The following is a 230,686-nucleotide window of genomic DNA, read 5'->3' as shown; positions in this document are numbered from 1 at the left end:
GATTCAAAGGGGTTTCTATCGCTTCAGGAGAAGAAGCCTTAATCGTAAATGAATCTAAAGATAAAAAGTATTATTTAATAGAAAAATTTCAATCATAATAACCAACAAAAATTTAAATTAATATGTTAGAGAAATCGTCACTAATAATCTTAGTAGCTATAGTAATAGTTGCGTTTGGATTGATCATGTGGATCATATCCATGTACAAAAAAATTATCCAAGGAAAAGTCTTGGTAAGAACTGGAGCAGGTGGAACAAAAGTTTATTTCAATGCTGGATTAGTCGTTCCTGTGCTTCACAAAATGGAAATAATGGATATTTCCGTAAAAAAACTAGAAATAGAGAGAACAGGTATAAATGGACTTATATGTAAGGATAATATTCGAGCTGACATTAAAGTAGCATTCTTTGTAAGAGTTAATAAATCAAAAGCAGATATAATCAATGTAGCGCAAACTATTGGATGTGCAAGAGCTTCGGAAATAGATGTTCTAAGAAATTTATTTGATGCAAAATTTTCTGAAGCTTTAAAAACCGTTGGTAAAAAATTCGAATTTGTAGAATTATATGAAGCCCGACGCGAATTCAGAGATGAGATTGTAAATATTATTGGTACAGATCTTAATGGATATATTCTGGATGACTGTGCTATTGATGACCTAGAACAAACGTCTCTTAGCGTTATGAAGGCTGATAATATTCTGGATGCAGAAGGTATTAAAAAAATCACCGAATTAACTGCGGCGCAGAATGTTAAATCCAATCTTATCAAGCGTGATGAAGAAAAAATAATTCGTAAACAAGATGTAGAAGCACGTGAAGCTATTTTAGAATTAGATAAGCAATTAGCCGAAAAAGAAGAACAGCAACGAAGAGAAATAGCAAATATCAAAGCGCGTGAAGAAGCCGAAATACTAAAGGTTTCAGAAGAAGAAAGATTAAAATCAGAAACCGCACGTATCTCTACAGAAGAAAAGGTAAAAGTTGCAGAAGAAAATATGCAGCGACAAATCATTGTTGCGGAGAAAAATAAGCAACGTACAGATGCTGTAGAGACAGAAAGAGTAGAAAAAGACAGAATGTTAGAAGCTACAGAACGTGAACGTATTGTAACGCTTGCTCAAATTGAAAAAGAAAAAGTAGTAGAAGTTGAGAAGAAAAACATTCAGGATGTGATTCGTGATCGAGTAATGCTGGAAAAAGGCGTGGTGGAAGAGCAAGAGAATATGAAAGATATCGAAGCTTTTAAAACTGCAGATCGTGAGAAACAAGTAAAAATCACAATTGCAGAAGCAAATGCAGAAGAAGCTTTAATTACTACCATCAAAGCTGCTGAAGCGCAAAAAGAAGCTGCTAAGCAAAAAGCACAGGAAATCAATATCGAAGCACAAGCGCAGAAAGAAGCAAGTGAAAAAGAAGCAGAAGCTCGTAAAACTCTTGCTGAAGCAACTGCCAAAGAAGAGGCGACCATTGGTTTATCTGAAGCACAAGTAATGCACGCAAAAGCCGATGCTAATGAACGTCAGGGGTTAGTAGAAGCCAATATCATTGAAAAGAAAGCTAAAGCAGAAGCTGCTGGAATTCTTGCTAAAGCTGAAGCCATCAAAGAAGAAGGTTTAGCTGAAGCCGAAGTGATTAAAGAGAAAGCACTTGCTGATGCTGCCGGAATCGAAGAAAAAGCTGAAGCAATGAAGAAGCTTGACGGTGTTGGTAAAGAACACGAAGAGTTCAAACTACGATTAGACAAAGAATTACAAGTAGACTTAGCTCATATCAATATTCAAAAAGAGATTGCAGACGCGCAAGCAGAAGTAATCGGAGAAGCATTAAAAGCTGCTAATATCGATATTGTAGGTGGTGAAACGATGTTCTTTGATCAAATTGTAGGTCAGATTACAAAAGCTAAAGGGTTCGATCGATTAGTAAAACACTCTGATAATATTCAGGATGTAAAAGACGCTATTCTGGGTAGTGACGATGTGAAAGGAAATCTTTTAGAAAAAGTAAAAGAATTTGCCACTAAATACGGAATCTCTTCAGAGGACATAAAGAATCTAACCATTGCCAACATCCTAATGGATCTTAAACAAAAATCTACTAATGAAGAAGAAAACACTTTGTTTAGTAACCTGTTTAATCTGGCAAAAGGCCTAGGATTATCTGATAAAAAATTGAAATAATATTCAGAAAAGAGTTCTCCTCCTTATCAAGGAGGAGAATGAATTCCGCTAAGCGGAAGAAAGAGGAGGTTAAAAATCCACAAAACTTTATGAATACTATCATAAATACATTTTTAGACCCATAAAAGTCAATCCCTGAAAGTCTTGAACTCTCTTTGGGGTAGCGAGTGATTGACTAGATGGGATTTGTTTAACTTTTAAATACGGTTTACTTATGAGCATAGCAGCAATGGTCGCTTCTATTAAATTTAACGATCGAAGAAATAAAAGAGATGCTTTTAGTCATATAAATGGAGTTACAGATTCCAAAAGTGAAGGAATCAAAATAGAGCCAGTTTCTGAAGAAACATTACAAGAAATTAGAGATAAACTAAAAAAGCAAAGAAAAGCATTACTTAAACGAAGATTGATTGGTTTTGGAGTAGCGATAGGTTTGATTGTGGCAGTGATAGTGTATAGTATGTTTTGAATTATAGATTAAGGTTTCCTCTCCCTTGAGCGAGAGGATTAAGGCGAGGGTGTTCTCGTAAAACCCCTCATTTTAGCCTTCTCCCCAAGGAGAAGGAACTTCTGAGTTAACCAGGAATTTTTTTTGGTTTTAATTTTAATGGAAAGATTATGAATAGAAAATTTTTAGGACTAATAGCAGTATTACTAGTAGCAGTTGGTGTATTAGCATTCAATAATTATTACAAGAAAGAAGGATTGGTAAAAAACGGAGTCATTACAACAGCAGTCATAGAAAAAATTTCAAGGAATAAGATTGATAACGAATTCTCACCTACCGTAGAGAATATCCATGTCAAATACTCATATATTGTAGATTCGAAAAAGTATGCAAAAACACAAGAAATTTCGGAACATGAGCACGACTTATATTTTCCTAAAACAAGGAAAGTAGGTGATTCAATAAAAATCACCTATGATTCAGAAAAACCAACCAATTCTAGAATTGAGAAGATTAAATAATAGATTTTGAGTAATAATCAACTCCATAACAGAAAATATTTAGAACCCTTCAGAAAAGATCTAAGGAATAATGGAACATCTGCAGAAGCCTTTTTGTGGAAGCACCTTTCAAAAAGTCAATTAAAGGGAAGAAAATTTAGACGACAACACAGTATTGGCAATTATATTGTAGATTTCTATTGTCCTAAAGAAAAACTGATAATAGAATTGGATGGACAGATTCATAATAAACCGAAGGCTCAAGAAAAAGATCAAAAACGAACTGATTACTTAGAAAGTTTAGGATTTAGAGTGATTCGTTTTGAAAATAAAATGGTGTTTGACAATTTAGAGTCGGTATTATAAGAAGTTGAGGATAATTTTAAACCATAAAAGCTCTCCTTCTTCAAAAAAGGAGGAGAATGAATTCCGCTTAGCGGAAGAAAGAGGTGGTGGTGAATCCACCACCACCCTGAATTTGTCTTTGACAAATTCGTCCCTCCTCAAAAAGAAGGGAAACCAATTTTAACTCTGATTAAACCTAGAGTAACAACTATGGAAGAAACCAACACGAATAACATACAACTAGACGGTGGAACCTATGAGATCATCCAAAATCGTTTGCAAAAACAAAAAGGTGAACTCCAAAGCCGTCTTACCCAATTAAATGATGCACGAAAAGAAGTTTTTGGTAGTGTAGAAACCAAACTTATTGCCAATAATCGTATCAATACAGAAAATAATTGTATTGCACGAGATATTGTTACCATTGGCGATTTTTGTCTTTTTGGATATAATGTGCATTTTGGACTACGGACAGAGATAAAACTAGATGATGTATTCAGTATCTATACGTATGCTGATGATCATTTTATCAATAAAAAATTAGAGCTCATCAATGATCCGGTTTTCATTGATGACTTTACCAATCTATATAAATACTATAGAAATACCATCTTTTCTAAGTTTGCTATTGTTGGTAATTATCTACACATGGTTTTTCAGTTAAGCGAAAGTATTTCTGATATAAAAACCTTTAAATGGCTGATAAACGAAGGCACACTTACCTATGTAGACAACCGAAGTGAGCACGAGTTTAAATTCCCTGAGCAATATGAATTTGAGTGGAAGGAAGTAACACGAGATATGCACCGCTATGGAACACATCCACATATTTCTATACTGGATAAAGTTTTTGTGGAAACTGTAGGTGGTGATCTCACCATTAAAATCGAAGATAATACTGACGACGGAAAAGGGATTTACAACGAAGCTGTAGAACAAGTGGATCAGACACTTGATGATGGTCAATATCGATATGCAAACCTAGGAAATCTCATCGCTTTAGAAATAAAACCATTCCAGGAAGCGCCAAGATATTTTGTGTACAACCACAAGGTACAAGAGGTTAAAAAAATTGAGTGTATCAAAGACGCTTGTGTTCTCTTGCCAGATGATCAGGGAATCATATATCCTAACGGATATTATTTGCAATCCGGAGAAGTCAAACTATTCACCAATGAGATTTCTGATGTCAAATTCCAGGAAAAAATTAGCTCGCCTAACGGCGAAGACTTTTTGTATGTATTTTATGAAAGTGAAAAAGGGCTATACACCTTAATGTCCTACAATGTTATCGAACAAGAAGTAAAAACACCAATTATCTGTAATGGTTTTACCATTTTAGAAGGTGGTGAATTATGTTATTTCAAAACAGAAGATGAGCAAACAAAACACCATGTTATTCAGATATGGCAAACACCTTTTTTAAAAGGAAATGAAATCCCTTCTGAACATACAGATACATTATTATATAAAATCGGTAATAAAGATATCGTAAAGGCTATGGCAGAATGCCATGCACTCATCACATTACTGAACAAAGAAGACAACTACGATGGTTTATATGATGATCTTGCTAAATCCTCCAACGATATTATCGATAGCTATTATTGGATTAGAGAAGAAGATACCTGCCGGTTAGATATACCTTTAGGAGAAATTAGTAATGCGGCAAATGCAGCTATTGATGAGTTCGAAAAAGTTGTACAACTGCGAAGAACGGCTGCTAATGTAACTAAAGAAACCCAAAAAACTGCAGAAGGTATCTTTGGTAAAATAAAAAGTAGCTCTTTTCGATCTATAGATGACTTTGTACAAGTGTTATCACAACTAAGAACTTTACGTGGTGAAGTTATTGGGCTAAATGATATTAGATACGTTGACAAACAATTTATCACTGATCTCGAAGCTGAAATTGCAGAACAAACGGATAAAATCTCACAGCGTTGTGTACAATTCTTACTGGACGACAAGGCGCTACTGCCCTATCACTCGCGAGTAGAAGAAAAACAGCAAGCGCTAGAAGCAATTAAGAAAGTAATAGAAGCAAAAAAGCTAGAAGAAGAAGTAAATCAGATCGCCAAAGATCTAGAAATGTTGATTGATATTGTTTCTAATCTTCAGATTGAAGACACTTCGCATTCTACTAAAATCATTGATAACATTTCATTGATTTTTGCAACGATCAATCAGCTCAAAGCTGGTATCAAGAATAAAATAAAATCTCTTGGTAGTAAAGAAGCTAATGCAGAATTTGCTGCACAACTAAAACTGGTAGATCAAAGTATTATCAACTACCTTGATATTGCGCATACACCAGAAAAAACTGATGAGTTATTAAACAAAGTGTCTGTTCAGTTAGAAGATTTAGAGGGAAGATTTGCAGATTTTGAAGAGTTTATTACTCAGATTATCGAAAAGCGCGAGGAAGTTTACAATGCATTTGAGGCTAGAAAAAATAGCCTTATAGAAGCTAGAAACAAAAAAGCGGTTGCGTTAGAAAATGCAGCAAATCGAATTTTAAAAGGCGTTACTAAAAAAGCACTAAGTTTTGATTCTGTAGCTGATATCAATGGATACTTTGCTTCTGATCTCATGATCAATAAACTTAGGGATATCATTGCTAACTTAATGGAGCTTGATGATGCTGGCAAAGCTGAAACTATAGAAACTGCCCTAAAAGTAGCTAAAGAAGATGCCACTCGTAAATTAAAAGACAAGCAAGATCTCTATGAAGATGGCGAAAATATTATCAAACTTGGAAAACATAAGTTTGGTGTAAACAAACAGCCCTTAGATCTTACCATTGTTTACAAAGACAATACGTTACAATATCATCTTACCGGAACAGATTTCTATCAGGAAATCAAAAACGAAATATTGCTAAAATCCAAAAAATATTGGGATCAGGAATTAATTTCTGAAAACCAAGAGGTATATCGCGCAGCTTATTTGGCTTATAAACTATTTGCTACTAAAAAAGAAGAACTTGTTAACCTAGGAGAAAACGAATTACTAGAACTTATAAAATCCGAAAGCAGCAAAAACTATGCTGAAGGATACGTAAAAGGAGTCCACGATGTAGACGCAGCGAAAATTCTAAAAGTTTTAGTTAGTAAAGATCATGACCTTGGATTACTGCAATTCGATTCCTTATCCAGATCGTATGCACAATATTTCTGGAATAGCTTAAATACCGAAAAGAGAACGTATTGGAACGATACCATTAAAGCATCAGGAGAAGTTTTGGAGATCTTCTCGGATAGTACAGAATACCAAACGATACTTTCTGATTTAGAAAAAGAGGTTACTACCTTCGCCGATGAGCAAAAGCTATTCGATAAAAAACATAGCAGTGCCATTAGCAATTATCTTTTTGCCGAACTACAAACCAACAATGTATTTTGTATTAGCCAAACTGCCAATGAATTACACGATTCATTTCTGGTCGAATTAGAGAAGAAAAAAGTAGTAAGCAAATTCAAGAAATCCATAGAATTAACTAATGGAAAAAACCTGAAAGATGTAATACGTTTAACACTACAATGGGTAACTGCTTTTCTAAAATCCTATCATCCTAAACAGATTGAATATGCACATGAAATTGTTTGTGTTTTGCTGTATAAAAAAGAATCTGTTTCAGAAGTAATTCATATAAATCCTTCACAGACGATAGAAGGATTAAAAGGAAGTCATCCTACTATACATGAAAGTAATTTCGAATTTAATTATCATCAGTTTGTTGCTCAATTATCAAACTTTGCCAATGTAGAAGTACCGGCATTCGAAAGATATCGAGAAGCAAAACATGCAGTAACCGAATCCTTAAAAGATGACCTTAAACTCGAAGAATTTAAGCCTAGAGTTTTATCCTCCTTTGTTCGTAATAAACTGATTGATCAGGTTTATTTACCATTATTTGGAGATAATCTAGCCAAACAGTTGGGAAGTGTTGGCGATAACAAGCGTACTGATAGAATGGGGATGCTTTTATTAATTTCTCCGCCGGGATATGGTAAAACAACCTTGATGGAATATATGGCTAATCGTCTGGGATTGGTATTTATGAAAATCAATGGTCCGGCTATTGGTCACGAAGTTACTTCGGTAGACCCAATGGCTGCTACCAACTCTGCTGCTCGAGAAGAACTCAAAAAACTGAATCTAGCATTCGAAATGGGTAATAATGTGATGTTATACCTAGACGATATTCAACATTGTAATCCTGAGTTTTTACAGAAATTCATTTCCTTGGCAGATGGTACGCGTAAGATTGAAGGAATCTATAATGGCAATCCTAAAACCTATGATTTACGCAGTAAGAAATTCTGTGTGATTATGGCTGGAAACCCATATACCGAAAGCGGAGAAAAATTCCAGATTCCTGATATGTTAGCAAACAGGGCTGATATCTATAACTTAGGAGATATTATTGGTGATACAGCAGATTTATTTAAATTAAGTCTGATCGAAAATGCATTAACTTCTAATCCTGTTTTACATCAATTAAGTAGTAAATATTTTGAAGACATTTACGGATTGATTGAAATGGTGGAATCTGGTACTCAGGAAGGCATAGAACTAAAAGGAAATCACACCAAACAGGAAATACAAGATTACCTTGCAGTGCTAGAAAAAGTAGTGACTATTCGCAATACGGTGATGCAAGTAAATGCAACCTATATACAATCAGCAGCAATGGAAGATTCGTATCGTACAGAGCCTTCTTTTAAACTACAAGGATCTTATCGTGATATGAGTAAACTGGTAGCCAAAGTAGTTCCAATCATGAATGATAAAGAATTACAAACCCTACTCCTATCACATTATGAAAATGAGTCACAAACTTTAACCAGTGCAGCAGAAGCAAACCTTCTTAAGTACAAAGAATTGACTAGCACTATTGATAAAGAAGAGATCATTCGTTGGGAAAGTATTAAAGAAACCTTCGTTAAAAATAACAAGTTGAAGGGTTTTGGTGATAAAAATGAAATGGCGCAGGTACTTGCACAAATGATGCAATTTAGCGAACATTTATCTGGAATTCAGGAAGTTTTGAAGAAAGGACTTGAGAGTAAGTAAATATGCCATTGAAAATAAAATACGACGATTTAATATTAAATAAAAATGTTGACTATTTTCATAATCCTTTTGGGGGTATCGATGACGAAGATCTGCTAGAGGTTATAGATCCCAAATACGATTTAGAAAAGTGCATTCAACTATTGACTATGGAAAAACCTTTCATTATTCAATTTGTTGGTAAAAAAGGCAGAGGGAAAACAACACACTTGAGAGCATTGCATCAATTAATTTCAAACTCAGAAATATTCTTTTTGGATAGCAGAAACCATCAAAGTATTTCAAATACCAAAGAACGAATTACATTCATAGATAGTATACACCACATTCCGTGGAAGAAAAGACTTCAATTATGGAAGCAATCTGAAATCTCCTATGTAATTACAACACATTGGTTTCGAAATATTGAATTCATCATTTGCAATCGCAAACATAAAACTTTCCGTTTCAAAGGAGTCTCGACAGAAAAACTTGAAAGAATTTTAAAGAAAAGAATATCGCAATATTCCTCCCTGCAACAAAATGAAATTATTATTAATCCAAAGGTTTTAAAAATTTTATCCGAACATTTTAAAGACAATATCAGGAGTTTATTAAATTATTTATATGATTGTTTTAAGGTGAAATTCTATGGCTATTAAAGATTATATCAATGTATCGTACGTATTTGAAAACAATAATTGTATTTCAATAAATACTACAAACAATTTTGAAATACATATTAACCCTCAGCTTGATATGGGTTTTACTAATGTTATTTGCAGCTTGCAGTATCAAGTTTTAGGAAAAGCAATTAGTAGTAAAAACAAAATATCATCTCTAATAATTGATCAAGATAGTTTTTGGGAAAAAAAAGAACGTTACAGTTATAAAGCACAACTAGCATTAGAAGAACTACCAACATCATATAATGGCAGAAATCTACAAATAATATGGTGGTTATATTTAGAAGTAGAATTGGACCAAGAGTCCAAATCCAGTATTCGGAACTCACTTCTGAAAGATGTTTTTATTGTCAGTCTTATTAAATCATTCGACGGAAAACATCAAAATAAAAATAAAGTCTCTCTCATAAACCCAAACTATAGTTACTCAATCGATGATTTTAATAAGACACATAAGATCGATCCATATTTATATTTTATTATTGGTGTATTTATAATGGTTGTATCTTCTATATTATATTTTGGAGATATCCTGAAAAGATATTTCTGGATACCAGCACTGGCAGGAATAGGAATTGCGGGGTATGGTCAATATAAAATTAATAGTACTGGAATTCTTAAGGAGGTCAGGTTTAAAGGAACACCTATTGATAATGAAAAGTTTAACTTAGAACTAAGCATACATAGAAATGAAGCAAAGATTTCTTCTGCGATAATTCGTTATGTAATTATTGAAGAGGTGGTAGATGAACGTGGTACAACATCAACTACCTATAAGGAGAATATTTACAGTTCTGAAACTAAAATGATCAAAGCCCCTATACCCAAAATCGTAAACACTCAACTCTCCTATCCCTACAAGGATATCCCTATCGATTTCTCAAGGAAAAATATTCGTTTTTACAGTCGAATTGAAGTTGATTTCCAATTTAAAAATAAAACCAGAGGGACTATAAAGGAATATTTTCCATTAATCAAAATCTCATAAATAAGTAATAGCATCGAAACCTTTTTGTAAAAGCTATAAAAAAATACTATATTTACATAAGCACTTATATAAATACTTATGCAAGATAAATTACAGGATTTTGGTGAATTGGGATTAGGATCACGTCTAAAACGATTAAGTGATTTTATGATGAAAGAAATTCAGTTGGTATATGATGCTGCTCATATTGATTTTGACCCATATCTATTTCCAATTTTCAAAGTAATTATTGACCAAAAACAAGCCACCACTACCGATATACAAGAAGCGTTACACTACACTCAACCAGCTATTACCCAAGCATTGAAAAAATTGATGGACAAAAAACTCGTCACCTATAAAACAGATCCTATAGATAAACGAAAAAAAATATTTAAACTTTCCAAAAAAGGATCATCACTACACAAACAAATGATTCCACTTTGGGAAATTATGGATCAACAAGTCAAGTGGTTAACAGAAGGTAGCACCACTAGTCTTATAAAACACATTAACCATTTGGAAAACCAATTAAAAGAAAAATCACTACACCAACGAATCCTAGAAACCTACAACAGATAATTTATGGAAACTTTAAAGAACATTACCATCATACCTTTTGACCCTAAATACGCAAAAGATTTTGCTGATCTTAATGTAGAATGGTTAGAAAAATACTTTGTAGTTGAGCCTCATGATGTAGACTTACTACAACGGTGCGAAGAAACAATTATCAATAAAGGGGGACATATTTTCTTTGCCAAATCAGGAGATCAAATTGCCGGAACTTTTTCGTTAATTAAAGTAGAAAAAGGAGTGTTTGAACTTGGAAAAATGGCAGTATCTCCTAAATTTCAAGGGCAAAAAATAGGTCAGCAGTTAATGTCTTTCTGTCTTGATTTTGCTAAAAATCAGAACTGGATAAAACTCATCCTTTATTCAAATACCTTACTAGAAAATGCGATACATATTTACAGAAAGTATGGTTTTGTAGAAATTGAGCTAGAAAAAGACTCTCCATATCTAAGAAGCAATATAAAAATGGAGTTAATTCTATAAAGTATTAAACCGTCTTAAGCGAATATTGCGTTAAGACGGTTTTTTTTTATATGTTCTATTAAAACTCTTTAGATATACGGTAATTTCTTCCATAATTATTATCCCAATAATCAACACCATCTACCTTATAAACCACTGCATATTCAACAGCATCAACTTCCTTATCTATAAGCACAGAATTATGCCACCTTTCTATCCCAAAATAATTTGGACTAATTACATAATATCCAGGAACTGGTCCGTAATCAGATCTCGGTTCCAAAGATAAAAATTGGTAAGAAGCCCAGTTATCAGTAGTATACACCACACCCACTTCTTTGTTATCGCCAATATTACCTTTAACATCTACCAATATGTTAAATGATCGTTTCTGATTCGAATGATAATATATTTTCGAAAACTCCTGGTCCACACTTACTTTTAGGTTATCACCAAATCGATATCCTTGAGGTCGTGTAAACACCCAATAATTTTCTCCGTTGTTGTTATCCCAATAGGTTTTTCCGTTTACCTCATATTTTACAACAAATTCCTTTACATACTCAGTTCCTATAGTTTGTAAACGTGTAGTCCAAATCTCGCTTTGATCATCGATGTTAAAACTATAAGACAGTGGTATTTCTCCCCAATCGCCAGATTGTTTTTTGTGATATATGCTCACCTTTTTCTCATATCCTAGGTTTGCTACTTTTACTGTAAATTTTTTGAGAAAAAAGGTTTCACCGGAATCTAAATTCATATTATGATCCCAAGCTTTAATTAAAGTAACAGGTTTCATCGTTTTGCTAGATACTTCTTCAATAGTATCTGTTACTTCTTGCGATTCTATAAAATCATCTTCAACTGCACAAGACGAAACAACAAGGAATATTAGTAAATAAATAATTTTTTTCATTTTAAAGATTTTGATAATAGTTGATTACAAATTAAATATACATTCCAAGTACAACTTTACAACCCGTTAGTAATATCTTTAGAGTCCACCATACAAACACACATGTAAGGCGGACTCATTCATTAAATAAATGTCTCTATTTAATTAATTATACGTTTTTATTGCCACGGTATAATTTTTACCATAGTTATTATCCCAATATTCATTTCCATTAACTCGATATACTACAGCATATTCTACCTCATCCTCTGTGGCGTCTAGTCTAGCATATCCCTGCCATCTTTCCACATTATAACTGTTCGGACTTTGAATAGTAAAAAACGGTCCGTTACTCCAAATAGATCTAAACGTTAGTGGTAAATACTTTTGGGTTTGCCATCCATCAGAGGTATATATGACTCCTACTTCTTTTTCTGGTGCCAGATTTTTGACATCTACAGTCACGTTTAATGTATTTTTATCATCGTAAGGAAAATAAGATAATGACACAAAATCAGTATCTACGCTTACGGCAAGATCAGATTTGGCAAATAGAGCACCCTCACGATTTTCCATTACATAATTAGCTCCTTCATTATTGTCCCAATACGTATTACCGTTTACTACATATTTAACAACAAATTCGTCTGCGTATATCTGTGTAGCACCAAAAGCACCATTGACATACTCACCGGTCCATAATTCTGTTTGTCCATCAATGCTCGCAGTATAAGACAATGATATTTCATCCCAAGCACCATCAATTCTTTCGTGATAAATAGAAACCTCTTTGTCATATGCCAGATTTGACACCTCCACCGAAAACTTATGGTAGTACGATGTGTATCCTCTATAAGAACCAGATGATTTCCAAGCTTTTACTAATTGTACCGGATTTGAGTTTTTAGCAGCTACTGAAATTTTATTAATGTCAGTTGTTTGATTATCGATTATATCCTCTTCTGTACTACAGGACAGCACCCATAGACTCAGTAATAAATAAAAATACTTTTTCATTGTTGTTTAGTGATTTGTGATTGTTTTATAATTAATATGTTATCTTGTTTAAAGTATAATTATTGCCATAATTATTGTCCCAATATTCCTGCCCATTGACTTTATAGACGATGGCAAATTCAATAGACTTTACTTCATCGGGCACTCTAATGGTTGCAGAATAAATATCTACATCAAATTGATTAGGACTCATTATATAATGGGCATATCCAACTCTAAAATACCTTTGATAACTTAGAGGAATTGTATTCTTTGTTGCCCAACCATCTGTAGTATATATCACCTCTGCTGTTACAGCAGCTCCATAATTACGTTTCACATTAGCATTAATAGCAAAAGATAAACCCGTAGATCTTGTAAAACTTTTATTGAGTTCTATATCTATTTCTGGTGATAAATATCCTCCTACATTTACAAGCATACTGTAATTTTTACCATTATTATTATCCCAATATGTTTCGCCATTAACCGTATATTTTACTACAAATTCATCGCTATATAATTCATAATCGGGTGTCACCTCTCCTACCCAAATTTCTTCATCATTACCAATAGATTGTTCATACGTTAGTGGGATATCAACCCAATCACCACTATACGTTGCGTGATGAATAGTTACTTCTTTTTGATAAGCCAGATTTTTGACCTTTACTTTAAACTTCCTTTGATAGTTTGTATGTACCGGACTACTTCTGTTTGCTGTCCAAGCGCTCAATAACTTTACATTATCAGAACTGGCTTTTTCTGATAGTTCAATCGATTTCATTTCAGAATCCATTTGCTCTATATCCGATACACAGGAATACATTGTCAGGATCACACTAAGCACAATAAAAAAATTTCTCATGATCTTGGTTTTTAGTTTAAGATGTTGGTTGTAAAAATTACTTTTCGAAAAGTTTAGTTCTTAGCTTAAATAGCTACTATGAAGTAAGCGAATAAATAATCAGACAGCAATTTAATGAAGCATATTTAACGGCTTTTTTAACGAAAAACGTTTTCGGAAAATTTATAATTTAACATTTCTTTAGTAAAAAAAATTTGATATTATAAAGTATCGTAATCTCAGGCTTTTTTGGTGAGAAAACCCCTATTTATAACGAAAATATTTCGTGTTATTTTCCGAAAATTTTTAGTACAATATTCTGTAAATTTGGCAAATACGAAAACAAAACCATTTTTTTGTAGTAATACAAAAAAGAAATTCTACCTAAAATAATTCAATATCATTTAGTACTAAAACAGAAAAGAACGGATATATTTCTTAACAAAAAATTCTGAAAACATTGTTACCAGATTGCGCTTGATTCTCTATTTATAGTGGAAAAAAATTTCCGAGATTTAGATTCAAACTAAAATAGATCCACATTTAAATTTTCATTGCTTTTGAAGAAAGGGATTGGATATAAGTGTTGTATCCAAAAAAAATACATCCCTCTAAATTTCCTCACCACGGCAAGAAAACCTCATTTAACCCATAAAAACAAAGGAGATTGATGTTCTTCAGAACAAACACAACCGTCAATCCACTTTTTTTCATAGGGGTGTTTCCCCCTTTTTGTGAAACAGATCAAAGCTATTGCCTTTAATAAAACCCTTCGAAAACCATTGCAAACCTGAAAATTACCTTGTTCACGGAGTAATTGTTAGCTCAGTAAATTTTTTTAAACTATTTAAAATGGTATTTTTAATTCTTAAAACTTTAAGAAAACTAAGTTTTAGTTAACAATTATTTTTGGCTAGTGTCAAAAACACACAAATACTTAATAAACCTATATCAAAAATGAAACGACAAACTAACCCAATTAAACAGTATGTACTAATTGCTTTCGCATTCATTCTGATGACTTCTTGTAAGGAAGCAGCACAAACCGCTGATTCTTCAGAATTAGCAGCGTGTAAAGAGAAAATTGAAGCATATGAAAAGGAAATCGCAGCACTAAAAGAACAATTAGGAGATGTAGCCGATGGAAAGCACAGAAGAAGACCTGAAAACATCATTCAATCTGATTTTGCTAAAGAAATCTATCATCTATATGACAAAAGAGAAGAACTTATCAATGAGGTAGTAGGGCAAGATGGAGAAGGTAACGATTTTAAAGCCACCCGATCCCTTTTTTATGATATTGATGATTTACAACAATACATCAAATATGTAAAAATAAAATCACGTAAAGCCGGGGTAACGCCATCAGGATTTAGATTTTATTTTGCGCTATATCCTGACAATTATGTGCGTAATAGAGAAAATAAGAAGTACGCAAAAAGACAAACCTTTTTTCTTGCTCCGACAAAAGAAGTTAAAGATGCTGAAGGAAACATAGAACATCTAGGTTATACTTTGGATAATAAGTTTAATGTAGAGCTTTTAAAAGAAAAAATCGGATTGGATAGTAGAATTGGGAAAGATGGAAAAGTTTATCAAAAAGCTGGTTTTTTTAATTTGAATCTAAACTTAGAGGAAGAAGAAAATAGCTTAATTGCTAATGAAGTAACAGGAACGCCTCCTATGGGAAAACAATAGTATAGTAAACAATGACCTTAAGTAAAGATTTTATAAACTTATTAATAGAGTTTTGTGTTGGATTTGAAGTTTTAGCTGCCATCATTGCGACTATTTTCTATGACAAATACAAAAACACAAAATTCTTAAAGTATTTAATTTTCTTTATTTGGTATGTTGCAATTAATGAATTGGTTGGGCTTTATATTAGAGTCCATGAGGGAATAAATGCAATCATTCATAATATTTATAATGCCGTCAATTTCACGTTTTTCTTGCTATTATACCGATACTATTTTAAGAACAAAAAGAACAAGAAATTAGCACTTTATTTTTGTGTTATTTATCTCTCTGCTTTTGTAATCAACGGTTTTTTTGAAAACTATATGTTAGAATACCAAAGATTCCCATACATATTAGGAGCGTTATTTCTGGTGATTAGTATTTTACTTTACTTTTTTGAAATATTAAACTCTGAGCAGGTTCTTCATGCAAAAAAGAACCTGCTCATTTGGATAAGTTTTGGACTCTTAATTTATTTTGTCGGTAATCTACCTTTTAGGATTTTAAGAAATTACTACGAGGAATTAACAGATGCTACAGTTTTATTTTTAGTAAATATTACTCTTACAGTAATAATGAACACCTGTTTTATCATTGGATTTATATGGAGCGACAAGAAACAGCAATATTAATAGCCACTGTAGTACTCATCATATTAGTAGTGCTGATTATTACACTTTTTTGGGTATTCCAAAGAAGAAAGAACAGTCTGTTGCTACAACAAAAAGAAGCAGAAAAAAAGTTTGAAAGGGCTATTGCAGAAACGCAAATAGAAATTAGAGAAGAAACCTTACGTAATATTAGTTGGGAGTTACACGATAATATTGGACAGTTACTTACCTTAGCAAAAATACAGGTAGATGTGGCAAAAGAAGACCCGGAAAGACTTCCAGAAGTTACAGAAACGATCACTAAGAGTCTTACTGAGTTAAGAGCTTTGTCTAAGTTGATAAATCCGGATGCTATCAAAAGTCTTAGCCTAACAGAAGCTATTGCCCTGGAAGTAGAACGGTTTAATCGTTTACAATTTATAGAAGCCACTCTAAGTAGTAATACAGAAGTAAGAACTCTGGATGATAAGGCTGAAATTATCATTTTTAGAATATTACAGGAGTTTTTTAGCAATACGATTAAACATTCTAAAGCTTCTAAATTGAGTGTTAACGTTCGTTATGATCAAGAAAAATTGGTCATTCACGCAAAGGATGATGGTGTAGGTTTTGACAAGAAGGACCTTAAATCCAGACAAAATATCGGTATTGGATTATGTAATATGCAGAATAGAGGAAAATTAATAAATGCCGAGGTTAGTCTTGATTCTGCAAAGGGAAAAGGCACTTCAATTACTTTAACCTATCACTACAAAAAACTAGTGACGGAAGAGGAAGTCGATTAACATACTATAAAATAAACCTGTTGTGCATTTAGAAATAATTATGTTAAAAAAAGCGTCAATTCGAGTGTTTTGTCTAAATGAAATGAAGACAAAATGTATCGAGAACAGCTTTTTTGGGATAAAATTCTTTTCTCGATACACTTCTCTTAAAGTCGAAGCGCTCGAACTGACAAATCTTATCTCAAAAATACCTAAATGCACGACGGGTAAAATAACTAAAAGGCTATTCACACAAAATATAAACTCATGAAATATTCAGTAGTCATTGTAGAAGATCACATCCTATTATCACAGGCACTTGCGGGATTGGTAAACGGGTTTTCTAAATTTAAAATATTATACCTGTGTAAAAACGGAAGAGAACTACTCACTCGATTAAAAGATCCCAAAAACATTCCGGATATCGTTCTGATGGATATTAATATGCCAATTATGAACGGGATTGAGACAACTATCGCACTTAAAGAAGAATATCCACAGGTAAACGTTCTGGCACTTTCTGTAGAAGAAGATGAAAAAACCATCCTCAAAATGCTGAGAGCAGGTGCCAAAGGATATTTACTAAAAGACACCGAAAAAGGTATTCTCGAAAATGCATTAGTAGAAGTACAGGAAACCGGTTTCTATCACACCAAAGATGTTACTAATTTATTATTGGGTTCACTTAATCCAAAGAAAGAAAACAAGGTGCAATTAAAAGAACGAGAGATGGAATTCATCAAACACGCTTGCACCGAGAAAACATACAAAGAAATTGCAAGTGATATGTGTCTAAGTCCAAAAACAATAGAAGGTTATAGAGATTCTATTTTTGAGAAATTACATCTCAAAAATAGAACCGGATTGGTCATCTATGCAATTAAAAATAAGATTTTTATACCTTAATATTTACTATAACCGACATTCCTGTAATCTAAAAAATCTTTCTTTTCAAGGTAATAAAACGATTTTGGCGCGTTTATTGATCAATTGCAAAAAATAGTTTTGTATCACATATACAGAATTAGCACTTTTTTAATAAAACTAACCATCGATTACCTACAGGAATACGCCGTATTTTGTTTATTTTTGTGAGTATAAGAACATTGACATTTTTATGCTAAAGCAACAATTAAATTTCAAACTTTCTCAAAAACTTTCTCCACAGCAAATTCAGTTGATGAAGCTAATTCAGCTTCCGACACAGGCTTTTGAACAGCGTTTAAAGCAAGAGATGGAAGAAAATCCTGCACTGGATAGTGGAAAAGAAAAAACTGACGAGTTTGAGGACGCTTTTGGCAATGAAAGTACTGCTGAAGATGACTACGGTACAGAAAAAATAGAAACGGACATCAATGTTGATGAATATCTTAGTGATGATGAAATACCAAGTTATCGTTTAAGCTCTAATAATTATAGTGCTGATGATGAAGAAAAAAATGTTCCGTATGCTTCCGGGACATCATTTCACCAACATTTGGTCAATCAATTAAACACCTATAGGTTTGATACAGAAGAGCGAGAAATTGCAGAATTTCTGGTCGGCAGCATCGATGAAAGCGGTTATATAAGAAGATCTGTTTCAGATATTCTGGATGATCTTGCTTTTACTCAGAATGTATATACAACCGAAGATAAAATTGAAAATATTTTTAAAATCGTACACCAACTGGATCCGGCTGGTGTTGGGGCTAGAAATCTTCAGGAATGTCTCTTGATCCAACTAAACAGAAAAGAAACTACGCTACCGATTAAACTAGCCACGCAAATTTTAGAAAAATCGTTTGACCATTTTAGCAAAAAGCATTATGACAAACTTTTGGCTAAATTTGATATTACAGAAGATTTATTAAAAGAAGCTATTGAGGAAATCGAACACCTTAACCCCAAACCGGGTGGAGCTTATGCAGGAAACAATAAACTTATAGAACACGTAGTACCCGATTTTACGATCAGAATTGTAGATGGAGAACTAGAACTTACGCTGAACGGTCGTAACGCACCAGAATTACACGTTTCCAGAGAGTACAACAACATGCTTCAGGGTTACAAGGCCAGTAAAGAAAAATCTAAATCACAGAAGGATGCAGTGATGTTTATTAAACAAAAACTGGATGCTGCCAAGTGGTTTATTGAAGCTGTGAAACAAAGACAACAGACACTTTTTTTAACGATGAGTGCAATAATGCACTATCAAAAAAGTTATTTCTTAAGTGGAGATGAGCGTAATCTAAAACCTATGATCCTAAAAGATATAGCAGATGAGATCGATATGGATGTTAGTACAGTTTCTAGAGTAGCCAATAGTAAATATGTGGATACTCCTTATGGAACCAAACTAATTAAAGAGTTTTTCTCAGAATCTATGACCAATGATCAGGGTGAAGAAGTTTCTACAAGAGAGATTAAAAAAATACTGGAAATTACCATAGGAGAAGAGGATAAGAAAAAACCTCTTACCGATGAAAAGTTAGCAAAAATGCTAAAAGAAAAAGGGTATCCTATAGCCAGAAGAACTGTAGCCAAGTATAGAGAACAACTGGATATACCGGTTGCCAGGCTAAGAAAAAAGATTTAATGAACTTTTTACTAAAAAGTATTTCATATATTTTTCACCCCTTATTGATGCCTATAGCCGGCTCAGTAATTTATTTTGTCACTGCCCCTAGATTTATTCCGAAGAACATTGTTCAGGCTAAAATTCTTGGTTTAGTTGTAGTAACTATACTTATTCCTATCGTCCTTTATTTCCTTCTTAGAACTATGGGGTTGATCACCTCTATTCATCTAGAAGATGTAAAACAACGTAAAATACCATTACTATTACAATCTTTGTTATTGTTATTAGTGATTAAGATGATCATAGATGTCTATAACTATCCTGAACTGTACTTTTTCTTTCTTGGAGCATTATTATCCTCGTTAAGCGCTATTTTTATTGTGTTTTTTGATATTAAGGCAAGTCTGCACATGATGGGATCCGGAGCGGTAACTATGTTTACAATCGCTCTAAGCATCCATTTCGAAATGAACCTCATTCTACTTATTGCAGCAATGATTGCAGCCAATGGCCTTGTCGCCACATCCCGATTACATTTTAAAGCTCATACTAACTTGGAACTGATTCTGGGATTTTTAGTAGGTGTTATTCCTCAGCTTACGTTGGTTAATTTCTGGTTATAGAATATAAAACATCAATCCTATTTTAGCTACGTTTAACTCTACCTCTTCGTTACCCACAACCGCATCACTATTAAATAGTGGATTTAAGCTATAATAGAAGTGAAAATTAAATGTGTTCCACCCAAAAGTAAAAGTAGCTCCAACTCGCCAACGATTTAATTCATCGATTTTTGTTTGACCTACTTGATTGCCTGGCTGTTCAAAATTAGAATTGAAGTAATACAGATATCCCACTCTTAATCCAGTATAGATTCTCCAAAACTTATGTGTATCAGGAACCGAAGTTCTCCATCTAAATTCTAAAGGAGCTTCTACCAAATGCGTGGTAAATCTATTTCGATCGAAATCTATACCCTCCAGGCTACTAAAAATACTTTGTCCTGTATTTTCATCTTCTCCTATAAATAAATTTTGACCATACGTGTTAATAGAATATCCTAATCCCAATCCGATAGCCACATTCCGTCTTTTGTTTATTGGCATATCTCTGGTATATCCCAAATGAAATCCACCAGAGAAACCAGACTGACCAATATCTGAAGGAGTGTTCCAAAGAAGATTAAACGTAAGACCTACATAGAATTGATCTTCTCTATAACGAGAATCCAACACCTCTTCTTTTTTCAAACTTAGACTATCCGAAATAGCTCCTTGCCCAAAACCAGAACTAGTAAGGAGAAAGAGACTTAAAAACAAAAGGAATTGTTTCTTTTGGCTAATACTTTTTGACATCCATTCCATATAGGTTACTAAAATAAATTTATTTCTTTAGAAAACAGAGTTGCTTGGTAAAAAACAACAGGAATTAAGAATCCTGTGAAAGATCACAGGATTCTGTAAAATATTAAAAATTACATTATTCTAAGTTGTTTGTTGACTTTCCAGTTTTTGTGGTGTAATTAATCCTGAGCATATTCACCGTTCTTAATTCCTTTTTTATATCTCCAACAAGACCCATTTTAGTATCCTTATCTACTTTTAATGCTGTAGTTAAATAAGGCCTTAATGCTTCGGGTTTAGATTTAATTTCTTCCAGTACATACGGCTTAATCTCGTTGATATTTGCAAATTTATCATTAAGCTGAATTCTTGCCTCTGTTCCCACATTTTTATATCTGGAACTAGGCTTACCGGCATAAATATGTATCACCATATTCTTTTTATCTAACTTTTCGACCTGATCTGCGAATGGAAGTTCATTTTTAACAATCAACGTATCGTTTCGCATAACTGTTGCAACCATAAAGAAAAACAGTAGCATAAAAACGATATCAGGCAAAGATGCTGTTGAAATAGCCGGTAACTCGGCTTTTCGGTTTTTTTTAAATATAGACATACTAATTTGTTTTTAGAGATTATAATGATGCAGTAATTGGTTCGGCTTCTGAAAGTTTTTCAGGATACAAAGATTGAATTTGTTTCATCTGCTCTCGTAGTTTCGCTTTGTCCCCAGAATAATTAGCGTCTTTAAGTTGCGCTTTCATTTGATCAAATGATACTGCATAAAGCCTTAATGCTTCTCTATTCCGTAGTTCAGTATAAGCACTGACCAGTTCATTCTGAACAGCGATATAAGCCTCATAACTGGTTTCTCTACTGTTGATGAGAGATATAATAGCTTTATTAGGATTATCTGACGATTTTGGATCTCGTTTCCCTTTGCAATAATCGCAGTATTCTGCTGCCTCTCCTCCTCCATTATCTAAAAAAGCAATAGCAGCAGCTTTTAGTTCTTCTAACTGTAACGGCTTCTTTTCCACAAACAATTCATTAACCTGATTCAACTCTACCCTAAACAGGTTCTTTTCTTTAACTTGAACTTCAGGTTTGACTTCTTCCGGAGGGGGAGGCAGTCTTCTACTGATTCCGTAATCAGTTTCAATGGTTGTACTTACCAAAAAAAAGATAAGTAATAAAAAAGCGATATCCGCCATGGATCCCGCATTCACTTCTGGTGCTAATCTTCTAGCCATAATAATACATATTTAGTTAATAATTACTTACTAGATCAACGAACTGTAAATCTGTAAATAAGCAGTATTATTTAGAAGAATAGTATATATCTTAGATCCAGTTCTAAGATACATTGATTAGGATTTACATAACAAACCATAGTAGTCAACGACCTTGTTTGTTATTAAAATACAACTGTATTATTTCTATTATTTCAATACCACTCACTTTTGGAAGGTTAGATATTGATCATATTAACAGATCACAGTCGTTTAAAGAAGCACAATTGTTGTGCCAGTATATTATTTCATTAAAAATTATTAGAAGATTTGTTTTAAATATTAAGCTCAAAAAAAAAATCCCACTTATGTTTAATAAGTGGGATTTTCAGAATATAATAAAATCTTTAACCTTTACTGACGAAGATTATCAGTAGCTTCACCTTGTCTTGTGGTATAGTTAATTTTTAGCGCTTGAACTTCTCTCAATTCTTTCTTAATATCGCCAACAAGACCCATATTAGTGTCACCATCAACCTTTAATGCAGTAATAAGGAAAGGCACCTCTTCTTCTCTTTTTGCAGCTCTTTCTGCTAAAACGAAAGGTTTTATATCACTTACTTCGGCAAACTTATCATTCAACTGAATTCTAGCTTGCGTACCTGCACTTGCTGCATATCTAGAGCTAGGTTTTCCTGCGTAGATATACATCACCAGATTTTTCTTATCTAATTTTTCCGTCTGATCTGCAACAGGAAGTCTATTCTCAATCTTAAGATTATTCTCCCTCATTACAGTTGCCACCATAAAGAAAAACAGTAACATAAATACGATATCAGGTAAAGATGCTGTCGAAATAGCCGGCAAATCACCACTTTTTTTCTTTTTAAATTTAGACATAATTACGTTTTTATGTTATACTTATTTCTTAGGTTCTGCTTCTGAAAGCTTTTCCGGATACATTAATTGGATTTTTTTGATTTGATCCTTTAATCTATCCTTACTTCCTGAATAATTTACGTCCTTCAGATCCGCTTCCATTTGCGTAAATGTTTTTCCATAAAGACGTTCTGCTTCCCTATTTCGTAGCTCGGTATATGCAGCAACTAATTCGTTTTGAACTGCTATATAAGTTGCATAACTTGTTTCTCTGTTATTACGAAGAGAAATTACAGCTTTTTCAGGGTTATCAGATGAACTAGGGCTTCTTTCTCCCTTGCAATAGCTACACGCTTCATCTCCACTTCCTCCACCGTTATCTAAGAAAGCAACTGCCGCAGCACGTAAATCCTTTAACTCCATCGGAGCTTCCTCTACCAAGAGGTCATTGTTTTTATTCAATTCTACTACAAAAATATTTTTTTGTTTCAGAATTGGAGGCTCTACTGTTTCATCTAAAGGCGGTGGTAATTTACGACTAATTCCTCTATCCGTATCGATGGTTGTAGTAACCAAAAAGAATATAAGAAGTAGAAATGCAATATCCGCCATGGAACCAGCGTTTACCTCTGGTGCTGATCTTCTTGCCATAATTATTTACCTATTAATTTTTTAACTCCTGATAATACCATCAGGCCTACTGCTATTGCAGCTAAAAAGTAGAAAGCGTAAAGTCCTGTTCCTACTAGTTTAGATCCACCTTCAGAAAGTACTTCACCATCTTTCATTGGAGTTTCGACACCTTCAGCCATCGCATATCCTATACCAATAATGATTAAGAAGGCAACAATTCCTATTCCAGCCTTTTTAAGACCAGAAGGATTTTTAGCTAAAGCTGAAAAAACAGCAATCAATGTAGCTATAATAATAACCACAAAAATCACTAATGTTAGATTGTACATAGGACTTACCAATGAAGTAGCTTCAGCAAAAGCAGACGAAGACGTATCCTTCACCAAATCTTTCGCTTCTGTAATACCATAGTTATCCATAAGCGTAGTAAAATTACCGTTCATTAAGAACAACAATACTGCACCTATAGCACCTATCGCCAGTACAACGTATGATAAAATTTTTGAAATTTTCATGTGACTAATTTTTATTAGGTTGTTAACACGGTACAACCTGTATTTTAATAATAAATGATCTTAATTTTTTATAGAAGTCCTGATATTAAACAAAACTTGATTAAGTATTTATTATTTTTTGTTTTTGTAAGCTACTAACATATCGATTAAAGTAATCGATGCATCTTCCATGTCATTTACTATACTATCAATCTTAGCGATGATATAGTTATAGAAAACCTGTAATATAATTGCAACAATAAGTCCAAATACTGTAGTAAGAAGTGCTACTTTAATACCTCCCGCTACAAGTGATGGCTGCATATCTCCTGCTGCTTCAATTTTATCAAATGCGTCAATCATCCCGATTACCGTACCCATAAACCCAAGCATTGGTGCAAGAGCAATAAATAAAGATACCCAAGAAACATTCTTTTCTAATTGTCCCATCTGTACACCTCCGTAAGCAACTACAGCTTTTTCTGCTGCATCGATACTTTCATCAGCTCTATCAAGACCTTGATAGTAAATAGAAGCAACTGGTCCTTTTGTATTTCTACAAACTTCTTTTGCTGCTTCAACTCCACCACTATTCAAAGCGTCTTCTACATTTTGTTGTAGTTTCTTACTATTAGTAGTAGATAAATTTAAAAAGATAATTCTTTCAATTGCTATCGCAAGACCAAGAATCAAACATAAAAGAACGATTCCCATAAAGCTAGGACCTCCTTCTATAAAACGTTTTTTTAAGTTTTGGTGGAATGATTCCTCTGCTGCTGCAGGCTCATCTGCATCCTGAATAGTAGTTGTTATTGGAGCAATTAATAATTGCATGTTTGCCGTTAACTGGGCCGGAGCAGTGGCTGCTTGTACATTTCCAAAAGCCATTACTGTTGCGATTGCCAGAATAGAAAATAGTCTTTTCATTGCGCTGATTCTTAATTTTAATTAGTTAAAGGGTTAAAGATAAAAAAATATTACAAAATCCATTAAAAATTTAATAATAATGCAGAGAGGAAGGGATTCGAACCCTCGATACGCTTTTGACGTATACACACTTTCCAGGCGTGCGCCTTCGACCACTCGGCCACCTCTCTATTAAAATATTTGCCCAAAAATGGTTGAGCAAATAACAAAAAAAATGTTAACTACTAAAATTTGGGGCGTTAATTTTCTGACATTTCACCGCGTAATGAAGTTTCATAAATGGTTTTGAGCACTTTAAGCGGTAATTTTTCTCCCAATAAATACATCAATTTAGCCACTGCCGCTTCTGTTGTTATGTCTTTTCCTGATATAACACCTGCTTTTTTTAGCGCAACACTAGTATTATACTTACCCATTTCTACGCTTCCTCCAGCACATTGTGTTACATTTACAATAGGTATTCCTTTTCTGATTTGATCAGAAATAATATCTAAAAACCATTTTTTAGTCGTTGTATTACCCGATCCATAGGTCTCAATAATTATACCCTTTATTGTTTCTGAAGAAAAAATACTCTTTAAAATCGTTTCGTTTATTCCCGGAAACATTTTAATAATAACAATATTATTATCAAAATGAGTATGATATACCATCTTCTTTCTTCGATTTACAGTCTGCAAAAAAGAGGTGTTTACCTTCAAATGAACTCCAGACTCAACCAAAGTAGGATAATTAAGTGATTGAAAAGCCTTAAAATGTTCTGCATTAATCTTAGTAGTTCTATTTGCCCTGAGCAATTTATACTCAAAATACAATCCTACTTCTGTGATTACCGGCTTGCCCTTGTTTTGTAAAGCCGCAATCTGCACCGCGGTAATCAAGTTTTCTTTGGCATCTGTTCTTAAATCACCTATTGGTAATTGTGACCCGGTAAAAATGATTGGTTTCCCTAAATTTTCGAACATAAAACTTATCGCAGAAGCAGTATAAGACATAGTATCGCTTCCGTGCAAAACGACAAAACCATCATACATTTCATAATTGTCATTAATGATTCCACCCAATTCCTTCCATCTTTCGACATCCATATCAGAAGAATCTATTGGCTCCTTAAAACTTGTCGTCTCTATATTGCAATCCAATTGCTTTAGCTCCGGAATATTAAGCAATAACTCATCAAAATCAAAAGCAACCAAAGCTCCTGTATCAAAATTTTTGACCATCCCAATTGTACCGCCGGTATAGATCAATAATATATTAGGTGAATTTTTCATTGCAACCATATGTGTATTGGTCTCACAAATGAACAAAATTTAAATTACAATCCGCAACCTATATTCCGAATATATCTTTGGAATTTTCTGTAGTAATTCGGGCAATTTCTTCTGGTGATTTATCATAAATCTCAGATAGTTTTTCTACTACCTGAATCAAATAAGAACTCTCATTACGTTTACCGCGAAAAGGTACCGGTGCCAAATAAGGAGCATCTGTTTCTAACACTATATGTTCTAAAGAAAATTCATTTAAAAACTTATCGATTTTTCCGTTCTTAAAGGTTACTACTCCACCTATCCCCAATTTCATGTTATATCCGATCGCGCGTCGAGCATCATCTATAGTCCCGGTAAAACAATGAAATATCCCAAACAAATCTTCTCCTTTTTCAAGTTCCAAAACCTCGAATACTTCTTCAAAAGCATCTCGACAATGAATCACGATTGGTAATTTATACTTTTTAGCAAGTTGAATCTGATGTCTAAAGACTTCTTGCTGTTGTATAAGAAAAGTTTTATCCCAATATAAATCCACCCCTATCTCACCTACAGCATAGAACTTTTTACTACTATTCTGGTCAAAACGCTTTTCTAATTCCTCTTCTACGTGTTGTAACTCCTCTCTATAATTTTCCTTAACGTGGGTTGGATGTAATCCCATCATTAAATAAACATTATCAGGATATCGGGTTTCAATATCATACATAGATTGTGTATACCCAGAATCAATGGCCGGAACAAAAAAACGTTCTACTCCGGCAGAAATAGCTCTCTGCATCATCTCATCCTGATCTTCATCAAAAGATTCGCTATAAATATGCGTGTGTGTATCGGTAAGTATCATGCCGCAAAAGTAACCAAATTTTGGGCACGTGATTTGAACTTTTCAAAAATAAACATTTAAGAAAATACCTGAACTAAAAATAACAGCTTGGCCAATCGTTTTGACTTTTTTCGATCTTAACAACCTAACCGACTTTAATTATTTGTCCAAAGAATATAGAATTTAAAATATAAATAGTTAATTTGATTTATAAAATCAAGTAATTGAATCTTAATGAAAAAGTCTTGCAAATTTACCTTTTTGATGTTCACATTGTTTTTATGGACTAGCACCATTGCCCAAACTAATGAAGAAAAACAAGTCCTAGAAAATGAAATCGTTTTGGAATTTAAAAAATACGATCAATCCAAAATAGACGCTATTGCCGAGTATTTATTCGTATCAGAAGACAAAACCCACCTTGACTATTCCAAGAAGAACTCGCTTAAGAAGATAGAAGTCATAAAGACCAGTAATTATGATTTCTCCTCTACCCAGAACGACAAAAACATCCTTAAAGGTGTATATATTTATAGCATGAAAAACAATGAATACCAAGTAGTAGAAAAATTGTTTGAGTACATGCACGACACTAATAATATACTTTCCGTAAATCAATATGACATGTACGCTTTATTTGCGTACTTATATTACAAACAAGGTAAAAAAGATTTGTTGAAAAACTTTTTATCTCGTCTACTAGAAGGCAACAAAAACATAATGAAGGAATACAATGCTACGTTACCCAATTACCAAGCCATTTTGGCATATCTTCGACTATTGGATAATGACATCAATGCCTGTGAAGATTTATTAAGCATGTCAATCGCTAGTGATTCAAAAAAAATTAACCATACTATACGATTTAAAGATAATTCAAAAAGAGACTTATTATTTCCGTTTTGTAATGATTATGTAGAAAATCTTAAGCAAGGATATACTAATTCTTCAAATAATAGTAATGTAGAAATAGATGAAACATCAGCAATTTTCAATAAAGAAACAGGTAAGATCTATAAGAAAGAGATTTCAGGTACAATAATAGGAATTGTTTCTGGAGATCGATTTGTCATAAGAGAAGATCGCACAAAACAAGAACTTCCCCTTAAAATCATGTCGATTAATGCACCAAAAAACGGAGAATTTATGGCTAAAGAAGCATATGATTTTACTTCGAAAGCTATCTTTAACAAAGAAGTCGAAGTTAGTTTGGTTGTATATTCTCGAAAATTGGATCTTTTTGGTGCAATTGTAAAGTATTCGTTTGTCAAGTCCTCTAAAAAATTTGAAAATGCTCCTAATAGTACTGTGCAAATTGGTAATATGGTTATGGCTGAGGATCGCTATTTAAACATAGAAATTCTGAAAAACGGCTACGCTAAATTAAATGATCAAATTAAGACAGGGATTTTATGGGACGCTCAAGAAGAAGCTAGGAAAAATAAACTCGGAATTTGGTCTAAACCTGAAACGGACAAATAAATCTGATTATATGAAAGCATTCTGGTTGTACGGAATTATTCTGTTTCAAATGGGTGCCTTTGCGCAGCAAGATTTCGAAGGAACTATTACAGATAGATATCCTACCGGTGAAATCCTTGAAAAATCAAAGGATGCCACCGAAAACACTCCAAGAGAAATTACAAAATATTTCAAATCCGGGAAAAGAAAAAGTTATTTAAAAATAGCTAAAGATGATAAAGATTATTGGTTTCGTTATTGGGATGAACCAGGAAATGTGATCTTGGATATTATTAGAAAACCCTATAAAGAAGATCCTAATTACTGGGCTATTGCATTTAAAAGTTATCATTCTAATGGAAAACTTTATCAAAATGGGTATTTTTTGAGTGAGCTACAAGCAATTGGCAATCGACCCAAAGTAGCTGTTTGGAACACCTTTTCCAGAGATAGTATTCTTAAGGATAAAATTGAATATAATTTTTGGAATGAGGTCACCAATTATTTCGCCAAAGGCATGTCATATTATGATAGTGGCCAAAAAAAAGTGCATCTAGAATGGGATTCTAACACGCGCCTCTTTTACTATGAATCTTACTATAAAGATGGAACGCGATCCGTTGATTGTATTTTCCCATTATCGGCGTTAGTATCAAAACATAGTCCAACCTTATATGAATTGTTAAGAACAGACACAGCTATCAAAGACCTTATCAAAAACCTAAGGGAAGGAATTGGAGCAGTTAAGTACACAATATATTATACCAACGGAAAACCCTATGAGACTAAGAAAAAATTTACTAACAAAATCATAAGGCTTGACACTAATGGTAATACTTTATATGATATAGGTGGCAGTTTCCCTCCCTTACCAAAAGGCACTACTATTTGCGACCTGAGTCCAGGTAATAAGAAAAGAAGGAAATGCAATTGGCTAACTGATTCCGATTTCATCCCAAAAGATGGATACTATTGGATAATTAATCCAAGTACTAATGAAATCTCGTTATCTCAATATATGAATGGTAAAAAAAATAGAGCCTACGAACGATATTACAGAAACGGTGGGCTAAAAGAATTATATCATTATGTGAATGATCATAGAGATGGCCCCTTTGAAGAAAGATTTGAGAATGGAGCGCTTAAGAAGAGAGGAAATTATATCAATGATAAACTCAATGGTGTTTTAGAAGAATTTACAGATCACGGAATTCTTGTTTCTGAAGGCTCTTATGAAAATGGAGTAAGAACAGGAAAATGGCTACTACAATTTGACACATTTAAAAGTGCCATTGGAACTATGGTGGATGATCAATTTGAAGGTGAAACAAAAATAATAAATCCGTATACAGGTCTTTTATTAAAGGAAGGAGTGGTTAAAAATGGCTCTAAAACAGGAGAATGGACCTTATACAACCTCGATCTTGAAACAAGTTATCCGAATACCAAAGGTTCATTTGGTACTACGAAAATTCAGATGCCCAATGAACCGGTATTTTTGAAAGATGAAAAACCTCAATCTATTCATGAATTTCCTATTTTCCCCGGTTGTGAGGGTGAAAGTAATTTAAGTAGCTGTTTTAATCAAAAAATAGGATACCATATAAGTGCAAAGTTGAAATTTCCTAAAGACGCCATTGGCTATAGGTTTGATGCGCAAGTGATTGTCAAATTTATCATCGACAAAACCGGGTATCCCAAAAATATTGAAGTCCTTTCTTTACGTGGTGATTTTGATAGTTACGTTTCTACTGAAAGTAATAATAATGTCAAGATTCAAGAGTTAAAAAAAGCCTTTAAAAATGAGGCCATTCGAGTTATCTCAGAATTACCAAACATAACACCAGGAAAATCATATGGAAACCAAGTGTCCACTCCATTTGTGATTCCAATTAGCTTTTCAGAACAATAAAACCATCCGTCAACTCTCAATTAACACTGATGATTCTTTCTACAGGAATAATCGTTGATTGCTTTAAAATCACCGATTTATCAGTGATACCCCAAATGGTAGTTTCCACTTTTTTGGATCCTTCATCATCCGCAAAAATAATTTTCACCTTTAAATGTTCTAAATTACCCAAACTTAGTCCTCTCACTAATTTCAGATACCGATCCCGCTTAGCCTTTTTGTCGCTTAGAACTTCTTTGTGTGGAAAGTGCAAATGTTTAATTTGTTCTTTTTCTATGGACTGTATTCGATCATCTACCCTCATGACTTGTACTTTTTAAATTGTTGTAAAAGGTTATAGAAAACTACTAAAAGTTACACAATACAACGCTTTAATTAAAGAAATTATTGTTAATTAACAATTTACATGTCAGATACTTACATTGATCTTAAAGTTTTTTGAGTAACTTTTGTGCTTGTATATAATCTTCTGCTTCTTTAGGCAATGATTTTAATAATTCGCGACTTTGTTCCATATTTTTCTGCTTCAATTGATTCAAAGCTTCAAACCAAATAGCTCTATATCTATATACCGATGTTCCTTCTTGTAGCTTTTCAAAAACCTCAGAAGCTCTTTCATATTTATCTTGTTCGACTAAAGTAATTCCTAAGTAGAAAAGATACTCAGAGTTAGCACTGTCTTTTTTTAATAATTCAGAGATATGCTTCTCTGCTTCACCATAATTCTGAGCATTAAAAGAGGTTTCGGCCTTCTTACTAAGTTCATCCTCACTTCCTCTTTCAGTAATAGACAATTCTGGTATTGACACAAAATCATTGTATACAGGACCACTTTTAGTAAAAGTGTATATCCCTAAAATAATTGCCACACTTGCAGCTATAGCATATCCCCAAGAGGGTATTTTTATGATTTTGGTTTGTTTCTTGGATGATCTTTTCTGAAAAAAAGAATCCCCAATATTTTTTAAATTCTGCTCTAAATCCGACTGCTCTTGTTCTAAGTTGAGATTGGAAGCCAGGTGGGAGTTCCATTCTTTATATATTTTGAATTCTTCAGCAAGAGCTATATCTTCCTCTAACATTCTGGATACAATTTTTTCTTCTTCGTCGGAAAGTTCTTTGCTAATTTTTCGTTCAAAAAGCTCGTATTTTTCTTCTGGGGTCATAACAAGTTCTTTATTTGATTATACTTAGGAGAGCTCTGAACCATTTTTGTCAGCTGGCCAATACATAGTGATTTCTTTTTACGAACATATCCGTAAGATTGCCCTAATTTTGAAGCCACATCTTCCATAGATTTTATGGTAAAAGTAGCTTTCAACAACTCCTTACAAGCTTTTCCTAATTGATCAAAGACTTCGGTAAAAAGTTCATTTCTTGCTTCAAAAATTAAGGTCTCTTCTACATACTGATCACTCTCATCATTAATAGATACAATCCCCTCATTAATTGTTACCTCCTTAGTGGTGTTCTTTTTTAATTCATTTAACCATTTTCGTTTACAAAGTAAAAAGAAATAAGCATCAAACGGACAGGTAAGTACTAACTTCTTTTCTCTTGCTTGTTTATAAATTGTAATTAAAGTTTCCTGAATTATATCCTGTGCCTGAGATTCACCTCCGCTATTCTTTTTTATATACCCAACAACTTTGGGAGCAAATTTTGTGTAAATCTCTTTGAGAACTATACTGTCATTCTTTAAGAGGGCTTCAATATATTTCTGATCAGCATGCGCTTTGTTATTTCCCATAAATGATTGGTCTGAGCAACTAAATTAAAAAAGTTTTAAGAAAAAGGTAACAAAAAATTAGTGTTGTTGATATGAAGGTGTAAATAAGAAAATTTAGAAAGTCCAAAAAAGGGCAATTAAAACTAAAAAACATGAAAACAAATAGTACAACAATTACATTACTGAATAGTAGTAAGAATGTAAAACAAACAATGATTAACTTTTTACTTTTAGGTTTCGCTATGCTTTTTCTTGCAAGCTGTAGTAGCAATGATGATAACGATATTATTATTGAACAAGTTTTAGGTGGATTAGAATTAGAAGCTGAGATTTTAGAAAATCGCGAAGAAGCTGTACAAATCTTTACACTTAATGATGGAACTGGACAGGTATATGGTGAAGAGGGTACCATTCTATATTTTCCTCCAGGGAGTATTGTAGATCAAAACGGAGATCCGGTTACAGGTAACGTTACCGTAGAACTTATAGAAATCTATGACAAAGCAAAAATGCTACTTACAAAAATGCCAACTAACGGAAAACGCCCGAATGGAGATGTAGAAACACTGATATCTGGGGGAGAGTTTTTCATCAACGCTACTCAAAACGGAGAACAATTAGAAGTGGCAAATGGCTTCCAGTTGTTTGCACCTGCCGATGAATTTGATGAAGATATGAGATTGTTTAACGGTCTGGATAATGATTGTGATGGTGATGATTTAGAATGTGATATTGTATGGGAAGAAGATGAACAAGGAGGCTTAGAACCTATGCAAAGAGAAGGTCCAAACGGAGAAGGAGTTAGCGGATACGGAGGTTTTCTTAGCAACTTTGGATGGACAAATATTGATCGTTGGTATAACGACCCGAGACCTAAAACTGTTTTATACGTAGACGTACCAGAAGGTTTTGACAACACTAACAGTAATGTTTATGTATCGTATGATGGAGAACCTACTGCGCTAGCCTTATTAGACATTTATAATCCTGACACTGGTCTTTTCTCTGAACACTACGGATTAATCCCAATTGGATTAGAAGTACATATCATTTTTGTATCGGTACAAGATGATCAATATGTATATGCAATCCAAGGAGCTACTATAGAAGAGGATCACGTAGAAGTAATTGGAAGTACAAGCACTGGAACCGAAGCAGAATTAGTAGCATTGATAAACGGTCTCCCGTAAAAAATCTCATACTGGAATATGCATATTAGGTAATGGGGGTTACAGCAAATTTCAGCAAAAATTCCGGAAGATAAACTTCCGGAATTTTAATTCATTAAAGATAGAAATGTAGCTGATTTAACTTTTTGTTTATCTTTATTAACACTAACAACAAATCATGAATAGATTTTCGGCTTTACTGGCACTCATTTTATTCCCTTTTTTCTGCATTGCGCAAATATTGACCAATGACACTATTCCCAGAATAGCACCGATATCTTATGAAATTGAAGGTAATCAGGTCACCTATAGCGCAGAAATGCCCGTGCTTAATCAAATTGCAGGTGCTCCAAAAGCTTTTTATACCTATTATTGGGAGTTTGGTGATGGTCAATATAGTTTTAAAGAAAAACCAGCACACACCTATAAAAAGAACGGTACATATGACACTAAACTTTGGGCAACAAACAACTATGATAACGGAAAACCTCCTACATCAAGACCAAAATCTGTGACTATTAGCGATGCTTACGATGAGGCATCTACAGAGAGTAACTCTCCTTTTACAGAAGATGAAGATCTGATTTTAAAAACAAATCGGGAGCCAATTCCGGATCAGGAAATGGTATTTATCACTAGTTATAAGAACAATAATAATTATGTATCCAGCGGAAAATTATATTTATTCTATAATGACTTACGATTTAAGAATGATAATTTCACTATAGAAGATACTAGACTACATCACGACGAGCGCATAGTTCCTCTAGATGCTGTTTCTTCTGTACTTCCGGAAAATGACGATCATACTTTGTTAGCCTCTAACAGCATTTCTTTTTTGAAGTCTAAAACACTTTTTGTACAAGATTCTACCAAACGAAAAAACTTTCCACTTACGCTGGAAGAATCAAAAGCCTTATATCGAAGTTATCAAATCATAGAATTTGACGATATGAAACCCGGAGAAGAACGCAATATCTTTAGAACACTGAAAACCACTCCTGAAATGATCAAAGATACCAGTGCTATAGTCACTCTAAGAAGTGTCTATGTGCCTGACAACAATTTTGATGATCATACTGTAAAAGATACAGAAATGGAGATTGTAACTTCTCATGATCCTAACAAAATGTCTTCTAATGGATGGTTAATGAACTATCGTTTGGTAAGATTTAAAAGATTAAAATTCAAAGTACGATTTCAGAATAATGGAGAAGGTCCCGCTAACACAATTAAATTAGAAGTAGATACTCCAGAAATGTTTGATAAATCTACACTGAGAATTGATAGCATGTACCCAGAATGCCCTATTTGTCCAAAAGAGCGAGAAGTGAATTACAGTTGCCTGGATACTATTTTGCAAAAAGATAAAATCATATTTCAATTCAATAGAATTTACCTTCCCGGAAGTGAACAGAAAAATGTAGAAGAGATTGATTCTACTAAAGGTTTTGTGAAATACTCCATGAAATTCGGTAAAAACTTTCACAAAAAAAAGACGAGGAGCAGAACTGCTATTTACTTTGATAAAAACGAACCTATAATTACTAATTATGCCACTACCCGATTCTTACCGGGAATTTCGATTGGAGCTAAGGCAGGATACATTACGGTACCCGAATTAGATAATCAAAGAGAATATTTTGTTGGAGCCACATTATCACCATTTAAATCCTACAGAGGATATTATCAGGCCGAACTATTCTTTTCATCCGCTTCTTACGATGAAACCAGAAATTTTGAAACACGCAATATTAATCCAAATGGAACAGTTGATTTACTCCGTTTTTCTGAAAGTAATCAATACGATAATATCACGATATATGCCGTTCCTGGATCCTTTCGATATAATTTCAATAATTATTTTGCTATGGGGGCTGGTGTACAGTTAAAACTGGACCTTACCAGCACCAACAAACAAGAAACCACAGGCGAAGGTTTTTTTATAGATGTTGATGGAACAGAATTTCCTAATCCAGATGTAAACACATTTTCTGCTCAGGAAATAGATGATAGCTTTAGGAACCTTCAAACCGGAGTTTTTATAGGCGTGAATCTGGGAACCGTGAGGATTGGACCTAGTATTGGTGTGAGGTACGTTTATAACTTTGACACTCCAAATTCTCAAATTCAGTTCTATGGGATTTGGAAATTTTAAAGTAATCATTTTGCTTATTCTTTTCCTTAATTTAGGAAATGAACCACTTTTCTCCCAACAAAAAACAAATACTTCAGAATTTTTATATACTCAATTAGATGATTTTTTAAAACAGCCGTCAAATTCAAAATTAAACCGATTAAGCAAACTTATTGCTTCTAAAGAAAATCAACTTGTTACCAAAGAAGACAAACTTGCATGGGTAATTGTTCATAGCAATATGGGATATTATTACAATCAATTTGGAAGCCTCCCCACAGCCATTATGTATTACGAAAAGGCCTGGAAAAACTTTTATGATAACAACCTTAAGGATTATGATATCATTGAAAATTGCTTACAACCTTTGGGGAATCTATATATTAAAATTGGAGATCTCCAAAAGGCAGAAAATACAATCACTAATTACTTGTATCTGGCAGAACAATCTCAACATACTGACAAAATAATTGCTGCTATCACCAATTTATCTATTGCATATAATAATCAAAGTAATTTTCTAAAAGCAATCAAAATTCTCAAAAATGGCGAGAGATTAGCTCCAAAAAACGTAAATATCCTTACAAATTTGGCCACCAACTACTTAGATTCCGGATCAATTAAGGAAGCAGAAAGCTATGCTAACAAGGTAATTTCTATAGATGCTTCTCAGGTCAATGCTTACCAGATTCTAGCAGCGGTAGCCTTAGAAAATAAGGATCTACAAAATGCCCAAAGTTATATTCAAAAGGCAAAATATCAATTGTTGAAAAACCCAAATACCTCTTCCCGAGATTTTGCTAAATGGCAACTGGCTTATATCGACGTTTTACTTTCGAAATCTGCATATGCTGAAGCCTTGTTTAACATAAAAGAAATCTATGCCTCTCTCCTACCAGAATATTCAATGGAAATGAATCTTCCTACAATAGAAATGCTTATAGCAGATAGAATTTTACTAAAAACGCTAGATGTTCAGACTTACATTTTACAACAACTCAACGATCCAATTTCATCAATTAAAGTATATGAAGCAGCTTTTGAGGTAAATTCAAAGTTGAATCAGGCATATCCTATACAAAACACAAAGATCCTTCAGCATAGCCAAAACAGAAATCGAACCGAAAGCTATATTGATCTTTTATATACGATCTATACTAAAACCAACGATATAAAATATGTTATAAAAGCATTTGAAGCAGCAGAAAACTCTAAAGCTCCTTTTGTCAATGAAGCATTACTATCTAAACAACTACTATTACAATATAAAAACGATTCGTTAGTAAATAAGAACAAGCAACTTACTAGCGAAATGGCGAATTATGACACTTATATCCTAAAAGAAAGGCAAAAGGAAGACAAGGCTAACATCTCACAAATTCAAAAATGGATGTCGGCATATGAAATGAAATCTATAGAGTTTAAGGATGTAACTCAAGAACTTCAGAAAAAATATCCCAATCTTCTTTTTAAACAAGAAAAAATCTCAATTACTGAGCTTCAAGAAAAACTAAAACAAGATGATCTTACTCTGATCGAATATTTTTTTGGAAAGAACATTATATACCAGTTTAAAGTTGATGCTGATTCAATTGAAATACTAGAAATCAAAGATATTGAGCATTTTAGAAATATCACCCAGAACTATATACGTTATTTTAACAATGCCTCTACTATTATCAATAATGTAAAAGGTTTTTCGGAAAGTAGTTTTGACCTATATCGTACTCTAAATATACCTAACACTAAAAACCTATTAATCATTCCTGATGGACTGCTTAATTTTATTCCTTTTGAAACATTATTGACCAAAAAAAGTGATGTTTTAAGTTTTAATCAGATGCCTTTCCTTCTAAAATCAAGGATTATAAATTACGAAATTTCGGCAGGAAAATATTTAAAATCCAATTACAGCAAAAAGGAAAAAAGTATACTTGGTATATTTCCGGTTTTTGAAAATACCCAGCTAGAACTTTCCTTTTCTTTAGATGAGCAACGTTATATACAACAAAAATTTTCTGGAGTATATTTAGAAAAAGGAGAAGCTACCTACACTCGCTTTCTAAAAGAAGTAGAAAATCACTCTATTATACATTTGTCTACACACGCTGAAGCAGGTAGTTTTTCCAGACCTGCTTCTATACAATTCAGAGATCAAAATATATTGGTAAATCAGTTATACGGATTACAATTAGAAACCGACTTAGTTGTGCTGAGTGCTTGTGAAACAGGCATTGGCACTTTAGCAAAAGGAGAAGGTCCGCTTAGCATTGGCAGAGGGTTTCAATACGCAGGAGTACAAAATGTATTATTTTCTCTCTGGAAAGTAAATGACAAAACCACTTCCCAATTAATGCAGCGTTTTTACCAAAACTTACATCAAACTAACTCCTATGTTCACGGATTACATCAGGCTAAAATAGATTTCCTTGAAGCAAAAGAAATTTCCAATACACAAAAATCACCTTATTACTGGGCTTCATTTGTGTATTATGGAGTTCATCAACCTCCAACGGAATCAACATCTAATTGGATATTTATTATCGGAGGATTCTTATTAATTATGCTATTTTTGTTCGTGATTCGACAAAAATTAAAATGACAACACTTCGCCAGTTTCTAATTGAAAAAGAATATCATCGCATTAAACTTGTGTATACCAAAACCAATCATTTTGAGGTTAAAGCAATGCTTAATGGCATAGAAGGTAATTTTATTGTAGATACCGGAGCATCTAATTCGTGTGTTGGTTTTGATGCAGTAGAAAAATTCAATCTTTTTGCACAAGATAGTGATGTAAAAGCTGCCGGGGCCGGGGCCACAGATATGCTAACACAACTTTCTAAAAGAAATACACTACAATTGGGCAAGTGGTCTAAAAAAAGTATTTCACTTATTTTGTTTGATCTTAGTCACGTTAACACTGCCCTTATAGCGCATCAAGCAGAGCCTGTGGACGGGATTATTGGTGCGGATGTTTTAAAAAAGGGAAAAGCGATCATAGATTATGAGAAAAAGTGTTTGTATCTCAAGTAGATCATTTCTTGAATCATCTTTTTTTTGTTGTTATAAAAAGATTTTACAAAAGCAGTAAATCACAACAAAATAGCATCACTCCTCAAGATTATATGGGGAAAATACCTTGATATTCAGTGTATTAAACTACTCTTTTGCCGTAAAAAAACGGATTTAAAACTATAAATGTTAATTTTTTTACTTAGCTTTAAGAAAATATTAAGACTTTATTTATCCTCTTAAAACCTAATAAGCCTATTGTAGAACTTTACATACCCCTTTTTATGAACCGAAGAAATTTTCTAGCATCAGGAACACTAACTGCCGGTGCTTTATCGCTATCTCCTACCTCTATTTTTGCAAATGACAATTCTATTTCTCTTTTTTCCATAGGGAAAGGATTTAATAGAATCTCTGATCAAATTTATCTACTACCCGTTAACTCATTATCCTACCATGCATTAGAAGCACATAAACTATTGCTTCAAAAACTTGATGAAAAAGGATATAGTTATAACCCCGCTGAAATTGTTAAACTAAGCGAAAACTGTTATGCGATTCCACTCAGTAAAAACCCACTAATTGGTTTTAAAACTAAGGAACTTGCTTTATTAATAGAACATCAAGGAACATTTAAACATCATATTCTTAACGAACCAACATCTATTGCATTTAATTCTTTGATTGAAAACTTTAGTAAAAGTGCTGATGCCCTTGGATTAAATCTGGATACACTTCAGTTTATTTCCCCTAATGAAGTTATTGCTGCATCTTTTGGAAAAGAAAATACATTTACATATAAAAATGTAAGTGGAAATACGATCACCCTAAAAGGTTCTTCAAAAAAACAAATAGCAGTTATCTGCTAACGCTTTTGACAAAATTCAGGTAGTTATACGTATTTATTTTTTCTAATACTCTATTTAGCTTTGGTGAATGGGGATATTAGTAGAAATCATTCGAATATTTCAATTAGAAAAGCTGGATTCATCTCCGGTAAATTATAAAACATGAATTCATGAAAATCGTACTTATCGGAAGCTTTCCTGTTTGTCTATCTGTCTATAATTATCTATCAAAAGATAATTATTTGGACGCAGTAGGTTTTCAAGAATCCGAAGTACCTAATCCTAAAAAAAATTTCTGGTATACCGCTATCCAAAAAGAAGGTTTGGATACGTATCTTATTAATAAACAAAATATCCAGGCAGGATTCAAAACCTGGTTAGAAAACAAAACTCCTGACTTGGTATTGGTTTGTGGTTTTTCTATTAAAATTCCTAAAGAGGTGCTGACCATCCCAACTTATGGTTTTTTAAACGTACATTTTGGAAAATTACCAGAAAATAGAGGCCCAGACCCACTATTCTGGTCAATCAAACAAGGGCAAAAGCAAACTGCGATTACTATCCATCAAATGGATACCGATTGGGATACCGGGAAGATTTTAATCGAGCAACCAATTCCATTAATACCTGGTGAAACATTGGGGATGGCTAATTCTAAGATGAGCTATATGCTTGGAGAACTTATTAAAAAAGCTTTAGAATTAATAGTTGAACCTAAAAACCTAAGCCCTCAATCAGATAAAGGCATTGCATACTATGCAAGACCTACAGAAGAAGATACTACAATTTATTGGGAGACACAGACTGCAGATGAAATAGAACAATTGATCAATGCGTGTAATCCCAAGTATGGAGGAGCAACTACCTATTACCAAGGATCACCGATTAGAATTGTAGAAGTTTCACCTGTGGATAGTCAACCATTACTTGGAAAAACGGCCGGTGAAATCGTACACGCACATCCACAAGAAGGATTGTACGTCTACTGTAAATACGGAAAAATACTAAGAATAAATGCCATTAGTTCTGATGCAGGCATCTTATCAGGAACCAAATATGTGCATCTAGGAGTGCGACAAGGGCATTGTTTTACCACCAGCTTAAGGAACAAACAACAAACGGTCATATAATGGACAACATTACTAAATAACTAATTTATTAATCTTAAAAATCAGTTCAATATGGAAGGAACAATAGGAGAAGTTCGCGTGTTTGCGGGTAATTTTGCACCAAGAACCTGGGCGTTTTGCGAGGGTCAATTATTACCAATTTCGCAGTATACAGCGTTATTTTCAATTATAGGAACCATTTATGGAGGAGATGGAAGAACCACGATGGCTTTGCCGGATCTTAGAGGACGTGTGCCTATTGGGCCAGGTACTGGCCCAGGATTAAGCACTTACAGAGAAGGACAGCGAGGTGGAACCGAAACGAACACCTTAAATGTTACTCAAATTCCAGCGCATAACCATTTCGGCGCTGTAAAAGTTAGCTCTGCGAATGCATCAGAAAGCACACCATCAGCAAATGCATCGATTGCAACTCCTGGAACTGGGTCAGGAAGATCCTTTACTCCTACTTTAGGTTTTAACACTGCAACCCCAGACGTTACATTAAACAATCAATCTGTACAAACAGGAAACACTGGAGGAGGTCAATCTGTAAATAACATGCAACCTTGGTTATCTTGTTACTATATCATATGCCTACAAGGAGTTTTTCCTTCGAGAAACTAAATTTTTAATTAATTTAAAACAAAACATTATGGAAGGAACCATTGGAGAAATAAGAATGTTCGCAGGTAATTTTGCACCAAGAACTTGGGCATTTTGCGACGGTCAACTATTAGCTATTAATTCTAATCAAGCACTATTTTCAATTTTAGGAACCACTTATGGTGGTGATGGAAGAACTACCTTTGGACTACCAGATCTAAGAGGTCGTGTACCTATCAGTCCAGGTAATGGTCCAGGATTAACGCCTAGAAATTTAGGACAACGTAGTGGAACTGAAACCAATGTTCTTACTACAAATCAGCTTCCTGCACACAGTCATACTGGATCTGTAAAAGTGAGCTCGGCAAATGCCACGGAAAGTACTCCTACTGCGAATGGCTCTGTAGCAACACCAGGAACAGGATCAGGAAGATCTTTTAGTCCTACTTTAGGCTTTAATGCAGCAACACCTGATGTTACATTAAATAGTCAATCAGTTCAGACTACGAACACAGGAGGAAACCAAAGTGTTAATAATATGCAACCTTGGTTAGGAATATATTATATCATTTGTTTACAAGGTATTTTCCCTTCAAGAAATTAATAATATCAACTAAACAAAGAGAGAACGAATCAATCTCTCTTTGTTCACTATAAAAATAGTATGATAGAAACCACCAAACATCCTGTAGAAGAATTACACCGAATTGGACAGTTTTTATTGGACTCTAATGAGTCTAATGAAATAGCTAGTGTGTTAGAACTACATAATTTCTATGATCAATTTTTATACAATCATCACTATGATAAAAGTGACTCGAAGGATATATTCCTTGAGCACGGGGTAGCGCTTTCTACAGACAACGCTGCCGATTGCTTAAAAGACTATAAAAGGACTGCCCGATTTATCAAAGGAGTTCATAATGCTATCACCTATACACTATCGAAATTCTCTAAAACTAAAATAAATATCCTATACGCTGGTTGTGGCCCTTATGCTCCATTAATTTTACCATTACTTTCTTTTTTCAAGACGGAGCAAATTTCAGTCACATTACTTGACGTTAATAAAGATTCATTAAATATTGTAGGAGCAATAATTTCCGAATTAGATTATCAAAACTATATTTCTGAAATTATTACTGCGGATGCCACTAAGTACAAGTACCCCAAGGACAAACCATTGCATCTCATTATTACAGAAACAATGTTTCATGCCTTGACGAAGGAACCTCAAGTAGCTATCACAAATAATCTGGCGCCTCAGCTGATAAAAGGAGGCGTTCTGGTCCCTGAAGAAATTAAAGTATCACTGGGTTATTCTTTTTTTTCCAAAGAGCCCTATTTAAATCAATATAGCGATGAATATTATATTAGTAACACCGAAAAAGAAACAAAAAGACGAATAATTCAACCCTTATTCAATATTAGTAAAAAGGATCATAAAGATATTTCAAAGAATCAATCCTTTTATTTCGAAAGTCCTTGGCAGTCAATCCCTGAAAACTATGAAGAAACCCCAGATATATGTATCTATACACAGATTAAAGTTTTTGACAGGACAACATTAGAGAATGAAGATTCATTAATAACCAACCCTTATTGTATTGGATCTTTGCACAACATCACAGAACGCTCTAAATTTAAAATTAAATATAACATAAAGAATATCCCCAAATGGGAAATATCAACAATTTAAAATCAAAAAAATGAAACAGTTATACCTTTCTTTCTTATTAATTACAGTACTGGGAATACATTGTGCTCAAGGGCAGTTTACAGAGACTTTTGAGTCGCTTGCAGATAACCAAAACACATTCACCAGTAATGGTCAACCATTTACGACAGATGTAAACGGATTTGATGCGGAAACTAGTTTCCCTGGTTTTGGAGCAAGTGGTTCCAATGTTTTTGTAGACAATTCCAATAGCGTAGCTACTGAAGACATTAATTCAATTAAAACTACAGACGGAAGTAATTTTACACTTAAGGATGTAGACATTTTCCTTTCCGTAGATAGTGGTGTTACTGTTGGTGGATCTGGATCAATAATTATTAAAGGAAAGGAAAGTAATGTTACACAATTTACAGTTACTATAAGTTCTAGTTCTGGTAGTATCCCTACCGATTTTACTCCGGATAATGGCTTTTTTAATGTAGATTTCTCTACAGAAGGAGGTTCAGATAATAGTCTAACTAATATTGATGAAGTAGAGTTTGAACTTACAGGATCTTTTGTCTATATAGCTATTGATGAATTTACTTTTGGTCCAGAAGAGGTGGTTGCTGACACCAACCCTCCTGCAGTATCCAGCATTACTAGAAGTGGTACACCACCAACCACGGCTGATTCCGTTGATTTCATTGTAACCTTCAATGAAAATGCAAACAACGTTACTACAGATGATTTTGCTTTAGATATCACTGGTGGGGCTATGGGTACCATATCCGCAATAAGTGGTAGTGGAACAACACACACGGTTACTGTAAACGGAATTTCCGGAGAAGGTACTCTAAGCATAGATCTCAATGGTAATACAGACATAACAGATGATTTGGGTAATGGGAATGGTACTAATGGTAATTCTCCTGCTTTTACAGCTGGTGAGATCCATAACGTTTCCGTTTGTTTTTTAGAATCATTTGAAAACTTTAATGTTAATGATAGTGCTTTTGGAAGTAATGGACTTCCATTTATGACTACTGGTGGCTTAGATGTATTCAATCTTGGAGGGGCTGGTGCTAGTGGGTCCGATCAATATCTTGATAATGGAGGTATTGGTGCAGGTTCTTACACAATTGAAACAACTGGTGGAGAGTTATTCACTATGAATACTTTGGATCTGTACCTTTCTTCTAACGCTAGTGGAACACCTCCTACTAATAACGGAACATTGACAATCAACGGTAAAGTCGCTGGTGCCACGGTATACACAATAACAAAAACAACCGGATTTCCTACTTCACTAGCTAATGGTGACAATGGTTTCTTTAATATCAACTTTGCAACTGAAGGGGCATCTGATTATACAACTACCAATATTGATGAATTAGAAATTGTAATCGGAGGTTCTTTTGTATACTTAGCTGTTGATCATTTCGAATTTTGTGAAGAAGGTACTACCGATACTTTTGCACCTGAAGTACTCAGTATTGCAGTGGCAGGAAATCCAACCTCGATAGACACCTCTGTTGATTTTATAGTTACCTTTAATGAAAATGTTACTAATGTTACTACAGATGATTTTACCTTGGATACAAGTGGAACAAGTGGTTCTATTTCTAGTATAACCGGATCCAACAATATATATACAGTAACTGTAGATAATATTGCAGGACAAGGAACCATTAGTATCGATTTAAATGCTGCTACAGATATTCAGGATGCTTTAATGAATAGTGGCCCGCCAGCTTTTACCGCTGGTGAAAACCACATAGTATCCGACTGTTTTGTAGAAGATGTTGAGTCATTTACCGTGGGAGCCACCTCGATTACCAGTAACGGAGTTCCTTTTACCTTGACTAATGGTCTAGATGTATTTAACCAGAACGGAGCAGGTATCAATGGATCCGACCTATTTCTGGATAACGAAGGGAGTGGTGCAGGCGCATATTCTATAACAACTACTGACAATTCGTTATTCACAGCGAATACGATGTTTGTGTATGTATCATCCGGAGCTACTGGCCTTGCCCCTACAGATGATGGTACACTAACCATAAGAGGAAAAGTGGCTGGCGCAACAGTATTCTCATTTGATCTAAATAGCGGAAATACAGCTTTCCCTACAAATGTAAGCCAAGGCAACAATGGGTTTTTTCAAGTGGATTTTGCAACCGCAGGAGCGTCTGACTTCAGTACTGTTGACGTTGATGAAATTGAAATTGAAATTTTTACGTTCTTTGTATATTTAGCAATTGATAATTTTGAATTTTGTCAGGACACTACAGCTCCTGTTGATCCTGTTGTAACAACACCAGCAACTGCTATCACAGTAAATACAGCTACACAAACAATTGCTGGTACACATACAGAAAATGGTGTTACAGTACATGCCTATGCGGATAATGATAACGACGGAATGGCGGACAATACAACTTCCTTAGGGTCAGCAACGGTAACTGGAAATGCTTGGAGCTTTTCTGTAAACCTTACCGCTGATAGTGACAATAATTTTGTAGTACAAGCAGAAGATATTTCAGGAAATACTTCTAATGATGTAGATGTACCTACAATTATCGAAGATTCAATGACACCAAGTGGATATACCGCACTTATCGACCAAGCTCCTATTAACTCTACAAACGAAACAGCTGTAAGCTTTACATTTGCAGCCGCCGAAGTTAGCACAACGTATAATTATACTTTTACTTCTTCGGGTGGAGCAGGATCGGTTACCGGTTCTGGTGTTATCGCAACTGCTATTGATCAAATCACCGGAATTGATCTAAGTGGATTAGCTGATGGAACTATAACTCTAAGTGTTACACTTACGGATGATGCTGGAAATACAGGTGGTGCAGCAACCGATACAGAAACTAAAGATACAGGAGCACCAACAGGATACAATGTAACCATAGATCAAAGTCCTATTAATTCAGGAAGCGCAAATGTGGTAAGTTATACGTTCTCCTCAGCAGAAGTTGGAGCTACGTACAACTATACTTTTACCTCCTCTGGTGGTGCAGGATCCGTTACTGGTTCTGGAGTTATCGCAACAGCTACTGATCAAATTACAGGAATAGATCTAAGTGGATTAGCTGATGGTACCATAACTTTAAGCGTTACGCTTACGGATGTTAATGGAAATACTGGTAGTGCTGCAACGGATACAGAAACTAAAGAAACAATAAGACCTAGTGTTACAATAACTTCTACAGAAAGTCCTGGACCTACTGGAGCCGATCCAATACCTGTAACCATTACTTTTTCTGAAAGCGTTACTGGATTTGAAATAACTGACCTTATTGTTGGAAACGGAACGCCAGGTAATTTCGCCGGTTCCGGAACTACATATACTGCTGACATCACTCCCTCTGGCGCTGGACCATTAACGATAACGGTAGATATTAATGCAGATGTTGCATTAGATAGTGGTGGCAATGGAAATATAGCTGCTCCACAGTTTAGTATTGATTATGATAACTTATTAAATATTAATGATGAAATACTAGCGAATGGACTTACTATTTATCCAATTCCATCCAGTGACAATATCAATATATCAGGAGAAACTAGTTTAGGTTTACAACGAGCTGAAATTTTTGATATCCAAGGTAAATTAATTATTTCTCAGAAACTAACTGCAAGTAGTATGACACATACTATTGATATTTCTTCAATTCGTTCTGGTTTATACCTAATGACAGTATATTCTGAAAAAGGCTCTACAACAAAGAGAGTAATCAAACAATAAACTATTTTTTTATTAATAGCTAACAAGCCAAGGTTAAACCTTGGCTTGTTTATTTAATAAACTACCACGATGCAATTAGACCTGAGATTCTGCTGAAAAAGTGGGATTAGTTCAACAGTCTATTTTGAATGCATTGCTATGCAACTTTTCATCCGCCACGGCGGATCACTAATAAACACTCATTATCATAATCAAGTATTTCTACCTATTTCGTTACCCTCTGATTCCTAGTATCTTTGAACTATGATATTAGATATAATGACCCCAAATAAAAAAAGAAATATAATGATGAAAGTAATCCCCGTTGCCGTATTGGTAATCATATTGATCGCTCTAGGCATGAATATTTACCTATTATCAAGATTTATGTAATCCAAAAGGCACGTTACATACCGGTTCTGATAGCTTCTACCGGGTCAAGTTTTGCTGCCATCCACGCTGGAAAAATCCCGGCAATCAAACCTATTAAGGTAGACCAAAACATCCCCCAAAACATATTAGAAGTTGAAAGTATAAATTCGAAATCTCCAGTCATACTAGAAGCTCCTTTTGATATTAGCCAAACCAAAATCAATCCAATTAAACCTCCGAAAACCGCAAGTATCACCGCTTCAAATAAAAATTGAAGCAAAATAAATTTTCTTTTAGCTCCCAATGCTTTCTGGATTCCTATTAGATTTGTTCGTTCCTTTACACTAACAAACATGATATTAGCAATACCAAAACCTCCTACTAAAAGCGAAAACATACCGATAAATCCTCCTATTTTGGACATAGTTCCCGTGATGTTATCTATAAAATCAGTAAAACCTTGTAGTTGATTTATAAAAAAATCATCAATCTCATCAGGTTTTAGCCCTCTATAAGACCTAACTTTTTGAGTAAGTGAAGCGACAAATTCAGGAACATCACTACTAGATTCAGGTTTAATAATAATCATAGGAAATGTAAATTTATTATTATCCCCATAAATTCTTCGCACAATATTAACCGGTAATATTGCTGCAGTATCTTTAGAACCTCCGAAAAGACCACTACCTTCTTTCTTTAAAACCCCTATTACAGTAAACTTTCTGCCATAAACCCGGATTTTTTTGCCAATAGGGTCGTTTGATCCAAACAAACTATTTGCTATTTCGTCTCCAATTACAATAACCGGTGCGCCTCCAACGGATTCCTGCTCATTATAAAATCTTCCTTTAACTACCTGTAATTCTTCTATATCATAATAATCACTAGTAACAGGTATCATATCCACGTTACTAATACTTTTATCATTGTATTTCACAGTTTCCTGACCTACATTCAATAAAAAACTAGCCGCTTTTAGATCAGGCATAGTTCTTTTAACATATTGGTATTCTTCAAAAGTTACATCAGGAAATTGTTCTCTTTTCCAATCCGGAACCTGCGTAGGACCAAAAGAAATTCTAGTAAGATATATGGTACTATTATCAAGAGAACTGATACTTCCTTTTATTTCTTTCTCCAAAGAATCAACAGCGGCAAGAACCCCAATGATGGAGAAAATACCAATGGTTACTCCTAACAAAGAAAGAAAAGTTCTTAATTTATTGTTTCTAAGCGCATTAATTGCAAAATTAAAACTCTCTTTTAGTACTCTAAGATAGATAAGCATATGCTATTTTTTGAACAATATAAAGATAGGACGTTTTCCTTGTAATTTTGTTACAAAATATCTAAAACAATTACTGATAATGGGTTGTCTAATTGGTAACTAAATTGCTACTTTTGCGTTTTACTAACTAAAAACTGTCATGAGCAACACAAAAACCGCTAAATCTGCATTAATTTCTGTATTCAGTAAAGATGGATTGGCACCTATCGTAAAAAAATTAGACGAGCTTGGTATTACTATTTATTCTACAGGTGGTACTGAAAAATTTATCAAAGATCAGGGAGTCGAAGTTATTCCTGTAGAAGATGTTACTTCTTATCCTTCAATTCTTGGTGGAAGAGTAAAAACTTTACACCCAAAAGTGTTTGGTGGAATACTAAATCGTCAGAACAACGATAGTGATGTTGCAGAACTTGAACAATATGAAATTCCGCAAATTGACATTGTCATTGTTGATTTATACCCTTTCGAAAAAACGGTAGCTTCTGGAGCATCTGAGCAAGATATTATCGAAAAAATAGATATAGGAGGAATTTCTCTAATTAGAGCTGCTGCTAAGAATTTTGCGGATGTTACCTGTGTTGCTTCTGTTGATGATTATGCAGAATTTTTAGAAATTATTTCGGAAGGTAATGGTAGTATCTCTCTAGCCGATCGCAAACGTTTTGCAGCCAAAGCCTTCAATGTTTCTTCTCATTATGACAGTGCGATTTTTAATTATTTCAATAGTGATCATGAAATTGCTTCACTGAAAATTAGCGAAACCAAAGGAAAAGTATTGCGTTATGGAGAAAATCCACACCAAAAAGGATTTTTCTTTGGGGATTTTGATGCAATGTTTGACAAACTACACGGTAAAGAATTATCATACAACAACCTTCTTGACGTAGATGCTGCAGTAAATTTAATGAATGAATTTAAAGGAGAAGACCCAACCTTTGCCATATTAAAACATAACAACGCTTGTGGTCTAGCACAGCGCTCAACCATTCACCAAGCCTATGTAGATGCATTAGCAGGTGATCCGGTTTCTGCTTTTGGAGGTATCTTAATTAGTAATTCTGAAATAGATGTAGCCACTGCTGAAGAAATTCACAAATTATTTTGTGAAGTAGTTATTGCTCCTTCATATACTGATGAAGCCTTAGAAATACTAAAAGGAAAGAAAAATAGAATCATGCTGATTCAAAAAAATATTGAATTACCAAAGACACAAGTTCGATCTTGTCTTAATGGAGCTTTAGTTCAGGATAAAGACCTAAAAACTGATGCCAAAGAAGATTTAAATACAGTGACTAAAGTTGCTCCAACAGATATGCAGGTTGAAGATTTATTATTTGCCTCTAAAATTTGCAAGCATACCAAATCCAATACAATTGTATTCACTAAAGGAAAACAATTATTAGCAAGTGGAACCGGACAAACGTCCAGAGTAGATGCATTAAAACAATCCGTGGAGAAAGCTAAATCATTTAATTTTGATCTTAACGGAGCGGTGATGGCAAGTGATGCGTTCTTTCCATTTCCTGATTGTGTGGAACTTGCAGACAATGCTGGAATTAAAGCTGTGATACAACCAGGTGGTTCTATAAAAGATCAATTAAGTATAGATTACTGTGATGCCAACGGAATTGCAATGGTAATGACAGGAACACGTCATTTTAAACATTAATTTTAGTACATTTACTCAATTCTAACCCTTTTTATTGTTTTATATGGGATTTTTCGACTTCTTTACTGAAGAAATTGCTATAGATTTAGGTACGGCGAATACCTTAGTTATTCATAACGATAAAGTGGTGGTCGATAGTCCATCTATTGTTGCTCGTGATATTGTTACCGGAAAAATAATTGCTGCTGGCAAAGAGGCGGCAATGATGCAAGGTAAAACACACGAAAACATAAAAACTATCCGACCCCTTAAGGATGGAGTAATTGCAGATTTTGATGCCAGTGAAAAAATGATAAGCATGTTTATCAAAGATATTCCGGCATTGAAGAAAAAAATATTTACTCCTGCACTACGCATGGTGATCTGTATTCCTTCTGGAATAACAGAAGTAGAAATGCGAGCTGTAAAAGAAAGTGCAGAGCGCGTGAATGGTAAAGAAGTATATCTTATTCACGAACCTATGGCAGCTGCTATTGGTATTGGTGTAGATATTATGCAACCTAAAGGAAATATGATCGTAGATATCGGTGGAGGAACAACTGAAATTGCTGTCATCGCCTTAGGAGGAATTGTTTGTGATAAATCTGTAAAGATTGCAGGGGACGTTTTTACAAACGACATTATCTATTACATGCGTACACAGCATAACTTATACGTAGGTGAACGTACAGCAGAAAAAATAAAAATACAGATTGGAGCAGCAACTGAAGATCTAGAATTACCTCCAGAAGAAATGAATGTTCAAGGTCGTGATTTACTCACCGGAAAACCAAAACAAGTTCAGATTTCGTTTCGTGAGATCGCAAAAGCTTTGGACAAATCGATTCTAAGAATAGAAGATGCAGTGATGGAAACACTATCCCAAACTCCACCAGAGCTGGCTGCCGACATCTACAATACAGGGATTTATCTTGCGGGTGGAGGTTCGATGCTAAGGGGACTTGATAAAAGACTGTCTCAAAAAACAGATTTACCGGTTTATATAGCAGAAGATCCGTTAAGAGCAGTAGTTAGAGGAACAGGAATTACTCTGAAAAACATCAATCGTTACAAAAGCGTATTGATTAAATAATTGTTTTCAGAAATTATAACAAGCATATACCTAAAATCTAATTTTTACGTTATGTTTCTTTGATTGTTTTTAATTGTAAATCTATCATTAAAAACAACAAAATGATTATTTTTAGAATTTAGTACCCCCATAAAGCATGCAGCAGATTATTAATTTTTTAATACGGAATAAAAACTTTCTGTTGTTTCTGCTTTTATTGTTTATATCACTCATATTAACACTACAATCCCATAGTTACCATAAAAGTAAATTTATAAGTTCCACAAATTTCTTAACAGGAGGGGTTTATGGATGGAGATATTCTATCAGTAATTATTTCGGACTTAAAAATGAAAATGAACGATTGCTTAGAGAAAATGAAGATCTACGTAATCAAATAAGTTGGCTAACTGCAGATACCATTACCACAACGTTTATAGACACAACCTCATTTAAAAAACCTTTTACTTTTATAAAAGGGAATGTATTTAAGAATGACTACAGTAAAATAGATAACTACATTCTGATCAATAAAGGAAAAAAAGACGGTATTGAACCAGACATGGGAGTTATTACCGATAAAGGAATTATTGGCATCGTAGAGAACACTTCTAATAACTATAGCCGAGTTATTTCTATTTTAAATAGCAACTCCAAAATTAATGCAGGACTAAAAAAATCAAATCAATATGGATCCTTAGTTTGGAATGGCAAGGACCCAAACATCGTACAATTAGAAACGATACCAAGACAAGCAATTTTACAAAAAGGCGATACTATTATCACCAATGGTCGTTCTACCATATTTCCGAGAGGAATAGGAATAGGAACCATATTGAACTACGAATTGGACCAAAATCAAAGCTATTTTTTAATTGATGTACAACTGTTTAATGATATGACAGATATTGGTTTTGTATACGCTATAAAAAGTAATGATGCTCCTGAAATTGAATCCCTAGAAAATCCCAAAATAGATGAATAATAGTGTTCTCTTGTATATTGGCAGATTCTTAAGCTTGGTTTTGGTTCAGGTATTCATTCTCAACCATATTAATTTTCTGGGATATTTAAACCCTTATATATATATCATTTTTATATTGTTAGCACCTATCAATATAAACAAAAGCTTATTCCTTTTTCTTAGTTTTATTCTAGGGTTGACTATAGATATGTTCGGTGATTCTGGTGGTGTACACGCAGCTGCCTCTATAGTTATAGCATACCTACGCCCAGTAGTTCTAAGATCGGTTTTTGGCTTAAGTTACGAGTTCCAAACGGTTAAGTTAAGTAAAGTTGGTTTTGGACAACGATTAGCATATGTGACATTAATGGTTTTTACTCATCATATTATACTTTTCTCACTAGAAATATTTAACTTTTCTCATATACTATTAATCGCAAAAAAATCGTTATTTTCTAGTCTATTTTCAATCATAGTCATTATGTTGGTTTTGGTATTGTTTAGAAGAAAAGATTCATGAGAAAATTATTACTATATCTTATCATTATAAGCACTGGTATCGTATTCGTTGCCAGACTCTTTTATCTGCAAATTTATAACACTTCTTTCGCAGCACTGTCAGAAGATAATGCCATCAAAGTATTATATGATTATCCACAACGTGGAGCAATATATGATAGAAACGGTAAACTTTTGGTAACCAATCAACCTTCCTACGACGTAATGGTTATACCAAGAGAACTAAAACCTTTTGACACTTTAGAATTTTGTTCTATCCTTAAAATAACGAAGGATAAACTAATCAAACAATTAGACAAAGCGAGAGTATATTCTCCTCGAGTACCTTCAGTAGTCATTCCCCAATTGACCAAAGATGAGTATGCATATTTACAAGAAAAAATGAGGAAGTTTGATGGGTTCTATATTCAAAAACGATCTCTTAGAGATTATCATACTGTAAATGCAGCTAACGTGCTTGGTTATATTGCAGAAGTAAATGACGGATTGATAAAAAAAGATCCTTACTATCTTTCTGGTGATCTTATTGGAATGCAGGGCGTAGAAAAACAATATGAAAAGGACCTTAGAGGAATAAAAGGAATTAAAAGAATACAAAAAGACCGGTTTAATCGTGATATTGGTCCATACAAAGAAGGTAAATACGATACACTTCCCGTTAATGGAAAAGATCTTACTATTACCATTGATGAAGAGCTCCAAGCATATGGACAAAAGTTAATGGAGAACAAACGAGGAGGTATTGTGGCATTAGATCCTTCAACAGGAGAGATTCTTACTTTAATTACAGCCCCAAGTTACAAGCCCGAATTGTTAGTGGGTCGCAAAAGATCCCCTAACTATACAAGATTACATTATGACTCTATTTCCAGACCATTATTTGATCGAGGCGTTAAAGGAGAATACCCTCCTGGATCTCCGTTCAAAGCAATAACTGCATTAATTGGATTACAAGAAGGCGTTGTGGACACCAAAGAAAGTTTCTCTTGTAATCACGGGTTCAGATATGGAAAAAAAGCCAAGCTTGGTTGCCACGCACACAGAAGTCCCCTAAGCATGATACCTGGAATCGCACAATCTTGTAATGCGTATTTTGCAAATGTATACCTGCGAAGCATCAATAAATATGACACTCCCCAAGAAGGTATAGACAACTGGGAAAAACATGTAGAAAGTTTCGGATTGGGTAACTATTTGGGAAATGATTTGTCAAGCGGAAGTAAAGGCTTGATTCCTAATTCTAAATTTTACAATAAACAATATAATTATCCAACATATAAATGGTACCCGACCGCCACCATATCAAATGCAATTGGACAAGGAGAAGTACTGGCTACCCCAATACAGTTGGCTAATATGACAGCAGCCATTGCTAACAGAGGATATTTTTATACCCCACATATTATCAAAGCTATTGATGGTCAACCTATAGAAATAGAAAACTTTACGAAACCAAAATACACCACTATAGACAAAGAACATTTTGAGCCGGTGATTGAAGGAATGCACCAGGTATATGTGCAAGGTACTGCAGCTTCACTGCAAGTGAAAGATATAGATATATGCGGAAAAACAGGTACCGCAGAAAATTACACTGTAATTAACGGTGAACGCGTGCAACTTACAGATCACTCTGTTTTTGTTGCATTTGCACCGAAAAATAACCCAAAAATAGCAATTACAGTATTTATTGAAAATGGATATTGGGGATCTAGATACGCCGGTAAGATTGCTAGTTTAATGATAGAACAATATATTAAACGATCTATCTCAAGAACCGATCTTGAAGATTGGGTTCTTTCTCACAGTCTGGAAGAAGAATATGCAAAGCCCTACAGTGGGGAACCGTTTAAAATTAATCAGTAATGGCTAGATCAACAATTGTTGCCATAGATTGGTTGACGGTACTTCTCTTTTTATTATTAATTGGTTTTGGATGGGGTAATATCTACTCTGCCTCTTATAGTGACGGATCTTTCTCCTTAACCGACTTTTCTCAACCCTACATAAAACAATTATATTGGATCATTCTAAGTATCATTATAATTATTATTACTCAAGCGATAGAAACTAAGTTTTATGAACGATTTGCCGGCCTGATTTTCGTCATATCTCTCGCATCACTTCTTGGTTTATTTTTATTTGGAAAGAACGTAAATGGCGCAACATCCTGGTACGCATTTGGACCCGTAGGATTACAGCCTTCTGAATTTGCAAAAGCTGCTACTGCATTAGCTCTGGCAAAGTTTTTAAGTGACATGCAAACAAATATTAAGTTGATCAATCATCAATTAAAAGCATTCTTAATTATTGCATTACCTGCTTTATTCATTATCCCTCAGCCAGATCCCGGCAGCGCGCTGGTATACGCTGCTTTTTTCTTCCCTTTATACAGAGAAGGTCTGGCGGCAATGTATTTGATTATTGGTGCTGCTGCTGCTGCTCTTTTTATATTAACCTTATTATTCACACCACTTTGGGTAGTTGTTGGCATTGCCACGGTTATGATTTTGATTCTTATCAAAAACAGGAAACAAAAACCCAAATATTCAAGATACTTACTAACCATTATAGTAATCACGGGATTTTGCTTCTCGGTTAACTATATCTTTAATAATGTTTTCGAGCAAAGACACCGAGATCGTTTCAATATTGTTTTGGGCAAGGAAGTAGATTCGAAAGGTATTGGTTATAACACAAATCAAAGCCAAATTGCTATCGGTAGTGGAGGTTGGACAGGGAAAGGATGGAAAGAAGGTACTCAAACAAAAGGCGGTTTTGTACCGGAGCAACATACGGATTATATCTTTAGTACGGTCGGAGAAGAATGGGGTTTTCTTGGAGCAACTACTGTTGTTATACTTTTTATCGCTTTACTTTTAAGACTTTTATATCTAGCAGAACGCCAAAAATCTCAATTTAGCAGAGTCTATGGATATAGTGTTGTAGGAATTCTGTTTTTACATTTTGTAGTAAACGTCGGAATGGTAACTGGTTTGCTTCCTACGGTTGGAATTCCTCTTCCATTTTTTAGCTACGGGGGATCCGGATTATGGGGTTTCACCTTATTGCTTTTTATTTTCATCAAACTTGATGCTAACAGAGTTAATGAATGGTAAATATTTAGAATTTCCAACCTTTCTTGCTAGTAGAATCTTCCAGTTGATTTTCTAGATCATCCGGTAATTTTTGAAAAAAATCGATTCCCGTTAACTTTTCAATGCTATTGGTAGTAACAATAAAATCTTCTAATGATCTATCTGTATCTTCATTGGGAATCAAAAACGCTATCATTTTCGAGCCTTTAGTGCCCTTATCCAGAATTATTTTATAAAAATATTTTGGCACAGAAACGGCTTCGTAACCAATGGTTTGTAGATCATCTGTTAAAATTCCTCCAGTTACTACATAAACTCCATCATATCTACTTACCCAATACCGAACTTTTTGTTCTAAATCGTTCCATATACCCGCATTAAACTCATGGTTCTGAGGAGAAACATTCGACGTAAGAAATGTTTCTTCAAAAGCATCATAAGTGAACTTTCTATCTGCTGCCGGACACAGATGACCTCTATCATATCCCGAGTTTTTATAATTTCTCCAATCAGCCGAAGAAGATTTTACCTTATTATCAACTTCAAAAAATGGTCTTTTGAACTCGTTTTTAGACAAATGCTCTTTTTTTAACTCATATGCTACCCATTCGGGTTGTTCGTGCTTTTCAGAATAGGATAGTGAATAATTATCGTGAGAAACTATAACACCAGTTGTGGACGTTGGAAGATAGAAAAAACTATATTCTTTATTCTCTGTATCCTCAACAGCACTCTTTTGACCAGTTTTATCAATATTCTTTTCTACATAATAAAAACCAACTGTCACTATCAATACCAATAGTGGATATATATACTTTCTTCTCAAACCTTTTAATTAAAATTATTTCCAAGCAATCCACAAAAATATCAAAATCAATAGACATTAAGCTATTGTTCAACTTTTAAAAGCGCATCGATTAAATAAGCTCATCTAAATCGAAGTATCGGATGCAAAACATAGTATTGAGTGAAACTTTAACATAAATTGAAAGTTAAATTTTTAGAGTGTTTTTAAAAAATTTAAAAAATTGAATAACAATGATTTAACCCCTAAAATTAACATAAAATAAAATTAAAATTACGGCAAATCCGTTTTTATTTTATGTCACATCCACGTCGATAATACCTTTTAAAATCTCTAATTTACAAAGCTTTTTGGGCTCAACAGAATTCTAAATATTTCTGGTATGGTTTAAAAAAGTTTTATAAGTAGATATGGGGATAATCAACTTATGCTATCTTTATCAGGAGAAAGCACACAAAACAAAAACATCTTAAAGGATTCATGAAAAATAGTATTGAAAAAATAGTTGAAACTGTTCTAATTCAAAATAGAATTAGCAACTATGACAAAAAAGATCTAGAATTACAATTACAAATACACCCTAATTATCCAAGTTTTCAATCTATTACTGATACTTTGGATTATTTTGATATTGACAATATTGCCGTAGAAGTCCCTGTAGAAGCCCTGGATCAACTTCCACAAAGCTTTGTTTCTCTGGTAAAAAAGGATAGCGCAGAGGAGATCGTTTCTGTTATTAATAAAAATGGGAGCATTGAATTAAAACATACAGATCTTGATACCAAGAAATTTACTTATGATGAATTCAAAGATATTTGGGTTCCTAAAGTAATAGCAGTAGAACATAATACCGGAAAAAGCAGTTTGTTTTCAAAAGAATCTTTAATTCAAAATATTCTTTTTGGAGCACTATTAGTAAGTTCAATTATAGCTTTAGTACTTAGGCCTTTTGATATTTTTCAGATACTGTTTTTAATAGTATCTATCTCAGGTGTGGTTTTCAGTCTTTTTGCTGTAAGAGAAAGTTTAGGTATACAATCTAATACTATGCATCAGTTTTGTACATCTGTCGGAAATTCTAATTGCGGAGACGTAATAAATAACAATACCGGAAAACTATTTAAGAATTTTTCATTAGCAGATGCTAGTATTGTATTTTTTGGTATTCTTACTGCATACCAACTATTTTATGGTTTTAATAACACCTTATTGTTACCAACGCTTATCGGAATCCCTTTTATCGGATATTCTATATATTCTCAAGCATTTATTATAAAAAAATGGTGTGCTATATGTATCGCTATTAGTGCTATATCAACCGGGTTGATTGTTATAGCATTACTTGGCCTCTCTTTTAATTTCACAATCGCTTCAATAGCAGCATTTATAATGATTTCTGCTCTAACTACATTAGGTTATATTCAGGTTAAAGAGAATATGGTAGAGAATAAAGAGTATAAAAATGATAATATAAAGCTTAATCAATTTAAGCGTGATAGACAGATATTTAATCATTTATTAAGTATATCTGATAAAATAGAGGACAATCACTCTATTACTAATGAGATTGTATTGGGTAACCCTAATGCTCCATTTAAGATTATAAGTCTAACCAATCCAATGTGCGGTTATTGTAAAGGTGCTTTTGAAGCCTATGCTCGTGTGTTAAGAACAATGAGTGAACAATTACAGATCGTTATAAGATTGAAGGTATCATTAGACGATCTTGATAATCAGGCAACCCAAATAAGTCTGAGATTAATGGAAATATATCACACTCAAGGACCTGATAGTTTTATTAAAGCTTATGGCGAATGGTTTGAAGACAGAACATTTACCAATTGGATCAAGAAATATGGTACTCCAAAAAACAATGAGCAACATATTGAAGTCCTTAAAAGCCAATCCGATTGGGCAGAAAAAAATAATCTATTTTATACTCCGGCTTCTCTAATCAATACATCGATATATCCTAAAAAATACAGCTACGATGAATTTTTTCATTTTACCAGTATGATGATCGAAACTCAAAATGAACATAATTATAACGTAGAAGAAAAGTCTGTAGGCGTTTAGAGCGATATAAAATCCAACTTAAATATATATTCATATGTTATCAAAAATTCTAAGGTTAGACAAGGTTCAAAAACTGGATAGAGAACAACAAAAATCTGTGAAAGGAGGCATCACTCTTCCTGGATCAGATGATTGTGGATGCATTGTTATGGGGCGTAACGGATATCTAGAAATCATAGCAGTATCTTGTAGCAGTACCTGCCCGGATGGCACAGATCCAATTGGTGGTTTAGGGTTTTAAATACACATTAAGGTTTACAAGAGCTAAAAGTAAACTCTTCTTTTTTTGAAGAGCATTTTTACAAAAGACGTATTAGAATACTCTTTTTCTTCACACACTCACTCAGACATTTCCCCGAATGTCTTTAAACTTTCGGGGAATATTTTAACTCTTAACAAGGCTTAAAAATTGAGTAAAACGCAACAGAAATTAATATCCTGAGGCTACATCCCGACCTTAGAACAATTTTGTTGTGAGCCTCGTTCTTTGGGATGGTGGATACAGCAATATCCATTTTTAGGAAACGACCCATATTATACATGTACCAACGATGTATGCAATGGCGGAGCCCGGTAAAAATAATTATTCACTTTTAAAACCTTTAATTATGAAACAAATTAAAAAAATTGCGGGAGCTAAAACGCTTTCCAAAGAACAACAAAAAGATGTGCACGGAGGTGTATACGTTTTTTCTAATGCCAGTAACCGTGGAAGAGGTTGTAAGCCTTTATTGAGTTGTTGCTATCATAATGGAACTTCTTGGGTACAAGGGCCTCCTTGTTTCTAAAAAGAAAACTATTTTGTTAAATCAGAATGTTTTAAAGTTATTAAGAGGATAAAACTAAAAAGTTTTATCCTCTTAATTTTATTATCGCTTACTTATCCTTTCACATCTAGCGCATCTCGCAACGCATTACCAATCAACATAAAAGCCATAACAAGACTCATAATGCCTAATCCCGGAATAATAGCTAGATATGCTTTTCCTAAAATAATATACGAGTAATGATCTTTAATCATAGCACCCCAACTTGCCATAGGTGGTTGTGCTCCAATTCCTAAAAAACTTAATCCACTTTCTATTAAAATAGCTGCCGCAAAATTAGCTGCAGAGATAACTATAACGGGAGCTAAACTGTTAGGTAGTATATGTTTTGTGATGATTCTAAAGTGATTATAACCTAACGCTTTTGCTGCTGTTACATACTGCATTTGTTTTATGCTCAATACCTGACCTCTAACAACTCGAGCCACTTCTACCCACATAGTTAGTCCAACTGCTATAAAAACCTGCCAAAAACCTTTACCTAGAGCTAATGTTATTGCGATAACCAAAAGCAAGGTTGGTATAGACCAGGTTACATTAATTAACCACATTATGAACACATCCGCTTTTCCTCCAAAATACCCTGCAATCGCTCCTAAAGATATACCTAACAGTAACGAGATAAATACCGCGACAAACCCAATCGAAAACGAAATTCGAATCCCGATTAACATTCTGCTTAACAAATCTCTTCCGTATTTATCCGTTCCTAAAATAAAAGTCCGATCTTCTATAAATTCTTGCGCTATTTCATCTTTTGTGAGCTGATCAGGGAAACTCGTTAACTCAATTCTTTTAGAAATCCCTGTTAGCTCTCCTTCCGTATATGGCGTGATTTCCAGAAATGTATCGTTGAAACTATATCCCTCAATCGGGATTTCGGTATCCATGTTTTTCGTGCCAAAAAATATCTTGTTAAGATATGATTGATCCGATAAAGTATTGGAAGGTATAGTTAACATTTTTACAGAAAACCCAGGGCTTTTAGAGTGGATGGATAAATGCATCTGATTTGCATTCTTAGAACTATCAGGTGCCAACATATAGGCGATAACCGCCATCAATGCACAAAAAACAATAAACCAAAAACTCAAAACGCCCCAAAAATTTTTCTTAAATCTTTGGAGCGCTAACTTTGATAATGAATTTGATTTTGTCTTTTGCATTAAAGCAAATTAATTCTTTAGTGTAAGTGGATTTTTGGATCTACGTATATTATTGATCTTCATGTCCTCTAAAACGCTCAATGCCTCTTCTACATATACGTCTTTGCTTAAGTTTTGATGCCATCTGCTTCTCTTTTCCTTAAGAATTGAATCCTTTTTCATAAGATCTTGCTCATATGGTAACGATTCAAAAGTTAGATTCGTTTTGTAATCATTTAGACGTTCAAAACGTTCTGCCTGCTTTTCGTTAAGCTCTATATTCGCTTTGTAGTCATTATAGTTAAGTGAATATTTATTTACATCTCTCTTTTCTCTAACCCACTTAGCATTTTCCTCAATAAGTTTCAATTGCTCATTAGTTGCCATACGGGCTTTACTTTTATTAATGGTTTGATCAAAATCTATATAACCGTCCCATAATGTATAATCTGCCGCAGGAATCTTATCCCAAGGTAATGGATTTTCCTGATCCTTCTCACCAATATCAATATAACTGTAACGATCTGGAACAACTACATCACTTTTTACTCCTTCTAATTGCGTAGAACCACCATTTACCCTATAGAATTTTTGAGTGGTTAATTTCAACGCTCCTAAATCACCAAAATCATTACTGCGCATCCATCGATTAAGATCCATTACGTTCTGTACTGTTCCCTTTCCGTAGGTTTGTTTGCTACCTATAATGATGGCTCTTTTATAATCCTGCATGGCAGCAGCTAATATCTCAGAAGCTGAAGCCGAAAGTTCATTAACTAAAATAACCAATGGACCATCCCATAAGATGTTTCGGTCTTTATCACTTAGCACTTCTGGTGATTCTCCTTTTGTTCTTACCTGAACTATAGGACCTTTATCTATAAATAGCCCTGCAATATCAACAACTGTTTGTAATGATCCACCTCCATTATCTCTCAGATCTATAACCAGTCCTTCCATATCCTGTTCTTTCAGGCGTATAATTTCTTGCTTTACATCCTTTGCTGCATTACGTTGGTTATAATCCTGCATATTAAAGTAAAACTTTGGTAAATTTATGATACCATAGTTTTTATCATTCTTCTTAACTAAAGAAGATTTCGCATACGTTTCTTCCAGTTCAACCACATCCCTAACAATTTCAACATTTTCTATGGTTCCGTCTACTTTTTTAACTGTCAATGTTACTTTAGTCCCTTTTGGCCCTTTTATAAGACTTACTGCATCATCAAGCCTCATTCCTACAATACTTACAGGCTCGATTTCATCTTCTTGCTTTACCTTCATGATGAAATCTCCTACCTCTACTTTATTACCTCTCCAAGCTGGTCCACCAGAAATAATTTCTACAATTTTTACATTGTCATTTTTTTTCTGTAGTCTAGCCCCTATTCCTTCTAACTTACCAGACATGGCAATATCAAAACGATCTTTATCCTGTGGAGCAAAATAATATGTATGAGGATCAAATTCTTCTACAATAGAATTGATATATATAGAAAACCAATCTTTTCTCTCCAAATCATCAGCAAACTCAAAATATTCTTGTAATGAAGTCTTTGTTAATTCACGAGATTCTTCTTCTAGGACAACAGCAGATTTTCTTTTAAAATTTTTATTTTTTGTAATAGAGTCGATTTGCTCATCTACCTTATCATAATAACTGGATAATGCATTAAACTTGAGTTGCAATCTCCAACGATTCTTCATTTCTTTCTTATTGCTAGCATATGCTAACTTATCGTAATCAGTGTTAATGGATTCCTTCTTTTCAAAATTAAAAGGACCTTCTAATATTTCTTTATAAAGAGATCTGGCTTCGTTCATTCTTTGTTGTAACCTCTCATAAGTAAGGTTGAAAAAATCAATCTCCTTATCTCGAATCTGATCATCGATTAAAGTTTCGAATTTTTTAAATTCTTCTATATCACTCTTATAAAAATATCGTTTTAAAGGATCCAATGCATCGATATAATCAACAAAAACATTCTTGGAGAAATCGTCATTAATATCCTTTGCATCATAATGACCTTTACTTAATACGTAACTAATTAAATCTATCAGTATACGATCTTTATCAGGATCATTTTCAATTTTTGTTGTAAAGCTGCAGGAGACAGCTGATACAATTACGGTAAGCATTAATACCAAAAAACTCTTTTTCATACGCTCATTTTTAATTTAGGGGTGTCACTGGCAAAATACATTAAAAATCGTGCCAATAACAGGTAATATTACTAAATTTTTCTTAAATGAACTAATAATGTATGCTACTGATTACGAATAATATATTTAGAATAAAAAAAATGTATTTTTACCGTTGAAAAAAATAATCCTATGCCACAAAGAAAACCGTTGATATTAGTTACCAATGATGATGGTATTACCGCCCCGGGAATAAGAACTCTAATTGGTATTATGAACGAAATCGGTGATGTTTGCGTAGTGGCTCCAGATAGTCCTCAGAGCGCTATGGGTCACGCGATTACAATTAATAGCACTTTACATTGTGACCCAATAACAATCGACAAAAACGGACCTCAGAAAGAATATAGTTGTTCCGGAACTCCAGTAGACTGTGTCAAAATGGCTACCAGAGAAATATTACAGCGAAAACCTGACTTGTGTGTCAGTGGAATTAACCACGGTTCTAATTCTGCAATAAATGTTATTTATTCTGGTACAATGAGTGCCGCTGTAGAAGCTGGTATCGAAGGAATCCCCGCCATTGGATTTTCTTTACTGGATTATAGTATGAATGCCAATTTTGAACCTTGTAAAAAGTATGTGAAAACAATTGTTGAAAATGTACTTAACCACGGATTACCAAAAGGGATCGTTCTTAATGTGAATATCCCAAAACTAGATGAAGAAGACATAAAAGGTATCAAAATCTGCCGACAAGCAAATGCACATTGGGTGGAAGAATTTGACAAAAGAACCAACCCAATGGGAAGAGATTACTACTGGCTTTCCGGAAAATTTATTAACGAAGACAAAGGTGAAGATACTGATGAATGGGCTTTGCACAACGGATATGTTTCTATTGTCCCCACTCAATTTGATCTTACTGCACATCATTTTATACAAGAACTAAACAATTGGCCGTTACATGATTAAAAAAGAGATTCTTATTGGTTTTTTTACAGGAATAGTAGCAAATAGTATCGGTATTATTTTATACATATTGTTATTTTCTGAACTAGGCATAAAAGAAACATTAAAAGCGGCACAGCAGAATAATTTTTTAGGAAGTTTAATCGCATTAGGAGCTATTCTTAATCTGATCATTTTCTTTTTATTTTTAAAACAAAATAAACCTTACAGAGCACGTGGCGTGCTTCTTGCTACACTAATTGCGGCTGTTGGTATTGCAATTAGTAAATTTATTTAACCCATGGAGAAAGTATATCTAAGATGAAATATTATCTTATAGCTGGAGAGGCATCAGGCGATTTACACGGTGCTAACCTGATGAAGTCTATTATTAAAGAAGACCCTAATGCAGAATTCAGATTCTGGGGCGGAGATTTAATGCAGAATGTTGGAGGATCTATGGTTAAACACTATAGAGAATTGGCTTTTATGGGATTTATAGAAGTTATTCTAAATTTATTTACGATACTTAAAAACATCAAACTCTGTAAAAAAGACATCATAGATTACCAACCAGATGTTATCATATTTATTGATTATCCTGGATTTAATCTTCGCATTGCAAAGTGGGCAAAAGAAAAAGGGTTTCGTACACATTACTATATATCTCCCCAAATATGGGCCTGGAAAGAAGGAAGAATCAAAAGTATCAAACAGTGCATTGATGCTATGTATGTAATCTTACCATTCGAAAAACATTTTTATGAAGACAAACACAATTTCCCGGTTAATTTTGTAGGTCATCCACTAATTGACGCCATTGCAGATCATCAACAAATTTTACCCGATGAATTTAAAACCCTTCATAATCTAGATGACAGACCGATTGTAGCCATACTTCCCGGAAGCAGAAAACAAGAAATCAGAAAGATGCTCGAGGTCATGCTAAGTGTGGTAGATGATTTTCCGGATTATCAATTTATTATTGCCGGAGCACCAAGTCAGGATCCGGAATTCTATACTCCATTTATAAAGAAAGAAGGTGTGCATTTGGTTATGAATCAAACCTACGACTTACTTAGCCTGAGTAATGCTGCTTTGGTGACTTCTGGAACAGCAACTCTAGAAACTGCCTTGTTCAAAGTTCCTGAAGTTGTCTGCTACAAAGGAAGCGCTATTTCCTATCAAATTGCAAAAAGAGTCATAAATCTGGACTATATCTCATTGGTAAATTTAATCATGGATAAACCGGTGGTTACAGAGTTAATTCAAGGTGATTTCAACACTAAAAAACTAAAAGAAGAGCTTACAAACATCTTGGATGACTATCAAAGAGCTGTCATGTTTTTAGATTATTATGATCTTGAAAAAAAGTTGGGAGGTAAAGGAGCTAGTGATAAAACGGCCCACTTAATTGTAGATGCTATAAAGTAAAAAACTATCTAAATGAATACAAACAAGTTAGTTACAATATTATTTATACTTGGCGCTATGCTTTCTTCTTGTGGAGGAGGAAAAAAGAATAGTGCTGTTTCTACTCGAAAGACCAAAAAGACAACAAAGACAAAAGTAGTAACTAACCCCAAAAACAAAAAGATAAAAAGTATAATAAACTATGCCAAAGCTTTTGAAGGAACGCGCTATAAATATGGTGGTACTACCAAAAAAGGTATGGACTGTTCTGGATTGGTATATACATCTTTTAAAAAAGGAGAAGTCGTGCTCCCAAGAACTTCCAGAGCGATGTCTACGCAAGGAGATAAAATTTCTCTTGAAAATGTTGCTATTGGTGATCTATTATTTTTTAAAACTAACAAAAATAAAAACGTTATTAATCACGTAGGACTTGTAGTTGCCACAGGAAGACGAATTGAGTTCATCCACGCCTCTACCTCAAAAGGAGTAACCATATCCAGCTTAGAGGAAAGATATTGGAATAAGTGTTTTACCCAAGCAAGAAGGATTTTGTAATCGAAAACTTCTTATTTTCTGTTCTATTTACAAGTTTTATTCCCTGAAATACATTAATTTAGTAATTCAAATCTCTTATTTAAATGGAATACTCTTTAGACCCTTTAGAAGTAAAAAAAGTCATTGACGCCAAAGTTAATGGAAAAGAATACGATGAAGAACAATTTATTTATTACCATCTGAACAGGAATCTTTTTAATGTAAAAAAAGAAGTCACTACACTTACACATTTTATGGCTAATAAATTTAGGGATAACAGAGGATATCTATGGGAAGAAGCCTCTAGATTCAAAAACTGGTTCCATACTCCTAAATCAAGATATTTTGGAAGTCTTATTGGTATGCAGCCCTATAGCAGAAAATTCTTGCGCCCAGATAATGAAACTGGTATCGGAGGTGAATTTGAGATGATTATACGTCACGATGGCAAAAGAATAGATGCATTGACTCATGAAGGATATCAAGAAACGTATAATTTTGGCCCAACGTCAAATATGAGTTTACATAAACTCCTAGACGTTGACCCGCACGGACCACACCCTGATTATACAGTAAAAATTGATACCGGAAGAGTAACCATACATGATAGAACAAATGAATCTTCTGGAACTAGAACTAGAAGAAGAAATCGTATTAGAAAGTAATTTATTCGAAATTCAATTATAATCTTTTCTAGTATCCATTATTTTAAAGTCTTTTCATTATTGAATATCCGTAATCTATAATAAATCATAATCGTCAACCTGAACTTGTTTCAGGTTCTAATTATAAATTATTGTTTATAAGCGTAATGAGATTCCGAAATAAATTCGGAATAACGCTAAATAACCTCATTATTACACAAAACGGACTGTCATTTTCATAGTAATCAATTCACTAAATCACTGATTCGCATACATCAGTTTTTAATAATTGAGGCTTAGCTATTATCAAAAAACTCAATAAGAGGATTTTTAATAGTAAAGGTAAAACACACTCATTATTCTAGAGCTGATTTACACGACAGTATGTTTTACAACTAACAAAAAGAGGATGATACAGGTAACATGTGTGTCTAATTGGACACGATTAGTTATAGGGCCTTCAATACCCTGTAATTAATCATAAAACCTGTGAATAAATTACTCAATATTCCATTTTTCATTCTAACCTTTTCTTTGATAATTGGGATTACTATCGGCTATTACATCGATATTAATTTGATGTGTATAATTATTTTTCTGACCGCAGCCATAATTGGTTTGGCTACTTCTTGGTGGTATTCAAAAAAAATATTTCATAGTGCAATTTGGTTTAGTGTATTGGTGATCATAAATTTTACTTTTTTAGGAATTACATTAGTAACTATTCATTCTCCACAAAACAATCCAAACCATTATACTCATTTTTCAGATACATTTCAAAAAGACCTTGTAACCATTCACTTTCATATCAGAGAACGTCTGAAGCCTACTAATTACTATGAAAAATATGTAATTACATTAACATCAATAGAAAACAAAAAGACTACTGGAAGATTATTACTTCAACTGCCCAAAGATAGCTTGCAGCCACCCCTTATTACCGGAACATCTTATATCTCATACTCACAAATTAAACCCATACCCAAGCCGCTTAATCCTAATCAATTTGATTATGCTTCTTATTTGGCTCAAAACTATATTTTTCATAAAACGACTACAGAATTTAGTAAATTAATCCCAACCAATTCCTCTATATTTTCTATCAACCGTTTAGCTACTTTGATCAGAACCAACATCAACCAAAAACTGAAATCCCATAATTTTAGTAAGAAACAATTATCCATTATAAATGCATTGCTTCTGGGACAAAGACAGGACATAGACAATGACACTCTAACGGATTACCGCGATGCAGGAGCTATTCATATTTTAGCGGTTTCAGGATTGCATGTTGGTATACTTTTAATGCTACTAAATTTCATACTAAAACCCTTAGACCGTTTTAAAAAGATTGGTAAGATGGCCAAAACCATTATTATCATATTACTTCTTTGGTGTTTTGCAGTTATTGCCGGCTTATCGCCCTCAGTACTTAGAGCGGTAACTATGTTTTCTTTTATTGCAATAGGGTTACATATTCGTTCCAAAACCAGTATTTACAACGCGTTGATTGTCTCTATGTTTGTTCTATTATGTTTACGTCCATTGCTATTATTTTCTGTAGGGTTTCAGTTAAGCTATTTGGCTGTTTTTGCAATTGTATGGATACAACCGTCCTTGGTCAAGTTATTAAAACCACGATTTTACATTGGTAAAGTACTATGGGAAACTTTTACGGTCACCATTGCGGCGCAACTTGGCTTATTACCTTTAACTTTATTTTACTTTCATCAATTTCCGCTTCTATTTTTTATAGCAAACCTAATGATCATTCCCATATTGGGTATAATATTAGGTTTTGGAATATTGGTAATTATATTATCCCAAATTCAACTATTGCCAGATTGGTTGGCAACTACTTTTGGAAATTGCATAGATGCGATAAATTTTATCGTACACTTAGTTTCAAAACAGGAAGCTTTTTTAATAACTGAAATTTCGTTCTCTTGGCGAATGCTTATTCTCGGGTACTTTTTTATAATTTCTCTGGTATTGGTTTTTAAAAATCGAAATGTCTTACGAATTTATCTGATAGCTATCAGTATTATTTTTCTACTGTCTAATTTGATGTATGAGAAATTACAAAATAACGAAAGAGAAGAGCTGATTCTTTTCCATAATCAGCGTAATACAACCGTCGGTATTCTACAAAACCGGTGTTTAAATATATACAGTAAGGATTCTATTTCTGAATCCACCAAAAACTACGTGTTGCAGGGATATCTTGTAGAAAACAACTCACAATTTATAGCTAACAAAAAACTACATAATGTGTATGCCTACAAAAAGAAAATTATTCTAATCATAGATAAAGTTGGTATTTATAATCTTAAAGAATTAAAACCCGATATTATTGTTTTAACTAACTCCCCAAAAATTCATTTAAGTAGAGTCATCGAGATCCTAAAACCCAAACAGATTATTGCGGATGGTAGTAACTATAAAAGTTATCTGGATCAATGGGAGTTAACCTGTATAAAACAAAAAATCCCTTTTCATCGTACGGATAAAAAGGGAGCATATATTTTTAGATAAAATAAACTTATAATGTACTCTTCAGATCAGAAACCTCTGCAATTAATTCCTGCTCAGGCATTTCCATAACTTGCTTCACAATCTTATGAAGATCAGGAATTACGGTTCTTGCTAATTTAGTAGGGCTATTAAAAAGTATGGTAATTCCAAGGTCTTCCTGTGGAAAAATAGCAATCTCACTTCTGTAACTATTAACGTGACCTCCGTGATGTATCATTCTATTTGATTCTCCGGTATTTCTATCCTTGAAGTCGTGAATACGCCATCCATGTGCGTAGTGTGATCCTTGGTGTCCCTCCCATCTCTGGTAATACTTACTTCTACCAGGAAGATTGATTACCGGATTAAAAACATTTTTTAAACCATCGGCACTCATTACATTTGGATTATGACCTAATAAAAATCGCATCCATTTTGCCATATCCGTTACACTGGCATTTACTCCTCCGGCAGGTATGGCATTATAATATTTTTGATTTATTTTCAAAGACTTCCAGCGTCTTCCATATTTTCTATGTGGCATTGCTACGTTAGAAGATTCCTTTAGAGAATTGTAGTCTGTAGATGCAGTAGTCATTTTAAGAGGCTTAAAAATCTTTTCTGCGATTGCTTCTCCATAAGACTTTCCGGTAACTTTTTCAATCATTTCTCCGCTAAGCGCAAATACCGCGTTTTGATAACTATATATTTTACCAGGTTTATCAATAGTTGGAATACTCCTAAACTGACCTGCAATGGTATTCAAATCTACACCGTCTTCAACCAAATTAGTAAAACTATGATAAGGCAATCCTGATGAATGAGACAAAATGTGAGATAGCGTTACGCTATCGGTCCATTTCTTACTGGCTAACTGAAAAGATGGAACATACTGGTTTACTTTGTCTTCCCAATTAAGTAATCCTTCTTCTACATACATCCCTGACAATACACCTGCAAAACCTTTAGAAACAGATCCGATTCTAAAAATAGTCTCTTCATTTATTGTATCATTTAAAGAAGCATTTCTTTTTCCAAAACCTCCTAAATAAATAACAGAATCACATTTTACAATACCAACACCTGCTCCAACAATTTTATGCTGTTTTAGTGCTTTATCAAAATAAGATTCGATAGCTTCTACCAAAAGCTCTTTTTGCATATCCGAGATTGGATTTTTGAAAAAATCAGTTGATGCTTGTACTTTAGGTAACGGTTTAGATAGCTCGGGTGCTTGAATTTTATTTGCTGAAATAAGAGGAAAAAGCAATGCAATTAAAAACAACATTGAAGGGGCAATGATGAAACGTTTTTTCATAATAGGTTAAGCTCAGTTGAAATATTTAAAACCATAAAAATTTAGGGAAGGTTTTAAATACTTTTAATTAACGATTTGGTTTATTAATTATTTCAATTCTGGTCAAATATAACGATTATATGCAAATATCATCGTTGAAATGCATTTTTTTATAAAATTTAACACATTTTTGCTATAAAATTTGTTTTTTAAGGAGTTGTTTGTAAGAAATAACTTTCTTTTACGGACGCAAATGTATAATTTGAAGATTTTTATGCTAATTTAATGTCTTCTTTAAATAGCATATGAATATATTCCGCATGAATATCCGCATTATGTTTACTCTCAAGACAATGAAATAATAAATGAATCAATCCATAATCACCTAAACAATCACGATATTCATCTTGATCCTTGTTTTTAACCCAAAGAATAAAACTACATAAATGTCCGATCTCCCCGAGTTTTTCGGGATTTTTTAAACATTTTTTGAACTCATTCAAATCCATCAGCGCGTATTCATCATACTTTTGCTTACAAAAGTTATAATCGAATGTATGCTTATAGGATCTAAGCTTTCTGTTTTGTATTTCATACTTAATACCACTCATAAGGTATATTTATTCAATTAAGTATTGGTGCTGAGCATATGTTTTGTTTTATGTTATAAAAGCAAAACATACTCCATAATTGCATTTTTAAGATTCTTTTAATGAAGTTTAACGAATCTCTATAACTAGGAATATTTCCAAAACAAAGATATAAAATTAGGAATAATTCCTAGTTCATTTAAAAGTATTATTTCTCTAAATTCATGTGCGTTGGATATAAGAAAATATGACACAAACAATTTAAGCACCTGATAATTAATGCTTTTTGGTTTCCTCTCCCTGTGGGAGAGGATTAAGGTGAGGGTTTTTGATGTGAAAACCCCTCATCCTAACTCCTACGCGCAATCTCGCCCATTGCTATTACAATGTCGTCCAAGGAGAAGGGACTTTGTTAAATTTTAAAACACTGAGTAACAGTTGTTGTTATATTGAACTCACCTTAAATTAAGGCATGTTTTTAATAAGTAATAAAATGATTCATTTATATTTCAACAAAAATTCTCTTTTATCAAATGGATAAAAGAGAATTTTAAATTATTTTAAATCCGAAATTAATTATGTTTCTGACAGCTTATGTCATAAAAATCTAAAATTGAAATTAGCCCTTTTAAACTCTTTTGATATTCACCTGCTTTTATTTTGTTCTGTAGTTTCGGACAATCGTCAAAGAAATTCCCAGCTCTTTCAGGCATTTTTTTTGGTTTATCAGATAATTTCATAACAATCTGTCCAGCCTTTTCTTCTCCGTTCTTCAAAACTAAATAAGCACATTTTTTCTTATTAATAAAAGGAATACCATATACGTGACAAAATAACTTTACTGAATTGTTTTCATATATTTTATGATATAAATGTGTAGCTCCTATTCCAAAACCATTACTTTTGGGTTTAACGGGAAAAAGTTTCAATATTTTAGATTTATACTCAATTTCAACCTTAATTAAATCCTCTGCATAAAAGCTAGTCCAACTCACTTGCTCTATGATTTTTTTTGAAGGTTTGGACGGAATAAATCTAACAGCGTGCGAACTGTAGTTTATGGCACTAAGAAATCCATATCCTTTTACAATACTATCACTTTTGGTATAAATAGTAACCGGAGTAAACTCTTTGGCATCCATTCTCTTAGGTTCTGTAAAAGTGACTATAACCTGAGACTTCACCGAAACAAAAGTCAAAAGAAATAGTAATAAGCCCATTTTTCTCATAGTAATCTCTAATTATATTAAATAATTTTAAAGTGCAAGTATATAGCAACTTTTACTTAAAAAAACCCCCATTTTCAGTATTTAACAAAGAGAGTTGTTAATTTTCAACGAACTTAACCTACAATTTCTTAATTACTGATAGTGCAATTTCAATTCCAGAAGTATTCAATGTTCTTAAATGAGATGGTAATACATCAATACCATTAGAACCAAATGACTCTGCCTCTAGTTCTAATTGTCGATATCTTAATCCTGGTTCTAAGAAAAATTTATCCGACAACTTTAACCTAAGTTTTGCATCTATATGAAAGCCTACGTTTGATTTATACTTAATAGGATCTGCTGAAAAATCATTTTCAGTAATTTTAAGTCTACCAGGAATACTATAATTACCTCCTACCCCAATGACTATTCCATTCAATGTATTATCTGATAATTTAAAAAGTTTATGTATCCCTAACGTAAAAAATGTTCGGCTAAAAGTCACAGAACTTTTATTTGAACCTCCATTACCACTTTGCAGCTGAATAGCTAAATTATATTGATATCCCAAGGTTCCATATCCATATAAACCTTTAAAGATGTTATATTCTGCACCAACTTCCAGTCCCATTCCTCCACCCGGACTATACGCCATACTACCTCCATTATAGTCAATAGATTCGTAATTAAAACCTATACTTCCATTTAATCTCCCTATTAAACTTACTTCTTGAGCAAAACCGACATTAAACATTACGCAAAATACAGCTAGACTGAATATGCTTTTTTTCATTTTATACTTTCTTGTTTGATTTGTATCTATAAGTATCAAGAATGCAGCTTATGTTACCCTCTTTTTTCAGATAAGTTATGTAGCTTTTATTAGCACTCACAAAATCAGCAAATTGCAATAAAAAAAATCCCTTTTACCAAATTGATAAAAGGGATCAAGTTTATGTATTGAAGAATGTAGTTTTTAATTACTAAATGTACTTACAAATGATTGCTCATATTGCTGCCAGGCTTCTGCACTGGTTAACTTTTTATAGTCATTATTGTGAATCATCTTCAAATAAATCTCCAATTGCTGTGGTGTCTTATATCCAACCACTGGTGCAATTAAATTACCTTTTTCATCAAAGAAAACAATACTTGGGTATCCGCTTATTTTTAATGCATTTGCAAAAAAGTGTTGACTATTTCTTCCTTTTCTATCCGGATTATAATTAGGATTGGTGTAGGTGAAATCGTTGTAATGAATTTCCTCAGTTCCTTCACCATTAAACTTAACTGCGTAGTAATTAGTGTTTACGTATTCAACTACATCTTTATTGTGAAACGTTTTTTTATCGAGTAATTTACAAGGACCGCACCAATTGGTATATACATCCATAAAAATCTTCTTAGGGGCTTTCTTTTGTGCCTCCAGCGCTTCATTCATCGACATCCATTTGATCTCTTGTGCCTGGATTGGCAACACGAATAGAAATCCAATTAGAAAAAGTAGGTTTTTCATCTGTTTAAAATTTGCTTTTACATATTAGTCGAAACAAAAACTGTTCCTTATTAAAAACTTCACCCGTTTTGGGTAACGGGTAAAGTAGTGTTTTTAGTATTAACGGATTCCGTGCATTAATTTCTTTAACAATGGGTTTAAGATCATTATTAAGGCTCCAGCGGCTATTGGAACTATTGTAAATATCAAGAAAAAAGTTGATAAATTATAATTAGCTGTAACCTCATCAATCATTCCTCCTAATGTTCCCGCTGCTTTCTGACCAATCGCAATTGCCAAATACCAGATACCAAACATAAAGGCGATCATTCTACCAGGAACTAATTTACTTAGGTAAGACAATCCAACTGGTGATAAACACAACTCCCCTAAAGTATGGAATAGATATGCTAAAATCAACCAAATCATACTAACGGATGCTGTCTTTGCTCCTTGTGGTATTCCAGAAGAACCATATGCCAATAGTGCAAAACCGAAACCTAACAAAGCTAATCCAAAACCATATTTAAAAGCCGCACTAGGGTTATATTTGCTCTCCCACCATTTAGAAAATAATGGAGCCAAGGCAATTATAAAAAATGAATTTAAAATCCCAAACCAGGTAGCACTTACCTCGGTGGTATCCTTGCTAAACTCATTATTCAATTTCCAAATCACAATTCCCCAAATAATAATAAAAGATACAGATAGCACTACATTAGATATACCTATCTTAGAAAATGTCTTTTTAAATAATAAATACAAAACCCAGGAAATAATAGCTAGAGGCACTACCGTTAGGATAGCATCTATACTTTTAAAAATTAGGGCAGAAGAACCAGTAAGATCCCTTGCCGTGTAATCTCTAGCAAAAATATTCAAAGATCCAGCAGCCTGTTCAAATGCTGCCCAAAAAAATACAGTAAAGAAAGCAAAAATCGCAACTGCAATCATTCTGTCTCTAACTGTGGTACTATATCTAATAATCCTTGAAATAATTAAAAACAAAAATAATAATACTCCAAATACGATGACAACCGTAGGGCCTTCATAACCACCCATAGTGAAGTCAAACAAATTGACATTTCCAATTTTAGACATGGGATCATTAATCAACCAAGTAAATCCTATGATTGCGCTAACTGCGATTAAAATTTTATCTATAGTTGTAAAAGGATTAAGTTTATCTCCTTTTTCTAAAATTACTTCTGTTTTTGCTTCTTTCTTAGGTTTTGCTCCTATTTCGCCAAACAAAGGATTTGCCAACCAAAATTGAATCATTCCCAAAAACATAAAAATCCCTGCTAATCCGAAGCCTAATGCCCAACTAAAGTTTTCTCCCAGGTAACCACAAAGCATAATGCCAAAAAATGCTCCTGCATTTACACCCATATAAAATATGGTATATGCACCATCTTTTTTAGCGTCATTACCTTTATACATTTCTGAAATAATAGAAGTAATATTTGGTTTAAATAAACCAGTTCCTATTACCAACAATCCTAATCCAATATACAAGGTAGTTTCTGTTTCGAACGCCATAGAAACGTGTCCCAAGGTCATAATTAGACATCCAATCGTAACTGCCCAGCGATATCCAGTTATTTTATCAGCGATATATCCACCTAAAATCGGTGTTAAATATAAAAGGGACGCATATGTTCCAAATAAAGCTAATGCATGTTCACGCGGCCAATTGGCCCATCCAGGGTTTTCTCCAAACAATGGTTGAGTTAAAAATATTACCAAGAGAATTCTCATCCCGTAGAATGAAAATCGTTCCCACATTTCTGTAAAAAAGAGTACAAATAGTCCTGCGGGATGCCCTAAAACCTTATCCTTAAATAAGTTTTCTATATCAGTATTCATAGATAGAATTTTAGTTGTCTGCTAATTCGAAGCCTTCGGCTTCTTCATCTTTTGTATCTGCTTTTAAATCCTCCGCTTTGTGTGTTAATCTTTTCAATGGTTTTATTAACAAAATAACCAACAATCCAAATATCACACAAAATATGGTTATTCCTGCGAATATGGTTAACTCCCCTGCTTCCGATGCCGATTCACCGATTAGCCCTGCTACTTTGTTTCCTAATCCAGTAGCCGCAAAATAAACTCCCATCATCAAAGCTCCATATCTTACTGGAGCCAACTTAGTAATAAAAGATAATGCGACTGGAGACGCACAAAGTTCTCCGATAGTATGAAATAAGTAGGCTAACACCAACCAATACATAGCAGATTTTCCTAATTCTTCATATTGCATTGACGCAAATACCATGAACACGAATCCGAGTCCCATAATAATAACCCCAGTGGCCATTTTAAATATAGAAGACGATTCCTTATTTCTGTGTTTCCACCAAAGCCAAAAATTAGCTATGGGAACGGCAAATAATATAATGTAAAATGGGTTAAAAAATTGAAATACTGCTGCCGGTATTTCGTATCCCATAATCATTCTTCCAGTCCTGTTTTCTGCATACAAGTTCATTAATCCACCTGCTTGCTCAAAAGCTCCCCAAAAAACAATAACAATAATAAAAGATAATAATAATACAATATATCTGTCTTTTTCTACTTTGGATTTTAGATCTCCGTAAATTGTAACCATCATTCCAACGACTAATGATAAAAACAAAAAGAAAATAATATATGCGATTTTCTGTTTCTCAATGAAGAAATAAGCAATTGCTGATGAGGAAATTGCCAACCCAACGGTAGTAATTAATGGAGTTGTAGATGTAAAAAGAGTCTGGAAAATTTTACCTATCGAAACGTTATCATCATCTACCTCAACTTTTTCCGGCTTGTTACCAACATGAACTAAATATTTTTGTCCGGACATATAAACTATCTGACCTAGTACCATACCAATTGCAGCTAAACCAAAACCTGCATGCCATCCGTATTCATTTGCCACCACAGCAACAACTAAACTTGCCAATGCAGCTCCCACATTTATCCCAATATAAAAAATTGAAAAACCTTTATCTCTTCTCTCATCTCCAGGTTGATATAAACCTCCAACCAGAGTTGAAATATTTGGCTTTAACAAACCTACCCCTGAAATAATAAGCGCAAGCCCGGTATAAAATGCCCACATTTCTTCAATAGAAAGAATTCCATGACCAGCAACCAATAAAAGACCACCAATCATCACAGAACGTTTTTGACCTAAAATCTTATCCGCTATTATTCCCCCAGGAATGGAAGCCACATAAACTAACATCGTATACCATCCATACAACGACAAAGCTTCTACATCCAACCATCCTAAACCAGGATTATCTCCAACTGTTTTTGCTGTTAGATATAAAACCAATATTCCGCGCATTCCGTAATACGAAAAACGCTCCCACATTTCTGTTAGAAAAAGGATATATAATCCAATAGGATGTCCAAAAAGCTCCTTTTGATGAGCTGCTTTAACTGTATTTGCCATTATGTTAGTTTAATTAAATGAGTTGTTTAGTTATTATAAGTTCGCTTTAATAAAATTAGTCATCTTATTATACAGATGTAATCGGGTGTTACCACCATAAATACCGTGATTCTTATCTGGATAAATTGCCCAATCAAATTGTTTATTTTTCTGTACTAATGCTTCGATCAAACGCATCGTATTTTGCACGTGTACATTATCATCGGCACTACCATGTACTAATAAGAATTTACCTTTTAATCCATCTACAAAATTGATTGGTGAATTGTCATCATATCCTTTTGCATTTTCCTGTGGAGTCATCAAATATCGTTCCGTATAGATCGTATCATAAAACCTCCAACTTGTCACCGGAGCTACCGCGATAGCCATTTTAAAAGTATCCGGAGCCTTAAATAAGCAGTTGCTAGACATAAAACCTCCGTAACTCCATCCCCATATTCCAATTCTGGACGCATCAATATAGTCTAATGCCCCCAATTGTTTTGCAGCTGCTATCTGATCCTGAACTTCTAGATTCCCTAAATCATTCTGCGTAACTTTCTTAAACTTTGCTCCTTTAAAACCAGTACCTCTTCCATCTATACAAACAACAATGTATCCTTGCTGTGCCAACATCATATACCAATAATCGTTACTTCTGTTCCAGGAATTTTTAACTTGCTGAGATCCCGGGCCGGAATATTGATACATAAATAGTGGATACTTCTTAGCAGGGTCAAAATCCTTTGGCTTGATCGTCCACATATTTAATGTTTCACCATTGACATCTATAGTCGAAAATTCTTTTGGCCTCAAATCATACTGTACAAGCTTATCTTTTAACTCTTGATTGTTTTTAATCTCACGAATTACTTCTCCATTCGCAGCATTATTTAAAGTAAACTCAAAAGGAGTAGATGCACTTGAGAAATAGTTGATATATTGACTGAAATCCGCACTAAAGTCTGCATCATTGGTTCCATCTTTCGTACTTAATCTTTTTTTGTTTTTTCCATCTAAACCAATTGAATAAATATCTCTATTGATATTTTTATTCTCAACGCTTTGATAAAAGATCGTTTTATTTTTAGAGTCATACCCATAGTAATCCGTTACTTCCCAGGGACCAGTAGTTATCTGGTTAATTAGCTCTCCCGTTTCTTTATAATGATAAATGTGATTGTATCCATCTTTTTCGCTCGTCCAAATAAAACTATTATCTTCTAAAAAAGTAAGGTTATCCGTGATATCGATATAAGCTTCGTCTTTTTCATTAAGAACGATCTTAGGTGTTTTTGTTTTAGCATCTACAAAAATTAAATCCAGATTATTTTGATGTCTGTTCAACACTTGAACACTCAAAATATCTGGATTAGCAGACCATTTTATTCTTGGAATATAGAAATCCTTATAATCACCAAGATTGATTTTATCTAAAGACATACTTCCTAAATCGGCAATATACAATGAAACCTTTGCGTTTTTTTCTCCGGCTTTGGGATATTTAAACACATCTTGTTTTTGATATAACTCAGCACCATAGACATCCATAGAAAATTCGGGAACCTCCTTTTCATCAAATCTTATAAATGCTACCTTATTGCTATCTGCACTCCAATCAAAGGCTCTAACAAAGGCAAATTCTTCTTCATAAACCCAATCTGTGATCCCATTAATGATTTCGTTTTTCTTTCCATCATCGGTGAGCTGAATTTCTTCTCCGGTAACAAAGTTCAACACAAAAATATTGTTATCCATCACATAAGCCAGTTTGCTTCCATCAGGTGATAAAGCCGGCGATTGTATTTTTTTGTCACTAATCTTAAAACTACTGTTAGAAGGAACATCAAAAATATGGTAAATCCCTCGCGAAGAACGGCGATAGATTTGTTCTAATTCACTGGCAAGTAATACTCTTTTTTCATCTTTACTAAATTCATATCCCTGAATATGCTTAAGGTCTTCTATATTCGATGATTTTATTAATGTATTTGCTTTTTCTCCAGTTGCATAGTCATAGACTTCAATGGATGTATCTCCATTAGTATTGTCTCTTTCTAAAACAGAATACTCCTTACCATTATTCATAGAGTGTAAAGATTGTAACCTTTCTGTACTAAATGCCCCTCCCCATATTTCTTCCAGAGTAAAAGCTTTGTCCTGAGCTACGGTGAGAAAGCTTATAAATAATGTTATTCCAAAAAACAATCTGGTAATTCTCATATTTTACTTTTATAAAATTTGTTAACGCCAAGAATACTAAAAAATCCGTGAAAAATACAACAATTGACGTTAAATACAATAAAAAGGAATACGAGAAAGCGATATTTATTAGCATATCATCAACCAAACTATCTTAATTTATTAAATGATTTCTTGCCTAAAAACCGTAAAAAGTATTTTAAGAATTATCAAAAATCGTTTGATACCAAACAGAATAGTATCTTTGAACCTTGATAGTAAAAAAATAATATGAGTCCAGTGGTTTCCGGCTTTTCTAAGCTTTCTAAATCTGATAAAATTAAATGGTTAGTAGAGCATCATTTTAACAATGATCAAAATACGGTTGATATCCTAAAAACCTATTGGAACTCTGATGATAAGCTTCAGCAATTGCACGATGAATTTACAGAAAACACTATTTCTAACTATTATTTACCTTTTTCTGTAGCTCCTAATTTCCTGATTAATGGTGAACGATATACGATCCCAATGGCAATAGAAGAGAGTTCTGTGGTGGCTGCTGCCAGTAAGGCTGCTAAATTCTGGCAAAATAGAGGCGGATTTAAAGCAGAAGTACTATCGACCGTTAAAGTTGGGCAAGTACATTTTACGTATACAGGAGATACCGAAAAATTAAAAACATTTTTCCATAGTATTAAATCAGAACTAATTGCATCTACTTCTCATATCACTAAAAATATGGAGAAACGCGGTGGTGGTATCGTCGATATAGAACTTCGGGATAAATCTTCGGAAATTGAAAATTACTACCAGCTGCACTGTACATTTGGAACTGCTGATGCCATGGGAGCAAATTTTATCAATTCTTGTTTAGAGCAATTTGCAGATTTTTTAACCAAAGCAGCTTCTAACTATAATGACTTTTCTGAAGCGGAGAAGAACATAGAAATTATTATGAGCATTCTCTCTAATTACGTTCCGGAATGCCTGGTTAGAGCATACGTTTCTTGTCCTGTAAATGATTTACCTAAAGTAGGAGAACTATCTTCTCTTCAATACGCAGAGAAATTTGTGAGAGCAGTGCAAATTGCAAAAGTAGAGCCTTATCGTGCTGTAACACATAATAAAGGCATCATGAATGGTATCGATGCAGTTGTGTTAGCGACTGGAAATGATTTTAGAGCTATAGAAGCCGGAGCACATGCATATGCTTCCAAAGATGGGAAATATACCAGCCTAACAGATGCCAAAATTGAAGATGATATTTTTCATTTCTCAATTCAAATACCTCTAGCACTTGGAACCGTTGGAGGACTAACTTCACTTCACCCTTTGGTGAAACTTGCTTTACATCTTTTGGGAAATCCGAATGCAAAAAAACTTATGGAGATTACCGCAGTAGCAGGTCTTGCGCAGAATTTTGGTGCCATTAACTCGCTTATTACCACAGGAATCCAGCAAGGACATATGAAAATGCACCTGATGAATATCCTTAATCAGTTTCAGGCTACCAATGAAGAAAAAGAGCAATTAGTGGACTATTTTAAGACCAATACCGTAACGCATAGTGAAGTTGTGCAACAAATCGAAAAACTGAGACGTTAACAAGTTGATGAAAAAATCTTTTTACAGCCACGGTAAACTTCTTCTTACTTCAGAATATCTCGTTCTTGATGGTATTAAAGCGTTGGCATTACCCACAAAAAAGGGGCAGTGGTTATTTGTTGAAGAAAATGATTCCAATACCATTAATTGGAAAAGTCTTGATAAGGAAGGTAACTGTTGGTTTGAAACCAAAATTAAACTTCCTTTAGCGGCTTCTGCAAGCAATGATACGGCCGAAACATCAATCCTAACAGATGAAGAAGGATTAGGGATCACAGAAACGCTTTTGGAAATATTACAAGTTGCTCAAGAGTTAAATCATGAATTTCTTTCTACCGAAAAAGGATATGCTATAGAGACCCGATTAGAATTTGATCGTACATGGGGTTTAGGCTCCTCCTCTACCCTTATCAACAACATTGCGCAATGGGCAGAAGTGGATGCTTTTGTGCTGCTCAAGAAAAGTTTTGGAGGAAGTGGTTATGATATTGCAAGTGCTCAACATAAAACTCCTATACTTTATACCCGAAAAGAAGAGAAACCTATTATTAAAGAAGCACATTTCAATCCTGTTTTTAAAGATCAACTCTTTTTTGTGTATCTAAATCAAAAACAAGATAGCAAACAATCTATAAAGCATTATCAATCATTACCACTTAAGGATTTTGATAAAGCTTCAGAAACAATAGGCAAAATAACCGATGCGGTATTAAATTGTTCTTCATTGGCAGAATTCTGTGAACTCATTGATCAGCACGAAGAAGTAATTTCTAAAATTATTAAAACACCCACAGTAAAATCCAGGTTATTTCCGGATTATTCAGGCAGTATTAAAAGTTTAGGTGGATGGGGTGGTGATTTTGTATTAGCTACGGGATCAATATCTGATATGAAATATTTCGAAAATAAAGGGTACCATACGATAATCCCTTATGCCGAAATGGTTTTATAATCAACATATTTCAAATAAACTTGGGGTGCTTATCACAGTCTTTTGTTATCATTTACCTCTTATCCTTTATATAAAATATCTTTAATTTAGACATTTTATATCTCTGATATTTTTTTAGAAAACCCAAAGAAATCAGCTAATACAGTAATTTTGATAATCTTCTTTATTAAAAAACTCTATGTACATAAAATGTTAAGATATCAACGTTGACACCATACTATTCTTCTTTTTTAACTTTACTCCCTTAGCAGAAATACTAAACCTAATTTAATTGATGTACTATATAGAAGGTTAAACAGAAATTATTTTAAAAAAAGGAAAACGAAATACTAAAAAAAATTTACTTAAAATTAAATCCAATTTTTCGTCATTTTTCAAACTTTACTTTTCCAATGATTTGTTAATAGTCTAATTTTCGCGACGAAATAATCAACTAAATATTTAAACTCAACAAAAAATTTAAAACTTAAATTATTGTCCCAATGAAAAAGAGAATTTTATTCACTACTACCTTTTTGTTATTTATTATTCCGTTAGTCAACGGGCAAATTATCTATAGTGATAATTTTGATGACAGCGTATTAAATGTAGAATCATCTAGTTCTTACACATCTTCCTTGTCCGGAGGGAATTTAGTTATCGAAGGTAATGGTACCGCCGGAGATTTTGATCCGATCGTATACACCTTGCATAACTCAGGAACAGAAACATCCGTTGATATCTCTGGTAGCGAGACATTATTTATTAAGGTTTCCGGAACTTCTAATCCTAATTTAAGGATTGATATCCAAGATGAAGATGGTTTTGTGACAAATTTCAATGCCCAATCTTCAAGAATCGACAATTCGTTAACTATTTATGAATTCAATTATTCCAGCAGTTTACAAGACGGGGGATATGGAGGTTCTGATTGTACACAGGCTACCGCACCTTGCCCTGTAGATCCTTCAAAAATTCGGTTCATACAATTTTTTGTGAATCCGGGTACTAACGCAGGTCAATACAATGGTACAATTACTATAGATTGGATTTCTTTTGGAGAACCTTTGGAGACACCACCACCTCCATCTACATTTGATGTTCGTTATAACCAATTAGGATATTTAATCGGAAGAAATAAAACCATTAGTGTTGCGGCAAATGGGAGTTTTAGTAACCAGGCATTTACTATCCTAGATAATTCTGATAATGTTGTGTTAGAAGGAACTACAGGAGCATCGTCTTTATGGAGTGATTCTGGAGAACATATTGCAAACGTTGATATTTCGGAAATTGAAACAGAAGGAACATACCGTTTTCAAATCGATCAAGAAGAGATTACTTTTAAAGTAGGTACAGACGGATATGCCGAACTTAGAGAAGAAGCTTTTAAATATTATTATTATAATCGTTCTTCCACCGCACTAGAATCCACGCACGCAGGTGTATATGCAAGACCTGCTGGGACTCCGGACAATGTTGTTACAGTACATTCGTCTGCAGCTACATCAGCAAGACCCGAGGGAACAGTCATCTCTGCTCCAAAAGGTTGGTATGATGCAGGAGACTACAACAAATATGTTGTAAACAGTGGAATTAGTACGTACACCCTTTTAGCAGCTTTTGAACACTATAAAACAGAATGGGAAAGCTTACAATATAACATTCCTGAACAAGGTGGAAATCTTCCAGATATTTTAGATGAAGTTTTATGGAACTTAGATTGGATGCTAGATATGCAAGATCCTAACGATGGTGGTGTTTATCACAAGTTAACAGCAAAAAACTTTTCGGGGAGAGTTATGCCGGCTTCTTATAACTTAGAAAGGTTTGTTGTTCAGAAATCTACCGCTGCTGCTTTAAATTTTGCCGCAGTAACTGCAGTAGCATCAAGAATATTTTCTGATTACGAAAGTGTAAGACCTGGATTTAGTGCACAGTTAGAGCAAGCTGGAAAAGATGCTTATGCTTGGGCAAAAGCCAATCCTGCTATTTATTACAGACAAGGCAGCGGAACACCAGTTTCTGATATCTCTACAGGAGAATACGGAGATACTAATGTAACTGACGAATTTCAATGGGCAGCTGTTGAGTTATTTATCACTACCGGAGAAGCAACTTATCAAAATGATATAGATGTAAGTTCTATTGGCGGTGGAACTCCAAGTTGGCCATATAGTGATCCTTTGGCACTCATTTCGATTGCTCATCATAATGCAAGTTTAGCGAGCTCTATTAATGTAACTCAAGCTAATAATACTTTGATAGGTACTGCTAGCCAATTACGAGATCGTGTTAATTCTTCTGCTATGAAAATCACCATGGAAGGTAACGACTATTCCTGGGGAAGTAATGGAGCGGTTGGAAACCAATTGATTTTGTTGATAAGAGCGTATGAACTCACAGATGATGAGTCCTATCTGGAAGCGGCATATACAGCTATGGATTATATCTTCGGTAGAAACGGAACCGGATACTCTTACGTTACCGGTTTTGGTGACACACAAGTTTTCGAACCACATCACAGGATATCTGATGCAGATGGTATTTCTGCTCCTATCCCAGGTATGATTGTAGGTGGACCGCAAAACGAAAACAACCCCGATACAGGCGATTGTTCCGGTTCTGGAGTTAGTTTTCCATCTAATCAACCAGCTTCAAAATATGTAGACCATTGGTGCTCGTATTCTACAAATGAGATTACCATTAACTGGAATGCTCCTTTGGTGTATGCGATGCACGCTTTAGACTTCTATCAAAAAGAAGCGCTTACCTTATCAGTTGATACTTTTGAAGAAACACCAAAAGCTTTTAAGGTTTTTCCTAATCCTACAAATCAAATCTTAAATATTAAGTTCGCGGTTTCGGGTTCATCTTCAACTATAGACATTTATTCTATTCAAGGAAAAAAGATCTTATCTAAACAATTAGACACCACAGAATCCAGTATAGATATTGGTAATTTGACTCCAGGACTTTATATGGTAAAAGTTACAACCAATGGTCAAAGTGATACAACCAAAATTGTTAAGCAGTAAAACAATTTTAGCTGTTTTTAATTCAAACAAAAAGCCACTAAATTAATTTTTAGTGGCTTTTATATTTTAGAATAGAACCTAATTAAAGCTCCAGTGCTTTATTTACATTATTATCCATTAATAATTCTTCCGGATTTTCTAGTGCTTCTTTAACAGCCACCAAGAATCCAACAGATTCCTTACCGTCGATAATTCTATGATCATAAGATAGAGCTACGTACATGATAGGAGCTACTACTATTTGACCATCTCTTACGATCGGCCTTTCTACTATATTATGCATTCCTAAAATAGCACTCTGTGGAGGGTTTATGATCGGAGTTGATAACATACTACCAAAAACTCCACCATTGGTTATGGTAAAAGTTCCTCCTGTCATTTCATCTACAGTTATTTGTCCTTCACGAGCTCTGATTGCCAATCTTTTTACTTCAGACTCAACTCCTCTAAAGCTTAAGTTTTCAGCATTTCTGATCACAGGAACCATCAATCCTTTTGGTCCGGAAACGGCAATACTGATATCCTGAAAATCGTAAGAAATCATCTCTTTACCATCAATCATTGAGTTTACTGCAGGATACATTTTCAAAGCTCGTACACAAGCCAATGTGAAGAAAGACATAAATCCAAGACTTACTCCGTGCTTACTTTTGAATGTCTCTTTGTATTCCTTTCTTAAGTCAAAAATCGGTTGCATATCCACCTCATTAAACGTGGTTAACATAGCCGTTTCATTTTTTACAGAAACTAATCTCTCGGCTACTTTACGACGTAACATAGATAATTTTTTGCGAGATTCTCCTCTGCTTGCGGTCCCGGGAGTTCCCATAGATGGTTTTGCATCTATAGCATCGGCTTTTGTAATTCGACCATCACGTCCTGTTCCTTTTACCTGAGAAGCATCTATCCCTTTTTCTGCTAAAACTTTCTTAGCAGCTGGAGAAGCAGTTCCCGTAGCATATGTTTCTGTTTTAGCTGGAGCTGGTGTTTCTGATTTAACAGAAACAGGAGCTTCTTCCTTCTTTTCCTCTGCTTTAGGAGTTTCTGCAGTTTCAGAAGTACTACCATCTGGTTTAGCAGCATCTGTATCAATAAGACATACAACTTCTCCCACAGCTACGGCATCACCTTCTTCCGCTTTTAGCGTTATAATACCACTTGCCTCTGCCGGAAGTTCTAATGTTGCTTTATCACTATCAACCTCGGCAATTGCTTGATCTTTTTCTACATAATCACCATCTTCTACAAGCCATTGAGCAATTTCTACTTCTGTAATAGATTCTCCCGGAGAAGGGACTTTCATTTCTAAAGCCATAATTCTAAGTTTATACTTTATATCGCTCTCGCGAAAATATTCCTATTTATAGTTACTTTATCGTTTTATTTCTTTTTTCTTCTTTGATTCTCTTTTGTTTTGTCAAAAACATAATCAATCACTTCCTGATGCCTTCTTTTAGATCTTGTAGCACTACCGGCAGCTGGAGCTCCATAAGGTCTTCTACTTGCAAATCTAAAAGAACTCGCATCATCATAATGCATCAAAATATGACTTAACGCTCCCATATTACGAGGTTCTTCTTGCGCCCAAACCATATCGGTTGCCTTATACTTTTTGATAATTGAATCCATTTCTTTTACGGGAAGCGGAAACAATTGCTCTACTCTCACCAAAGCAACATCTTTTCTCTCTAATCTTTCCTTTTCTTCTAACAGATCGTAATAGAACTTACCTGTACAAAACACTAATGTTTTGGTATCTTTTGTTTTCGCATCAGGATCATCAATAACCGTCTGAAAACCACCATTAGCAAATTCTTCTACTGAAGAAACTACTTTAGGATGACGCAATAAACTTTTTGGTGTAAAAATGATTAAAGGTTTACGATAATCCGCTTTCATTTGCCTTCTCAATAAATGAAACATATTTGCTGGTGTTGTCACATCGGCAACAAACATATTATCTTTAGCACATAGCTGAAGATAACGCTCCATTCTGGCAGAAGAGTGCTCTGCCCCCTGACCTTCGTATCCATGTGGTAATAACATTACCAAACCATTCTGGAGTTTCCACTTATCCTCTGCAGAAGAAATGTATTGGTCAATCATAATTTGAGCTCCATTACTGAAGTCTCCAAATTGAGCTTCCCAAATAGCCAAGGTTTTTGGGCTGGCCATTGCATACCCGTAATCAAAACCTACAACACCATATTCTGAAAGCAAGGAATTATAAATATAAAAATCACCCTGATCGCCTTTCAGGTTATTAAGTAATAATACTTCTTCTTCACTATCTTCAACCTTTACAACCGCATGTCTGTGAGAGAATGTTCCTCTCTCAACATCTTGACCACTCATTCTAACATCATATCCCTCTTTAAGTAATGATCCGTAAGCCAGCAATTCTCCCATCGCCCAATCTAACTGATCCTTTTCGAAGAACATTTTATGTCTTTGATCAATCAATCGTTCTATTTTACGAAGAAATTTTTTATCAGTCGGTAATTTGGTAATTACTTCTGCAATCTCAGTAAGATCTTTTTTAGGATATGTTGTATCCACCGCTGCCATCATCTCATCTTCCTGAACTCTGGTGAAACCAGCCCACTCGTCTTGCATAAAAGGAGTAATGACAGTTTTTTCCTGCTTGCGAGAATCTTCTAACTCTTCTTCGAGTGAGGATTTGTATTCTTTTTCAAGCTCTGCTACGTGATCTTTATTAATGATTCCCTCAGAAATCAGCTTTTCAGCATAAATATCTCTAGGATTTTTATGCTTTGCGATGGCTTTATATAATTTAGGTTGGGTAAAACGAGGTTCATCTCCTTCATTATGACCATACTTTCTGTATCCCAATAAATCTATAAATACGTCACGCCCAAAATTCATTCTAAAATCTAGCGCGAAATTCGTTGCATGTACTACTGCTTCTGCATCATCCGCATTTACGTGAAGTACTGGTGATAATGTTACTTTACCAACATCTGTACAATAAGTAGATGAACGTGCATCCAAATAATTGGTGGTAAACCCTATTTGGTTATTCACCACAATATGTATAGTCCCGCCAGTTTTATATCCATCCAACTGTGCCATTTGCACAATTTCATATACTAATCCTTGACCTGCAATAGCGGCATCCCCGTGAACTACAATTGGTAAAACTTGTGAGATATTTTCTTTATAATATTTATCTTGTTTTGCTCTCGTAATTCCTTCAACCACTGCACCAACAGTTTCTAAATGCGATGGATTAGGAGCTATATTCATATTGATAGCTTTGCCAGAATCTGTTTTTCTTTTAGAAGTCCATCCTAAATGATATTTTACATCACCATCAAATACAGCCTCTTCATAATCTTTACCATCAAACTCACTAAATATATCTTTTGGGCTTTTTCCAAAAATATTAGTAAGTGTACTAAGACGACCACGATGTGCCATCCCCATTACAAATTCCTTAACTCCCATATCTGCTGCTTTTTCTACCAAAGCATCCAGCGCAGGAATTAATGATTCACCTCCTTCAAGGGAGAAACGTTTTTGCCCTACATATTTAGTATGCAAAAAGCTTTCAAAAGAAACTGCTTGATTGAGTTTTTTAAGAATATGTTTTTTCTGATCTGCAGAGAATTTGGTTCTGTTGGTATTAAAGTTTACCCGTTCCTGTATCCATTCTCTTTCTTCAGGATTACGAATATACATATACTCAATACCGATAGCATCGCAATAAATTTGTTCCAGATGTACAATGATATTACTTAATGTATCTGGCCCAAGCGCGATAATCTCTCCAGCATTAAATACTGTATTGAGATCTCCTTGGCTTAATCCAAAATTTTCCAATGCTAGAGAAGGATGATACTTTCTTCTTTCTCTTACCGGATTTGTTTTGGTGAATAAATGCCCACGAGTTCTGTAAGCATCAATAAGACGCACTACCTGAAATTCTTTTTGAACATTTTCGGGAACAGCGACAGCAGTACCCTCTGAATCTTTTTCTATATAAATTGTTTCCCCGGAGCCATCTGCACTTTCTAATCCAAAATCAAATCCTTGAAAAAAAGCTCTCCAACTAGGTTCTACACTATCTGGGCTTTGCAAATATTGATCATATAAATCTGCAAAAAATGCGGTATTAGCCGCATTCAAAAATGAATATTTATCCATATGTAAGTATTCAACCGTCTTTTTATTATAAAACATCACAAAAATACAATAATTACAGTATATTGAGTATCGAATTATATATATTTATTGTAACATTTTTTTAGAAATTTAACAATGAAAGTGTTTCTTATTCAGAAAATCAAATTCCTGATCTTAGTTTTCTCAATTTTTCTTTCCTATCAGCAGGGGTTTTCTCAAGATGATAATTTTTGGTCGCACGTTAGAATTGGTGGGAATATTGGGATTGGATTTACCGATGATACTTTTAATGGAATCCTGGCTCCATCTGCTGTATACGACTTCAATAATCAATTCAGTTTGGGGTTTGGGCTTAATTTTGGATATACAGATGCGCGAAATTTTACCGCTACTAATTATGGTGCTAGCATAATCACTTTATACAATCCTTTACCCGCATTACAACTATCAGCAGAGTTTGAGCAAATGGGGGTAAGTAGAAAATTTGAAATTGAAGGACTAGATATTAATGATGATTACTGGTATCCTGCCCTATTCATCGGAGCTGGATATAGAATAGGATTTGTAAGTGTAGGTCTCAGATATGACGTATTATATGATGATGATAAAAGTATTTATGCCAGTGCATATGCTCCTTTTGTTAGGGTGTTTTTCTAAAAAAATAATACTATAATCCCTAAAATTGCGTTTTTAATCCGTAAGAAACTACCAGTTATCTAATATACAGGGGAATAACTATGGATTTACGGTTTTTTCTTTATTTTTAAGTATCATTTTTTACGATTAAAACCCCAAAATACAATGAAAAAATATATTCTTATGCTATCGATAGGGATAGCCATGTCTTCATGTTCAAGTAACAAAAAGACTGTAGCCACAAAATTTGATCCATCCAACAACCCTTATTACACTAAAAAAGAAGAAAAAGGATTAAGTGAAGTTAACGACCCAAAAGTACAAGGGAAAATTAATACTATCATAGAACAACATCTTGGTATTTCTATATCTTCTATTGCAATATCTCCAATAACATTAACCGATTCTGGTTATCATTGGAAATTTATGAATGTAAGAAACGGTAAAACTTTTGTAGGATCTACCGATCTTAAATTCGAATCCATTAAAATAATAAAGAGTAATAAAAAATCAAACACCCAAGTTTCTGATTTCTAGATAAGCAATTCTATTTACCACATATGAAAAATGCAAGAAGGTTTTCGGTTGGAGTAACTTTGTAGCTTCTTTTCAGCTTTTCTGATTATTCTGTATTTATAGCGTACATCTTCCATATCTTCTATACAAACACCTTTTTCAAAAGTAAGTGTATTGAAATAGTCCTGATCCCACTCTGAAAGTTTTTCGCCATGTTTTCTTTCAAAGCAAACCTTAGTAAGATTATTTTTAAAGAACATTCTTTGCTCTGTAACTTCAATAACTTTCTCCACGCTGGTAGAAGATACTCCCTGGCTACTTTCTTTATACAGCGTATTCATATACATTTCTTCAGAAATCGAGGATTTAATTTTCAAAGTATCACGCTCTACATAGTAATTTTCTAAAAACGTATCATTACCAAAGCCCTGTTTGTAAATATGAGTCATTAATCTTAACTCATTGTTTTGATAATAAAACTCAATTCTTCCGGACAAATCATCCGAACATTTATAATATTTTGTTCTATTTTTAATTAGAGTATCCTTGTTGGAAATTCTTTCTAATAAAGTTTCATATGCGCTATTGGTTTTGTCAAAGCCTTCTTGACTAAAACTAAGATTCATAAATACTAAAAACAAAACACTGAAATATAGTTTCATAGGTTCACCAGACTTTACAATGTATTTCTAAAACATACTTTTTGCCATTCTCTTTTTAAGATCAGAAATGTAGCATATTTTGCGATAACCGTGCTTTCGTCAGACTGGCAATTTTTGATATCTCTTTCGGATACATCCACAGCATATAATAAATTTAAAAAATCATTAAATGCGTTATTTAATTTTTCTAAAAGTAATTGTTCTATTTCTACGAAAAGTTCTTTTGGATTTGCGTTTTGGTTTACTTCATAATCGATTCCTGCACGATTAAGATCTTTCTGAAGTTGCGTAATTAATTGAGGATACAGATCAGATTCTGAAACCTGTTCCATCAATTGATCAACGGATACAATATTTAAATAGCTAGACACTTCTGTTCATTAATTGTTCTCCAAAAGCTTGTAAAACTTTCTTTTTGTCTTCAGAAATAGATAAAACATCTAATACTTCAAAGGCTTTTCGGGTATATTTTTCAATCTCTAATCTTGTCTTCTCTCTGGCACCGGTAGCTTCAAAAATAGCTTTTACAGTTTGTATTTTCTCTGATGGGTTTTCAGGATTCAATGAAAACAACCCTTCTAGCTGCTTTCTTACATTACTATCCCCATCTTCAATTGCCATAAGATACAGAAAGGTCTTTTTATTTTCGATAATATCTCCACCAACCTGTTTACCAAAAGTCTCCGGATCCCCAAAGGCATCTAAATAATCATCCTGTAACTGAAATGCCAATCCTAATAATCTACCAAAATCATAAATTGCAGATTTACAAGTTTCTGAAGCATCTGCTATGATTGCTCCCATCTGCATAGCAGCTGCAACCAAAACTGCTGTTTTGTATTCGATCATTTTTAGATATTCAGGAATGGTAACATCATCCCTGGTTTCAAAATCAATATCATATTGTTGACCTTCACATACTTCTATAGCTGTTTTTGTGAACAACTTAGCTAATTGCTTAAACGTATCTCCATCATAATTTTCGAAAAGTTGGTACGCATTAATGAGCATGGCATCTCCAGAAAGAATGCCCGTATTAATATCCCACTTTTCATGAACGGTTTCTTTTCCTCTTCTTATTGGAGCATCATCCATAATATCATCATGAATTAAAGAGAAATTATGAAAAACCTCAATAGCCAATGCTGCATCCAGTGCCTTTTTATAAGAGCCACCAAAAATTTCAGAAGTCATCAAAACCAGTGTAGGTCTTAACCTTTTCCCTCCAAGATTCAGAATGTATGAAATAGGTTCATAAAGATTCTTTGGTTCTTTTTGTATTGTATTTTTTGATAGGTAGTCCAAAAAATATTCTTGATAATCAGAAATTGTATGCACTGTCAACTTTTTATGCTAAAATAAATGAATCTTTTCAAATGATATGCCCTAAAAACAAACTTACGCTTCACTTGCTTATTTACCAGGGCATTACGTCAGTGTTAAAAAATTGTGAAACTTAGGAAACTTTTAATGTTTTAAAAGTTTCCTGTCCTATATTTGCCAAAATAAAATTACCCTTAGATGAAGGAAAAAATTATTGAAAAGGCAAATGATATGTTTTTGAACCTCGGATTCAAAAGCGTCACTATGGACGATCTTGCTTCAGAAATGGGGATTTCTAAAAAAACTATTTATGCACATTTTCAGAATAAAACAAAATTAGTAGAAGCTACTACTGATCATTTGTTTTGTACAATTAGTGACGGCATAGATGCTATTTTAGAAGAAAACAAAGAACCTATTGAAGAATTATATGCGATCAAAGCTTTTGTGATGTATCACCTCAAAGATGAGAAAACATCTCCGCAATATCAGCTTCAGAAATACTACCCTAAGATACATAACACCTTAAAGGTGAAACAATTTGAAGCGATGCAAGAATGTGTTATTGAAAATTTGGAGCGAGGTATAAAAAAAGGCGTTTTTCGGGAGAATATCGATGTAGAGATTATATCACGACTCTATTTTATGGGAATGTCTGGAATAAAAGATCAGGAAATGTTTCCCAGACAGGTCTTTCCTGTTTCAAAATTGATGACGGATTATCTTGAATATCATATTAGAGGAATCGCCACAGAAAAAGGATTGGAAATTTTAAACAAGCTAATAAAAGAACAATAAATTATGAGAAACCACCTTTGGTCTTTATGTTTCTTTAGCCTATTCACACTATTTGGTTTTGCACAGGACACCCCGGTTTCCTCTCAATATTCATTTACATTGGATGAAGCTATTGAATTTGCACTAGAGAATAGTTATCAGTCGATCAACGCTAGGCGTGATGTGGCTAAAGCATTAAAACAAAAATGGGAAACCACGGCAACGGGTCTACCACAGATTAATGCTGCAATTGATTATCAAAATCAATTAAAACAACAACCTATTTTATTTCCCGAGATTGATCAATCGACTGGTCAGCCAATCGATGGACAGTTTCAAGAATTTTTCACACCTCAGCAACAAGCTTCTGCAACGGTTACGTTATCTCAACTACTTTTTGATGGATCTTATCTAGTTGGATTAGAAGCGGCTAAAAGCTTTTTACAATACAGCGATGATTCTGAAGAAAAAACACAGCTCAGAATACGCGAAAGTGTGATTAATGCCTACGGAAGTGTTTTGGTATCAGAAGAAAGTGTAAAAATTTTACAAAAGAATAAAGCCGCTTTAGATAAAAACTATGAAGAAAGAAAAAAGATTTTCGAAAATGGTTTAGCAGAAGAAGAAGATGTAGAACAATTACAAATTACTCTACTACAAATCACCAATCAATTAAACAACGCAGAACGATTAGCTAAGATCGCACTACAAATGTTTAATCTTACCATCGGAGTTGATGTTGACTCCAATACCATCTTGTCTGATGACTTAGATAACCTAACGGTTAAAAATATGGACCAATCAATAGGGAACAAACCTTTTATGATTGAAAATAATATTGATTATCGACTGGGTTATTTATTGACTGAACAAAGACGATTAGAGTTAAAGTTAGAGAAAAGTAAAGCGTTACCAAAACTATCAGCTTTTGTAAACTATGGAACGGCGGCTTTTGATAATGATTTTGTTTTTTTTGAGAGCGAAACCAGATGGTTTCAATCCTCAGTTTTAGGAGTTAGTCTTAACATTCCTATTTTTAGTTCTCTTGGGAGAAGCGCAAAAACACAACGTGCCAGAATCGCTTTTGAGCAGGCAAACACCTCTTTTATAGAAGCACAACAGCAAATTCAACTTCAATACAACTCTGCTTTGAGTGATTATCAACTTTCTTTGGAAACTTATGAAACTTCTAAACAAAATCTTTCGCTAGCAGAAAGAATAGAAAACAAAAATCAAATCAAATATACCGAGGGATTGGCTTCGAGTTTTGAATTACGACAAGCACAGCTACAATTATACAGTGTGCAGCAAGAAGTACTTCAAGCCATGTTAACGATCATAAATAACAAAGCCAAACTAGAATCAATTCTCAATACACCAAATAACTAAATAGACTCATGAAAAAGATACTTATCATATTATCCGCATTTCTTCTTATGATTTCTTGTGGACAAGAAGGCGGAAAATCTATAGAAAAAGTCATCGAAAAAGGTGATTTAACTGCAATCAGAGCCAAAAGAAGTGAGATTGTTGCAGAACAACAGGCTGTGGCAGACAAATTAAAACAATTAGATGAGGCTATCGCTTCTTTGGATACTATTAAAAAACTCCCGTTAGTAACTACCATTACAGCTAAGGACACATTATTTACTCATTACCTAGAACTACAAGGAAGTGTAGAAACCAAAAAGAATATTGTTCTGTATCCCGAAACTTCGGGAACCCTGGTAAGAGTTTTAGTAAAAGAAGGACAACGCGTTTCTAAGGGACAAACATTAGCTCGAATTGATGATGGCGGTCTTAGTCAGCAAGTAGCGCAAATGGAAGTACAGGCCGAATTAGCTAAAACCACTTTTGAACGTCAGAAAAAATTATGGGAACAAAAAATAGGGTCCGAAATACAGTATCTACAAGCTAAAACAAATTATGAGTCTACAAAAAATGGTGTTGAGCAGATGAAACGGCAGTTAGCAAAATCTATTGTTAGTGCCCCTTTTTCAGGAATTGTGGATGATGTTATGGCAGAACAAGGAAGCGTTGTAGCTCCCGGACAAACGGCATTGATACGTATTGTTAATCTGGATGAGATGTATATAGAAACAGAAGTTCCTGAAAGTTATATCGCCAGTATTGTTAAAGGAAAAGAAGCCCAAGTATACTTTCCTGTTTTAGGAAAAACAATCGACGCCAAAATTCGTCAGGTAGGAAATTATATCAACCCGAATAACCGATCGTTTACGGTAGAAGTTGCGATACCTAATAAAAACGGAATGATCAAACCGAATCTTACTGCTAAAGTAAAAATCAATGATTATACCAGTGAAAATGCCATTTTAATTCCACAAAGTATCATCTCAGAAAACTCGAATGGTGATCAATACACGTACATTGCGAATAGTAAGGATGCAAAAAACATAGCAAAAGCTAAAAGAGTTATTGTAAAAACCGGTAAAACCCAAGGAGATTATATCGAAATTCTCGATGGAATCAATAACGGCGATGCCATCATCAGTGAAGGAGCAAGAAGCGTAAAGGATGGTCAAAAAGTAGAAATCATAAACTAAATCGTATGGAAAAGAAGAAGAAAAATGTAGATAAAGAGTTTATACTATCCTCTTGGGCGATTGATAATCCAACGACTATCTATGTGATGATAGGAATTTTTCTGGTTTTAGGTTTATCAGCATACTTCTCGATGCCTAGAGAAAACTTTCCTGAGATTAATGAGACCAAAATTTATATTAGTGTCCCATATCCGGGGAATACTGCAGAAGATATAGAAAGACTTATTGTTGATCCATTAGAAGATAAATTAAAAAATGTAAGTAACGTTGTTGAAATTACATCCACTTCACAAGAAGATTATGGGATTATCACTGTAGAATTTGATGAAGATCTAACCGTTCCACAAGCAAAGCAAAAGGTAAAAGACGAAGTAGATTCTGAAACGGCTAATGAAGACTGGCCTACATTTAATGGTGCCAAAGTGGAGCCCAATGTTTTTGACCTTAGTATCTCTGAAGAGACTCCTATCATGAATATCAACATTACAGGAGACTATCCGGTTGATAAACTAAAAGAATATGGCGAATATCTTGAAGATGAAATCGAGGATCTTTTAGAAATCAAAAAAGTTGATATCAGAGGGGCACAAGAGAAAGAGGTTGAAGTTGCCGTAGATATCTACAAAATGATGGCGGCAAAGGTTAGCTTTGATGATGTCATAAATACCATAAGAAATGGTAATGTCACCATGTCCGCAGGAAACATGATTAGTAGCGGTCAGCGAAGAACGATTAGGATTCTTGGAGAAATAGATCAACCTTCAGAATTAGACGATTTTGTGGTAAAATCCCAGAATGGTGCCGTGTATTTAAGAGACATTGCCCAAATAACCTTCAAAGAAGAAGATAAAACCACCTATGCCAGAGAGTTTGGTGATAATGTGGTCATGTTAGAGGTTAAAAAACGTTCGGGTAAAAACATGGTAGAAGCTGCTGAAAAGATCAACAAAATTGTTGAAGATGCTAGAGAAAATGTTTTTCCGACAGATCTTAATATTAGTATTGCGAATGATCAATCCTCTAAAACAATCAATCAAGTAGATGATTTAGTGAACAATATTATTTTCGGTATTATACTGGTTGTAGGAGTTTTACAATTTTTTCTTGGGTTTAGAAATGCATTATTTGTTGGGTTTGCGATCCCGATGTCCATGTTCATGTCATTTATGATATTGTCCTTATTAGGCTATACGATGAATACAATGATTCTTTTCGCATTAATTATGGGATTAGGAATGTTAGTAGATAATGGTATTGTGGTCGTTGAGAACGTGTATCGTTTGATGGAGGAAGAAGGGATGTCTCGGATCGAAGCTGCTAAAAAAGGTATTGGAGAAATTGCTTTTCCCATTATTATATCAACAGCCACCACCGTAGCGGCTTTTGTTCCTCTAGGTTTATGGCCTGGCGTAATGGGGCAGTTTATGATCTACTTTCCGATAACTTTATCCGTAGTTTTAGGGTCTTCTCTATTCGTTGCTATTTTTATTAATTCTATGCTCGTATCCCGTTTTATGGAAATTGGAGAAAAGGTACTGACTGTAAAGCAACTGATTCGAATAAGTATTATTCTTGGGGGATTTGGGATTTTTATCATGATTTTTGGTGGGGCAGTTAGAGGCTTAGGTACTTTAATGATTTTTACAGCCATTATGTTTTGGTTCTATCGTTTTGCGCTTAAGAATGCCGCGCTTTTCTTTCAGAGAAGAATCTTAACTTGGTTAGAAAACAGTTATCAAAGATTTCTAAACTTCGCATTAAAAGGTTGGAGATCCTATGGATTTGTGATAGGAACGTTTCTTATTTTATTTATTGTTTTTGGAGCGTTTGGGGCTTCAGTAGACAGCCAACGTACCAAAATTGAATTTTTCCCTGACAATAAACCGAATCAAATTATTGTGTATATCGAATACCCTCAGGGAACCGATATTAAGAAAACAAATAAAATCACCAAAGAAATTGAGAATCGTGTATATGCTGTAATTAATGACGAAGAGTACATTGAAGGCAAAGATTACAACTACTTAGTAGAAGCTGCGGTATCACAGGTTGGTGAAGGAGCCGGTAATCCTCAAACAGATGGTGGTAGTAGTGCAGAAATGCCGCATCGTGCTAAGATTATAGCGGCGATGAGAGAATATAAATTTAGAAAAGGGAAAGACTCTGAAGTCCTTCGACAGAAAGTACAAGATGCTCTGAAAGGAATTTATCCGGGGGTTGCCATCTCTGTAGAAAAAGATGCGGTTGGACCTCCTGCTGGATATCCGATTAATATAGAAATCGAAGGTTCTGACTATGATCAATTGATAACCGTAGCAGAAAAAATGCGCAACTTTATCAATGAAAAAAACATCCCGGGAATCGAGGAATTAAAAATTGATGTTAATAAAGGTAAACCAGCCATGCAAGTGGTAGTAGATAGAGAAAAAGCTGGGGAATTGGGAGTGGCAGCCGGACAAGTGGGAAATCAATTAAGGCGTTCTATTTTTGGAGAAAAAGCTGGAGTCTATAAAAAAGATGGTGAGGATTATGATATTTATGTTCGTTTTGATGAAGATAATCGATATAATACCAGTGCATTATTTAATCAAAATATCACGTTTAGAGACCAAGCTTCAGGTAAGTTAAAAGAGATTCCTGTTTCTGCAGTCGCTTCTCAAAAAAACACCTCATCTTTTAGTGCTGTAAAACATAAGGATACCAAGCGTGTTGTAACGGTTTATTCAGGATTACAACCGGGTTATACCGATGCTGGTGCTATAGTATCTCAAATACAAACCGAAATGGCAAGCTTTAAAGAATTGCCTAAAGGTGTAAAAATAGATTATACAGGACAAATCGAAGAACAAAACAAACAAATGTCTTTTTTGATGGGTGCATTTTTCTCCGGACTGGGATTAATTATGTTGTTGTTGATTTTTCAATTTAGTTCAATATCCAAGCCAACTATCATTATGCTAGCTATATTTTTGAGCTTTATTGGAGTTTTTGGAGGTATTTTAATTACTGGGGCAGCTTTTGTAATTATGATGACCATGATGGGTATTATATCACTTGCAGGAATTGTGGTAAACAATGGAGTGGTATTACTAGACTATACACAATTATTGATTGATCGTAAAATGGTAGAGCTTGATCTTGAAGATGATGAATTATTGCCTAACGAAGAAGTTAGAAAATTAGTCGTACAAGGAGGTAGAGCGCGTTTACGACCCGTAATACTAACGGCAATCACCACCGTACTTGGATTAATCCCTTTAGCGGTCGGTTTCAATGTTGATTTCTTCTCGTTATTTACTGAATTTGATCCTAAGATTTATATTGGAGGAGACAACGTAATTTTTTGGGGACCATTAGCCTGGGCGGTAATCTATGGTTTGATCATCGCTACATTTTTAACACTTATCATAGTACCATGTCTATTCTTTATAGTACATAAAGTGAAAGTAAGATTTAGCAAAAAGAAAGTTGTTGAGGAACTCTCTACGCCCGATGAAGAGATCACTATAGGATCTCCTGCTACTACATAGAGTAAGCTGGATTCATTATTATAAAACGCCGCAAATTTGCGGCGTTTTATAGTACTTAAACAACTGTTAATGAATTATTTGTTATTTGGAAATTCATAAAATAATATTATTTTTGCACCCGATTTACCCAAATCTATTTTTAACCCCAAAACCTAAACTTATTTGACACACCTTTTTTCCTACTTAGCAGATCGATTACAAACAACATTGATTTTCCAACACGTCTTTGTGATTTATTTACTTTTTTGCATCACTCTTATAAAAATATAGGCAACTGATATATGCCCTGGGAAAACCTATATCATATTGCTATAATACTATAAAACAAATAACACTTTATGAAACAAAACTATTTTTACCTTGGAATACTTTTAATGCTCTTGTGCTGGAATACCACAAAAGCTCAAATCGAAAATTATTATACTTTTTCTGAAAGCACTGCTTCTTATGATCCTTTAACGGGAGCTGATGAAACCACTCTAAATCCGTTCACTTTTAGTATAGTCACCATCCCTTTTGATTTTGAATATGCTGGCCAAAAATCAAATCGTCTTGTTTTCACAGCTAACGGTTTGGTAAATTTCGGAGGTACATCCACACCTCAACCCAATGAACTATCAGATATTGGACAAGTTTCTGATGGATCTACAGGAATTATAGCTCCTCTGTGGGATAACCGAATGAGAGTTGTAAGTGATAATACCATCGCCAAAAGAAAAATATTGCTCACCGGAACAGCGCCTTTTAGAACATTTACGATTGAATGGGAAAAAGTACTTTGGACTAGTGAATTCCCCCCAAACCCAAATTCTGAAGTAAGTTTTCGGGTAATTTTAGAAGAGACCACAAATAATATTACTTTTTTATACGGTCCAAACAATTCCGTCGAGAATCAATCTGCCAGTATTGGGCTAAATACGGAATTTGCAGATCAAATTAGTTTTATTAGTGTTACACCCGGATCGCCAAGTGCTGTAAGCTCTGCAGTTTCTAATGACAATATATCTACGTCCGAGTATCCAGGAGAAGGTACACAGTATAATTTTACCTATCAATTTCCAAACTGTAGAATCCCATCAAACTTGGCTATTGACACGAATAGCTTAACGCCATCGACGGTAGATGTAAGCTGGACCAATGCAGGTTCTGAAACCTCTTGGGATATTGTCGTTATCAATCGAGATAATTCTTCAAGAGAAGTGATATCAGCAAATTCAAATCCGTTTACACTAACAGATTTAGATCAAGACACTAATTATAGCATTGCTATTCGATCTAATTGTACCACCTCCGATAGTGACTACTCTCCTCAAGTATTTTTTAAAACACTTGAAATATGTCCTTCTCCTATAAATATCAACAGTACAGATATCACATTGGACAGTGCAGACTTCTCGTGGCAAGCTGGTGATTCCGAAACCAGCTGGGAAGCTACTGTAGTTTTATTCAACGATCCAGAACCAGTTTCTGGAGATATGGTTACTTCTACAATGTATGGTGTTAATGGACTTATTAAAGATACCGATTACACACTATACGTTAGATCTAATTGTGATGCAGATGGTTTTAGTAAATGGATTACTTTCGATTTTAGAACCTTAGCTACATGTCAGATACCAACCTCATTGACTGTTACTAATGAAACTTGTTCTTCCGGAACCATTGGATGGACCTCAAATGGTTCTGAAACTTCTTGGGAGGTTTCAGTTACTCGTGTTGGCACATCAAACGAAATTATTTATACAACAAATACGAATCCCTTTACCATAAATGATTTAAATCCCAATAACTCTTATAGATTTCTGGTAAGGGCTGTTTGTGCTCCTGATGATAAAAGTAGATATTCCTCTTTTAACTTTATCAGAACAACAGAAGACACTACCAACCCAACTCCAGTGGCTCAAGATATCACTGTACAACTAGGAACTAATGGCCTAATTGTTTTAGATCCTATCGCTATTGATAATGGGTCTACAGATGATTGTGCTATTGCCTCAATTACAGTATCCCCTAGTGTATTAACCTGTTCCGACTTAGGAGCAAACACAATAACCATGACTGTGACTGACATTGCTGGAAATAGTGATTCAACAACAGCCATTGTTACAGTAGAAGATAATACAAATCCAGTAGCTCAAGCTAAAGATATTACTGTACAACTTGATAATAATGGTACAATAAGCATCACAGGAAATGATATAAATGATGGATCTTCGGATAATTGTAATCTAAGCCTAACCGTTACTCCAAACACCTTTGATTGCTCCAATGTTGGAGAAAACACTGTTACGCTGACCGCAACAGATGGAAGTAATAATTTTAACGAAACCACTGCTATAGTTACAGTACAGGATGTTATAAATCCAATAGTAGTTACCAAAAACATTTCTGTTTCTTTAGATAATAGCGGAATGGCAAGTATAGTTGCTAGTGAAATTAATGACGGATCTTCAGATAATTGTAGCATCTCTTCCATTACAGTATCACCAGATAGTTTTAACTGTGCCGATGTAGGAGAAAACACAGTAACCTTAACAGTAACTGATGTAAATGGCAATTCTGATTCTAATACTGCAATAGTTACAGTACAGGATACTACAAATCCAACAGTATTAACCAAAGATATTACCGTCTCGTTAGATAATACTGGTATGGCAAGCATTGTAACAAGTGATATAAATAACGGATCTTCAGATAATTGTAGCATCTCTTCCATTACAGTATCACCAGATAGTTTTAACTGCACCAACATAGGAGAAAACACGGTAACCTTAACAGTAACTGATGTAAATGGAAATACTGATTCGACAACAGCTGTTGTGACAGTAGAAGATAATACAATTCCATTTGCTCAAGCAAAAGATATTACAGTACAACTTGATAATAATGGGACAATTAATATTACAGGAAATGATATTGATGATGGATCTACAGACAATTGCGACTTTAGTTTAGCTGTTACCCCAAATACTTTTGATTGTTCTAACATTGGAGATAATATAGTTACCTTAACCGTGATAGACAATACCGGAAATTCAGATATGATAACTGCAACGGTTACTGTTGCTGATGACATCCTTCCTTCTGCCAATTGTATTGCTCCTTTCAGTATTCAATTAGATGAAACCGGTTCTGCAAGCATTTCTGCACAGGATATTAATAATAATTCTACAGATAACTGCTCTATCCAAAATATAGCTATTGATAAAACAAATTTTACTAGTGCTGATATTGGAGAACAAATAGTCACCTTAACTGTTACAGATATTGCAGGTAATATAAACACTTGTAGCACTACCGTAACTGTAGAAGGTCCTACTTTTGTAATTGAGGACTATGTAACTGGGTTAAGCACACCAAGAGGTCTAGCTTTTGATGAAGATCAAAATTTATTTATCGCTGAACATACGACCGGGAAAATTTTTAAAGCTACTGATATAGAAACAATCACCGAGTTTGCCTCTACAGGTTTTAATAACAACGGAATTTCTTTTGATCAAAATAGCGACCTTTATGTGGCAGAGTCGTTCTTAAGTCAGATTTTAAAGTTTGATACCAATGTACAACAATCACAATTTCTTAGTTCTTCTGATGGAATTAGCTCTCCTTGGGATGTAAAGTTTGATACTGCTGGAAATCTATATGTAAGTAATTTTAGTGGAAATATTCTTAAAATTACACCCGCCGGATCAGTTTCAGAATACGCTACTGGATTATTCTCTCCAGAAGGAATCGCATTTGATCGTAGTGGAAACCTTTTTGTTGCGGATCGTAACGACCGTAAATTAATCAAAATCGCTCCTGATGGATCGAGCACAACATTATTAACCGGAATTGTTGGGATTCGCTCTGTAGCTGTAGATTCTAATGATTTTGTTTATTTCGACGAACAAGTTGGTAACGGACCTTCTGCCACTGTGAAAATTGTAAAATACAATCAAAATGATGGTAGTACAACAGATATTGTTGGTGGATTAGATGACTCAAACTATCTTTTGTTTAATAAAAATGGTGATTTATTTATATCACAAAGCAATAAAGTTAGTGTTGTAAGAGAGGTTGGAGAACCAGAAGTATTATCAGTAGATGAGGTAGCATTAAATACTATATTATTTTATCCTAATCCTATAATAAATAGAGTATCATTTACGACTGCTCCTTCTGGTATTAATTTATATGACGTTTCTGGAAAAATAGTTTTTAAATCTAATAATAGTCAACTACAATACGACCTATCTGGTTTACCTAGTGGTCTTTATTTTATGGAGATAGCAGATTTCTCGGGAAAGAGAACCATACAAAAGGTTAATAAAATTTAAAAAACAGAAACCAAAACACATTTTGTGACTTATAACTTATTAAAAAACGCCGCAAATTTGCGGCGTTTTTACTATTCCAAATATTAGTTTATAGATTTTCTGATAATGGTATTGGCAATACATTAAATATTTGATCTCCAGCTCTATCAATTGGCAAGGTGTCAGATAATCCATATCTTCTTAAATCAAACATTCTATGGTTCTCTGCCCATAGAGAATATCTTCTTTGATTTAGTAGTTCGGTAGTTAAATCATCCGCATTTTGTAACCCTCCATAATCCAATAAACTTGCAGAATTACGAATTACGTTTAAAGCATCTTCGGCATCTTGTAAATTATTTGCTAAAATACTTGCTTCTGCGTACACTAAAATTAACTCTTCATTTCTAATTATATCAATGTCAGATATGTTAGAATCATATAGCCTGGTCTCATGAGTTCCCGTTAATCCATCCTGAACACTAGGATCCGGTCTAACAGCAGTTTTGGTAGTTACTCTTGTATCACCAGCTTCTGCTTCGTTAATCCAGCTATCGTGTACAATAATTTGATCCCCATTATTAGGCTCTGCTGCGGAAACAGATGCAACTCTAAAAACAGGATTTGCAATATCACCACCACCTAATCCAAAAATATGCTTCGGACCTAAATCTAAATCACCTGAAAGATTAAAATATGAACCATTCAATGCCGTTAAAGCTGCAGTGCCGTCGCCATCATAAACTGCTGCTACTGCTAATATTGCTCTGTTAAATTGAGCAAAAGTGGTTGGTGTATTAAAACCATCAAAACCACTACTTAAAGGAAACACAAATGACGATCCAGAATTACCTAAATCTGTATTCGCTTCATCCAATAAATTTCTAACGAATGTTAATACTTCTCCAATGTCAAGAAGAGGCCCTAAATTATTTGGATCAGCTACATCTACTCTAGCCATTCCATAAGACTTCAAGATTTGAATTAATTCATAAGCTATTATTGTCTTAGCGTATCCTAAATAACCGTTTCTTTCAGAATCCGTAACTGAACTTGTATTGCTTACGGCTTCTATTAAAATATTAGCATTTTTAATACATCTATAGCTTCCATTCCATTGAGAAACGCTGTAAAAAGAATTATTATCAAGAGTGATTCCTTCTTTACCTAATAAATCTCCAGTATTTCTAGGATCTGCATCAAACAAATATAATTCTCTTGCCATAGTTCCACTTGCTGTGACTTCTACTCCTAAACCATTTCTGGTAGTAGACTCCACACCTACCGCTAGTTCATTTAATTGAGCGATAGAAGCATTAGTAAGAACTCCTCCAACACTAGGACCGTTAGGATCAACTACCTCATCTATCGAACAAGAAGTAGTGATAAAAGCGAAAAGGAATAATGCAATTACATACCTAGTCGCGATTTTAAATATATTTTTCATTTTCTTTCTATTAAAAATTAACATTTAAATGCAAGTAAAATTGTTGCGAACTTGGGAAAGGAGTTACCTCTATACCACTAGATAAACCAGCTCCACCATTTACCGAGACCTCTGGATCATAACTACTATAATCAGTGATCGTAAATAAATTTCTTCCAGACACCCCAAGTTTAATATCACTTACGGTATCTCCAAAAAGTGCTTTAATATTATCAGAAGAAATACGATAGTAAATTGCCGCTTCTCTTAATCTTACATATCCTGCAGGCTCAACAAAACGTTCTGCATTTGCAGGAGTTGCTAAACGAGCCTGTCCTTCTGGAGTTTCTAAATCAGGGCTTGTTCCTCCTAAATCAGTAAGAAATCTAGATAAATTTAAGTTATCTCCACCTTTTTTCCACTGTAATAAAAAGGAAACATCCCATTGCTTAAATAAGGTAAGCTGATTATTAAAAGCCATTTGAAAATCCGGCTCTACATTTCCTACCTGAGTAAGAGTTCCATCGATATTACCTACTAACTGTGTTACAGGTTGACCTTCTTCTATAAAAAATGTACCTAATCCAGTTCCAAATCCAGCACCTGGTTGTGCAAAAGCAGGTACATCTAATCTCGTAACTTCGGATCTATTTAAGTAAAATTGAATCCCAGTATTCCAATAAAAACTATCTGTATCCAATACATCTGCTCTCAACGCTAGTTCAACACCTTCATTTTTCAAGTCAGCTAAATTGGTTGTTTCCGTAGTAAAACCAGAGGATGCAGGTAAAGATCTTGATAAAATTAGATCTTCAACATTTTTATTGTAGTATGTAGCTTCAAGAGAAATTCTGCTATCTAGGAAACCAACATCAAAACCTATTTCAAATTCGCTTGCTGTTTCAGGTTCTACATCAGGGTCACCATTTAAACCAGCTACAGATGCACCTCCATTTCCTCCAATATTAGATGAACCTAAACTAGTAAAAGTAGCTCCAAAAGCTGCAGGATTTCCAGTCTCACCATATGCAGCTCTTAATTTTAATTGATTGACAGCTTCTAAGCTCCAAAATTCGAAATTCGAAATATTTATCGCCAAAGAAGCTTTAGGGAAACCATAGAATTTATTAGGATCTCCGTTTCTGGAAGATTTATCTAAACGATATCCTAAAGTTGCTATAAATTGATTCTTATAGTTACCTTCAATTTGACCAAAATATCCGAAATCCTCTTCGTTAGAAATAAATTGATCTATAACCTGATTAACAGATTGATCTACATTTGTCTGACCAACAGATAAATTAGAGCCTCTACTATTTACCAAATTGGCTTCTTGATCCAAGTAAGTTATACCTACCTGCGTGGTCAAATCCAAATCATCACCTAACATATCATGATCCCAAATGGCAATTGCTTGCGCATTAATTTGAGTAAAGTTATTCTTACCTTGCGAAATAAAACCTTCTTGCCCTCCTACTTGAGCTTGATGTTCTTTTGGAACAAAAACATATGTTTCATTAGCCAGGTAATCTATACCTCCGTTGACAAGAAACCGAACTCTATTCCTGTCATTTGTTAAAATCTTAGTATTCAATTTAAATCCCTGAATGATTCTATTGTTAGTATCCTCATTTTTCGCCTGGTCTCTTACAAATATTGGATTTCCAGGATAATTCGGGTTATTTGGATAGTTACCATTAGCATCCGGAAATAAATTATACCAAGGACGTGTAAATGCTAGTGTATACCCGAAACTTAAACCTCCTTCATTTTCATTTCCTGTAAAACTTCTACTCGAATTACTCTTTACATAATTTGTTGTTGATGTAAAATCGAAGATGTCAGAAATTTTATGATCAATATTTGCTCTTACCGAAAATCTATCAAATCCTGTATTTTTAATAATACCTTCCTCATCTCTATAAGAACCCCCTACATAAAATTGTGTTTTTTCATTACCACCTGTAGCATTTAATCTTGTATCAGTAATAAAACCAGTATTACCATAAATTTCGTCTTCATAATCGATAAGACCTCCATTCGCAACAGCATCTTCAAATCTTTGTCTTTCTGTAGCATCAAATGTATCTTCAACAGATTGTGCTGTCCAAGGCCTAAGTCCAAGTTTATTTTGAATTACATTGATACCTGTATCTTGGCTAAAACTAATTTTTGTTTTACCACCTTTTCCTCTTTTGGTTGTAATAATAACTACTCCGGCGTTACCACGTTGACCATAAATAGCTGCCGCTGAAGATCCCTTTAAAACCTCTATATTTTCAATATCATTTGGGTCTAAATCAGCTAATCTGTTCCCAGCATTTTCTTCATTTCCTCTATTTCCACCTGATGCAAAACGTAATCCCGAAGGAATCTCTACATTGTTTACATATACACCGTCTACAATAATTAATGGTTGGTTGTTTCCATTAATAGAAGATATACCTCTTAATCTCAATGCAAATCCTCCCCCTGGCGCACCAGAAGATGCAGTAATATTAACACCAGTCACTTTACCATACAAGGCCCCATCTACTGTTGTTTGACTGGTATTACCAACCAGTTCTTCAGAAGACACCGTAGAAACGGCATTTGCCAAATTTGCCCGTTTGATAGAAGTTCCTAAACCGGTAACGACTACCTCTTCAAGTGCTTCTGTGGATTCACTAATCTGAATTGTAATTGCCCCAGCCTGGGAAACATCAACCATTTTGGTTGAAAAACCAAGAGCAAATACTCTTAATCTTGCCGGCAATGAGCTTACTGTAATTGAAAAATTACCGTCGATATCACTGGCGGTACCATTATTAGTACCATTCTCTACAATGTTTACGAATGGTGCTGATTCTCCGGTACTTTCAATAACTACTTTTCCGGTAATCGTTTCCTGCGCAAAAAGAATAACAGGAAATAAAAACAAGAATAGCAAAAGCCCCTTGCTAATTTGAGTTTGTTTTTTCATAATGATTTGTTTATAAGTTTGGTTAAATCTATTAAAACATTCTTATAAAAAAAAGTTAAAGCTAACATATGTTAGTTTCTAAAATATTGATAATTAAACAATTATAAGCTAAAACCATAAAAATAATACAGTAAATCCGTACCTGTTTTTTACGCTAAAAGTTTTACTACCAGTTGTTTCATTTTCGCCAAAACTCAAGATATTTAATATTAAACTTCTTATTTTTGCAGCCTTAATAATTAGCTATGTACAGAAGTCATTCTTGCGGTGAATTACGCAACTCAGATATTAATAAAGAAGTTACCCTATCAGGTTGGGTGCAAAGAGTTAAAGATAGAGGGGTACTAAATTGGGTAGTCCTCAGAGACCGATACGGCATAACCCAATTGGTATTTGACGAAGAAAGAACAGCGAAAGAACTTTTGGATCGTTCTAAAAAGTTAGGAAGAGAGTTTGTTATTCAAGTTAAAGGAACTGTCATCGAACGAGAATCAAAAAATCCAAATACTCCAACAGGAGATATTGAAATTTTAGTTTCTGAGTTAACAGTTTTAAACGAAGCCCAAACTCCGCCATTTACTATTGAAGATGAAACTGATGGTGGCGAAGATATTAGAATGAAATATAGATACCTAGATATAAGACGTAACCCGGTAAAAAACAGTTTGATGTTTCGCCATCAGGTAGCTATGAAGGTCCGAAACTATCTGTCTCAAGAAGGTTTTATAGAAGTCGAGACACCATACCTTATCAAATCTACACCAGAAGGTGCAAGAGATTTTGTAGTGCCTTCGCGTATGAATGAAGGTCAGTTTTATGCGTTACCACAGTCTCCACAAACTTTTAAGCAATTGCTCATGGTTGGTGGAATGGATAAATATTTTCAGATTGTAAAGTGTTTTAGAGATGAAGATTTAAGAGCTGACAGACAACCTGAGTTTACTCAGATTGACTGCGAAATGGCCTTTGTGGAGCAAGAAGATATTCTGAATATCTTTGAAGGGCTTACTCGCCATTTAATAAAAGATATAAAAGGTCAGGAAATTAGCGATTTCCCAAGAATGACCTATGATGAAGCTATGCGTACCTATGGAAATGACAAGCCTGATATTCGTTTCGGGATGAAATTTGGTGAACTCAATGATGTAGCGCAACACAAAGAATTTAAAGTATTTAATGATGCTGAGTTAGTAGTAGCCATTGCTGTTCCCGGTGGTGCATCCTATACTAGAAAAGAGATAGACAAGCTGATTGACTGGGTAAAACGTCCGCAAGTTGGTGCACTCGGAATGGTATATGTAAAATGTAATGAAGACGGAAGTTTTAAATCCTCTGTAGATAAATTTTATGACCAGGAAGATCTTGCTAAATGGGCAGAAACTACCGGAGCAAAAGCAGGAGATTTAATTTGCGTATTATCTGGGCAAGCTAATAAAGTTAGAGGTCAGTTAAGTGCTTTGAGAATGGAACTTGCTGAACGATTAGGATTAAGAAACCCAGAAGAGTTTGCTCCTTTATGGGTAGTGGATTTCCCATTATTAGAATGGGATGAAGAGACAGAACGTTATCACGCTATGCACCACCCGTTTACTTCTCCAAAACCGGAAGATATTCCGCTTTTGGATTCAAAACCAGGTGAAGTGAGAGCAAACGCTTATGATCTAGTCTTAAACGGAAATGAAATCGGAGGAGGATCTATTCGTATTCACGATAAAGAAACCCAAGCATTGATGTTTGATCATTTAGGTTTTACACCGGAAGAAGCCAAAGCACAGTTTGGTTTCTTACTAGATGCATTTCAATATGGTGCGCCACCGCATGGAGGTATCGCCTTTGGATTTGATAGATTGGTTGCTATACTTGGAGGTCAGGAAACTATTAGAGATTTCATTGCATTTCCAAAAAATAACAGTGGGCGAGATGTAATGATCGATGCTCCTGCCAATATTGATCGGGAACAACTTAAGGAATTACATATCAAATTAGATTTATAAAACATAAGATCCCGCCAAAAGCGGGATTTTTTGTTACCTTTAATCTAAACCAAGACTAACCTATACATGCCAACTAAAAAAAAGACATTACTTCATAGGTTTTTAATTTGGCGATATCGTCATATTTCCACGAAAAACTTTGTTCTTATTCTAAGTATAATCGTTGGTTTTTGCGCAGGTCTTATTTCGCTTTTACTTAAGAATATTACACATTTAATTCAGGTAGTGCTGGAAAGTGATATCATATCTTGGCAAACTTCGTTTTACTTTATTATTCCTGTAATTGGACTACTTATTGTATATATCATTACCAAATTTGTTATTAAGAAAGACGTAAGATCCGCGATCCCGTTAATTTTATATTCCCTTTCCAAAAAAGATGGTAAAATAAAACCCTTAAGCGGATATTTACCTCTTCTTCTGGCTCCAATCACCGTTGGATTTGGTGGTTCTGTTGGACTACTTGGACCTGCAGTAGGTTCTGGTTCTACGCTAAGTTCTAACATTAGTACATTATTTAAATTAGATAGTAAAACTCGATTTTTATTAATTGGTTGTGCCGCAGCTGGAGCCATTTCGGCAGTTTTTAAATCTCCTCTGGCCGGTTTGGTTTTTGCTGTAGAAGTTTTTAGCCTGGATCTCACGTTAACGTCATTATTACCGTTACTTTTTGCCTCAGTGTCTTCAATTATTACATCCTATTTCTTTCTAGGAGATGAAGTCTTGTTTAGATTTGATGTCATAGAAAAATTTGATATTTATGACACTCCTTTTTATATCATTCTGGGAATAGGAACAGCTATTGCTTCTATTTATTTTACCAAAATGTACTTTGGTATCCTGCACTTTTTCGACCGCTTTCCTAAAAAAATTCATCGTTTACTAATCGGCGGTTTCGCTATTGGAGTGATGTTATATTTTATTCCTCCACTTTATGGTGAAGGTCTAGGGTTTATTAATGACCTTCTTAATGGAAATCACCTAACAGCTATAGGTAATACTCCTTTTGATCATTTGACAGGCAATATCTGGATGATTATAGGATTATTAATAGGGATTACAGTCTTTAAGGCAATTGCGATGACAGCAACCTTCGCCGCCGGAGGATCAGGAGGAATCATCATTCCAACGATGGTCATGGGTAGTGCATTGGGTAATGTGGTTTCTAAAATCATAAATAATTTAGGAATGGGATTTCAGGTATCGGAAGCTAATTTTACCTTACTTGGAATGGCTGGACTTATCGCAGGTGTGCTACACGCACCTCTTACTTCTATATTTCTTATCGCAGAAATTACCTCTAGTTATGAATTATTTGTGCCATTGATGATCACAACAGCTATTTCTTTTATTATTTCAAAAAATAGGATTGAACATAATATATATACCAGAGAGTTGGCTGAACAAGGATTATTATTGACTCACGATAAAGATCAAACGGTACTAACACTAATGAATTTAGATGACTGTATAGAAACTAATTTCATCCCTGTTCATCCTCAACATACTCTAAAGCATCTCTTAAGTGAGGCCGTTGCAAAATCTAACAGAAACTTATTTCCTGTTATAGATGAATCGAATATCCTATTGGGTATTGTGTCTCTGGATGATATCAGAGATATTATGTTTGATATTTCTTTATATCATAAGACCACTGTAGAAATGCTCCTGACACAGGTAAAAACAGTTATCATTTATGAAGATGATGACGCGAAAACAGCTATGCGTAAATTTCAGGATACAGGAGCCTGGAACCTACCTGTTATCAAAAACGGGAAGTATTGTGGTTTTATCTCTAAATCAAAGTTATTAACCGCTTATCGTAGAAAGCTAATTAACTTCACGAGATAAATTAGTTTTCTTCAAATTATTACACCCTTTACTAAAGATTATGATAAAAGAAAGCCTGCTAAAATGCTATTTTAGTAGGCTTTTCAACACTTAAAAAAACTAATTACACTTTATTTTTTAATCAACTGAACTACCTGCGTTCGATTCTTAACAGATATTTTCAATAAATACATTCCTTTAGCAAGATTAGAAGCTATTATATTCATTGAATTCTCACGAATAATTATCTGTTCATTATCCAAAACCTTTTCTCCTAATAAATTATACATTTCTACTTGAGCGTCTTGTGGTTTTAAATCTGCAATTGGAAACGAAACTTGTAGAGAATTTGTAAAAGGATTAGGCCAAGCTTTCACAAAAACTGGATCCTTAACGTCTACTTCATCAACACTTAAAATTCTTGATGTTGGCTCTCCTATTAATACTAGTCCAAAGGTTGTACCAAATGTGATTGTTCCGTTTGATACTGTTGCTAAGGTTCCAGAAAAGTAATCCTGTAGAAGCGTATCATCAGGCCAAATCCCAAATACATTTAAAGCTCCGGCAAACTCATTATCATTACCGGTATACACCAAAGTTTCGTCTTCAAAACCATTTTTATTATACTCTCGTTTAAACGTATACGGACTATCTTGTAATTTAGAATGTTTCCCTGCTCCAACAGACACGTGCTCTCTTCTGAATTTACCGATTTTCTGATAGTGTTTTAAAGTTAAAGAAGCTATAGAATTAGGATTATCTAGTTCATCAAAATTCATATTAGATCTTAAGGTAGCATCTCCTTCTGCTCCTCCTCCTGGGGTTAACGTTCTGGCAGTTTCATCTCCATAATAGATTTGTGCGGGTCCGGGAGCAAGTAATAACTTGGTGCCAGCTTCAAATGTTCTTTGTCGGTTTCTATCAAATACTTGCTCTGTATCGTGATTGGTTAAAAAATTCATGGCGCTTTTTCCTTCACCTAATTGATTTTGCAATAGATTATCATATCTACTAAAAATACTTTCTAACCCGTCATTTGCATTAAACCTAAACTCAAAATTGATTAGGTTTGCAAATCCGTTATTGTAATAATCTACATTAAAACCGTCTCCGGTAAAATTTCTTCCCATAGTAGGAGCGTTATAATTAAACACTTCTCCTGTCATCCAAAAATCCAGGTCATCTAATTTTTTATCAGGATTGTTATTTTTCCATTCTCTTAAAGCAATAATTCCTTCAGCTTCCAGCTCCTTCCAAACGGATTCCTCTACGTGTTTTACCGTATCTACCCTAAAACCGTCAACACCATATTTTCTAACATAATCCGTTAGCCATTTAATTATATAATTTCTTGGGGATCTTGGTTTCCCTGTTCGCGAGAAAAAGTTATCCAACTCGTTTTCTTGTTGTGCTCTTCTTCCCTCTTGATTCCATTTCTCTAGTAACCAATTCGGTAAACTCACATTATCATTAGAATCCGTCCTAATATCAGGTAGATTATTTACTAGTTCACAAGGTATGGTACCATTAGGTCCTTGGAAATTACAATCAGGATCTCTACGTACCCATTCGTCTGGCCAGGATTGATTTTGATCTGTACTTGTATCAGGTCCAACATGATTTAATACCACATCTAGCAGCACTCTAATCCCGTGTTCATGAGCCTTATCTACGAAAGTTCCAAAAAGCGCATTGGTTCCTAAATTTGCATCTATGTTGGTCCAATCCTTTGCCCAGTAGCCGTGAAAACCATAACCTGCTCCCGGAACAGATCCATAAATATTTTCAATAGGTGGCGTAATCCAAAGAGCATTTACTCCTAATGCATCAAAATATCCTTCTTCTATTTTATTGATCAACCCTTGTAAATCTCCTCCTTCATAATTTCTTAGTGGAGGACCATCTTGTGGTCTGCCATAAGAAATATCATTAGAAGAATCGCCATTTTCAAAACGATCGGTAAGCACAAAATATACTGTTGCATTCTCCCAAACAAATGGTAAATTTTTATCAGATTGTGAATAGCTGTGCTTGGATAAGCAAAAGGTAATCATAGCCCATAATAGTAGGTTCTTTTTCATTGTGTGAGTTTTTTGATTTTAGTTTGTGTTTGATTTATGTATAAAGTTTAATTAGTTTAGATTTGAGCCCTATTATAGAGGTTGTAATACCACTTGGAGAAACGTATTATTTATAAATCTATTAGATCAACTTTTTACGAAAACCTTTGATTGTTAATAAATTATTCTAAAATCATTAAAAAATTAAATCCTACATCATGAAATACCTTATTCGAATCTTATTTATTGCTGTAGTCATACTTGTTGCTGTTGGTTATTATTTTAAAAATTCTGGTGATCATCCCACTGGTGACAAATGGGTTGGTATTGGAATATTGGCTGCTTCTTTTATCCTAATGCCACTGTTTATCTATCATAGATGGAAAAATAAAAAGGTAAAAGATTATATGTTAACCGAAGAAAATCTTAAAAAAATGAGAGATTTTAAACCCGAAGAAAAAACTGACAAAAACTAAAATTATGTAAATATTTACATTTTGATAACAAATCTTGTTGTATTAAAAGTTACCTTTATGTCTCATATTTTTATTTTATTACAATGGAAGGAACAGTAAAATTTTTCAATGAATCCAAAGGCTACGGGTTCATTACCAACGACGAAACAGGAAAAGACATCTTTGTGCATGCTTCAGGATTAAACGGAGAAGCACTTAATGAAGGTGACAAAGTAGAGTACCAAGAAGAAGAAGGAAGAAAAGGAATTATCGCGGCTCAGGTTCGCGTGATTCACGATTAAGATAAAAATCTCTAAGTTTCACCGGCGCTATTTATTAGCGCCTTTTTTATTCTTTAATATTATATTTCTCTCTAAATTTCTCACTCTGATGTATTAAAAGCTCCAATATCTTGAGGCGATCTTTTCTTCTTAGCAAAGATTGTATCCTTGTTTCCTCTTTTAAAAAATCTAAGAAATTATAAAATTCGGTCTCTGGAATTTTCAATTCGTTGATAAAAATTTCTTCCTTATAAATATTTGTGATTTTAGTTTTAAAGTCAACATCTCTTGATTTACCTTTAAGAAACCCTAAATTAACGGATACACTGGCCATGCTATTACCACTGGGCAAAACTAAATTCTGTACAGGCGACTGTTCATCATTTGGTCTGGCTACACCCATCTCCTTTAGTTGCTGAGCGTTCCACAACGGAAAGTTTTTTTCATACGTTGGAATTTCTTCAATATCCTTCTGCACATCTCCAGATAAGGAATATTGAGAGATTCTTACTTCGTCCAATTCATTAACCGCAGCTTCCAAAACCACCTTAAAATTATTGGATTCTAAATCTTCTTCTTTAACTACATACTTTTTTAATTGGAATTGCACCGAAGAAAACACAATCTCATCACCTGGATTTGCCTTTATTTGAAAATATCCAGATGCATTATTAATCGTGCCTATTTCCTGGGTAAGATTTACAATATTGATAGCTTCTAATGCTAGCGTATCCACCATAATTCTTCCTTTAAGCCAAGAAGTTTTTTGACTAAAGCTTGAAAAAGTAATTAATAATAAAGAAAAATAAGTAATTTTTTGCATTGATTAAATACTAGAGTTCTTTACATCCGTTTTTAATTTTTCAAGGCATTAGTAGTATTAAAGATTTTACTTTGATTGATAAGATATTCAAGTATTCTTAACCTATCTCCCGACTTTAGTACTTTCCTTGTTTCTAACTTTTGATTCAAATAATCCAAAAAATCATACAATTCTGTTTCAGGTATTTTTAATTCGCTGACCAAAAAATCACTATTATAAAAATCTGACACTTCAGGAATTCGAACTTCTTTTGATTGTCGTGCATCTTTTTTCTTAAACAGACTCGCGATCATTCTACCCACTGCAATAATATTAATTGGTGTTGCATCCATTTCATCAGTTACAACCCTATTTTTAACCGTTTTCGCTCCCTTTTCGTGAATAAATTGGGTTTCATCAAGCATTTTTGCATTAAACATGGGCAAGTTCTTCTCGTATGTTTTTATTTTTTTTACATCTTCTTTTGCCTCACCGGTTAAATCGTATTGTGAAACCATAACCTCCTCTAATTCGTTTACCTTAACTTGTAATTGAATAGAAAGATTTGCCTGTTTCAGATCTTTTTTAGTTACAATATGTGTTTTTTGTTGATACTGAACAGAAGAAAAAACAATGGTATCGCCCTGAGTTGCTCTGATTTGAAAAAACCCGACACGATCATTAATAGTTCCAATGCCTTTTGTGATATTTATAATATTTATTGATTTAGACTGCAGCGTATCTGTAACTATTTTACCGCGCAGTATGTCGGCATCTTGAGAAAACCCAACAAAACTGGTTAAAGAAATAATGAAGTATAATGCCCTTTGCATTCAAGTTGATTATACAAAAGAGACGCTAACCTACAGATAACGTTGCAAATCAGGTTTTATCTATTATGGTATCAGAAAAGAGTAGATGCTTTATCCTCTTTATCAATTTTTAATTTTGAAACGATTTTTAGAAAAGCCATTGCAGTTATGAAGGCATCCCCGGATGCAGTATGTCTGTCACTTTTAGAAATCTTAAGATCATCGCATAGTTCGTCTAAGGTATAATGATTGGAACCTCTTTGATTTCGATATACTAAGTGTTTGGTTTTTCTAAAAAGCACTCCTGTATCCAGAAATCTATTTTTTAGTTTTCCTAACCCTTGTCTTTGTAAAGCACTATTTATCATTCTTCTATCAAAATCTGCGTGATGCGCTATCAAAATAGAGTTTCCTATATATTTAATAAACATCTCAATAGCCTTAGACTCTGTAACAGTTTCGAAATTATTATTTCTTCGAATGCCATGAATCTTTACAGTTGCAGAATTGAATACGTCTTGCTCTAGATATAATTCCAACTGATCTGAAACATCTATAGCTATATAATTAATAGCAATTGCTCCAATTGATAAAACTCTATCATTTACATAATCAAATCCTGTTGTCTCTGTATCAAAAGCAACAAACCGAATCTCCTCGATAGGAACCTTATCATAAGTTTTATCGAAAAGAGCCAAATAGTCTTTCCAGAAATCAGGAAACTCTTTATTGTTTTTTCGCGACCAGAAACTCATTTACATTAATGTTTTAAGCTGAAAACGAACTCTTAATACTTCTTGTATATCTCTTATTGGTCTGAAACACCGCTTAAGCCTGAGCTTATCATTTTTGCTGAGTGTGTTTAGTTTTATAAATCTACCAGAATCTTTATGGATCAATCCTTGACGTGCTCGGAATTTAAGTAAAACCCTGAAGGCTTTGGCACAACTCTCAAAAAGCTCTTTATTATTTGGCTCAAGTTCTGCTAGTTTTTCATAACGAAGTAATGTATTATTAATCCCCTTCAGATTATGATATAAAGTCAAGATCCTAGCACTATCTATTAATACCATCATCGCCCTGGTCTTTATGTCAAATGTATCTTTGTGTTCGCCATTTTGTTCTACCAAAAACTGCTTAAAAAATCCTAAAGGAGACGGTTTTTGCAATGCACTCACACCTAATAAAGCTAAAAATCTATTACTTTTATTTACTCCGTCAAAAACTACATCAGATAACTCATTAACCATACTTTCATCTCCATAAACCGATTGAAAATCAAAAAATATAGACGATAATAGTGTACTTTCTTCTGTTGGAGTAGTCATCCAGTCGGTAAATTGAGTTTTCCATTCTGAAACCGACATACACCATCTTGGATTGCTCGCCATCATCTCTGCTGGACAATATTCGAAACCTATGGTATGCAAACTTTTGGTAATTTTTCTTGCTAGTTCTAAAAAATAAGCTTGAGTACTTTGATACTCTTCTTTACCCACATCTTCGAATACAATAGCATTATCTTGATCTGTTATCAATAGTTGCTCCCTTCTTCCCTGACTCCCCAATACCAAAAAACTAAACTTTACAGGTGGTGGTGAAGGCATTTCTTCTAACGATATTTCTATAGTTCGTACCACTAACGCATCATTAATTTCTGAAATAAGATTTAAGATATGCATCGTCGGAATGTCCTGTTCTAAATACGTTTGTAGTAGTCTCTCTACTTGTTTTCTTATATATCGAAGTCGTTGAATTTTTTTTACTCTCTTAATTTCCTTAATTAAAACAGAAGGATTATTTCCAAAAGACACCAACAAGTCGTGATTAGAAAAAACACCTGCTAATTTAGAATTGCGAGTACCATCTTTGGTAATGCATAGATGACTGATATTATTTTTGATCAAAGCAATCTGCGCCTCTGCAACTGTCAGTTTTTTAGAATACGTTTTTACAGGCGCTGTCATTATCTCTGTGACTAAAGATGTAGCCGGAAATAAACCCGTAGCAATTTTTGCCCTGAGATCGCTATCCGTTATGATACCCAAAGGATACTTATTTTCATCTGTCACCACTATGGAGTTTGCCTTGTGGGCATTCATTTGTAATGCTATATCCTTTACTATAGCAGTTGGCTTGCAAATAAGTGGTTTTTTACGATAAGAAATAGTTCGTAAAGTCGAAAGATCTCTTGCGGTGTCAATAGAAATGGTATTATCTATTCTATTCCCTTTTTCTGTTTCTGTGTAATAGTTTCTTGCGTGAGCCGCAAACGTTTCTAATAAGAATTTGTTTACTTCTTTATTTTCATCAATAAAAGGTTTAAAAATTGATGATGGAATTGCGTACACAATAGATTCTTCATCCGCCTTGGCAGACATTCTATAATCTTTTTTAATAATCATAATCCGCAATCCAAACAAATCTCCAGCATCACAGATGTCTACCAGATTCTGTTCATTGTCAGTAGTACGATATAATCCGATTGCTCCTTCTCTTACGATATAAAATTCATCATGACATTTCTGATCTTGTTTAAAAACAACGGTTCCTTTTTCTAAATACAATACTCGAATTTGAGCAGAAATCATCAATAGCTCCTCCTTTTTCAGCATACTAAAAGGAGGAAACTCCTTTAAAAAATCCTGAATCCTTTCTGCAATCGTATTTTTCATAGTAGTAAACTAAGGTCAATTTAGATTACGCTTTTCTACAAAAAAGCGCTTCAATAATGTACTACATTCTTCTTCCAAAACCCCTCCCATCATTTTGGTTTTAGGGTGTAGTTTGGTTCCCATATTGATACAACCGCGTTGCTCATCTCTAGCTCCGTATACAATTTTCCCTATCTGACTCCAGAACAAGGCTCCGGCGCACATCTGGCAGGGTTCTATCGTTACATAGAGTGTACATTCTTTGAGATATTTACCTCCTAAAAAATTCGCCGCCGCAGTAATTGCCTGCATTTCTGCGTGTGCAGTTACATCATTTAATAGTTCTGTTAGATTATGGGCTCTGGCAATAACCCTATCGGCAACTACCACAACCGCTCCAATTGGTATTTCTCCTTTATCGTATGCTGCTTCAGCTTCCTGAAGTGCTTTTCTCATAAAATGCGAATCGTCATATGGATCAAACATATAGTATTGAATTTTAAGTAAAACTACTAAATATAATGCTTCCTATTTTGATTGTATTTAAGTTTATAGATAATATCAGTTATATAAACTTAATTGTTACAGCTCATTTCAAAATAGTACTTTTACAGTATGAAAGACACTCTACTTTCAAAAATAAAGTATCCCGAGGATCTGCGTAAACTTTCTGCTGATCAGTTACCCGTTCTGGCAAAAGAACTACGTGATTTTGTTATTAATATTGTCGCAACTAAAGAAGGCCATCTGGGAGCAAGTCTTGGCGTTATAGAACTTACAATTGCTTTGCACTATATTTTTGACACACCTAATGACTTATTAGTTTGGGATGTTGGGCATCAGGCATATCCTCATAAAATTCTTACAGGCAGGAAAAACCTATTTCATACCAATCGCCAACTAGGTGGCATTAGCGGTTTCCCTAAAAGAAGTGAAAGTGAGTATGACACTTTTGGGGTTGGACATTCATCTACTTCCGTTTCTGCAACCTTGGGAATGGCAATTGCATCAAAATTGAAAGGCGATACAAAAAAACAACATATTGCAGTTATTGGAGATGCTTCTATCGCAAGCGGAATGGCATTTGAAGGATTGAATCACGCCGGAGTTACAGATGCAAATATGCTGATCATTCTTAATGATAATTCGATAGGAATCGATCCTAGTGTTGGTGCGTTAAAAGAATATTTAACCAAAGCCAAAGTTGGGTATAAGCCGAAAACCGATAATATTATAGAAGCATTGAATTTTGGGTATTTTGGACCTATTGATGGTCATGATCTACCCAAACTATTAGAAACGCTAGAGAAGCTAAAGTCCACCAAAGGGCCTAAACTTTTGCATATCATAACTACCAAAGGTAAGGGGTTAAAACAAGCCGAAGAAAATCAAGTAGCGTATCACGCACCCGGAAAATTTGATGCAGCTACTGGAGATTTACTTCCAAAAAACGATACACAACAACCTCCTAAGTTTCAGGATGTATTTGGACATACTATTTTAGAATTAGCCAGAGAGAATGAAAAGATTATTGGTATCACTCCTGCTATGCCAACCGGTAGTTCCTTAAAATATATGATGGAAGAAATGCCGGACAGAGCTTTTGATGTAGGTATAGCCGAACAACACGCGGTTACCTTAGCAGCAGGGATGGCAACACAAGGATTGATACCCTTTTGCACTATTTACTCTACATTTTTACAACGTGCGTATGATCAAGTTATACACGATGTTGCGTTACAAAACTTGCCCGTTATCTTTTGTATAGATCGTGCGGGATTAGTTGGGGCAGATGGAGCTACACACCACGGTGTTTTTGACATTGCATACCTAAATTGTATTCCAAATATGATTCTAGCTGCGCCAATTAACGAAATTGAATTGAGAAATCTTCTATACACCGCTTCTTTGGGATTAGAACATCCAATAGCCATCAGATATCCCAGGGGAAGAGGTACTATTATAAACTGGAAAACAACTTTCGCAAAAGTTCAGATTGGTAAAGGAAAGTGTCTTACTGAAGAAGCTTCAGAAATAGCTGTCATATCAACAGGAGCGATCGCTAACAATGTAATCAATGCTTTAGAAACTATCGACGAAAAATTAAGTCACTATCATTTTTGCTTCATTAAGCCTTTGGATTCAGAATTATTAAAGAAAATATTACAGAAGTACAAAACGATCATAACCGTAGAAGACGGAACAATTATAGGAGGTTTTGGAAGTGTTATAACAGATTTTGCCAATAAAAATGAGCTCGCTCCAACCATTAAAATTCTTGGAATTCCTGATCAATTTATACACCATGGAACCACAGAAGAATTACACGAAATTTGTGGTATTTCTGCTCATAAAATTAGAGAAACCATTCGAGAAATAATTTTACCTATTGAATCGCAATCTTAGTGGTATATCTACTTCCTTCTTTAGTCAATATTTGTAACAAATAAATTCCTGTTCCTAAATTCTGCGCATTAATACTATACGAGCTATTCAATAGAATATCTTGTTCAAAAACAATTCGGCCATTAATATCCACAATTCTCAAATTACTTTCACCAAAACCTTTGGACACATTAATTACAAAATTACCCCGAGAAGGATTTGGCGTAATCCTAAAAATATTTTCTTCAAAATCTTCCACATCTAACAAACAGGATACTTCTGAAGAAGGGGGGATATCAAAAGCTTCGGTTTGATCTGTCCTTCTTAGAGAGTCTCCTTGCGCAGCACTCCAGCCCAAACCTCTTCTAGCAAAAACTTCCCATATCAAACAGGCGTTTACACTGGCATTTGCTATTTCGTCTGCCATAAGAATAGCATCACGTCCATCAATAAAACCAGGATTACAAGATTGTAATTTTAACCCATCTATTACCAACTGCATTGCAAGATTATTCCCGCCGGTTCCGTTATATAAATCCGGATCAAAACCGTCTCTTTCTATCAAGGCCCAAGAAAGGTCCCAAAGCATGGAAGCCCAAACAGATCCGACTCCGTGTGGGGCAGAGAAATTAGATGTATTATTGGTATCTGCATAGGTAACCGGATTAATGCTCATATTCGTGCTATACGGAAAAGGTCTGATACCGCCTCCTGTTGTTGGTTGACCTACAGAATAAGTTCCAATACCTCTGCTATCTGCCCCTGCATCTCCAGACTCAATAGTCATCATCAATGCAAACCAATCAGACCAACCTTCACCCATTTGCTCTGTTGCCTGGATACAATTTCCATTTGGATCAAACTGAACACAAGAAGTTAGACAACCTGAATTATCAGCTCCACCAGTCAAACGGTTCGAAATACCGTGACCATATTCGTGAACAACAATTCCATTATCAAAACTGCTATCCTCTGCAAAAAAGTTTCTGCCTACATCTGATAGTGTAATGTTTATAGTACTTGAGGTCATTTCAGTTATTAACGCTTCACCATCATCTCTTCCTATCATAATTGCAGGAATAGTTATACTGCCATTATCTCCTCCCATCGCAATAGGATCTCCCGCAACGTTATTCACAACTAAAACAGCAACAGCTCCAGCTGTCTGACATCTAAATACTTTATCATCAAAATTGCAACTACCTCTTCTCACCACAGCGATATTTCCATTTAATACAGCTGGGTTGATAATATTCGAACAAATATCATTAGCATCTATTGAAGCATCATCATCTATTGCAAGTGCAAGATTTGCCGTAAGTCCATCCGGAAATACAGGAGCATCCACATGCCCTGGATTAAATGAGTTGTCTACTGTGATATAGGCTCCCGATAAACTCCCATTATTCACTACAAAAGTATCTACAGCCGGATCTGGTGTTGGATTCCATAAGAACATCTGCATTCTTGGATTTGCACCATCAGGAGGAGTACCGAAATTAGCATTATTAAACCCTGAACCATCCTGAGCATCGGCAAACACTTCATCGCTACCTAATCCACCTTTGCCATAATTATTAAACTGAAAATTACCCGCGGTTTCATCAAAGCCATATTGATACCATACATCGTGAACCACGTTATTAGCATAAAAAAGGTTTGTTATAGCAGCTTCTTCAAAGTTTTCTACAGATTCATTTGGATCAAAAGGAAAATCAAATATTAAATTAGCACCTCCATCAGCCAAGTTTCCTATACCATTATTAGCATTCACATCTTCAGACGCTAACACATTATTTCCTCTTGTGGTTGTAAAATCGGCTCCTGCCATACCGTTTGTATCATGCCACCCAAAAGGAGATGCTGTTGCATCCGCCGGGTTAGAAACAAGCACTCTATTGCCATGATTAGGGCTTTCTACAGCAGGTATTGGATATACATTATAACTTCCTTCCATTAAAAAATTGTATTCATTTTTAAATCCAAAAGAAGGTTGAAGTACATTACTTTTCGTTTTATTTCTATACTGATGATTCCCAAATGAACATTCGAACATCCAATCCGTTTTATCAATAACTTCACCGGTTATAGCATCTACTCTTACACTATGCCAGTTCTGACCATCTAATGTATAAATACTAACATCCCAACAAAGTACTAATGCATCATCTTTAGATACATACATTGGCTCAACAGGTATCTGTTCCTGAGATATATTGTTATCAGAGTATACTGTTTTTCCTTCGTCTGTTTTAGTAATCGTTTTTAAATCAATAGGAATATCAATACCAATATCAGAAGCAACATACCGGACTGCATCTGTGGCCAAAATAGCAGCCGTTGTTGTATTTATTTTTTGGGAAAGATTGTGATGAAATTTCCCGGAAAAAGAAATTACTTTTCCATTTTTGATAACAAAACTTCCTATTGCATTATAGATGGGAATCTCTTTATATTCTTGAAGAACATACACATTAGAAGCTTTCATGCTCTTGGAAAACGATTCTCTTTGAATCTGAAGTCCAGCGATATCATCTTTGGACATTCCTTCTTCCATCAAATATTCTTTGATCAACTGAAGATATGTTGATTGAGCGTTCATTTCCGAAGAACAGAAAATTAGTACGAAAAACAAAATACTCCAGTAAAATCTCTTCATTCTAAAACTAAATTTACCTTAAACTTATTGTTCATTAAAACATTAAGAAGCCTAAAAATAAGGAAAAAAGAAGCTCTAAATACAAAATATCAGATTTCCAACCCCTTGATTTTCTGAAATTTTAGCAGTGCATTACCATCCGTAAGACTGGCAACATAATTACTAATACTTATTAATCTAGTATATAGATCGTCATTTTTATAGTCGAAATTGTTTCCTTCAGCTTTCAGAATTAATTTATCATAATTAGAAGGTTGTCCATTATTATAGTGATCTGTAGCCGTACAATACCTATCTAACAACGTAGCAAGGATCTCATATCCCGCAATCTCTTTTTCTACTACTTCAGAACTTTGGTATATCTTATCAATACTAATTTTAATAATATCATCAATTTGTGCCTGGTACTTACTTTTATCAATTAAAGCGGTATCAAAGCTACCTGATAAGATTTCTTCTTCATACTGTACAAAAGTTCTAGCCGCTTCTTGTATCAAGGTATTAATTGCCAATGCCCGTAGATAACTCAAACGATCCGCAGTAGTAGTTAGGCTGTTATATTTTGAAGTATTAATCGTATCCTTTACCAACTTGATCAGATATTCTAAAGCGTATTCCTCTTGTATCAACCCTAAGTTAATACCATCTTCAAAATCTATAATCGTATAACAAATATCATCCGCAGCTTCTACCAAAAATGTTAGCGGATGTCTACTATAAGTAGTTTCATCCCCAATCCTGTGCGACAGTAACCCTACTTCCTCTGCTACTTCTTTAAAGAAAGTATTTTCATTCTGAAAATATCCAAATTTCTTATGTGCAATATGAGACGTTGGTTTTTTAGGCAAGGATTCCTTTGGGTATTTCATAAAAGCACCGAGCGTAGCATAAGATAATCGTAATCCTCCTTCTATTCCTTGTCTGGACTCGGTTAAGATCTTAAATCCATTGGCATTTCCTTCAAAATCTATCAGATCCTGGTATTGCTTCGGAGTTAAGGACTCTTTATACTTCTTACCGTTTCCAGTAGCAAAATATTCTCCGATAGCTTTTTCTCCAGAATGCCCAAAAGGTGGATTACCGATATCATGTGATAATGCAGCAGCAGCCACGATGGCTCCAAAATCATTAAACTGATATCCGTGAATGGTAGAAAGATGTGGATGCTTTTCTAAAATCTTCTTTCCTACTACTCTACCAAGAGAACGCCCCACTACAGAAACCTCTAAACTATGGGTTAATCGGGTGTGTACAAAACTGGTTTTGGATAATGGAATTACTTGAGTTTTATCCTGTAAACTTCTAAATGCCGAAGAGAATATAATTCTGTCATAATCTACCTCAAAACCCAACCGGGTTTCGTCTTGTTCTTTACGCAATCTTTTATTCGTATCTCCCTGTCTTTTTAAGGATAGGAGCTGTTCCCAGTTCATCATATTTTAAAAAATTCGAATATACAAAAAAGGGAAGTATTCTAAGAAAACTTCCCTTTTGCCCTATATAAATTGAGTCTTTAAGACCCACACATTAAACAATCATCTCCTTCAGCTTCTTTGGATTGTGCGATAATTGCACGAAGTTCTTCCGGAGTTAATGCTGTACCTTCTGCAGAAACTTGTACCGCTTCTGGTTGTGGTTGTGTTTTGGAAGCAGATTGTGCTTCCATCACTTGTGCCGCTGCAACCGCTACTTTTTCAGGTTGTGGCTGTTCTTTCTTTTCGGTTTTAAGTGTAAACTTAATCGCATCAACCGCAGACTTAGTTCTTAGATAATACATCCCTGTTTTTAATCCACTCTTCCACGCATAAAAATGCATCGAAGTAAGTTTTGCCATTGTCGCACCTTCCATAAATAGGTTTAGTGACTGAGACTGATCTATAAAATATCCTCTATGACGAGACATATCAATAATATCCTTCATACTCAACTCCCAAACCGTTTTATACAATTCTTTAAGATCCTGAGGAATAATATCTATATTTTGGATAGATCCATTAGCACGCATAATCGCATCCTTCAAATCATCACTCCATAGATTTAATTGCACAAGATCTTCTAACAGGTGTTTGTTTACTACAATAAACTCTCCTGATAAAACACGTCTTGTATATATATTACTCGTGTATGGCTCAAAAGCTTCATTATTTCCTAAGATCTGAGACGTTGATGCTGTTGGCATTGGCGCTACCAACAATGAGTTACGCACTCCGTTTTTTAATACTTTTTTACGAAGACCTGCCCAGTCCCAACGACCGCTTAATTCTTCATCTTTAATTCCCCATAAATTATGCTGGAATTCTCCTTTAGAAATAGGAGATCCTTCATAGGTTTGGTATGGTCCATCAGCAGTAGCTTCTTCCATAGATGCTGTAACTGCTGCAAAATATAAAGTTTCAAAAATCTCTTGGTTTAGTTTTTTAGCTTCATCACTGGTAAAAGGCATACGTAACTGAATAAAAGTGTCTGCAAGCCCTTGTACACCTAATCCAATTGGACGATGACGCATATTAGAATTTTCAGCTTCTTTTACCGGATAATAGTTACGATCTATTACTTTATTTAAGTTTTTAGTTACTCGTTTTGTGATTTTGAAAAGCTCTTTATGATCAAATGCTCCATTTTTCACGAACATTGGTAATGCAATAGATGCCAGATTACAAACTGCTACTTCATCGGGGCTTGTGTACTCCATGATCTCAGTACATAAGTTAGAAGAACGGATCGTACCTAGATTCTGTTGATTAGACTTACGATTTGCTGCATCTTTATATAACATATAAGGAGTTCCTGTCTCGATTTGAGACTCCAGGATTTTCTCCCAAAGCTCACGTGCTTTTATCGTTCTACGGCCTTTTCCTTCTGCTTCAAAACGTAGATATTCTTTTTCGAATTCATCACTATGAATATCAAATAATCCAGGACATTCATTAGGACACATTAGCGTCCACTCTGCATCTTCCTGTACACGTTTCATAAATAGATCCGGAATCCACATCGCGTAGAATAAATCACGTGCTCGCATTTCTTCCTTACCATGATTTTTCTTAAGATCTAAAAAGTCAAAAATATCTGCATGCCAAGGCTCTACATAAATAGCAAAAGAACCTTTACGTTTGCCTCCTCCTTGATCCACGTAACGTGCGGTGTCATTGAATACACGTAGCATTGGAACGATACCGTTTGATGTACCATTAGTACCTGCTATATACGAGCCTGTAGCTCTTACATTATGAATAGACAATCCTATTCCCCCAGCAGATTGTGAAATCTTAGCCGTTTGCTTTAATGTGTCATATATTCCATCAATACTATCATCTTTTGTTGCCAACAAGAAACAAGATGACATTTGTGGTTTTGGTGTTCCGGAATTAAATAAGGTAGGTGTAGCGTGCGTAAAATATTTCTTAGACATTAACTCATACGTCTCTATAGCTGCATCCAGATCATTAAGATGAATACCTATAGAAACTCTCATAAGCATGTGCTGAGGACGTTCTGCAATCTTACCATTAATTTTTAGTAAGTATGAACGTTCTAATGTTTTGAAACCAAAATAATCGTAACCAAAATCACGATTGTAAATAATCGTAGAGTCTAACTTTTCTTTGTTAGCCATAATCACCTCATATACCTCATCCGAGATCAATGGTGCTTTTTTATCTGTTCTAGGATTTACATACTCATACAAGTCTGTAACTACTTCAGAAAAAGTCTTTTTGGTGTTTTTATGTAGGTTAGAAACCGAAATACGTGCAGCTAGTTTAGCGTAATCAGGATGCGCAATTGTCATCGTAGCAGCGATTTCTGCAGCCAAATTGTCCAGTTCACTAGTAGTTACCCCATCATACAATCCTTCTATCACTCGCATTGCCACTTTCACTGGATCGACAAGAGCGTTTAATCCATAACATAGTTTTCTTACCCGTGCGGTAATTTTGTCAAACATAATTGGCTCCTTGTGACCGTCTCTTTTTACTACATACATACGCTTTTGGTTTTTATAAAATTCTTCTTCAGAAGAACGTGATATTAATCTGTGTTACTATTCCTTTTATTTACTGTAAACTAAAATTTACAGATGATTTCTCCCCCGAAATCGGATACTAAAAAGAAACCTCCGGTTCGTTGTAATCAGAGTGTTTCTACAAGTAAAATTCCATTATATGACTATCGTCTTTTCTCTGTTTTTGTGCAAAGCTTACAGCAAGCTTTATCAAACTGAGCTAATCGCTATTTAAATAGAAGTCCTATTCTTGACTAGCTCAGAATGAATGTATCTTTATTCTGAAAATGATTTTTAAGGCTTAAAAATCAGCATCAAAACTTATCTTATTTTCTTCGGTATCTTTATTAAGAACTCCCGCTTTTTGATATTCTGAAACTCGTTTTTCGAAGAAATTGGTCTTCCCCTGTAACGAGATCATATCCATAAAATCAAACGGATTCGCAGTTCCATATTCTTTCTCGCACTCTAGTTCTACTAATAATCTATCGGTAACAAACTCTAAGTACTGCGTCATTAATTTAGAATTCATCCCTATCAAACTTACAGGAAGTGATTCTGTAACGAATTCTCTTTCTATATTAAGAGCATCCACTATAATTTCACGAATTCTTTCTTTTGGCACTTTATTTACCAAATGTTTATTATGTAAATGAACTGCAAAATCACAATGCACTCCCTCATCTCTAGAAATTAATTCATTAGAAAAAGTAAGCCCTGGCATTAATCCACGTTTCTTTAACCAGAAAATAGAACAAAACGCTCCCGAGAAGAAAATACCTTCTACTGCGGCAAAGGCAATTAGGCGTTCTGCAAAAGAATCAGATTCGATCCATTTTAGGGCCCAATCTGCTTTTTTCTTAATTGCAGGAAAATTATCAATTGCTTTGAATAAAATATCTTTCTCTTTTTCGTCTTTTACATAGGTGTCGATCAATAAAGAATAAGTTTCAGAATGAATATTCTCCATCATAATCTGAAAACCGTAAAAGAATTTTGCTTCACTATACTGAACTTCATTAACAAAGTTCTCTGCTAAATTTTCATTTACAATCCCATCCGAAGCTGCGAAAAATGCCAAAATATGTTTGATGAAATATCTTTCGTCATTTGTCAATTTTGTTGCCCAATCAGTAATATCCTGATGTAAATCGATTTCTTCAGCCGTCCAGAAACTAGCTTCAGATTTTTTATACCAATCCCAAATATCATGATGTTTGATAGGAAAAATTACGAATCTGTCTTTATTTTCTTGTAAGATTGGCTCTACTGCATTCATCTTTTTTCTTTTAGCTAGTTTTTATTTTTTTGTTTCCGCTATGGACTAACAAAGATCAAAAAATGCTTAGGAAGTTTCACAAAAAGTTAGCAAACGTTTTCAACAAAGTTTTCAACACGACGGGAATTAACCATTAAAACTCCATATTTTTTAAATCAAACACAAAACACTGATTACCAATATTTTATGTAAGCAAAAAAAGATATAAACAACGCTGTTAGTAACTTCAAAAAGCACTTATTTTTCACTTACTAACAAGGTTTTTTACTTAAAAAAAACAAAACCTAAAAACCATACATTTTACGGCAAAACCACATGTTGAAAATTATAAAAAAAAGCTACTTTTTTTCTTTTTCAGCTTCTAAAAATCAAAAAAGTCATGTGCAGTTACACACATGACTCTCTTTAAAAATATTTTTTGCTTCGTTTTAAATCCTATGGCCAAGAAAAAGTTTCACCTGTCCTATGATCTGTATATAAACCGGTTCCATTAGATGACCATACAAAGCTTTCATTTAGTATTCCTGACTCAAATACTTTAATGGACCCGGATTGATCCGCTTCATTAAAGACAAGTTCTATTTTATCATTGTCGTTATTCTCTATAGTAAAATTGATAATATTACCAGTTTTCGTATACGTCATTAAGATAAATTCACCATTTTCTCCATTAAATTTTACTTCATAGAAAGTTCCATCTTTTCTAACTCTACCTTCATAAAAGTTTCTACGAACACCGTTTTCTTCAATATCATACGTAAAATAATCAAAAACAGTATCTGATGTTATCGTATAATACAAGGTAACACCGCCATAACTCCAAACCCAAGTATTTGCGTTTCTTCCACTTTTACCTATTGTACCTTGTGGTTCTGCATCATCCGGGATTGATAAAAATATTGAAGAGTATGTTAAAGCCTGTACCTGTAATGAGGTCAAAGATAAAACTGCGGCAGAAGCATACGTATTTTGACTAGCATATTCCTGCATCTGGTCAGGAGCTTGTATATTTTCTATAGCTGTTTGATACTGTTCTATTCGACCTTGAATATCTTCTAATTGATTTTCATTTTCAATTAATATACCATCATCTTCGCTACTACAGGATTGAAAGATTGTAGCGACCGCTACCATAATTAGCATACTTACTCTTCTAAATTTTGTGTTCATTGTTTCTTTTTTTAATTGTTAGATAATTCACTTCTTAGTTTACCTAAAAATCAATAGGTAAACATTTTTAATTATTTTTTTTATATTTTTTGAAATTCTACTCTTCTATTTTTCGCTTTAGCTTCAGGTGTGTTTTCTTTGGCAATCGGTTCACTTTCTCCTTTACCGCTAGTTTTTAATCTAGAAGCATCAATACCAAATTCGTCCACAAGTAAGTTTTTAACGGAAATGGCTCTTCTTTCTGAAAGTTTTTGATTGGAAACATCATCTCCGTCAGCATCTGTATGCCCGGTAATTAAAACATTTACTTGAGTATTGTCAGAAAGCACATTGGCAATCTTTTTAATCGTACCATACGATTCTGATTTTACGGTTGCCTTTCCGGTATCGAAAGTAATTCCATAGGTAACTAATTTTCCTTCTGTAATTAGTTTATTGCGCATATCCGGTTTCCCTACGGCATATCTTATATTACCCAAATAGTAGAATGTATTTTCTGGTGTTGTTTGAGAGTAAAATTTTAAATTCCTAATTACCGTGGCTTTTTCGAATGCTCTGGGAATATCAAACACTTTTTGCTCATCAATGTAAACCCTAAGTCGCTGTTTTTGTTTCCAAATAGAAATATGCATTTTTTGACCTCTACCACTGTTATCTTTTTTCAATTGACCTATCTGCTTGTCAGAGCGCAAATTCAAATTACGATCTGCACAATACTTATGAATATCTACTTTTCCTCCACCACTAATACCACCACGAATGGCAAAAACAAAACCGTTTTTACCAGGAGTACTTTTTTGTAGTTCATATCCTGCATTTTGAACATCAGAAAAAACTACCATTAAATCTCTCTGATAAGCATATTCTGAGACATCAAAATCAAATACCACATCATATTCTAGCGTAAAGTTTTCAGGAAACTCGTTTATAAACTCTGGCACATAGGACCCCTTCCCGGTACCGATTTGTATAAACCGTCCTTCTGTATTGTTAAGTGTAACAACTTCTGCCGAGTTAGAAGAATTCCAACGCGCTGGTAAATCCCCTATCTCATCTTGACTAAAATCCTCGAATGCTATTATATTTTCTCCTGGAACAAAATCAAACTTAGAATATGCTGCAAAAGAAGGCTTCGAGTCTTCAGCAGCATCTGTTGAGTTGTTTTCTTCATTATCCGAAGAAATAACAGCTCCTTTTTTCTTTTTACTCTTGCTCTTTCTTTTTTTCTTTTTTTTCGGCTTTCCATCCACAGCATCATCAATGGTTTTTCCTGTTTTTTTAGATACTTTTTCTTCAGTTTTTTTCAGAATCGTTTTCTCTGCTGCCTTTTCTGCTGTTTTCGCCACTTTCTCCCAAAATTGGGCTTGTGTGTTTTGAGGCATTAACATCAAAAAAAACAATACGGCTACTCCTAGGATTTGCTTAATAGTTTTCATAATTAATTTGTTTGGTTTTAAACCTTAGTGGGCTTTTTATAAAAAAGGTTAACTTTATCTTCGGAAAATAAGATGAACCTATTACCCTATGTCAGGTTATAAAGTATGAAGGAAGAACTCTTAACGCTAAAAAAAGGTCATAATCAAGCTTTAGAAAAGATTTACAATGAGTATCGTAATGCTTTTCTGCAATTTGCTAAAAAATATGACCTAGATCATGATGCTCTTATTGATGTATACCAGGAAGCTTTCATTGCACTTCGGGAACACGCTATCAATGGAAAACTGGACGATATAAAAAGCTCTGTCAAGACTTATTTATTTAGCATTGGAAAATATATGATCTATGATCAACTCAAAAAACAGAAAAAAACAGTTTCATATGAAAACAGTGTAGAATTTAAAGAAACATCGGAAACAGAAGATATTTTTGAAGAACCACAATTAACTCCAGAGCAGCAATTATTACGTCAGCATTTCAAAAATCTGGGGAAACGTTGTCAAGAAATGTTAACCTTATTCTATTATCGGGGACTAACCATTGACGAGATTACTGAAAGTTTGGGCTACGAAAGTAAAAATGTAGTAAAAAGTCAGAAATCACGTTGTTTGAAATCCCTAAAAGAATTAATTAAAACCCCCGCTTAAATGGAACGAGAAGAGTTAATAGACAAATACTTACAATCAGAGCTGACTTCTTCTGAAAAAGACCAGTTTGATAGCTTACTAGAAAATGATGCCACGTTTAGAGACGAAGTTGAACTTTTTAAAAACTTAAAAGTAGTCACCGGTACTGAAGACAGAGACAAACTGAGAAAAAGCATGGCTGATTTTGAGGCTAAAATTGCGGCAAACGAAACTAAAGTAATACCTTTATTTAACTATAAAAAGTTATTGGTTGCAGCTTCGATACTACTTGTAGTTGCAATTGGTGGAATAACATTCCTTAATCCTTTTGGTGTTGACACCAACCAATTATATGCAGATAATTTTGAACCATACAAAAATGTAGTAACTCCTATCGTTCGTGGAGAAAACGATAAGGACGATGAAGTCATAGCTTTTACTTCTTATGAAAGTAAAGATTATAATTTAGCTGCAGATCAGTTCGAAACGTTATACGAGACTACAAAAAGACCTTATTTCTTATTATATCAGGCAAACTCCTTATTGGCATCTGATAAAGTAAAAGAAGCAATTCCATTATTAGAAAAACATATTACTTTACAAGATGAATTATCAGAAAGGAGCAAATGGTATTTATCACTAGCATATCTGAAAGAAAACAGAAAAGACGAAGCTATTGTTTTATTAGAAGAGATATTGGAAAAAGGAACTTTTAAAAAAGGTGATGTTGAAAGATTACTCAAACAACTAAAATAAAACATTTACAGTAAGCTCTTTACTTTTCTAATACCTACAAAAAGTATGGGAATACCCAGCAATAATAGCCACCAAAGATAAGAAGTATCTGTTTGGAGTGGTGTAACATCGCCAGAAATCATAAATCCAGACCAATAATAAGGATGCGTTAAAAATTCATCTTCTGCTATGTTTAGATAGGTTAGCTTGGCTTCTCTTAAGGCCTTGTCTTTTGGCAAGGAAGCATCCAGGTTTTTATAAAAATCCTGCATTAATTCTGAAGTAGTCTGATCGTTAATCTTCCATAAGGTAGTGACTAAAGATTTGGCACCTGCATAACTAAATCCTCTTGCCAAACTCAGCATTCCTTCACCTTTTTGAAGCTTTCCTAATCCTGTCTGACATGCACTTAAGGCTACCAGATCTGCATTTATCTTGAAACCATACAGATCTTTAACATATAATAAATTAGCTGCTCCATCTTTGTTTGGAGTAAATGCGAGGTATGAATAATCGGGATGTTCATCATTAGTTGCCGCGTGCGTAGCAAAATGAAGTATATTATAATTTTGCGAGTTTTCTGAAAAAGATGCTAGCGAAGCTTCAGTGCCTGTAATTGCTTTTCCATTAAAATATTTTGCGATGTGATTTACCTCTGTGGTATTGTGTAATAACGGTCCAAAATCAGATCGATCCTTTTGACTATCTTCATCGGCAGAACCAAAACTTGGAGCATAAGCTAATAATAGATTCTTTTTTGCTTCTGGTTTGAGTTGCTGTTCTCTAAGTAATGTAGCAGAATTGGCATACGATATCTGGTACTCTTCAATTAAATATTTTCCCGAGGTTTCAGAAGTTAACAATGCATCAAATGGTAAATAATTTAATATATCATCCGGTATAATAATCAATTCATTAGATTGAATTTCTTGCAATGGTTCCTTTAGAAGTTTTTCATAGATCAAATATCCCTGCTTATAAATGTCGGGTAAATCTTTATGATCTACTTTGGATAATAACGAATAAAAATTTGTGATGCGTTCTCGATCTTCCTTTTCTAAAGGTATTTTGTAAAAGTTTTTCTTATCATTTTCTGCTGTTATCAAAAACAAGTTTGTATTTGTTGAAAAATAACTTAATAATGCTTTATCCTTGATAATCTCAGAAGTAGTTTCAGCTAAACTAGTAACTTCTGAGTTATACTTTAAATCATAATACTTTGGGTAATCACGTTCAATATCTGAGATAAAATTGTAATACCTGTTTTTAAGTTGAAATAAGGAATCAAAAACCACCATATTAGACTTTTGATCAAAAAACTTCTTTTCTAAGTGAATAATATTTGCCCTAAACTGCTGCTCTTTATCTATAATTTTTTCGGGTACACCGCCATAAGAATTGGCCTGTGAGTTTCTGGCCGCTTCCAACAACAAAACACTTTTACTTTTTTCCATGAAATAAAATGAATTGTCAATATATTTTGGCTCTTTGGTTGTTTGATATAGTTTATAAGCTACTTCTACCATGCTATGAAAAGCAGGATACATTTCTGATATCAAAAACTGTTTATCCACCTTACTTTCAAATTCTGGTTTTAATAAATCTAACGTTTTTATAATATCATGAGACGTATTAAACGCTATTTTCAGATCCTGTACATTGTTGCTTTTAGTGTATAATAAGCGTAATGTTTTTAATTTTTCTTTTAACACCTTGACTAATTCTAATTTTGACAACACTTTTTTAGGATCAGGATTATCTTCTATGTTTTCACTGTCAAAATTTGGTGTTAGCTGCACAAGAGATTTTTGATAAAATTTTAATGCTTGTTCAGGATCTTTTTTTTCAATATACAATCTACCCAATCTGGAATAAGCATCTGCTATATCTTGGTGTTTTTTGTTCTCTCTATATGTTGTAGTTTTAGTAAGATAAGATTGATAAAATGCTTCTGCTTTATCGAATTGTTCATTAGCGGCATAGATATCTCCATAGATAAGCTCTGCTATTCTTTCAAACGCATCGTTATCTACATAATACTTTTCACTCTTTTTAAGTGCTTGAAGTGCTGCTTCGGCATCCTTAAGCTGAATATAATTATCAGCTAGTTTTTGATAAGTTGCAATGATATTATTCCTAAACTGATTAGCGTTTTCGGCATAAGCTTTCTCGTAAAAGGTTAATGTTTTTAAAATAAGAGCATTCGATTCTTGATAATTTTTCTCATCCAAGTATACTTTTGACAATAACATGTTCGTACTTGCAATGAAGCCTTTATTACTACTTTTTAAATTCTTATTGTAATACTGTTTTGACAGCTCATTTTTTCCTTGTCTATAATAAATATCCCCTTTATAATTATTTAACGTATGTTCTAAATCATTTCTATCTAACCCCAACAAAGAATCGGGAGTTTTACTAACAATCTCGAAAAGATCTTCGATAGTCTGCAGCGATTTAGTATCATTTCTTATTTTGTAATAATAATTTGCTTTATCTAAAACTAGCCTGATTTTATAAGCCAGTTTATCATCTACAGTGTCATACAAACTATCTGAATTTATTAGAGAATCAGTTCTTTTAATATGGTATACTACTTTATTAAGATTGTTATGATAGTCGTTAGCAAAAACTAGATATGATAAAATTGTAAGCTTTGCTTTAATGTCGTTTTCTTTTTGCGCTATCTTATAACCTTTTTCAAAATAGTATTCTAAACTATCTGAGTTTGTGTATAAAAACTGAAAACCCTTGTCCAATAAGTTGTCTAATTCTGGGTTGGTCTCTTGACTTTGTGCATTGACCGAGGTCAAAACAATCAACATAAAGAGTATGATGAGTTTATATTTTTTCATAAAAAAAAGCTTCATTTCTGAAGCTAATTTAATCATTATGAAATAAATAAATATTTAAAAAGTTCCTTCTACTGTAATCGATTCCTGAAGATTCTCAATCTGAAAATTAAGTTCTAAAATAGCAGAATTGCTTGACTGATTGAATGATTCAAAACTAATACTTTGAAAAGGGCCGTCTTGATACGTCTCCAAATCTCCAAATGCTCCTAAAGGTTCTTGATTATTGTTATTTAAACTAGCTGAAAGTTCCAACAATGTTCTGATAAAAATTATCGTATTCAAATTTTCGAATTTAGGAGGACAATTTGCTGTACCACAAGGACCAGGCAAAGGAGGACGAGGAGGTATTCTTATAAAAACTATGCCCTCATCTTCCTGAGCTTGAGCGATAATCCCTTCAAAACTGGCTATATCTTCATTATTTGAAGTCAGATTCATTTCTATTTCTGCAATTTGCTCTTCTAGACTAGCTATTTCATCAGGATCATCAGTCTGCCCCAGTAAGGTTTCTAAAGCATCTTTTTCTAAATTCAAAAGATTATTCTCTCCTTGTAGATTAAAGATTATTAAATCCTCTGCTAAGAACACTCCGGTGTCCTCAGAATTTAGGACAATGGTATTATCATCGTCCTCTGCGCAGGAGTATACAGCCAAAAAGCTGCATATCAATGCAAATACTTTAATTGTTTTCATGTGAATTATTGTTTTGGTTTTTTTGTTAGTGGCAATCAATACCAAAAGGTAAACATCGTATCCTATAAAAATAAGGAAATTTTATTTTCTAAGATCTTCTGCTACTTTTTCTAACTCCATATACCAGTCTTCTCCAAACTTACGGATCAATGCTTGTTTTACGAATTTATATACCGGTACTTGCAATTCTTTTCCAAGTGTGCAGGCATCATCACATATTTCCCATTTATGATAATTAACTGCAGAAAACTCTGTATAATCCTGCACTCTAACGGGGTATAAATGGCAGGATATTGGTTTTTTCCAATCTACTTCTCCTTGATTATATGCCTCTTCTATTGCACAAAGCGCTGTTCCTTTTTCATCAAAGATAACATACGCACAATCAGCTCCATCAATGAGCGGGGTTTCTAATTCACCATGAGGTGTTTTAATGTAAGTGCCTTGTTTTTCTATGGCTTCGATTCCTTCCTTTCTAAGATACGGCTTTACTATAGGATAGATTTCTTGCAGTTTTAGAGTTTCTGATTCTTCTAAAGGTGCTCCTGCTTCACCATCGATACAACACGCTCCCTTGCAAGCAGAAAGATTACAAACAAAATCTTTTTCTATAATATCTTCTGAGACTATGGTTTTTCCTAATTGAAACATATTGCGAAGATAGAATTTATGAAAGATAAATTTTACTGATTATTTATCTTTTTATGCTACTTTTACTATGCTAAGTCTGTGTACTTTTGCGCCAACCTTAAAAAATCTACTAAAATGAATTTTGACTTAAAAGAGATACTAACAGCCAGTATGATCCTTTTTGCAGTAATTGATATTGTAGGCAGTATCCCTATTATTATCGACCTAAGAAAAAAAGTGGGACATATCCAAAGTGAAAAAGCTTCTATTGTCGCAGCTATATTGATGATCCTCTTTTTGTTTGTTGGTAAAGAGATTCTGAATCTGATAGGTATTGATGTTAATTCATTTGCTGTGGCCGGCGCCTTTATTATATTCTTTTTGGCTCTGGAAATGATTTTAGGAATTCAGTTATATAAAGACGACGAGCCAGAAACTGCTGCTGTTGTTCCTTTAGCATTTCCTCTGATTGCAGGTGCAGGAACCATGACTTCTATCTTATCCCTTAGAGCTGAATACCAGCCTATTAACATTGTAATCGCTATTGTTATCAATATTATTTTTGTCTATATTGTTTTAAAGTCTTCAGGGAAAATTGAAAAAGTATTGGGTAAACAAGGAATTAATGTTATTCGTAAGATATTTGGTGTAATTTTGCTTGCTATAGCTGTAAAATTATTTGCAACTAATATAAAAGGATTATTCTAAATGAAATATTTTATCTACCTCCTGATTGCAGTAGCATGTTCTTTGGTTATTTACAATGCCACAGTTTTGGATTTTAACAATATCCTGCAAGGTGATAGCCGAACTGCGCTTATTAGTATTCTGGCCTCTGCCTGTGTTATTATTTTACTGTTGATTTTATTGGTTTCCAGAGCGATTCAGAAAAAACGAGGGAACAGATAATTTTAGAATATTTAAGCAATAAATGGTATTAAGAAACAGGCTATGATGACCGGCGGTAGTGATATGACTGCAAGAATCATAAAAAGATTATGCAACTTTCTAAAAACAAGTGCCTTTTTCAAGGATTTTTTTAGCTTCATATCTTCAGTACCTTCTATGTGCTCTCTTATTAAATCTCCAGAAACATAAGATGAATCCACCAAAATTTCGTTATCTAAAAACAAAGAGGCACTATTATCCAATAACCTAAATGCAACTGCCACTATAAAGAAAAAAAGTGGGGAACAAATTGCTATTGCTATTAGATACTCTGTTAATTCTGACATACTTTGGGGTTTGGCGTTATATTCTTCTATTCACTTAAATTCATCTAAAGAAAATATTTCTTACAATAACCCAGCTAAAAGACACCAAAGCCATTATTTGATAAAAATTATGAATATTTCTGATAACAAGGATTTTTCTCAGCTTGCTTTTTAAAATTACTGAATTTTCGTTAGACATATAATTTTTAAGAAACGATCGTGATGGATACGAAGACTCTATATATATTCCGTGTTTCAATAAAACAGATCCACTATTATCGAATAGTCTACATACAACTGCCGTCATAAAAAAGACAAAAGATATTACTATTAAAAAATCATCAGAAATAATCATAGTTTTATTTTATTCTTAAATTCTATTGAGATATTGACAGAACCTTTTGAATCATTTTATCATCTTTATTAATGATCTTTTCAAAAGCATTTGTTCCAAATAATTGCTGAGCCATAATAGCTTTCAGATACTTCTTTAATTGATCTCTATAGTTTTTTAGGTTAATATCGATTCCCCTTTTTCGGGTATAGACCAGAAACCCATCTGCAAAATCATCATCAATCTCTATTTCTTGTTTAAACTGCTCTTCGGTTAATTGATTATAAAAATCTCTTTTCTTATCCAGCTCTTCAAATATATATCCACCCATTCTTCCGGAGCGAAGCATGTAATCAAGTGTCTCTCCCACTCTGGTAGTATCTTTGCTCACAAAAATATCGGGTATGATACCTCCACCACCATAAACAGTCTTGCCGCCCGGAGTTTTAAACTTTAAAGAATCTGCAACCTGAATACTATCTACATTTTGCAATTCACCATTTTTATACCGCTCTAGATATTCATTAAAATACTCTTTATTACCATTTTCATATGGTTTCTGTATAGACCTACCTGTTGGCGTATAATATCTGGAAATTGTTAACCTTATAGCACTGCCATCTCCTAGTGCCATCTCTCTCTGAACCAATCCTTTTCCATAAGACCTTCGCCCTACAATAGTTCCTCTGTCATTATCTTGTATGGCTCCGGCAAAAATTTCACTAGCGGATGCAGAATTTTCGTTAATTAAAACATATACATCGCCTTTTTCGAAACCTCCATTACGGGTAGCATAGTTGTTTTCAATAGCACCTTTTTTGTTTTTGGTAAACATAATCAGTTTATCATTTTTCAAGAACTCATCTGCCATCTTTAAAGCTGGAGCGATAAATCCTCCTCCATTATCCCGAAGATCAACAACTATGTTCTCAGCTCCCATATCCTGTAGAGAATCTAAGGCCTTCTTAAATTCCTTGAAGGTAGTTTCGGCAAAACGATTTACTTTTATATAGCCAAGGTTTTCTTTGAGCATATAACTCGCATCAACACTTCTTAATGGCACTCTACCTCTTTTTACAACCACATCAAATATGCCTTTGCCTTTTCTATAGACTTTTAATTGAACCTGGCTATTTAATTCTCCTTTTAGCTTATCAGCTAATCCATCTCTTCTTAGACGTTCTCCGTAGAGTGTATCCTGATCTGCCATTAATATTCGATCACCGGCCATAATCCCCGATTGCTCACTTGGTCCTCCTTTGATTGTTTGAATAACTGAAATTGTATCTCTATAAGGGTAATAACTAACACCAATACCAATAAAATCGCCTTGCATGCTCTCTGTAATCCCTTCTAGTTCTTCGGGTGGGATGTATACGGAGTGTGGATCGAGATTTTCAAGAATTCTATTTACAGTTACATCTACTATACTATCTGTATTGATTTCATCGACATATTCGTAGTCTATATAGTCGATGAGACGATTTAATTTTTCTTTTTTTGCATTGTATGAAAATAACTTTGCCGATGGATTACTAAAATCGAGTTTACTTCCTAAAAAAACTCCTGCTCCCATCGCCAAACCAATAAATAATGGTAAATATTTTTTTGAATAACCCATTAATCGTCGTCTAATTCTGTAATCTTTTCTATTTCTACTCCGGCCCTTTCTAAAAATGAAAGCCCAGAATTATCCTTATATCCTATTTGATATACTATTCTCTTAATTCCCGCCTGATGAATCAATTTACTACATTCCTTACAAGGTGATAGTGTAATATATAACGTAGCTCCTTTGCAAGATTGTGTAGAAGAAGCTACTTTAGAAATTGCATTCGCTTCTGCATGTAGCACATACCATTTTGTATATCCTTCTTCATCCTCACATGGGTTTTCAAATCCCGTGGGAGTTCCATTAAATCCATCAGAAATAATCATTCTATCCTTAACAATAACCGCACCAACTTTTTTCCTGTCACAATGGGAAAGCTTTCCCCATTCTCTTGCTATCCTAAGGTATGCTTTATCATATTTTAACTGTTTTTTTTTTGGCATATTGAAAATTTGGATAGTGCTTTTATTTAATAGAATACGAATATATTATGACTATGTTTTAAATACAACCCTAATTGACAATAAATTACCATATTTTGTTTGAAATTAACATTGGGATCACCATCCCTATCACTATTGAAGAAACGACTAGTACCCAATCCCTTTTAGAGAATCTAAAAATCGTTTGAATCACAAAACTGATAATAAGAACTATCACCACCACAGTAAGTTGTGCTAATTCTATTCCCAAAGCAAATTCAATCAATGGTAAAATTTTGGAACTAACATTACTGCTAACTGCATTGAAAAAACTAGAAAAGCCTAATCCATGAATTAACCCAAAGAATATGGTTGTGGCATACAAAACTCCAATTTTATTCTTACCGGCAGCTTTTCCAGCAGTGAATACATTAAATATTGCCGCCGCTAAAATTGTTAATGGGATTAAAAACTCTACTAGTTTAGAATTTACAGAAACCACATCATACGCAGCCAAAAAGAGCGAAGTAGTGTGACCTAAAGTAAATAATGTAACTAGTAAAAGAATTCTTTTCCAGTTATCGAAGGTATAAGCAATGGTAAGTATAATTAAAAAAAGGATATGATCGTAAGCCTGCCAATCTAATACGTGATATAAGCCCAGCTTTACATATAACCAAAATTCTGACATGTTTATGTTTTTTGAGGTTGTCTAAAGTACAATTAAAAAGAATAATCTAGAAGTTTTGTAAGAAGTCTTATAAAAATTTTAGGAATATTAACCATTTAATGGAATTGAATGGTCATTTATCGAATTTATATTATTCTCAAAGCGCGTATTGGCCTTTCGAAAACATAAATCATTAATTTTAAGATTCACAAATCATAAATTTAAAAACACTTGCATATGAATATTCAAAAATGGTTGGATGAAGGTATTAAGTTCATCTTAGACTTCGGTCCAAAAATAATAGGAGCTTTACTTATTTGGTTTATTGGTTCCTGGATTATTAAAAAACTGATGAAAGGTACTTCTAAACTTATGAAGGCCAGAAAATATGACGAAAGTCTTCAAAAATTTCTGGTAAATTTAGTAGGATGGATTTTAAAAATACTATTAATTCTAGCCGTACTAGGGACTGTTGGGGTAGAAACCACCTCTTTTGCAGCGATATTAGCCGCTGCTGGTTTAGCCATAGGTTTAGCTTTACAAGGGTCTTTAGGTAATTTTGCCGGAGGCGTGCTTATAATGATTTTTAAACCTTTTAAAATTGGAGACTTAATAGAAGCTCAAGGAGTTTTAGGTGTTGTAAAAGAAATTGAAATTTTTACTACAAAATTGTCTACTCCAGAAAACAAAGAAGCTATTATTCCTAATGGAAGTCTATCTAATGGAAACATTATTAATTATTCCTCTCAGGGAACACTGAGAGTAGATTTAAATATTGGTATCGGCTATGGAGATGACATCAAAAAAGCCAAAGATGTAATTATGAAAGTCCTTACAGACAATCCTAAAGTTCTAAAAGACCCGGCTCCAACAGTTGCCGTTAGTGAGCTTGGGGATAATGCAATAAATCTAGTAGTGAGACCCAATGTCAACGTTGCAGATTATTGGGATGTTTACTTTGGAGCATTAGAAGATTCTAAAAATGCATTGGATGCAGCTGGGATTTCAATCCCATATCCACAAAGAGATGTGCATATTCATAATGTCAAATAACACTATACATTAAAAAAGACTTCATCAAAAGAAGTCTTTTTTTTTAGGTAGTCCAAAAAAGTATCATGTTTTTAAGGTACTGAACAATTCTCTACCAAAAAATACATCTTTAGATACTACGCTGTGGGTATATTGCAAGTATCTAATAAACCTAACTTTTTAGCAATATGAAAGCCAAGCTCTCTTTCATCGATGATGACTTTTTACTACAAAATGAATTCTCTAAAATACTATATCATAATCATGCCAAACATCTACCTATTATAGATTATCATAATCATCTATCTCCTGAAGATATTTGTAGCAACAGAAAATTTAACACCATTACTGAAGCTTGGCTGCAAGGAGATCATTATAAATGGCGCGCTATGCGTACCTTAGGTATTAGCGAAGATTTTATTACCGGAAAATCTACAGATAAAGAAAAATTCATGAAATGGGCAGAAACTGTTCCGTATACAGTAAGAAACCCCTTGTTTCACTGGTCACATATGGAACTTAAAAAACACTTTTCTATTGATGAATTGTTATCGCCGGATACCGCAGAAAAAATTTATACTGAAAGTAATGAATTACTTCAAAACTCTGATCATTCTACTTTGGGATTGCTTGGCATGAATAATGTGACTTTGGTCTGTACCACAGATGATCCGATTGATACACTGAAGTACCATACCAGTTACGCTACTCAAAAAAAATCACTGAAGCTATTGCCCACTTTTAGGCCAGATAAATCCTATGCCATAGAGGATTCTTCTTCTTACCTGAAATATCTAGAAAAACTGGGTGAAAAATCAAATATCCAAATCAAGAATTTTGACGACCTTCTTGCTGCGTTAGAAAACAGAATCGATTACTTTCACGATATCGGTTGCAGGTTATCGGATCACGGTTTGGAACATTTATATTATTTTTCTGAAGAAACTTATACCATTGACCTGATTTTCAATAAAATAAAATCGAAAAAAGCTCTTGAGGTCGATGAAATTAACTACTACAAATTCAAGGTTTTATTCTTTTTAAGCACCTGTTATCACAAAAGAGGATGGGTGCAACAATTTCATCTTGGAGCCATTCGAAACAATAACGACAGACTATTGCAAAAGCTGGGACCTGATACAGGATTTGATTCTATTGGCGATTATTCTCAGGCAAAAAATTTAAGTGGATTTTTAAATTCTTTAGACAAAACAGATCAATTACCTAAAACCATTCTATACAACTTAAACCCTTCAGACAATGAAGTTTTTGCTTCTATGGTTGGTAATTTTAATGACGGAACGGTTAAAGGAAAGGTTCAATATGGTGCTGCGTGGTGGTTCTTGGATCAAAAAGACGGAATGGAAAAACATTTAAACACACTCTCTAATCTAGGTATGCTAAGCTGTTTTGTAGGGATGTTAACCGATTCAAGAAGTTTCTTGTCTTTTCCCAGACATGAGTACTTCCGTCGCATTCTATGCAATTTACTGGGCGACGATGTTAAAAATGGAATGTTACCAGCTGATGAAAAGTGGTTAGGGAAAATCGTTTCTGATATTTGTTATCATAACGCTAAAGAATATTTCCCTTTTTAAAAAAATAATAGGGAAGATATCTGAAGACATCTTCCCTAAAAACAATTCAAAAACTAACAAAATGTGAACTCTCATTTATGTTTTAGGTATGGTTAAATAGGTTCCTTTAAAACTTTGGTTTAGCACCGTCATTTCTATAGTATCGCCTGTATTGTTAGGAACAACTTCAATTTGCGCTCTTCCATTAGACATTTTTATAGCCTCGCTACCCATCGGGGTACCTAAATGTTTCTTTGTTTCTCCTCCGGACAGGCATTGAAAATATACTCTTTCTTCATAGTCTAAACATCGTAATCCGGTCTTATCCTTTGCGGTGGCAACAATTAAATAATTTCCATTCTCTAATTTTTTATGTGAAAGCGAAAGTGAATTTGCCACATCATTTTTCTTATATCTGTAGCTAACAGTAAGACTATCTGTTACTTTTTTTCCATCTTTAAAACCAACGGCTTTCAGTTTATTGATCCCTTCATTAAAAAGCACATCCCAGGTAAGTCCAGACGCGGGGAATACGTTGATGTCTTTTTTCTTTGTTCCTAAGGGCTTTCCATCAAAATACAACGCTACTTTATCACAATTGCTGTATACATTTACTAATCTCGGTGTATTCTCTAGTCCTTGCCTTTCTGTCCAGGTATGCGATTCTATATAAACAAAAGGATTCTTAGCCCAATAACTCTTAAAAACATAGTAGGCATCTTTAGGATTTCCTTCTCTATCCATGATCCCTTTTTGATTCACATACGGAATATCATTTTCTGGTCTTAAAGGAGTACCAAAATCTTTAAATGCCCACTGTACATTTCCTACAAAAGAATCATTGGTTTCTGCAATTTTTAGGTGCCAGTCAAAAAGATCCACTATATAATTTTCACTCCAGTCGCCAATTTTTGCGATGTTAGTAACAGCAGTCTGTGTTATGGCCTCTGTCCAACCATCGGGATCCATCGCTCCTCTGCCATCTATAGGATTTTCGGTATGTCTTCCATAATGACTAGAACCTCCATACTCTGCGTGAATAAAATGAGGATATTCTTTCAAATATTTATCTATCGCCTTTTGGTACGTTGTATAACTACCCGAATACCAACCTGACCAAATTGAAGGAGAAAAGACATCTACGATATCCGAACCCGCATAATATTTTCTGATAGCTGTCTTTCTTGTTGGATCTAAGGTATGAGACAAAGTATTTATTTCTTTTAAGAAATCATTTAATTTATCTACATTATCTCCGTCTTCAAAATCCGGTAACCAATAAATTTCATTACCCAAAGACCATATTATAATGCTGGGGTGATTGAAGTTTTGGTTGATGATCTCGGACAACATATTTTTGGTATTTGTTTTCCATTTTTCATTCCCTATTCCTCCTCTACACCAAGGGAGTTCATCCCATACTAGAATTCCTAATTCATCACACATTTTGTACACCTCAGGATCTTGTGGATAATGAGCTAACCTTATAAAATTAGCTCCCATTTCTTTAATTGCCTCAATATCTTTGCGATGCAACGAATTAGGCATAGCCGCACCATATCCTGCATGTTCTTCATGACGATGGGTCCCTCGCAATAATACTCTTTTACCGTTAAGATAGAAAGGACCGTTCTTTTTAAATTCGAACCACCTGAAACCAATTTTTTCAGTTACATTATCCACTTGCTGGTCAGATTTTAATAATACAACTTCTACTTTATAGAGATTAGGAGTATCAATGTCCCATAGTAAAGGTTTACTGATATTTTTGAAATCTATTTTTAATTGGCCATTAGTTCCTTTTTTTGAAAGAGTTTGAACTTTTTTTCCATCCGGTTCAAATAGTTCCACCCTTATTTCAAACTTTTCTTTTGCTTCTAATCCTTCTATTTCTAAATCTAACCTCAGCGATGCTTTTTCTTTAGAAACATCAGGAGTAGTAATTTTTAAATCAGAGATATGGGATATATGTTTTTTTATAAGCCATACGTCTCTTGTAATTCCTCCGTATATAAAAAAATCACTTTTCTGAGAAGGTATTATTTCTCGATCATAACTATTATCTACACGTACCAATATTTCATTCTTTCCTGCTTTTAGCTGATTCGAAATATCAAAAGTGAAACCTATATAACCTCCGATATGCTCTCCAGATAATTTACCATTTACATAAACCTGAGTAGTAATATTTGCTCCTTCAAAATATAGTTGATATACCAAGTCTTTATCTATAGTTTCTATGTCCAAATATTTTCTATACCAGCTGGCACTTCTTCTATAACCTGGTTTTAGATCCATCGTATCATAATTATTCCAGGTATGTGGTAAATTAATAGAAGTCCAACCAGTTTGATTATTTAGCTGATCTATACTCTCTAAATTCAATTCCAGATACTCCCAATCATTATTTATGTTCTCTTTAGATCTTTGTATTTGAGCTGAACAATAGGTAGATAAAAACACACATAGTACAATTCGTATACAGAAAGAAAGACTAGTATTATTCATAAGTTAGGGCTTTATTTAAGATTAATTCTTCTTAGAGTTGCCTCTAAAAAATAATAATCTGCATAACTAATCGGACCATTAATTTCATCCTTTTTTGGCCAGTTTCCGGTGCTGTGATTTAGTATGAATGGAATTTTCGATTCATTTTGAATCACATATTTTTCTGATGATAAACTGCTCATAATTCGATCAGAAAAACTCAGGTATTTGTTATCTGTTGTATATCCATATAGCTCTATTAAAGCTGAAGCGATAATTGCCGCTGCTGAAGCGTCTCTGGGTTCACTAGGAATATTGGGAGCATTAAAGTCCCAATATGGGATAGCATCCTGAGGTAAATTTTTATGCTCCATAATAAAACCAGCAATCCTTTTTGCTTTTTCCAAAAATTCGGTATTCTTTGTGTATCGATATGCCATGGTATACCCATAAAGACCCCAAGCTTGTCCACGAGCCCAAGAAGATTCATTACCAAAGCCTTGATGTGTTACTTTAGATCTTACACCGCCTGTTATGGTATCATAATCCACCACGTGATAACTACTATTATCGTCTCTAAAATGATTTTTTAGTGTCGTTTTTGCGTGTTGATCTGCGATTTTATAATATGTTGCATCTTCTGAGTAATTCGAAGCTTCAAACAGTAATTCAAGATTCATCATGTTATCTATGATCACTGGAAATTGCCATTCTTCTTTATTAAAATCCCAAGAACGAATTGCTCCAACTGTTTTATTATATCGGGTAGATAGTGTCTGAGCACTCTCTATAATAATGGTCTTGTAAGATTCATTATTTGTACTCTGATATCCGTTACCAAAACTACAGAACACTTTAAAACCCATATCGTGGGTTCGATCATTATACTTCTCTTTTTCTATATATTTTGTCCACTCTTTGGCTCTTTCACCATATCTCTTATCACCAGTAATTTTAGATATGAGCCACAAACTTCCCGGAAAAAAACCACTAGTCCAATCTTTTGACGGAACTTTTTTGATGATCCCATCTTCATCGGCGCTTCTTGGAAACGCTAATGAATCTATTGGGTACTCCAATAAGTATGAAAATCTATCAGAATATTTGACAACAGTATTTTGCTGTATGACCTCTTCTTGTTTTTTATCTGATGATCCATCTTTACATGTCGTAAAACATACTAACGCGATAATAACGAAGACTGGAATTATAAATCTTTTTTCTTTAATCATAGGTAGATATCAATTAATATCCCGGGTTTTGCGGTAACAAGTTCGGATTTCTTCCTAACTCGTCATTGGGAAGCGGAAATAAATAATCTCGGGTTGCATCAAAGTTAGGCTGTGGTTCTAGAGATGTTGGTCCAAAAACTTCCATTCCTAAATTTAACCTTTTAATATCGTACCATCTTTTAAACTCAAAGGCCAATTCAATTCTTCTTTCTTCAAGAATTACATCTCTAAACGCATCTTTTGATAATCCCGCATTTATATCCTCGGGAAAGCTGTTCATTGTTCCGGCTGCATTTCTAGCTCTAGCTCTAATTTGATTCACATAGTCAACGGCTTCTCCGGTTGGTCCAGAAAGTTCGTTAGAAGCTTCTGCCGCTATCAGCAATACTTCTGCATAACGCATGGCTCCGTAGTTATGATCAGAATCCCTATTATTATTCCCTGCAGTTCCAGGAAAACGATAATATTTTGCAATATGTGGTCTGGAAACTCCCCTATTTGCTGTTCCAAAGTCTTGCCAAGGAACTAGAACTCCATCAAAAACGGCTTCTGTATCAAAGCTTACAGCTTTTCTATAATCGCTATCATCAAAAGAATCAAAAACCGCTACAGTAGGTACTGCCACACTCCATCCTTCGTTAGCAGGACCTCTCATACCCGTTACAGAAGCTAAATAATCACGGCTGATGTTACTGGTAGCATCTGCTCCTTTAAAATCAATCGCAAAAATGTGTTCTACTAATCCATCTGCTTTAGTTGCATCAAATAAATCCTGAAAATCAGCTTCTAAATCATATCCAAACCTTCCTTTGTTATTGATTACAAAAGTAGCTTCATCATATGCATCTTGCCAATTACCTATGGTTAAATGAACCGATGCCAAATAGGAAGCCGCAGTTCCTTTTGATGGCATAGAACGAAATGGTTGTTGATCAGGAAGCCAGGTTTTGGCATATTCAAGATCTTCAATGATATTCTGATAAATTTCATCTACAGGAGTCTTACTAATACTGGATAAAGTTTCGGCTTCTCTTACCGCAAAATCGATATACGGAATCTCTCCAAAAGTTCTAACTAAATGATAATATGTAAATGCTCTCACAAATCTTGCTTGTGCAACTATTGCATTTTTCACCTCGTTAGATGCCTGCACTGACGCGGCGCCTTCGATTGCATAATTTGCAGATCCGATGATCGCATAACTTCTGGGCCAAAAATTGGTTATCATACCATTATCTCCATTCAAACGAAACTCATCTACTTCGATCCTTCTACCAGAGGTAGTCATATCTCCGATAGTAACCATATCTCCTCTGAGCAATAAACTCAAAGTAAGTTTTCTTCCCCAGAATTCTTCTGAAGCGATATAGCTGTATGATCCATTAACTGCTGCTTGCAGATCATCTGTAGTGTTAAAAAAAGATTCTGGAGCCAGTACTCCTATTGGTTCTTCTTCTAAATCCGTGCAACCTATCATTATGGTTGCGATAACTAATGTGAAAATTATCTTTTTCATTTGTCAGATTTTAAATTGTTTACAATTACTGCTTGTTCTTTTCTTAGAAAGAAACATTTACACCTAAAGTATAGGCTCTTGTATTAGGGTAGCTTCCGTAATCTAAACCTAAGTTTACATTACCTCTACTGTTATTATCAGATCGATATAAAACCTCTGGATCTAAGCCTGAATAATCAGTAAAAGTCAATAAGTTTTGACCACTTATATAAACCCTTAATTTAGACATCTTTAATCTATCCAAAAGTTGATTGTCAAAGTTATAACCTAAAGTTACATTCTTCAGTCTCACATAGGATCCATCTTCAACCCATCTTGAAGAGATTCTTCTGGTTCTTGATGCTGCACTTGGAACATCGGTATTAGGATTTATTGGTGTCCATCTATTCAAAGCTTCTGTAGTAGCATTGCTGGATCCTGTTAATGTATTTAATTCTAGTGCTGTAAAATTAAACATGTCTCCACCTACAGATCCTTGAAAAAAGACATTTAAGTCAAATCCTTCATATGTAAAGGTATTATTGATTCCAAAGACAAAATCTGGATGAGGATTCCCTATAATAGTTTGATCTTCATTGTTTAATTCTCCATCTCCGTTTATGTCTCTAAATCTTTCTCCACCAGCTTGTTGTTCGAAACCTGAACCTGGTATAGGGGTATCTGCAAATTGGTATACTCCATCATACACATAACCAAAATATACACCAACAGGCTCGCCTTCTCTTAATAATGGCACATTTGGTAATAATAAATGACCTGGACTAGAGCTAGATCCTAAGTCTCTAATATCTTCTCCATCAGGTAGTTCTAAAATTTTATTTCTATTTCTCGAAAAGTTGATATCAGTACTCCAGGTAAACTTACCTACCAGATTTTTTGTCGATAGTTCTAATTCAAAACCTTTGTTTTCCAAGCTACCTACATTTTGAGTCTGAACAGGATTACTTAATCCAGAAGTCTCTGGAAGAGGTCTATCCAAAATTAGATCCTCGGTTACCATATCATAGTAATCTGCAGTGATATTAATTCTATTATTGAACAATCCGATGTCAATACCAAAATTTATTTGTTTCGTAGTTTCCCATTTTAGATTATCATTAGCTAATCTATCAATAGCTACTGCGTTTACCAGCTCACCTCCTTGAATAGAATAGATGCTTCTGTAATTGGCTAATGTTCCGTAGGGTTCTATGGCTCTATTTCCTGTAATACCATAACTCACTCTCCATTTCCATTGTGATATTAAATTTGACTCTGCCAAAAAACTCTCATCACCCATATTCCAAGCAACAGCACCAGAAGGAAAGAAACTCCATTTATTATTAGAACTAAATGTAGAAGAACCATCTCTTCTGGCAGAAAATGTGATCAAATACTTTTCAGCAATATCCAGGTTAACTCTACCAAAATAAGAGGCCAATTCTGACTCGGCTAATCTTGATTCTGCAGGCAATAAATTTGCTGCTCCATCTAAATCCCAAAAGCTCACAGCATCTGTTACAAATTCACTTCCTGCTGCAGTAAATCTTTCTGATCTTTCTTTTTGATACGAATATCCAAGTGTTGTTGTTAATGCGCCAAAACTAAAGTCTTTTTTATATGTCAGATAGTTTTCTGAAAGAATATTGGTTCTTTTTGAAGTCCCCAATCTTCCTTCTCCTCCAATGCCTGCTCCTCTTACCGTTGTGGTAGGATAAAAAATTCCTTCTCTATCATTTCTTACGTTATAACCTAAAGTTGTTTTAAACGACAATCCTTCAAATAAAGTAAGATCAGCATATATATTAGTTTGGAAAAGATCGTTTACACGTTCATTAAATATTTGAGTAGTGGTGGCAAAAGGGTTATCAATATCATCCCCCACACTTGGTAGTGTAAAATCTCCGTTGGCATCAAAAATTCCTCTGTCGGGACTAAACCTGAAAGCAGAAGATATTGCTCCTGCACTTCCACTACCCCCTGAATCTTCTTGAGTTCTAACTCCTTCTCTGGTCGATCTTCTTCCAAAGGTACTCATACCCACCTTCAGTCTATCTGAAAAGTTAACGTTTATATTACTGGTAAACGAGAAACGTTCTAATCCAGAACCGATCACAACACCTTCCTGATCAAAAAAAGTTCCGGAAAGGTAATAATCTACATTATCCGCACCTCCTGATAGTGCGAGCTGATGGTTAGAAATTTGACCGGTTTTAAAGATTACATCCTGCCAATCGGTATTTGCGGAACCTCTAACATACGAAGGATTGATTTCTTCTATATAATCCCCGAATTGATCCGCATTTAATAAATCTAAGGTATTATTGACTGTTTGCGTAGAATATGAAGTATTAAAATCAATTCTCATCTTCCCTTTCTTCCCTTTTTTTGTGGTAATTATAACTACTCCATTTGCTCCTCTCGACCCATATATGGCAGTTGCCGATGCATCTTTTAGTATTTGTAAAGACTCTATATCTTCTGGAGGAGGCAATGCCCCACCTACAAATCCATCGACTACAAAAACAGCATCACTACTTGCATTTATAGAGGTTGCTCCACGAACTCGAATTCTAATATCAGCTCCCGGTTCTCCACCATTTTCTGATTGTACTGCTACACCAGCAGCTCTACCTTGTAATGTTTGTTCTGTCGAAGCAGCAGGATATGCCGTAATATCTTCTGTTTCTACAGAAACTACAGATCCTGTAAGATCCTTTTTCCTTCTTGATCCATATCCAACCACTACAATTTGCTCCAGAGATTCTACAGAAGCAGATAAAGTAACATTAATCGTTTTTTGACTGCCTACTTCTATTTTTTGGTCGGCAAACCCAACATAAGAAAATATCAAAATTGAATTCTCATCAGGAACACTTATCCTATACAGACCATCAAAATCTGTGGTAGTCCCTATAGTTGTATTCTGGACCGTAACATTAGCTCCAAGAATAGGCACTCCATCTTCTGAGGTAACAGCTCCGCTAATATCAATTTGCGCTGATAAACCTGACCCTATCATTAGTAATAGAATTGGAATACACTTTCTTAGTAATTTTAAGTATGTATACTTTTCATTCATGAGTATTGATTTATGTTAGTGAGTATTTTTTAATAGAGGTATATGATCAGAAGACAAAAAAATATAATGCATACTGAAAAAAAGAGCTGCAGAAAAAAATATCTATTTCGTTTCCAATTCATACTCAAACCTAAATAAAAGACTATATCTAAAAGTTCAAAAAAGGGTGTATTTCTGTACTAAACACTGATTATGAATGGATAAGACGAGATGTTCTCACAAAAATCGTCTTTTTTACGAATAGAATTTTGATGCGTACTCTGAAGGTGTTTGATCAAAATGCTTTTTAAAGCATTTTGTAAAGTATTTTGGGTTTCTGAAACCGACTTTGTAACAAACTTCTGATATATTTATCTGACCTAATTCTAATAACTGAGAAGCTCTTTTCATTCTTATGGAATGAATAAATTCATTAGGCGTTAAATTTGTCCATCCTTTAATTTTGGAAAATAACATCGTTCTGCTTACCCCTAACTCTGAGCTAAAGTATGGAATATCAAAAGAGGTATTACTAATATTTTCTTCAACAATTTTCACCGCTTTTTTGAGTAATTCTTCATCAATAGAAGTTACAGTAATATCAGAAGATGTAAAGTCATTGGATGAAAACTTTTCCTTTTGCTTTTCTATAGAAGAAAGCAAGTTTCTTATGGTTAACAAAAATTCTTTAACATTAAAAGGCTTATTAATATACGCATCTGCTCCGGACTCTAATCCATCAAATTTGTAGATAAGGGAAGTTCGTGACGTTAATAAAATAAGAGGAATATGGCTTGTTCGAATATCATTTTTAATTTTAGAACAGAGCTCTGTTCCTTCCATTTTCGGCATAATCACATCACTTATGATCAAATCAGGTATCTTTTGCAACGCTTTTTTGAAAGCCACCTGCCCATTCTCTGCCTTAATTACTTGATAATAGTCCTTAAGCATATCACCGATAAAATTTCTTAATTCGTCATTATCTTCAGCAATTAGAACCAATGGTTTTTGATCTTCCTTAAATACCATTTCCACATCTAGTTCTTTACTTTTCTTAACCGCAGCGATTTGATTTTTATACTGACTGATATCGTCACTTATTTTGAAATCTTTTATGATATCGGATTCATCAAGATGTTCCTTTCCTGTTTTTAGTCTAACTCTGAAAATAGTACCTTTTTCTGCATTTGAATCTACTACTTCAATTACTCCTTTGTGCAAATCCACAGCTTTCTTAGCAATAGATAACCCGATACCACTGGCTTGATTAAATTGTTTCTGATAATCTTTATCACCTGCTACTTCATAAAAACGATCAAATACTTTATCTACAAACTCTTTATCGATACCTTTACCTGTGTCTTGTATTTCAATTATGGCCTCTTTGCCTTCCTGAAAAATTCTAATGTTAATTTCTCCGCCTTCTGTTGTATATTTAAACGCATTAGAAATTAAATTATAAAAAACTCTTTCTAATTTATATCGATCAAAATATACTTTTATAATCTCTGAAGACGCATCGAAAGTATATGTATAAGATCCTGCTTTGGCAAATTCATTAAAAGACAAATAAATTTCTTTTAAGTACTTGACCAGATTACCCTCTGCAACTTCTAACTTAGAATGTTTATTTTCAAATTTTCTAAAATCCAGTAGCTGATTTATTAATTTCAATAATTGATCTGCATTGCGTTCTATAACCAATAGACGCTTATACATTTTGTTACTTCCTTGATAATTTTCTATTAATTGTTGTAAAGGCGCTATGATCAGGGCAAGCGGTGTTCTGAATTCGTGAGAGATATTCGTAAAAAACTCTAATTTGGAACGATTCATCTCTTCTTTTTTAATATTTTCCAGATGTTCCAAGTCCAGTTTATGCTTCAACCTTGTTTTTGCTTTGTTAATTTGATTCAGCCCAAATAATGCACCAGCTATAATCAAGGCATATCCCAAAAAAGCCATTGGACTTCTCCACGGTGCCGGTTCTAAAGAAACCCTTAATTTGGTAGAAGTATTATTCCAAATATTATCATTATTGGCACCTTTAACCTCAAAAATATAGGTCCCGGCTTTTTGAATGGTATAATTTACCTCAGTATTTTTGGTATACTGCCACTGATCATCCAATCCTACTAACCGATATGCATATTGATTATTGGACGCATTGATAAAATTAGGGATAGCAAAACTAATCCCAAAAGAAGATTGATCGTGTGACAAGATCAATTTATCTACATAAGAAATGCTTGTTTTGAGTATTTCTTCATCTCCATATTTCTCTATTTTTTTTCCTTGAACTTTTAGATCAGTTAGAATTACCTGCGGTACAAATGTGTTCTTTTCGATTCGATTTGGATTTAGAAAAGACACTCCTGATGGGCCACCAAAATAGAGATCTCCGTTATTGGATTTCAAACAAGAGTTGTTGTTAAATTCGTTCCCGATCAGACCGTCAGTTTGGTTATATAAGATGGATGTTTTCTCATCTGGATTATATGCCACAATACCTTTGTTAGAACTTATCCATATCGAGTTATTATTATCTTCAACAATACCAAACACTGTATTGACTTTTGTGCTCAGGACATTCAGTTCAATTCTGGTGAATTTATTATTATCATATTTATAGATACCATTTGCTTTAGTCCCGATGTATAGAATTCCTTCTGTGTCCTGATAAATTGCTAATATATCATCTCCGGACAATTGTTCTTCATTAAAGAAAAAGCGCTTTACAGCTACATTTTCATTCTGTAACTCATTATTTTTTATATAATTCAATCCATTTTGGGTACCTATCCATAAATTTGAATCTTTATCTACAAACAGCACACGTATTCTGTCATTAGAAAGAGTATTTTTATCCATATCATCGTGTAGGATAAATTTGAATTCTCCATTTTCTAAATCATACTGAATAAGGCCACTTCCAAACGTTCCGAAATACATAAACTTTTCGGATTTTTTAATACTATAAACCCCGACACCTTTCAGAATTGATTGTAATTCGTTACTTATTTCATTAGTAATGAATTTTTTGGAAGCTATGTCATATAATGCCACTCCCGCATTGTAGGTTCCAATCCATAATTTTTGTTCTTCAAGAAATAAAGATTTTATATTTAGACTTGGAAGTCCTTTTTCTGAAACATTTTGAATACTACTGGATTCATTTCTTCTAACATCCAATATTGAAATACCTTTCCCCTCAGTACCAAAATAGATTTTGTCATTGTGATCTTGTATAATACTACTTACCACACCATACGCAATATCTTCACTATTATTTTTTCGTAGCGATATAAAATTAGAATTAGATTCATCCCAGATATTAATACCGCCATAATACGTTCCAATCCAAGCAGAACCTTTTTTATCAATAAAAATTGTTTTTAGCGTATTTCTGCTTAAACTTTTTGGATTATTTTGTTGATGCTTTACAGCAACAATCGTATTATCCTTATTTTTTATGTATAACCCGTCGTATGTAGCTATCCACAGCACTCCTCTTTTATCTATGGATAAACTTCTGACATCCGTATTAATCAAATGATTCTTACTAGTTTTGCTAACTTTCCGAAATGATCCAGTTGATTGATTGTATACATTAAGCCCTCCGTATTTAGTGCCAATCCATAAATTATTCTTTTCATCTTCTACGATGGACTGAATGTAGGAGTCACTTAAACTATTCAACCCATCATTACTATAAAATCTATCAAAACTAAAATTATCTTTACTCCTCAACTGCAACTTATTGAGCCCATTAGCCGTACCAATCCATATACCCTGTTTTTTATCTTCATAAATACTTAAAACATAGTTGTTAGAAAGGCTTGAGCTATCCGCCGGATCATTCTTGATTGTTATAAATGAATCAGAATCTCTATTATAAACCATAAGCCCATTAGAAGAACCTAACCAAAGTTCTCCGTTATCCAATAATTTTATAGACCAGATTGTATTGTCAGAAAGACTTCCTTCCTGACTCGAATGAAAATAGGATTTAAATACATTTAATCTTGGATCATATCGGTTGAGCCCGTTGTATGTTCCTATCCAAATATAGCCGTCCTGATCTTCTTGTATCGATAAAATATCGTTATTACTAATCGAGGTTGAGTCATTAGGCAGATTTCTATATACTGTAAATTTATTCCCATCATATTTATTCAAACCATCTCTGGTTCCAATCCACATACGTCCCAACTGATCCTGGTGTATTGCTATTACAGAGCTTTGGGATAATCCATCAGAAGTAAAAAGATGTAAAAATTTATTATAGAAATTATCTTGAGCTATGGATATGGTAGAAATAAAGAATAAAAGTACTACATATATATTTTTCATCAATTCCCCTAAAATTTTCTCTTAATAACGTTTAAAACCCCAAAATATTAAAAAAATGTTAATAGTTTAGCCAAAATATACTCTTTCGTATTCAGGTTTTTCTTTAACGATTTAATCGTTCCGAAAGTTGATAATTATATAATGAAGGTATCAACTCCATAGGTGTATTAGTGAAATTTATATAAGCATCTGGCTTATAGTCAATTTCAATTTTTTTATTCCCCCAAACACCTATCACTCTAGCGTTAGGGCCGTCATTCATTCCATCCAATTTTATAAATCCTTCCGGCTCCAGTTTACTTAGAAAATTCACTTTTATGTTCCAAAAAGTACTATATGATCCGTGAGAAGGTTTCCAATATCCTGCTCCTCCTCCAGCGAAAAGTGGATATGAATTATTTTCTAAAGGATCTAGATGTACTATTATTTCATCAAAAAGATTTTGATGATTGACTCCAGAATGTTGATCAAGAATGGGATTTTTAAAAACTTCACAGTCGCTGTACACACTTTTTGTAGAAAATGTATTAAAACTCAACGGATGCATTGTATCATTATAAACCGATAAGTTCTTTACCAAAACATTATGAACACCTCCCATCTGTACCGTGTAATGTCCTTTTTTTTCACCAAGAGTTACAATGTCTTTTATGGTTACATTGGCAATTGCCTCTGTTAAAATACCACTATCCGCATTTTCTACAACTACATTTTGAACCCAACTATTGAAAACTCTAGTAAGATAAATACCATTATATCCTTGCTCTACATGATGAGCAATACGATTAGAAAAAGGAAACGTGATTTTGAAATTTTGAATTCCTACTTCTTCTAAATGCTTCCATTCTATTATCCTTACATCATACTCAGGAATAACATCTAATAATAATGGGGATTTTATTGTAATGGAATTTTTTGATGTTTTTTCAATTTTGACCTGCTGGCGAACCAGCGGTAGATCAGGGTAATTCCAATGGTGAGATCCAATTTTTAAGTCGCGATCTCCATACAACTCACTGAGTATTTTACCTTCTTTCCCCTTTTTATTAAACCATTGTATTTCTACGACATCACCTTCTTTCAATCCTGTATTTTTAGTTACAGAAAACATAATTGATCCTCGTTGTGCTTTATGTATTGTTGCCAAAACTTTTGGTAGCACATCATATTCTTTGAGGTAGGATTTTACTCTAGCGCCTTTTACTCTGGTCCAGAACATACCACCAGACCACGCATATTGGGAAAAAGGAAGAAAAATATTATTTTCTTTCTCTTTTTGAACTTTATCCAGTTTCACCAAATACTCTCTGAGTTCTTTTAAGTCGTCTGGATTCTTTAGATACATCATAGGCCTGGGACAAAAAATTTCTGTTCCTTTTTCTCCTACTCCGTATCCATTGAGTACTATATTACTGCGCTCGAAATACAGGATTTCGCTTAAAATGATTCTTCCGGGCGGTAATTGAATGACTACCGGCTCCTTTAATTCATGTGCCTTTTTAAAAATAGTTAGTAGAGCTTTAGAATCGTCCTTTCCATCATCCGCAATTACCCCATAATCAATCGCGTTCAACGTAATACTATTTTCTGAGATTGCGATCTCTTTTTCACCAAATTGATATCCTGCGTAACTAAAATCCGGAATAAATAGTCCTTTATTATTTGCCAAATCGAATAATGATTGTTTCTGCTGAGCCGAAAGCCCGGCAATACAGCATAATAAAAGCAGCCAAAAAATAATCTTAAGACTATATATATCCTTTTTCCACATACCTCCCTATTTATTGTTTTACAATCTTATAAATAGATGTATTAGAGGAGCTAGAGGTTTTTAGGATATATATACCTGTATTCAAATGGCTAACATCAATTTCTTTATCATTATTGGAAGCTAATAGTTTTCCTTTAAGATCATAAAGATCAAATGTTACCTCGGGATTCTCATTTTTAAGAAATATCTTATCCGAAACAGGATTAGGGTAGAAAGTAAAATCGTTTTCATCAAACTCTCCCACACTAAGAGATTGATCTTTTTCTATAATGGTAAAATCTGCGAAGTATACCGTTTCATCTCTCAAGGGTAATGAAGATTCAATGCTTCGATATATTCCCCATTTAGGACGTAAAAATACGCCAGTTCCTTCTCTCAACATATCAATATCCAAATCTTCATAGTTCAACAGTTCTGTACCGGATGTTACATCCTTTAATGTTAATTTTATGAATCCGGGTATTTCATCAGACGGTATCGTTGTACTGTCTTCGTTTACATATACCTCACAAGTAGCTTCTACCCAATTGCCTAAAAATGGAGCGAGTTCAATTTCTCTCACCGTTACGTACTCCGGTCCCGATGGTGGATTATCGCCTTGGCTATATCTCACTCTTAACTTTCGGAGCGGGGAAGAACTTGACCTATAAGGAGAAATCGTGAGTACGGGATTAGAGTCATCACTACCTCCCTTTGCTTTGATCTGAAAAATATGAGTAAATCTGTTGGTCGGAAGAAAATCAGCATCTAGCTTAAACTTCCAGTTATAAACAACTAATTCTCCTTTGACTGCTTTCAATTTATTAGGAGACGGATCATATGTTTTAATTTCATTTCGCTGTCTATCAATATTGATACGACATCTATCGGTATCGACATCTGTATGGATATCAAATTGAAATACATTTTTGTTCAGATCGGTATCAAATACTTCTGTAATATGATCGATTCTCGGGTTGTGATCACAATCCGGAACTTCATATGGTGTGCCACTGTAAGCATCTTCAATAAGTTGATAGGTATCACCAGGACCATCAGCCTCTAAAAGAGTAACTACATCTTGAGCATAACTATTTGTTGATAAAATTAAAAGTAAGCTTAGCAAAAAGATTCTTAGGGGTGCATTATCAATCATAATTATAAATTTTGAAATACGTTCCTTCAAAACTATTAAAACTTACTCTTGTGCTAGTTCGGTTTAAGGGTGTCAATTGTTCAAATTACAGAAAAAACTCTCAAAAAGTACTGTATTAATATATTTCTGATTTAAAAACCATTAGATAATCAAACTTTTAAGAAAAATACAGATTTGTACGTTAATTTCGTAAAAAACTAACAATCAGATTGTTGTACTTTTTTGTACTACTTTCTGTATGATCCTTTTTCATAAATTCATTTGTAATTGTCGTAAAAGCTTCAAATTTGAGATAGTTGAATATTTTTCTCTTTTTCATATGAATAACAAAGTAGTAGTACTAACCGGCGGAGGTGGAGTTTTGGGTAAAACAATGGCACTAGCCTTAGCTAAAAAAGGGGCAAAACTTGCCATTTTGGATTTAAGAAAAGATGCTGCAGAAAAGGTGGCAGAAGAAATTAATCAACAGGGAGGAATTGCAATCGGAGTTAGCGCAAACGTTCTTAAAAAAGAATCTTTATTAAAAGCACGAACCGAAATTAACTCCGAACTGGGAAGCTGTGATATATTAATCAATGGTGCTGGAGGTAATCATCCTAAAGGAACTACATCCAATACTCATTTGTTGTTAGAAGATCTTGAAAATAAAGATAACGACTTTAAAACCTTCTTCGATTTAGATTCAGACGGAATTCAGTTTGTTTTTAATCTTAATTTTATAGGCACCTTATTACCTACGCAGGTTTTTGCTCAGGATATGGTCGGAAAAGAAGGGTGTTGTATTCTTAATATCTCATCCATGAATGCTTTTACACCTTTAACTAAAATCCCAGCCTATAGTGGTGCAAAAGCAGCTATATCCAACTTTACACAGTGGCTTGCTGTTCATTTTGCTAAAGTAGGTATTAGAGTGAACGCATTAGCGCCCGGGTTTTTTCTAACAGATCAAAACAGATCTCTCTTAACGGATTCCGAAGGAAATCCAACACAACGAGGCAAAACAATCATAGAACACACTCCAATGGGTAGATACGGTGAGCCCGAAGATCTTATCGGAACGACAGAATGGTTATGCGGAGAAGGTTCCAAATTCGTAACTGGTATCGTAGTACCAATTGATGGAGGTTTTAGTGCATTTAGTGGTGTTTAATTAATAAAATATGAATTTAGAACAAACATGGCGATGGTACGGACCCAACGATCCGGTCTCATTATCAGATATAAAACAAGCTGGAGCAAAGGGTATTGTGTCAGCATTACACCATATTCCTAATGGAGAAGTTTGGACCATAGAGGAAATATTAAAAAGAAAGAATGTTATAGAAGCTTCCGGGCTTAGATGGTCCGTTGTAGAAAGTGTACCCATACACGAGAATATCAAAACCAAGTCTGGTAATTATCAAGCGTATACTGAAAATTACAAAACCACTATCCAAAACTTAAGTGCTTGTAAAATCAATATCATCTGCTATAATTTCATGCCTGTTCTAGACTGGACCAGAACTAATTTGGAATATGAAGTCTCTGACGGATCTACAGCCTTGCGTTTTGATGCTACAGAATTTTCTGTTTTTGATTTGTTGCTACTAAAAAGACCAGATGCAGAAAAAGAATATACGGATACTCAAATAAAAGCAGCAAAAACTTTAGAAAAACAAATGTCTGAAAACCAAAAGAAACTGTTGGTGAATAATATTATCGCAGGTTTGCCTGGTGCAGAAGAAGGTTATTCTTTAAAAGACTTTAATGCAATTTTAGACACTTATAAAGATATTGGACCTCAACAATTAAAAGAGAATTTATATTCATTTTTAAGAGAGGTTATTCCTGTTGCAGAAGAATCGGGAGTGCGCATGTGTATCCATCCCGATGATCCTCCTTATCCAATTCTAGGTTTGCCTAGAGTCGTTAGTACAGAACAGGATATTCTCGATTTATATAAGGCTGTAGATTCTCCTAATAATGGCCTTACTTTTTGCACAGGGTCTTTTGGATTACGAGCAGATAATGATTTGCCTGCAATGGTAAAGCGGCTTGGAAATCGCATACATTTCATCCATCTAAGAAGTACGACAAGAGACGAGAATGGCAACTTTTATGAAGCCAATCATCTAGAAGGTGATGTGGATATGTATGAAGTGATGAAAGCTTTAATCAACGAACAAAACAAAAGACAAAAAACTGGCCGTTCTGACTTAAATATTCCTATGCGACCGGATCATGGTCACAAAATGTTAGATGATCAACATAAGAAAACAAATCCCGGTTACTCCGGAATTGGAAGACTAAGAGGTTTAGCCGAGCTAAGAGGTCTCGAGCTGGGAATTAGAAAATCACTACAATAAAAAATTAAAATATATAATTATGGCTACTGCTTACGAATCCAGATATGCTTCCCATCCAAAAGCCGTCAAAGCGATGGATACAACAGAACTAAGAGATGAATTTTTAATAGAAAACCTTATGCAACCGGGACAAATCAATCTGACGTATTCTCATTACGACAGGTACATTGCGGGATCTGCAGTACCAAAAGATACTTTAAAGCTAGAGCCGATTGATCCTCTAAAAGCAGAGTACTTTTTAGAACGAAGAGAGCTTGGAATCATTAACGTTGGTGGAAAAGGAGAAGTTGTCGTAGACGGAACTTCTTATGATCTGGAATATAAAGAAGCCTTATACGTAGGAAAAGGAAATAAAGATATTTTATTTAAAAGCCAGAGCCCATCTGATCCGGCAAAATTTTATATCAACTCCGCTCCGGCGCACCATAGTTATCCAACAGTTAAAGTAACCAAAGAAAAAGCTAACAAAATAGAGTTAGGTTCTTTAGAAACGTCTAATCACAGAACAGTATTACAATTGATTGTTGGTGGCATCGTAGATACTTGCCAGTTACAAATGGGAATGACAGAATTGAAAAAGGGAAGTGTTTGGAACACAATGCCTGCTCATTCTCACGACAGAAGAATGGAGGTATATTTCTATTTTGAGGTACCAAAAGATCAGTCTGTTTGTCACTTTATGGGGCAAACTCACGAAACCAGACATATTTGGATGCAAAACGAGCAAGCGGTCATTTCTCCACCTTGGTCTATTCATGCTGGCTCAGGAACTTCTAATTATACCTTTATCTGGGGAATGGCAGGAGAGAATTTGGATTATGGAGATATGGACAAATGCGAAATAACTGCTCTTAAATAAATAAACCTATGTCATTAGCTCTATTTAATTTAAAAGGTAAAAATGCATTAATAACAGGTGCAACGCACGGTTTAGGAATGGCTATGGCAAAAGGATTGGGACTTGCTGGAGCTACCATCATTGTAAATGGTAATTCTTCTCAAGAAAAAATCGATCTCGCTTTAGAAACTTATAACAATTTAGGAATACACGCTAAAGGTTATAAATTCGACGTGACCAATGAAAACGAAGTAATACAAGCTGTACAGCAAATTGAAAATGAAATTGGAACCATCGATATCTTAATCAATAATGCCGGAATCATAAAACGTGTTCCTCTAGAAGAAATGGAAGTAGCCGATTTCAAACAAGTGATTGATGTCGATCTGGTGAGCCCTTTTATAGTTTCCAAACATGTGGTAAAAGGAATGATTGATCGAAAATCTGGAAAGATTATCAACATTTGTTCTATGATGAGTGAGCTGGGCCGCAATACCGTTGGAGCGTACGCCGCCGCCAAAGGTGGATTAAAAATGCTTACTCAGAATATGGCAACTGAATGGGCAAAACACAATATACAAGTCAATGGTATTGGTCCTGGATATTTTGCAACAGAACAAACAGCTCCCATCAGAGTGGATGGACATCCATTTAATGAGTTTATCATCAATCGCACACCCGCTGCAAAGTGGGGAGATCCCAATGACTTGGCTGGCACAGCTATCTTTTTAGCGTCAAAAGCAAGTGATTTTGTAAACGGTCATATTCTTTATGTTGATGGTGGTATCCTAGCTACCATTGGTAAACCTGCAAATGAAAAGTAATGAAACATTTATTTATTATTATCTCCGTATTAATCCTGATTGTTTCAAGCTGTAAAAAAGCCGAAAAGCATACTATCGAACCAAAGTATGTTAGTTTTAAGAATACTTTAGACAATAAAAGAATCGATGAAAGTGTTGTGCTATCCAGAGATAAAATACTATCAATATTAGATAGTATTCCCGAGAATAGCATTCCTGCATTCAAAGATTCTACAGGAAAAACAATCCCATTTCAATTAGATGATTTAGAAAAAGATGGTATTTGGGATGAACTTAGCTTAGCTCTTGACTTTACACCAAATCAAACAATCGATTTAGAATTAACTACTATCACTAAAGAAAGTATTCCTTCCTTCACTCCAAGAACAAATATTAGATTCGGAATCGGAACCAACAAAACCAATGTAAAAGAAGTTTTAGAGCAAAAACGTACAGGAGATCCAAGAGCAAATGATAGTATTTTTTATCAAATGGAAGGTCCTGCGTGGGAGAACGATAAAGTTGGATTTAGATTTTATTTTGATCCTCGCAATGGTATAGACATTTTTGGAAAAACTACTTCAGAACTAGTTCTAGACAGGGTTGGTCTGGGAGATGGAAATTATCACGAATTAGATGATTGGGGTATGGATATTCTCAAAGTTGGAAACTCCCTGGGTGCCGGATCTTTAGCCATAAAACATAATGATTCTCTTATCCGAATCACCGGAAAAGATCAAGCAGAATTTAAAGTCATTACCGAAGGACCGATACGATCCATTTTTGAAATGATCTATAAAAACTCGAAAATTGGAGAACAAAACGTTGATATAACTCATAGGGTAACGATATGGAAAGGGCAATGGGGATACCAAAGTAAAGTCTTTTTTAAAGGCATAACAGATCAAATGAAATTGGTGAGTGGTATCGTAAACCTAAAACCCAATGAATCTCATTCAAAAGCACTGAAAAACTATTATTGCCTAGACTCCTTTGGTCAGCAATCAGAGAATAATGATTCACTAGGGATGGCAATTGTTGTTCCAACAAAAGAATTTATAACTCACGATGAAGCTCCAAAGGAAAAAGCAGATATCGTACAAACGTATTACACAGTTATGAATGCTTCAAATAAAGAACCAACCACCTTTTATTTCCTTTCCGGTTGGGAGCAATCTGATCAACAGTTTAAAACGTATAACGGGTTTGAAAAAATGATTGCCGACAAGATTAAAAGACTATCAAATCCAATATTGATACAGTAAAATGAAGAAAAGAGTTGTCACTTTAGGCGAAGTATTAATGCGTCTTACCACAGCATCTAATGAGCGTTTCGAGCAATCGGATAGCTATGCTGTACATTTCGGTGGAGCAGAAGCTAATGTTGCAATCTCTTTAGCAAAATGGAATGTTTCTACTGCTAATATTACGGCATTTCCAGATCATACCATAGGAAAGGCAGCGTTTAATTATTTACGAAAGTATGGCGTAAATACAGATTATATAAAGTTCAGTGATGGTAGAATGGGGCTATATTTTCTCGAAAACGGAGTGATGCAAAGATCTTCGAAGATTATTTATGATCGTTTTGACTCAGCATTCTCGAAATTAGATCCTACAGCATTTAATTGGGATGAAATTCTGGAAAACGCAGATTGGTTTCATTGGACCGGAATTACTCCCGCTATCTCAGCTTCAGCTTCTCAGATATGTCTGGATGCGTTAACCGCCGCTCAAAAATTAGGAATTACCGTAAGCGGTGATATTAACTATAGAAGAAATCTCTGGCAGTACGGAAAATCTCCTTTAGAAATTATGCCAGATCTTATTAGCAAAAGTAACGTAATCGTAGGAGGATTGACGGATTTCGAAAACTGTTTGGATATTAGAGCCAATAGCTACGAGGAAGGATGTCGAAAAGTACAACAGAAATTCCCTACCGCACACACTTTTTCCACCACGCAAAGAAAAATTATTTCTGCGTCTCATAACAAATTATCCGCAGTACTCTATAAAAATGAATCCCTACACGTATCCAAATCGTACGATATGGAAAATATTGTAGATCGCATTGGTGGTGGAGATGCTTTTATGGCTGGATTAATTTATGGAATACTACATAAAGGTGATCAAGGTGCCTTAGAATTTGCAGTAGCTTCCTCTGTTTTGAAACATGGAATTCCCGGAGATGCAAATTTAGTTTCTTTAGAAGAAGTAGAACAGTTACTAAAAGGAAATGATATAGGACGATTATTACGATAAATGAAATATACAAATCAATATATCATAAATGCGATGGAATCTACGGGATTGATACCTGTTTTTAACCATCAAGATATTAGCATAGCAAAGGAAGTATTAGACGCTTCCTATAAGGCAGGTGTTAGAGTATTTGAATTCACCGATAGAGATGAAAAAGCATTAGCTGTATTTACTGAATTACACAAATATGCATCTAAATACGATGATTTGACTCTTGGAATCGGTACAATTTTTACTAAAACGCAAGCCATGCAATTTCTGGATGCTGGCGCAGATTTCATCGTTTCTCCAGCTTTGATTCCTGAAATAGCTGATTTCTGCAACGAAAAAAAAATCGTATGGATACCTGGATGTGCTACCATTACAGAAGTATATACCGCTCATCAACTAGGTGCGCAACTTATCAAAGCATTTCCTGGTAATGTTCTTGGACCGGATTTTATCAAAGCAATTAAAACAGTATTACCACAGTTAAAAATAATGCCAACAGGTGGCGTAAAACCCAGTTTGGAAAATCTGAAACTTTGGTTTGATGCAGGCGTGAGTTGTGTTGGAATAGGATCACAGCTTTTTAACAAAGATGATGTGAAAAATGGAAAGTTTTATAAGCTAACTGATGACATCAAAGAAGCACTACAACATGTTCAAAAAATAAAAACAAATAATCCATGAGGCTCAAAAAACTAATATTATTATTGACAGGATTATTTTTAATAGGGTCTTGTGCTACAAAAAAGGAAACCAAAATACTTAGACTCGCACATACGTTGGACACCAAACACCCAGTGCATAAAGCAATGGTAATTTTGGGTAAAAAACTAGAAAAAAAATCTAATGGCACTCTAAAAGTAAAATTATATCCAAGTGGTCAATTAGGTGCTGAACGCGAATGCCTGGAATTACTACAAATAGGAAGCCTAGATATTACCAAGGTTTCAGCTGCAGTATTAGAAAATTTTATTACAGAGTACAAAGTTTTCAGTATTCCTTATTTATTCAGAGACAGGCAGCACGCATTTCAGGTGTTTGATGGCACTATTGGAGATGAGATGCTTACTAAGGGCGATAAGTATCGATTAAGAGGTCTCACCTTTTATGATGCGGGAAGTCGAAGTTTTTATACTAAAGAAAAACCTATTAAAACTCCGGAAGACTTGAATGGCCTCAAAATAAGAGTCCAAAAAAGTAATATGGCAGTAGCGATGGTAAACTCTCTAGGAGGTTCTCCTACTCCAATCTCTTGGGGAGAACTGTATACTGCATTACAGCAAGGTGTTGTAGATGGTGCAGAGAATAATCTTCCTAGTTTTTATACCTCTAAGCATTATGAAATCTGTAAGTATTTCAGCTTGGATCAGCACACTTCTGTACCGGATGTTCTACTAATTGGTTTGGATACCTGGGAAAGATTATCCAAACAAGAACAAATCTGGCTAAAAGAGGCTGCCAGAGAATCTACTATTGAGCAACGTAGATTATGGGCAGATTCTGAAAAAGAGTCTCTGGATGCAATAACAGCATCTGGAGTTGAAATTATAACACCGGATAAAGTTTTATTTGAAAAACAAACAGAAAGCATCCAAACGATGTTTCAGGAGCAGCCTGAAATGTTAGCACTCATTAAGAACATTAAAAACACGAATCAATGAGGAAGGCAATCGATACATTTTTAGAAAAAGCACTGATATTCATATTCTCTTTGATGTTATTAAGTGTGATATGGCAAGTATTTTCAAGGTTTTTATTAAAATCGCCCAGTACTATTACTGACGAAATTTCGAGCTTTTCTTTAATCTGGTTAGGACTTTTAGGAGCAGCGTATGCAACCGGTAAACGCTTACATCTTGCTATAGACCTCATACCCTCTCATATCGTGGCAAACAGACAAAAACTTTATGATGGTATTGTTCACGGATCCATATTAATTTTTGGTTTTTTAGTTATGGTGATTGGTGGTGCAAGATTGTGCTGGCTAACTTTTGTGTTTCAGCAAAAATCTGCTACACTGGAGATTCCTTTAGGTTTCATTTATTTGGTGATTCCTATTAGTGGTTTATTGATCTGCTACTATTCTTTAGAAACTTTACTTCGAAAAAAGAGATTTTAAAAATATACTTTATGAACTATACTGAAGTTTTAATCCTCACTCTCAGCTTTCTGGTATTACTTTCCATCCGTGTTCCTGTTGCTTATGCAATCGGACTTTCAGGATTGTTTACCTTAATGGTGGCTATGCCTTTTTTACCCTCGGTAACTACATTGGCTCAACGAATGGCTACTTCTTTAGATAGTTTTACGCTTTCAGCGATTCCCTTTTTTATTCTGGCGGGTCAGATTATGAACAGAGGAGGGATCGCGGTGCGGCTTATCAATTTCGCCAAAGCCATTGTCGGACCTTTACCGGGTGGTCTAGCTTTTGTAAATATATTTGCTTGTATGCTTTTTGGTGCTATATCTGGTTCTGCAGTTGCTGCGGCCTCAGCGATTGGAGGATTTATGAATCCGATGATGGAAAAAGAAGGGTACGACAAGTCTTTTAGTGCTGCGGTTAATATCACAAGTTCTACCACAGGATTATTGATTCCGCCAAGCAACGTTTTAATTATCTATTCTCTAGCCAGTGGTGGTGTTTCTATTGCCGCTTTGTTTGTCGCAGGGTATATGCCAGGTATCCTCATCGGACTCGCTTTAATGTTAGTCGCTGGGATTTACTCTGTTATTAAAAAGTATCCTACAGAAAAATTGGTCAGCTTCAAAGTGTTTTTCAAAAGGTTTTTAGATGCATTACCTAGCTTACTTTTGCTAGTGGTAGTTATTGGAGGTATCGTAGCAGGGATTTTCACCGCTACAGAAGCTTCTGCGATTGCTGTGATTTACACTTTTGTTTTGGCAATGGTATACAAAGAAATATCATTAAAAAGTATTAGCCCTATTCTTATTGAAACGGTAAAAACCTCATCAATTGTATTATTACTGATCGCTACCTCTATCGCCATGTCTTGGGTAATGTCTTATGAAAATATTCCGCAAGAAATTAGCAATGCCTTACTTTCTGTTAGCGAAAATCCAATAGTAATCTTGATTCTTATCAATCTGATTTTACTATTCGTTGGTGTTTTCATGGATATGACTCCGGCGATACTGATCTTTACTCCTATATTTTTACCGATAGTTACGGATTTAGGTATGAATCCTATTCATTTTGGTATTGTGATGATTTTAAATCTTTGTATTGGATTATGCACTCCTCCGGTAGGTTCTGTGCTTTTTGTGGGATGTAGTGTAGCTGAATTAAGTATTCAAAAAGTGATCCGACCTTTAATGCCTTTGTTTTTAATTATGATTCTGGTGTTGGTTTTAATTACCTATATCCCGGAACTTAGTTTATGGTTGCCAAGGATGTTTGATTTATAATAATGATTAACTAAGCCACAAAAAAGGCTTCCGAAATAGTATTCCGAAAACCTTGATGATATTTTTTTAATTAAAACTTTTAGATTAAATATTAGTTATCGTAATCGACGGTATAAAATCTAACCTTGGCCGTACCATCCTTTTGACCCGATCCACTAGTATTATTCAAAATATAAATTCCGGACTTAAAATGAGCTGTAGAAGAATCTTCGAGTGTTGGATCATTGTATAAGGTATAAAAGTTACCACTACTATTTTTTGTCTGTACTTTTATCCTATTGTTTCCTGATTGAATTTTAAATTCATAAGCCGTATTCATATTGAACTTTAAACGACTTCCGCTGCTATTAGTTAGAAAACCATCACTATTTAATCTGTCTGCGCCTCTTTTTACGGCATCTCCTCTCATTTTTAAGTAGAATTGGTTACTAGAGGTACTTATACGTTGTGCATACAATAACATTAGGTCATCACTACCTGTATGAATTTGGGCAAAACCTAATTGCCCGGAATCTGAAAACTGAGTAATACGAAGTTTCAATTTCAAAGTTCTGGTATTATTACCATTGGTATTCCATTCAGTGTTTTGGCGCAACTCTGTTCGAGGTCCTCTTGTTCCGCAGGAAGTAGTCGGACCTTTTCCGGGAGTAACAAATTCTACACTGTACTGATCATATACATCAAAATAAGTGCTATGACTATATCCGTTTTGCAAGCTGGAATTAGAAACATTAAGCACTCCATAATTATAGGTTTTTCCGCTACATGATTTAGGATTTTTTTCAATCGGGAGTTGGATTTTCCAATCAGAATCGGATAATTCCAACTTATCATATGGACTGTCTGCTGCTTTAGAGATGGATTCGGTGTGTGTTTCTGTATCTTCTGCAATGATTTGTAGATCATCATTTACACAAGAAATCATTAAGATCGTTGACAGAACTAAAATAAAAGGCTTTTTAGTTCGATTACAAATAATTTGGTAAGAACGTTTCATAAGTTATGATTTATGTTATTGTTCTTAAGTTATTATTAAATAATCAAAATTAATATACTGAAAATGAATGACGTACAATTAAAACCCCTTATTTGTATGATATCGGTAATATTAGAAATGTTTTTATAGCAAATAGGTTTATGTTTAACAACCTCAAGAAAATTTTGTCTTGAGGTTGTTTTATGTATTGTGCTCTAATTGGTTTTAACAATTTTAAAAACTTTGGGACTTATACGTCTGTTTTCCTTATTGATTACTTTAACCATATAAATTCCATTAGACAATCTGCTAAAATCAATTTCATTTTCATTATCATTCAATAATTTACTAATTCTAACAGCACCCAGAAGATCATATATTTTAATCATCTTACCAGAAATATTATTTCCTGATACAAATAGAGAATTTCGAACTGGATTAGGGTAAATGGATACAGCATCCTGCTCTTCAATATCATCAATAGACAAGGTGCTTTCTGCTACGGTAATCATCATAGTTCGAGTGGTAACAGCACCAAGATTATCAGTAGCTTCGGCCTTTAATTCATAAGTTCCAACTGCAAGGTTTAATAATGCTGCATCATTTTGACCCGGGTTTGCTGCACCCCATTCGTATGGAGCAGCATTTTCTTGTCTTACCATCACATTATCAACGTAGAGTTTCACATTTGCCACATTTCCATCACTATCGGATGCATCCACAACAACTCCTAAATCATCTCCTTCTTCATATTCTGTATTGCCAGGAACCTGAAAACTAACATCTGGAGGAATATTATTACTACCACCGATAGGATCCAAATCATTGGTTGTGCAGGGCAAAGCTTGAGGCTGAAAGCTTCCATTATTGTCCCAATCAAAGAAAACATTAGTTCTACTATCTCCACCTCTGTTTCTCAACATTAAGTAAACATCACCATTTCCTGCAATGAAATATGCGTTGTCTGTTGCATTTTCCACCGCCGTTATAGAGTTTAGCCGGGTTGCTCCGTTAACTCTAAAATTTCCAAGTTTACCAAAGTCCTTAAAGCGAGTCAATGTCAAATCCCCAACTTCTCCTCTATTCCATATAAGATGGATACTTTTATTCTCTGGAGCCTTCCCAAAATGAAAAGTATACAAAAAGTCCTGGTTTACAATCAATGGGAATTTATAGGTACCCGAAGCGTTGTTTCCTGACTCATAAAAACAGGCATCCTCAGTTCCCGGTTTTGATCGAACCACTGATATGGGAGTTTGCGTATTGTTGATTCGATGCAACCATAATCCCGCAAAGAAATAATCCGATCGTGCTGCATTTCTCCAGGAAGGGTGTCTATACTCATGTCCATCTCTTAGAAATGCAATATCCCGAATTATAGTCGTATTAGCTTTACCAGTTAGCCCTCCGTCATAATCCTTAAAAAACTGCCCCACCTTTCTCGCTCTTGTGTCGTCATTATTGGGTAACGGAAAAAACCTAAATGGGAATGGCTCCGAGAAACCTTTGGTAGTACCCGTAAAACTAGGATTAAAGTTTTCTGTAGCTCCTCCTCCTGTAATCTGTTTTATCATTTCTGAATTTGAACGATCCCATCCTTCAAAATGGCAATCTATGTGCCTACCTGGTCCGTCATAAAATCTAAAAAATTCACGTACTCCACTGAAAACCCCAAGATCCGTATGTGCATTAAAAAGACTATTCTCGATCGTAAGATCTCCTGCCAGCATCGTAATTGTTTTATTATCACTAAAAACACAGTCATTAAAAACCGTGTATTCATTAGTCCCTCCAACACCCAAGCCGCAGTATATGGCTTGGTCATTTCCATAAAACATTCCTTTACTGATATTTTGTGGGGCGCCTACATCCCAACCAAAATTCTTTTTTATCGAGTGATCAGGATTTAAACGGTCGAACACATCCCAACCATTCATACAAGTATGTGCCACAAAACCTTCAAAACTTCCTAATGGTTCTTTGCTGGGATTTAAACCCTGATAATATGGCAGATCTCCTGAGGCAAACAATGGAGCTTCTGGAAACGCAAACCAAAAACCTGTTCCCTCTGTTCCTGCTGCCACATTATTTTCAAAATAATTGTTTGGATTCGTGATCCAATAGGAGGCTGGTGTCCTATTTTGAGGAGCATTATCCGAATTATCAGAAGGTGTTAATTCTTCACCGGGTTTTGGTCGTCTGGTTACAAATACCACATTATTTTTAATGGTATTAAAACGTTCTGCGCCGTCCTCTAAAAAGATCCCATGCCCAATATGGTCATAGGCAAATACTCCATCCACCGTTACATAATCAGTACCGTGGATAGTTACTGCACGATTAAAAGACTTATGGACACTACTGTTTCTTAGATAGCTACCTTGAGCCTTATCTTCATTTAAGTGCCAGTGGAATGGGTATCTTCCTAAAATTGCTTTCTGACCCATTTTAAATAACTCTATATTTTCTGCGTGAGCGGTAGAGTTTTTCATTAACATAATATGTCCTCCAAAACCGTCAGCCTCATTAGTACCACTCATATCACCCTGAATTTTGATATAGTGCGATAATAAACCTACTTCTCCCTCAATATTTGCTATCCAGGTTTTCCCATCTCGAGGTCTTGTATAGGATTTTGATCCCCCAATATGTTTGAACTGTAAAGGAGAAGCTAATGTAAGAATTCTCCCATTATCACTTATGGCAGTAATTTCTACTTCATCCACATCGTTCCAGGCTTTTCCACTGTTGGTAGCCAAACCTGTTGCTGTCAATGCAATTTTATCTCCTATTTCCCAATCTACGGCTTCTTTAAGGGAGATTTGACTAGCCCCTGCGTTAGCAGTAGCAGAAAGGTTTGTCCAACTCATTCGTTTCTTACCGTGCAGTTCTAATCGACCTCCGCCCATCACCATAATAGCTTTGTGAGATGCGGGGGCATTATTAATTTTATTTCCGGTAAGTGTGATTTGACATCGTATGCCTTCAGGTCCTTTATCGGCGTGATAAGGTTGGCTCTCGGTTCCGATTTCCATAAATCCACCATTGCCTACCACGATACTCTCGGTTTCCAGATCAATCCAAGCACCCTGAGGTTGATCATTCACTGCGCTCAGTTTTCCATTTACCGTGATACTTTTTGCCCTACAAGTGCCTACCATAATTAGATCAATTCCTTGTGGAATTATAACATCGTCATTTGCCGTTGGTAAATTGCCATTAGGCCACGTTGATGTTTCAGACCATAAACCCGATTGAATCGGCTGGATGGTTGCCAAACTGGTCGGCGGAATACAATCGTAGGAAGCAGTGATTTTTGGTGATGGATTAACTTCTGTAGCAAAAAGTTTACTTCCTGAAGATAAAAGTAATACGATTAAAAAAAGACTTATCAAATATCTATGATCTTTGATGACTCTATTATTACTATTGCTTACTCGTTTTTTCATAATTATAGGTTTGGGGTTAAAAGTTTTTGTATGAATACTTGCTTTTCGATATTTGAAATTTTAAGAAATACACTTAAGTGCATTCAAATTGTACTTAAAGAACCAAATCTGAGTTTATCAAAGACACCTTTGATTTATACAAAATTCTTTGATAAACCCAGCTTAGCTATTTGTACTACTTTTACGGCAGTTTTTTATGTTCTTATTAATTAGACTTTACTATTTTATAAATCATTGGATCTACTCGTCGGTTTTCGTGATCAATAATTCTAACCATGTAGACTCCTTTAGACAACGCACTAAAATCAACTTCGTTATTGTCTTCGTCTAAAAGCATATTTATCTTTTCTGCTCCAAGAAGGTCGTATACCTTGATCACTTTTTTATAATTAGCATTAGAAATATATAATACATTTCTTACCGGATTTGGATATAAAACCGGAGTTTCAAACTCCTTATTAGGATCTTTGGTTCCTAGATGATTTACAATCAATTTAGCAGCACCGGTTGTTTGATTTTCTTTAGAACCAAATGCAAAGTCATTTCCTCCGGTCATTTCCAGAATAAGGCTCAGTCTATTGCCAGATGCCTTAGCTACATCTAAAGGTATTCGTACTTTGGAACCTATGGCAAACACTCCTATTACAGAACCTATAGCCTGTGCTTTTCCGGCAGGTCTGTTTTGGATAGAGAGATTAGTCTCGGTCCAACCATTATGTGTTCCTTCCTTAACAATTACTTCTCCGTTTCCGGCATCTCCAAATACTTCAAACTCTAAAGTAGCGTCTTTTATCTCGCCATTGATATTAGATATATCGAACATTAAATATGCAGTACGTCTTCCACTTTCTAATCTTACCATCGCATTGTTGTATCTCGTATTGTTATCTAAATATGCATCGTGGATAGCAGAAAGTGTTGTTGTACTTTCAACAAGCGCAGGTTTAGTTACCTCAACCCTATCTACATTGAATAAATAGCCGCCTCCACCTGTATAGGCCAATCTTAATGTTTGGTTTCCTGCAGATAAAGAAACTGTACCAGTGTATTGTTGGTAAGAATGCCAGTTATTGTTTCCGGCAATTTGTATAGAACCTTTTAATGCATTATTTGTATAAATCTCAACTGTTCCACCAGCAGTATTACTGGAAGCAAACACAGTCACTTCATAGGAACCTGAATCTGCAACATCAATCTCATATTCTGAATAATTCCCATTCTGAATAAAACCAAGGTTTTCTCCTCCTCCGGGTGTGTTTTCCGTACGAACCGTTCCTGATATTGCAGTATAATCTTCTGCTTCAAAATTACCCGGAATAGCAATACTGTTTCCGACACTCTGAATATTCAAAGTAAATGTTTTAGAAGCCGTACATCCATTAGCATCTGTATTGGTAACCGTATAGACACCTGCCTGATTTACTTGTAGGTTGGATAACAACAATCCTCTATCATTGTGAGTAAAATTATTAGGACCTGTCCAGAACCATCCGTTAGTAGTTGGTCCGAATTCCTGAGATTGAGGCCCAAACCAAACTGTATCTCCTTCATTTACATTAGCTACATCTACAGATTGCCATCCTGCATTGTTGATGTTTGTATATGGCACCACATTACAGCTCAGATCACGCACATTAATAGTCATCGTCTCTGTGGTACTTGTTCCATTAGGAGATGTAGCAACTGCTTTTAAGGTATAGGTTCCCGGTGATAGGTTCAACAGTGCAGCATCTTCTTGATTTACGTTTTCGGTACCCCACTCATACGGGGCTCCTCCTTCTTGTCTTACAAAAGTATCATTGATATATAATCTAATGTTTGCAACGCTTCCACTGATTACCCCCACTTCTACACCCAAATCATCACCTGCTTCGAGCTGTGTGTTTGTGGGACTGGTAAAAGCAATTTTTGGTGTATTATCACAAGGAACATCTGATGCATTAGGACCGTGAATATAATCAATGAATGTATGCTTATTTGCATTAGGATCTGGAGGAAAATCGAGACGAATTTGTGTAATCGTTTTACCCATCCACGTATTAAGATTGCTCATATCGAATACCATCTCTTCAAAAACATTGGTAGCAGCTGGCGTTACAGTCACTGACCTGCTTGCCGAGAAACCAGGTTGATCTGTAGTTGTCCAGAATAACTGAAATGCTCCAGCAGCTTCAGACCTTGCTCTTATTCTTAATTGAGGTACTTGGCTACCTTGAAATTTCAAGCTATTTCTTACGATATAAGGATCATTAGAATTATCTGCTCTGATTAACCAATATTCCTCACTACTTGTGTTTGCTGCCGCAGTGTTGAAACGTTGAAAGTTTTCTGAGCTTCGGTTGAAACCAAAATTTAAATCAGATGCGTTGTTAGGATTTCCACAAGTTTCGGTTTCAACAATATCCGGTCTCCCGTCACCATCATTGTCTGCAGCGGTTTCTCCTTCGAGATCATTGCTGGTACAAGGAAGTGCCGAAGGTTGAAAGCTTCCATTATTGTCCCAATTGAAGAATATATTTACCCTGTCATCACCGCCAATAGCTCTGAATTTTACATATACATCTCCGTTACCGGCAATAAAATATGCGTTATCTGTCGCATTTTCTACGGCTGCTACAGAGTTTACTCTTGGCAGGTTAAAATTATGTCCTCTTGCTCTGAAATTACCCAGTTTACCTAGACCTTTGAAGCGTGCATATCCCATATCTCCCGCATCTCCTCGATTCCAGATTAGATGTATGCTTTTGTTAGAAGGAGCTCTATCCATATAATATGTATACATAAAGCCTTCGTTTACAATCATTGGAAACTTATAGGTTCCGGATGAGCTGCTTCCGGATTCATAAAAACAAACGTCCTCGGTTCCGGGCTTAGAACGAACTATAGATAAACGAACCCCGCTAGAGTTAATCCCGGCAAACCACAATCCTGCAAAATAATAATCTGAACGAGCTGCATTTCTCCATGAAGAATGCCTGTACTCGTGACCATCTGTCAAAAACGGAATATCTCTGATTATTGTGGTATGTGCTTTACCGGTCAATCCTCCATCATAGTCCTTAAAGAACTGCCCTATTTTTCTTGCACGTGTAGCATCTGTATTAGGTAAAGGAAAAAATCTAAACGGAAAAGGTTCAGAAAAACCTTTGGTTGTTCCACGGAATGTAGGATTAAAATTCTCTGTTGCACCACCACCAGTAATTTGTTTGATCATTTCCGAATTAGAACGGTTCCATCCTTCAAAATGACAATTTATGTGTCTACCTGGCCCGTCATAAAACCTAAAAAATTCGCGTACTCCATTAAAAACGCCTAGATCCGAGTCTGTGTTAAAAACACTATTCTCGATCGTAAGATCTCCCGCTAACATAGTCACTGTTTTATTATCACTAAATACACAGTCGTAGAATACAGTGTTCTCATTTTTTCCTCCTACTCCTAAACCACAATACAATGCCTGGTCATTTCCGTAAAACAAACCTCCTTTAATGAGTTGTCTACCATTAACATCCCAACCCCAATTTGCTTTAATAGAATGATCCGGGTTCAAACGGTCAAAAACATCCCATCCTGTCATACATGTATGCGCTACAAAACCTTCAAATCTCCCTAATGGTTCACGATGAGGATTGATACCTTGATAATAAGGTATATCGCCTGATACAAATAAAGGTGATTCTGGAAAAGCGAACCAAAAACCAGTTCCTTCAGTCCCTGCTGCTACATTATTTTCGAAATAATTATTTGGATTTGTGATCCAATAAGAGGCCGGTGTTCTATTTTGTGGAGCATTAAACTGATTATCAGAAGGTGTTAATTCTTCTCCTGCTCTTGGTCGTCTTGTTACGGCCATTACGTTATTCTTTATCGAATTAAAACGTTCACCACCATCTTCCAGAAATATACCGTGGCCAATATGATCATATGCAAAAACACCATCCACAGTAATATAATCAGTTCCATGAATGGTTACTGCACGATTAAAAGATTTATGAATACTTGTATTTCTTAAATAACTTCCTTGGGCTTTATCCTCATTTAAGTGCCAATGAAAAGGGTAACGCCCTTGAATAGATTTTTGTCCCATTTTGAACAATTCAATATTTTCTACGTGTGCGGTAGAATTTTTCATCATCATCATATGACCACCATAACCACGGTTGTTGTCATTTTCATCTCCCTGAATTTTAATATAGTGAGATAATAAACCTACTTCTCCTTGTATATTAGCAGTCCAGGTCTTTCCGTCACGAGCTCTTGTAAAGGATTTAGAACCTCCGATATGGGTGTATTGCAAAGGGCTTGTCAAAGTAATAGTTCTTCTATCTCCACTAATAGACTGAATTTCTACTTGGTCAACTTGTTCCCATTGTTTTCCATTATTAGTCGCTAATCCGGTTGCGGTCAATGCTATAAAATCACCCACTTCCCAATTCACTGCTTCTTTTAATGTAATTTGTCTACTTCCTGCATTGGCGGTCTGGGATAGATTTGTCCAGCTCATCTTTTTCTTTCCGTGCATTTCGAGACGGCCACCGCCCATTACCATAATTCCTTTTCGAGAAGAAGGAGCATTGGCAATTTTGCTTCCCGTAAGTGTGATTTGGCATCTTACGCCACCAGGTCCTTTGTCAGCAACATAAGGCTGATTTTCTGTGCCGATTTCCATCAGTCCTCCATTGGTGACTACAATGCTTCTTGCCCTCAGCTCGATCCAAGCGCCTTCCGGCTGCCAATTAACAGCACTAAGTTTTCCTTCTACACGAATATCACGTGCTCGACACGTACCGAGCATGATAAGATCGATACCTTGAGGAATGATCACATCATCATTTGCCGTAGGTAATGTACCATTTGGCCAAAGGGATGGACTATTCCATTGGCCTGATCTTGTGGGTCTTATAGTAGCTAAACTTGTAGGAGGAACACAATCATAAGATGATGTTACAATAGGTTTTGTTTTCTTTCTGTCTAATGCAAAGAGATCATTAGCAGAAAATAAGAGAAATACAGTTAAAACCAGAGTGACTAAATACTTAAGTCGTTCCCGATAATTTGACTTGTTGAGTTTTGTTAGTTTTTTCATAATTGAGTTCGATTTGGTTTGAATACTAGGTTTGTAAAAGAGTATAATCTCCATAGCTGTCTTAAAGACTGTTTATATCTTGAGATTATACCATACTGGAAAGCTTTGCAGCCTATTTTAGTCCTTTTTTAAAATCATATTTTAATATTTAAATTCAGCATAAAACATCTTTATGACGATGAAAATCGCCAAAAAGCGCAAACACAATAGTTGCTTTTTAAACATTAAAGACTAAGGGAAGAAATATTTTTAATGTAGTAAACGAATATGATCATTTACCTTTTTTGCACAACATTTTTAAAACAAATACTATCATATGTTATATCATAAAGCTATACATATATCCCAATATTATTTGTTTAGTACATTGTAAAAATTCATATTAAAGAAATGTCTGGATCTTCTTAAAATATGACTTAGCAATATTAACGAAATTATTGATTTTGCACATATTGAATTAATGAATAATATATATAATTATATGATAATCAATATTTTAAAATATATTTTTTAAGATTTTTTATAGATTATTTTAAAATCTATTCTCACAAAATTTTGCAATTGGATAATATAGTATTATCAGAAACAATTAAAAACTTCTTTTATATCTACCATTGTTATTTATTGAAATTTTAAAACCAGGATACTTAATTAATTTATTAAGACATCCTGGTCTGTATTATGTGAATTCTACTTCTTTACAAATAGTAAAGATTCCTTAAATCTTACTGATTTTATTAATAAAATATAAGATCCGGATGGTAGCTCTGAAACCTCTAAAGTTTCTGATTCATTTTTGGTACTTATCTCTTTTACTATGCGACCGTCAATACTTACTATTTGCAATGTTTTCAATTCTGAAGACATTCCGGAGATTGTCAATGACGATTGTAAAACCGGATTTGGAAATGCTTTGATTTGTAGCAAATCGTTTTCCGGTCTCTGGCGATTACAATTTGGTGCAGATGCAGAATTACTAAAGTAAATAGTGAAATCTTTTGTTTTAGAAACCAACACTAAGTTATCGCCATCTCTTGCTACCCAATACGATCCGTCTAAACCTTCAAAACCAGTATTGTTTAGTGTAACTTCTGGTTGCGCATTCTGTAACTGGAAGGTCATTGTATCACTAAAATCAACATACCAGGAAGGAGATCCGTTATTAGTATTGATTGCGAATTGATATAAGCCATTGTACTGCGGAGCCCAATTAATGGTAAACTTCCTGAAGTTCCCTAATTTAGGTCCGTCATTTCCCAAAACGTGTACATTATTATACTCTACCTTATCCATCGCAACCAATCCTGTGTTTGCAGGCGTTCCGAAACCACAATTATTACCTCCACCAGTATCCTGACTCTTAACTGTTAACGTAAAAGTTGTCTGTTTAGTAGCACCCTCGTTATCTGTTGCAACCGCTTTAAACGTATGCACTCCGACAGCTAACCCATTAACCTCTTGTGGATTAGGCGAGGTATCGTGTCCCCATTCGTATGGTGCAAAATTTTCCTGACGCACTAAAGCATTATCGATATACAGTTTTACGTTTTCTATAGTTCCATCTACATCACTGGCATTTACAACTACTGTAAGATCATATCCTTCATTCACCATTAGATTACCGGAAGGATTAGCGAATGAGACTTGTGGTGATTGATTGCCAGTTTCTTCCTTAATGATTACGGTTCTGGATACTTCTGTAGAAAGCCCTTCCTGTCCATCTTCAAAAGCTCTAGCTCCAACCGTATACGTTCCTGCAACTGTTGGTGTCCAAGATACTCCATAAGGCGCAGTTTGGTCCTGCTTAAAAAATGATCCATTAATTTTAAAGTTCACTTTTTCAATACTTCCCTCAGCATCTGATGCATTAGCACTTAAGGAAATGGTTTCTCCAAGTGTGTACTCTTGGTTATTTTGGGAGGGATTAGTCAATGATACTGTTGGAGGTGTATTTTCAGTTGGATTAGATCCATTTTTAGTAATCACAATTACCCAATCCTGACCTCCATTACTAGGAGCGTTTCCTAAAGACCTATTTCCTCCACCATTTACACTGGTTACAGAACCATTTTTCAAGTTACCACCATTACGAGGATCATACCACTTTACGGTATACGCACCACTTTGACCATTAAGATTCAGATTTGTTGATCCCCCATTTTTAAGATATATTACATAAGCTTCACCTTGTTTTGCATAGCAATAATCATTATTATTCGATGATAGCGAGTTGTTATTTCTCATTTGGGTTAATGGAAGGTCTATAAGATCAAAGAATCGAATTGCATGACGACCATAATCCCACCACTTATCACGACTTCTAAAATCCTGTAGTGATAAATCCGAATGTGCATTCTGATATCCAAAATACCATTCGTTACCCCATCCGCCAGCAAGTAGGGTTGCCCATAGTGCATTTTTTCTTCCGTCTGTGTGAGAATTTGCAGCATTATTATCTGGTCGTATTGCATGCTGTGCATCACCGGGTTCATCACAGGCAATTGCCCATTTTTTACCGGAATTTCTGGATTTATCGATTCCTTCTTTTACTCTACTGAAAACATTGGTGAAATCGGATTTATTAGTTTGCAGTGAGAAACCAGTAAGTCTCGATTGGTTACCGGTAAGGTAATCAGGAAAATCATTTGGATGCTTATGGATCACTACGTGATGACGATATGGATCATTTTTGTAAAAATATTCTGCCATGGCTCTTTCCTGTGCAGGTGATTGATCCACAGATTGTGGTCCACCACCATTTTCTTCTCCTAAGTTCCAGTTTAGCGCCAGATTATGGCCAAATCTTGCTATCAGTTCGCGATAATATAATTTACGTTGTGTTCCTGTATTTCCGTTATCTAATAATGTTTCATTTTCGGTTTCTTGTGTTTTGAAATGTGCAAAAATTCCATTATTCTGCATATGCTCGATCACGATTGCCCATTGTGCCATTTTGGAAACATCCATTCGTGTTCTTTGATTGTCTGAGATATATGGATAAACGTTTTTATCATCTCCATTAATATTCATCGTGAGAAAAGACATCGAATTTAACCCTTCGCTAGCAATATAATTTACTGCTCCAATCAACCCTTTACCTTTACCACTTTTCCAGGTTGGGTCTCCACTGTTCCAATCATTTTTGTGAGGATTAAAGTTTTTTCTTCTATTGCCTGCATTGGGTGTATTATCAAAATCATCATATGCAAATAAATTCTCTGGAGAATCAGGTCCTTGTTTGATCATATACTCTCCAGTTTCTGCAAAACGCAAATAATGTTCTCCAACATACTGCAGGCGACCTTTTGCTCTAAAATCTCTACCTGATTTATTCGATGTACTTACATTGAATGAACCCGTTTCACCATTCATAAACCCGGCAGCGGTTCCCGCATTCGTTCCATCATTAACGGCTACGTTACTACCTTTTCTGAAAGAAACACTATAATTCCAGGTACCGGTTTTATCAGGAGCAAAATGAGCCCTCCATTTGTTTCCACTTGATGCAGAGGTTTGCGCTGCATTTCCATCTGCCGCATAATAACCAGGAACCACGTAAGACGGGGAACCACTTTGATGGGTAAAGGTCACATTCAACCTATAATTTAAAAAAGGATTATCTCCGGCAGTTTCCGAAGTATTAGGTCCATCAAATGTTAATGTGATATTATGCCATTTTCTCAGTTCGCCTGTGATCGAAGCACTGCCGTTATTACCTCCACCACCATCTCCATCACAGGTGGTTTCTTGTAGAGACAAGTTTGTAGCATTCGCGCTTGTACGATTTAGTGTAACTCTATCTACAATATGATGTTTTGATCGACCCGATATTAACATTGTATAGACACCCGGTGTATCAAACTCTACAAAGATATCGTGAGGATCGTTATCACTTGTTTTTGTGGCCCAGGTCCAATTTGTAGTTCCTGTAGAATATACCTTAAGATATCCTTCACCACTTGCTCCTTCAGGGTTAGGAGTTTGACCAGATCCTTTGGGGTATACCCTTTCACTACCTTTTTGCCCATAAAATTCACTAGCGTCTGGGAATTTTAACCAAGTGTCATTTGCTTCAGTTGGACTATCTCCTTCGCCAACTTTTGATCTCCAAAGAAACTCATATCGTCCTGCGGTATTGATCTTAATCTTTGTGTTAATTACTCCGTTACCAGGGTCATTAAAATGATCGGGGCCTGTCCACTCTAGGTAACCACTTCCTGTAAAGCCGGAAATCGCACTCTTTTTTTGCCAATTCCCCGAAGCAGATAGATTTTCTGCTTCAATGATAACCAACCCGTTTTTCTCTTCATAGGCAACATCGCAATTATCTCCGCCACCCCCAGAACCGTTTACTGTAAAACTTTTAGTATCTTCATCTGTTGCACCATCATTATCAGTTACTATTACTTTGACAGTGTAATTTCCTGCTTGCACGTTTGATATTTGATGAGGTGTGTAATTTGCCCCATCAGTATCTACTAAGGTTCCGTTAACAAAAACCTGGTGTTGGGTAACAGTTCCATCAGAATCATTTGCATTAATATTGACACTAATATTAGCTCCTACAGAATAGGAATTATTAATTCCCGTTATGGATACAGAAGGACTATTGTTAACGAAGTTATTAAAATATAATTCAGTTTTAAAAATATCGGTTTCTCCATTTAATTTTTCTCCTGCAAGACCAGTAAAACAGGACCAGAAGACTAATAGATTGAACACAAGGAACGCTTTCATTCCGTTTGTGTATTTGAATTGATTTTTCATAATTGTGTGTGATATAAATGGTTAATAATTATTGTTTTGTAAAAAGTATAGCCTTCCTTGATTTTAAACTTTTGACGATAAGTATGTATGATCCTGAAGGTAAATTAGACACGTTTACTTGTGCGTTATTTGATGTTTCTGTTTGATGATAAATCACTTTTCCAAACATATCAGCGATCTCGATTGTTGAAAGTCCCTCTTTCATACCTGAAATATTCAGAATTTCATCATTTACAGGATTAGGAAATGCCACGATGGTAGCTTCTTTTGATACCTCTGCATCGTTGCTTCTATCACTACAAGATGCTGGTTGCGATGAGTTACTGAAATACAATGCAAAATCTTTAGTTTTAGAAACCAATACAAAATTAGCTCCATCCCTAGCAACCCAATAGGATCCATCTAATCCAGTAAAACCTGTATTGTTTAAAGTAACTTCTGGTTTAGCATTGTTAAGCTGATATGTCATGGTGTTTTTAAAATCGACATACCAATCCGGTGAACCATTCGTAGTATTGATTGCAAATTGATATAAACCATTATGTTGTGGGTTCCAGTTGATCGAAAGCTCCTTGAAGTTATCCAGACTTGGACCACCATTCCCCAAAATGTATACCTTAGAGTAAGAGATATTATCCATCGCACTAAGACCCGTATTTATTGGAGTACCAAACGAACAATTATTTACACTGTTCATATTTGTACCATTAACTGTTAAGGTAAATGTGGCTTGACCTTGTTTTCCTTCATTATCCGTAGCTACTGCCTTAAAGGTATGTACCCCGGCAGAACGATTATTTACTTCTTGTGGATTGGGTGAACGATCGTGTCCCCACTCGTAAGGAGCAAAACTCTCTTGTCGGATCAACTCATTATTGATATACAATTTTACATTCGAAATACTACCATCTGGATCTGAAGCATTGACTCTTACCACAAGATCATATCCTTCTTGAGCGGTAATATTTCCGGAAGGAGTAGCAAATGAGATTTGTGGAGCTTGATTATTTGTTTCCTCATTAATAATTACCGTCCTAGATACTTCGGTAGAAAGTCCTTCTTGACCCTCTTCAAAAGCTCTTGCCCCTATGGTATAAGTTCCTGCCGCTGTAGGTGTCCAGGTTACACTATAAGGAGCTGTACGATCTAGTCTGAAGAAACTTCCATTGATTTTAAAGTTTACTCTGTCTACGTTGCCTTCTTGATCAGAAGCAGTTGCTCTTAGCGTAATAGTTTCGCCTAAAGTAAACTCTTGATTATTTTCAGATGGATTCGTCAAAGAAACAACAGGTGGCTGATTATTTATTTCTTCCTTAATAATTACTGTTCTGGATACCTCTGTAGAAAGTCCTTCCTGACCCTCTTCAAAAGTTCTTGCCCCTATGGTATAAGTTCCTGCCGCTGTAGGTGTCCAGGTTACACTATAGGGAGCTGTACGGTCTTGTCTGAAGAAACTACCATTGATTTTGAAATTTACTCTGTCTACACTACCTTCTTGATCAGAAGCATTTGCACGAAGTGTAATAGTTTCACCTAAAGTATACTCTTGATTGTTTTCTGACGGGTTTGTCAAAGAAACCGTTGGAGGATTATTTTCAGAATTAATACCCAGATCGTATATCTGAAGATAAATAGGCTGTGCGCTTCCTGTTTTGTTCTCCATTAAATAATAGTACAATCTACCGTCTTTTATATGAACTACCCCGTGTTTAAAAGTTCTCCCGGAATTCGTAGTATATAAGGTTTCCCAATTATTGGTTCCGGCGTCAGCCCTATAAATAACCGGCCGCCCTGATCTTAGTCCAACCATGTAAACATCGTTTTCTATACTATGAAAATCTCCTCCTGGAAAGTTGGTAGTAGTTCTAAAATTAGCTTCTCCAGCCTTCTTGTAGGTATGGACATTTCTGGACCCGTTGCTTCCTGTAACGGTTGTTCTAAAGTGGATACTTCCGTCTTTGGTCACTGTCCAATCGGCTCCGCTTGTTATTCTAACAGAATTCGCTCCGGAAGAATTGACTTCATTACCTGGTTCAGAAATAAATATCTCTTCCGGATCAATTAATGGAGTAGCCACTCTTCTATTCTTATGATCTCTCCAATCGGATATATCCGTTGAATTATTTGCGTATGCATAATAAAATCCGCTATTTAGAGAGAATTTATCGTTGTTAATACTTTTTCTTGTATGAAAACCAACGTGCATTTTACCATTGATAAACTTAAAATCTCCATAAAGTCCCCAATTATAATTTATGCCTTTGTTTCTGGCATCCAATACATTAAAATCTTTAAAACTACTCCAGGATGTACCATTATATTTGGCGGTCATATATTTTCCATTGGTATGTCCTCCTTCGCGCATGGATACGAAAAGATCCCCTGCTTCATTATTAAAAAATTTTGGATACGTTAATCCTTCATAGTTATCTCCACTTTTTAGATATAACCGTTTTGGGAAGAATTTATCTAACGTAAATTCACTATCCGGTAAGGTCGCCACGTTTTTCTTTGAGTAACTATATCTGAAATAATCATTACTTAAACTCCCATTAGATGGTCGATTTCTTGAATATGCGTGCATATCATACAATAAATGTACGGTTCCGTCTACTGGAGCAACACCAACGGCTATCGTGTTATGTGATTCTCCTATATGAGGTCGATTCTGAAAGCCTGTATGCCTATGTGGAAACTGAATAGTTACTGTTTTTTTGGTTATTGTATTGTATCTTGAAAGCATCACATGTCTATCGCTTTCTCCTCCTTTATACCAAGTCATAAACACATATTCGTTATGTTTATAAATACAATCGCCGTGCGGAGTAATTTTTCTTCCAAATGCATAATCATATTTTGCTCTATTAGGAAATGTTAGTCTTTCACTTTCCGGAACTTTTGACCCGTCAAAATATAGGCCACTATCCGAAATTTTTACCTCTTCAATTAATTCTACCTGCGCCGTCCCTGAGAGGCCAAAAAAGAATAATGACATACATAAAAGGAGCCTTGAGATCTTTATGTTTTCTATAATATAATTTTTCATTAGTTTGTTGAGTTTGTTGGTTAGATATGTGATTATTGTTTCGTAAACAACATTGCCTTTCTGGATTTTAAACTTTTTACAATAAGTATGTAAGATCCTGTAGATAGGTTAGATAGGTTTATTTGAGCACTATTAGATGTTTCTGTTTGATGATAAATCACTTTTCCAAACATATCTGCGATCTCGATAGTTGTAAGCCCATTTTTCAGACCTGAAACATTTAAAATATTATCATTTACCGGATTAGGAAAAGCAATTATATTACGTTCTTTTGTGACCTCTGCTTCATTGCTTCTGTCGCTACAAGATGCTGGTTGCGATGAGTTACTGAAATACAAGGTGAAATCTTTTGTTTTGGAAACCATTACAAAATCATCTCCATTTCTGGTAACCCAATAGGATCCATCCAGTCCTGCAAAACCAGTATTATTTAGAGTTACTTCAGGGTTTGCATTTCTTAGCTGAAAAGTCATTGTGTTTTTAAAATCAACATACCAATTAGGGGATCCGTTAGACGTATTAAAAGCAAATTGATATAAACCGTTGTATTGCGGATCCCAATTAATCGTCAATTTCCTAAAATTGCTTAGGCTTGGACCTCCGTTACCTAAAATGTAAACATTAGAATATGTTACTTTATCCATTGCAGGTATACCGTTATTTACCGGAGTGCCAAATGAGCAATCATTTCCTCCTCCTGTATCCGAATTTTGCACTGTTAGGGTAAATTTCGCTTCGGTCTGTAATCCTTTATCATCTGTAGCTACCGCCTTAAAAGTATATACTCCGACGCTACGACCGTTGACTTCTTGTGGATTAGGAGATCCATCGTGACCCCATTCATAAGGCGCTAAAATTTCTTGTCGGATTAATTCGTTATTGATATATAGTTTTACATTAGAAATACTTCCGTCAGGATCACTAGCATTTGCTCTCACTACAAGGTCATACCCTTCTTGCACGGTAATATTACCAGAAGGATTTGCAAATGAGATTTGCGGAGCTTGATTGTTATTTTCTCCAGTAACAGATAGTATAAAGGTTTTGCTTGTTTTTGCTCCTTCATTATCTGTCGCTTCGGCTTTAATTGTGTGTTGTCCTACAGAAAGACCTAAAAGTTCTGCACTATTATTACCGATTCCCCATTCATAAGGGGCAAGATTTTCCTGGCGAATTAAATTTTCGTCTACATATAGCTTTACATCACTTATAGAACCATCATTATCTGAAGCATTTACTGTTACTTCAAAATTTGTATATCCTTCTGGTATTGAAGTATTTCCTGTTGGTGAGGCAAAAGATACTAAAGGAGGTTGATTGTCCGGGATATTTCCACGTACCGTTAAGGTAAATGATTTTTCTGCTGTTTTTCCCTTATTATCGGTTGCGATTGCCTTTACGATATAAGTCCCTTGTGTTCTACCATTAAGTTCATCCGGATTAGGTGAGCTATCCTGTCCCCATTCGTAAGGAGCTCCATTTTCTTGTCTTATAAGCTCATTGTCTATATATAATTTTACGTTAGAGACACTACCGTCAGGATCGCTGGCATCTACCTCAACGCTCAAATCATAACCTTCATCAACCGTAAGATCATCTACTGGGTTTTTAAAAGAAACCAACGGTCCTTGATTCGATACAGGAGTAAACCCAAGGTCTATTACAATATGATGTAATGGTCTTTTATCGGTCTCCTTTTTTTCGTTAGCCACAATATATATTTTTCCTTCGTAATATGCATGTTCCATAATATCAAAGGTTTCTTGCGCATCGTAAACATAATCTGTGCGCCAATTACTTGCGTTCTCCGGGGTACTTCTTACTCTTATATTACCACCAGACATCTCTACGCCATATACTCTGCCACCTGCTGCAAAACTTACCCTTGTGCCGTTATTTCCTTTTTTAAAGGTATTTGATCCGGCTGATTTATAGTAATGTACCGTACCTTGTCCAGAAACCCTGTTTGCAAAATGCACCGCCCCACTTTCTGTTACTGCAAAACTTGGTGCAGATGTCATACCATTAGAATTGTTAGGTAAAGGTTCTGCTACCTTATAATCATTCATAGATGTAAGTGGTATAGGATTACTTTTATTATCTATAGCCATCCAGTTTTCATTTCCTCTTTGCCCTCCTTCAGCAAAATAAAAGCCTTGATTAAATTCTATCGGGTTATTTTGTATTCGTAAAGAACCTCCTAGGTACATTTTACCATATTGGTATTTAAGACCTCCGTAAAGATTGAATGTAGGATTTGGATCTCTGCCGTTTATGATTTTATAACTTTTAGACCAGGTATTACCATTATAATAGGCCATCATCAAATTTCCTCTCCTAGTTCCACCAATCCTATAATTAAGCATCAGTTCTCCGGCATCATTCATACTAAAATTAGGGTAGGTAAAACTGTTGATTACCTCATCCGATCTTAGGTAATTTGTTCGTGGGTTGAAATTGCTAAGTTTAAATTCTGAATCCGGTCCAAAAGCTATATTTTTTTTAGACATTCTAAAATTCAATTCCCCAGCATGTGTGTCGTAAGCTAAATGTATGGTTCCATCTTTCTCTGAAACTCCGACGGAGGTAGTTCTATGCGAATTTCCTCCTGGACTATTGGCATAATTAACCCCTTGGTATGTGCCGCTATATAAAGTGTTTTTGTCGGGAAACTGAATTGTCACCCAATTATTTGATCCAATTTTCCTTCTGGAGAGCATTAGATTTCGGTCTTGCATTCCTCCTTTGTACCAAGTAAAGAAAACGTATCCATTTACAACTTTTATACAATCGCCTTTTGGAGTTATATTTCGATTAAAAAGAGCCACAGGCTTACTAGGATCACTATACCAGAAATGAAGCCCGTTCATATTCATTTTTTGATGTGATTCTAGTTTTACCTGTTGAGCAAAACTGAAGTTCAAAGTCAAGAATAATAGAATCAATAATGATTTGAGTATTCTTTTTGTTTGTAGTGTTTTTGTTGTTTTCATCTTTCGAACATTAATAAGCCTTAAGGCTTTATTGTTTTAGTGCTTCAAAAACTTTAAAGTGGTAGTCTGTTTGTTAAAAGTTCTGATTTTCAGGAAATATATCCCTGTAGGAATATGATTAAGAGATAACACCATACTTGTATTTTTAGAATCATTGTTTTTCTCCATTATCTTTTTCCCTTGAAAATCGTAAATATCAATGCTATAAGTTCCTTTGGGAAGCTGAGATAAATTTAGATCGCCTATCACTGGGTTTGGAAAAGCAACTATATAAGCTTCTTTTAGCACCTCTGTATCATTGCTTCTGTTGCTACAAGATGCTTGTTGTGATGAATTATTGAAATACAAAGTGAAATCTTTTGTTTTAGAAACCAATACAAAATTAGCTCCATCCCTAGCAACCCAGTAAGATCCATCTAATCCCGTAAAACCTGTATTGTTCAGTGTTACTTCAGGATTTGCATTTTTAAGCTGATATGTCATATTATTTTTGAAATCAACATACCAATTCGGAGATCCATTAGAAGTATTAAAAGCAAACTGATACAAACCGTTATATTGGGGACTCCAATTAATAGTAAATTTTCTAAAATTACTTAAGCTTGGACCACCGCTGCCTAAAACGTGAACGTTAGAATACGTCACTTTATCCATTGCAGGGATTCCGCTATTTACAGGAGTTCCAAAAGAACAATTATTTCCGTTACCTCCGCCGCCTGTATCTGTACTCTGTACTGTTAGTGTGAAAGTTGCCTGACCGGTCTTCCCTTCATTATCCGTGGCCACCGCTTTTACAGTATATGTTCCTGCCGAACGTCCGTTCACTTCCTCTGGGTTTGGCGAACCCTCATGTCCCCACTCATAAGGTGCATAACTTTCTTGTCGAATCAGCTCGTTATTGATATATAATTTTACGTTAGAAATACTACCATCCGAGTCGCTCGCATTAACCTCAACATTAAGATCGTAACCTTCATCTACCGTAAGGTCTCCAGTAGGAGTCTTAAATGAAATTATAGGTTTACTATTTTCATTGTTTGATGGTCTGGTCGTAAATGTAATTAGTTGTAAACCACTATTATTATTTACTGCTAGAGTATAGATTTTGTTACCTATTAGCATACTGTTTGTAACGTTAATATACCCACCTGAAATATTAGCGACTTCTTTCCACGAAGTCCACTGATTATTATTTAAGCTTGAAGAAATTACTACAATATTTCCTCCTTTTCTTCGGAAAAGGTATAGGGTGTTGGTGGTACGATCACAGTACAGTTTTGGTCTGGATCCATTGTTAGCAATAATTTCGGTAGTCCAATTAGAAGCTCCTTTTGTATTATGCAACCAATAGTAATTTTTGTTATTCCTATTATAATAAACAATATGAGAGTTACCTTTTCCATCAATAGCCATGGCGTTTTGATTAATCAATCCCTGACCCGTATTGATCGTCTTTATCTTCACGGGACTGTTCAGATTTATTTTTGAGCTATTAGCACCTGAGGTTCCAACTACATTATTCTTATCATTTTTCCAGGTTAAACCATTATCATCAGAATATGCAAACATGATATCATGATTGGATTGCAATGTTGTGTTTTCTCTCCAGTTCCAACTAATGAATAATCTTCCATTATGAGATTGAATGTCATTGAAATAAGCATTTCTATTCTGGTCTCCTTCATAAACACCAGTTTTTCCGTCAATAACTTTTATTTGATCACTCCATGTTTGATTTGAAGCATTATAGCGATGTACGAAGGTATCTCCATTACCGCTTCCACCTGTTCTGTAAAAAAATAGTAATTGATCATTTTTACCCAGTATTAACCTTGGGTATGTTACTCTTGGAATACTTTTATTAGTTTTGAGGTAATTTCTATTGGTACTAAAGAGATCCTTAGACCATTGAGCATTAGAAACGGTTGCAGCATTGGGGACAGAGATTCTATACTGCAATTTGTCGGCGTGCATATCAAAAGCTAAGTGCACCGTTTTATCTATAGGAGATACTTGTACATTCGGAGTATTGTGGGTATCCCAAGTGCCCTGCCAAGTGCTATCCAGAATATCATTAAACGTGATAATTTTCCATCCATCGATTCCGTAATTATTACTTCTTGCCAGTCTTAGTTTTCTAGTATTTTTATCATAAAATGCCATAAAAACAAAGTTTTCGTAAATAGCGATAGCATTTTGTTGTGTAGCTTCCCCAACGACTGCAACTTCAGCGAGACAGCTATTGGTAACATTTTTGATAGTATGAGTAAGCGTCTGACCGGTAGAAAAAAAACTGATCAAATACAGTAATGGTATAATGATTTTTTTCATTATGTGGTGAGTTTGTTAGTTAGTTTAGAATAGTAAAAAGTGTTCGTAATCCTAAATATAGAACTACGTTCAATGAGATTTCTATTTTACACATAGATCGATAGTCGTTTGTTATCGATCTATGTGTAATAGTTCGGTTCTCTTTTTTTGACCTACAATCCTTACTTTCTATTTAATAAATAGTAAGGATTGTTTAGCGTTCTTACTTCTGCTAATCAATAGATATGGACCAGAGGGAAGTTCGGAGATGTCCATAGATTCTGTAGCATTATTAGTATTTAGTTCTTTTATAACTCTTCCTTGAAGATCTAATACTTGTAACACTTTTTGTTTTGCAGATAATCCAACGATATTAAGAACATTTCCTTGTACCGGATTTGGATATACCAACATAGTGTCATCACCTTTTTCAATCTCTGGTGCCCGATTACATCCAGGAGCGGAAGATGAATTACTAAAATATAGTGTGAAATCTTTAGTTTTAGATACCATTACAAAATTTGCACCGTCTCTGGCAACCCAGTAAGATCCATCTAATCCCCCAAAACCTGTATTGTTCAGTGTTACTTCAGGATTTGCATTTTTAAGCTGATATGTCATATTATTTTTGAAATCAACATACCAATTCGGAGATCCATTAGAAGTATTAAAAGCAAACTGATACAAACCGTTATATTGGGGACTCCAATTAATAGTAAATTTTCTAAAATTACTTAAGCTTGGACCACCGCTGCCTAAAACGTGAACGTTAGAATACGTCACTTTATCCATTGCAGGGATTCCGCTATTTACCGGAGTTCCATAAGAACAATTATTTCCGTTACCTCCGCCGCCTGTATCTGTACTCTGTACTGTTAGTGTAAAAGTTGCCTGACCGGTCTTCCCTTCATTATCCGTGGCCACCGCTTTTACAGTATATGTTCCTGCCGAACGTCCGTTCACTTCCTGTGGATTCGGAGAACCCTCATGTCCCCACTCATAAGGTGCATAACTTTCTTGTCGAATAAGCTCGTTATTGATATATAATTTTACGTTAGAAATACTTCCGTCAGAATCCGAAGCATTTGCTCTTACCACAAGGTCATACCCCTCTTGAACTGTTATATTACCAGACGGAGTCGCAAAAGAGACGTTTGGAGATTGATTACTTGTTTGTGAACTTACCGTAAAATTCCTGGTGGCTGATGCTGTAGCATTATCATTATCTGTTACAGTAACTTTTACCTGATAGTTACCGGGTTGTGCATTCTGAATAATATGTGCAGAATAATTACTTCCATCCGTATCCACTAAAGATCCGTTGACATATACTTCATGCTTGGTAATACTGCCATCCGAGTCATTGGCATTGATATTTACAGGAATGTCATCTCCTTGTGTATAATTGCCATTAGCATTGGGACTAGTAATCGCTACAGAAGGAGGTGTATTGCTACCGCCACCTGTATTAACACCTGATGGTGTGGCAGACGCCAAATCCTTGGCAATTCTCATTTCGTCATAATACGTAGTCACATCAAAGTTGCACGCATTAGAGTTATAAGCCCCCCATTTTGGATACACTACACTACCATCAAAAGTCTTATGATATGCTCTTTTTTTATCTGAAGATAAATTTACCTGATAATCCTGAAATCCTGAATTGGACAAGGTTTGTTTTGTTCCGTTATACCACAATTCTACATATCCTACATCTTTATTCCTGGACATTTTGATTTTAAGCACAAAGCTTACCCAAGTATTTTCAGGTATAGATTTCGTCCATAAAGTAGTTTTGCGCTTGCTAATAGATCCGCTACAAGAATTCCAGCTTGGATAACAAGGTCCCCATGCACTTAAGGTTAGTTTTCCATTGCCATACCCCATATTAAGAGGATAATTTTGCGTATTGTTTTGGTTACCGGCATCTGTTTTCCACTGCCATACAGCAATCCCACCTGTAATATTAGGAGTTGATTCAATTTTCCATCGCCATCCGTAGTATACGATATCGCCATCCTTTGGAATGTAATTATTTACTGTACCGGTTGTCCTTGCAAATTCTCCTCGTTTTTGTCCCTTAGGCTTACGAATCTTCCATACTTTTCCGTATTGCGAATCGTTTGTAGTTGTGGCTGTAGATGCATTATTTGATTGATTACTACAGTTATCTCCGGCGTTGCCAGAATCAAATCTTCTAAAACTGCTGTTAACACTTTTATTAGGGTCCCCGTACCAAAGAATTTGGCTCTGGGCATAAACTCCAACTAATAAAAATACTACCAGAAAAGTAATATTTCTAATTTCATATCTTTTCATAATTCATGGTAATGTAGTTATACATAGGTTGATTTATCAATCAACCTATGTATAACAGATTAGATTATTGTGGCATACACAATCCCTACTTCACAAACAATAAGGATTGTTTAGAGTTCCTACTTCTGTTAATCAGTAAATATGGACCTGAGGGAAGTTCGGAGATATCCATAGTTTCTGTCGTATTGTTAGAGTTAAACTCTTTGATAATTCGTCCTTGAAGATCTACCACTTGTAACACTTTTTGTTTTGCAGATAATCCTATAATATTAAGAACATTGCCTTGTACCGGGTTAGGATACACTAACATAGTGTCATCACCCTTTTCAACCTCTGGTGCCCGATTACATCCAGGAGCTGAAGATGAATTACTAAAATATAATGTGAAATCTTTTGTTTTAGACACCAATACAAAATTTGCACCGTCTCTGGCAACCCAATAAGCTCCATCTAATCCGTCAAAACCTGTATTATTTAGAGTTACCTCCGGATTTGCGTTTTTAAGCTGATATGTCATGGTATTTTTAAAGTCTACATACCAATCTGGAGATCCATTATTCGTATTAATAGCAAATTGATATAACCCATTATTAGCAGGCACCCAATTAATAGTAAACTTTCGGAAGTTACCTAATTTAGGTCCATCAGTTCCTAAAACATGAACATTAGAATAAGATATTTTGTCCATAGCGCTTAAACCATTATTTACCGGAGTTCCAAATGAACAATTGTCACCTCCACCACCAGTGTCGGTACTTTGAACTGTTAAAGTAAACGTTGCTTCAGCTGTTTTGCCTTCATTATCAGTAGCAACTGCTTTTACCGTATAGACTCCCGCAGAACGTCCGTTCACCTCTTGCGGATTCGGAGAACCATCGTGACCCCACTCATAAGGAGCATAACTTTCCTGACGTATTAAACTATTATTGATATACAGTTTTACGTTAGCAATACTACCATCAGAATCTGAAGCATTCACAACAATAGTAAGGTCATATCCTTCTTGTACCGTTATGTTACCTGATGGAGAAGCAAAGGAAACATTTGGAGCTTGATTACTAGTTGCTGCTTTAATAATTACTGTTCTGGTAACTTCTGTAGAAAGCCCTTCTTGTCCTGCTTCAAAAGCTCTTGCACCTATTGTATATGTTCCTGCCGAAGTTGGTGTCCAGGTAACACTATACGGAGCTATTTTATCCTGATCATAATATCCGCCGTTTACTTTAAAATTAACTCGGTCTACATCTCCATCAGGATCAGAAGCATTTGCTCTTAATGTAATCGTTTCGCCTAATGTGAATTCCTGATTATTTGATGATGGATTTGTTAATGCAACTTGGGGTGGTTTATTATCTCCTCCTGGTGGATTACCACATCCTGTCCAAACTTTAAAATCATCGAAAAAAGTATATTCTGTTCTGGGAGAATGCCAAACAGGATCTGTTCTTTTTCCTCCTCTATAGGTATTCATAATAAGGGCATTTATTTTTAGGCTATTTTTACCCGAGTTACGAATTTTAGCATTATTATCACGATACGTTTCTTGTCCATCAATCCACATGATCACTGTCCCGTTGCTTTGCCCCGGAGTATTCATTTTGATATATTGGCGGATGGTATACCACTTGTTATCTTTAAGGTCAGAATAAATTCTTTTTGCATCTCCACAGTCTCCATCCTGTCTAGGTTGTCCATTTGTTTTGTCGGCAAAATAGCTATAAAGAATAAGATAAGGCTTTGTTGTTTGCGCTCTATTTCTTCTCCACATCAACCGTGCGGACCATCCATCTGAATTATATTTACACCCGGACGGAATGGCACCTCTACCCGTGGTTTCGCTATTTACTCCTCTAGTAGATCCTCCTAACCCAGGTAATTTACCACCTGTAGCCCAAAAGAAATTATCATCGAATTTTACTTTGTACTCTAAATAGGCTTCATCTACAGCATCAAAATAAGGATCAAAGAGAAAACCTCCAGATCGACCTGAAGCATCATTTTTTAAATACTGCGCTCGCAAAGTCCCATCGACAATTCTAGTTTCTTGTGGAGTGTTTTCTATCAAATTACTAGCAGCACCAGGTCCTTCTACTCCTCTGTAGGTAGATGCAGTCCATGGCTTTACCTTGTTATTAAAATCGCTCTTTATATCTGCTATAGAGTATCGCCTGTTATTCCAATTATCAAAATCGACATCAATTATAGTATTGCAGTTTTGCGCTGTTGCATTTCCAAGTACGAATAAAACGCATAGTAGGAAAAATCCGTTAGTAGTTTTAAGTGTTCTCATTGTGTGTGTGAGTTTTTGTTAGTTAATTCTTTGTAATAGTCTTTTTTAGTTTTTAATTATTTTATATCTCTTTATTTCTTTATTTAATGACCTTAACTCAATAAAATAAAGACCTTGACTTAGTGATTCAACATCTACAGATATTGAATTTTCTTTACCTGGTTTAACAGACCGAACTATCTGGCTGTTCATACTATAAATCACTATTTCGTAAACAGACACATCTAAACCATTCATAATAATAGAGTTATTAACAGGGTTTGGATAATAGGAAAATGAATCTTTATTTACGGTATCTGGTCTCGCTCTTTCAGCACAAGCAGGGGCTTGATCATCATTACTAAAGTATAATGTGAATCCTTCAGTTTTTGATACCATGACAAAACTATCTCCATCTCTGGTTACCCAATAAGAACCATCTAACCCGGATATTCCTGAATTATTGATGGTTATGGAAGGATTTGATTGTCCAAGTGTATGAGTTAGTTTATTTTTTAGATCTACGTAATAAGAAGGAACTCCATTATTAGTATTAATTGCGAATTGATACAATCCATTGTTACCAGCGCTCCAGTTAATAGTGAATTTTCTAAAATTATTCAGTGAAGGACCATTATCTCCCAGTACGTAAACTTCTGTGAAAGAAATTTTATCAATACTGGAAATACTATTAGCACTCGGTGTATTGAAAGAACAATTGTTACCACCTCCTGAATCTGTATCTTCTTCATTCACGGTAAGCGTAAAGGTAGTTTCAGAAGTTGCACCTTGATTATCTGTAGCTACTGCTTTAAAGATATGTGTGCCGACTGATAAATTATTTAATTCATCCGGATTTGGAGAATTAGCGTGACCCCACTCAAAAGGAGCTGCACTTTCTTGCCTAATTAGATTATTATCTACAAACAGTTTTACATTACTAATATTTCCGTCAGCATCTGATGCATTTACTTTTACATAAAGACTATATCCTTCGTCTACTGTAATATTATTTGATGGTGTTGCAAAGGATACTGTTGGAGTTTGGTTAGTATCACCTCCGTTTCCTCCATCACCACCATTGTTTCCTGAATCACCAATTCTGTTCTTCGACACCTTGAAATCGTCAAAGTATGCATAAACATCTTTAGTAGGCTGAAAAGTCTCATCACTACCTCCAAAAAAAGTGGATAGATAGATAGAGTTAAGATGAATATCACCTTCGCCTGGTTGTCTATAGTCACCATTATTTGTAATATTAAGAGCTAATTGACCATCCAACCAGCCTTTCATAATACCATTATTCTGTCCCGGAGTATTTAATTTATGATACATCTCTACTTGATGCCATTTACCCTTGGTAAACTTTACCTGATCTGGCATAGGTTGCCCATTTGGTTCTGAGTATGGATCGGTAAGGCTCCAGTTTATGGATGATTTATAATCGGGTCGACTAGGTTTTGTATTGTAATGTACATAAGTTTCTACAAGTCCATCGTATCTCCACATTAATCGCAATGACATATTTCGATCTGAAGTCTGATAAGATAAGCCTGGTAATTTTCCACCAGCTCTGAACTCAAAATCATCTGGAAAATAAACGAAGTAACTGATATAAAGCTCATCTTGGTTTTCTCCTGTTTCTTCCCAGAAAACCTTGGTGTGCATTCCACTGTCGTTTGTTTTTACTTTGCCTTTAGGATATTTAACTTTAAGAACTTTTCCTTTATTCTCAAAAGCCTCGATAAAAACCCTTCCTTCATCTGCACCTTTGCAAAAAGAGACATTTAAGGCATCTCTAATCATATCTCTATCATACTGCCCGGATGGTAAATGATCAAAATCATATTGATATATCAAACCCTGTTGTGCTATTGCCACAGCATTTAATAATAGTATCAATACTATACTGAGTAAATTGTATTTTGTCTTCATAGGATTATTTTTTAACCTTTGGTATAACCATCAGAAGTTTTGATTTTAAACTTCTGATGGTTTTTTGGCTAAGACTAATTACTGCTTCGTGAACAGTATAGATTTTCTAAATTTCAGCCCTTTGATAATCAAGACATACATTCCAGATTTAAGATTGGAAACATCCAAGCCTGCTTCTGAGTTTTCGATAGATTTCTGAAGCACCACTTTTCCTTGCATATCTGCAACTTCTAGTGTTGATTTTTCCTGAGCAATACCTGTTACATTCAATATGTTATCGATAACTGGATTTGGGAATAACTTAATGCTTGTTAACTTATCCTCCTCTACAGGATCTTTATTATCGTCACAGCTAGGAGGTGTGGTAGAATTGCTGAAATAAATAGTAAATCCTCCATTTTTAGATACCATAACAAAATTAGCTCCATCTTTTGCAACCCAATAAGAGCCATCCAAGCCGGCAAATCCAGTGTTGTTTAATGTTACTTCCGGTTGTGCAGTATTAAGTTGATAGGACATTGTATTTTTAAAATCTACATACCAATTCGGAGAACCATTGTTCGTATTAATTGCAAACTGATATAATCCGTTATATTGTGGAGCCCAATTAATTGTGAATTTTCTAAAGTTGTTCAATGACGGCCCTCCATTTCCTAAAACGTGCACTTCAGAAAAAGACACCTTATCAAACGCTGGTAAAGCACTACTTATAGGTGCACCAAAAGAACAATCATTTCCTCCACCTGTATTTTCACTTTTAACAGTAAGCGTAAAAGAAGTTTCAGCAGTTGCTCCGTCATTATCAGTAGCTATAGCTCTAAATATATGATTACCAACAGGCAAATTAGTTGTTTCAGCAGGATTAGGCGATGTACTGTGTCCCCATTCGTAAGGATCGAAATTTTCTTGTCTTATAAAATTCCCATTGATATACAGTTTTACATTACTTATAGATCCATCACTATCTGAAGCATTTACTTTGATGTAAAGACTACTATACCCCTCATCTACAGTCAAGTTACCTGAAGGAGTTTGAAGGGAAATAGCAGGAGGTGTATTACCACCTGTATCACTGGTTACAGAAACGCTTACATTACTAGAGGTTTTGGTTGCTCCGTCATTATCTATAGCTCTGGCAGTTAAATTGTAATTCCCGGCTTGCGCATTATTAATAGTATAAGAATAAGGAGCGCTGTTGTCTTCACCTAGCTTAGAGCTTCCTCTATAAAACTCTACTTTGGTTACCGATCCATCAGGGTCACTTGCATTAGCTTTGATCTGAATGTTAGCTCCTACGTTAAAACTTGCTCCATTAGAAGGTGATGTAATACTTACGTTAGGACTTTGATTTCCACCTCCTGAACACGGAACAATATTCCAGCTTGGGCAAGACTCTGTAACAAAATTTGTTGTCCCATCGCTTATTGGAAAATCTGGTGAATTCGGATTACGGGTATTATTCCATACGTGAATCTCAGACGGATCTCCTTGTTTTTTTCTAGCAGTCGGAATTTCACCTGCTCTACTACCTAAATTAAAAGTGTTGTTAAAAATAGCATTTCTATAACCGGTATTAAAACCAGTTCCTCGATCTAAGAAATCAACCCCGGCATTAAGAATATTAGATCCATCTCGATTAAAAGTATTATTATACACGAACCCATAAGCTCCCTTTAAGTCAATAAAGGCATCGGCACTGTTTTCTCCAGATAATCCTTGTGCAGAGAAAGTACAATTACGAATAATCGTATTCTTAGTACCTTCTTTTACATCTACTCCTTCTGCAGTAACATTAGGACCAACAATACAACCATCAATCGTATTATTATTACATTCTCTTTCATATTGATCGTGTTGACCCTTATCCGATCCTACGTATAAACCTTCACCAATTCCTGGCTTTTTAATACCAACATTATATACCTTACAGTCTTTGACCAAATTAAAACTAGATCCATCTCTTAGATGAATTCCCTCTTCTCCCAGTTCACGAACGGTAACATTATCTAAGAGTCCATTATTAGCATTATCAAATACGATTCCTTTAGAACCTTCTTCAAAAATTATGTCTTTTATTTCCCAATAATCTCCTGTTATGTGTAACACATATCCATCATATTTACCATTCTCTCCTTTTAATATTGGAGGATTTGATGGATTTTTTGCTCTCATCACGATAGGTTTAGCCGCAGTACCATTCTTAGTTGAAGCAAATCTTGAAGCTCTTCCTGTTATGTTAATTTTATTCGTGGCCAGATAGGTTCCGGGAGCAATTATAATTTCATCACCAGGCTGAGCATTTTGCATAGCATCTCTAATACAGCTTACAGAATTACACTCAATAGTTCCGCTTGGCCCATCAGGTCCTCCATCATCTTCAGACCAATTCTTGATAATGTCTTTTATAAAAATCCCTGTTTCAGTTAATTGATTATTTTTTAATCCATTAATTCCTTTTCCTAATTGAACCACTGAAGACGATTCTGCTCTGCTTGGATCATTGTTACTTGGTTTATCACTTACAGACCAGTTAACATGGCTGATACCGTTTTCTTTAAAAAACTGCATCCATTTCTCGGTTTCTTGCGTATCCATAGCTCCATCTCCACTTGCATCTACTGCTCCCCATTCTGTAGCAAATAATGCAATACCATTATTCATTGCTGTTCTTGCCTTGTTTCGTAGACCTTCTCTATGTGTTCCTGCATAGAAATGTAAGGTATATGCAGTATTATTATCGTTAATAGGATCATTTGACGCTATATCTACATCTTGAGACCAGGTTGGAGACCCCACAATGACCAAATTATCAGGATCTTCTGATCGAATAGCAGCGATTACAGTATTGGCATAACTTTTTACTTGAGACCAAGACTGATTGATAGGCTCATTATAAATCTCATAGATTACATTTGGTTGGTTACCATAAAGCGATGCCATTTCCTTAAAAAAGTCAGCCGCTTGAGAGGTATAAGCTTCTGCTTCGTGCGTATGCCAATCAATAATTACATAAATACCTGTTGCAATTGCCTGATCAATCACCTTTCGGATTTTTTGCTTTTGGGCAGTTGGACTATCAATATAACCGTTTCCGCTATCCCAACTTTCTTTTACGCCCATAGCAACACGAATGATTGAACTATTCCAATCACTGGCTAGATGTGATACTGTCTCACCATCATAGAAGTCTGAAGTATCTCCTGCATTACTCCAAAAGAGACTATTACCTGCGAGGCTGACTTCTTCATTATTCTTGTCGACAATCCTATTGCCTTGAACTTTTAATCTTCCGTGTTTCTGGACAATGGTTTGAGCCGTTCCCCCGACCCAAATAAATAAAAGCATTACTAACCAGAATAACCGATTAGTGGAAAAATGTTTTGTGTGTGTGTAGTACATTTCCATAATTAAGTTTAATTGTGTGTGTTAATCAATTATTTTTAAAATGATATGACATATAAAAACCTATGGTCATTAGGTTTCTATACATCTTATTACCCAAAGAAGATGTAGGCCAATTAGTTGGTACTGGAAATGGCTAGCCTCATTCTGACAACTTATAGATGTTTTTATAGAAAAAACATCCAAAGCAGACGAATAACTCTCAGCTGGTCCATAACCATTACTAACGAGCCAGAAATTCTTCTGGTACGATCCAATATTTAAAAATGATATATCTTAATTCCGGAAGGGTGGGAGATAGAATTTAGATATCGATACTTACTTGCTATTCTCTTTAATACAGATTCTTAGTGTTAAGAATAATTCATAAAATAGGTTCTTTTTAATTTTTACTTAATAAACAATTCCCAATTTCTGTATAAAGCCTTTTATTCACATCTTCCGTTTTTAAAGGAAAATAAATTCAAATCTAATTATTTAACGTCTAAAAAGGGTAGAGATTTAGACGACCTTTTATTAACTCTTATTATTTACTTTTAGTATACCATCCATTAAAAAAGTCTAAAATAAATGGTATACTAAGATTTTTATTATTCAGCTACATTTAAAGGACCTCCTTTAGTAATGTAAACATTATCTATACTTAATGAGTATTCGCCATCGTGCTCTCTTCTGGAGGCTATAGCATATCTCGTCAATGTTTCTACAGCATATACATCCCAGGATCCTGCGCCTCCTCTGGGCCCTGAATTTACAAACTGATCAAAAGTGATAGAAAGTGTATACCAACCATCTGCATTCGCTACATACCCCATATCTTCAAGATTTTGTAGCGTTGGTCTGAATTCAAGGTATTCATCACTTGTTGATCCATCAGTATCCGCATCATATCCTTCATCAAATCGTAATCTAAAACCTGCCAGAGCTCCTGTATAATCGTCAGGGATACCTTGAAAATTAATTTGAATATTAAAATATAGCTGTGTCAAATCTCTACTATCCTCATTAAAAAAATCTGCAAAGAAACCTGCTGCTTCTCGAGAATGTCCAATTTGACCAGTATATGAACCTGAATCACCTGTATTACTAACACCTCCTATGTAGTAGAAGTTATTATCCACTGGATTTGGTACCAGTGCAGCCTCTGTAGGTAATGTATTATTAACACCAAAATAATCTATCTCGGCATCTCCACCAGAGCTGAATAATAATGTTTCACTATCAAAAGTATCCGAATACGGAGTAAGTAATTCAATCACATAAAATACGTTCGTATCAGGAGTAGTAGAGGATGTACCACCTTCGCTTGTCAGTTCGATAGCACTTAATCCTACTGGTGAAGCTCCTAGGGTAAACACAACTTCTGTATCTGAAGTACTGATAATTGTTCCTTCTACTCCACCTACGCTCACCACATTGGTAGTGATCATATTAGTTCCTGAAAGCGTAATTTCTTCTCCTGCTTGAGCAGATCTTGGTGAAATATTATCTACTTCGGGAGCTCCAATGACTCTCACTCGAAAATTATCAATACTAATCGTTAAACCTCCTGCTGTTGTTGCTGATATTTTTCCTGTGGTAGCACCTTCCGGCACAGTGGTTGTAATCAATCTACCAGTGTTTTCAGTTATTGCAGATGTTATCCCGTTAAAGGACACTGAGGTTGCGTTGGCAAGATCGGTACCTACGATCACTACTTCATCTCCGGGTTCACCTATTTCTGGAGAAAAAGATACTATCGCAGGAATTCTTATTCCTCCGGAGTCATCATCACCACTACAACCTATACTAGTTAAAAGTATTACTAAAACGATTGAGTAAGAAAAAGTATGAACCTTATTAAGATATTTGTGAGTCATAGTAAAAGTGTTAATATTTAGCCAACGTAATATTAGTACTAAATAAGATTTCTATAATACACTTTTAGGGGTAAATAAATACAGATAATTGATTTTCAGTAAATTATAATACAAATAGAAAATAAAAAGTACGGTAAAAATCTATAAGTTTTACTTGTATCAAATATGAAATAGATGATATTTAGGAAAACGATAACCGTCAAAAATTGAATAAAATTACAACGATGTAGTGGCTCAGATCAGATTAATAATACCAAAAAACTCGTGTCGTTTAGTTTAAAGTTACCAATTTTTAAAAACCTTCTCCCCCTTTATAAGTAAGAATAAAACCGTTAGTATTACTAAAAGGAGTACCGCTACCAAATGCGGTGTAGCTATATGCAAAACGCCAGTTCTTTAAAAAATAAAGCCCAATAAGTCCATTAAAAGATGAGCTACTTCTATATCCTCCTCCAATTTCTATCCTGTTCTTATAATTAGCAGAAACATTAAAGTCAAATTGCGCAGGTGCATCCTCCTCAAACTTAATCAACATACTTGGTTGTATTCGTATTTCTTCAAATCTACTTAGATACAATCTATAACCTCCATACAAATAATAGGGTGTCTGAATATTAACATTTTGGTCAGTAGCAATGCTATTCGAAAATAAATTTTGTACCGAAAATCCGATGTAGAGTTTATTGTGATTATACAAAACTCCAAAACCAAACGTTGGTACCGTTACATTGACATCATTTTCAAAATTTGGATCTCCTTGTATGTTTAAACTGGTTAAATCTTCATTAAAAAACAACACTCCCGTGGTTAAGCCAAAGGATAATACGTTAGGATTGTAGTTCCACCATCGTGCTCTATTATAATTCTCATCCAACAATATTTTATAAGCATAGGATCCAAAAATGGTTGTGGCCGAAGTGACACCAATCTGATCACTTATAAATCCTCCACTAATCCCAACATTGTCGTCAAAAACGCTGGTGTTGAGAATTCCGGAAAATGTTCTCGGGTTTCCTTCAAAATCATTAAGAAATCCAAAATTACTCAAACTTACCTCTGTTTCTGGATTGTATCCTGAATGGGCAGGGTTAATTAAAACCGGATTATAATAATAGTCAGAAAACACTGGTGTTTGCTGAGCTTGCACAGAAATTTTACATAATGACAAAATAAGGATTGCCGTGATCTGATATGTATATTTTATCATATGATTATCGTTTTAAAACTAAAAACCCTTTTAGTTTCTTCAGGGAATTACTTCCGGGTACATTAATAGTGAAGAAATAAGTACCTTCAGGTAATTCTCCTCCTCCCAGATTGGTTAAACGGTTGGCATCTCCTCTAAAAACCCTTGATGTATTATTGTAGCCAGAGATTTCAAACACCATATCTCCCCAGCGATTGTAAATTGAAACCGTATTTTGAGGATAATCTTCTATACCATCAATTTCCCAAAATTCATTGATTCCATCACCATCGGGAGAAAATCCATATTTAGTATCATCATCTATAACAATAATCGGTTCTTCAGTCCTAAAACTCTCTTCCATACATCCGATAGCATCCCCAACCGCATTGTATGGAATAACGGTTACAAAAATCTCAGTATTCTCAGGTAAATCAGTCGGCAAATCAAAAGTAGTTACATTGTTTACATCCTTATTATTGATAATATCTGTACCTCCAGAACTTGTACCAATCGTTAATCTATATCCTGTAGCATCAGAAATGCCATTCCAACTAATATCTGTATCTATAACTACATCGGTAGCACCGTCTAACGGAACTGATAAGGTAGTACATCCAGGAATAGTGGCTAAGGTTTCTGTGGTAAAACTTTCTTCTACACAACCTGTGGCATCCCCAACCGCATTGTATGGAATAACGATTACAAAAATCTCGGTATTCTCAGGTAAATCAGTCGGCAAATTAAAAGTAGTTACATTGTTTACATCCTGATTATTGATAATATCTGTACCTCCAGAACTTGTACCAATTGTTAATCGATATCCCGTAGCATCAGAAACAGAATTCCAAGCTACATCTATACCAACAGAAATATCCGTAGCACCATCCAAAGGAATCGATAAGGTAGTACAACTGGGAATTATTGCTATAGTTTCGGTAGTAAAGCTCTCTTCTGTACAGCCTGTGGCATCCCCAACCGCATTATAAGGAATGACGGTTACAAAAATCTCAGTATTCTCAGGTAAGTCAGTCGGTAAATTAAAAGTAGTAACATTGTTTACATCCTGATTATTGATAATATCTGTACCTCCAGAACTTGTACCAACTGTTAATCGATATCCCGTAGCATCAGAAACAGAATTCCAAGTTATATCGGTATCAACAGAAATATCCGTAGCGCCATCCAAAGGAATCGATAAGGTAGTACAATTAGGAATAGTGGCTAACGTTTCTGTAGTAAAGCTCTCTTCTGTACAGCCTGTCGCATCTCCAACCGCATTATAAGGAATAACGGTTACAAAAATCTCAGTATTCTCAGGTAAATCAGTCGGTAAATTAAAAGTAGTAACATTGTTTACATCTTGATTATTGATAATATCTGTACCTCCAGAACTTGTACCAACTGTTAATCGATATCCTGTCGCATCAGAAACAGAATTCCAAGTTATATCGGTATCAACAGAAATATCCGTAGCGCCATCCAAAGGAATCGATAAAATGGTACAACTTGGAATTGTGGCTATGGTTTCGGTAGTAAAACTTTCTTCTCTACAGCCTGTCGCATCTCCAAAACTATTATAAGGAATTATGGTAACAAAAATCTCAGTATTCCCAGGTAAATCAGTCGGTAAATCAAAAGTAGTTACATTGTTTACATCCTGATTATTTATAATATCTGTAGCACCAGAACTCGTGCCAACTGTTAACCTATATCCATCAGCATTAAAACTACTATTCCAAGTTAAATTAGTTCCTATAGCTACATTTAAATCTCCATTTAAAGGAGTTAAAAGTGTTGTACAAGCTGGTGGATCGTTTAAAGTAGAATCGCCGGTTCTAAAACTTTCTTCTGTACATCCAATAGCATCCCCAACATCATTATAGGGTATAATTGTTACGTAGAATGTTCTGTTCTCAATAAGATCGGTGGGAAAATCATAGGTAGTTACATTTTCCACATCAATACTATTGGCTATTTCAATACCTCCTTGGGTAGTTCCAACAGAAACTAAATAACCAGTTGCCCCATCAACACTATTCCAGCTTAAATTTGTATCTATCGCTACATTAATTGCTCCGTTCAAAGGATCCGAAATCGTAGTACAAGAAGGCACTACAGGAATAAGCTCTGTAGTAAAACTTTCTTCTGAACATCCAGTAGCATTTCCCTCTTCGTTGTAAGGAGTTATAGTAACAAAGATTTCGGTGTCTTCCGGTAAATCATTTGTGAAATCATATGTAGTGACATTACTAACATCTTCATTATTCAAAATATCGCTTCCTCCAGAAGAGGTGCCAACTGTTAACCGATAACCGTCTGCATCAGCAATGGCTTCCCAAGATAGATCAATATCTATGGCAACCTCAGTTGCACTATTAAGAGGGTTGGTTAACACAGTGCACTCCGGTACCGTCGCCGTATCAGTTGATAAGCTAAAAGTTTCTGATGTACATCCAGTAGCGATACCTATAGCATTTCTTGGTTCAATAAGTACTGTTACGCCTGTAGAACCAACTAAGGCATTGGCAGCAAATTCGTATGTTTCTGTAGTCACCGTTTCATTAATTATTGTTCCGCTAGGTTGCAATGTGATGGTAAGCACATATTCGGTTGCGTATAAAACTGGTTCCCAAACAAGGTTTGTATTTATCGGCACGTCTACTTCACCATTTTCAGGAGATGTTAGTTGAGTACATACCGGAATCGGACAGTCTCTAATATCGCCTGTAAATGTCCATCCGTATGTATCAATCATAGATTGTCTTTCGTCTATACTTTCGCAATATAGAAGGGTTTCGGCTCCAAGGTCAATATCAGGTGTAAGTGATTGTTCTGACCAAGAAATAAGCGTATTGTCATAATTTTCGCGGGTAAGTGCAGTATTATCCAGCATATCACGCATATCACTAACATTACTTATGTTCCAATCTCCTAAAAATTGATCAAAAACTGTTGCGCTTTGGAACATGGATCGCATACTCACACTTCCAATATTCCACATATCTAACGTTTGATTAAAACTAGTTGCGTTTCTAAACATATAATTCATGTTTTGAACACCATTGACTCTCCAATTATTAATATTTTGGTTAAATGCGCTAGCGTCATCAAACATGGATTCCATTGTTCTTACACCTCTTACATTCCAACTACTTATGTTTTGATTGAAAGAAGTTGCACTTCGAAACATTCCTTCCATCGTAGTAACCGAAGCAACATTCCACGAATCCATTGATTGATTGTATGCAGTAGCATCTCTGAACATTTCTTCCATGGTAGTAACAAAAGAAACATTCCACGAATCGATATTTTGATTAAATACGGTAGCTCCACTAAACATCTCCTTTGTATTCTGTAGTTCTAAAGTATTCCAAGTATCGAGAGGTTGATCAAAAACAATTGCTTCTTTAAACATAGCCTCCATATTGGTGACTACTCCGACATCCCATGAATTCAAATTTTGGTTGAAAACAGACGCTCCTTCAAACATGGAAGGCATTAGAGTAACTGAACTTACATCCCAGTTCTCTAAAGGCTGATTGAAAATGATGGTATCTTCAAACATCGATGTCATATTAGCAACCGCACTTACATTCCAAGAATTTAATGGTTGGTTAAAGCTATCTGCACTTTGAAACATACTTGACATATCAACAACAGAATCAACATTCCAATTATCCAATGGCTCATTAAACACATCTGCATTGTTGAACATCCCTCGCATAGTAATTACATTAGTAACATTCCAGCTATTTATATCTTGATTGAAACTAGTTGCAGATGAAAACATTGATGTCATGGTGGTTACGTTTGAAACGTTCCATTGATCCAATGGTTGATCAAAAGCAGATGCAGATGAAAACATGCTTTGCATTCTAGTCACATTAGAAACGTCCCATGAATTCATAGGTTGATTATAGACCACAGCGCTGCTAAACATACTTGTCATATCGGTAACATTGCTCACAGCCCAACTATCAAGATTCTGATTAAAAGCTTGGGCACGATCAAACATTTCTCCCATGGTAGTGACACTACTCACATCCCAATTATTTAAAGGTTGATCAAATACTCCGGTACTTTGAAACATTTCAGACATATCTGTCACATTACTTACATTCCAATTATTTAGAGGTTGATTAAATGCTTCGGCATCCTCAAACATTCTTGACATCGAGGTAACATTGGCAGTATTCCAATTACTTATATTTTGGTTAAAAGCATCTGTTCTAAAAAACATCAATCTCATATTCGTCACATTGCTTACATCCCAATTATCCAATGGTTGATCAAAAATTGTCGCCACACCAAACATAGCAGACATATTGGTTACATTACTTACATCCCAATTATTTATGTTTCCATTAAAATTTCGGCATACAATAAACATACTACCCATATCAGTAACACCACTTAAATCTGGAATGTCCGTAGCATTATACTCCATATTCTCGCAACCAGAGAATCCATTACGCATACTTTCCCAGGGTTGAGTCCCCCATTGATCTATAGAAAGAAGCTTAAAAGAATCACTATTAAACTCATTATGCCTTGGCGCCGGAAAAGCACCAATAATACTAACTGTATATATTTCGGGCACTAAATAGGTATGTGTAATTTCTCCAGTTACATTATTGTCATATTGTCCATCTCCCCAATCAATAGAATAATTATAATTTAAACCAGAAGTAGTTTGAATTTTCAACTGGTTGACCGGTGTGGTTTGATTTGTTCTCTGAAGTCTTGTATCATAGGTGAGTTTAAAAGCTTCAGGACTATTAACCCAACTCTCTATTACTGTAAAACTGATCTCAGGACAACCTGTAGCAGGCCCCTCGTCATTATATGGAACAACTGTTACATAAACCGTGTCTCCCGGAGTAAATTCATTTGTAAAATCTAATCCAACAACATTACCAAAATCCTGATTATCGTATATTATTTGAGTAGTTCCTCCATTTTCTCTTCGGATGCTTACTCTATACCCTGTAGCATTTGGTGCCGGAACCCATCTAATATCAGAATTAGCTGGCACATTCGTATCTCCATCAACAGGTGAGGTTATCTGAGTACAGAAAACAAAGGAGCAATTAACAATATCACCTGTTATACTCCAATTGTGATTGTCGATTAAATCTTGTCTAGCATCTCTCCCATCACAGTAGTTAAGGTTTGTAGCTCCTAAGTTTACATTATCCGTTACGGTTTGAGCAGCCCAACCGATTAATATATTATCATAATTTTCTTGAGAAATTCCACTATTAGATAACATATTTGTCATATTAGTGACATTGGTAATATTCCAGATCCCTAGGTTTTGATCAAATACTGAAGCGTTAGAGAACATTAGACTCATGTTGGAAACAGCACTCACATCCCAAGCATCCAATGATTGATTAAAAGCAATCGCCTGCTGAAACATTGCGCTCATGTTAGAAACAGCAGAGATATTCCAGCTATTTAGTGGTTGATTAAATTCGGCAAATCGGAACATACTACTTGTGTTTGTTACACTTGAAACATCCCAATTATCGATGGGTTGATTAAAAGGATTTAATACATCTAATCTCGCACCACTAAACATTCCAGACATATTAGTAACATTACTAACGTTCCAATTATTCAAAGGTTGATTATAATTGGAAGACCTGAACATTTGAGACATATCTGTCACAGAACTTACATCCCAACCGTTTAATTGTCCTTGGAACGAGGTTGCTTCTTCAAACATACTGCTCATGTCCGTAACACCACTTACATCCCAATTATCTATAGGTTGATTAAATGCACGTGCTCTTTCAAACATCTCACTCATATCTGTTACATTAGATACGTTCCAAGTATTTAATAACTGATCAAAAGAATTACAGTTCCGAAACATCCCACGCATATTCGTAACGTTGCTTACATTCCAATTACCTAAAGGTTGATTAAAGCCTCTGCTAATAAATCCATAAAACATTCGAGACATATCTGTTACGTTGCTAACATCCCAATTATTTAACGGTTGATTAAAATCCCGAGCATCATCAAACATTTGAGCCATATTCGTAACGTTAGATACATTCCAATTGTTAAGTGGTTGATTAAAATCATCCGCATTGTTAAATGTACTTTCCATAGTGGTTACCTGACTTACATCCCAGTTATTGATATTTTGATTAAATCTATTGGTATTGGTAAATGTTCTAAATAGTGTGGTTACCGAGGCTGTGTTCCAGTTGTCCAAAGGTTCATTAAAATTTGATGCGCCACTAAAAGTCTCTGATAGATCTGTAACCGATATGGTATTCCAGTTATCCAATGGTCTGTTAAAAACCTGAGCTCTGGAAAAAAGTCCAGACATGTCTGTGATTGTACTCACATCCCAATTATTTACAATTCCGTTAAAAACAAAACAATCACGAAACATATTTCGCAAGCTTGTCACCCGAGATAAATCGGGAGAATCGATGGCATCAAAGTTTAAATTCTCACATCCATGAAATGCATCTTCCATAGTTTGCCACTCGATAACTCCCCATTCCAAAATCTCTATAATCTTGCGTCTATCTCCAGAATCATTAAAATAAATAGCAGGAAAATCACCGCTTATTTTCACAGTATAAGTACCCGGAGTGGCGTAAGTGTGCGTTATATCTCCTGTGACAGCCGTATCTGTAGATCCATCTCCCCAATCTACTATATAGTTATAAGTAAATGCTGGATTGGTAGGAATAGAAATTTCGTTATCCGCAGAACTTCCTGGTTGCGTTGTATCCCAAATTGTTGTAAATTCTCCAACATAATTGGAATATCCTAATTTTTCTGCCGTGTTATCTTCTGAAAATCCGTAACCCACAGAAGTGCTTAAAAAGCTATATATCGCAAGAAGGGAAATAGTAGCAAAGCGTATCTTTTTTCTCATATATGATTGCTAGAGTTCAATTTTTTCGATTCATTTGACAACTACAACCATATTCGGCTGTAACTTAATTCTTACAAAAACAAAACTAGGGAGCATAAATATCCTAGACAACCCTGAAAACCGTTGTTTTTGATTTCTTTAACAAAATAGCTTACTATTAAGTCTTTATTTCAAAACTAGAGATAAATGTTAGTGAAGACGTTTCAAATTATAATTTGAAACATATAAATCGATCTTAAGCACTCTTTTTCCTATATTCTGAAGGTGTTACTCCTACCAAGTTTTTAAATGCTCTGTTAAAAGAAGTCTTACTTTTAAAACCTGCTTCATATCCAATAGCTACTATTTTATATTCCTCGTAACTTGGATTTTTCATTAATTTTTTAACCTCATTAATCCTGTATAAGTTTAAAAAATTATTAAAATTCTTTCGAAAGCAGGCATTTAAAACTTCCGAAACCTGTGGTACACTCATATCCAATGCCTCGGCGAAATCGGATTGTTTTAGATCTTCGTTCAAGTATGGCTTTTCATCTTCCATATATTTCAAAATTCTCTCTGCATATTCATCTCTATCCTGATAACTTAGTGATGAATTTTGATATTTGTTAGAAGAATTGGATAAACTTATTGTAGGCTCTTGCACTGGTTCTCTTCTCATGATTTCATTCAGCTTATCCTTAAGGCTCCTGTTTTCATTTTCTAGGAGTTCCTTGTCTAGAGCTAAACTTTCTGATTGCTTTCTTAATGCTTTTCTCCGATTGAAAAAATAAACCAATAACCCCAAAACAACAAAAGTGATAAGAAGAGAACCAAAAAGAATTATTTTTTTGTTCCTACTTTCTAACAGATCCTTTTCTTCTGTAAAAAATATTTCCTGTTCTTTTAACTCTCTTTCGGCAATTATACGTTTCCCTTCAGAAAGGCTATTTAGATAGGCATCTTTGACCTCTACATACTGTTTGTGTTCATTTAAACTCTTCTTCAGGTTTCCGTTTAGTTCATAAGCCTTCGCAAGATATTTGTGACTTTGCATTTTCAATTTCAAAAAACTATTGGATGCTGAAATATCTTTCACAATTAATAGATTATCAATTGCATTTATAGGTTCGTTAAGTCCCAAGTATGCCACACCAAGATGTAAATGTGAATTTGCCTTACTTTCTACAGACTCTTCTTTGGTTATTAGGTCTAAAGCCTGTTCAGCTCTTTGTAATGCCTTTTGATATTTTTCTAGTTTTATATAAGAATCCGCAATATTATTGAGCGCAACAATTTTTATATCATTTCTAGCCAAAGCCGTTGCAAAACTGTCTACTTTTTCTGCATACAACAAAGACTCTTCATGTTTATTTTGATGTCCTGCTGTAATTCCTAAAGCATTGTACGAAGCGATCAATACACGCTCTGGATTTTCGTGTTGTTTTGCTAATCGTATTACCTTTTTAAAAGTTTCAGAGGCTCTGTCATACTGTGAAAGATTATTGTACAAATTACCTAAATTTACCAAAACAATAATTTTCGTTTTTGAATTCTCTGGCAACTCTTCTGTTCTATCTAAAGCTTTCAGGTACTTTTCTAATGATTCATTATATATATTTAGATTGCTGTAATAAATTCCTTGTCCTACTACAGCTAATATCTCATCTTCTAGAAAACCATAATCTTTTGCTATTACCTGTAATGAATCGACATACTTTTTATACAATTCGAAATCACCCTTCCTGTAAGTTACTTCAGCTATGTTTTGTAACTCTTTTATTTTTATCATCGCATCAGAATCACTTAAAGAAAAAGAAGTCTGTGATTGCATCACATTGTGAAGGAATATAATTGGTGTCAAAAAAAGTAATAAACTCTTAAACATTCGAATTATTGATATAAATGATTTGTAATATAATATACTTATACTTGGTTTAACAAAGAATACCTAAAATAATTGTTGTTTACTCAAGAACCTTACATTTCGTCAATTCATTTCATTAGAAAATTACGTATAACTAAATTTCCTAGCTACAAATTACACTAACAAGTTTAAATAAAAGAAGAACTAATACATATACAACAAAAACATTAAAATCCTTTACCGAAACAAAACACCTAAACAAAATAGATCCAATCTATAACAACATTAAATTAGTAGAAGGTACTTATTATCCAATCAAATCCGTTGATGTACTTTTATCACTAATCGCTGACAAAATCAAGTTCCATAACTTACAAATATTAAGTGCAAAAGATAAAAATGATCCTCCGATAATCCACACTGAAATAAGAATTGCAGAACTGAAAGTATCAAGAGAGTAAGGAACAAAATTAATTATACAAGCTCGTAACCAAGAGCTTCATATGAAAAATGATCCTCTTCTTTGGAAACATTCGTAAAAAAAACCTAACTACCTAAATCAGATAGTTAGGGGTTTTATATACTTAAACTAAAGTATACTATTAAGAGGTCACATTTGTTTTGAATTACTGAGAATTTTGTTGATCCAGAGTTCTGAGTGATAACGCAAATTGCATAAGATCTATATCTGCATGTATTCCATAATTACTGCTTAAACAACCTTTAATTCCATCATTACATTCTATCAAGAATAAGATAGAAGCATCACTAGGATCACTTAACCCTTCATGTCTACAATACTCTATCAAAATACAGTCATTTTTTCTGTATCCCTTATTTGTTTTTCGATCAAATATTACATTATCCTTGAATAAAAAATCAGTTGTAAACCCATTATCCCTAGCAATTTGAATGTCTTCTAGGAGTGTTTTATGTGATGATAATATCATAATTTCTGTATTTAAAAGTCCTATAAATTTGAAAATCTTTTGTGATAGCCGTTTTGATTATGACTTATATAAAAACTTGTACAGAACAAAACGGGTCTAGGATTGGGGTAATGATTTCGTTATCTAAAAACTGTGATTACGATTTTTTAATTCAAAATCGGAGATATGTAGTCTCAGGGTCTTCTGTTTTCAAGACCAAAGACAATTCTTCCAATGGTATTTCCAGAAAATAGTTCCCAGAATAGGTTGGACAAACTGTACAGTCATCAAAATAAAACTTGATATATTCTGAATTAATTACAAAGTTATTTTTAAACAATTCGAACTTGTCCTTAGTTAGTTTCCAACAGTCATTAAACGAATCTTGACCTTCAATACGTGCCTCCAACTCCTGATTTAGTTTAAATAGTAGAATCGTCTCGCTATTATTCATAAATAAATCTTCATAACCAATAAACCTACCTTGGTTTAAATCATAATTTAAACCTTTAAACATAAAAGAATTATGATGCTCAGAATCATAATAATTGGTTTTATACAAGAGAACACTTAAAAGTCGATCGTTTTTAGAATAAACTTTATAGTCGATATTCCTTCTTTTTCTTTCTACGTTTTCATATAAAGAATCACAAGATAAATCGCTATTCTGAAGAACATCGCGTATGGACTGTTCGTTAAGCAAGTAATTTACTTCTACAAATGTATTAAAACTACCGAATAAAGGATTGTATTCTTCATTTAGATAAGGGTATTTATAATCAAGAATTAATGAATCTTCTTCTTTATAAAAACTTCTGGTACTAATTAAACTATTGGATAAAGATTTTTTGTTGACACCTAATAAAGAATTTGATTTCTTCAATAATAAATCGTGTGATGTTGATTGCGGTTTTGAACTTTCATTTATTGTATCAAAATTATTCTCATTGTTTACAGTACTGCATGACATTAAACTGAATACCAGTGAAATATAAATTATTTTTTTCATCTTATGTAAATATTTGTTGTTGTTATTCACAAACAAATTTCTACATAAAATTTCATATATTTTTATTTATACTTATAATGTTTTACATAAGTAATTTTTATGTTTAAATCACAAAAAACACCTATTAATCATTAACTAAATTAATACTATACATAATAAACATAAATAAAAATATATGAAATAGGTTTATTAATTTAGTAAAGCAAAATATAGTTTTAAGCAAATTAAAAACGTTCCAGATGAGAAAATTAAGAAATTTACCTATACTCTTTGTATTCATATCCATGATCACTTATGGCAACATATATGATGTTTATTCTAACAGTATCTATCATAAATATTCTGATAGTATAAAACAATGTTGTTTACACGAATATGCAATTTATGAAGGATTAGACGTAGAGTCTACAAGTAATTCTGAAAACTACCTCTACTTAGATTATACTGATGTTAATTATTTGAGTCCAGTTCTTTTCAACCTTCTAAAAAATAAAGAAATGCTTAAAATAACAGCACAAGCGATTCATATAAATAAGCTATTAGAAAGAAAACGTTCACAATATCAATTATACCAGGTAAACCTCTTTGGGCAATTAACAAGCCCCGTAAATAATGAAATAAACCATCAAAAAGCCCAAACACCAAGAATGGAAGGTTTTGGAATACGATTTCGATTCTAAAAAAATAAACTACTTATGATGATTAATTAAACTTAATAAAATAAAACTTATGAAAACTATTTTTTTCTTGATTGGGGTGCTAATCCTATGCACCAATTGCGCAGTAATAAGACCAGGTGAAGCTGGCGTAAAACAGACATTAGGTAAGTTTTCGGATAAAGTATCTACTCAAGGCACCGTATTTTATAATCCTTTGGTGAGTAAAGTTATAAAGGAATCGACACAAACAAATAATATAAAGCTTATTCTTAGTCTGCCTAGTAAAGAAGGCTTAAGTGTTAACTCTGAAATCTCGATTCTATATCGTTTGGAACAAAATAAAATACCTTCTGTTCTAGAAAATTTAGGACAAGGATATGAATCAATAATTACCAGTGTTTTCAGATCTGCTTCTTCAGATGTTTGTGCTCAATTTTTTGCCAAAGATATGCACTCTGGAATGAGAGCAAAGATAGAAGAGGAAATCAAAGCCAAAATGGAGGTAAATCTCAAAAAACAAGCTGATGGAATTGAACTTATAGCTGTATTGATGAAGCGTATTCAATTACCCAATGGATTGGCCAGTTCTATTGAACGGAAATTACAAGCTGAGCAAGACGCAATGCGAATGGAATTTGTTCTACAACAAGCTAAATTAGAGGCAGAAAGAAAAGTAATAGATGCTGAAGGAGAGAGAGACGCACAAAAAATACTTTCTGAGGGATTAACACAAGAAATTATTAAAATCCGTAGTATAGAAGCTTTCAACAAATTATCTGACTCTCCCAATAGTAAAATAATTATTACAGATGGAAAAACTCCTCTATTGATTGATTCAAATGATTAAATCTTCAGGAAAGATTTCGACGAGAACGATTCTAGATTCAAAAAGCCTTATCTAAAAAACAAAACCTCAACTATTTTGAATAGTTGAGGTTTTTATCCGTACTCAAGGTGGGAATCGAACCCACACTCCCGAAAGAACTGGATTTTGAATCCAGCGCGTCTACCAATTCCGCCACTTGAGCATTTTCAATTGAATTGGACGGCAAAATTAAAAAAATATTTCATCACATCCATTAAATAAGTAATAAAATAAGGGTAAGAGTAGAAATAAATTTTTAAATTTGCACCTTGTTTTTAAAAAATAAGTTTTAACTCATTACAAAACAACAATTTACCCTATGCCTAATTCAATTACAGAAGCAAAATTTTTTGCGTGTACCCAGAGTACAGAACTAGCAGAAAAAATCGTACAAGCGTATGGGGCAAAATTAGGTAAGGTAATTACATCTACATATAGTGATGGTGAGTTTCAACCTTCTTTTGAAGAGTCTGTAAGAGGATCAAGAGTATTTATTATTGGGTCTACACATCCAAGTTCTGACCATTTAATGGAAATGTTATTAATGTTGGATGCCGCTAAAAGAGCATCAGCAAGACATATCACAGCAGTATTGCCTTATTATGGATGGGCACGTCAGGATAGAAAAGATAAACCAAGAGTTCCGATTGCCGCAAAATTGATTGCTAAAATGCTGGAAACTGCTGGAGCTACCAGAATTATCACTATGGACTTGCATGCAGATCAAATCCAAGGTTTTTTCGAAAAACCTGTAGACCATTTATTTGCATCTACTATATTTTTACCTTATTTACAATCATTGAATCTAGAGGATCTTACCGTAGCTTCTCCAGACATGGGTGGTTCTAAAAGAGCATATGCATATTCTAAAGCATTGCAAAGTGATGTGGTTATATGCTACAAACAACGTGCTAAAGCAAATGTGATTTCTCATATGGAATTGATTGGAGATGTAACAGGAAAAAACGTTGTGTTGGTAGATGATATGGTTGATACAGCTGGCACCCTTACTAAAGCAGCTGACTTGATGATGGAACGAGGTGCAAAAAGTGTTAGAGCAATTTGTACACATCCAATTCTATCAGGCAATGCTTACGAAAAGCTAGAAAACTCAAAACTAGAAGAATTAATCGTTACCGATTCCATTCCTCTAAAACAACAAAGCGATAAGATTAGAGTGATTACTTGTGCAAATTTATTTGCAGATGTAATGAATAGGGTTCATAATAATGAGTCCATTAGCTCTAAATTTATAATGTAAATTAATAACTATTAATATATTTTAAAATGAAGTCATTAACAATCAATGCATCTCAAAGAGAAAGCGTAGGCAAGAAAGCGACAAAAGCCTTACGTAATGCTGGACAGGTACCTTGTGTAATTTACGGTGGAGACACTATTGTACACTTTGCAGCGCCAGAAATTGCTTTCAAAAACTTAGTGTACACTCCAGACGTTCATACCGTGGTAATAGCGTTGGATAATGGCACAAAGATAAATGCTATCTTACAGGACATTCAGTTTCACCCTGTAACAGATAGAATCTTACACATCGATTTTATTCAAATTTTTGATGACAAACCAATCACCATTGCTCTTCCTTTCAAAACGACAGGAAACTCTAAAGGTGTTCGTAATGGTGGTGTGTTACGTTTCAACTTAAGACGTATCACTGTAAAAGGACTAGCTTCTAAATTACCAGACGTATTAGAAGGAGACATTACCAACCTTAAAATAGGAAACAAATTATATGTTACGGATGTAGCTAGTGAGGATTTTACCATTCTGCACCCTGATAATACTGTAATTTGTATGGTTAAAACGTCTCGTACAGCTGTTGCTGACGATGATGATGATGAAGAAACTGAAGGAGAAGCGCCAGCTGCAGAAGCACCAGCTGCTGAGGCTTAATCTTTTTTTAGAGATAAAACAACCAAAAGCATTCTGAAAATACTTTCAGAATGCTTTTTTTGTACTCCCCTTTCATCACAAGTTGGTATAAAATCAACTTGTAAATATCTAATTTCAGATACACTAAAAAAATCCAATTGAAACCACTGCTAAGAATTAAAATAACCTGTTGAACCCTAGCAATATTTTTTTTAGATGATTCAAACAAATAAATTTTGTAATTTACTATTCAATAAACATATATCATACAAATTATGAGTGAAGAAAAAGACAGTTTAGGTGACGACATCAAAAAAGGAGCCGAAGAAGCTTTAGATAACGCTAAGGAAGCTGCAAAGAAGGCAAAAGAAAAAGCCGGTGAATTTGCAGAAGAAGCAAAAGAGACCGCGGAAGAATTTGTTGAAGAAGCCAAAGAGACATTTGGTAGCAATAATAGCGAAAATAAGAAAGTGCTTACAGGCATCTTAGCTATAGTTCTGGGATGGACAGGTGCTCATAAATTTATTCTGGGTTATAATAAAGAAGGGTTTATTTTACTCGGAATAACCTTGATCTCCATTCCTTTAGTTTGTTTAGCAATTGGTGCATTAACTATATATATCCCTGGAATAATAGGATTAATTGAAGGAATTATATACCTCACTAAATCTGACGAAGAGTTTTATCAAACCTATCAGGTAGGTAAAAAAGCGTGGTTCTAAAAAACATATAAAAAGCTAGAAAATAACAATCTAGCTTTTTTATTTAATTTTATTATCGTAATATTGCGATATCATAATATAAACTATGGGTATTACTAAAACTCAAATTTTTGATCAAAGACAGAATGAGCTCGCTCAACTCTTTAAAATACTTGGCCATCCTGCCCGAATTGCCATACTGCAATACATAAGCAAACAAGATGCTTGTATATGTAATGATCTGGTAGAAGAAATTGGGTTAGCACAAGCCACTATATCTCAACATCTTAAAGAACTAAAAAGTATTGGATTGCTAAAAGGAGAAATCGAAGGAAAAAGCATGTGCTACTGTATTAATATTGATCGATGGAATGAATTACAACAAAACCTAAACTCATTTTTTAATACCACAAAACAAAATTGTTGTTAGAAGTAATAAGGAATTAATTATAAAACAAACGTTATGAATACATCAGAGTTTATCTCATTATTAGGAGAACATCAAGATAAATCATTATTATTTGAATATGCTCCGGGTATGCTGGTAGGTGCAAATTATCATATTACCGAAGTAAAACATGTTACAGTAGATTCTGTAGATTGTGGAGCAGGCACGGATTCCTGGAAAGAAACAATCATTCAATTATGGGAAAGCCCAAGTGAATTAGGAAAGCGAGACTATCTAACGACCTACAAAGCGCTGGGAATCCTAAGAAAGGTTGGAAAAATGAAAACATATGTCATGGAAGCTCCAGTAAAAATTGAATATGGCAATGCTATGTTTCATACCGCCCATTTACATATTACGGGATTCAGCTCTAAAGAAGGGCAACTCATCATTAAACTAGCGGTTCAGCCAACAGATTGCAAAGCAAAAGAAACCTGTGGTGTGCCCGAAACATCTGTAGCAGAAGAAACCTCTTGTGCACCAGGAAGTGGTTGTTGCTAAATGAAATCTCAAGTGAAAATACTATCATTTGATCAATCAGACTGGACAGATGTTTCTAGAATTTATAAAGAAGGTATTAACACCGGTATTGCCACTTTCGAAACAAAGGTACCAGTTTGGGAGCAATGGAATCAAACACATATACAATCCTGCAGGTTAAAAGCTGTCCTGAATAATGAAATTGTTGGTTGGGCAGCTCTAGCACCAACTTCGAAAAGAGAGGTATACAAGGGGGTTGCCGAAGTTAGCATTTACATAACGTCAAAATATCGAAATTTAGGTATAGGAAAACTACTTTTGACAAAACTTATTGAAGATAGTGAGCAAGAAGGATTTTGGACATTGCAGGCAGGAATTTTCAGTAATAATACAGCCAGTATCCAATTGCACACCTCATTAGGGTTCAGAATTATTGGATATCGGGAAAAAGTAGGCAAATTACAAGAAACCTGGTATGACAACACCATCTTAGAAAGAAGAAGTAAAAAAATAATGTAACCATAAAAAAACACTACAGTAATGAACATTTTAGTACTATGTACAGGAAACTCTTGCAGAAGCCAAATGGCAGAAGGCTATCTAAAGTATTTTGCAAAAAACAATGCGACTATTTTTAGTGCTGGTGTAGAAACGCACGGAGTAAACCCCAAAGCCATTGCGATAATGAAAGAGGATAACATTGATATTTCAAATCACACTTCTAACAATCTTGAAGAATATTTAGATATAGAATTTGATTACATTCTTACAGTATGTGACAATGCAAAAGAAAGATGTCCTTTCTTTCCCGGAAAGGCAGAACGCTTACATTATAACTTTTTTGATCCTTCAAAAGTAGAGGGAAGCAAAGAGGAAATTCATGCTGCTTTCACCAAAACAAGAAATCAGATTAAAGAATATTGCAAGGATTTTGTAGAGAATTCTGTAGTAAAGAGTATTTCTTAATCAAACTATTATAAACCTTCGGGGAATAAAAAACCCCGAAGGTTTATAATGGCTCCATTTTTTTATTTATCTCCATTCTTAAAGTATTTCTGCTCCAATTCAGCCTGAAACTCTTCCATAACAGGTTTTACTGTACTATCAGGAAGATCTGCTATACGAATATACATCAGACCATCCACTGCATTATTAAATAATGGATCTACATTAAATGCCACCACTTTTGCATTTTGCTTAATATACTTCTTGATCAACACTGGTATACGTAAACTTCCCGGTTCAATTTCATCAATAATTTTGTCGAATTTATTCAGATCGCTCCTACTTTCATCAAATACAAAATCTTTATCAGCATCCTTCAGCTTTACTTTAAATTCCTTTTTAGGCCTAACATATTGAGCCACGTATGGATCGTAATAATGAGATTTCATAAACTCAATCATTAATGATTTAGAGAAATTACTAAACTTATTACTAATGCTTACTCCACCAATTAAGTATTTGTGATCAGGAAAACGGAGTGTACAATGCACAATACCTTTCCAAAGTAAAAATAAAGGCATCGGACGTTGCTGATATTCTTTAATAATAAAAGCTCGACCCATCTCTATAGATTGGCTCATCATTTTATGTAGTTCCGGTTCAAACCTAAAAAGATCCTGTAAATAAAACCCATCAATACCAAAATTAGTATAGATTTCATTACCCATTCCCATACGATAGGCACCTGCTATCTTTTTAGCTCCGATATCCCATAAAAACATGTGATGATAATAATCATCAAAAGGATCTAAATCTATAGATTGATTGGTTCCTTCTCCAATTTCACGAAAAGTGATTTCCCGAAGTCTACCTATCTCGTGGACAACGTTTGGAATACACTCCTTTTTAGCCAAAAAAACCTCATAATTTTTACTAGCTAATAGACGCTTATCATTTTCACGACAATATTCTAATTCTGATTCAATAGAATTAATGCTGCCGCCAGATGCTATCTCTTTAGGGGACTTAGGTAATTTTAAATTTTGTGGAATAGATTCCATCAATGTTTTTTTCTCATAGGGATTGGCCAACATATAGGTTTTTTTACGTAAAAAATTCGTAAAATCCTCTATATTCACATACTCTTCCTGATCTTTTACAGAAACCGGATTACCTATTCTAACCTTTATCACCCTATTTTCTTGAGAAAAAAGTTCACTTGGTAGTTTTGCTGTCCTTAATGTATCATTTATGGAGGCAAGTTTGTAAAACAGTCTACTATTCCTTGCGTGAAAATAAATCGGGATTACTGGAACTTTTGCTTTCTTTACTAATCGCATTGCCCCTGGTTCCCATGGTTTATCTACGTAATGTTTACCGTCTTTAAACGTGGACACTTCTCCTGCGGGAAAAATACCTAACGGTTGTCCTTCTTTTAAGTGTAAAACTGCTTCTTTTATTCCTCTTAGACTAGACTTAGCTTCCTTTCGGTTTTCGAAAGGATTGACCGGCATAATATACTGCTTTAGTGGAGTGAAGTTATGTAACAGGAAATTTGCAATGATTTTATAATCCGAGCGATGTTCCAGCATCAGTTTAAGAAGTAAAACACCATCCAATCCTCCTAAAGGATGATTAGAAAGAGTGATAAAAGCTCCTTCTTTTGGCAGTCTTCTCAGATCTTCCGGAGGAATCTCAAAAGTAACGCCATACATATCCAAAACACTTTTTACAAAATCTTCACCATTAAGATGACTAATACTGTCATATTGGCGATTTATCTTTGATAACCGGGTGATCTTTAGAATCATCCAGCCAACAAAAGTGCCAATAAAGCCAAGTTTATCTAATTTAAGCCCTTTGGCTACTTCTTTTGAGGTGACTACCGCCATTAAATACGTTTTGTGCTAACTACAAATATAACAAAATCATTGAATAGCGTATCTTATTGTTTAGCAACTATTTGATACGTTTCTTTTGTGCTTTGTTTAAGTAAAATATCCTTGTTTTCTTCTAAAGATTGTATTGCCTCTTCATCAAAGTGTCTAATGGTATATAATGAGACATTCTTTTCATATACCACGCTAAATTTCGCCTTTAAATGGGACAACAATTGATCAAAATGATTGAATTTATCATCAAGGCACACAGAAAAACTGATGGCAGAGTTCTGTATCAAATCTACTTTTAGGTGATACTTATGAAAAAGACTAAAAATTTCACTGATATTATCTTCTACAATAAAAGAAAAGTCTAAAGAAGAAAGTGACAACAAAATCTGATCTTTCTTTACTATAAAGCATGGTATATTAGGAAGTAGTCGCTGTCCTTTTTTAACAGAAGTACCATCGTCTAGAGGGTTCACAAATGACTTTACATAAAGCGGAATTTCTTTCCGCTGTAATGGTTGTAATGTTTTGGGATGAATCACTGAAGCTCCATAAAAAGCTAATTCTATAGCTTCTTCATATGAAATTTGTGACAACAATTTCACATTTTCGAAAACCCTGGGATCACCATTCAGAACTCCTGGCACATCTTTCCAGATTGATACACTATTTGCATTTGTACAATACGCAAAAATTCCAGCTGTGTAATCACTACCTTCTCTACCTAAAGTTGTGGTGAAATTATTAGCATCAGACGCAATAAAACCTTGTGTAACCGTCAATCCTTTTTTATCGACGTTCTTTGCAATGTTTTGTTGAGTAATTTCCCAATTAACAGATGCATCCCGATAATCATCATCGGTTTTAATTACATCCCTTGCATCTAACCAATTATTTTTATAGCCTTCTGAATTCAAATACTCACTAACGATGGTAGTAGCAATTAATTCTCCGTAACAAACGATTTGATCATACACATAATCGTACTGTATAGACTTATTCCGTTTTAGTGTAGTTTCTAAATCTGAGATGAGTGAATTGATCCTCTCAAATATTGGGTTGTGTTTATTTTCAAAAAGATCTTCAAGTATTTCGATATGATATTTCTTTATAAAATCTATAGAATTACCGAGTTCTTTACTCTCGTTCAAGTAATGATCTACTACCTTTTCTAAAGCATTGGTCGTTTTACCCATTGCAGAAACGACTATAATTATATTAGAATTACCTACTTTTTCTAATACATTGATCACATTTTTTACTCCCTTAGCATTCTTTACCGATGCTCCGCCAAACTTAAAAACTTTCATTAATGTAATAGTTTAATGACTCACTCTAATTAACGAGATTCATATTAAATTTTAGAAACGAATGTGTTTAGACCTTTTTCATCCATTTGTACAACTTGCCAACCTTCTAGAATTTTGGCTCCACTCTTTAGATAAAAATCAACTGCTGGTTTGTTCCAATCCAAAACATTCCATTCTACTCTTTTCACTCCTTGTTCTTTTCCATACAGCATCACTCTTTTATACAGCGCCATCCCTATACCAGTTCCTCTCTTGGACTCTCTAACAATAAGATCTTCGAGATGTACTGTTTTTCCTTTCCAAGTAGAAAATCTAAAATACACCAATGCTAACCCTACAATCTCATCCTTTACCTCTGCAACAAAACAATGAAACAAGGGCTGTTCTCCAAAACCATCCCTAACCAGTTCTTCTGCCGTTACTTCTACAGCATCGGGTTCATTTTCAAAAATAGCAAGTTCCTCTATCAGCGAAAGAACTTGTGGCATATCATTAGCCACCGCATCTCTAATTATATAGTCCATAGGTCAAAAGTTTGTCAAAACTATAAAATATGTATCAGAAACCAGACAATTTTACAATGTTATGCTTCACTAATTTATGTTTTTATAATTCTTAAGAAAGTTTAACAAATTACCGTTACGAAAACGTTGTAGTTATCTAAAAAATAATACTTTTGCACAAAATCAACAAAACCAAAATGGCTAGAAAAAACCAAACCTTAGGAGAATTTATTATTGAAAACCAAAAAGATTTTCCTTACGCTAGCGGAGAACTTTCTCGATTAATCAATTCTATTCGCTTAGCGGCAAAAATGGTAAATCATGAGGTAAACAAAGCCGGTTTAGTTGATATTACAGGAGCGATTGGAGAGACCAATGTACAAGGAGAAGACCAACAAAAATTAGATGTTCTTGCCAACGAAACCTTCATAAATACAATGACCAACAGAGAAATTGTTTGTGGCATCGCTTCTGAAGAAAATGATGATTTCATTACTATAAAAGGTCAAAAAAGTGATCACAGGAATAATTATGTTGTTCTTATGGATCCGTTAGATGGTAGTTCTAATATTGATGTGAATGTTTCAGTAGGAACTATCTTTTCTATTTACCGAAGAGTTACTCCAACCGGAACACCTTGTACTATCGATGATTTCCTTCAGCCAGGTAATTTACAAGTGGCTGCTGGCTATATCATATATGGAACTTCTACCATGTTAGTATATACCACAGGACACGGCGTTAATGGTTTTACGCTAAACCCTGCCTTAGGAACCTATTACTTATCACATCCTAACATGAAATTTCCTGAAGATGGAAACATTTATTCCGTGAATGAAGGCAATTATATTCATTTTCCACAAGGAATCAAGGACTATATAAAATACTGTCAGGAAGAAAAAGAAGATCGCCCATATACTTCCAGGTATATTGGATCACTAGTTAGCGACATACACCGTAATATGATAAAAGGTGGAATTTATATGTATCCAAGTACATCTACATCTCCTAACGGAAAACTACGTTTATTGTACGAATGTAATCCGATGGCTTTTATTGCAGAACAAGCCGGAGGATCTGCCAGTGACGGATTCAGAAGAATTTTAGAGATCAAGCCTACCGAATTGCACGAGCGTACTCCTTTTATCTGCGGAAGCAAAAATATGGTAGATAAGGTAGAGTCCTTTATGAAGAAATCAAATTCATAGAATAAACGCAATTGCCAAAAAACCAAACTTTTAGTTTGATGATTATCTTCTTTTCGAATAAATAACGAAAAAAGGATTTACAATTTAATTGAATACTCTCTTATTTTTACTATTCTTGTAATACTAAAGATAAACTTCTAAGAGCTCCTACCCTCATCACCCTAAACTCTTAGATTGATTAAACGTATCACATTCGAAGTAAAAGCAGGTAACATTTAACATTATCAGTCCATAAACCTTGTTTTTAATGTTTTTATGTTAAATTTACGTAGAGCTCATAGAACAACAACATAAATTAACCAAAATGGCGAAAGAAAATAAGGCTGCTGAAGAACAAGTCGTAAATGATCCTTCTTCAAAAATAGAAGCAATAAAAAACCTAATCTTCGGAGAGAATATTGCTGCTTATAATTCTGAATTTGATGCAGTAAAAAAAGATATTGCCGCAAAACGACAAGAATTAAGAGACTTCATAGAAGAGACAAGCAAAGAATTAAATCAGGCAATTGATAACCTTAGTACTGATATAAACATTAGAATTACAGAATTGGAAGATAATCTGGCAGATAAAGTAGAAATGCTGGATGATAAAAAAGTTGACAGAAAAACATTGGGTGATCTTTTGATCGCTATGGGAGAAAAAATCAATAAGAAGTAATCCGTCTATCCTAGATTATGGAAGAGCAGGATAAACTTAAGATTCTTAAAGAACTTCTTCTTACTGAAGAGAAGGAGTACACAGATTCCATTGCTAAAAAAGTTGATGAACTGAGTAAAATAGTTCATCAAAAACAGGAACTTTCGCATAAGGTTGATCCTATCATCGATGACAAATTAGAAGAATTTGTTCAGGAAATCCCTAAAACCTTAGGGCCTACAATCACAGAAGCTTTAAAAGAAGAAATCAAAAACTCTCAGGATGCAGTCGTAGAAGCATTGTTTCCAATCATTGGTAAAATGATCAAGAAATATATTGCTCACGAGATGAAACTGTTAAGTGAAAATATCAACAAAAAAACCAGGCAAGCTTTCTCGTTTAAAAATTGGTTTAAAAGAACCAAAGCGAGAGCACAAGGAATCAGTGATGGAGATTTAGCCATCTCTGATTATGCAAAACCAAGATTAATCCAAATGTTCGTCATTGAAAAAGACTCTGGATTATTGATTGCAGATTATAGCCCTTTATCGGATAACACAATAGATAAAGATATGGTAGCAGGTATGCTAACCGCCATAAAAAGTTTTGTAGAAGACGCGTTTCAAGGAGGTAATCAAAACCTGGAAACCATTGAATACGAACTATACACTATACACTTACAAAATTTTTATTCTTATTATATTGCCGCTGTTATTTCAGGCGCATATAATATGATGTTCAAAGAAGTGCTGGAAGATCAAATTATAGATTTTGCTCAGCACCATATTTCTAAAAGAGATTTAGATAACAGCGAGCTTTTTACTAAAAAATTAAAAAAACATTTTGAAGATGAAATTGTCTAAAAAAGTAGTGCTTTTAGGACACTTTGGAGTTGGAAAAACGTCTCTGTTTAGACGTTTTGTTGACAACGAATTTTCTGAAGATTATAAAGTAACACTTGGTGTTCAAATAAAAAAGAAAGTAATTGAAATGCCCGACGGGCGAGAACTTTCTATGATCATTTGGGATACTGAAGGTCATGCCGATATAGAAGACACCAGAAAATCATATTTATTGGGGTCCAGCGCATTTATCTATGTATTTGATCTAACCAGAATTGACACCTACAAAGATCTTAATGAAGACCTCGCTTATTTGTCTAAAAACCACCCTAAAGTAAAGACTAAGGTTATAGGGAATAAATTAGATTTGGTAAATGAAAAAGAAACCATAAAAAAATTAGATGAGCAAAACATTGCATTTGATTGTTTAACCAGTGCAAAAACAAATAAAAATGTGCAGGATTTCTTCTTGAATCTTGCTAAGGAAATAACTGCATAATGTTATGACATATCAGGAAGAGAAGCTGCTATTTAACCAAAAAACACAATGTATTGTTGTTGATCATGATGGAACAATCGAAGAAACTGATGCTGTAATATTTGAATGGAAAGTCGGAACCTCTATTTACAATGCGCATCCCTTTTTTGAAATCATAAAAGATTTTATTGAAGTTTTTGAAAAAGAAGAAACCATCTATAATTTTCCTTGCATCCATCTTGAAGATGGAGAAATTCAGAAAATCTGTGACGTAACTATTAAGATAAACTCAGAGAAGGTGGTCATTCTCTTATTTGATTATACCACAAAATACTATGAGCTCAATAAAATTGCTCAACAAAAAAACGAATCCATTCTTAAGGCTAAAGAATTAGAACTTAAAAATCAATACCTACTCGAAAAAGAGAAATTTAAAAATAGTTTTATCTCTAACATAAATCACGAGATCAGAACGCCACTAACCGGAATTTTAGGGTTTATAGAAGTATTAGAAAAGACAAACTTAAATTTTGAACAAGAAGAACTAGCAAGAATTATAAAACGACAAAGCCTACATCTCAATAGCTTGATTGAGGATATGGTGGACATTTCTAAGATAGAATCAGGCAAAATTAAAATTATCGAAGAAAGATTTCTGTTTGTTAACCTTGTAGAAGGTTTTAAAGAAACGTATACTAAACTAGCAGAAGATAAAGAGATAGCATTCGAAACCTATATCGATCCTAATATCCAGGAATATCTTATCGGAGATAGAACTCGTGTATTTCAGATCTTAAACAATATCCTTAACAATGCTTTTAAGTTTACAGAAGAAGGTAAAATAAGTCTTTCGGTTACTAAAAACTATCAACGTACTAATAAATTGAGTATTAGTTTTAAGATTGAAGACACCGGATTAGGGATCCAAAAAGAAAATCTAGACACTATTTTTGACAGATTTACGCGTTTTAATGAGGACAGACAGATTTCTGGTACCGGATTAGGGTTGGCCATAGTCAAAGATTTAGTCGATCTATTAGGTGGAGAAATTAAAGTGACAAGCGAACCCGAAAAAGGTACAACGTTTGATGTCAAACTGCCTTTTAAATTTGAAATCACAAAATCTACTCCCGAAAAGAAAAAGAAAAAATATAGTCTACCAGAATCTAAAAAGAAGTTCAGAATACTTGTGGTAGAAGACGAAGAGGCGACTCAGTTTTTGATTATGAAAATACTAATTAGTCACGGCAGCTTTTTTGTAGATGTCGCTATTAATGGAGAAGAGGCTATTAGTTATATAGAACGAAGAAACTACGATCTGGTTTTAATGGATCTAAAACTGTCTAAAATCGACGGGTATAAAGCTACTCATATGATACGAAACAATTATGGAGATAAGGTAATTTCCGAAGTTCCTATCATTGGTTTCACGGCAAAATCTGGTGAAATTGAAAGAGAAAAATGCTTACGCGCAGGAATGGATGATTTTATTGCAAAACCATTTGAACAGGAAGATTTAATCTACAAAATTGTAAAACAAATAGCTAAAAAAGCCGCTTCATAAAGCGGCTTTTTTATAGTATGACGATTGAATTTTTAATAAAATTATCTATTCATGTTTTTAATCTCCTCTGCAAAAGTATCTCCATCTGCGTTCTGATCTACTAAAGAAAGAGCTTTGTCCACGACATATTTTGCATTATCAGCTCTAAAACCTAGTCCAACACATAACTTTTCTAATAGCACAACTTGATCATCTCCTTTTATATTGTCAGCATATACCATTCTCGCCAAATCAAAAAGTCTTTCCAACCTTGCATCATAGCTAGTCGGAGGATTAATTGGACGCGAAGCATAATCTTTTAATATTTCCTTGTAATCGTTCTCAGAAATATTAAGATTTCGAGCTAATCGATCTAAGAAAGCTCTTTCTTCATCCGTTATTACTCCATCACTCATAGCCACTCTAACGATCGCGGCAAAATGATCTTGATTTCGCTTTTGAAAACCACTATCAAATAAATCAGATATTGACATCATGTACTTTTGTTTAATTTGCCGCAAATATAACTAAACTCTTCACCTTTTAAAATTTAAAATACCAGATTTTTAAAATCAAAGTGTATTCTATATATGTAACCTTCGACACTCGCATGTTATTGAAGTATCTTAATCATAAGTTCAGAGAGAATACCTTTTTATTTTAATTCAAAAAAGTAGAACAATTACTAATACTTTCAAAAAAGCACCATAAGAAGATTACTAATTATTAACTTTCCTATAATTTTCAATCTTTATTATCGAAAATGAGTAAAATCCCCTTGCTTCAATTTACAGATAAAGGAATTTACTGTGCTGCCGCAAAAGTATATCTGGATCCGTGGAAACCTGTCGATAAAGCAATTATTACGCACGGTCATGCAGACCATAGTCGCTGGGGTCACAAACAATATATTACGCACCACACTAACATCCCTATAATTAAACATCGATTAGGAGATATTAAAGTTTCCGGGAAGGAATACGGAGAGACATTTATAATCAACAATGTGAAATTTAGCTTTCATCCGGCTGGACATATTATCGGTAGTTCGCAAATAAGAGTTGAACATAATGATGAAATATGGGTATTCACCGGAGATTATAAAATTGAAGATGACGGAATATCTGTCCCTTATGAACCTGTTACATGCCATACTTTTATCACTGAATGTACTTTTGGATTACCTGCATTTAAATGGACACCTCAAAAAGAGGTTTTTAGTGATATTAATCAATGGTGGGAAGAAAATAAAAATGAAGGGAAAACCTCTATCCTCTTTGGATATTCTCTGGGAAAAGCGCAGCGGCTTTTGAAAT

170 protein-coding genes and 2 tRNA genes (2 of these 172 cut by a window edge) are annotated in these 230,686 nt (G+C 34.6%); 89 read left to right on the top strand and 83 right to left on the bottom strand.

The window, feature by feature from the left end:
• From ACFSR1_RS15260 to ACFSR1_RS15215, 10 genes are all read left to right on the top strand, one after another.
• On the top strand, nucleotides 1–98 hold the end of the coding sequence (locus ACFSR1_RS15260) for a hypothetical protein (RefSeq protein ID WP_378293885.1). It extends 601 nt beyond the left edge of the window; 98 of the gene's 699 nt are visible here — the last part of the coding sequence; its start codon lies off the left edge, out of view; its stop codon occupies nucleotides 96–98.
• A gap of 24 nt (nucleotides 99–122) precedes the next feature.
• Entirely contained in the window at nucleotides 123–2,180 is a 2,058-nt protein-coding gene (locus tag ACFSR1_RS15255; protein WP_378293884.1) for a flotillin family protein, read from the top strand.
• 214 nt (nucleotides 2,181–2,394) lie between these two features.
• On the top strand, nucleotides 2,395–2,649 hold the full coding sequence (locus ACFSR1_RS15250) for a hypothetical protein (RefSeq protein ID WP_378293883.1): 255 nt from the start codon (nucleotides 2,395–2,397) through the stop codon (nucleotides 2,647–2,649).
• 149 nt (nucleotides 2,650–2,798) lie between these two features.
• Complete coding sequence (locus ACFSR1_RS15245) at nucleotides 2,799–3,149, top strand: DUF3592 domain-containing protein (RefSeq protein WP_378293882.1); 351 nt, start codon at nucleotides 2,799–2,801, stop codon at nucleotides 3,147–3,149.
• 6 nt (nucleotides 3,150–3,155) lie between these two features.
• Nucleotides 3,156–3,494, top strand: a complete 339-nt coding sequence (locus ACFSR1_RS15240; protein WP_378293881.1) for an endonuclease domain-containing protein — start codon at nucleotides 3,156–3,158, stop codon at nucleotides 3,492–3,494.
• 189 nt (nucleotides 3,495–3,683) lie between these two features.
• Nucleotides 3,684–8,552, top strand: a complete 4,869-nt coding sequence (locus ACFSR1_RS15235) for a DNA repair ATPase (protein WP_378293880.1) — start codon at nucleotides 3,684–3,686, stop codon at nucleotides 8,550–8,552.
• A gap of 2 nt (nucleotides 8,553–8,554) precedes the next feature.
• A complete protein-coding gene (locus ACFSR1_RS15230; protein ID WP_378293879.1) occupies nucleotides 8,555–9,193 on the top strand; it encodes a hypothetical protein in 639 nt (212 codons plus the stop codon).
• Complete coding sequence (locus ACFSR1_RS15225; RefSeq protein WP_378293878.1) at nucleotides 9,183–10,205, top strand: hypothetical protein; 1,023 nt, start codon at nucleotides 9,183–9,185, stop codon at nucleotides 10,203–10,205. Before ACFSR1_RS15230 ends, ACFSR1_RS15225 begins: the two co-directional genes overlap by 11 nt.
• 78 nt (nucleotides 10,206–10,283) lie before the next feature.
• Nucleotides 10,284–10,766: a MarR family winged helix-turn-helix transcriptional regulator gene (locus ACFSR1_RS15220; RefSeq protein WP_378293877.1), complete on the top strand. Its 483-nt coding sequence runs from the start codon at nucleotides 10,284–10,286 to the stop codon at nucleotides 10,764–10,766.
• 3 nt (nucleotides 10,767–10,769) lie between these two features.
• A complete protein-coding gene (locus tag ACFSR1_RS15215) occupies nucleotides 10,770–11,243 on the top strand; it encodes a GNAT family N-acetyltransferase (RefSeq protein ID WP_378293876.1) in 474 nt (157 codons plus the stop codon).
• 58 nt (nucleotides 11,244–11,301) lie between these two features.
• On the opposite strand, the gene ACFSR1_RS15210 is transcribed toward ACFSR1_RS15215, so the two are convergent.
• The 3 genes from ACFSR1_RS15210 to ACFSR1_RS15200 all read right to left on the bottom strand — a co-directional run bounded on the left by ACFSR1_RS15210 (nucleotide 11,302) and on the right by ACFSR1_RS15200 (nucleotide 13,981).
• Nucleotides 11,302–12,138, bottom strand: coding sequence for a hypothetical protein (locus ACFSR1_RS15210; protein WP_378293875.1), 837 nt, complete (start codon nucleotides 12,136–12,138; stop codon nucleotides 11,302–11,304).
• Nucleotides 12,139–12,282: 144 nt separating this feature from the next.
• The gene (locus tag ACFSR1_RS15205) at nucleotides 12,283–13,134 is read right to left on the bottom strand and encodes a hypothetical protein (protein WP_378293874.1); all 852 of its coding nucleotides are present in this window, start codon (nucleotides 13,132–13,134) and stop codon (nucleotides 12,283–12,285) included.
• A 31-nt stretch (nucleotides 13,135–13,165) separates the two neighbouring features.
• Nucleotides 13,166–13,981 (bottom strand): hypothetical protein, encoded by an 816-nt coding sequence (locus tag ACFSR1_RS15200; RefSeq protein WP_378181600.1) that lies wholly within the window; start codon nucleotides 13,979–13,981, stop codon nucleotides 13,166–13,168.
• A 936-nt stretch (nucleotides 13,982–14,917) separates the two neighbouring features.
• Here ACFSR1_RS15200 and ACFSR1_RS15195 point away from each other — a divergent pair.
• The 6 genes from ACFSR1_RS15195 to ACFSR1_RS15170 all read left to right on the top strand — a co-directional run bounded on the left by ACFSR1_RS15195 (nucleotide 14,918) and on the right by ACFSR1_RS15170 (nucleotide 20,258).
• Nucleotides 14,918–15,658, top strand: a complete 741-nt coding sequence (locus ACFSR1_RS15195; protein ID WP_378293873.1) for a hypothetical protein — start codon at nucleotides 14,918–14,920, stop codon at nucleotides 15,656–15,658.
• Nucleotides 15,659–15,669: 11 nt separating this feature from the next.
• Complete coding sequence (locus ACFSR1_RS15190) at nucleotides 15,670–16,332, top strand: hypothetical protein (RefSeq protein ID WP_378293872.1); 663 nt, start codon at nucleotides 15,670–15,672, stop codon at nucleotides 16,330–16,332.
• Complete coding sequence (locus ACFSR1_RS15185) at nucleotides 16,305–17,096, top strand: sensor histidine kinase (RefSeq protein ID WP_378293871.1); 792 nt, start codon at nucleotides 16,305–16,307, stop codon at nucleotides 17,094–17,096. Before ACFSR1_RS15190 ends, ACFSR1_RS15185 begins: the two co-directional genes overlap by 28 nt.
• Before the next feature lie 246 nt (nucleotides 17,097–17,342).
• Nucleotides 17,343–17,981: a response regulator gene (locus tag ACFSR1_RS15180; protein WP_378293870.1), complete on the top strand. Its 639-nt coding sequence runs from the start codon at nucleotides 17,343–17,345 to the stop codon at nucleotides 17,979–17,981.
• A 211-nt stretch (nucleotides 17,982–18,192) separates the two neighbouring features.
• The gene (gene rpoN / locus ACFSR1_RS15175) at nucleotides 18,193–19,653 is read left to right on the top strand and encodes an RNA polymerase factor sigma-54 (protein WP_378293869.1); all 1,461 of its coding nucleotides are present in this window, start codon (nucleotides 18,193–18,195) and stop codon (nucleotides 19,651–19,653) included.
• Nucleotides 19,653–20,258, top strand: coding sequence for a hypothetical protein (locus tag ACFSR1_RS15170; RefSeq protein ID WP_378293868.1), 606 nt, complete (start codon nucleotides 19,653–19,655; stop codon nucleotides 20,256–20,258). The genes rpoN and ACFSR1_RS15170 overlap by 1 nt, the downstream gene beginning before the upstream one ends.
• Here ACFSR1_RS15170 and ACFSR1_RS15165 read toward each other — a convergent pair.
• From ACFSR1_RS15165 to ACFSR1_RS15120, 10 genes are all read right to left on the bottom strand, one after another.
• Nucleotides 20,253–20,990 (bottom strand): porin family protein, encoded by a 738-nt coding sequence (locus ACFSR1_RS15165; RefSeq protein ID WP_378293867.1) that lies wholly within the window; start codon nucleotides 20,988–20,990, stop codon nucleotides 20,253–20,255. The two genes, ACFSR1_RS15170 and ACFSR1_RS15165, sit on opposite strands and share 6 nt — an antisense overlap.
• 124 nt (nucleotides 20,991–21,114) lie before the next feature.
• Nucleotides 21,115–21,594, bottom strand: coding sequence for an ExbD/TolR family protein (locus tag ACFSR1_RS15160; protein WP_378293866.1), 480 nt, complete (start codon nucleotides 21,592–21,594; stop codon nucleotides 21,115–21,117).
• 19 nt (nucleotides 21,595–21,613) lie between these two features.
• On the bottom strand, nucleotides 21,614–22,231 hold the full coding sequence (locus ACFSR1_RS15155) for an ExbD/TolR family protein (RefSeq protein WP_378293865.1): 618 nt from the start codon (nucleotides 22,229–22,231) through the stop codon (nucleotides 21,614–21,616).
• Nucleotides 22,232–22,624: 393 nt separating this feature from the next.
• Complete coding sequence (locus ACFSR1_RS15150; protein WP_378293864.1) at nucleotides 22,625–23,110, bottom strand: ExbD/TolR family protein; 486 nt, start codon at nucleotides 23,108–23,110, stop codon at nucleotides 22,625–22,627.
• 21 nt (nucleotides 23,111–23,131) lie between these two features.
• Entirely contained in the window at nucleotides 23,132–23,740 is a 609-nt protein-coding gene (locus ACFSR1_RS15145; protein ID WP_378293863.1) for an ExbD/TolR family protein, read from the bottom strand.
• A gap of 2 nt (nucleotides 23,741–23,742) precedes the next feature.
• The gene (locus ACFSR1_RS15140) at nucleotides 23,743–24,237 is read right to left on the bottom strand and encodes a phosphoethanolamine transferase domain-containing protein (RefSeq protein WP_378293862.1); all 495 of its coding nucleotides are present in this window, start codon (nucleotides 24,235–24,237) and stop codon (nucleotides 23,743–23,745) included.
• Between the two features lie 111 nt (nucleotides 24,238–24,348).
• The gene (locus tag ACFSR1_RS15135; RefSeq protein ID WP_378293861.1) at nucleotides 24,349–25,143 is read right to left on the bottom strand and encodes a MotA/TolQ/ExbB proton channel family protein; all 795 of its coding nucleotides are present in this window, start codon (nucleotides 25,141–25,143) and stop codon (nucleotides 24,349–24,351) included.
• Between the two features lie 82 nt (nucleotides 25,144–25,225).
• A tRNA-Ser gene (locus ACFSR1_RS15130) sits at nucleotides 25,226–25,313 on the bottom strand.
• Nucleotides 25,314–25,382: 69 nt separating this feature from the next.
• Entirely contained in the window at nucleotides 25,383–26,417 is a 1,035-nt protein-coding gene (locus ACFSR1_RS15125; protein ID WP_378293860.1) for an asparaginase, read from the bottom strand.
• A gap of 58 nt (nucleotides 26,418–26,475) precedes the next feature.
• Entirely contained in the window at nucleotides 26,476–27,264 is a 789-nt protein-coding gene (locus tag ACFSR1_RS15120; RefSeq protein ID WP_378293859.1) for a TatD family hydrolase, read from the bottom strand.
• Between the two features lie 213 nt (nucleotides 27,265–27,477).
• Here ACFSR1_RS15120 and ACFSR1_RS15115 point away from each other — a divergent pair, with 213 nt between their 5' ends.
• Entirely contained in the window at nucleotides 27,478–28,725 is a 1,248-nt protein-coding gene (locus tag ACFSR1_RS15115) for a thermonuclease family protein (RefSeq protein WP_378293858.1), read from the top strand.
• Between the two features lie 10 nt (nucleotides 28,726–28,735).
• Entirely contained in the window at nucleotides 28,736–30,616 is a 1,881-nt protein-coding gene (locus tag ACFSR1_RS15110) for a hypothetical protein (protein ID WP_378293857.1), read from the top strand.
• Between the two features lie 16 nt (nucleotides 30,617–30,632).
• On the opposite strand, the gene ACFSR1_RS15105 is transcribed toward ACFSR1_RS15110, so the two are convergent.
• The 3 genes from ACFSR1_RS15105 to ACFSR1_RS15095 form a co-directional block, all read right to left on the bottom strand.
• Entirely contained in the window at nucleotides 30,633–30,920 is a 288-nt protein-coding gene (locus ACFSR1_RS15105; RefSeq protein WP_378293856.1) for a hypothetical protein, read from the bottom strand.
• A gap of 124 nt (nucleotides 30,921–31,044) precedes the next feature.
• Nucleotides 31,045–31,782 (bottom strand): tetratricopeptide repeat protein, encoded by a 738-nt coding sequence (locus ACFSR1_RS15100; RefSeq protein ID WP_378293855.1) that lies wholly within the window; start codon nucleotides 31,780–31,782, stop codon nucleotides 31,045–31,047.
• Entirely contained in the window at nucleotides 31,779–32,366 is a 588-nt protein-coding gene (locus ACFSR1_RS15095; protein ID WP_378293854.1) for an RNA polymerase sigma factor, read from the bottom strand. Before ACFSR1_RS15095 ends, ACFSR1_RS15100 begins: the two co-directional genes overlap by 4 nt.
• Before the next feature lie 131 nt (nucleotides 32,367–32,497).
• Between ACFSR1_RS15095 and ACFSR1_RS15090 the strand changes: the two genes are divergently transcribed.
• From ACFSR1_RS15090 to ACFSR1_RS15040, 10 genes are all read left to right on the top strand, one after another.
• On the top strand, nucleotides 32,498–33,535 hold the full coding sequence (locus tag ACFSR1_RS15090) for a hypothetical protein (protein WP_378293853.1): 1,038 nt from the start codon (nucleotides 32,498–32,500) through the stop codon (nucleotides 33,533–33,535).
• Nucleotides 33,536–33,692: 157 nt separating this feature from the next.
• A complete protein-coding gene (locus ACFSR1_RS15085) occupies nucleotides 33,693–35,672 on the top strand; it encodes a DUF7849 domain-containing protein (protein WP_378293852.1) in 1,980 nt (659 codons plus the stop codon).
• Complete coding sequence (locus ACFSR1_RS15080; RefSeq protein ID WP_378293851.1) at nucleotides 35,653–38,253, top strand: CHAT domain-containing protein; 2,601 nt, start codon at nucleotides 35,653–35,655, stop codon at nucleotides 38,251–38,253. Before ACFSR1_RS15085 ends, ACFSR1_RS15080 begins: the two co-directional genes overlap by 20 nt.
• Complete coding sequence (locus tag ACFSR1_RS15075) at nucleotides 38,250–38,687, top strand: retropepsin-like aspartic protease (protein ID WP_378181539.1); 438 nt, start codon at nucleotides 38,250–38,252, stop codon at nucleotides 38,685–38,687. The genes ACFSR1_RS15080 and ACFSR1_RS15075 overlap by 4 nt, the downstream gene beginning before the upstream one ends.
• A gap of 263 nt (nucleotides 38,688–38,950) precedes the next feature.
• Nucleotides 38,951–39,535 (top strand): hypothetical protein, encoded by a 585-nt coding sequence (locus ACFSR1_RS15070; RefSeq protein WP_378293850.1) that lies wholly within the window; start codon nucleotides 38,951–38,953, stop codon nucleotides 39,533–39,535.
• Nucleotides 39,536–39,684: 149 nt separating this feature from the next.
• Nucleotides 39,685–40,644, top strand: coding sequence for a methionyl-tRNA formyltransferase (locus ACFSR1_RS15060; protein WP_449224258.1), 960 nt, complete (start codon nucleotides 39,685–39,687; stop codon nucleotides 40,642–40,644).
• A gap of 51 nt (nucleotides 40,645–40,695) precedes the next feature.
• Complete coding sequence (locus tag ACFSR1_RS15055; RefSeq protein ID WP_378293847.1) at nucleotides 40,696–41,250, top strand: phage tail protein; 555 nt, start codon at nucleotides 40,696–40,698, stop codon at nucleotides 41,248–41,250.
• Nucleotides 41,251–41,278: 28 nt separating this feature from the next.
• Entirely contained in the window at nucleotides 41,279–41,833 is a 555-nt protein-coding gene (locus tag ACFSR1_RS15050) for a phage tail protein (protein WP_378181527.1), read from the top strand.
• 60 nt (nucleotides 41,834–41,893) lie between these two features.
• The gene (locus ACFSR1_RS15045; protein WP_378293846.1) at nucleotides 41,894–42,928 is read left to right on the top strand and encodes a hypothetical protein; all 1,035 of its coding nucleotides are present in this window, start codon (nucleotides 41,894–41,896) and stop codon (nucleotides 42,926–42,928) included.
• A gap of 10 nt (nucleotides 42,929–42,938) precedes the next feature.
• Nucleotides 42,939–46,646: a beta strand repeat-containing protein gene (locus tag ACFSR1_RS15040; RefSeq protein ID WP_378293845.1), complete on the top strand. Its 3,708-nt coding sequence runs from the start codon at nucleotides 42,939–42,941 to the stop codon at nucleotides 46,644–46,646.
• Nucleotides 46,647–47,031: 385 nt separating this feature from the next.
• Here ACFSR1_RS15040 and ACFSR1_RS15035 read toward each other — a convergent pair whose 3' ends face one another.
• The gene (locus ACFSR1_RS15035; protein WP_378293844.1) at nucleotides 47,032–48,285 is read right to left on the bottom strand and encodes an ABC transporter permease; all 1,254 of its coding nucleotides are present in this window, start codon (nucleotides 48,283–48,285) and stop codon (nucleotides 47,032–47,034) included.
• Between the two features lie 139 nt (nucleotides 48,286–48,424).
• Here ACFSR1_RS15035 and purH point away from each other — a divergent pair, with 139 nt between their 5' ends.
• The 6 genes from purH to rodA all read left to right on the top strand — a co-directional run bounded on the left by purH (nucleotide 48,425) and on the right by rodA (nucleotide 55,610).
• The gene (gene purH, locus ACFSR1_RS15030) at nucleotides 48,425–49,957 is read left to right on the top strand and encodes a bifunctional phosphoribosylaminoimidazolecarboxamide formyltransferase/IMP cyclohydrolase (protein ID WP_378293843.1); all 1,533 of its coding nucleotides are present in this window, start codon (nucleotides 48,425–48,427) and stop codon (nucleotides 49,955–49,957) included.
• A 43-nt stretch (nucleotides 49,958–50,000) separates the two neighbouring features.
• A complete protein-coding gene (locus tag ACFSR1_RS15025) occupies nucleotides 50,001–51,029 on the top strand; it encodes a rod shape-determining protein (protein ID WP_118459234.1) in 1,029 nt (342 codons plus the stop codon).
• A 136-nt stretch (nucleotides 51,030–51,165) separates the two neighbouring features.
• Nucleotides 51,166–51,993 (top strand): rod shape-determining protein MreC, encoded by an 828-nt coding sequence (mreC, locus tag ACFSR1_RS15020; protein WP_378293842.1) that lies wholly within the window; start codon nucleotides 51,166–51,168, stop codon nucleotides 51,991–51,993.
• Nucleotides 51,986–52,492 (top strand): rod shape-determining protein MreD, encoded by a 507-nt coding sequence (locus ACFSR1_RS15015; RefSeq protein WP_378293841.1) that lies wholly within the window; start codon nucleotides 51,986–51,988, stop codon nucleotides 52,490–52,492. The genes mreC and ACFSR1_RS15015 overlap by 8 nt, the downstream gene beginning before the upstream one ends.
• Nucleotides 52,489–54,357, top strand: a complete 1,869-nt coding sequence (gene mrdA, locus ACFSR1_RS15010) for a penicillin-binding protein 2 (RefSeq protein ID WP_378293840.1) — start codon at nucleotides 52,489–52,491, stop codon at nucleotides 54,355–54,357. Before ACFSR1_RS15015 ends, mrdA begins: the two co-directional genes overlap by 4 nt.
• Nucleotides 54,357–55,610, top strand: coding sequence for a rod shape-determining protein RodA (gene rodA, locus ACFSR1_RS15005; protein WP_378293839.1), 1,254 nt, complete (start codon nucleotides 54,357–54,359; stop codon nucleotides 55,608–55,610). The genes mrdA and rodA overlap by 1 nt, the downstream gene beginning before the upstream one ends.
• A 4-nt stretch (nucleotides 55,611–55,614) precedes the next feature.
• Here the strand turns inward: rodA and ACFSR1_RS15000 are convergent, their stop codons facing one another.
• Nucleotides 55,615–56,415 (bottom strand): DNA/RNA non-specific endonuclease, encoded by an 801-nt coding sequence (locus ACFSR1_RS15000; RefSeq protein WP_378293838.1) that lies wholly within the window; start codon nucleotides 56,413–56,415, stop codon nucleotides 55,615–55,617.
• A 459-nt stretch (nucleotides 56,416–56,874) separates the two neighbouring features.
• Between ACFSR1_RS15000 and ACFSR1_RS14995 the strand changes: the two genes are divergently transcribed.
• From ACFSR1_RS14995 to ACFSR1_RS14985, 3 genes are all read left to right on the top strand, one after another.
• Nucleotides 56,875–58,470: a vitamin K epoxide reductase family protein gene (locus ACFSR1_RS14995; RefSeq protein WP_378293837.1), complete on the top strand. Its 1,596-nt coding sequence runs from the start codon at nucleotides 56,875–56,877 to the stop codon at nucleotides 58,468–58,470.
• A 34-nt stretch (nucleotides 58,471–58,504) separates the two neighbouring features.
• Nucleotides 58,505–58,711 (top strand): hypothetical protein, encoded by a 207-nt coding sequence (locus ACFSR1_RS14990; protein WP_378293836.1) that lies wholly within the window; start codon nucleotides 58,505–58,507, stop codon nucleotides 58,709–58,711.
• Between the two features lie 367 nt (nucleotides 58,712–59,078).
• A complete protein-coding gene (locus ACFSR1_RS14985) occupies nucleotides 59,079–59,258 on the top strand; it encodes a hypothetical protein (RefSeq protein WP_378293835.1) in 180 nt (59 codons plus the stop codon).
• A gap of 92 nt (nucleotides 59,259–59,350) precedes the next feature.
• On the opposite strand, the gene ACFSR1_RS14980 is transcribed toward ACFSR1_RS14985, so the two are convergent.
• Nucleotides 59,351–60,463: an ABC transporter permease gene (locus tag ACFSR1_RS14980; RefSeq protein ID WP_378293834.1), complete on the bottom strand. Its 1,113-nt coding sequence runs from the start codon at nucleotides 60,461–60,463 to the stop codon at nucleotides 59,351–59,353.
• 9 nt (nucleotides 60,464–60,472) lie between these two features.
• Nucleotides 60,473–62,608, bottom strand: coding sequence for a carboxy terminal-processing peptidase (locus ACFSR1_RS14975; protein WP_378293833.1), 2,136 nt, complete (start codon nucleotides 62,606–62,608; stop codon nucleotides 60,473–60,475).
• 171 nt (nucleotides 62,609–62,779) lie between these two features.
• Between ACFSR1_RS14975 and surE the strand changes: the two genes are divergently transcribed.
• From surE to ACFSR1_RS14945, 6 genes are all read left to right on the top strand, one after another.
• Nucleotides 62,780–63,562, top strand: a complete 783-nt coding sequence (surE, locus tag ACFSR1_RS14970; protein WP_378293832.1) for a 5'/3'-nucleotidase SurE — start codon at nucleotides 62,780–62,782, stop codon at nucleotides 63,560–63,562.
• Nucleotides 63,555–63,836 carry a hypothetical protein gene (locus tag ACFSR1_RS14965; RefSeq protein ID WP_378293831.1) on the top strand — a complete coding sequence of 94 codons (282 nt, stop codon included), beginning with the start codon at nucleotides 63,555–63,557 and terminating at the stop codon, nucleotides 63,834–63,836. The genes surE and ACFSR1_RS14965 overlap by 8 nt, the downstream gene beginning before the upstream one ends.
• 23 nt (nucleotides 63,837–63,859) lie before the next feature.
• The gene (gene lpxB, locus ACFSR1_RS14960; RefSeq protein ID WP_378293830.1) at nucleotides 63,860–64,972 is read left to right on the top strand and encodes a lipid-A-disaccharide synthase; all 1,113 of its coding nucleotides are present in this window, start codon (nucleotides 63,860–63,862) and stop codon (nucleotides 64,970–64,972) included.
• Between the two features lie 12 nt (nucleotides 64,973–64,984).
• Nucleotides 64,985–65,509 (top strand): C40 family peptidase, encoded by a 525-nt coding sequence (locus tag ACFSR1_RS14955; protein ID WP_378293829.1) that lies wholly within the window; start codon nucleotides 64,985–64,987, stop codon nucleotides 65,507–65,509.
• 83 nt (nucleotides 65,510–65,592) lie between these two features.
• Complete coding sequence (locus ACFSR1_RS14950; protein ID WP_378293828.1) at nucleotides 65,593–66,153, top strand: hypothetical protein; 561 nt, start codon at nucleotides 65,593–65,595, stop codon at nucleotides 66,151–66,153.
• A gap of 468 nt (nucleotides 66,154–66,621) precedes the next feature.
• Nucleotides 66,622–68,667, top strand: a complete 2,046-nt coding sequence (locus ACFSR1_RS14945; protein ID WP_378293827.1) for a ComEC/Rec2 family competence protein — start codon at nucleotides 66,622–66,624, stop codon at nucleotides 68,665–68,667.
• Between the two features lie 7 nt (nucleotides 68,668–68,674).
• Here the strand turns inward: ACFSR1_RS14945 and ACFSR1_RS14940 are convergent, their stop codons facing one another.
• The 8 genes from ACFSR1_RS14940 to ACFSR1_RS14905 all read right to left on the bottom strand — a co-directional run bounded on the left by ACFSR1_RS14940 (nucleotide 68,675) and on the right by ACFSR1_RS14905 (nucleotide 78,886).
• Entirely contained in the window at nucleotides 68,675–69,964 is a 1,290-nt protein-coding gene (locus tag ACFSR1_RS14940; RefSeq protein WP_378293826.1) for a serine hydrolase domain-containing protein, read from the bottom strand.
• A 251-nt stretch (nucleotides 69,965–70,215) separates the two neighbouring features.
• A complete protein-coding gene (locus ACFSR1_RS14935) occupies nucleotides 70,216–70,554 on the bottom strand; it encodes a hypothetical protein (protein ID WP_378293825.1) in 339 nt (112 codons plus the stop codon).
• Nucleotides 70,555–71,105: 551 nt separating this feature from the next.
• On the bottom strand, nucleotides 71,106–71,753 hold the full coding sequence (locus ACFSR1_RS14930; protein ID WP_378293824.1) for a hypothetical protein: 648 nt from the start codon (nucleotides 71,751–71,753) through the stop codon (nucleotides 71,106–71,108).
• 127 nt (nucleotides 71,754–71,880) lie between these two features.
• Complete coding sequence (locus tag ACFSR1_RS14925) at nucleotides 71,881–72,537, bottom strand: hypothetical protein (RefSeq protein ID WP_378293823.1); 657 nt, start codon at nucleotides 72,535–72,537, stop codon at nucleotides 71,881–71,883.
• A 183-nt stretch (nucleotides 72,538–72,720) separates the two neighbouring features.
• The gene (locus tag ACFSR1_RS14920; RefSeq protein WP_378293822.1) at nucleotides 72,721–73,260 is read right to left on the bottom strand and encodes a thioredoxin family protein; all 540 of its coding nucleotides are present in this window, start codon (nucleotides 73,258–73,260) and stop codon (nucleotides 72,721–72,723) included.
• 99 nt (nucleotides 73,261–73,359) lie between these two features.
• A complete protein-coding gene (locus ACFSR1_RS14915) occupies nucleotides 73,360–75,108 on the bottom strand; it encodes a peptide MFS transporter (protein ID WP_378293821.1) in 1,749 nt (582 codons plus the stop codon).
• Between the two features lie 10 nt (nucleotides 75,109–75,118).
• Nucleotides 75,119–76,681: a peptide MFS transporter gene (locus ACFSR1_RS14910; RefSeq protein WP_378293820.1), complete on the bottom strand. Its 1,563-nt coding sequence runs from the start codon at nucleotides 76,679–76,681 to the stop codon at nucleotides 75,119–75,121.
• A gap of 33 nt (nucleotides 76,682–76,714) precedes the next feature.
• Complete coding sequence (locus ACFSR1_RS14905) at nucleotides 76,715–78,886, bottom strand: S9 family peptidase (RefSeq protein ID WP_378293819.1); 2,172 nt, start codon at nucleotides 78,884–78,886, stop codon at nucleotides 76,715–76,717.
• Between the two features lie 249 nt (nucleotides 78,887–79,135).
• On the opposite strand from ACFSR1_RS14905, the gene ACFSR1_RS14900 reads away from it, so the two are divergent.
• The 3 genes from ACFSR1_RS14900 to ACFSR1_RS14890 all read left to right on the top strand — a co-directional run bounded on the left by ACFSR1_RS14900 (nucleotide 79,136) and on the right by ACFSR1_RS14890 (nucleotide 84,421).
• A complete protein-coding gene (locus ACFSR1_RS14900) occupies nucleotides 79,136–80,452 on the top strand; it encodes a hydroxymethylglutaryl-CoA reductase, degradative (RefSeq protein ID WP_378293818.1) in 1,317 nt (438 codons plus the stop codon).
• Nucleotides 80,453–80,459: 7 nt separating this feature from the next.
• Nucleotides 80,460–81,404, top strand: coding sequence for a GYDIA family GHMP kinase (locus tag ACFSR1_RS14895; RefSeq protein WP_378293817.1), 945 nt, complete (start codon nucleotides 80,460–80,462; stop codon nucleotides 81,402–81,404).
• 482 nt (nucleotides 81,405–81,886) lie between these two features.
• On the top strand, nucleotides 81,887–84,421 hold the full coding sequence (locus ACFSR1_RS14890) for a glycoside hydrolase family 9 protein (RefSeq protein WP_378293816.1): 2,535 nt from the start codon (nucleotides 81,887–81,889) through the stop codon (nucleotides 84,419–84,421).
• Between the two features lie 82 nt (nucleotides 84,422–84,503).
• Here the strand turns inward: ACFSR1_RS14890 and odhB are convergent, their stop codons facing one another.
• Together odhB and ACFSR1_RS14880 are read right to left on the bottom strand one after the other, a co-directional pair.
• On the bottom strand, nucleotides 84,504–85,736 hold the full coding sequence (gene odhB, locus ACFSR1_RS14885) for a 2-oxoglutarate dehydrogenase complex dihydrolipoyllysine-residue succinyltransferase (RefSeq protein ID WP_378293815.1): 1,233 nt from the start codon (nucleotides 85,734–85,736) through the stop codon (nucleotides 84,504–84,506).
• 65 nt (nucleotides 85,737–85,801) lie between these two features.
• Nucleotides 85,802–88,588, bottom strand: coding sequence for a 2-oxoglutarate dehydrogenase E1 component (locus ACFSR1_RS14880; RefSeq protein ID WP_378293814.1), 2,787 nt, complete (start codon nucleotides 88,586–88,588; stop codon nucleotides 85,802–85,804).
• Nucleotides 88,589–88,702: 114 nt separating this feature from the next.
• On the opposite strand from ACFSR1_RS14880, the gene ACFSR1_RS14875 reads away from it, so the two are divergent.
• Nucleotides 88,703–89,224: an alpha-ketoglutarate decarboxylase gene (locus tag ACFSR1_RS14875; protein ID WP_378293813.1), complete on the top strand. Its 522-nt coding sequence runs from the start codon at nucleotides 88,703–88,705 to the stop codon at nucleotides 89,222–89,224.
• Nucleotides 89,225–89,368: 144 nt separating this feature from the next.
• Nucleotides 89,369–89,740 (top strand): hypothetical protein, encoded by a 372-nt coding sequence (locus ACFSR1_RS14870; protein ID WP_378293812.1) that lies wholly within the window; start codon nucleotides 89,369–89,371, stop codon nucleotides 89,738–89,740.
• Nucleotides 89,741–89,754: 14 nt separating this feature from the next.
• Here the strand turns inward: ACFSR1_RS14870 and ACFSR1_RS14865 are convergent, their stop codons facing one another.
• Genes ACFSR1_RS14865 through ACFSR1_RS14855 form a run of 3 tightly spaced genes read right to left on the bottom strand, consistent with a single transcriptional unit; the run spans nucleotide 89,755 to nucleotide 91,719 of the window.
• Entirely contained in the window at nucleotides 89,755–90,381 is a 627-nt protein-coding gene (locus ACFSR1_RS14865; RefSeq protein WP_378293811.1) for a hypothetical protein, read from the bottom strand.
• A gap of 14 nt (nucleotides 90,382–90,395) precedes the next feature.
• The gene (locus ACFSR1_RS14860) at nucleotides 90,396–90,752 is read right to left on the bottom strand and encodes a hypothetical protein (protein WP_378293810.1); all 357 of its coding nucleotides are present in this window, start codon (nucleotides 90,750–90,752) and stop codon (nucleotides 90,396–90,398) included.
• Entirely contained in the window at nucleotides 90,745–91,719 is a 975-nt protein-coding gene (locus tag ACFSR1_RS14855) for a polyprenyl synthetase family protein (protein ID WP_378293809.1), read from the bottom strand. The genes ACFSR1_RS14860 and ACFSR1_RS14855 overlap by 8 nt, the downstream gene beginning before the upstream one ends.
• Before the next feature lie 183 nt (nucleotides 91,720–91,902).
• Here ACFSR1_RS14855 and ACFSR1_RS14850 point away from each other — a divergent pair, with 183 nt between their 5' ends.
• From ACFSR1_RS14850 to ACFSR1_RS14830, 5 genes are all read left to right on the top strand, one after another.
• Nucleotides 91,903–92,502, top strand: a complete 600-nt coding sequence (locus ACFSR1_RS14850) for a TetR/AcrR family transcriptional regulator (protein ID WP_378293807.1) — start codon at nucleotides 91,903–91,905, stop codon at nucleotides 92,500–92,502.
• Nucleotides 92,503–92,505: 3 nt separating this feature from the next.
• On the top strand, nucleotides 92,506–93,870 hold the full coding sequence (locus ACFSR1_RS14845; RefSeq protein WP_378293805.1) for a TolC family protein: 1,365 nt from the start codon (nucleotides 92,506–92,508) through the stop codon (nucleotides 93,868–93,870).
• A gap of 8 nt (nucleotides 93,871–93,878) precedes the next feature.
• The gene (locus ACFSR1_RS14840) at nucleotides 93,879–95,045 is read left to right on the top strand and encodes an efflux RND transporter periplasmic adaptor subunit (protein WP_378293803.1); all 1,167 of its coding nucleotides are present in this window, start codon (nucleotides 93,879–93,881) and stop codon (nucleotides 95,043–95,045) included.
• Nucleotides 95,046–95,050: 5 nt separating this feature from the next.
• The gene (locus ACFSR1_RS14835) at nucleotides 95,051–98,575 is read left to right on the top strand and encodes an efflux RND transporter permease subunit (RefSeq protein ID WP_378293801.1); all 3,525 of its coding nucleotides are present in this window, start codon (nucleotides 95,051–95,053) and stop codon (nucleotides 98,573–98,575) included.
• Between the two features lie 338 nt (nucleotides 98,576–98,913).
• Nucleotides 98,914–102,894, top strand: coding sequence for a fibronectin type III domain-containing protein (locus ACFSR1_RS14830; protein WP_378293799.1), 3,981 nt, complete (start codon nucleotides 98,914–98,916; stop codon nucleotides 102,892–102,894).
• Nucleotides 102,895–102,982: 88 nt separating this feature from the next.
• Here the strand turns inward: ACFSR1_RS14830 and ACFSR1_RS14825 are convergent, their stop codons facing one another.
• Nucleotides 102,983–104,320 carry a RagB/SusD family nutrient uptake outer membrane protein gene (locus ACFSR1_RS14825; RefSeq protein ID WP_378293797.1) on the bottom strand — a complete coding sequence of 446 codons (1,338 nt, stop codon included), beginning with the start codon at nucleotides 104,318–104,320 and terminating at the stop codon, nucleotides 102,983–102,985.
• Nucleotides 104,321–104,330: 10 nt separating this feature from the next.
• Nucleotides 104,331–107,261: a SusC/RagA family TonB-linked outer membrane protein gene (locus ACFSR1_RS14820; protein ID WP_378293795.1), complete on the bottom strand. Its 2,931-nt coding sequence runs from the start codon at nucleotides 107,259–107,261 to the stop codon at nucleotides 104,331–104,333.
• Nucleotides 107,262–107,506: 245 nt separating this feature from the next.
• Here ACFSR1_RS14820 and aspS point away from each other — a divergent pair, with 245 nt between their 5' ends.
• Together aspS and ACFSR1_RS14810 are read left to right on the top strand one after the other, a co-directional pair.
• Nucleotides 107,507–109,255, top strand: coding sequence for an aspartate--tRNA ligase (gene aspS / locus ACFSR1_RS14815; protein WP_378293793.1), 1,749 nt, complete (start codon nucleotides 107,507–107,509; stop codon nucleotides 109,253–109,255).
• Between the two features lie 66 nt (nucleotides 109,256–109,321).
• Entirely contained in the window at nucleotides 109,322–111,106 is a 1,785-nt protein-coding gene (locus ACFSR1_RS14810; protein ID WP_378293791.1) for a chloride channel protein, read from the top strand.
• Nucleotides 111,107–111,216: 110 nt separating this feature from the next.
• Here the strand turns inward: ACFSR1_RS14810 and ACFSR1_RS14805 are convergent, their stop codons facing one another.
• On the bottom strand, nucleotides 111,217–113,166 hold the full coding sequence (locus ACFSR1_RS14805; RefSeq protein ID WP_378293789.1) for an alpha-amylase family glycosyl hydrolase: 1,950 nt from the start codon (nucleotides 113,164–113,166) through the stop codon (nucleotides 111,217–111,219).
• A 197-nt stretch (nucleotides 113,167–113,363) separates the two neighbouring features.
• On the opposite strand from ACFSR1_RS14805, the gene ACFSR1_RS14800 reads away from it, so the two are divergent.
• On the top strand, nucleotides 113,364–113,621 hold the full coding sequence (locus tag ACFSR1_RS14800) for a hypothetical protein (protein WP_378293787.1): 258 nt from the start codon (nucleotides 113,364–113,366) through the stop codon (nucleotides 113,619–113,621).
• Between the two features lie 83 nt (nucleotides 113,622–113,704).
• The gene (locus tag ACFSR1_RS14795; protein ID WP_118459283.1) at nucleotides 113,705–113,902 is read left to right on the top strand and encodes a cold-shock protein; all 198 of its coding nucleotides are present in this window, start codon (nucleotides 113,705–113,707) and stop codon (nucleotides 113,900–113,902) included.
• Nucleotides 113,903–113,948: 46 nt separating this feature from the next.
• Here the strand turns inward: ACFSR1_RS14795 and ACFSR1_RS14790 are convergent, their stop codons facing one another.
• The 5 genes from ACFSR1_RS14790 to ACFSR1_RS14770 all read right to left on the bottom strand — a co-directional run bounded on the left by ACFSR1_RS14790 (nucleotide 113,949) and on the right by ACFSR1_RS14770 (nucleotide 118,635).
• On the bottom strand, nucleotides 113,949–114,704 hold the full coding sequence (locus ACFSR1_RS14790) for a hypothetical protein (RefSeq protein WP_378293785.1): 756 nt from the start codon (nucleotides 114,702–114,704) through the stop codon (nucleotides 113,949–113,951).
• Between the two features lie 32 nt (nucleotides 114,705–114,736).
• The gene (locus ACFSR1_RS14785) at nucleotides 114,737–115,516 is read right to left on the bottom strand and encodes a hypothetical protein (protein ID WP_378293783.1); all 780 of its coding nucleotides are present in this window, start codon (nucleotides 115,514–115,516) and stop codon (nucleotides 114,737–114,739) included.
• A 71-nt stretch (nucleotides 115,517–115,587) separates the two neighbouring features.
• Nucleotides 115,588–116,250: a 3'-5' exonuclease gene (locus tag ACFSR1_RS14780; RefSeq protein WP_378293781.1), complete on the bottom strand. Its 663-nt coding sequence runs from the start codon at nucleotides 116,248–116,250 to the stop codon at nucleotides 115,588–115,590.
• The gene (locus ACFSR1_RS14775) at nucleotides 116,251–118,170 is read right to left on the bottom strand and encodes a DUF294 nucleotidyltransferase-like domain-containing protein (protein WP_378293779.1); all 1,920 of its coding nucleotides are present in this window, start codon (nucleotides 118,168–118,170) and stop codon (nucleotides 116,251–116,253) included.
• 15 nt (nucleotides 118,171–118,185) lie between these two features.
• Nucleotides 118,186–118,635 (bottom strand): nucleoside deaminase, encoded by a 450-nt coding sequence (locus ACFSR1_RS14770; RefSeq protein ID WP_378293777.1) that lies wholly within the window; start codon nucleotides 118,633–118,635, stop codon nucleotides 118,186–118,188.
• A 129-nt stretch (nucleotides 118,636–118,764) separates the two neighbouring features.
• Between ACFSR1_RS14770 and ACFSR1_RS14765 the strand changes: the two genes are divergently transcribed.
• On the top strand, nucleotides 118,765–120,555 hold the full coding sequence (locus ACFSR1_RS14765) for a 1-deoxy-D-xylulose-5-phosphate synthase (RefSeq protein WP_378293775.1): 1,791 nt from the start codon (nucleotides 118,765–118,767) through the stop codon (nucleotides 120,553–120,555).
• Here the strand turns inward: ACFSR1_RS14765 and ACFSR1_RS14760 are convergent.
• The 6 genes from ACFSR1_RS14760 to ACFSR1_RS14735 all read right to left on the bottom strand — a co-directional run bounded on the left by ACFSR1_RS14760 (nucleotide 120,536) and on the right by ACFSR1_RS14735 (nucleotide 131,081).
• Nucleotides 120,536–123,193, bottom strand: coding sequence for a T9SS-dependent M36 family metallopeptidase (locus tag ACFSR1_RS14760; protein ID WP_378293773.1), 2,658 nt, complete (start codon nucleotides 123,191–123,193; stop codon nucleotides 120,536–120,538). The genes ACFSR1_RS14765 and ACFSR1_RS14760 overlap by 20 nt on opposite strands.
• A gap of 89 nt (nucleotides 123,194–123,282) precedes the next feature.
• Complete coding sequence (locus ACFSR1_RS14755; protein ID WP_378294514.1) at nucleotides 123,283–124,626, bottom strand: deoxyguanosinetriphosphate triphosphohydrolase; 1,344 nt, start codon at nucleotides 124,624–124,626, stop codon at nucleotides 123,283–123,285.
• An 80-nt stretch (nucleotides 124,627–124,706) separates the two neighbouring features.
• Entirely contained in the window at nucleotides 124,707–127,178 is a 2,472-nt protein-coding gene (locus ACFSR1_RS14750; protein ID WP_378293771.1) for a ribonucleoside-diphosphate reductase subunit alpha, read from the bottom strand.
• Between the two features lie 319 nt (nucleotides 127,179–127,497).
• The gene (locus ACFSR1_RS14745; protein ID WP_298541829.1) at nucleotides 127,498–128,475 is read right to left on the bottom strand and encodes a ribonucleotide-diphosphate reductase subunit beta; all 978 of its coding nucleotides are present in this window, start codon (nucleotides 128,473–128,475) and stop codon (nucleotides 127,498–127,500) included.
• Nucleotides 128,476–128,910: 435 nt separating this feature from the next.
• Nucleotides 128,911–129,645, bottom strand: a complete 735-nt coding sequence (locus ACFSR1_RS14740; protein WP_378293769.1) for a hypothetical protein — start codon at nucleotides 129,643–129,645, stop codon at nucleotides 128,911–128,913.
• Between the two features lie 80 nt (nucleotides 129,646–129,725).
• Nucleotides 129,726–131,081 (bottom strand): OmpA family protein, encoded by a 1,356-nt coding sequence (locus ACFSR1_RS14735; protein WP_378293767.1) that lies wholly within the window; start codon nucleotides 131,079–131,081, stop codon nucleotides 129,726–129,728.
• A gap of 105 nt (nucleotides 131,082–131,186) precedes the next feature.
• Between ACFSR1_RS14735 and ACFSR1_RS14730 the strand changes: the two genes are divergently transcribed.
• On the top strand, nucleotides 131,187–131,729 hold the full coding sequence (locus tag ACFSR1_RS14730) for an RNA polymerase sigma factor (protein WP_378293765.1): 543 nt from the start codon (nucleotides 131,187–131,189) through the stop codon (nucleotides 131,727–131,729).
• Nucleotides 131,730–132,464: a tetratricopeptide repeat protein gene (locus ACFSR1_RS14725; protein WP_378293763.1), complete on the top strand. Its 735-nt coding sequence runs from the start codon at nucleotides 131,730–131,732 to the stop codon at nucleotides 132,462–132,464.
• A 5-nt stretch (nucleotides 132,465–132,469) separates the two neighbouring features.
• Here the strand turns inward: ACFSR1_RS14725 and ACFSR1_RS14720 are convergent, their stop codons facing one another.
• From ACFSR1_RS14720 to ACFSR1_RS14710, 3 genes are all read right to left on the bottom strand, one after another.
• Nucleotides 132,470–135,298, bottom strand: a complete 2,829-nt coding sequence (locus ACFSR1_RS14720; protein ID WP_378293762.1) for a CHAT domain-containing protein — start codon at nucleotides 135,296–135,298, stop codon at nucleotides 132,470–132,472.
• Between the two features lie 54 nt (nucleotides 135,299–135,352).
• Nucleotides 135,353–135,991 (bottom strand): hypothetical protein, encoded by a 639-nt coding sequence (locus ACFSR1_RS14715; protein ID WP_378293760.1) that lies wholly within the window; start codon nucleotides 135,989–135,991, stop codon nucleotides 135,353–135,355.
• A gap of 81 nt (nucleotides 135,992–136,072) precedes the next feature.
• Nucleotides 136,073–136,642, bottom strand: coding sequence for a DUF3109 family protein (locus ACFSR1_RS14710; RefSeq protein ID WP_378293758.1), 570 nt, complete (start codon nucleotides 136,640–136,642; stop codon nucleotides 136,073–136,075).
• 114 nt (nucleotides 136,643–136,756) lie between these two features.
• Between ACFSR1_RS14710 and ACFSR1_RS14705 the strand changes: the two genes are divergently transcribed.
• A complete protein-coding gene (locus tag ACFSR1_RS14705; protein WP_378293756.1) occupies nucleotides 136,757–137,329 on the top strand; it encodes a MarC family protein in 573 nt (190 codons plus the stop codon).
• Nucleotides 137,330–137,530 (top strand): hypothetical protein, encoded by a 201-nt coding sequence (locus ACFSR1_RS14700; protein WP_378293754.1) that lies wholly within the window; start codon nucleotides 137,330–137,332, stop codon nucleotides 137,528–137,530. It abuts the gene before it with no gap.
• A gap of 11 nt (nucleotides 137,531–137,541) precedes the next feature.
• On the opposite strand, the gene ACFSR1_RS14695 is transcribed toward ACFSR1_RS14700, so the two are convergent.
• The 4 genes from ACFSR1_RS14695 to ACFSR1_RS14680 form a co-directional block, all read right to left on the bottom strand.
• Complete coding sequence (locus tag ACFSR1_RS14695; RefSeq protein ID WP_378293752.1) at nucleotides 137,542–137,856, bottom strand: hypothetical protein; 315 nt, start codon at nucleotides 137,854–137,856, stop codon at nucleotides 137,542–137,544.
• 356 nt (nucleotides 137,857–138,212) lie between these two features.
• Entirely contained in the window at nucleotides 138,213–139,790 is a 1,578-nt protein-coding gene (locus ACFSR1_RS14690; protein WP_378293750.1) for a S41 family peptidase, read from the bottom strand.
• Nucleotides 139,790–140,224 carry a deoxycytidylate deaminase gene (locus ACFSR1_RS14685; protein ID WP_378293748.1) on the bottom strand — a complete coding sequence of 145 codons (435 nt, stop codon included), beginning with the start codon at nucleotides 140,222–140,224 and terminating at the stop codon, nucleotides 139,790–139,792. Before ACFSR1_RS14685 ends, ACFSR1_RS14690 begins: the two co-directional genes overlap by 1 nt.
• Nucleotides 140,225–140,309: 85 nt before the next feature.
• The gene (locus tag ACFSR1_RS14680) at nucleotides 140,310–140,894 is read right to left on the bottom strand and encodes a HupE/UreJ family protein (RefSeq protein ID WP_378293746.1); all 585 of its coding nucleotides are present in this window, start codon (nucleotides 140,892–140,894) and stop codon (nucleotides 140,310–140,312) included.
• A 216-nt stretch (nucleotides 140,895–141,110) separates the two neighbouring features.
• Here ACFSR1_RS14680 and ACFSR1_RS14675 point away from each other — a divergent pair, with 216 nt between their 5' ends.
• Both ACFSR1_RS14675 and uxaC read left to right on the top strand, forming a co-directional pair.
• Nucleotides 141,111–141,926, top strand: a complete 816-nt coding sequence (locus tag ACFSR1_RS14675; RefSeq protein WP_378293744.1) for a mechanosensitive ion channel family protein — start codon at nucleotides 141,111–141,113, stop codon at nucleotides 141,924–141,926.
• A 167-nt stretch (nucleotides 141,927–142,093) separates the two neighbouring features.
• Complete coding sequence (uxaC, locus tag ACFSR1_RS14670; RefSeq protein WP_378293742.1) at nucleotides 142,094–143,503, top strand: glucuronate isomerase; 1,410 nt, start codon at nucleotides 142,094–142,096, stop codon at nucleotides 143,501–143,503.
• A gap of 75 nt (nucleotides 143,504–143,578) precedes the next feature.
• On the opposite strand, the gene ACFSR1_RS14665 is transcribed toward uxaC, so the two are convergent.
• The 7 genes from ACFSR1_RS14665 to ACFSR1_RS14635 form a co-directional block, all read right to left on the bottom strand.
• Complete coding sequence (locus ACFSR1_RS14665) at nucleotides 143,579–145,990, bottom strand: glycoside hydrolase family 2 protein (RefSeq protein ID WP_378293740.1); 2,412 nt, start codon at nucleotides 145,988–145,990, stop codon at nucleotides 143,579–143,581.
• A gap of 11 nt (nucleotides 145,991–146,001) precedes the next feature.
• On the bottom strand, nucleotides 146,002–147,201 hold the full coding sequence (locus ACFSR1_RS14660) for a glycoside hydrolase family 88 protein (RefSeq protein ID WP_378293738.1): 1,200 nt from the start codon (nucleotides 147,199–147,201) through the stop codon (nucleotides 146,002–146,004).
• Nucleotides 147,202–147,214: 13 nt separating this feature from the next.
• The gene (locus tag ACFSR1_RS14655) at nucleotides 147,215–148,717 is read right to left on the bottom strand and encodes a RagB/SusD family nutrient uptake outer membrane protein (protein WP_378293736.1); all 1,503 of its coding nucleotides are present in this window, start codon (nucleotides 148,715–148,717) and stop codon (nucleotides 147,215–147,217) included.
• Nucleotides 148,718–148,760: 43 nt separating this feature from the next.
• Complete coding sequence (locus ACFSR1_RS14650; RefSeq protein WP_378293734.1) at nucleotides 148,761–151,778, bottom strand: SusC/RagA family TonB-linked outer membrane protein; 3,018 nt, start codon at nucleotides 151,776–151,778, stop codon at nucleotides 148,761–148,763.
• A 234-nt stretch (nucleotides 151,779–152,012) separates the two neighbouring features.
• Nucleotides 152,013–156,113, bottom strand: a complete 4,101-nt coding sequence (locus ACFSR1_RS14645; RefSeq protein ID WP_378293732.1) for a hybrid sensor histidine kinase/response regulator — start codon at nucleotides 156,111–156,113, stop codon at nucleotides 152,013–152,015.
• A 103-nt stretch (nucleotides 156,114–156,216) separates the two neighbouring features.
• Nucleotides 156,217–157,884: a hypothetical protein gene (locus ACFSR1_RS14640; RefSeq protein ID WP_378293730.1), complete on the bottom strand. Its 1,668-nt coding sequence runs from the start codon at nucleotides 157,882–157,884 to the stop codon at nucleotides 156,217–156,219.
• Between the two features lie 10 nt (nucleotides 157,885–157,894).
• On the bottom strand, nucleotides 157,895–159,019 hold the full coding sequence (locus tag ACFSR1_RS14635; RefSeq protein ID WP_378293728.1) for a T9SS type A sorting domain-containing protein: 1,125 nt from the start codon (nucleotides 159,017–159,019) through the stop codon (nucleotides 157,895–157,897).
• A 319-nt stretch (nucleotides 159,020–159,338) separates the two neighbouring features.
• Between ACFSR1_RS14635 and ACFSR1_RS14630 the strand changes: the two genes are divergently transcribed.
• The 10 genes from ACFSR1_RS14630 to ACFSR1_RS14585 are packed head-to-tail and all read left to right on the top strand — an operon-like array spanning nucleotide 159,339 to nucleotide 168,681.
• The gene (locus ACFSR1_RS14630; RefSeq protein WP_378293726.1) at nucleotides 159,339–160,169 is read left to right on the top strand and encodes an SDR family oxidoreductase; all 831 of its coding nucleotides are present in this window, start codon (nucleotides 159,339–159,341) and stop codon (nucleotides 160,167–160,169) included.
• Between the two features lie 10 nt (nucleotides 160,170–160,179).
• Entirely contained in the window at nucleotides 160,180–161,364 is a 1,185-nt protein-coding gene (gene uxuA, locus ACFSR1_RS14625) for a mannonate dehydratase (RefSeq protein WP_378293724.1), read from the top strand.
• A 19-nt stretch (nucleotides 161,365–161,383) separates the two neighbouring features.
• Nucleotides 161,384–162,223 carry a 5-dehydro-4-deoxy-D-glucuronate isomerase gene (kduI, locus tag ACFSR1_RS14620; RefSeq protein WP_378293722.1) on the top strand — a complete coding sequence of 280 codons (840 nt, stop codon included), beginning with the start codon at nucleotides 161,384–161,386 and terminating at the stop codon, nucleotides 162,221–162,223.
• 8 nt (nucleotides 162,224–162,231) lie between these two features.
• A complete protein-coding gene (locus tag ACFSR1_RS14615) occupies nucleotides 162,232–163,026 on the top strand; it encodes a gluconate 5-dehydrogenase (RefSeq protein ID WP_378293721.1) in 795 nt (264 codons plus the stop codon).
• Nucleotides 163,026–164,270 carry a DUF4861 domain-containing protein gene (locus ACFSR1_RS14610; protein ID WP_378293719.1) on the top strand — a complete coding sequence of 415 codons (1,245 nt, stop codon included), beginning with the start codon at nucleotides 163,026–163,028 and terminating at the stop codon, nucleotides 164,268–164,270. Before ACFSR1_RS14615 ends, ACFSR1_RS14610 begins: the two co-directional genes overlap by 1 nt.
• 1 nt (nucleotide 164,271) lies before the next feature.
• Nucleotides 164,272–165,267: a PfkB family carbohydrate kinase gene (locus tag ACFSR1_RS14605; RefSeq protein ID WP_378293718.1), complete on the top strand. Its 996-nt coding sequence runs from the start codon at nucleotides 164,272–164,274 to the stop codon at nucleotides 165,265–165,267.
• The gene (gene eda, locus ACFSR1_RS14600; RefSeq protein ID WP_378293716.1) at nucleotides 165,268–165,939 is read left to right on the top strand and encodes a bifunctional 4-hydroxy-2-oxoglutarate aldolase/2-dehydro-3-deoxy-phosphogluconate aldolase; all 672 of its coding nucleotides are present in this window, start codon (nucleotides 165,268–165,270) and stop codon (nucleotides 165,937–165,939) included.
• Entirely contained in the window at nucleotides 165,936–166,916 is a 981-nt protein-coding gene (locus ACFSR1_RS14595) for a TRAP transporter substrate-binding protein (RefSeq protein ID WP_378293714.1), read from the top strand. Before eda ends, ACFSR1_RS14595 begins: the two co-directional genes overlap by 4 nt.
• Nucleotides 166,913–167,374 carry a TRAP transporter small permease gene (locus ACFSR1_RS14590; protein WP_378293713.1) on the top strand — a complete coding sequence of 154 codons (462 nt, stop codon included), beginning with the start codon at nucleotides 166,913–166,915 and terminating at the stop codon, nucleotides 167,372–167,374. Before ACFSR1_RS14595 ends, ACFSR1_RS14590 begins: the two co-directional genes overlap by 4 nt.
• Nucleotides 167,375–167,385: 11 nt before the next feature.
• Nucleotides 167,386–168,681 (top strand): TRAP transporter large permease, encoded by a 1,296-nt coding sequence (locus ACFSR1_RS14585; RefSeq protein WP_378293711.1) that lies wholly within the window; start codon nucleotides 167,386–167,388, stop codon nucleotides 168,679–168,681.
• A 91-nt stretch (nucleotides 168,682–168,772) separates the two neighbouring features.
• Here ACFSR1_RS14585 and ACFSR1_RS14580 read toward each other — a convergent pair whose 3' ends face one another.
• From ACFSR1_RS14580 to ACFSR1_RS14500, 17 genes are all read right to left on the bottom strand, one after another.
• Nucleotides 168,773–169,678, bottom strand: coding sequence for a polysaccharide lyase family 7 protein (locus ACFSR1_RS14580; protein ID WP_378293709.1), 906 nt, complete (start codon nucleotides 169,676–169,678; stop codon nucleotides 168,773–168,775).
• Nucleotides 169,679–169,872: 194 nt separating this feature from the next.
• Nucleotides 169,873–173,106 carry a G8 domain-containing protein gene (locus ACFSR1_RS14575; RefSeq protein WP_378293707.1) on the bottom strand — a complete coding sequence of 1,078 codons (3,234 nt, stop codon included), beginning with the start codon at nucleotides 173,104–173,106 and terminating at the stop codon, nucleotides 169,873–169,875.
• A 205-nt stretch (nucleotides 173,107–173,311) separates the two neighbouring features.
• On the bottom strand, nucleotides 173,312–178,192 hold the full coding sequence (locus ACFSR1_RS14570; RefSeq protein ID WP_378293705.1) for a carbohydrate-binding protein: 4,881 nt from the start codon (nucleotides 178,190–178,192) through the stop codon (nucleotides 173,312–173,314).
• A 690-nt stretch (nucleotides 178,193–178,882) separates the two neighbouring features.
• Nucleotides 178,883–182,959: an Ig-like domain-containing protein gene (locus tag ACFSR1_RS14565; protein WP_378293703.1), complete on the bottom strand. Its 4,077-nt coding sequence runs from the start codon at nucleotides 182,957–182,959 to the stop codon at nucleotides 178,883–178,885.
• 28 nt (nucleotides 182,960–182,987) lie between these two features.
• Nucleotides 182,988–186,005 (bottom strand): Ig-like domain-containing protein, encoded by a 3,018-nt coding sequence (locus ACFSR1_RS14560; protein WP_378293701.1) that lies wholly within the window; start codon nucleotides 186,003–186,005, stop codon nucleotides 182,988–182,990.
• A gap of 32 nt (nucleotides 186,006–186,037) precedes the next feature.
• Nucleotides 186,038–188,998, bottom strand: a complete 2,961-nt coding sequence (locus ACFSR1_RS14555; RefSeq protein WP_378293699.1) for an Ig-like domain-containing protein — start codon at nucleotides 188,996–188,998, stop codon at nucleotides 186,038–186,040.
• A 36-nt stretch (nucleotides 188,999–189,034) separates the two neighbouring features.
• Nucleotides 189,035–191,329 carry a BNR-4 repeat-containing protein gene (locus ACFSR1_RS14550; RefSeq protein ID WP_378293697.1) on the bottom strand — a complete coding sequence of 765 codons (2,295 nt, stop codon included), beginning with the start codon at nucleotides 191,327–191,329 and terminating at the stop codon, nucleotides 189,035–189,037.
• 168 nt (nucleotides 191,330–191,497) lie between these two features.
• Nucleotides 191,498–193,627, bottom strand: a complete 2,130-nt coding sequence (locus ACFSR1_RS14545; protein WP_378293695.1) for an Ig-like domain-containing protein — start codon at nucleotides 193,625–193,627, stop codon at nucleotides 191,498–191,500.
• A gap of 85 nt (nucleotides 193,628–193,712) precedes the next feature.
• Nucleotides 193,713–195,917, bottom strand: coding sequence for a polysaccharide lyase (locus ACFSR1_RS14540; protein ID WP_378293693.1), 2,205 nt, complete (start codon nucleotides 195,915–195,917; stop codon nucleotides 193,713–193,715).
• Between the two features lie 45 nt (nucleotides 195,918–195,962).
• Nucleotides 195,963–197,831 (bottom strand): polysaccharide lyase, encoded by a 1,869-nt coding sequence (locus ACFSR1_RS14535; RefSeq protein WP_378293691.1) that lies wholly within the window; start codon nucleotides 197,829–197,831, stop codon nucleotides 195,963–195,965.
• 78 nt (nucleotides 197,832–197,909) lie between these two features.
• On the bottom strand, nucleotides 197,910–201,176 hold the full coding sequence (locus ACFSR1_RS14530) for a cellulase family glycosylhydrolase (RefSeq protein WP_378293689.1): 3,267 nt from the start codon (nucleotides 201,174–201,176) through the stop codon (nucleotides 197,910–197,912).
• A gap of 647 nt (nucleotides 201,177–201,823) precedes the next feature.
• Nucleotides 201,824–203,092 carry an IPT/TIG domain-containing protein gene (locus ACFSR1_RS14525; protein WP_378293687.1) on the bottom strand — a complete coding sequence of 423 codons (1,269 nt, stop codon included), beginning with the start codon at nucleotides 203,090–203,092 and terminating at the stop codon, nucleotides 201,824–201,826.
• 292 nt (nucleotides 203,093–203,384) lie between these two features.
• Nucleotides 203,385–204,299 (bottom strand): PorP/SprF family type IX secretion system membrane protein, encoded by a 915-nt coding sequence (locus ACFSR1_RS14520; protein WP_378293685.1) that lies wholly within the window; start codon nucleotides 204,297–204,299, stop codon nucleotides 203,385–203,387.
• A gap of 4 nt (nucleotides 204,300–204,303) precedes the next feature.
• Entirely contained in the window at nucleotides 204,304–211,188 is a 6,885-nt protein-coding gene (locus ACFSR1_RS14515) for a BspA family leucine-rich repeat surface protein (RefSeq protein WP_378293683.1), read from the bottom strand.
• Between the two features lie 235 nt (nucleotides 211,189–211,423).
• Entirely contained in the window at nucleotides 211,424–213,001 is a 1,578-nt protein-coding gene (locus ACFSR1_RS14510; RefSeq protein ID WP_378293681.1) for a tetratricopeptide repeat protein, read from the bottom strand.
• Nucleotides 213,002–213,660: 659 nt separating this feature from the next.
• Nucleotides 213,661–213,984, bottom strand: coding sequence for a hypothetical protein (locus ACFSR1_RS14505; protein WP_378293679.1), 324 nt, complete (start codon nucleotides 213,982–213,984; stop codon nucleotides 213,661–213,663).
• A 151-nt stretch (nucleotides 213,985–214,135) separates the two neighbouring features.
• Complete coding sequence (locus ACFSR1_RS14500; RefSeq protein ID WP_378293678.1) at nucleotides 214,136–214,972, bottom strand: RsiV family protein; 837 nt, start codon at nucleotides 214,970–214,972, stop codon at nucleotides 214,136–214,138.
• Between the two features lie 239 nt (nucleotides 214,973–215,211).
• On the opposite strand from ACFSR1_RS14500, the gene ACFSR1_RS14495 reads away from it, so the two are divergent.
• Together ACFSR1_RS14495 and ACFSR1_RS14490 are read left to right on the top strand one after the other, a co-directional pair.
• On the top strand, nucleotides 215,212–215,652 hold the full coding sequence (locus ACFSR1_RS14495) for a hypothetical protein (RefSeq protein ID WP_378293676.1): 441 nt from the start codon (nucleotides 215,212–215,214) through the stop codon (nucleotides 215,650–215,652).
• A 49-nt stretch (nucleotides 215,653–215,701) separates the two neighbouring features.
• Nucleotides 215,702–216,478, top strand: a complete 777-nt coding sequence (locus ACFSR1_RS14490; protein WP_378293675.1) for a prohibitin family protein — start codon at nucleotides 215,702–215,704, stop codon at nucleotides 216,476–216,478.
• 99 nt (nucleotides 216,479–216,577) lie between these two features.
• Here ACFSR1_RS14490 and ACFSR1_RS14485 read toward each other — a convergent pair.
• Nucleotides 216,578–216,659 (bottom strand) — tRNA-Leu (locus ACFSR1_RS14485).
• 156 nt (nucleotides 216,660–216,815) lie between these two features.
• Here ACFSR1_RS14485 and ACFSR1_RS14480 point away from each other — a divergent pair.
• The 7 genes from ACFSR1_RS14480 to ACFSR1_RS14450 all read left to right on the top strand — a co-directional run bounded on the left by ACFSR1_RS14480 (nucleotide 216,816) and on the right by ACFSR1_RS14450 (nucleotide 220,981).
• Nucleotides 216,816–217,757: a ribose-phosphate pyrophosphokinase gene (locus tag ACFSR1_RS14480; protein ID WP_378293673.1), complete on the top strand. Its 942-nt coding sequence runs from the start codon at nucleotides 216,816–216,818 to the stop codon at nucleotides 217,755–217,757.
• A gap of 26 nt (nucleotides 217,758–217,783) precedes the next feature.
• Complete coding sequence (locus tag ACFSR1_RS14475) at nucleotides 217,784–218,407, top strand: 50S ribosomal protein L25/general stress protein Ctc (RefSeq protein ID WP_378293671.1); 624 nt, start codon at nucleotides 217,784–217,786, stop codon at nucleotides 218,405–218,407.
• 254 nt (nucleotides 218,408–218,661) lie between these two features.
• The gene (locus ACFSR1_RS14470) at nucleotides 218,662–219,108 is read left to right on the top strand and encodes a TM2 domain-containing protein (protein ID WP_378293669.1); all 447 of its coding nucleotides are present in this window, start codon (nucleotides 218,662–218,664) and stop codon (nucleotides 219,106–219,108) included.
• 85 nt (nucleotides 219,109–219,193) lie between these two features.
• Nucleotides 219,194–219,517 carry an ArsR/SmtB family transcription factor gene (locus ACFSR1_RS14465; RefSeq protein WP_378293668.1) on the top strand — a complete coding sequence of 108 codons (324 nt, stop codon included), beginning with the start codon at nucleotides 219,194–219,196 and terminating at the stop codon, nucleotides 219,515–219,517.
• A 33-nt stretch (nucleotides 219,518–219,550) separates the two neighbouring features.
• On the top strand, nucleotides 219,551–220,036 hold the full coding sequence (locus ACFSR1_RS14460; RefSeq protein WP_378293666.1) for a DUF6428 family protein: 486 nt from the start codon (nucleotides 219,551–219,553) through the stop codon (nucleotides 220,034–220,036).
• A 12-nt stretch (nucleotides 220,037–220,048) separates the two neighbouring features.
• Complete coding sequence (locus ACFSR1_RS14455; protein WP_378293664.1) at nucleotides 220,049–220,534, top strand: GNAT family N-acetyltransferase; 486 nt, start codon at nucleotides 220,049–220,051, stop codon at nucleotides 220,532–220,534.
• A gap of 21 nt (nucleotides 220,535–220,555) precedes the next feature.
• Complete coding sequence (locus tag ACFSR1_RS14450) at nucleotides 220,556–220,981, top strand: arsenate reductase ArsC (RefSeq protein WP_378293662.1); 426 nt, start codon at nucleotides 220,556–220,558, stop codon at nucleotides 220,979–220,981.
• 62 nt (nucleotides 220,982–221,043) lie between these two features.
• Here ACFSR1_RS14450 and ACFSR1_RS14445 read toward each other — a convergent pair whose 3' ends face one another.
• From ACFSR1_RS14445 to ACFSR1_RS14435, 3 genes are read right to left on the bottom strand one after another with little or no spacing between them, the layout of a single operon-like run.
• Nucleotides 221,044–222,852, bottom strand: coding sequence for a GNAT family N-acyltransferase (locus tag ACFSR1_RS14445; RefSeq protein WP_378293661.1), 1,809 nt, complete (start codon nucleotides 222,850–222,852; stop codon nucleotides 221,044–221,046).
• A gap of 53 nt (nucleotides 222,853–222,905) precedes the next feature.
• Nucleotides 222,906–224,159, bottom strand: a complete 1,254-nt coding sequence (locus ACFSR1_RS14440) for an aspartate kinase (RefSeq protein ID WP_378293659.1) — start codon at nucleotides 224,157–224,159, stop codon at nucleotides 222,906–222,908.
• A 44-nt stretch (nucleotides 224,160–224,203) separates the two neighbouring features.
• Nucleotides 224,204–224,683, bottom strand: a complete 480-nt coding sequence (locus ACFSR1_RS14435) for a GNAT family N-acetyltransferase (protein WP_378293657.1) — start codon at nucleotides 224,681–224,683, stop codon at nucleotides 224,204–224,206.
• Between the two features lie 176 nt (nucleotides 224,684–224,859).
• Here ACFSR1_RS14435 and fbp point away from each other — a divergent pair, with 176 nt between their 5' ends.
• The 5 genes from fbp (at nucleotide 224,860) to ACFSR1_RS14410 (ending at nucleotide 229,391) form a co-directional block, all read left to right on the top strand.
• Nucleotides 224,860–225,870 carry a class 1 fructose-bisphosphatase gene (fbp, locus tag ACFSR1_RS14430; protein WP_378293655.1) on the top strand — a complete coding sequence of 337 codons (1,011 nt, stop codon included), beginning with the start codon at nucleotides 224,860–224,862 and terminating at the stop codon, nucleotides 225,868–225,870.
• A gap of 304 nt (nucleotides 225,871–226,174) precedes the next feature.
• On the top strand, nucleotides 226,175–226,528 hold the full coding sequence (locus ACFSR1_RS14425) for a fructose 1,6-bisphosphatase (protein ID WP_378293654.1): 354 nt from the start codon (nucleotides 226,175–226,177) through the stop codon (nucleotides 226,526–226,528).
• 17 nt (nucleotides 226,529–226,545) lie between these two features.
• Nucleotides 226,546–227,370: a cell envelope biogenesis protein OmpA gene (locus ACFSR1_RS14420; RefSeq protein ID WP_378293652.1), complete on the top strand. Its 825-nt coding sequence runs from the start codon at nucleotides 226,546–226,548 to the stop codon at nucleotides 227,368–227,370.
• Nucleotides 227,357–227,848, top strand: coding sequence for a Rab family GTPase (locus ACFSR1_RS14415; protein WP_378293650.1), 492 nt, complete (start codon nucleotides 227,357–227,359; stop codon nucleotides 227,846–227,848). The genes ACFSR1_RS14420 and ACFSR1_RS14415 overlap by 14 nt, the downstream gene beginning before the upstream one ends.
• A gap of 4 nt (nucleotides 227,849–227,852) precedes the next feature.
• On the top strand, nucleotides 227,853–229,391 hold the full coding sequence (locus ACFSR1_RS14410) for an ATP-binding response regulator (RefSeq protein ID WP_378293648.1): 1,539 nt from the start codon (nucleotides 227,853–227,855) through the stop codon (nucleotides 229,389–229,391).
• 41 nt (nucleotides 229,392–229,432) lie between these two features.
• On the opposite strand, the gene ACFSR1_RS14405 is transcribed toward ACFSR1_RS14410, so the two are convergent.
• Nucleotides 229,433–229,864, bottom strand: a complete 432-nt coding sequence (locus ACFSR1_RS14405) for a tellurite resistance TerB family protein (protein WP_378294513.1) — start codon at nucleotides 229,862–229,864, stop codon at nucleotides 229,433–229,435.
• Between the two features lie 269 nt (nucleotides 229,865–230,133).
• On the opposite strand from ACFSR1_RS14405, the gene ACFSR1_RS14400 reads away from it, so the two are divergent.
• On the top strand, nucleotides 230,134–230,686 hold the 5' portion of the coding sequence (locus tag ACFSR1_RS14400) for a ligase-associated DNA damage response exonuclease (protein WP_378293646.1). It continues 479 nt past the right edge of the window; only the first 553 of its 1,032 coding nucleotides appear in the window; the start codon lies at nucleotides 230,134–230,136; the stop codon falls past the right edge of the window.

It is taken from the genome of Aquimarina rubra, from assembly GCF_042684305.1.
GTDB classification, from domain to species: Bacteria; Bacteroidota; Bacteroidia; order Flavobacteriales; family Flavobacteriaceae; genus Aquimarina; species Aquimarina rubra.
This window is presented reverse-complemented; position numbering and strand designations above follow the sequence as displayed.

What these genes read in the sequence shown, in the direction of transcription:
- ACFSR1_RS15255 (WP_378293884.1), top strand. Translation starts at nt 123, where the DNA reads ATGTTAGAGAAATCGTCACTAATAATCTTAGTAGCTATAGTAATAGTT.
- ACFSR1_RS15250 (WP_378293883.1), top strand. Translation starts at nt 2,395, where the DNA reads ATGAGCATAGCAGCAATGGTCGCTTCTATTAAATTTAACGATCGAAGA.
- ACFSR1_RS15245 (WP_378293882.1), top strand. Translation starts at nt 2,799, where the DNA reads ATGAATAGAAAATTTTTAGGACTAATAGCAGTATTACTAGTAGCAGTT.
- ACFSR1_RS15235 (WP_378293880.1), top strand. Translation starts at nt 3,684, where the DNA reads ATGGAAGAAACCAACACGAATAACATACAACTAGACGGTGGAACCTAT.
- ACFSR1_RS15230 (WP_378293879.1), top strand. Translation starts at nt 8,555, where the DNA reads ATGCCATTGAAAATAAAATACGACGATTTAATATTAAATAAAAATGTT.
- ACFSR1_RS15225 (WP_378293878.1), top strand. Translation starts at nt 9,183, where the DNA reads ATGGCTATTAAAGATTATATCAATGTATCGTACGTATTTGAAAACAAT.
- ACFSR1_RS15220 (WP_378293877.1), top strand. Translation starts at nt 10,284, where the DNA reads ATGCAAGATAAATTACAGGATTTTGGTGAATTGGGATTAGGATCACGT.
- ACFSR1_RS15215 (WP_378293876.1), top strand. Translation starts at nt 10,770, where the DNA reads ATGGAAACTTTAAAGAACATTACCATCATACCTTTTGACCCTAAATAC.
- ACFSR1_RS15210 (WP_378293875.1), bottom strand. Translation starts at nt 12,138, where the DNA reads ATGAAAAAAATTATTTATTTACTAATATTCCTTGTTGTTTCGTCTTGT.
- ACFSR1_RS15205 (WP_378293874.1), bottom strand. Translation starts at nt 13,134, where the DNA reads ATGAAAAAGTATTTTTATTTATTACTGAGTCTATGGGTGCTGTCCTGT.
- ACFSR1_RS15200 (WP_378181600.1), bottom strand. Translation starts at nt 13,981, where the DNA reads ATGAGAAATTTTTTTATTGTGCTTAGTGTGATCCTGACAATGTATTCC.
- ACFSR1_RS15195 (WP_378293873.1), top strand. Translation starts at nt 14,918, where the DNA reads ATGAAACGACAAACTAACCCAATTAAACAGTATGTACTAATTGCTTTC.
- ACFSR1_RS15190 (WP_378293872.1), top strand. Translation starts at nt 15,670, where the DNA reads ATGACCTTAAGTAAAGATTTTATAAACTTATTAATAGAGTTTTGTGTT.
- ACFSR1_RS15185 (WP_378293871.1), top strand. Translation starts at nt 16,305, where the DNA reads ATGGAGCGACAAGAAACAGCAATATTAATAGCCACTGTAGTACTCATC.
- ACFSR1_RS15180 (WP_378293870.1), top strand. Translation starts at nt 17,343, where the DNA reads ATGAAATATTCAGTAGTCATTGTAGAAGATCACATCCTATTATCACAG.
- rpoN (WP_378293869.1), top strand. Translation starts at nt 18,193, where the DNA reads ATGCTAAAGCAACAATTAAATTTCAAACTTTCTCAAAAACTTTCTCCA.
- ACFSR1_RS15170 (WP_378293868.1), top strand. Translation starts at nt 19,653, where the DNA reads ATGAACTTTTTACTAAAAAGTATTTCATATATTTTTCACCCCTTATTG.
- ACFSR1_RS15165 (WP_378293867.1), bottom strand. Translation starts at nt 20,990, where the DNA reads ATGTCAAAAAGTATTAGCCAAAAGAAACAATTCCTTTTGTTTTTAAGT.
- ACFSR1_RS15160 (WP_378293866.1), bottom strand. Translation starts at nt 21,594, where the DNA reads ATGTCTATATTTAAAAAAAACCGAAAAGCCGAGTTACCGGCTATTTCA.
- ACFSR1_RS15155 (WP_378293865.1), bottom strand. Translation starts at nt 22,231, where the DNA reads ATGGCTAGAAGATTAGCACCAGAAGTGAATGCGGGATCCATGGCGGAT.
- ACFSR1_RS15150 (WP_378293864.1), bottom strand. Translation starts at nt 23,110, where the DNA reads ATGTCTAAATTTAAAAAGAAAAAAAGTGGTGATTTGCCGGCTATTTCG.
- ACFSR1_RS15145 (WP_378293863.1), bottom strand. Translation starts at nt 23,740, where the DNA reads ATGGCAAGAAGATCAGCACCAGAGGTAAACGCTGGTTCCATGGCGGAT.
- ACFSR1_RS15140 (WP_378293862.1), bottom strand. Translation starts at nt 24,237, where the DNA reads ATGAAAATTTCAAAAATTTTATCATACGTTGTACTGGCGATAGGTGCT.
- ACFSR1_RS15135 (WP_378293861.1), bottom strand. Translation starts at nt 25,143, where the DNA reads ATGAAAAGACTATTTTCTATTCTGGCAATCGCAACAGTAATGGCTTTT.
- ACFSR1_RS15125 (WP_378293860.1), bottom strand. Translation starts at nt 26,417, where the DNA reads ATGAAAAATTCACCTAATATATTATTGATCTATACCGGCGGTACAATT.
- ACFSR1_RS15120 (WP_378293859.1), bottom strand. Translation starts at nt 27,264, where the DNA reads ATGATACTTACCGATACACACACGCATATTTATAGCGAATCTTTTGAT.
- ACFSR1_RS15115 (WP_378293858.1), top strand. Translation starts at nt 27,478, where the DNA reads ATGAAAAAGTCTTGCAAATTTACCTTTTTGATGTTCACATTGTTTTTA.
- ACFSR1_RS15110 (WP_378293857.1), top strand. Translation starts at nt 28,736, where the DNA reads ATGAAAGCATTCTGGTTGTACGGAATTATTCTGTTTCAAATGGGTGCC.
- ACFSR1_RS15105 (WP_378293856.1), bottom strand. Translation starts at nt 30,920, where the DNA reads ATGAGGGTAGATGATCGAATACAGTCCATAGAAAAAGAACAAATTAAA.
- ACFSR1_RS15100 (WP_378293855.1), bottom strand. Translation starts at nt 31,782, where the DNA reads ATGACCCCAGAAGAAAAATACGAGCTTTTTGAACGAAAAATTAGCAAA.
- ACFSR1_RS15095 (WP_378293854.1), bottom strand. Translation starts at nt 32,366, where the DNA reads ATGGGAAATAACAAAGCGCATGCTGATCAGAAATATATTGAAGCCCTC.
- ACFSR1_RS15090 (WP_378293853.1), top strand. Translation starts at nt 32,498, where the DNA reads ATGAAAACAAATAGTACAACAATTACATTACTGAATAGTAGTAAGAAT.
- ACFSR1_RS15085 (WP_378293852.1), top strand. Translation starts at nt 33,693, where the DNA reads ATGAATAGATTTTCGGCTTTACTGGCACTCATTTTATTCCCTTTTTTC.
- ACFSR1_RS15080 (WP_378293851.1), top strand. Translation starts at nt 35,653, where the DNA reads ATGGGATTTGGAAATTTTAAAGTAATCATTTTGCTTATTCTTTTCCTT.
- ACFSR1_RS15075 (WP_378181539.1), top strand. Translation starts at nt 38,250, where the DNA reads ATGACAACACTTCGCCAGTTTCTAATTGAAAAAGAATATCATCGCATT.
- ACFSR1_RS15070 (WP_378293850.1), top strand. Translation starts at nt 38,951, where the DNA reads ATGAACCGAAGAAATTTTCTAGCATCAGGAACACTAACTGCCGGTGCT.
- ACFSR1_RS15060 (WP_449224258.1), top strand. Translation starts at nt 39,685, where the DNA reads ATGAAAATCGTACTTATCGGAAGCTTTCCTGTTTGTCTATCTGTCTAT.
- ACFSR1_RS15055 (WP_378293847.1), top strand. Translation starts at nt 40,696, where the DNA reads ATGGAAGGAACAATAGGAGAAGTTCGCGTGTTTGCGGGTAATTTTGCA.
- ACFSR1_RS15050 (WP_378181527.1), top strand. Translation starts at nt 41,279, where the DNA reads ATGGAAGGAACCATTGGAGAAATAAGAATGTTCGCAGGTAATTTTGCA.
- ACFSR1_RS15045 (WP_378293846.1), top strand. Translation starts at nt 41,894, where the DNA reads ATGATAGAAACCACCAAACATCCTGTAGAAGAATTACACCGAATTGGA.
- ACFSR1_RS15040 (WP_378293845.1), top strand. Translation starts at nt 42,939, where the DNA reads ATGAAACAGTTATACCTTTCTTTCTTATTAATTACAGTACTGGGAATA.
- ACFSR1_RS15035 (WP_378293844.1), bottom strand. Translation starts at nt 48,285, where the DNA reads ATGCTTATCTATCTTAGAGTACTAAAAGAGAGTTTTAATTTTGCAATT.
- purH (WP_378293843.1), top strand. Translation starts at nt 48,425, where the DNA reads ATGAGCAACACAAAAACCGCTAAATCTGCATTAATTTCTGTATTCAGT.
- ACFSR1_RS15025 (WP_118459234.1), top strand. Translation starts at nt 50,001, where the DNA reads ATGGGATTTTTCGACTTCTTTACTGAAGAAATTGCTATAGATTTAGGT.
- mreC (WP_378293842.1), top strand. Translation starts at nt 51,166, where the DNA reads ATGCAGCAGATTATTAATTTTTTAATACGGAATAAAAACTTTCTGTTG.
- ACFSR1_RS15015 (WP_378293841.1), top strand. Translation starts at nt 51,986, where the DNA reads ATGAATAATAGTGTTCTCTTGTATATTGGCAGATTCTTAAGCTTGGTT.
- mrdA (WP_378293840.1), top strand. Translation starts at nt 52,489, where the DNA reads ATGAGAAAATTATTACTATATCTTATCATTATAAGCACTGGTATCGTA.
- rodA (WP_378293839.1), top strand. Translation starts at nt 54,357, where the DNA reads ATGGCTAGATCAACAATTGTTGCCATAGATTGGTTGACGGTACTTCTC.
- ACFSR1_RS14995 (WP_378293837.1), top strand. Translation starts at nt 56,875, where the DNA reads ATGAAAAATAGTATTGAAAAAATAGTTGAAACTGTTCTAATTCAAAAT.
- ACFSR1_RS14990 (WP_378293836.1), top strand. Translation starts at nt 58,505, where the DNA reads ATGTTATCAAAAATTCTAAGGTTAGACAAGGTTCAAAAACTGGATAGA.
- ACFSR1_RS14985 (WP_378293835.1), top strand. Translation starts at nt 59,079, where the DNA reads ATGAAACAAATTAAAAAAATTGCGGGAGCTAAAACGCTTTCCAAAGAA.
- ACFSR1_RS14980 (WP_378293834.1), bottom strand. Translation starts at nt 60,463, where the DNA reads ATGCAAAAGACAAAATCAAATTCATTATCAAAGTTAGCGCTCCAAAGA.
- ACFSR1_RS14975 (WP_378293833.1), bottom strand. Translation starts at nt 62,608, where the DNA reads ATGAAAAAGAGTTTTTTGGTATTAATGCTTACCGTAATTGTATCAGCT.
- surE (WP_378293832.1), top strand. Translation starts at nt 62,780, where the DNA reads ATGCCACAAAGAAAACCGTTGATATTAGTTACCAATGATGATGGTATT.
- ACFSR1_RS14965 (WP_378293831.1), top strand. Translation starts at nt 63,555, where the DNA reads ATGATTAAAAAAGAGATTCTTATTGGTTTTTTTACAGGAATAGTAGCA.
- lpxB (WP_378293830.1), top strand. Translation starts at nt 63,860, where the DNA reads ATGAAATATTATCTTATAGCTGGAGAGGCATCAGGCGATTTACACGGT.
- ACFSR1_RS14955 (WP_378293829.1), top strand. Translation starts at nt 64,985, where the DNA reads ATGAATACAAACAAGTTAGTTACAATATTATTTATACTTGGCGCTATG.
- ACFSR1_RS14950 (WP_378293828.1), top strand. Translation starts at nt 65,593, where the DNA reads ATGGAATACTCTTTAGACCCTTTAGAAGTAAAAAAAGTCATTGACGCC.
- ACFSR1_RS14940 (WP_378293826.1), bottom strand. Translation starts at nt 69,964, where the DNA reads ATGAAAAAACGTTTCATCATTGCCCCTTCAATGTTGTTTTTAATTGCA.
- ACFSR1_RS14935 (WP_378293825.1), bottom strand. Translation starts at nt 70,554, where the DNA reads ATGAGTGGTATTAAGTATGAAATACAAAACAGAAAGCTTAGATCCTAT.
- ACFSR1_RS14930 (WP_378293824.1), bottom strand. Translation starts at nt 71,753, where the DNA reads ATGGGCTTATTACTATTTCTTTTGACTTTTGTTTCGGTGAAGTCTCAG.
- ACFSR1_RS14925 (WP_378293823.1), bottom strand. Translation starts at nt 72,537, where the DNA reads ATGAAAAAAAGCATATTCAGTCTAGCTGTATTTTGCGTAATGTTTAAT.
- ACFSR1_RS14920 (WP_378293822.1), bottom strand. Translation starts at nt 73,260, where the DNA reads ATGAAAAACCTACTTTTTCTAATTGGATTTCTATTCGTGTTGCCAATC.
- ACFSR1_RS14915 (WP_378293821.1), bottom strand. Translation starts at nt 75,108, where the DNA reads ATGAATACTGATATAGAAAACTTATTTAAGGATAAGGTTTTAGGGCAT.
- ACFSR1_RS14910 (WP_378293820.1), bottom strand. Translation starts at nt 76,681, where the DNA reads ATGGCAAATACAGTTAAAGCAGCTCATCAAAAGGAGCTTTTTGGACAT.
- ACFSR1_RS14905 (WP_378293819.1), bottom strand. Translation starts at nt 78,886, where the DNA reads ATGAGAATTACCAGATTGTTTTTTGGAATAACATTATTTATAAGCTTT.
- ACFSR1_RS14900 (WP_378293818.1), top strand. Translation starts at nt 79,136, where the DNA reads ATGAGTCCAGTGGTTTCCGGCTTTTCTAAGCTTTCTAAATCTGATAAA.
- ACFSR1_RS14895 (WP_378293817.1), top strand. Translation starts at nt 80,460, where the DNA reads ATGAAAAAATCTTTTTACAGCCACGGTAAACTTCTTCTTACTTCAGAA.
- ACFSR1_RS14890 (WP_378293816.1), top strand. Translation starts at nt 81,887, where the DNA reads ATGAAAAAGAGAATTTTATTCACTACTACCTTTTTGTTATTTATTATT.
- odhB (WP_378293815.1), bottom strand. Translation starts at nt 85,736, where the DNA reads ATGGCTTTAGAAATGAAAGTCCCTTCTCCGGGAGAATCTATTACAGAA.
- ACFSR1_RS14880 (WP_378293814.1), bottom strand. Translation starts at nt 88,588, where the DNA reads ATGGATAAATATTCATTTTTGAATGCGGCTAATACCGCATTTTTTGCA.
- ACFSR1_RS14875 (WP_378293813.1), top strand. Translation starts at nt 88,703, where the DNA reads ATGAAAGTGTTTCTTATTCAGAAAATCAAATTCCTGATCTTAGTTTTC.
- ACFSR1_RS14870 (WP_378293812.1), top strand. Translation starts at nt 89,369, where the DNA reads ATGAAAAAATATATTCTTATGCTATCGATAGGGATAGCCATGTCTTCA.
- ACFSR1_RS14865 (WP_378293811.1), bottom strand. Translation starts at nt 90,381, where the DNA reads ATGAAACTATATTTCAGTGTTTTGTTTTTAGTATTTATGAATCTTAGT.
- ACFSR1_RS14850 (WP_378293807.1), top strand. Translation starts at nt 91,903, where the DNA reads ATGAAGGAAAAAATTATTGAAAAGGCAAATGATATGTTTTTGAACCTC.
- ACFSR1_RS14845 (WP_378293805.1), top strand. Translation starts at nt 92,506, where the DNA reads ATGAGAAACCACCTTTGGTCTTTATGTTTCTTTAGCCTATTCACACTA.
- ACFSR1_RS14840 (WP_378293803.1), top strand. Translation starts at nt 93,879, where the DNA reads ATGAAAAAGATACTTATCATATTATCCGCATTTCTTCTTATGATTTCT.
- ACFSR1_RS14835 (WP_378293801.1), top strand. Translation starts at nt 95,051, where the DNA reads ATGGAAAAGAAGAAGAAAAATGTAGATAAAGAGTTTATACTATCCTCT.
- ACFSR1_RS14830 (WP_378293799.1), top strand. Translation starts at nt 98,914, where the DNA reads ATGAAACAAAACTATTTTTACCTTGGAATACTTTTAATGCTCTTGTGC.
- ACFSR1_RS14825 (WP_378293797.1), bottom strand. Translation starts at nt 104,320, where the DNA reads ATGAAAAATATATTTAAAATCGCGACTAGGTATGTAATTGCATTATTC.
- ACFSR1_RS14820 (WP_378293795.1), bottom strand. Translation starts at nt 107,261, where the DNA reads ATGAAAAAACAAACTCAAATTAGCAAGGGGCTTTTGCTATTCTTGTTT.
- aspS (WP_378293793.1), top strand. Translation starts at nt 107,507, where the DNA reads ATGTACAGAAGTCATTCTTGCGGTGAATTACGCAACTCAGATATTAAT.
- ACFSR1_RS14810 (WP_378293791.1), top strand. Translation starts at nt 109,322, where the DNA reads ATGCCAACTAAAAAAAAGACATTACTTCATAGGTTTTTAATTTGGCGA.
- ACFSR1_RS14805 (WP_378293789.1), bottom strand. Translation starts at nt 113,166, where the DNA reads ATGAAAAAGAACCTACTATTATGGGCTATGATTACCTTTTGCTTATCC.
- ACFSR1_RS14800 (WP_378293787.1), top strand. Translation starts at nt 113,364, where the DNA reads ATGAAATACCTTATTCGAATCTTATTTATTGCTGTAGTCATACTTGTT.
- ACFSR1_RS14795 (WP_118459283.1), top strand. Translation starts at nt 113,705, where the DNA reads ATGGAAGGAACAGTAAAATTTTTCAATGAATCCAAAGGCTACGGGTTC.
- ACFSR1_RS14790 (WP_378293785.1), bottom strand. Translation starts at nt 114,704, where the DNA reads ATGCAAAAAATTACTTATTTTTCTTTATTATTAATTACTTTTTCAAGC.
- ACFSR1_RS14785 (WP_378293783.1), bottom strand. Translation starts at nt 115,516, where the DNA reads ATGCAAAGGGCATTATACTTCATTATTTCTTTAACCAGTTTTGTTGGG.
- ACFSR1_RS14780 (WP_378293781.1), bottom strand. Translation starts at nt 116,250, where the DNA reads ATGAGTTTCTGGTCGCGAAAAAACAATAAAGAGTTTCCTGATTTCTGG.
- ACFSR1_RS14775 (WP_378293779.1), bottom strand. Translation starts at nt 118,170, where the DNA reads ATGAAAAATACGATTGCAGAAAGGATTCAGGATTTTTTAAAGGAGTTT.
- ACFSR1_RS14770 (WP_378293777.1), bottom strand. Translation starts at nt 118,635, where the DNA reads ATGTTTGATCCATATGACGATTCGCATTTTATGAGAAAAGCACTTCAG.
- ACFSR1_RS14765 (WP_378293775.1), top strand. Translation starts at nt 118,765, where the DNA reads ATGAAAGACACTCTACTTTCAAAAATAAAGTATCCCGAGGATCTGCGT.
- ACFSR1_RS14760 (WP_378293773.1), bottom strand. Translation starts at nt 123,193, where the DNA reads ATGAAGAGATTTTACTGGAGTATTTTGTTTTTCGTACTAATTTTCTGT.
- ACFSR1_RS14755 (WP_378294514.1), bottom strand. Translation starts at nt 124,626, where the DNA reads ATGAACTGGGAACAGCTCCTATCCTTAAAAAGACAGGGAGATACGAAT.
- ACFSR1_RS14750 (WP_378293771.1), bottom strand. Translation starts at nt 127,178, where the DNA reads ATGTATGTAGTAAAAAGAGACGGTCACAAGGAGCCAATTATGTTTGAC.
- ACFSR1_RS14745 (WP_298541829.1), bottom strand. Translation starts at nt 128,475, where the DNA reads ATGAATGCAGTAGAGCCAATCTTACAAGAAAATAAAGACAGATTCGTA.
- ACFSR1_RS14740 (WP_378293769.1), bottom strand. Translation starts at nt 129,645, where the DNA reads ATGAACACAAAATTTAGAAGAGTAAGTATGCTAATTATGGTAGCGGTC.
- ACFSR1_RS14735 (WP_378293767.1), bottom strand. Translation starts at nt 131,081, where the DNA reads ATGAAAACTATTAAGCAAATCCTAGGAGTAGCCGTATTGTTTTTTTTG.
- ACFSR1_RS14730 (WP_378293765.1), top strand. Translation starts at nt 131,187, where the DNA reads ATGAAGGAAGAACTCTTAACGCTAAAAAAAGGTCATAATCAAGCTTTA.
- ACFSR1_RS14725 (WP_378293763.1), top strand. Translation starts at nt 131,730, where the DNA reads ATGGAACGAGAAGAGTTAATAGACAAATACTTACAATCAGAGCTGACT.
- ACFSR1_RS14720 (WP_378293762.1), bottom strand. Translation starts at nt 135,298, where the DNA reads ATGAAAAAATATAAACTCATCATACTCTTTATGTTGATTGTTTTGACC.
- ACFSR1_RS14715 (WP_378293760.1), bottom strand. Translation starts at nt 135,991, where the DNA reads ATGAAAACAATTAAAGTATTTGCATTGATATGCAGCTTTTTGGCTGTA.
- ACFSR1_RS14710 (WP_378293758.1), bottom strand. Translation starts at nt 136,642, where the DNA reads ATGTTTCAATTAGGAAAAACCATAGTCTCAGAAGATATTATAGAAAAA.
- ACFSR1_RS14705 (WP_378293756.1), top strand. Translation starts at nt 136,757, where the DNA reads ATGAATTTTGACTTAAAAGAGATACTAACAGCCAGTATGATCCTTTTT.
- ACFSR1_RS14700 (WP_378293754.1), top strand. Translation starts at nt 137,330, where the DNA reads ATGAAATATTTTATCTACCTCCTGATTGCAGTAGCATGTTCTTTGGTT.
- ACFSR1_RS14695 (WP_378293752.1), bottom strand. Translation starts at nt 137,856, where the DNA reads ATGTCAGAATTAACAGAGTATCTAATAGCAATAGCAATTTGTTCCCCA.
- ACFSR1_RS14690 (WP_378293750.1), bottom strand. Translation starts at nt 139,790, where the DNA reads ATGGGTTATTCAAAAAAATATTTACCATTATTTATTGGTTTGGCGATG.
- ACFSR1_RS14685 (WP_378293748.1), bottom strand. Translation starts at nt 140,224, where the DNA reads ATGCCAAAAAAAAAACAGTTAAAATATGATAAAGCATACCTTAGGATA.
- ACFSR1_RS14680 (WP_378293746.1), bottom strand. Translation starts at nt 140,894, where the DNA reads ATGTCAGAATTTTGGTTATATGTAAAGCTGGGCTTATATCACGTATTA.
- ACFSR1_RS14675 (WP_378293744.1), top strand. Translation starts at nt 141,111, where the DNA reads ATGAATATTCAAAAATGGTTGGATGAAGGTATTAAGTTCATCTTAGAC.
- uxaC (WP_378293742.1), top strand. Translation starts at nt 142,094, where the DNA reads ATGAAAGCCAAGCTCTCTTTCATCGATGATGACTTTTTACTACAAAAT.
- ACFSR1_RS14665 (WP_378293740.1), bottom strand. Translation starts at nt 145,990, where the DNA reads ATGAATAATACTAGTCTTTCTTTCTGTATACGAATTGTACTATGTGTG.
- ACFSR1_RS14660 (WP_378293738.1), bottom strand. Translation starts at nt 147,201, where the DNA reads ATGATTAAAGAAAAAAGATTTATAATTCCAGTCTTCGTTATTATCGCG.
- ACFSR1_RS14655 (WP_378293736.1), bottom strand. Translation starts at nt 148,717, where the DNA reads ATGAAAAAGATAATTTTCACATTAGTTATCGCAACCATAATGATAGGT.
- ACFSR1_RS14650 (WP_378293734.1), bottom strand. Translation starts at nt 151,778, where the DNA reads ATGAATGAAAAGTATACATACTTAAAATTACTAAGAAAGTGTATTCCA.
- ACFSR1_RS14645 (WP_378293732.1), bottom strand. Translation starts at nt 156,113, where the DNA reads ATGAAAAATATATATGTAGTACTTTTATTCTTTATTTCTACCATATCC.
- ACFSR1_RS14640 (WP_378293730.1), bottom strand. Translation starts at nt 157,884, where the DNA reads ATGTGGAAAAAGGATATATATAGTCTTAAGATTATTTTTTGGCTGCTT.
- ACFSR1_RS14635 (WP_378293728.1), bottom strand. Translation starts at nt 159,019, where the DNA reads ATGATTGATAATGCACCCCTAAGAATCTTTTTGCTAAGCTTACTTTTA.
- ACFSR1_RS14630 (WP_378293726.1), top strand. Translation starts at nt 159,339, where the DNA reads ATGAATAACAAAGTAGTAGTACTAACCGGCGGAGGTGGAGTTTTGGGT.
- uxuA (WP_378293724.1), top strand. Translation starts at nt 160,180, where the DNA reads ATGAATTTAGAACAAACATGGCGATGGTACGGACCCAACGATCCGGTC.
- kduI (WP_378293722.1), top strand. Translation starts at nt 161,384, where the DNA reads ATGGCTACTGCTTACGAATCCAGATATGCTTCCCATCCAAAAGCCGTC.
- ACFSR1_RS14615 (WP_378293721.1), top strand. Translation starts at nt 162,232, where the DNA reads ATGTCATTAGCTCTATTTAATTTAAAAGGTAAAAATGCATTAATAACA.
- ACFSR1_RS14610 (WP_378293719.1), top strand. Translation starts at nt 163,026, where the DNA reads ATGAAACATTTATTTATTATTATCTCCGTATTAATCCTGATTGTTTCA.
- ACFSR1_RS14605 (WP_378293718.1), top strand. Translation starts at nt 164,272, where the DNA reads ATGAAGAAAAGAGTTGTCACTTTAGGCGAAGTATTAATGCGTCTTACC.
- eda (WP_378293716.1), top strand. Translation starts at nt 165,268, where the DNA reads ATGAAATATACAAATCAATATATCATAAATGCGATGGAATCTACGGGA.
- ACFSR1_RS14595 (WP_378293714.1), top strand. Translation starts at nt 165,936, where the DNA reads ATGAGGCTCAAAAAACTAATATTATTATTGACAGGATTATTTTTAATA.
- ACFSR1_RS14590 (WP_378293713.1), top strand. Translation starts at nt 166,913, where the DNA reads ATGAGGAAGGCAATCGATACATTTTTAGAAAAAGCACTGATATTCATA.
- ACFSR1_RS14585 (WP_378293711.1), top strand. Translation starts at nt 167,386, where the DNA reads ATGAACTATACTGAAGTTTTAATCCTCACTCTCAGCTTTCTGGTATTA.
- ACFSR1_RS14580 (WP_378293709.1), bottom strand. Translation starts at nt 169,678, where the DNA reads ATGAAACGTTCTTACCAAATTATTTGTAATCGAACTAAAAAGCCTTTT.
- ACFSR1_RS14575 (WP_378293707.1), bottom strand. Translation starts at nt 173,106, where the DNA reads ATGAAAAAACGAGTAAGCAATAGTAATAATAGAGTCATCAAAGATCAT.
- ACFSR1_RS14570 (WP_378293705.1), bottom strand. Translation starts at nt 178,192, where the DNA reads ATGAAAAAACTAACAAAACTCAACAAGTCAAATTATCGGGAACGACTT.
- ACFSR1_RS14565 (WP_378293703.1), bottom strand. Translation starts at nt 182,959, where the DNA reads ATGAAAAATCAATTCAAATACACAAACGGAATGAAAGCGTTCCTTGTG.
- ACFSR1_RS14560 (WP_378293701.1), bottom strand. Translation starts at nt 186,005, where the DNA reads ATGAAAAATTATATTATAGAAAACATAAAGATCTCAAGGCTCCTTTTA.
- ACFSR1_RS14555 (WP_378293699.1), bottom strand. Translation starts at nt 188,998, where the DNA reads ATGAAAACAACAAAAACACTACAAACAAAAAGAATACTCAAATCATTA.
- ACFSR1_RS14550 (WP_378293697.1), bottom strand. Translation starts at nt 191,329, where the DNA reads ATGAAAAAAATCATTATACCATTACTGTATTTGATCAGTTTTTTTTCT.
- ACFSR1_RS14545 (WP_378293695.1), bottom strand. Translation starts at nt 193,627, where the DNA reads ATGAAAAGATATGAAATTAGAAATATTACTTTTCTGGTAGTATTTTTA.
- ACFSR1_RS14540 (WP_378293693.1), bottom strand. Translation starts at nt 195,917, where the DNA reads ATGAGAACACTTAAAACTACTAACGGATTTTTCCTACTATGCGTTTTA.
- ACFSR1_RS14535 (WP_378293691.1), bottom strand. Translation starts at nt 197,831, where the DNA reads ATGAAGACAAAATACAATTTACTCAGTATAGTATTGATACTATTATTA.
- ACFSR1_RS14530 (WP_378293689.1), bottom strand. Translation starts at nt 201,176, where the DNA reads ATGCTTTTATTTATTTGGGTCGGGGGAACGGCTCAAACCATTGTCCAG.
- ACFSR1_RS14525 (WP_378293687.1), bottom strand. Translation starts at nt 203,092, where the DNA reads ATGACTCACAAATATCTTAATAAGGTTCATACTTTTTCTTACTCAATC.
- ACFSR1_RS14520 (WP_378293685.1), bottom strand. Translation starts at nt 204,299, where the DNA reads ATGATAAAATATACATATCAGATCACGGCAATCCTTATTTTGTCATTA.
- ACFSR1_RS14515 (WP_378293683.1), bottom strand. Translation starts at nt 211,188, where the DNA reads ATGAGAAAAAAGATACGCTTTGCTACTATTTCCCTTCTTGCGATATAT.
- ACFSR1_RS14510 (WP_378293681.1), bottom strand. Translation starts at nt 213,001, where the DNA reads ATGCAATCACAGACTTCTTTTTCTTTAAGTGATTCTGATGCGATGATA.
- ACFSR1_RS14505 (WP_378293679.1), bottom strand. Translation starts at nt 213,984, where the DNA reads ATGATATTATCATCACATAAAACACTCCTAGAAGACATTCAAATTGCT.
- ACFSR1_RS14500 (WP_378293678.1), bottom strand. Translation starts at nt 214,972, where the DNA reads ATGAAAAAAATAATTTATATTTCACTGGTATTCAGTTTAATGTCATGC.
- ACFSR1_RS14495 (WP_378293676.1), top strand. Translation starts at nt 215,212, where the DNA reads ATGAGAAAATTAAGAAATTTACCTATACTCTTTGTATTCATATCCATG.
- ACFSR1_RS14490 (WP_378293675.1), top strand. Translation starts at nt 215,702, where the DNA reads ATGAAAACTATTTTTTTCTTGATTGGGGTGCTAATCCTATGCACCAAT.
- ACFSR1_RS14480 (WP_378293673.1), top strand. Translation starts at nt 216,816, where the DNA reads ATGCCTAATTCAATTACAGAAGCAAAATTTTTTGCGTGTACCCAGAGT.
- ACFSR1_RS14475 (WP_378293671.1), top strand. Translation starts at nt 217,784, where the DNA reads ATGAAGTCATTAACAATCAATGCATCTCAAAGAGAAAGCGTAGGCAAG.
- ACFSR1_RS14470 (WP_378293669.1), top strand. Translation starts at nt 218,662, where the DNA reads ATGAGTGAAGAAAAAGACAGTTTAGGTGACGACATCAAAAAAGGAGCC.
- ACFSR1_RS14465 (WP_378293668.1), top strand. Translation starts at nt 219,194, where the DNA reads ATGGGTATTACTAAAACTCAAATTTTTGATCAAAGACAGAATGAGCTC.
- ACFSR1_RS14460 (WP_378293666.1), top strand. Translation starts at nt 219,551, where the DNA reads ATGAATACATCAGAGTTTATCTCATTATTAGGAGAACATCAAGATAAA.
- ACFSR1_RS14450 (WP_378293662.1), top strand. Translation starts at nt 220,556, where the DNA reads ATGAACATTTTAGTACTATGTACAGGAAACTCTTGCAGAAGCCAAATG.
- ACFSR1_RS14445 (WP_378293661.1), bottom strand. Translation starts at nt 222,852, where the DNA reads ATGGCGGTAGTCACCTCAAAAGAAGTAGCCAAAGGGCTTAAATTAGAT.
- ACFSR1_RS14440 (WP_378293659.1), bottom strand. Translation starts at nt 224,159, where the DNA reads ATGAAAGTTTTTAAGTTTGGCGGAGCATCGGTAAAGAATGCTAAGGGA.
- ACFSR1_RS14435 (WP_378293657.1), bottom strand. Translation starts at nt 224,683, where the DNA reads ATGGACTATATAATTAGAGATGCGGTGGCTAATGATATGCCACAAGTT.
- fbp (WP_378293655.1), top strand. Translation starts at nt 224,860, where the DNA reads ATGGCTAGAAAAAACCAAACCTTAGGAGAATTTATTATTGAAAACCAA.
- ACFSR1_RS14425 (WP_378293654.1), top strand. Translation starts at nt 226,175, where the DNA reads ATGGCGAAAGAAAATAAGGCTGCTGAAGAACAAGTCGTAAATGATCCT.
- ACFSR1_RS14420 (WP_378293652.1), top strand. Translation starts at nt 226,546, where the DNA reads ATGGAAGAGCAGGATAAACTTAAGATTCTTAAAGAACTTCTTCTTACT.
- ACFSR1_RS14415 (WP_378293650.1), top strand. Translation starts at nt 227,357, where the DNA reads ATGAAATTGTCTAAAAAAGTAGTGCTTTTAGGACACTTTGGAGTTGGA.
- ACFSR1_RS14410 (WP_378293648.1), top strand. Translation starts at nt 227,853, where the DNA reads ATGACATATCAGGAAGAGAAGCTGCTATTTAACCAAAAAACACAATGT.
- ACFSR1_RS14405 (WP_378294513.1), bottom strand. Translation starts at nt 229,864, where the DNA reads ATGTCAATATCTGATTTATTTGATAGTGGTTTTCAAAAGCGAAATCAA.